We start from the raw sequence: 182,954 nt of genomic DNA, 5'->3' as shown, positions 1-182,954 counted from the left end.
GCAGCCTCTTTTCGTCTTTGAATGCTGGGCCAGTGTTTTCGTATTGTGAGAAAACATTATTGCCATACGAGATTAGCCATCCGCTAGAAGGTGGGTCAAGCGCGATCGGCGGCGGTTCTTCCCCTGCGGCGAACTGTCGCCTGCCAGCCGATTGTGACCGCCGGCGCCTCTGCAACTCCTTGACCATAGGTGACCCAGGTCATACTCTTATTCCACTTAGCAATATCTACTTTTCGCAATGTGGAATAACAGAACCGGTCCCCCGACCAGCGCTCACCACTGCGAATCCTTCAAGAACCGGAGATCCCCATGCAGACCCCTCCACCGGTCGGCGTCGAAAAGGCTCCTGACCTGACAACGCCGTCAGACTCCTCAGCCCACTCCGCCGCAGGCGTCGAAGCTCTTTGTGAATCAGCCAGCGCAGCTTCAGGCCAGGCCATCAGCCCCACCCTCTACAACGTCGATCTTGCCCCCACCAAACGCGCCGGCCGGAGCTGGTCCGGCTACAGCATCTTCACCCTCTGGGCCAACGATGTCCACAGCCTCGGCAACTACGCCTTCGCCATCGGACTGTTCGCCCTGGGACTGGGCGGCTGGCAAATCCTGCTGGCACTCGGCATCGGAGCTGCCCTGCTCTTCGGCCTCCTGAATCTCTCCGGATTCATGGGTGTTAAGACCGGCGTCCCCTTCCCGGTGATGAGCAGGATCAGCTTCGGCATCCGCGGGGCCCAGATAGCCAGCCTCCTCCGCGGCGCGGTCGCCGTCGCATGGTTCGGCATCCAGACCTACCTCGCGTCCGTCGTCTTCCGCGTGATGCTCGTGGCAATGTTCCCGGGCCTTGGAGAACTGGACAAGGACTCCATCCTGGGGCTGTCCACCCTGGGGTGGATCGCCTTCGTCATCCTCTGGGTTGTCCAGCTGGTCATCGTGAGCTTTGGCATGGAGATGATCCGCAAGTACGAGGCCTTTGCCGGCCCCATCATCCTGGTCACCATGGCCGCCATCGCCGTCTGGATCTTCATGGAAGCCGGCGGCGCCATCGCCTGGTCCTCGGACAACGCCCTCGAAGGGCCGGAAATGTGGCTAACCATCTTCGCCGGCGGCGCCCTCTGGGTCTCCATCTACGGCACGTTCGTCCTGAATTTCTGCGACTTCACCCGCTCCGCCGTCTCCAAGAAGGCTGTGGTCCGCGGAAACTTCTGGGGCATTCCCATCAACATGCTCGTGTTCGGCGCCATCGTCGTGGTGATGGCCGGCGGGCAGTTCAAGATCAACGGCACCATCATCGAGAGCCCCTCGGACATCGTCCAGACCATCCCCAACACGCTCTTCCTTGTCCTGGCGTGCCTGGCACTGCTGATCCTGACCATCGCGGTCAACCTCATGGCCAACTTCGTGGCTCCGGTCTATGCCCTCACCAACCTGTTCCCCAAACACCTGGACTTCCGCAAGGCTGCCTTCGTCAGCGCCGTCATCGGCCTGGTGATCCTGCCGTGGAATCTCTACAACAACCCGCTGGTGATCGTGTACTTCCTGGGCGGCCTCGGCGCCCTGCTCGGCCCCCTGTTCGGCGTCGTCATGGCTGATTACTGGCTGATCCGCCGTGGCAAGGTCAACGTCCCCGAGCTGTACACCGCATCGCCGGAAGGCGCGTACTACTACAAGAACGGCGTCAACCCCAGGGCCATCATCGCCATGGTGCCGGCCGCCGTCCTGGCACTCCTCATCGCCTTCGTCCCGGCGCTGGCGGCGGCAGCACCGTTTGCCTGGTTCTTCGCCGCCGGCATCGCAGCCGTTGTGTACTTCTTCATCGCGGACCGCTCGCAGCGGCTCGAAGACCGCGACGGCGAGGCCATCGCCGTCGCCAGCAAACACTAAGGATCCCCTGATGCGCATACTCGTTGCGAACGTCAACACCACCCAGTCCATGACGGATTCCATCGCCGCTTCGGCACGCAGCATCGCGGCACCCGGCACGGAGATCGTGGGGATTACACCCCGGTTCGGGGCCGACTCCTGCGAAGGGAACTTCGAAAGCTACCTGGCCGCCATCGCCGTGATGGACGCCGTCACCTCCTACCAGGAGCCGTTCGACGCCGTGGTGCAGGCCGGCTATGGCGAGCACGGACGGGAAGGGCTGCAGGAGCTCCTGGACGTCCCGGTGGTGGACATCACCGAGGCCGCCGCCAGCACCGCCATGTTCCTGGGCCACAAGTACTCGGTGGTCACCACCCTGGACCGGACCGTTCCGCTCATCGAGGACCGGCTCAAGCTCGCGGGACTCGACGCCCGCTGCGCCTCCGTCCGGGCCAGCGGCATGGCCGTCCTTGAACTTGAGGAGGAACCGGAGCGCGCCGTGGAGGCCATCATCAACCAGGCGATGCTGGCCGTTAGCCAGGACAAGGCCGAGGTGATTGTGCTCGGTTGCGGCGGAATGGCAGGACTGGACGAGCAGATCAGGCTGCGGGCCGGAGTGCCCGTGGTGGACGGCGTGGCCTCCGCCGTGGCCATCGCCGAATCGCTGGTCCGCATGCGCCTGTCCACCTCCAAGGTGCGGACCTACGCTGCGCCGCGGCCCAAGACCGTCATAGGCTGGCCGCTGAACAGCACTGGCGTGCCCGCCGCCCTTTAGCAGCAGATCCCAAGGAGAACAGCGTGAACACTACCCCTCCCGCCGCGCGCGTTGCCGTCGTTACCGGGGCAGGTTCCGGCATCGGGCGGGAGGTGGCCCGGCAGATGCTGGCCGCCGGATACCGGGTAGCGCTGGCGGGCCGCCGGGAATCGCAGCTAAAGGAGACGGCGGACGATCACCCCGAAGCGCTGGTGGCGCCGTGCGACGTCACCCGGCAGGACGACGTCGAGCATCTTTTCGACGCCGTCCGCCGGAGGTGGGGCCGGGTGGACCTGCTGTTCAATAACGCCGGAGTGTTCGGTCCGGCAGCCAGCGTGGATGAGATTTCGCTGGAGGACTGGAACGCCACCCTCGCAGTCAACCTGACGGGTTCCATGCTGTGCGCCGCCGCCGCGGTCCGGGCCATGAAGGCGCAGGACCCGCAGGGCGGGCGGATCATCAACAACGGCTCCATCTCCGCGCACTCGCCCCGGCCCCGGACGGTGGCCTATGCCGTCACCAAGCACGCCATGACCGGCCTGACCAAAAGCATTGAGCTGGACGGGCGGGGCTTTGGGATCACGTGCGGGCAGATCGATATCGGCAACACGGCCACGGACATCATGGACACCATCGGCGTGGGCGCGGGGGCGCTGCAGGCGGACGGCAGCCGCCGGGTGGAACCGACCTTCCCGGTTGAGGACGCCGCCCGTGCGGTCCTGATGATGGCCGGCATGCCGCCGTCGGCCAGCGTCGGATCTGTGGTCATCACCGCCGCGGGGATGCCGTTCATCGGCCGCGGCTGACCCCCGGGCTGACCCAACAACTCGGGGTGTCAGAGGGGGAGCAGCGCGGAGAGGTCCGCGCGGAGGCCGGAGGCGGCAACCTTGTGCGCGGCCACCGCGTCCGTCCAGCCCAACTGGCCGGTCACCATCGCAAGCCAGGTGGCGGCGTCGCACTCAATGACATTGGGCGGCGTGCCGCGCGTGTGCCGCGGGCCTTCCACGCACTGGGTGACGCCGAACGGCGGCACCCGCACCTCCACCGAATTTCCCGGCGCCCGCGCAGTGACTTCCTCGAGCGTGTAGCGCACCGCCGTTGCCAGGATGGTCCGCGGGACAGGACCATCCGACGACGGTCCGGCGGCTTCGCGCCAAGCCTCCACCGCTGCGGCGCCTTCCTTCGGGTCGATCCGGCGACGGGCTACAGCCATGTTTCGGGCCCCTTTCGTGGGGATGCAGCGGCAAAGGCAACCAGAGTACCGCGGATGCTTAACAGTAAGGAATCGGGTGGGGGAGTACGATCGGTAGCACTCGTCACAACGGAAGGGAACGGCCCGTGCAGCTCGGCGCTTTCTCAGTAAGCCTCAACGTCAAGGACATCGCCGCTTCAACGGCTTTCTACGAAAAACTTGGGTTCACGCGTTTTGCCGGTGACATCGCGCAGAACTGGCTGATCCTGAAAAACGGCCAGGCGGTGGTGGGGCTTTTCCAGGGGATGTTGGAGAGGAACGCCCTGACTTTCAACCCCGGCTGGGACCAGGACGCCCAGCCGCTGGAGTCCTTCACTGATATCCGTGACCTCCAGCGGGAGCTGCAGGGCCACGGTGTCAGTTTCGCCAGCGAAGCGGAGGAAGGAACAACCGGGCCCGCGAGCTTCATTGTTGTTGACCCGGACGGCAACCCGGTCATCGTGGACCAGCACGTGTGAGGCGTCAACCCGTGCATGCCCAGTCCAGAAGCGCCAGGTCCGGAAGCGCCTGGTCCGGAAGCACCTAGTCCAGAAGCGCAGAGACCGCCGGGCCAAGCCGGATCTTGCCCACCGGCCGGCCGCCGCCCATGACGGGATCAACCACCCTCTCCAGGACGCCGGCAACAGCGGGGATGTCCACCGCGCCGGCCGCGGCCAGGAGGGTCAGGGCCACCAGTGAGGTGGCACGCACGTTCCCGTCCAGGATCTTCACGGCCACGGAAACACCTTGCGCTGTGGCCATGGCCAGTACGCCTTCCGCGCCGATTTTGGCAATAATCTCCAGCTCATCCATGACCAGCGTGTTGGCCTCGCCAATCCCCTGGACGGCCCACGGGTAGTCCAGCATGGACGTGGCGATGGTGGCGGCGCGGGCGCTGAAGCTCTGATCGCCCGGTGCTTTTGCCAGCTGCGAGTACCCCCGGGCAAGTCCCTTGAGGGACACCGCTGCCACGGGTGCGCCGCAGCCGTCGATACCCAGGTGGGCAATCTTCTCACCCGTGTATTCCTCCACCACGGTGCGGACCCGCTGCTGCAGCGGATGGTTGGGCTCCAGATAGCTGTGCGTGTCCCACCCGTTCTCCGTGCAGGCCCACAGGAAAGCTGCGTGCTTACCGGAGCAGTTGAACGCCAGGCGCGACTTCCCCTTTTCGGAGCGCACCAGCCAGTTCCGGGCCGTCTCATCCTGCGGCCACGCCTCCGGGCACTGCAGCTGGTCCTCACGGACTCCGGCGGCCTTGAGCATTCCTGCCACGACGTCCATATGGTCCAGGGAACCGGTGTGGCTCCCGCATGCAACAGCTACCTGGGCGCCCCGCAGCGGGACGCCGGACTGCATGGACGCCAGGGCCTGGAAAGGCTTGAGCGTGGACCTGGCCAGGATGGGCGTGTTGATGTCGCCCAGCTCAGTGACCACGGATCCGTCCGCTGCCAGGAGGACGGCGGACCCGATGTGCCGGGATTCCACAAAACCGCTGCGTTCGACGACGGCCAGTTCCACGGCGGAGTCCACGGTAAAGGTGGCATGGGGGTTGTGGGGCATGGTGCCAGTCTATGGGTCGCCCCCCGGAATGCTGCGCTATTCCACGGTGACCATCACGGACTGCCACCCGGACGCGCCGTCGGGAACAGGGTCGGCGCGCTGGTCCGTCTGCACCTCCCCGGAGCCGTCGGTGGCCCGGACCTTGATGTAGTGCTGCCCGGGAGTGGCGTCCCACTGGTAGGACCATTGCCGCCAGGTGACCAGCGACGCCTCCGTGGACAGCTCGGCTTCCATCCAGTCGCCGTCGTCCACCTGGATTTCCACCTTGGTGATGCCCCGTGTCTGTGCCCAGGCGGTGCCGCCCACGGCAACCTTCCCGGCAGGTACCTTGGCGAAGGACTTGGGAACGTCCACCCGCGCCATGGTTTTGATGGGGCCGCGTTCGGACCAGCCCCGTTCCGTCCAGTACGCCTTGCTGTCGGCGAACCGGGTGACCTCCAGGTCCACCACCCACTTGGTGGCGGAGACAAACCCGTACAGGCCGGGGACCACCATCCGCACCGGGTAGCCGTGCTCCAGCGGGAGCGGCTCACCGTTCATGCCGATGGCCAGCATTGCGTCGCGGTCGTCCTGGAGCACCTCCAGGGGCGTTGAGGCGCTGAAGCCGTCGATGGACGTGGAGAGCACCATGTCTGCTCCGTCCTTGGGCCGGGCACGCTTGAGTACTTCGCGGAGGGGGAACCCCAGCCATTTGGCGTTGCCGGCAAGGTTTCCGCCCACGGGGTTGGACACGCAGGTGAGTGTCACATGGGACTCGATCAGGTCGGCGTCGAGCAGGTCCTGGAACGTGAGCCGGACTTCCTCCTCAACCATGCCGTGGACCCGAAGCTCCCAGTCCGCCACGTCGATTTCCGGCACGCTGAGTGCGGTGTCGATGCGGTAGAACTCGCCGTTTGGCGTCACCCAGGGCGCCACTCCGGGCACCGGAGACTGCACGCCGGCTGGAACGGGCGGCGCCGCCTTGGCGGGCGAGGGCAGTTGCAGGGAATCCCGCGCCTGGAGGATATTGCTGCGGGCGGCACCCAGCATCCGGCCACCTGTGGCGGCCAGTCCGGCAGCGGCTGCGGTGATTCCAGCCGCCGCGAAAAAGCGGCGGCGGCTGGTTGCGGCGCGGGGCGTCTTTCCCGGCCCGGCCACCACGTCAGGGTAGTCAGCGACGGCGCTGCCGGCCGGCGCTTCCGGCCACGCCTTGGTTGCCGGCAGCTTTGTGATCAGGAACCGCAGCACCAGGATGCCGGCCAGGGTTCCGGCCACTGACGGCAGCGCTTCGAAGGGCCCGACGCCGGCGCGGGTCACCACGCTGGCCACGATGACGGCACCCATGAACAGGACGCCGAGGACACCCAGCGCCCATCTGCGGTGGGCCACCACGCCCAGCACGCACGCCAGCGAAGTTATGGTCACGCCCATGCCCGCGAAGAGGGCAACTTTGTCATTGGTGCCGAACGTGGCGATGGCGAAGTCCTTCAGCCACGACGGCGTGAAGTCGATGAAAGTTGATCCCAGGGCTATGAGCGGCGTGGCGCGGGCGGTGAAGAAGGCCCCGAGCAGTTCGGCCACGGCAAGGACGACGGCGGCCGCCACCACCCCTGCCAGCGCCGCCATGGCAGTGGGTCCCCGGAACCAGTTCTTCAGTTTCTCCATGACGGGTATTCGGAGCGGACAGGGTCCGGGATTGTCGCCGGGACGCCGGTGAGGCATTGGCGGTGACACAGCTTAGGAGCACGCAGGGTGCACAAAGTACCCTTGGAGACTGTGAAGGTACTCGTCATTGGCCCCGGAGGCCGCGAACACGCCATTGTCCGCTCCCTGCTCGCCGACCCCAACGTGTCCGAGGTCCATGCAGCACCCGGCAACGCCGGCATCAGCAAACTGGTCCCCACCCACAAGATTGACGGCAACGATCCTGACGCCGTCGCCGCACTCGCCAGCAGGCTGACCGTGGACCTGGTGGTGGTTGGCCCCGAAGCGCCGCTGGCCGCGGGTGTGTCCGACGCCGTCCGCGAGGCGGGCATCCCCGTGTTCGGTCCGAGCAAGGCCGCAGCCCAGCTGGAAGCGTCCAAGGCGTTCGCGAAGGAAATCATGGCCGAAGCGGGAGTGCCCACGGCCATGGCGATGGTGGCCACGAACGCCGAGGAGGCCGAATCGGCCCTTGACACCTTCGGTGCACCCTACGTGGTGAAGGATGACGGGCTCGCCGCAGGCAAGGGCGTGGTGGTCACCAAGGACCGCGGGGAGGCCCTGGCCCATGCGCAGTCCTGCTTCGATGCCGGCGGCTCCGTGGTGATCGAGGAGTTCCTGGACGGTCCAGAGGTTTCGCTGTTCGTCCTCTGCGACGGCCACAACACTGTGGCGCTTTCGCCCGCCCAGGACTTCAAACGGATTTTCGATAACGACGAGGGCCCCAACACCGGCGGCATGGGTGCCTACACTCCGCTCGAGTGGGCACCGGAAGGCCTTGTCCAGGAAGTCATTGAGCGCGTGGCCCAGCCCACCGTCAACGAGATGGCCCGCCGCGGCACCCCGTTCGTCGGCGTGCTGTTCGTGGGTTTGGCCCTCACCTCGCGCGGCACCCGCGTCATCGAGTTCAATGTCCGCTTTGGCGACCCGGAAACACAGGCCGTGCTGGCACGGCTGAAGACCCCGCTCGGCGCCCTGCTGCTGGCAGCCGCCAAGGGCGAACTGGACAAGGCAGAAGAGCTGCGGTGGGCCAGGGAAACTGCCGTCGCCGTCGTCGTCGCGTCCGAAAACTATCCTGACACTCCCCGCACGGGGGACCGCATCCGCGGGCTCAAAAAGGTGGAGGAGCTCGACGGCGTCCACGTCATCCATGCCGGTACGGCCTTCGACGAGGACGGCAAAGTGGTGTCCGCGGGCGGGCGCGTGCTCGCCGTCGTCGCCCTCGGCAGCGACCTCGTGGACGCGCGTGAAAAAGCGTACGACGGCGTGGAGCTGGTCCAGCTTGAAGGCTCGCAGTTCCGCACCGACATTGGCGGAAAAGCCGCCCGCGGGGAAATAAAGGTCCCCTCCACCGCCAGCGCATCCCTCCACGGGACCAAGACGAAGGCCTGACATGAGCAACGATCCAGCACCCCGCGGTTTCAACACCAAGACCCTCGACCTTCCCGGATGGACCCACGTCTACTCCGGCAAAGTCAGGGACCTCTACGAGCCGGCAGACGAGGCGATCCTGCAGCGCGTGGGCCAGGACTGCGTGCTGGTGGTGGCCAGCGACCGGATCAGCGCCTTCGACCACGTCCTGTCCTCCCTGATTCCGGACAAGGGACGCATCCTCACCCAGCTCAGCTTGTGGTGGTTCGACCAGCTGGACGTGGACCACCACGTCCTGGGCTCCACAGTGGAAGACGGCGTCCCGGCCGAGGTGGAAGGCCGGGCCATGATCTGCAAGAAGCTGGACATGTTCCCGGTGGAGTGCATCGCCCGCGGCTACCTCACAGGCTCCGGCCTGCAGGAGTACAAGGCCTCGGGGACCGTGTGCAGCATTCCGCTGCCGGAGGGCCTGGTTGACGGGTCGCGGCTGGACCACGCCATCTTCACGCCGTCGGCCAAGGCCGAGGTGGGCGAGCATGACGAGAACATCACGTACGACGCCGTGGTGGCCATGGTGGGCGACGACATCGCCGGACGCCTGAGCGAGCTCACGCTCAAGATCTACAACACCGCTGAGAAAATTACCCGTGAACGTGGCATTATCCTGGCCGATACAAAGGTCGAATTTGGGTATGACCCCGTCACGGGGCTTATCACCCTGGGGGATGAGGTGCTGACGCCGGATTCCTCGCGCTTCTGGGATGCCGCCACCTACCAGCCGGGCCAGGCACAGCCGTCCTACGACAAACAGTATGTGCGCGATTGGCTGACGTCTGCTGAATCAGGCTGGGACAGGTCCTCGGATACGCCGCCACCGGCGCTGCCCAACAAGGTTGTTGACCGTACACGCGGCCGCTACGTCGAGGCCTACGAGAAACTGACGGGGAAAACCTTCGCCTGACGGAGCCCCAGCTGCTCCCGGCGGATGGTGCTTTACCTAGCTGGCTTTGGCAGCGGCCGCGGCGCGCTGCTGTGCCAGCTTTATTTCCAGGACCGCGTCCATTGCCTGCTGGACGCGGTCAGCCGCTCCTGCCGCACTGAAGGCCTTCTGGGCTTCCTCGAGGTGCACCAGGGCTTCCTCGGATTCGCCTGCGGCCTTGAGGGACTTGCCCAGCAGCAGCGAGACTTCACCGGCGGTGTGCTTTGCCAGGCTGGCGCGCTCCGCATGGATTTCGCGGAGCTTCTCGACGGCGGCAACAATGTCCCCGGTCAGGTACAGCCAGCGGGCGCGGATGAAGGCGACCTCCAGCTGGTCGGACTTGTTGCCACCCACGATGGACAGGGCCAGTTCGGCCCGTTCGATCGATGACAGTGTCTCGGGCTCAACGATCCCAGAGGACAGGCGAACGGCCGCAGAGGCTTTGTTGAACCGTGCCCACAGTTCGATGTCGTTGGCGGGGGAGAGCAGCCGGGCTGCCCGTTCGTGGTGCTTGATGCCTTCCTGGTAATCGTGCCGCATGAAGGCCACGTTGCCGATCACCCAGGCCACTTCGCCGGCGAGCTGGGACATGGAGTGCTCATCCACGTGGTCGATCATCGCCTGGCAGTATTTCCAGGCTTCGTCCAGCCGGCCGCTTTCGGCCAGTGCGCCGATCAGTGCCCGGTGGGCGCCGATGATGAGCGTGGAACCCTTCGGCAGCTGCGAACACAGCCGCACGGCCTCCATGGCGTGGTCCACGGCTGCGCTCAGCTGGCCCTGGCCCTGGGCGATGCCGGCGAGCATCTGCCGGGCCCGTACAGCGAGGCCTGCTGATTCCGTGGCCATGGGGTGCTCCAGCAGGTGCTGCATGATGCGCTGGCATTCCTGCCAGTTGCCCTGCTTGATGAGGCACTCCGCCTGCATGTACGTCATGTTCCACCAGGCGCTCGTGTTCCTGCCTTCGAGGGCTATTTTGGCAGCTGTGGCGGCGTGGCTTGCCGCAAGCTGGTAGTCCCTCAGGTCCCACGCCTGCCGGGCGTACAACCCGGCGAGGACGTATTCGGCATCGCTCACCGAGATGGGCTGGCTCCAGGCTTCGAGTGCCTTGGGTGCCAGTTCCAGCCTGCGTGCAAGTTCCTCGATGACCTCCGCCGTAGGTTCCCTGCGGCCGGTCTCAAGTAGTGAAATATAGCTGGGGGAATACAGGTCCTTTCCCAGTTCCGCCTGTGTCAGCCCCCGTTCGAGACGCTCCGCACGGAGCTTCTCCCCGAATCCGTTGCCCACGGGATTTCCTCCTTTTCCGGACGGTCTTCGTACAAAATGCTTGACAGTCCCTGTGGAAAACATTTTACAATGTATGTCAACAAGGACAGTGCTGGCTTTGTAACGAATCCGACTCGTATTGAGGAACCCATTTATGTTGAAGAAGATCGCAACCGCGGCCGTACTGGCAGGCGCCCTTGCTTTTTCTGCTGCGGCTCCAGCTGTCCTGTCTGCCGGTTCCATCGCGGACTCCACCAGTATTTCGGCAAAAGTTGGAAACTGGCCTGACCCGATGTCCAAGAAGACCAAGGACAAGGGTGCAGATACCTCGTACACCACGTACGTAGGCAACTGGCCCGACCCGATGTAATAGCTTCCTCACACAGGAGGCGAGGACGGCCCCGGAGCGCAAGCTTCGGGGCCGTTCCTTTTAAGGAGAAAAGAGGGCCTCCGCAAGGAGACCCTCTTACTTTTTGGTCGGGATGACAGGATTTGAACCTGCGACCTCTTCGTCCCGAACGAAGCGCGCTACCAAGCTGCGCTACATCCCGATCCGCTGCAAAAGCAACTTTACAAGGATAGCCGATGCCGGGTCCCGATGCGAAATCCCGGACGAAAATCAGACCAACGAATCCTTCCAGGCGCCGTGGAGGTCCGCAAAGCGGCCGCCGCCGCCAATGAGTTCAGCCGGGCTGCCGTCCTCCACGATCCGGCCGTCATGCACCACCAGTACCCTGTCAGCGGTTTCCACCGTGGACAGGCGGTGGGCAATGATGAGCGCCGTCCTGCGGGCCGCTTCCGTGCCCGCCAGGAGCCGAGCCAGGCCCTGCTGCACCAGCCTCTCGGACGGGATGTCCAGGGAGGACGTTGCCTCGTCCAGGATCAGCACGGCCGGACGGGCCAGGAACGCCCGGGCAAAACTGATGAGCTGCCGCTGTCCGGACGAGACGCGACCGCCGCGTTTATTGACGTCGGTGTCGTAGCCATCAGGCAGTTCCATGATGAAGTCGTGGGCGCCTACGGCTTTGGCCGCGTCCTCGATCTCCGCCCGGGAAGCCTCCGGGCGGCCCAGGGCAATGTTGTCCGCCACCGAGCCGCTGAACAGGAATGCCTCCTGGGTGACCATCACAATGTTGCGGCGCAGGTCCGTGGTGCCCAGGTGGCGGACGTCGACGCCGTCGAGCGTGAGGGAACCAGCGGAGACGTCGTAGAAGCGTGCTATCAGCTTCGCCAGCGTGGACTTACCGGCACCCGTCTGTCCTACCAGGGCAACTGCCTGTCCCGCGGGAATGTGGAGGTCCAAAGTGGGGACAATCAGCGGGCCCTCGCCGTAGCGGAACTCCACGCCGTTGAAGTCGATGGCTCCCTTGGCCTGCTTCAGGGCAACCGGGTTCCTGGGCGGGCGGACCGTGGGCACCTCTTCCAGGAGCCCCGACACCTTCTCAAGCGCGGCCTGCGCACTCTGGAAGGAGTTGTAGAACATGGCCATCTGGTCCACCGGCTGGAAGAACCGTTTGGTGGAGAGGATGAGCGCCAGCAGCACCCCTACCTCCAGGTCACCGCCGAGGACGCGGAAGCCGCCGAAGAGCAGGACCACGGCCACGCAGACGTTGCCGATCAGGACCAGCCCCGGCTGGAAGATGCCGTTGAGGTTGATGGAGCGCACGGTGACCCGCCGGTAGTCCTCGGCAAGCTGGCCGTACCGGCCCGAGTTTTCCTGCTCCTTGCGGAAAGCCTTGACGGCGCGGATTCCGGTCATGGTTTCCACGAAGTGCACAATGAGCCGGGCGGACACCACACGGGATTCGCGGAAGGCTATCTGGGAGTGCTTCTGGTACCAGCGGGCCAGGAAGAACATGGGCACGCCGGCGGCCAGCACCAGCAGGCCGCTCCGCCAGTCAAGGGCAAACACGGTGATGGCGGTGAAGACCATGAACAGCATGCCTGACGCCAGCGAGCTGACGCCGGAGTCCAGGAGTTCGCGGAGGGCTTCCAGGTCCGAGGTCTGCCGGGCGATGATCCGGCCCGACGTGTACTTTTCGTGGAACTCGAGGCTCAGCCGCTGGGTCTGGCGGAAGACCCGGAGGCGCAGGTCCAGCAGCATGGCCTGGCTGAGCTTCGCGGTGGAGGTGACGTACAGAGCCGTGAGCCCCGCCGTCGCAATGGCAGCAAGGAGGTAGGCGGCGCCGGTGAACACCAGGGGTGCGTTGTCCCCGGCCTGCAGGGCAGGCAGGGCACGGTCGATGCCAAAGGCGATCAGCGCCGGACCGGCCACCCTTGCTGCCTGGGAGAGGACCACCATGGCGATGGTCAGCCAGAACCGGAGCCGCACCGGCCGGATCAGTGACCGCAGGAGCGCCAGTGACCGCCGTCGGACGGCCCTGCTGTCACTCTTGCTGAGGTGCGCGTTGTCTTCATTGGCAGTGCCGAAGGAGGCGGCGCTCATCGGGTGACCTCCGCTTCCTGGATAGCTGCTTCTTCCTTGAGGTCCGAGAGTTCCGTGTCCAGGTCCCGGGGTTCCTGGTCCAGGCTCGCAATGACATAGCGGTAATGGTCGTTGCCCGCCAGCAGTTCCGTGTGGGTTCCGACGGCGGTGATCCGGCCTTCCTCAAGCAGCGCCACCCGGTCCGCAAGGGCCACGGTGGACGGCCTGTGCGCGACGATCAGGGTGGTGGTGTCCTTCAAAACGGCACGGAGCCGGGTCTCCACCAGTTCCTCCGTATGGACGTCAAGGGCGGAGAGCGGGTCATCCAGCACCAGCACGCGGGGGCGGGCCGCGATGGCACGGGCCAGGGCGATCCGCTGGCGCTGCCCGCCGGACAGGCTCAGGCCTTCCTCGCCGATCAGGGTGTCCAGGCCCTCCGGCAGGGAGTACGCGAAGTGTGCCTGGGCAACATCCAGGGCTTCCTCCAGGACGGCGTCGCTGCGGACGGGGGCACCGAGCAGCACATTGTCCCGGACGGAGTTGGAGAACAGGGTGGTGTCCTCGAAGGCCACCGCCACGATGCGGCGCAGCTCCTCCACGTCGAAGTCCCGCAGGTCCACGCCGTCGATGCTGATGGATCCGTCGGTGACGTCGTACAGCCGGGGCACCAGCTGGAGCAGCGCGCTCTTGCCGCTGCCCGTGATTCCCACCAGGGCCATGGTTTCACCCGGCCGGACGTCCAGGCTGACGTTCTCCAGGATGGGTTTGTCCGGGGCATCCTCGTAAGCAAAGGTGGCGTTGTGGAATTCGAGGGCGCCCGCGAGCTGGCGCGGCAGGCGCGGTTCCGGGGGACTGGTGATGGTGTTGGCGGAATCCATGACTTCGTAGTGGCGGTCGACGGCGGTCTTGGCAGTGAGTGCCATGGCCAGCAGCATGCCGGAGAATTCCACAGGTGAGGCAATGACGGCCGCCGTGGCAAAAAAGGCCACCAATGCGCCGATGCTCAGTTGCCCGCTGGCACAGAGCATGATGCCCACCACCAGGCCCGCTCCGAGGGCAAGTTCCGGCAAGAGTGTGACCACCATGGTGAACATGGCCTGGTGGCGCGCTTTGTCGATCTCTGTTTGGCGCAGCTCTTCGGCTTGTTCCTCGAAGTTTTCGAGTGCTTCCCGGCTGCGTCCAAAGGCCTTGAGCACACGGATGCCGTGTACCGATTCCTCCACCGTGGTGGCCAGGTCGCCTGCCTGGTCCTGGCTGCGGCGGGCAACCTTGCTGAAGCGGGTGCGGAACCGGAAGCTGTACGCCATGATGGGCACGGCCGCGGCCAGGAAAATCAGGGCCAGCTGCCAGCTCATGGCGAACATAACGGCAATACCGATAATTACGGTGAGCGTGGTGACCACCAGCATGATGGCGCCAAACGCCATCCAGCGGCGCAGGAAGTTGAGGTCCGTCATGGCGCGGGACAGGAGCTGGCCTGAGCCCCAGCGGTCGTGGAAGGAGACCGTGAGCTCCTGCAGGTGGTCGTAGAGGGACACACGCATCCGGGTCTCCACTGTGGTGGCGGGATTGATCACGAACTGGCGGCGGAGTGCCACCAGTCCCGCCTCAGCTATGCCCAGGACCAGGATGACGCCGGCCGAAACCCAGATGGCTTCGCTGGCGCCGCCCGGCTTCAGCGACTCGTTGACCAGCACCCGCAGCACCTGGGGGATCGCCAGCGCAACGATACTGGCCAGCAGCGCGCACACGAGTCCCAGCAGCAGCCGTGGAATGATGGGCCGGACATGGGGATAGAGACGACTGATCGATCGAAAAAATGAAGATTGCTTGGCCATGCCCGCTTCTCAAGCTCTAAAACGAATGTAGTTTCCCTTAGCAACTACCCTATGCCATGGACGTGAGGCGGTTCACAGGAATTTCGGCGTGATAAAGAGCTTGCCCAGTTATTGCGTTCCGCAATGCAGCATGATGCTGCACGCGCAGCAGGATCAGCTGGGTGAGGTGAGGGTCAGCAGTACTGCCTCGGGCTTGCAGGCGATCCTTACCGGGGCGAAGCGGGAGGTGCCGATGCCGCCGGACACGTTGACCGGCGTCGTACTTCCGTTGCTCTGCCAGTCATTAAGCCCTTTCGCACGCCACGTGGGAAGGTCGCAGTTGGCCACCAGCGCGCCGTAGCCCGGGATGCATATCTGGCCCCCGTGCGTGTGGCCGGCCAGCAGGAGGTCCGCGCCGTTTTCGGTGAAGTGGTCCAGCACCCGCTGGTAGGGCGCATGGATGACGGCCACTTTGAGGTGGTCTGCGGCGTCCTGGTTTACGGTTCCACGGGGCCAGCCGGCGTACTTTTCGCGTTTCAGGTGGGGATCGTCAACACCGGAGAAATCAAAGCGCATGCTGTTCAGCACCAAGGACTGGTGGCGGTTGGTCAGGTCCACCCAGCCGGCCATGCCGAAACCTGAGCGCAGCCGGGGCCAGTCCAGCATCTTGGGTTTGGGCTTCACCTTGGAGGGCCCCAGCAGGTACAGGGCAGGATTCTTCGGGCTCGGCGCGAAGTAGTCGTTGGAGCCTGGAACGAAAACCCCGGGGAAGTCCATCAGCGGGCGCAGGGCGGCCAGAAGGGGGTCCACGGCTTTGGGGTGGCTGAGGTTGTCGCCGGTGTTGGCCACCAGGTCCGGCTTGAGGTCAGCCAGCGACTGAAGCCAGGCCGCCTTCTTTTTCTGGCCGGTAATGAAGTGGATATCGCTCAGGTGGAGGATGCGGAACGGGTTGTGTCCCGGCGGCAGGATCGCCAGGGTTTCCTCGCGGAGGACGAACTGGTCCTTCTCCCACAGGCCATACCCGAAGGCGGCTGCCCCGGCGGCAGCGCCGGCTCCGGCGGTGACGGCAAGGCCGCGTCCGAGGGTGCGGGCGCGGCCGGCCAACGTGTTGGTCGATGTCATCGGCGGCTAGCCGTTTCCGTTTCCGTTGCCATTCCCGTTGCCGCTGTTGGTCGGCTGCGGAGCAGGCTCGGGGGCGGCCGGTGCGGCTGGGGCTGAGGGGGCGGGCGGCTGGGTTGCCGGAGCCTGGGGTGCCTGAGTTGTGCGCGGCGCCGTGGTGGCCGGCGTGCGTGTGTTGCCGCCACCGTTGATCATGGAGCTGGGCGGGGCAGGGAACGGCTCGGTGCCGTAGGCGGGCGCAATCCGGGACATGAAGTTCGAGAACATTGGCCCGGCAATCATGTAACCGTCAATGCCCGGGTAGAACTTTCCGTTCACGGTGATGTTCTGGCCGGAACGGTCCTGGGCGCCAAGTGCGTCACCAAACCAGGCGGCCGTGGCAAGGCCGGTGGTGTGGCCGACAACCCAGGTTGAGCCGTTGTTGTTCGAGGTACCGGTCTTGGCACCGATGGGGAAGCTGGTCCGGGTGGAGATGCGGGGCTGGATCAGGGAGCCGGAGCCGCGGTTCAGTACTTCCTGGAGGGCGTAGTTCACGCCGCGGGCAACCTCGGGCTTGACCGCATCCCGGCAGCTGCTGGACTGTGCCGGGAGGGTGCCCCCGGTCTGGTCAGTGACGGCGGTGATGGCGATGGGCTCGCAGTACTTGCCGTCATTGGCGAAGGTGGCGAAGGCGCTGGCCATGGTCAGCGGAGCCGTCTGGGTGGACCCCAGCAGGTTGCCCAGCGTGGACATGTTGATCTTCGGGTTGGGCTCGCCGTCAGCCGGGAGTCCGCCATGAAGGCCGGTTGCGTCAACAATTTTTTGGATTCCGCAGAAGTCCAACTGTGCCGCCGACGCAAAGGTGACGGTGTTGATGGAGTTGTACAGCCCTTCGAGGACGGACAGCGGCCGGTACCACTGGGGTTCCGCGTTCTGCAGGTCGTCAGCGGCGCCGAGTGACTTTTCCGCGGTGTTGTAGGCGCCCGTGACCTGGCCACAGGAGTTGCGCCACTTGAAGTTGAGCGGGTAGCGGCGCTGGGCGGCATTGACCACGGTATTCATGGATTTGCCCTCCTCAAGCCACTGGGCGAACGTGAACGGCTTCATGGTGGAGCCGGGCTGCGCGCCGCCCAGGCCGTTGAGGTCGTTGCCGTCCTTGTCCAGCTTGTCCACGTTGAAGTTCACCTGCGAGTCGAAGGCGCCTTCGGCGGGCAGGAAGGAAGTGTTCTGGGCCATCGAGACGATCTTGCCGGAGTTGGGCTGCACGGACACCATGGCAGCTCCCCACTTGTCCGGGTTGGCGCCGGCGGAGGCATTGACCTGCTCCTGGGCAGCTGCCTGTGCGTTCGGGTCGAGCGTTGTGGTGATGGTGAGGCCGCCGCCGTAGATGAGGCGAAGGCGTTCTTCACGGTCTGCACCATATGCCGGGTTGTTTTCCAGCAGGTGCAGCACGTAGTCGCAGAAGTACGGGGCGGTGGACGCGTAGGCGCAGCCTTGCCGGGCGGGCGTGACGTTGGTTTCCACGGGGGTGGCGACGGCGGCGTCGTAGTCTGCCTGCGTAACCTTGCCCTGGTCCAGCATCAGGCTCAGCACCAAGTCACGGCGCTGCTTGGCGTTCTCCGGGTTGGCGATGGGGTCGAACGCGGACGGGCTGTTGACCAGGCCGGCCAGCAGCGCAGCCTGCGGAAGGGTGAGGTCCTTGGCGGTGGTGCTGAAGAAGAACCTGGACGCGGCTTCAATACCGTAGGCGTCGCGGTTGAAGAACACGATGTTCAGGTAGCCCTCAAGGATCTGCTCCTTGCTGAACTCCTTCTCCAGGGCAATGGCGAGCTTCATCTCCCGGAGCTTGTCGCCCACGCCCTTGTTCACGCCATTGAGCTTGATGTCCTCGTCCCTGCCCTCGGCGGCGAGGTTTGAGTTGAGGACGTTGTTGACGTACTGCTGGGTGATCGTGGACGCGCCCTGCCGGTTTCCGCGCGCGGTGCTGACCAGCGCACGCAGGATACCCGTGGTGTCCACGCCGCCATGCTCGTAGAACCGGCTGTCCTCGACGGCGATGACGGCTTCCTTCATGAACGGCGAGATCTGGTCCAGGGCAACCTTGGTGCGGTTCTCCTTGTAGACGCTCGCGATCTCGCTGCCGTCCGCAGCCAGGATCCTGGTGGTCTGGTTGGGCGGATCGACCTTCAGCTCATCCGGAAGAGTGTCGAAGAACTCGATCGAACCGCTGGCTGCGCTGCCTGAAACAGCCGCCGCGGGAACCAGCAGGCCTGCTACCAGGACACCACAAATCGCACTCACGCCAAGGAAAACGAGGATTTTTCCGAGGGTGGTGGCAGTGTCGAATAATGGGTTCGTACGAGTCGCCATGTTTTCCACTTTACCGGCAAGGACTAGTCTTTCTCTCATGACCAAATGGGAGTACGCGACGATTCCGCTCATTATTCACGCCACAAAGCAGATTCTTGACCAGTGGGGAGACGACGGCTGGGAGCTGGTCCAGGTTGTCCCCGGACCTGACGGGAACGGCCTGGTTGCCTACCTCAAGAGGGAGAAGCAGTAGCATGAGCACCTCCGCACAGGCCCAGCCAGGCGCGGCTGACGCCCCGGTTTCCGCTGTTGAGCAGCGGCTCGCAGACCTTGGGCTTACCCTTCCGGAAGTGGCTGCGCCCGTGGCCGCTTACGTCCCGGCGGTGGTCTCCGGCAGCCACGTGTACACGTCCGGACAGCTTCCCTTTATTAACGGCAAACTCCCGGCAACAGGCAAAGTCTCGGCAGGGACCGAAGGATACGCCGACGAGCCCACCGTTTCACCCGAGGACGCCCAGCGGTTCGCAGCCATTTGCGCCGTCAACGCCCTGGCGGCCGTCAAGAGCGTCATCGGCGACCTTGACCGGATCACCCGCATCGTCAAGGTTGTGGGATTCGTCTCGTCCGATCCTTCCTTCACCGGCCAGCCCGGTGTCATCAACGGAGCCTCGGAACTGCTGGGACGCGTACTCGGTGACGCAGGCCAGCACGCACGTTCCGCCGTCGGCGTCTCCGTGCTGCCCCTCGACTCTCCCGTCGAGGTCGAACTGATCGCCGAATTTAGCTAGGACCGGTCGTTTCCCTTGCCTCACCTCGCCCGGCGGCTCTTCGCCCTTCCCCAGGACCTTGAAGGGGCGGCTCAGAGCTGGCTCGAACATGGCGAACGGACCCCGCGGGCAGCACGCCTTGCATCCTCGGTAGTGCTGCTGCGGGATTCCCCAACCGGCCTGGAGACCTGGCTGGCGTACCGGCCGGGCTCCTCGCCGCTGGGCGTCCTGGCGTTTCCCGGCGGCTCGCTGGACGCGGCCGACGACGATCCCGTCTCTTGGCTGGGCCCGTCGCCACAGCATTGGGCTGAGCAGATGGGGACGGACGACGTCGGGCTGGCGCGCCGCCATGTGCTGGGCGCCATCCGCGAGCTCTTCGAGGAAACCGGCCTGCTGCTGGCCGGGACTGACATGGCCGGCACCATTGAAGCGACGTCAACCCCGGAATGGATGCGCGCCCGCGTTGCGGTTGCCGAGCAGGAAAAGACCTTCCCGGAAGTCCTGGCAAAGCGGGGGCTGTCGGTCCGGACGGACCTGCTCAAGTCCCTGGTCAACTGGCGCAGTCCCGATTTCGCCCACCGCCGGTTCGACACCCGCTACTTTGCGGCCACCGTCCCCCTGAACCAGCAGCCCACCCTGTTGGAGGGCAAAGGTATGTGGGGCCGGTGGGTCAATGCCGCGGACGTCATCGCCGAACGCCACACTACGGCCCTGGGCGACGAAGTGGGCCAAGAAAATACTGTTGGCCGCACCTTGGGGGAACTGCTGGTCCCCGGCTCCGAGATCATGCTCGAAAAGATGGCCGCGGCCAATGGCTGCATCGCCTATCTCAGCTATAAGCGCAAGGCCCATGTGTACCAGCCGGTCCTGGTTGAAGAGGACGGCAAGCTGATGCTTGAGGTGGAGGCCGCCAAAACAACTGCTGACGACCCCCAACGCGAACGCTAGATTCGCCTGAGCGTGGAGTACGGGCGGCTGGGAAGGGTCCCTGCGGTCCAGTCCTGGGCGGGTGGTTCCAGCGGAATCCGGCCAAGGCCGTCGCGGATGACCAGGACCACCGTGCCGGCTGCGGCGGCCAAGGCCGCCAGTCCCAGCAGGATCAAAAGGACACCCATAGCCACTGACATCGCCATGCACCTCGTGCCTTAATTTTACCGCCGCCCCACCGGACGCTCTCTCACTTGACGCGGGTTTTGGCGTGACGCTCTCTCACTTAACGCGGGTTTTGGCGTGACGCTCTCTCATTCGGACTGCCGCGGTGAGAGAGGGTGTGGGAAAAGGCTGCAGGAGGTGAGAGAGGGTGTGGGAAAAGGCTGCAGGAGGTGAGAGAGGGTGTGGCCGGGTTAACGCAGAAGGCCGCCCCCGTGAACAGTTCACGGGGGCGGCCTTCTGCTTGGGGCTAGCGGGAGCGCTGGCGGAGGCGCTGCATGTCCAGGATGACGACGGCGCGGGCTTCCAGCCGCAGCCAGCCGCGCTGGACGAACTCGGCGAGGGCCTTGTTGACGGTTTCGCGGGAGGCACCCACCAGCTGGGCCAGCTCTTCCTGGGTGAGCTCGTGGGCAACCAGGACGCCGTCCGTTGCGGGGCGGCCGAAGCGGTCGGCGAGGTCCAGGAGTGCCTTGGCTACGCGGCCCGGAACGTCGGAGAAGACGAGGTCGGACAGCGAATCGTTGGTGCGGCGGAGCCGGCGGGCCAGGGCCTGCAGGAGCTGCGCAGAGACCTCGGGGCGGGTGCGGAGCAGGTTGTTCAGGCTCTCGTTCTTAAGGCCGGCCAGCCGGGTCTCGGACACTGCGGTAGCCGTTGCGGTGCGGGGGCTGGGGTCGAAGAGGGCCATTTCGCCGAAGAGTTCACCCGGTCCCAGGATTGCCAGGAGGGATTCGCGGCCGTCAGGAGACGTCCGGCCGAGCTTCACCTTGCCGGAGACGATGAAGTAGAGCTGGTCACCCTGGTCGCCCTCGCGGAACACCGAAGCGCCGCGGGACAGGTCCACCTCGGTGAGCTCGTCCGTCAGCAGACGGAATGCGTCGTCGTCGAGCGTGGCGAAAAGGGGTGCTCGGCGCAGTACCTCGATGTCCATGAAATCTCCTGAATAAAAGTGTCGGCTGTGGCGCTTGTGCCATTGTTTCAGAATTTTCAAGGTTCTGTGACGAACTTGGCAGGCGAAACGCCCTGATACGGGGCCGCAGCGCCACCACCGGAGGCGTCACGGGACGTCGCAGGGGCGGCTTGGAGGCGATTGGGGAGGCGCCCTTGGGAGGCCTGCCAGCAGGGATGGGCTGTCCAGAGAACTGTCAGTGACCACCACTAGAATGGGTGTTCAACTGTTTATAAGGAGCCTTAGTGGTCGGCTTGACTGTCCTGGACCTGATCCTGATCCTGGCACTGCTGTCCTACCTGGTTTATGGCCTGCGGAACGGTTTCCTCGTGACGGCGGGCGGTATCGCAGGGTTTGCGGCCGGAGCCGTGGCTGCCTTCTTCGCGGTCCCCCTGGTGAGCGGCTTCGTTGAGGACTCCGGATGGAGACTGACCGCCATCGTGGCGGCCGCCGTCGTGCTGGTGGTCCTGGGGCACGGCCTGGGGACGATGGCAGGCCGGCAAATCCGCGGCGCCGTGCGGATCCGGCCCCTCCGGGCGGTGGACCGCCTGGTGGGCGGAGCCGTGAACGTGGTGGTGTCCGCGCTGGTGATGTCCATGCTGGCCTTCAGCGTCAGCTCCCTGGGTGTTCCGTTCGTGTCGCAGCAGCTGGCCGAGTCCAGGGTCATCCGCTTGATCGACGGATTGACGCCCGTCCCCGTCAAGGCCACCATGGCGCAGCTGCGCTCCACCGTGATCGGCAACGGCATCCCCACGTTGCTGGAGGGCCTTGAACAGGGGCCGGCAGTGCCGGTGCCGAACGCGAGTACTGACACTCCCTCGCTGAACCGGGCCGCGGAATCGGTGCTCCGGATCGCCGGGACCGCGTACCAGTGCGGCCAGAACCAGACGGGCACGGGGTTTGTGGTGTCAGAGGACCGGGTGGTCACCAACGCACATGTTGTGGCGGGCGTGTCGCAGCCGGTAGTGGAAAAGCCCGACGGCGGAGCGATGCCAGGGCGGGTTGTCTACTTCGACACCAAACACGACCTTGCGGTGCTGGCTGTGGACGGCCTGCAGGCAACCCCGCTGGCGCTGGGCCGGGACCTGCCCGGCGGCAGTCCGGCAGCCTTCGCTGGGTATCCCCACGGCGGCCCGTTCCAGTCCAAGCCCGCCACGGTGCAGGACATCACCACTGTCCTGGTGCCGGACATCTACGGCAACAACGCGTCGCCCGAGGAGATCTACCGGCTTGCCGGGGACGTGCAGCCGGGGAACTCGGGCGGGCCGCTCCTGACCATGGACGGCCAGGTGGCAGGCGTAATTTTCGCGAAAGCGACAGCGGATACGGCGATGGGATTCGCCATCACCATGGATGACCTCACTCCTGTGGCATCGCAGGCGGCGTCCCTCTCCGCGCCGGTGTCCTCCGGGCAGTGCATCCAGAAGTAGCGGCTAGAGGACCTCTGCGAGGTAGTCAATGGCCAGCCGGTACCCCACAACGCCTGCGCCCACAATGACCGCAGAGCAGACGGGGGAGAGGTACGAGTGGTGCCGGAATTCTTCGCGCTGGTGCACATTGGTGATGTGGACCTCGACGGCGGGAAGCTGCACGGCGGCAAGGGCGTCCCGGAGGGCCACCGAGGTGTGGGTGAAGGCGCCTGCATTGATGACGATCCCCGCGGCGTTGTTCCGGGCGGCGTGGATGACGTCGAGCAGGACGCCTTCGTGGTTGGACTGGACGCATTCTGCCGTGAAGCCGTGGGCCTCAGCGGCGGCCGCGGCCAGCTGCTCCACGTCGGCCAACGTCGAGGTGCCGTATTTTTCCGGCTCGCGGGTTCCCAGCAGGTTCAGGTTTGGCCCGTTGATCACGAGGATGGTGCGGCCGGCGGCAGAGTCTGTGGAGGCGTCAGTCATGGATGACAATCTATCGGCTGGCGGTGGGCGCCGCGCATTCTTACACATTCCCAGAACGCGCGGCACCCCTATCGATTGGTCCCCACCGGCCGGGCGGCTCAGAGGGCCGTGAGCTTCAGCAGCAGCGCGTGCTCGGGGTTGAGGTTGGGCATGGGCAGGCCCACCTCGGCGAGGAAGCGTCCGTTGGCCACTGCCCCATCAGCCAGCCAGGCCGGTGGCTGCACCTGGGTGTAGGTGTGGCCGTAGTCGGCGTCTTCGGGAGTGGGGAAGACTGCCTCCACCCGGTACGTGCGCCCGGCCTCCAGCCCGGGAATCCCGATCCGGCCAGGCTCCTCCGCTGCGGAGGTGCGGGTGCTGACCAGGGCGAACAGGCCCGCAGTCGTGCCAGCACCGGCCGGTGCATCGGTGATGACTCCGTGCACCAGCAGGGCGTCACCGGCCACGTCCGCGTGGACGCGGCGTCCGCTGTGGAGGAGGCCGCGGTGTTCCTTGAACAGGGCGATGAAGCGCTTGAGCTCCTCCCGGTCCTTGCCCTGGACGCCGCGGATGTCCCACTCCATGCCGAAGTGGCCGAACAGCGCGGTGATGGCACGGAAAGAGAGGTCGTGGGTGCGGGCGGTGGTGTGCGAGGTGGTGGGCCCGATGTGGCTGCCCACCAGTTCCGGCGGGACCACGGCGCCGGTCCAGCGCTGGATGGTCTGCCGCTCCAGCGCATCGTTGCAATCCGACCCCCAGATCCGGTCGGTGCGTTCCAGGATCCCCAGGTCCACGCGCGCGCCGCCGGATGAGCAGGATTCAATTTCGACGCCGGGATGGGCCTTGCGGAGCTCGTCGAACAGCCTGTACGCGGCGAGGGTCTGCTCGTGGACGGAAGATCGGCCGGCGTGGCCGTGCTCCAGCAGGTCCCGGTTCTGGTCCCATTTGAGGTAGCTGATGTTGTTCTCGCTCAGGAGCGCGTCGATCCGGCTGTAGATGTACTGCCACGCCTCCGGGTTGACCAGGTCGATGATGTGCTGGTTCCGCCATTCCAGGGGCAGGCGGCCGCCGTCCTTGTGCTGCACCGCTGACGGGCCAACGATCCAGTCCGGGTGCGCCCGTGCGATATCGGAATCCAGGTTGACCATTTCCGGCTCCACCCAAAGCCCGAACTCCATGCCGCGGGAGGTCACGGCCTCGATCAGCGGGGTCAGCCCCTTGGGCCACAGGGTCTCGTCGACGTACCAGTCGCCGAGGCCGGCGTGGTCGTCGCGGCGGCCGCGGAACCAGCCGTCGTCGAGCACGAAGCGCTCAACGCCAAGGTCGGCAGCGGATTCAGCCAGCTCGATCAGCGTGTCCAGGTTGTGGTCGAAGTACACGGCCTCCCAGGTGTTGAGCACAACGGGGCGAGGTTTCCCGGCGGGCAGTCCGGTGGAGGCGGCAGGGAGGACGTGGTGCGCGCGGGACCGGAACCAGCTGTAGAAGGCCTCGGTGATCCCGTCCAGCCCATGGTCGGAGTAGGCGGCGAACAGTGCCGGGGTGGTGTAGCTGCCGCCGGGTTCGAGGATGACCTCGGCGGGGCCCAGGAGTTCGGAGCCGCCGATCATGGTCCGGCCGTCGCCAATGGTGTCCGCGAACTGTTCGTGGTTGCCGCTCCAGGCCAGGTGGGTGGCCCAGACCTTGCCGTGGCGGTTGCCAAAACCGGTGGTGCCGGCGGCAAAGAGGAGGGAGGAGTCGTGTCCGGTGCGCCCGTGCCGGCCGGTCCGGACCCAGGTGCCCTGCTGGATGGCGCGGCGCTGCGGGTGCCGTTCCCGGCACCAGCGGCCGGTGAGGTCAAGGAGTTCGACGGCGTCCGGCGCCACGGGGAGGACGGTCGCCAGTTCGTCGAGCTGGTACGGCGTGGTGCCGTCGTTGGTGACGGTGTGCCGCATCTCCAGCAGCCCGGCGTCGTGAAGGGTGAGGGTGGATTCGACCGTGATCCCGGCGTCCGGGTCCGACTGGACAATGACCGCGGAGCCGCCGTCGGCGCCTGCTGTCACAACGCGGAGGCGGGCCGAGAAATCAAGCCCGGAGACGCCGTCGGCCGTCCGGGAGCCGCGCAGGGCGGCCCGGCCGCGCCAGGAGGACGACGCCTGGGGGAGGAGCGCTGCGGGGACGCGTGCGTCGATGGCGGAGTGCGGGACCGGGGACGTGAGGATGGCCAGGTCAGGCAGGTCCGCGCCCAGGTCTGCGCCCCAATGGACCACCTCGGCCTCTCCGCTGTCGAAGCTGATCACCAGGCTGGTCCCGGCGGAACGGAGGTGGAGGGGGTCCATAGGGGAAATCTCTTTCGTCGTTGTGCTGTATGTCTGGAGGAGCTGGAGTGTCGTATGCGCCTCACGCCAAAGAGGGGGAGGTAAGGGGGCTGGATGCCGCCGCCGCGAGGAGGGGACGGCGGCATCCAGCCCAGTGGCTGCGACCACAAACGCAGCCACGGCTTGGGGGCCGGGGCCTACTTGAAGAGGGCGTTGACCTGTTCGTTGGCCTGCGTCAGCGAGCTGGCGGGTGCCTTGCCGGAGACGACGGCGTCCATGGCCGGTTCCATGATGCCCTTGACCTTGGCGGTGTTGTCCGTGATGGGGTACAGGAAGGTGGTGTTGTTCTTGACGTGCTCGGTGAATGCGGTGACGTCAACACCCTTGGCCTGGAAGGCTTCGGCTGCCTTGTCCGAGGATGCCTTGAGTGCGGGGAACACCACGGCCTTGGAGGCTACGACGTCCTGGCAGTCGGCCGAGGCGAGGTACTCAACCCACTTGATGGCGGCGTCCTTCTTCTCGGTTCCGGCCCAGATGGAATCCGCCAGGCCGTTGAACATGGAGGCACGCTCACCCTCGGGGCCCACCGGGGTGGGGGCGATGCCCACCTCGATGCCCTTGTAGCCGGTGTACTGGCCGATCATCCAGGAGCCGTGGGCGTTGATGGCGGACTTGCCGGCAGCGAAGGTGTCAGCCATGCTCGCGCCAACGGTGGTTTCGAGCTTGGGCATGTAGCCCTTGTCCGCCAGCCCGGCGAACCATTCCATGCTTTCCTGGAACGTGGGATCGTCGTAGTTGTACTTGGTGCCCCAAGGGTTCTTGTCCGTGTGGGACCAGCCGGTGGTGTTGGTGAGGTAGCTCCACTCGGTCTGGCCGGAGGAGTCGCCGCCGCCGTTCAGGCCCAGGCCGTAGACGTCCACGTTGTTCTTGTCGAAGCCGGGCTCGTCGCCGCGCTTGCCGTTCTTGTCCACGGTCAGGTGGGCGATGACCTTCTCGTAGCTGCCGCCGTCCTCAGGGTTCCAGGTGAGGTCCTTCATCTGGTCTTCCGGGATGCCGGCGCTGCTGAGCATTGCCTTGTTGTAGAACAGGCCGATGGTGTCCCAGTCCTTGGGCAGGCCGTAGCGCTTGCCGTCCTGGCCCACCCACAGGTCCGCGAGGCCCTCGTTGTAGGCGGAGAGATCGATGTTGTCCTTTTCGACGGCCTCGTCGATGGCCAGGAGCTGCTTGTTGTCGGCCAGCTCGCCGTAGCGTCCCAGGTGGTTGGTGAAGACGTCCGGTGCGGTGCCGCCAACAAAGCCGTTGGTGAGGGTGCTCCAGTAGTCGTCCCAGCCGCGCTGGGTGATCTTGACCGTGATGTCCGGGTTGGCCTTGGTGAAGTCGTCGGCGCACTGCTGGTAGGCGGGCAGCTGGTTGGCGTCCCACAGCCAGTAGCTGATCTCGCCAGTGGCGCTTTCTTCGGAGGAGGAGGATCCGCTGCAGGCAGAGAGGGAGAGTGCCATAGCTGCGGCGACGGCAACGGCGCCGAGGGATTTCTTCATGGTTCTACTTTCCGTTCAGGGTTGAGTTGGCTGGAATGCGATGGGTGGGGATTGCTTATTTGATGCCGGAGAAGCCAATGGAGTTGACGATCTTCTTGCCGAAGGCGGCGAAGAGGATCAGCACCGGGAGGGCCGAAATGAGGGTTGCGGCCATCAGCCCGGACCAGTCCGGTGCCCCCTGTGGGGACTGGGACTTGAAGACGCCGAGGCCCACCTGCAGGACGCGGACATCGTCCTGCGACGCCACGAGCAGGGGCCAGAAGTATTCGTTCCACTGGCCGATGAAGGTGAGCAGCGCCAGCGTGGCGATGGGGGCTGCGGCGTTGGGCAGCACGATCTGGAAGAAGATCCTCAGGTGCTTGGCGCCGTCGAGCATGGCCGCCTCCTCCACTTCGCGTGACATGTTCAGGAAGAACTGCCGGAGGAAGAAGATGGCGAAGGGGGTCATGAACACGTACGGCAGGACCAGGCCGAGCATGGTGTTGAGCAGGTCCAGGTTCTTGATGAGCAGGAAGTTCGGCAGGGCCGTGAAGATCGGCGGGACCAGCATGGTGCCGAGGAACAGGCTGAAGACGGCGTTGCGGCCCTTCCACCGCAGCCGGGAAAAGGCGTAGGCGGCCATGGCGCTGAAGAAGACGGCGCCGGCGGTGGTGATCGAGGAGAAGATGATCGAGTTGCGCAGGTAGAGCCAGAAGTCGATGGCGGCACCGGATCCGCCTTCGGCGACGGCCTCCGCCGGGGACTGCAGTCCGAAAACCCGTTTGAAGGCGCCGAGGGTGAACTCCGCCGGCAGCAGGCTGGTGGCGTTCGAGGCCAGCGCGTTGTTGGTGGACAGCGCGGTGCGCAGGACCCACAGGAAGGGAAGGACGGAGACTGCGATGGCCAGGATGAGGAGTGCCCAGGCGCCGGCGCGGCGGGCGTTGAAAGGACGACGGCGGCGGGTTGCGGCCGGCAGCGGTGCGCGGCGTGCGGTGGTGCTCATGCGGGACTCCTTAGTCCAGGTCCGACTCGTTGCCCTTGAGGAACTTCATCTGGATGAAGGCCACCAGGGCGAGGATGAGGAAGAGAATGACGGCGATGGCGGATCCGTAGCCGAAGTCCGACTCGGTGAAAGCCCGTTGGTAGATGTAGTACTGGATGACCCGGGTGGCGTTGACCGGGCCGCCCGCCGTGGTCACGGCCACGGTGTCGAAGACCTGGAAGGAGCCGATGACGGTCACCACGAGGACCAGGACAAGGACCGGGCGCAGCAGGGGAATGGTGATTTTCCGGAAGGTCTGGAACGCTGATGCGCCGTCCAGTTTGGCCACTTCGTAGACGTGGCTGGGGATGGCCTGGAGGCCGGCGAAGATCAGCAGGGCCGTGTAGCCCATGTGGCGCCAGGTGTTGATCAGTGCCTGGGTGGGAATGGCCCACGCCTCGCTGCCGAAGAACGCGACGCGGGGGAGCCCGCTCCATTCGATGAACTGGTTCACCACGCCGATCTGGTAGTCCAGCATCCAGAACCACAGCAGTGCCGCGATGACGTTGGACATCAGGTACGGCAGGAGCAGGGTGCCCCTGATGATGGTGGACTTGGCCACATTGTGCATCAGGAGGGCCAGGCCCAGGGCCAGTGCCGTCTGGAGGAGGATGTTGAGGAACACGTACTGCCCGGTGACGGCCAGCGAGTTCCAGAACAGCGGGTCCGCAGCGATGGCAACGTAGTTGTCCATGCCGACCCATTCCGGGTCGCCGAGGATGTTGTATTCCGTGAAGCTGAGGTAGATGCCCCGGATGGTGGGCAGGACGTAGAAAACAACGAATCCGATCATCGCCGGTGCGATGAACAGCAGGGCGATCTTGAGGTCCCCGAGGCGGCGGTGGCTTCCCTGCGGCTTCGGGGACGCCGACGCCGCAGGGGCGGACCTGGAGTGTTTGGCAAGGGTGGTCATCTTCGACCCTTTCCTGACTGTGATGGGGGTAACAACTGCGCTGTAATCTACACGAGTAGATTCAGAAGGGCAAGAGGTTACTTTGGGCCCGTAATCCGGGCAATTTGTCCATTCGCTGGCCTGTTGACTCGAGTAGATGGGGATGGAACACTGGAGTTCCTGGAGGACAGCGCTTGCCCGGCGTCTCCCAATCAGCCCCCAACGGAAGGCAAACAATGACGTTTTCACTCGGCGTAGTAGGAGCAGGCCAGTTCGGCAGCCAGTTCGCCCACCTGTTCAACCTCCACCCCGGCGTCAGCGCAGTGTATGTGGCCGACGAGCTTCCGGAGCGGGCAGCAGAGGCCGTGGCCCGGTACGGCCTGGCGGGCGTGAAGGACAGCTTCGACGCGCTCCTCGCCTCCGACGTGGACGCCGTAGCCATCTTCACGCAGCGCTGGACGCATGGTCCCCTGGTGGAGCGAGCCCTGCGTGCCGGCAAGCACGTCTACTCGGCCGTCCCCATGGCGGTCTCGGAAGAAGAGATCGCAGCAATCATCCAGGCCGTCCGTGACACCGGACTGGTGTACATGATGGGTGAGACCAGCTACTACAACCCGGCCACTGTTTATGCCCGCAAGCAGCTCGCTGACGGGAACTTCGGCCGCATCTTCTACGCCGAAGGCGACTACGTCCATGACATGGACCTGGGCTTCTACGAGGCCTACCAGTACAGCGGAGGGGAGCGGTGGAAGGAAACCGCCAGCTACCCGCCCATGCTGTACCCCACCCACGCCGTGGGTGGTGTGCTGGGTGCCGTCCCCGCCCATGCTGTGAGCGTCAGCTGCGTGGGGGTTAAGGATGACCGCAACGACGGCGTCTTTGACAAGGACGTCAGCATGTTCGGGAACGACTTCTCCAACGCCACCGCCCTCTTTGAACTGAACGACGGCGGCGTGATGCGCACCAACGAGATGCGCCGGGTGGGCTACCCCTCACACATCCGCGAGTCCCGGTTCCGGTTCTTCGGAACGGAGGCCAGCTTCGAGCAGCTCGCCAAGGTCTCCGTCTGGCAGGACAAGCACAACGTCCATGACGTCTCCGAGCAGATGGAAACCCGGCCCAGCATCCCCCTCGATGACCCGTCCCTTGCGAACGTAGCACCTGACCTGCGGGACGCCTTCGTCTCCGGCCTGGCCCCGGTCCACGATCCCGGGCGGCTGCCGGAGGAGTTCCGGGGAGCACCCAACGGCCACGAGGGCAGCCATCATTTCCTGGTGGACGACTTTGTGACAGCAGTCAACAACGGCACGCTTCCGCCCGTGAACGCCTGGCTGGCCGCCCGCTTCACGCTCCCGGGAATCGTGGCACACCAGTCGGCCCTGCAAAACGGCGAACGCCTTCCCATCCGTGACTTTGGTGATGCGCCGGGTACCAGTACATAACATGGACAGCATGACTACTCCGGCAGTGCAGGCTTCGCGGGGCCCGGTGACACGCAAGGACGTTGCGAGATACGCCGGCGTCAGCACCGCCGTCGTCAGTTACGTTGTCAACGGCGGGCCAAAGAAGGTGGCGCCCGCCACCGAAGCCAAGGTGCAGGACGCCATCCGAGTCCTCGGCTACCGCCCCAATGCTGCGGCGCGGGCACTCAAACTGGGCTCCAGCGAGACGCTGGGCCTGGTGGTCCCGGATATCTCCAACCCGTTCTTCGCCCTGTTCTCCCACGCCGTCGAGGACGCCGCCGCCGCCCTGGGATACGCACTGGTGCTGGGCAACTCTGACGGAAACCTTGCCAAGGAACGGCGCAATATCCGCAACCTCGCCGCCAGGCAGGTGGATGGCGTGCTGCTGGCCAGTGTCCTTTTCGAACCCGACCTGGAAGTCCTGGAAACGGCCGAGATCCCCTCGGTGCTGCTCAACCAGGAACGGGACGCCCCCGGTTTCAACAGCATCGGCGTGGACCTCGCAGCCGGTGCCCGGATCGCCGTGGAACACCTGATCGGCCACGGCCACACCAACATCGGCCTCGCCATGGGTACCAACGTTTCCGGCGCCACTGACGGCCGTGAAGTGGGCTGGCGGGAGGCCCTGCAGGAGGCGGGCCTGCCCGAGGGGCCGATTGTGTACAGCGCCTTCACCCGTCCCGGCGGCTACACGGCCGGGCAGCGCCTCCTGGCCTCCGTCAACCGGCCCACGGCCATCTTTGCCACCTCGGACATGCAGGCCATCGGGCTGCTCCGCGCGGTCCATGAAGCCGGGCTGTCCGTCCCGGGCCAGATGGCCGTGGCGTCCTTTGACGGTTCTGCCGAGTCCGAATACTCCTGGCCGCCGCTGACCACGGTAGAGCAGCCCGTGGCCGCCATGGCGGAAGCGGCGGTAGCGGCGCTGGTGGGTGCCAGCCGCGGCGAGAAGCCCCGGCACCGGATCTTTCCCACCACGCTGCGCGTCCGCCAGTCCTGCGGCTGCCCCTAGGAACGCCTCTAGACAGCTGCGAGCCGCAGCCTACCCACCTGTTCCTGGAGGATGCGCTGGGCTTCGGCCCCCAGCCCGGAATCGCTGATGACCTCATCCGCCTCGTCCAGCGAGGCGATGGAACTGATGCCCAGTAAGCCCCACTTCGTATGGTCGGCGAGGACCACAGTCTTGCGCGCAGCGGCCACGAAGGCCCGGTCCGTTTCCGCTTCGAGCAGGTTTGGGGTGGTGAAGCCGGCGTCGGCATCCATCCCGTGGACGCCAAGGAACAGCACGTCCAGGTGCAGCTGCTTGAGGGCGCCGGTGGCGATGGGGCCCACCAGGGCGTCAGAGGGCGTGCGCTCTCCGCCAATGAGGATCACCGTGGAGGCGTACCGGGCAGAACCGGCCGACGCCGCGTGGTGGAAGAGGTCTGCGATACGGACCGAGTTGGTGACCACCGTGATCTGCGGGCCGCTCACCAGTTCCTTGGCCAGTGCCCAGGTGGTGGTTCCGGCGCTGAGCCCCACAGCCATGCCCTCCTGCACCAGCGAGGCCGCCTCCACCGCGATGGCGCGTTTCTCCGCCGTCAGCTGCGTCGATTTGAGGTCGAATCCGGGCTCGTGGGTGCTGGTGTCTCCCGGGATTTTCGCGCCGCCATGGATGCGCTCCAGGCGGCCGCCCTCCTCCAACACCTCGATGTCACGGCGGACCGTCATCAGGGACACACCCAGCTGCTGGGCCAGGTCGGACACCCGGACAACCCGCTCCCGCTGGAGAGCATCCAAAATGGCCTGGTGGCGGGCGACGGCGAGCATCAGGGCGATCCTTCAGGGCAGGGGGCGGGTCTGCTCCCAGCATACGACGACGGCGGCGCCCGGCTGTGAGCCAGGCGCCGCCGTCGTAAAGTCCCCTTCCCCTATTTCCTGAGGGACGCTGCGATCTGCTGCATGATGGTCGGGTCCGAGAGGGTGGTGGCGTCTCCCGGGTCCCGGCCTTCGGCGACGTCCTTGAGCAGGCGCCGCATGATCTTGCCGGAGCGGGTCTTGGGCAGTTCCGGGACCACCAGGATGGCCTTTGGCTTGGCGATGGGCCCGATCTCCTTGCCCACGTGGTTCCGGAGTTCCTGGACGATGGCGTCCCCGGAATCCACGGCGTCACCGCGGAGGATGACGAACGCGACGACGGCCTGGCCGGTGGTTTCGTCCGCCGCGCCCACCACGGCGGCCTCGGCCACGGCGGGGTGGGACACCAGTGCGGATTCGATTTCGGTGGTGGAGAGCCGGTGTCCGGAGATGTTCATGACGTCATCCACCCGGCCCAGGAGCCAGATGTCGCCGTCCTCGTCCTTCTTGGCGCCGTCTCCGGCGAAATACATGGTTTCGAACCGGGACCAGTAGGTGTCCTTGAAGCGTTCGGGATCGCCCCAGATGCCGCGGAGCATGGCGGGCCAGGGCTCCCGGATCACCAGGAAGCCGCCGTGGCCGTTGGGCACGGATTCGCCCATTTCGTCCACCACGTCCACCGCAATGCCGGGCAGCGGGACTTGGGCGGAGCCCGGCTTGGTGGCGGTAACCCCGGGGAGCGGCGCGATCATCTGGGCGCCGGTCTCGGTCTGCCACCAGGTGTCCACGATGGGGGTCTTGTCCCCGCCGATGACCTTCCGGTACCACATCCAGGCCTCGGGATTGATGGATTCGCCCACGGAGCCAAGGACCCGGAGGGAGGACAGATCGTACTTGTCCGGGATCTCCCTGCCCCACTTCATGAACGTCCGGATGGCGGTGGGGGCGGTGTAGAGGATGGACACCTTGTACTTCTCGATGATTTCCCACCAGCGGCCCTGGTGCGGGGAGTCCGGGGTGCCCTCGTACATCACCTGGGTGGCGCCGTTGACGAGCGGGGCGTAAGCGACGTAGGAGTGGCCGGTGACCCAGCCGACGTCGGCCGTGCACCAGTACACGTCCGTTTCGGGGTGCAGGTCGAAGACCGCCTTGTGCGTGTACGCGGTCTGGGTGAGGTACCCGCCGGTGGTGTGCAGGATGCCCTTGGGCTTTCCGGTGGTCCCGGAGGTGTAGAGGATGAACAGCGGGTGCTCGGAATCGTGGCCCACGGCGGTGTGCTCCGCGGATGCGGCGCCCACCGTGTCGGCCCACCAGTGGTCCCGGCCCTCATGCCAGTCCACATCCTGGCCGTTGCGCTTGACCACCACCACGTTCTGCACCGTGTGGCCGTCTCCATCTCCCTTGTGGGCCAGCGCTTCATCGACGGCGGGCTTCAGGGCGCTGGGCTTGCCGCGCCGGTACGTGCCGTCCGCGGTGACCACGAGCTTGGCTTCGGCGTCGTCGATCCGTGAGCGCAGGGCCTCGGAGGAGAAACCGCCGAACACCACGGAGTGCACGGCACCGATCCGGGCGCAGGCCAGGAGGGTGATGACGGCCTCGGGGATCATCGGCAGGTACACGGCAACGCGGTCGCCCTTGGCAACTCCGAGGGACTCGAAGGCGTTGGCGGCCTTCTTTACTTCCTCGGTCAGCTGGGCATAGGTGTAGGTGCTGGTGTCTCCGGGTTCGCCCTCGAAGTGGATGGCTACCCTGTCTCCCAGGCCGTTCTCCACGTGGCGGTCCAGTGCGTTGTAGGCGGCGTTGACCTCCCCGCCGACGAACCATTTGGCAAAGGGCGGGTTGGACCAGTCAAGTGCCTGGTCAAAGTCCCTGTTCCACGTCAGCAGCTCACGGGCCTTCTTCGCCCAGAACGCGGGACGGTCTGCATTGGCGTCCTCGTACTCCGCGGCGGTGACGACGGCGTCAGCAGCGAACTCGGGTGAAGGCGCAAACTTGCGGGTCTCATGAAGCAGGTTTTCAAAGGCATCGCCCTGCCCAGCTCCCTTGGCTGACCCGGGCTGCCCTGTGCTTGCGGAAGCGTCTACGACGGCGCTTGTAGTGTCCTGGGACATGTGAACCTCATCATTCATCGATCTTTGCTGGGCGGGATGTCCGCTGTCCGGGCTCCGCCGCCTGCACGACGTCGGGCCCCGGCTGGTCACGGACATTCCGCAAAGAGCTGTTCCGGAATCAAGACTAATGCTTTGGCTGGCGGTGATGTGTGCGGTGTCACACGGCAGCCCGTGAACGGCATTTATTAAGCGGTGAATGGTTTTCCAGGGCAGCTGGCTGCCGCCCCCGCGGTGCGTGGCCAGCTAGTGATCGGCCTGGCCCTTGACTAGGCTGGGATGGAATTGTGACTTCACTGCGGACCGTGTTGGCCAGGCACCACAAAGGCCTGGCCACGCCGGAACCGCCGTCAAGACGGCACGATGTCGGGACCACACAGGGCCCGGTGCCGCCACGCTAAGGAGAGCAGAATGAACCAGCAAAGCTTCGGCCAGAAGACCGGCCCCGACACGGCAGATTCCGGCCACGGTGCCGGAACCGCTGAAGGGCCAGGCTCCCAGGCCGCCGCGGGTAAGGCCCCCGCCGCAGGCAAGGCCTCCAACGCCAACGAGGCAGTGCTGGGTCCGTTCACCATCCGGGACCTGACCGTCTTCGGCGGCACGCTGATCCTTTTTGTTGCCTCCCTGCTGCCGATCTTCGGCGCCCGGTACAACCTCTGGAACCTTAACAACCTGTTCTTCCTGGGGCTGGGCATCGTCCTGCCCCTGATCGTCAGCGCGCTCTTTGCAGCCCGCAGGCTGTCCCCGGCCACGAAGATCCGGATCGGCTCCCTGTCCATCGACCAGTTCGCATCAGTGGTTGCGTCCTTCGCGGTGGCCTTCTTCTTTGTCTCTGTGGCGGGCGCCTACGTACCCAGCCTCCTGGTGGGCCTGATCGGCTCCCTGGTCCTCTTCGCGGCGACAGTGCTGGGCCGTTTCCTGCCATATCTGTCCAGTGATTTCCAGGACCGCGCCGAGGTGCCCGCCCACGTGGTGGCCCGTGAGGCCGCTGTTCCCACCCAGAAACCCCGCGCCCCCAAGAAGCCGACGGCAGAAACCGCTCCGGGGTCCAAAGACTCCAGGCCCGGCTCGAAGATCCTCTCCGGCGGGGGGCTGTTCGGCGGCGTCGGCGCAGGATCCTCGGCGGTGCAGCCCGGATCAGCTGACGAGCCGGCACCAGCGGGGCACCAGGGTCCGGCGGCGCAGCAGGCGTCCCCGCGTCCTGGCGGACAAACCGCGGCGGCCCATGCCCCTGCCACGGCAGCCGTCCCCACCGCTGCTGCGCCTGTCTCCACCGCCCCCGAGGTATCCGACTGGACTCCCGCAGGCGACCCGGGCCCCGCAACCCAGGCGGCCGACGTCGTACGCACCTCTTCAACGCCCGCCGCTGAGGAAACCCGGCGGGGGGATGTTCCGGCAGCCGCCGGCGCCGGTTCAGCCGCTGCCGCAGCGGATCACGACGCCGCGGCAAACCACGACGGCGGTACGCACCCGGCTGCCCCGTCCGGCCAGGGCACCTCCTCCGCACAGGGCGCGCGGAGCGGCTGGGAGCCGACGCCTGCCACCGCAGTGCACCAGCAGGTCCGGACTGAGGAGCCCATCGGCGCCACGGTGGATCCCTCAACCCGTCCGGATGAATCGGAAGAACAGCCCATCCACGAGGCTTTCTGGTTTGCCGTCGCGCAGCACCGCACCGCCTATGACCCGCGCACAGGGGCTCCGGCGTTCGTTATCGAACCCGGCGGCTGGGTCCTGGCGCTCGAGGACCGTGGCCACGAGTTCCTGGTCCAGCACACTGACGGCCGGCTGGGCGTCCTGCGGGACCTCAGCAACATCGAGCGCGGCTGACCTCCATGGGCGAGGCCAGGGCTCCCAGGGCCGGCGGAAACAAGGCATCCGCCGGCCAGGTGGCCGGCATGCCCGTGGTGTCCTCCGAGTCCGTGCTGGCACTGAAAAGGCGGGCCCGGCGGATCAACAGGGCCCTGGCGGAGAAATACCCGTACGCCCATGCGGAGCTTGATTTCCGCAACCCGTTCGAACTGCTCGTGGCCACGGTCCTTTCGGCCCAGACCACGGACGTCACTGTCAACCAGGTCACCAGGGTGTTGTTCGCCCGCTACCCGGACGCGCGGGCTCTGGCCGAGGCGGATCCCGCGGACCTTGAGACGATCCTCAAGCCCACCGGGTTCTTCCGGGCCAAGTCCAGGAACGTCATTGCCCTGTGCACCCGCCTGGTGGACGAATACAACGGGGTGGTCCCGGGCCGGCTGGAGGACCTGGTCACGCTTCCCGGCGTGGGACGCAAAACGGCCAACGTGGTGCTCGGCAACGGCTTCGGCATCCCCGGCATCTCGGTGGACACCCACTTCGCCCGGCTGGCCAACCGCTTCGGCTGGACGCAGTCTGATGACCCCGTCCAGATCGAGCATGACGTGGCCGAGCTGTTCGACCGCAAGGACTGGACCATGCTGTCCCACCGGGTGATCTTCCACGGACGGCGGGTATGCCACGCGCGCAAGCCCGCGTGCGGAGCCTGCCCCGTGGCCACCTGGTGCCCCAGTTTCGGGCTGGGCGAAACAGACCCCGCGAAGGCAGCCAAGCTCCTGAAGTACGAGCTCGCGCCCGGCAGCGAGGCGCTGCTGGATCAGTTGCTGGCCGAGACCCACAGGGCCGCCGAAATCCGGATGGCATCCCAGCAGAGGACACCGTGAGCGCGCGCGAGGACCTGCTGCAACTGGCACACCGGGCGGAATCCGGAACCGCTGCCGCGCCCGATCCCCTCTGGGCAGCCCTGACGGTTGATGCCGAACAGGCCAGGAGGGCGGCGGTGCTGATGCTCTTTGGCACCCTTGATGACGTCCCGGCTGTCTCGGGCAAGCCCCTGGCACCGGCCGATCTTGACGTCCTCCTGCTGGAACGCGCCCACACCCTGGGTTCGCACCCGGGGCAGGTGGCGTTCCCGGGCGGCGCCATTGACGCCCGGGAAACGCCGGTTCAGGCAGCTTTGCGCGAGGCCGAAGAGGAAACCGGCCTTGATGCGGGCGGCGTTGAGGTACTTGGCACCCTGCAGGAACTGGGGCTCGCCCACAGCAACTTCCTGGTCACCCCGGTGCTGGGCTGGTGGCGCTTGCCGTCACCCGTCCGTGTGGTGGACTATGCCGAGTCGGCCCAGGTGTTCCGGGTCCCCGTCCGTGACCTGCTGGACCCGGACAACCGCGTAATGGCAACCGTCCACCGTGCCGGGCGCAGCTTCGACAGCCCTGCCTTCACGGTGAACGGTGTAGTGGTGTGGGGTTTTACCGGAATTGTCCTGAACGGGTTGTTCGAGCAGCTGGGCTGGGCCGTTCCGTGGGACCGGAGCCGGCTCCACCGGATGGGCGTCTAGCCCTCAGGCCTGCTGCTGGCGGAGATCCACCACAATTCCTGTGGCGGCGTTCTCCCGTACTGCCTTGACGCCCTCAAGCACTGTGTTGAGGGACTTGAACTTGGGTGAGACGGCAACCGTGTTGCCCTCTGCGTCAGTGAGCCGCAGCCGGTAGGACTCGTCGCCTACTCGATGAATTTCGAACCTGCCCGCCATATGCCGGACCTCCCCTGGAATGCGTCGTTGCATCAGCTTTTGACCGATCTGCCTCAGTCGCCACTCCGACCATAGCCCGCGTCACAAGCCTCTGGCGAGCTACTCCCGGGTAGGTTACTTAGGGGGTCGCGACGTCCTTGCAGCGCCGGAGTGGCGGACCTATTTCGCATTGTCGTAGGAATCAACAACGGCCACACTGACGGGAAACTCCACCGGGATTGGCCCGAACAGCAGTTCCTTGGCGGCGCTGGCCGCCTCTTCGATGGCCGCGATGCAGGCGTCCACCGCTTCCGCCGGCGCATGAACCATCACCTCGTCATGCAGGAAGAAGACGAGTTCGGCGTTGACGTGACCGTCGGTCCGGAGGGTGCGCAGCCGGCGTCGTAATTCCGCCAGCCAGCACGCCGCCCAGTCTGCAGCCGAACCTTGGACAACAAAGTTGCGGGTGAAGCGACCCCGCGAACGGGCGATCGATTCAGCCCGCCGCTGCTCCTCGGCAGAGGCGGACCTCTGGCTCTGGAACCACCGCTCCGACGGCGGCGGGCTGCTCCGCCCCAGCCGGGTGGTGACCGTTCCGCCGGCCTCGCCTGTGCGGGCCGCCTGCTCAACAAAGTCCACTGCCCGGGGAAAAGTTCTTGCGAGCTGCGGCATGAGGCGGCCGGCCTCGCCGGAGGTGGCGCCGTACATGGCCCCCAGCAAAGCCATCTTCGCTTTCGCCCGGTCCCCGCCGAATCCCTTGGCAGCAATGCCCGCGTAGAGGTCCTGGTTACGGGCGGCCTCTGCCATGGAAGGGTCGCGGGCGAGGGCCACCAGGACGCGCGGTTCCAGCTGGGAGGCGTCCGCGACGATGAGCTTGTAGCCCGGATCGGCATGGACTGCGCCGCGGATCTGGCGCGGAATTTGAAGGGCGCCGCCGCCGCGCGACGCCCAGCGGCCGGACACCACGCCCCCCACCACGTACTCGGGCCGGAACCGGCCGCCGTCCACCCAGGCGTCCAGCCAGGCCCAGCCGTTGGCTGTGTGCAGGCGGGAGAGCTGCTTGTAGGCCAGCAACGGCTCGATGGCGGGGTGGGTGGATTCCCTTAGCTCCCACTTCCTGGTGCTTTTGACCTCTATCCCGTTGCGGTGCAGGGCACGCATCAGATCCTGCGGGGAGTCAGGATTCAGCGTGGGTGCGTTCAGGAGTCCGCGCAGCTCCTGGTTCAGCGCCTCAAGCCTGGCCGGGCGCTGTCCCAGGGGAGGCCGGGGGCCGAGGTGGTCGGCGAGGATCTGCCCGTGGAGGTCTTCGCGCCAGGGGACGCCGGCGTGCTGCATCTCGGCGGCGATCATGGCCCCTGCGGACTCGGCCGCCAGCAGCAGCTGCAGACGGTTCCGCCGGTTCTCCTCCGGGCTAACCGCGGCCAGCGCCACCTGCTGGGCAGCGTATTCAGCACGAAGGTCTTCCGGGCTGCGGGGTTTTTCCGGCCGGATCGCGGGAGCATCGAACAGGGCGCCCTGGTCTGCGGGGGGAGGCGGCGGCTGCAGCGTCCGGGGCGGCTGGAGTGGATCCTCAACCATCACGCGTTCCGCGTTCCTGGCGTAGTCCGTGTGCCCCGTGAACCGGGAGAACGCCAGGATGTTGCCGCAGAGGCTGAGGTCGTAGCACCGCTCCAGCTCGACGCCGGCTGCCAGCAGGGCCGGGTACCAGTCCTGGGTGCGGTGCCAGATCCAACGGGGCGGCTGCCCGCCCGGCCGGCGGCTTTCGAAGTGACGAACGACGGCAGGAAGATCGCCGAAGCTGACCAGCCGGGGTTCGGGCGTGGCCGGCAGGGGCTGTCCAGCCTGAGTGAGTTCCTGCAGGGCCGCGCCGTGGGGGTGGGCGGCGAACAGCAGGTACATGGTCCCATTCTGCCTTGTTTCCAGGGCTGCCCGTGCCCGGCGGCGCGGGGTTGCTGGCTTGCCGGAGTTGGTTTTCCACATACGGGGCTGGACCCCTTACCCGCTGTGTTTTAGGGGCGGAGAGTGGCTTTATGAGCAGGCACCAGCTGATCCCTTCCCACCCTGACCCTTCCCACTCCGGTGCCGTCAGCGGCCCGCTCGGGGAGGGTCCGCCGGGACTCTCACGGCCTGGTGTCCCCGGGCCGGTGGGGGCTGCCGGGGTAGACGGGGACGCCTGGCTGCCGGACGGTGGTGATGACATCCTGCTGGTGACGTCCTCCACCGTCCTTCGTGCGGAGGTGGAGCGGATCGTGGCGGCTGCAGGGGCGCAGCTGCGCGTTGCAGCCACTGCAGCAGAGGGAGGCAGGCATTGGGACGGGGCGGCAGCCGTGCTGGTGGGAAGCGACATCCGGGAGCTGCCCCCGCGACGGCGGGCCCCGGCTGTCCTGGTGGGACTCGACGGCGAAGGTGACAGCCTGTGGCATCTCGCGGCTGTCCTCGGCGCGGAACGGGTTGCTGTCCTGCCGGATGCTGCAGCTTGGCTCGCCGACCATCTCAGCCGGTCCCGTTCACCCGGTCCAGGCGGGGTGATCCTGGGCGTGACCGGCGGCTGCGGGGGTGCCGGTGCCACCACGGCTGCGATTTGGATCGCCCAGGCGGCGGCCGGGCTCGGAGCCCGGGTGCTGCTGGTGGATGGAGATCCCTGGGGCGGCGGGCTGGAACTGGCCCTGGCCGCCGAAGAGAACCCCGGCCTGCGCTGGCCCGACCTTTCCGAGGCCAGGGGCAGCATCGATCCCATCCAGCTTGCGGACTCGCTGCCTGTTGCGGGCGGGTTCTCGTTCCTGTCGTGGCCTGCCAGCCGGGAGCAGCCGGTACCCGTCGCCGCTGCCGCCACCGCAGGCATCCTTGATGCTGCCCGCCGCGGGTATGAGCTGGTGGTGGTGGACATTGGCCGGGGAGCCGACCCCATCCATACGTTCGCCTGGGACTGCGACCGCATCGCCATGGTGGTTCCGGCGCAGCTTAAGGCTGCTGTCGCCGCCGTGCGGCTGCTCCAGGAGTTTCCTCCGGTTGAGGCTGCCCTCCTGATCCGTGGCAAGTCCGGCGCAGCGCTGGATGGTCCCCTGATCGCCGAGGCCATCGGACTTCCGGTCCAGGGACGGGTGCCTGAGCTGCGCGGAGTTGCTGGAGCCATGGAATCAGGCCGCCTCCTTGAGCTGGGAAAGCGCCGGGCGGTCCGGCATTTCGCGGCTTCCGTGCTGGATCTCCTCGGGGACGGGCTGGCTCCGGGAGAACCCGAATGAGTTACTCTGGGCCCGGCGCTGGGGCGCCGGGCGCAGAGACGGGAGACCGCCGGCGGGCGCGGATCCTGGACACGGGCCAGGACAGTCCCCGGCAGGACAGGCCGCGCCTGGACAGTCCCCGCCGGGAGGGCGGGTTCCCGGGTGAACCCGGGCCCGGCGAAGGGCGCCGGCGTGAACGCCGCACAGGTGCGCGGCAGGCTGTTGACCTGGGACTCCTCGAGTCCGTGCGGGAGTCCATGATGTCGGACGCGGCCGCGGTGACGCCTTCGCGGGTGGCTGCGGCGGTGCAGGCCACGGGGAGGCTTTTGGGCACGGCGGGTTCACTTGCCGCCGTGGAGCGGATCAGCGCCGAGCTGAACGGCCTGGGGCCGCTGCAGGCTCTCACCCGGGACCCGGCCGTGACGGACATCTTTGTGAATGCTCCCGGGTCCGTGTGGGTGGACAGGGGCCGCGGCATCGAGCTGGTGACCGTGGCCTTCGACAACGAGGCCCAGCTCCGGGCGTTGGCCTGCCGGCTCGTGGCGGCAGGCGGCAGGCGGCTTGACGACGGCTCACCCTGCGTGGACGTGCGGCTGGCCGGAGGCTACCGTGTCCATGCCGTGCTCCCGCCCGTCTCTACGGCCGGGACGCTGCTCAGCATCCGGATCCGGCGCGAACGTGTTTTCACGATGGATGAGCTGCGGGACAGCGGCATGTTCAGCTACGGACTGCAGCGTGTTCTGGAACGGGTGGTGGAGCGCAGGCTGAGCTTCCTCATCAGTGGGGCCACCGGGTCCGGCAAGACCACCCTGCTCTCCACGCTCCTTGGACTGTGCAGTCCGGCAGAGCGGTTGGTCCTCATCGAGGATGCCTCGGAACTGAATCCTGTCCATCCGCATGTCGTGTCCCTGGAGTCACGCCACGGAAACCTGGAGGGCGGCGGCGAGGTGGATCTTGGCGATCTCGTCCGGCAGGCGCTGCGCATGCGGCCGGACAGGCTGGTGGTGGGTGAATGCCGCGGCGCGGAAGTCCGGGAGCTGCTCACTGCCATGAACACCGGACACAGCGGCGGGGGCGGGACTATCCATGCGAATACTGCCGCTGCTGTTCCCGCCCGGCTCACTGCGCTCGGTGCGCTCGCCGGAATGAATCCTGACGGCGTGAGGCTTCAGGCAGCGAGCGCGCTGGACGTGGTCATCCACGTTGACAGGACTCACCGGGGCCGGGCAGTGGCGTGCGTGGGCCTGATCGGGGACGGCCCCGGCGGACTCATCGTCCAGCCTGCCCTGGAAAGTGTTGAAGATAGGGTGGCCGCCGGCCCCGGATGGACGGCGCTGGCGGCACGGTTGGGGCTTGACCCGGGACCGCCCGCATGATCCTCCTACTTGTCGTTTCCCTGGTACTGGCTGCGGTGCTGCTTGCCAGGCCACCACTGGGTGCCCCCGCCAGGTTGCGCCGCACGGGCGCGTCCGGCCCGGTTCCGGGGCCAAAAGAGCCCTCAAGGGGCGGCTTTGCGGGAAAGCTGCGTGGCGCCGGGAGGGGATCAGAACGGCCTGCGGCCCCCATGACCCTGGTGGTACAGCAACTCGCCGCGCTGCTCAAAGGCGGCCGCACGCCGGCGCGGCTCTGGGAGGAGATCTGGGGCGTCTATGGTTCTTCCGGCTCGCATGCGTACGGCCTGTCCGCGGGATCCGGTGCCATGCTGGCCGCCGCGCGTGCTGCGGCCGGCCGCGGCATTCCCGTTTCGGAAGCCATCCGCCGGGCGTCGCCGTCCGCTTTTCCTCGGCGGGACAGGGAGTCCCGCATCTGGTCGGAGCTCGCGGCCTGCTTCGATATCGCGGAAGCAAGCGGCTGTCCGCTCGCAGACGTGCTGACCAGGTTCGCCGCGCAGCTTGAAGTGGAAGACGACGCCGACGCGGCCCGCCAGACGGCCCTGGCCGGACCAAAGGCCACCGTCAGCCTCCTGACCTGGCTGCCGCTGATGGGGCTGGGCCTGGGAATGGCCCTGGGTGTGGACCCACTCGCCATCCTGCTCGGAACACCCTGGGGACTCGCAGCACTGGCAGCCGGAGCCGGCCTGACAGTGGCCGGGCGCTTGTGGTCTGCCCGGCTGGTGGCCGCGGCAGCAGGGGCTGGAGCGCCATGAGCCCGCCTTCCGCTGTAGTGCTCGCGCTCTTCCTTACCCTGGCCGCGGCGGCAGCCCTGGCCGGAAGCGGGCGGGGCAGGCCCCGCAAGCGGCTGCTCAGCCGGTCCTCCGGTGCCACGTGCCGCGGCGCGAAGGCCTCCGCCGGTGACGGAGGGAATATGTCCGGCCCTGCGCCCGAAGGGCTGAGGGACACCGCCATGATGCTCGAACTGGTGGCCGCCATGCTGGACGCCGGATCGGGCATCGGCCGTTCACTCGAACTGGTGGCCGCCTCGGCTTCTGACCGGTACAGCGGCGCACTTCGGCCGGTTGTGGCGGCACTGGCAATAGGGGCCGATTGGGAAACCGCATGGCGCAGCAGCGCGGTCCGACTCCCCGAGGTCCTGGAACTACGCGACGCCCTGGGGTTCGCGGCGCTGACAGGTGCTCCCTCGTCAGCGATTCTCTACGCGCAGGCGGCACGGCTCCGCCGGGAGAGGTTCCGTGCAGCGGAGAAGCGCGCGGCATCACTGGGCGTGAAGCTGGTGGTTCCGCTGGGCCTCTGCTCCCTTCCGGCCTTCATCTGCCTGGGCGTGGTTCCTGTGCTGCTTGCCCTGGTGCCTTCCGGGTCCTAGGCGTCCGTGTCTTCTCCTCCACACGGGGGAAAGCGTTGAGCTTTTCCACTTACGAACCCGCGGGCCTTACCGCGCCAGGCAAGGCCCGGAAGAGTCAAGAAAGCCGGCAACACTACCGGCCCAAAGGAAGGAAACACCACATGTCCACTCATTACCGCCGCCGCTACGCTGGCGGAGCCACTGCGCCCGCCGCTGCCCGCGCCGCCTCTCGGGAACACCGCGGCACCGGCCGCCGCGGCCTCCGCGCCGGGGGCAGCAGCCCGTTGACCGCCCACACCGCGGAACTGTATCCGGGTGCAGACGCGCCGCGGACCAGCAAGGGTAGGGTCCGGCTCCTCGGATCAGAGGCAGGGATGGCAACCGCCGAATACGCCATAGCCACCCTCAGAGCAGTCCCTCCGGGTCCGCAATTGTGTAGAGGCCAAACTGCGTGTTCCCCTGGGAATTGAAAGCCAGGGTACCCAAGCCCGGTCAGGCCAGCCCGCAAGGGTCCGTCTCCGGTCCAAGGTCCCCGCCAGCGCTTTCACGGCAGACGAACTGCAGCCAGCCAAGGAACCAACGCACCAGCCGACCGAGGACCCGCAAGGGCAAGGTCCGCACGGAGCAAAGGTCAAGGCCCGCTAGCCCTTTCGAGCCGTAGACGCGACGCCACAAGGCGTCTTCCTACGTTGCTCTCGAAAGGAGCACCCCATGAAATTCAAGTCAAACACCGAACGCACCCTGGCGCTGGCTGCAGCCCAGGAACTGGTCGGGGCCGCAATCAAGTCCGGACGCAACCTCACCGACGCCGAGAACGCAGAAGTTGAGGCCACCCTCAAGGCAGCTGAGGACTTCAACCGGGCCAAGGCGTCCCAGCAGCACGGCACCGACCTGCTGAAGGCAATCGGCGGCTCAGGCCCCGCACCCGAAATGGTCCGCACCCCGGACGGTGGCTACTTCACCGACGCCAGCGGCCTCGGCAGCGGCGAGGTCGAGTACCTGGACCTCGGCTCCAAGAGCCACTCCAACAGCCTCCTGAACGCCATGAAGCAGAACCGGGCCTACGGCTCCAAGGCCCTGGTTACCACCGGCTCGGTGGTCATCGGGACCCCGCTGATCAACCAGACCCCAGTCACCCTCGGACGCCCGCTGCGGTCCTTCCTGCAGAACATCCCGACCGTGGCCCGCCCAGCGTCCTACTCCTTCCTGGCGCAGGTCAGCCGGACTGACAACGCCGCAGTCGTCCCGGCAGGCGAGCTGAAGCCCGTCACCGCAATGGGGCTGGCCAAGGTCCCGGGCAAGCTCAGCGTCATCGCCACGCTGTCCGAGCCGATCGACAAGTTCGTCCTCCAGGACGACGCCGCACTCGGCGGCTGGGTCGGAATGGAACTCACCCAGTCGGTCCTGGTGGCCCTGGAAGCCCAGGTGCTCTCCGGCGACGGCGTGGGCGACAACCTCACCGGCCTGGCCAACACCTCCGGCATCCAGCTCTTCACCTCGGCCGCAGGCGACACCGACAAACTGGTCGAAATGCGGAAGGCGCTGACCCGGCTGGAGACGGCAGGGGAGACCCCCTCGGTCTTCATCCTCAACCCGAACGACTGGGAAGCCATTGCCACCAAGCGCAACAGCTCCGGCGAGTTCGACACCGGCAACGCCATCGACGCCGAGAAGCGTACCGCCTGGGGGGTACCGGTAGCCCTTAGTACCGCACTGGTACCCAACTCCTACTACCTCCTGGGTGAGAACTCCGTGGCCATCGGTCGCGACGGCGGGATCAGCACCGAGTGGGGAACACCGGGCGACATGTTCCAGCGCAACCAGGTTCAGGCCCGAACCGAGGGCCGGTTCGGTCTGGAGGTCACACGCCCGCAGGCGATCGTGAAGGGAACCTTCGTCGACGCCTAACCAAAGACTGGGCGGGCCGTCACAGGCCCGTCCTGGGAGTCAACCGGGGTTCGTTCACTTCACCCGGAAGGCCGCGAGAGTTCCTTCTTTCCTGACTCGATGACCGACCTGCTCCACCCAGGGGACCCCTGGTACCAGCCTCAACCGGTACCGGGGGTCCACCTGTAGGAGGGGGCGTTGATGCCGTGAGCGCTGGCGAGCCTGAGACAGGGCTACCTGATGAGTGGTGTCCCTCTCCCCGGCTTAGGAGGGGGGTCACCCGGGCGCGGGTGCGCGAAACACACCGCTCGTTTCGCGTCAAGAAACCCGCTAAACCGGCCCACGTCGGCCAGCGTCGCTAAGCTTAGGACTGCTGTCCTGCACGCTGGGTGGAGGACTGGACTGGGGGAGGTTCCGTGGCAGAGTCGGAGATCTTGGCTGTGGCCAGGTTTGTAGTTGAGGCCCGCGAGAAGAAGGGCTGGACAGCCAGTGACCTGTCCAACGACATGGGGATAATGCACTTCACCCTCGACAGGCTTGAGGCTGGTGAGGAGTGGCCCGACGAGGAAGCCCGCGAGTACATTGAGGAGTCCCTGGGCTGGTACCCAGGCTCGTTGGAGCAGCTCCGGCAGCTAGCCGAGTTCAAGAGCCTGGACCAGATTACTGTGGAGTCCTTGCAGGAGCAGCCACAGGAACCCCAGGGCCAGGACCGGGGGATCTACTTGGCGCTTCTGCGTTCCGCCGAGGCCAGGGCCAGGGAAGAGCGAGAGGCCAACGACCCGTGGCGGAAGCCCGAGTAGTTGTGGCCTAACCAAACCTCGTGTTCCGATTTTCGGGACGGGGCTTGCTGCCCCTTCACCTTCCAGTTGCATTGGGCTGCAGCTTCAAGAAGACCCTCGGAGGCCTCAACCTCCGGGGGTTTTCGCTTGTCCGGGGCCAGCCGTCGCCCCGTCCTGGTACTACGGAGGACCTCGCGCCGTCTCCGGGGCTACGGGTACCGCATAGGCCGTCCCAGTTCAAGGGAAGCCCGCTCCCGGGTCCTCGCGTACGCACGGGCGACCCCTGGTTGTGTGGCTGGCAAACCCAGTGTTCCGATTGTGTGTAGAACGTTCCCTCGTTCGATCCAGCGACAGACCCGGCCCGGGGAGTGGTGACCCCGACAAACAGGCCGGGTCTCGTCGTATCCCCAGGTAGTTGCGCGGCGACCAAGTCCCGTGTTTTCCTAGGTGGAGGGAATTACAACCAAGTAAGTCCCGCCGCTGCAACCGAAGCAGCCGGTAGCACCGCAAGGTGTTAGACCCTCGAACTGGTTCGCAATGTCGAGGGCGGTACTCAGGTACTCCAATCCGTGCTCAGAAGGGCCAACCACCTTTCTGGACAGGATCAGGGGTGCCTTCTCTACGTTAACGGCACCCCTCACCAGCGAGGGAGCAGCCGACAAATGGCAACTTCACCAACTTCCCACGACCCAGCCGTGGCCGTGGACTTCACCACCAACACCCAGCACACCTCCATCGAGCGTCTGCTCGAACTCCTGTTCGGGGAGGTGAAGAAGTAATGCCGCGCAAGTACGTCCGGAAGACGGACCGCGAGATGATGACCCCGGAACACCGGGCCAACATCGCCGCCGCAGTCAGGAAGCGGTACTCCGACCCGGAAGAGCGGGCCAAGACTGCCGCCACGCTGAGAGAGGTCTACGCCGACCCGGCCAAGCGGGCTGAAGCTGCGGAGAAGTCGCGCAACTACCACGCCCGCGCCAAAGCTGCCCTCGCCCTGCTCGCAGAGCAGGAGGCCGACCGTGGCTAACCTCGTAGTTCCAGACCGGGTCACCAACGCCTTCGTCCGAGCCGTAGCGCTCGCAGACGACCGTAAGTGGTTCGCTGCCCACCCAGAAGCAACCCTCCGCCACCGGGCCTACCTAGACGGCGAGTTCGGCTTCGGTTCCGAGGTTCGCTGGTGGCTTGCCGAGGCAGAGGAAGCCCGCCAGCAACTCCGCGAGCTGCGGCTGGCTCACGTCGAAGTTTCCCTCGTCCTGGTCGTGACCAGGACCGCCGCTGGTCTGCACCGGGAGTTCGGCTTCGTCGCAGTCACTAACCGCTCCTTTCACCGAGGCGTGGGCCTGCTCCCGGCGGGGGCAGGTGGCCAGCGTGGTTAAGGCGAACCTAGGAGGCGACAGCGCCAAGGAACGGGTCAAACAAGCTGCGCTCGACGCAGCCAGGGCAGGCTACCCGGTGTTCCCGGTCCGGCTGTGGCGCGACGAAGACGGCAAGCTCCAGAAGACCCCGCTCGTGAAGTGGACCCAGGAGTCCACCACTGACCCGGACCACCTGCTCGGCATCTGGCCCTTCAAGGCCAACGCCTACGGCATCGACACCGGCAAGGCTGGGCTGGCGCTGGTGGACCTGGACACCCACAACGGGCAGGACGGACCCGGGGAGTGGGCCAAGCTTCTGCCGGACGCACCGGAGACGCTGGTCGTCAACACTGCCTCGGGTGGCCAGCACGTTTACTTCCGCGACCCGTCCGGCGAGATTCGGAACAGCGCCAGTGCGCTGGCCGTCGGAGTCGATGTCCGGGGCAACGGCGGCTTCGTCGTCGGTCCCGGGTCCGAGTTCGAAGGGCTGACCTACCGGACGAGCGACGGAGGGCGGCTCCCGCGAGTCGACGAACTGCCGGAGGCCCCGGAGGCCCTGCGGGCACTCCTCAGGTCCAGGGCAGCGGCACCGAAGCCCGAGAAGCCCAGCTCCGGCCAGCCACTCGGGGAGGCGGGCCAGGGCGTGGCGTTGGTCCGCGAGCTGCTGGCGGTGGTCAACGCTGACGGCGGCACCCGCAACGACCAGCTCAACAAGTCCGCCTTCGCTCTGGGCCAGATCCTGGCAGGTGGCGGGCTGGCGGAGTCCGTGGTCCGGGGAGCGCTGGAGGAGGCGGGCCGACAGGCCGGACTGGACGAGTTCGAAATCCCCAAGTCGATTGACTCGGGCATGCTCGCAGGGTCGGACAGCCCGCGCAACGTCGAGCGGACCCCGGAGGACCTGTTTACCGGACTGGACCTGCACGAGTGGTTTAGCAAGGACCACCCGGCACCGCCTCGGTTCGGACTCGGGAACCTGATCTACGAAGGGTCGGTCCACATCATTGCCGGTGAACCTGCCTCGGGTAAGTCAGTGCTCTGCTACCAGTGGGCCATTGACGCAATGCGGGCAGGCAAGCGAGCAGTCCTGCTGGACGAGGAAGCCGGACCCCGGGACGCACTCGGCAAGCTGGTGGCTCTGGGTGCCAGCACCGAGTTGCTGAAGGACCGGTTGACTTACCTCGCGCCCAGCGGACGGAACCTGGACAAGCTGGCCACCCAGTTCCACGCGCTGGTTTCCTCGGGCGAGGTCGGGGTGGTCGTGGTGGACAGCCTGGGTGCTGCCCTGGCAATCGCCGGGAGGCCGGAGAACGACAACGGTGAGGTCGGCGGCTTCCTGACCTCGGTGGTCCTGCCGCTGGCTGAGAAGTACGGCGTGACCGTCCTGCTGATTGACCACAAGACCAAGGGCGACACCGGACGCTACAGCCGGGGAGCGTCAATCAAGCTCCAGCTCACGGCGGTGCAGCTCGCGGTAGTGGCCACCCAACCCTTCAGCAAGGAGAAGGACGGCGTGATGACCATCGAGTGCAACAAGAACCGCTTCGGTGACTACGCCGAGGGGGACCGGTGGAAGGTGGACGTTCTGACCGGCAACGGCTCGATCCTGCTGGACGTGGAGGCGTTCACCCAGGCGGACGAGGCCGAGGCGTTCGTCAAGTCCGAGCTGGTGCAGGCCGTGGCTGGCCACTACCGCAGCGTCCACCCGAAGACCTTCGCGGTCCGCAAGCTCCACGAGGTCGAGGAAATCAAGCAGCACGGCTCAAAGCAGAAGATCGAGACGGTCGTGAAGTGGCTCGTGGCCCAGGGCGTGCTGACCAGGACCAACCCCAGCAGCCCTCTCGAATGGGTACCGGACCAGACCGTCCTGGACCTGTCGGGAGTGGCCTCGTGAGGGCCTCGGAACCGTCCCGGGACGCCTGCCTCTCGGAGTACCTCGTCCGGGACGGTTCCGGACGCCAATCGTCCCGGAGCTGCCGGGACGCCTCTACCGCGTCCTTCCGGGCCGGAAGCCCTACCGTCCCGAGCGTCCCGGAGCGTCCCGGGACGGTCTTCCCCGTATCGTCCCGACGTCCCGGACCCTTTAGGGGCCGGGACGGTAGGACGGGGGCCGTTCAGAACACACCAGAAGGAGACACGAAGTGAACACTGAGAACGTAACCGAAGGCAGTTTTGTCTGGTGGGTGGCGAAGCAGGACCGTCGCAGTGTGGCTGGCCGACTGTCCCTCCGGCTCTTCGAGGACCTGGCCGCAGCGCGACTGCCCGGCGTGCCGACCAGCCTCCGCGAGGTCAAGGAGTGGGCCGCGACAACCCGGAGCAACGACGCGGAGGTCCAGCGGCTGCTCCCGGTGGCAGTCCGGTACTGGAAGCAGTGGGTCCGGGTTACCCCGATTGCAGCGCTCGACCTGGAGGTGGCGAAGTGAGCCGGGTGGAGTTCGAGCTGACGACCAGGGACCACACCAGGGCAGCACGGCTGATGTTGGCGACCGTCAAGGGTGACCGCGAGGCGGTGGCCCAGGTGCTGGACGAGGTGACGGCGGAGCAGGAGCGCGGCGCAGTCAACGCGTTGATGTTCGCCCTGGCCGACTTCGGCGTCCGGGTGGTCGGCGCAGTGAGCGGGGACAAGGCAGTGGAGCAGTTAGAGGCAACGTTGCTGTCCCTACTCGACGAGGACGCCGGGCACTAGGGTGGGCCGGACCTGTAAACAACTAACTGAGGAGTAACAAAGTGACTTCAAACGAAAGCAGCAAAGAGTTCATCGGGGAGATCACGGTGGAGTGGCTGAAGGACACGCTGCGGGACCTGGAGTCGAACCGAGTCCAGGACGGCTCGTATATGGACGCTGTGGCCGACATCGTAAACCGGTTCACGGGCAAGGCGGCTGAGGAGGCAGGTTACGACCCGATCTTCGGCTCGGCCCTGAAGGTGTTTGGCTCAGGCACCGAGGAGCGCTAGGCCCAAGGCCCCGGGTGAAAGCCCGGGGCCTCCGTCCTTACCAGATACTTGTCTCGAAGTCAAGGCCAATGTTTTTATGGAATTTCAAGGCAGCAGCACACAACCGAGGAGCCAGAAATGACCAAGACCCAGACCACCGCCAGCAAGACCACCACCGACCGCAACGGCTCCGGCAACTGCCTCTGCGGTTGCGGTGAACTCGTCCTCACAATGGGCCGCTCCCTCTACAAGCCCGGACACGACGCACGGCACGCCGGGAACCTCGGACGCCTCGTCGCTGAAACCGGGGACGACTCGCTCCTGGCCCAGCTGCCGACCCCGGCACTCCGGGCCAAGGCGGAGACGGTCGCGAACAACGCCAGGGCCAAGGTCCAGGCCAAGGCAGACCGCGAAGCTGCCCGCGCAGCGAAGAAGGCCGCGAAGGCCGAAGCTCCGGAGTCGGCGGACGACGACGAAGACGAGGACCTCCTGCCGATCAGTGAAATTAAGGTCGGTCGCTGGACCTACCCGGTCCGCCGCGACCCGGCAGACCGCGAACAGCTCCAGCGGAACGAACGCCGCGACGGCTCAGGCAACTGGACCGCACTCTAACCAACCACGACCAGCCAGCCCCGGGGGACCGGGGCAAAGCTGTAGGAGACGGCAATGAAGGCAGCATGGTACGGGCGGGTCAGTTCCGTGGGGCAGGTGGACCACGGGTCCAGCCTCACCACCCAGCGGGAGCAGTGCGAGGGCGCGATCAAGGCCCGGGGCTGGAAGCTCGCGGCCAAGTTCGTGGACGAGGGCCTCAGCGGGGCCAAGAACGACCGCCCACAGTGGCAGGCGCTCCTGGCCGCTTGCCGCTCCGGTGAGGTCCAGGCCGTGGTCGTGGCCAGCCTGGACCGGATGTCGCGCAGCGCTGACCACGCCATCCGGGTCACTAACGAGCTAGAGCAGCTCGGGGTTACCCTGGTCGTCCTGCGGGAGCAGATCGACCTCTCAACCGAACACGGGAAATTGCTTCGGACCGTCCTGGCCGGTGTTGCCGAAATGGAGCGTGGCCTGATTCGCGAGCGCAGCATCGCCGGGCAACGGGCCAAGCTTGCCCGCTCCGGCTGGCCCGGTGGCCAGCCTAGCTACGGCTGGCGGCTGGACGGCAAGGGCAAAGACGCCCGACCCGTCCCCGACACCGCCGAACGGGACGCCCTGGCCTACATGGTGAAGTCCGCGCTCGCAGGCCGGACCACGGGCGAGGTTGCCCGCGAACTAAACCGCCAGGGCGTCCCCACAAGGTCCGGGGCCGACTGGTCCCACACCGTGGTCCGCCGCATGCTCCGGAACCCCGCCCTGGTCACCGGGGAGCACCACTGGGGGCACGTCGGCAAGGCCGGAGACCGCTACTACAAGACCCAGGCCGACGCCCGCAGCGGTAAGCCCAAACACGGCGACCCGGTGGTGATCGAGCTGCCCGAGCCGCCACTGGACCGGGAAACCTTCGACGCGCTGCAGCAGGTCCTGGACGCAGCCCCAAGGTCAGGCCAGCGACAGGACAACCAGCAGCGCCAATGGCTCTCCACCAAGGTCCACGGGACCTGTGGCAGGCACTACCTCGGCGTCCTGGTGCTGGAACGGAACGGGGTCCGCAGGCCGATTTACCGGCCCGAGTGCAAGCGCAGGCCCAAGGCAGGCCAGCCGGACTGCGACTGCCGACAGATCGACGTTGCCAAACTGGACGCAGCGGTCTGGGCCGAGGTCGTCGGCGTCCTCGGGGACCGGGAGCGGCTGCTGAAGCTGGCCGCAGAGTGGACCCGGAGCGGGAACACCAGCGAGGCCGACACCCAGGAGGCGGAGCGGCTGGGGGAGCAGTCCCGGAAGCTCACCCGGGCAATCCAGCGGGCCACCGACGAGGCGTTCATGGCGGACGAGCCGGAGGAGCTGCTGGCACGTGTGGCCAAGTACCGCGCCCAGCTCGCGGACGTGCGGGCGAAGCTGGAGGCGCTGCAGAGCACCGGTCCCGAGGCCAGGGGCAACGCCCGACAGCTGACCGAGCTTGCTGCCCTGGCTGACCGGGCAGCGGAGCGGCTGCAAAGCTTCGGGGACGCCGAGCGGCTGGAGCTGGCGGAGCTGCTGGACCTGCGCGTGGAGGTGGCCGGACCCTTGGTGGGTGGCCTGCCCGAGTTGGTCACCGTCCGGGGCGTCCTGGACCCACGGGCGCAGTAGCGGACCCAGTGGGACGGCTACCCTTGCTGCGGTGGGCTTTGCCGGGCTCCTGGTCTTCATCCTCCGCAGCGAGGAGGTCCGCGGCTTCCTGCTCACCCTGATCCGCACCGCGCTGGCCTTGCCATGACCGAGGCCCCGGCCGTGCTCCCGGCAGTGGATCCGTTCGGCCCAGGCCCGACCACCACGGGTAAGTCCGCCGCGGGTCCCTCCATCATGGGTTCGTTCGCCGCCACACAGTCCGCTACCGGACGTACCGGCGGGCGGGACCGTGCGGCCTGCAGTCCCACCAGAGGCCCCGCGGCCCAGGAGTCGTGCGGCGCGGTGACAGCGGAGTTTGCCGTCACCCTGCCCGCGGTCCTGCTGCTGCTGGCCATGCTGCTGGCGGGGGTCTCCGCCGGGGTCACCCAGCTGCGATTGGAGGAGGGAGCGCGTGCCGGCGCGCGAGCACTTGCCCGTGGTGACGACTCCGCCACTGTGGAAAGAATCGTCCGGACCCTGGCCGGCGGGTCGGCGTCCGCGGCGGTATCGGCCGACGGCGAGTGGCTGCATGTCACCGTGACAGACAGGGTGGGCGGCCCCTTGGGCGCATCTATCCCGTGGCACCTGACTGCGCGGGCCTCCACCCGGAGCGAGACGGCGGGATGACCCACGGCAAGGCACCCGGAACGGGCCGCGGGCTTGGGAGGAACAAGACCGGGCGTCTTGGTTCAGACCGGAACGGAAGTGCAGGTGGCATCAACCGGGAACGCGGTTCGGGGACGGTGCTGGCGGCCGGCCTTGCCCTGGTGGTGATGACGGCCATGGCGCTGATGCTGTTGCTGGCGCAGTCAGCCGTCCTGGCCAGCAGGGCGGCATCCGCTGCCGACCTTGCGGCACTGGCAGCGGCCGACGCCCTGCGCGGCCTCGCCTCCGGGGAGCCCTGCACCGTGGCGGCGGAGGTGGCTGTCCGGCACGGGGCCGCAGTCGTGAGCTGCACCGAGGGTACGGGCCAGACTGTCGAGGTGAGGACCGAACTGGTGGAACGGACGGTGTTCGGCGCTGCCCACGGGCGCTCCCGTGCGGGGCCTCCGCCCTAGCCGGTCCAGGTCAGTGCCGCACTTCCAGGCCCGGGGAGGCGGCTTCGGTGGAGTTCTTGAGCAGGACGTCGAGGAGGGTGACGGCGGCCGCCTTGTCCAGCGGGTTGTTTTTGTTCCCGCATTTGGGTGACTGGACGCAGGAAGGGCACCCGGAATCACACTCGCAGGCCTTGATGGCGTCACGGGTGGCTGTCAGCCAGACCTTAGCCTTGTCGAAACCGCGCTCGGCAAAACCCGCGCCGCCGGGGTGCCCGTCATACACAAAGATGGTGGGCACCCCGGTGTCGGCGTGCAGTGCCGTGGACACCCCGCCGATGTCCCACCGGTCGCTGGACGCCACCAGGGGCAGCAGGCCGATGGCTGCATGTTCCGCTGCGTGGAGCGCGCCGGGAAACTGGGCTTCGATCAGGCCCGCCCCGGTCAGGGAGCGGTTGTCCACCACGAACCAGACGGCCTTGGTAAAGAGTTCGCGGGCACCCAGTTCCAGCGGCTCCTCCCCAAGGATTTCGTTGGAGATGAGTGCCTTGCGCTGGAAGGAGACAACCTGGGTAGTGACTTTGACGTCGCCGAAATGAACAGAAATGTCACCCCATTGCGCCGTCCGCTGGGTTTCCAGCACCTCGATCTGGGTCACGTCCCGGGCTGTGGTGTAGTAGTCGGGATTGGCGCGGCGCACCATCACGCAGTGATCGTCCTCGTTGAGGTCCTCCACCACGTAGCTGTCACCCTGGTGGATGTAGACGGCGCCGGTGTGGGCCTGGTAGTGCGTCTGCGGGGAATCCATCGTGCCAAGGAGGGACCCGGTCTCGGCATCCACGATGCTCACCGGCCCGCCGCCGTCGGCCCGCAGGTTCACCATGGCCGCCGCGCTCTGGGAATGTGTCCAGAACCAGCCCGCGGGCCGCCGCCGGAGGTAGCCCTGTGCCACCAGCCTGTCCAGGAGGGACTCCGCGGTGGCGCCGAACAGGCCCACTTCGGCGGGTCCCAGGGGAAGCTCGGCCGCCGCTGCGCACAGGTGCGGCCCCAGGACGTAGGGGTTGGAGGGATCGAAGACCGTCGCCTCCACTGACACGTCGAAGATCGCCTCGGGATGGTTCACCAGGAAGGTGTCCAGGGGATCGTCGCTGGCCACGAAGGCCGCAATGGCATCCTGGCCCGCCCGTCCGGCCCGCCCGATCTGCTGGAACAGGGAAGCCCGGGTGCCTGGCCATCCTGCCACCAGGACGGCGTCGAGGCCGGAGATGTCGATGCCCAGTTCCAGCGCTGAGGTACTCGAAACGCCCAGGAGCTCGCCGGAGCGCAGCGCCCGTTCAACGGCACGTCGTTCTTCGGGCAGGTATCCGGAACGGTAGGCGGCCACCCGCTGCGGCAGGCTGGGATCCACCTCGTCCAGGAGGCGTTTCGTGATCGAGGAGATGGTTTCCGCCCCGCGCCGGGACTTGATAAACGCTATGGTGCGGGTCCGCGCGGACACCAGGTTCGCCAGCAGGTCGGCGGTTTCTGCCACCGCCGTCCGCCGTTCCCTGGCGCCGTTCTCGCCCCGGACCTCGGTCAGGGCAGGTTCCCAGAAGGCCACGGTGGTGGAACCGTGCGGGGAGCCGTCACGGGACACGGCCTTGACCGGGGCGCCGATGAGCCGGGCGAAGGAGACGTCAGGCTCGGAGGCTGTGGCGGAGGCCGCGATGAATACTGGGCCCGGGTGGGCCGTGCCTGCCCCGTAGTAGGCGCAGATCCGGCGCAGCCGTCGCATCAGGTTGGCCACGTGGGAGCCGAACACTCCGCGGTAGCTGTGGGCCTCGTCAATGATCACGTAGCGCAGGCGGCGGAAGAACCCGGCCCACCAGGCATGGTTGGGAAGGATCCCGAAGTGGAGCATGTCCGGGTTGGCCAGGATGAAGTTGGCGTGGTCCCTGATCCAGCGGCGGGACGCGGGGTCGGTGTCGCCGTCGTAGGTTTCCGCGCGCACGGTGGGCAGTTTCAGGGCGCGGATGGCGTTGAGCTGGTCGGCCGCCAGAGCTTTGGTGGGGGAGAGGTACAGGGTGACGGCGCCGTCGTCGTGGATTTTCCCCGGGTCAGCCAGGACCCGCAGTTCGGAGCGGTGGATGGCGTCGAGGGCCGGCAGCTGATACGCCAGCGACTTCCCTGACGCGGTCCCGGTGGCCACCACAACGTGTTCGCCGCTGTGGGCTATGCCGGCTGCCTCCACCTGGTGCCGGTAGGGCTCCTGGATGCCCAGCGATCCGTACGCCGCAACCAGGTCGGGGTGCACCCACGCGGGCCATGGTTCGTGTTCGGCCGCGCGGGCCGGGATGGTGCGCACATGACGGAGCTGTTCCGGGTCCGGGCCGCGGCCCAGCAAGGGAATCAGGGAGTCATGGGGGTTCACCCCCACATTGTTTCACCCGGCGGGGCCTTGCCGGCCCTGGTTCGCCATGGGGGTAACAGGAAGGGTCAGCTCAGGGAGAGGTCGGAACCGTCATGGGATGCGGAGAGCATCAGCACACGGGAAACGGTGGTCCAGCCGAGGTGGGAATACAGTTTCCGGCCGTCGGCGGAGGCCAGGAGAAGGCCCTCCTGCACGTCGTGCTCGAAGGCCTGGGCGGCCAGGGCACGCATGATGAAACTGCCCAGGCCGCGGCGCTGGAAAGCCGGTTCGGTGATGATCTTGTCAAACACCGCGGTTTCCCCCACCACAAAAACGCGTCCGCTGGCCGCCAGGGTGTCGCCGGAGCGGACCTCTGCGTAGTGCACGCCGTCCTGCTCCCACGTCGAATGCGTGAGGTCGTCGTCGGAGAGCCAGGGATCCTCGGCGTCCTGGGTTTCCATATCCACGATCATCATTGCCTGCGAGCTGGAGGTCACGTTCAGGCCGTGCCGTTCCGCCAGGGCGGAGTACCGGGGGATGTCATTGGTGAGGATGGTGAGGACCCTCGCGGGTGCTTCGGCCGTCTTTGCGGCCAGGGCTGCGAACTCATCGTCCGCGGGCTCGGAAGCAAAGAATTCCCAATCGCCGCTGGTGTCGGCGCGAAGCACAGCAGGGAAACGGCCCTCGGTGGAGGTCCTGTAACCGCGACAGCCGGCCCAGCCGGCCACCCACACCTCAAGAAGGCCAGTGATGTCTTCAACCATGGTTTCCGGACTCATGGCATGAGACTATTCCAGCCCGGTCGCCAGCAACAGGGGCCTGCCAAGAGCTTATGCAATTGTGATGCGGCGGAAGCACCGGGACGGGCCGGCAGTCATGGCCGCCGCTCCGGCAGCCGCAGGTTTCCCGCACCGCCCGCCTGACCGTGCCGGTACCCTTAAATACGTGGCTTTAAACCGAATTGTGCTTTTTTACGGCTTTACCCCCCTTCCCGACCCGGAGGCGGTGCGGCTCTGGCAGCGTGCCCTCTGCGAGAAGCTCGGGCTGACGGGCCGCATCCTGATCTCCAAGGACGGCATAAACGCCACCGTGGGCGGTGAGATCGGTGCCGTGAAGCAATACGTGAAGACAACCCGCGAGTACCAGGGCTTCAGGGACATCGACGTGAAATGGTCCGACGGCGGTGCGGAGGACTTCCCGCGCCTCAGCGTCAAGGTGCGCGATGAGATTGTCTCCTTCGGCGCCCCCGGCGAGCTGAAGGTCGATGCCCACGGGGTGGTGGGCGGCGGAACCCACCTCAAGCCCGAGGAACTGCACCAGCTCGTTGACGCCAAGAAGCAACGCGGGGAGGACGTGGTCTTTTTTGACGGGCGGAATGCCTTCGAAGCGCAGATCGGCCGGTTCAAGGACGCAATCGTCCCGGACGTTGCCACCACCCACGACTTCATCCAGGAGCTGGAGTCCGGCAAGTATGACGGGCTCAAGGACAAGCCCGTGGTCACCTACTGCACCGGCGGGATCCGCTGCGAGGTGCTGTCCAGCCTGATGGTGAACCGGGGCTTCAAGGAGGTGTACCAGCTGGACGGCGGCATTGTCCGCTACGGCGAAACCTTCAAGGACCAGGGCCTGTGGGAGGGCTCGCTGTACGTCTTCGACAAGCGCATGCACCTTGAGTTCAGCGACGACGCGAAGACCATCGGGCAGTGCACCCGCTGCGCAGCGCCCACCAGCAAGTTCGAGAACTGCTCCAACCCCAGCTGCCGCACCCTTACCCTGTACTGCGCGGAGTGCGCCTCCAGCCCCGAGACCCTCCGCTGCCCGGAGGGCTGCGCCGCCTGAGCGCAGGCAACCCCCTCAGAGGAGCCGCAGCCGGTAGGCGTAGTTCGCGCCTGTCCTGGCCTCCACCCTGATGGTGAGCGCTGTCTCCGAGGAGAGATAGATAACGTTCTCCCGGTTGATCCCGCACCGGAGTCCCAGGTCCACCAGGGTCAGCGAGTCGCTGCGGACCGTGAAGGTCACGCGCCGCTGGCTGCGGCATGCCAGGGCCAGTGCGTAGGTGCCAGTCCCCAGGACCGGCGTCGACTCCGTCCGGACGTTGCCCGCGGCCACAAGGCCCGCCCCCGCGGAGGCCACGGGCTGCCCGGTGTCGGGCAGCGTGCGGGCCGCCCACGCGCCAACGTCCTGCTCGCTGACGGGGTCGTTCTGCAGGGGGTCGCGGGTGAACACCGGCCCGGGAAGACGCGTCCCTTCCGCCTCGACGGGCCCGGGCAGGTTCCGCCCGTCGTCGTACGTATATTCACACCCGCCCAGCACCATCCCGGCGGCCATGGCAGCAATAACGACGGCGGCGGCCGGCTTCCGCGCCGGCCGCACCCGTGCGTCCCCACCGGGAGCCGTGGGGACGGTGGATGGCGCGGAGGCTATCCGCACACTGGGCATAGTCCGACTGTATGCCCGCCGGCGACGGCGGGCCAGAGCACGGGGGGCGGTTATTCCGCGGGCGTCAGCCGGTAGGCGTAAATGAGGGGTGCGTCCACGCTGTACGTGCTGATGTCCAGCGCGCCGGCGTCCGGCAGGGTGATTTTTGTAATTTCCCGGCTTCCGTTGCAGGCCGCTCCGGCGTCCGCCAGCTTCTTCCCGTCCAGCGATACGGCGAAGAAGGCCTTCCCGCCACCCTCGCACGTGGCGGTGAGGGTGTAGCGCCCCGCCGGGACATCGGCGGCTTCCCTGATGATGCGGTCCCGGTTGAGGATTTTGCCGGCGTCCTCAAGGACCGCTCCCGGAGCCGGGGGCAGCGCGGTGGCCTGCCACTGCGGGACGTCCGCGTTTTCGATGGAAACAACGGGGGAGCACCCGGCCAGGAGAAGGGCCGCCGCAGCCGCGGATACGGCGGTCCACGGCATCAGGCGGGCGCGCCTCGCGGGCCGGAGCCGGGCGCGCGGAAGGACGGAAGAACGCGAAGGCATGCCTCAACGCTACCCGGTGCCGGCCGCCCCGGCCTCCGGCGCCTGCCGGACTAAACTTGGGCAGTGCCTAAATCCCCATACGAGTTCACCGCCGGCAACACCCCGGACGCACCCCGCAGCGACCTCCCGGAACTGCTCACGGCCCTCGCCGCCGACCTGCGGGGCGTGGACTACACGCCCGACGGCGTCGCCCGGCTTCTGGGCGCCGCCGCCTCCGCTGCCCTGAACCGGGACCAGATCATTCCGGCCCTGCTGGCAGTGGACCGGGCTGTGCGGCAGGACGGAGGGAACGCGGCGCTCGCCGCAGTCGTCCGCCTGTGGCTCCTTGCCGAGCCGCAGCCGAAGGACACGCTCGACGCCGCCCTTCCGGGCATCGGTGCCGGCGGCCTCCTCACGCTGGGGCTTGTTGAGCCCGTTCCCGGCGCGGGGCTGCTGGCTGCCAAAGCTGATCTGCGGCCGTACGGGTGGGAGGGGAACGAAGGTCACAGCGACAGCGGCAGCGGGGGTGCGGAGCTCTGGGTGGCCAGCGATCTGGCCGCGCACCAGCAGGCGGGGGTGCTGCGGCACGACCATGTGCTCGGCATCGGCCAGGCGTCCACCACCCTGGTGCAGACCACTGTCCGCCGCCATACGGAACGCGCCCTGGACCTCGGCACCGGGTGCGGCATCCAGACCTTCCACCTGCTCCACCACTGCGAGCACGTCACGGCGACGGACATCTCCGAACGGGCGCTTGCTTTCACGCGCTTCAACATCCTGCTCAACGCCGCGGCCCTGTCCGTTGACCCGTCCCGGCTGGAGGACAGGGTGAGCCTGCGCCTGGGCTCACTCCTGGACCCCGTGGCAGGCGAGGAGTTCGGGCTGGTGGTGTCCAATCCTCCGTTCGTGATCACGCCGCGGAGCGCAGGGGAGGCTGCCGCGGAGCAGTTCACCTACCGCGACGGCGGCCTCCCGGGCGATGAGATTGTGGCCTCGCTGGTTGCCGCCTTGCCCGGGGTCCTTGCGCCCGGCGGCACCGCGCAGATGCTGGGGAACTGGGAAGTGGTGGCCGGAACCGGGTGGCAGGAGCGCCCGCGGACGTGGGTCCGGCCGGATACGGATGCCTGGTTCATCCAGCGCGAGCAGGTGGGGCCGGAGCAGTACGCGGAAACCTGGCTGCAGGACGCCTCCGAGGCCCGGGACCGGCAGCACTACCGGGACGCTTACGCGGCCTACCTGGCGGACTTCGAATCGAGGAACGTGGAGGGCATAGGCTTCGGCATGGTCTGGCTCCGCCGGCCGTCGGCACCCGGGCAGGGCACGTTCAGCCGGTTCGAGGAGATCACCTACCCCATTGAGCAGCCCATCGGCCCCCACTTGGGCGCCGCCGTCGAACGCGTTGACTGGCTCGCCGCGCACAGCCTGGAGGACGCGCACCTGCTGGTGGCGGAGGACGTCACGGAGGAGCGGCACCAGCGCCCGGGGGCGGAGCACCCTGGCGTGATCCTGCTGCGGCAGGGCGCGGGCCTGCGCCGGACAAACCTGCTGAGCACCGAGCTGGCAGGCTTCGTGTCGGCCTGCGACGGTGACCTTTCCGCCGGGCAGATTGCCGGTGCTTTGGAGGCGCTGCTCGGCGGCGGGATGGTGGACGAGGACGGGTTCGACGCCGGTTCTTTCCGGGGCGGTCTGATCACCGATGTGGCCAATCTGGTGCGGGACGGCTTCCTGATCCCCGCCGCCGGATAAGGCACGGAGCAGGGCGCCGACGGCGCCCGGCAGAACCCCCTTCTTTTCCACATGGATGCGCACATTTCTGCAAAATATGGTGAACTAGGCCAGTATGGGCGCATCTGCCCGAGCAACCTTTTTCTGTAGGAGCACCGTGCCAAGCAAGGCCAAAACCGGCAAGAAACTCGTGATTGTGGAGTCTCCGGCCAAGAGCAAGACCATCGCCAAGTACCTCGGCGAGGGTTTCATCGTAGAGGCCTCCATCGGTCACATCCGCGACCTGCCGCAGCCGTCCGAACTCCCCGCCGAGCTGAAGAAAACGTCGGTGGGCAAGTTCGCCGTCGACATTGATCACGACTTCAAGCCCTACTATGTGGTGTCCGCGGACAAGAAGAAAAAGGTGACTGAGCTCAAGGCTGCGCTCAAGGACGCCGACGAACTTTACCTCGCAACCGATGGGGACCGCGAGGGCGAGGCCATCGCGTGGCACCTGCTGGAAGTGCTCAAGCCCAAGGTCCCTGTTTATCGGATGACGTTTGGCGAAATCACCAAGGAAGCCATCCAGCGCGCCATGGGCAACCTGCGCGATGTGGACACCGCGCTGGTGGACGCTCAGGAGACCCGCCGCGTCCTGGACCGCCTCTACGGCTACGAAATTTCCCCGGTGCTGTGGCGCAAGGTGGCGCGCGGCCTGTCCGCCGGCCGCGTGCAGTCCGTAGTGACCCGCATGGTGGTGGACCGCGAACGCGAGCGGATGGCCTTCAAGGCCGCCTCCTACTGGGACCTCACGGGCCAGTTCGCCGCCGACGCCGGCTCCTTCAAAGCAAAGCTCGCCGCCGTGGACGGGGCCAAGGTTGCCAGCGGCCGGGACTTCAACGACGACGGCGTCCTGACGTCGAAGAACGTTGCCCACCTGAACGAGGAACTGGCTGCGTCCCTGGCGGCAGGGCTGCAGGACGCTTCGTTCACTGTCCGGTCCGTGGACACCAAGCCCTACACCCGGCGCCCGGCCGCGCCCTTCACCACCTCAACGCTGCAGCAGGAGGCCGGCCGCAAGCTGCGGTTCTCCTCCAAGAGCACCATGCAGGTGGCCCAGCGGCTGTACGAAAACGGTTACATCACCTATATGCGTACGGACTCCTCCGCGCTGAGCGACGAAGCCCTCACCGCCGCGCGGCGCCAGGCGTCCGAGCTGTACGGCCCGGAGTACATCCCGCAGTCCCCGCGCGTGTACACCGGCAAGGCAGCCAACGCGCAGGAAGCGCACGAGGCCATCCGCCCCGCCGGCGACTCGTTCCGCACCCCGGCCCAGGTGGCCAAGCAGCTCTCGGGCGACGAATTCCGCCTGTACGAACTCATCTGGAAGCGCACCGTCGCGTCCCAGATGGCCGATGCGAAGGGCTCGACGGCGACCATCCGGCTGGGTGCCGTCGCTGCGGACGGCCGGGATGCCGAGTTCTCGGCTTCCGGCACCGTGATCACGTTCCCCGGCTTCCTCGCCGCCTACGAGGAAGGCAAGGACGAGACCCGCGGAGACGACGATTCCGACGACGCCCGCCGGCTGCCCAACGTGGCCAAGGGTGATGCCCTCAAGGCCTCCGAGATCCTGGCAGTGGGCCACGAAACCTCGCCGCCGCCGCGCTACACCGAAGCGTCACTGACGGCTGAGCTGGAGAAGAGGGGCATCGGCCGCCCGTCCACCTACGCCTCCACCATTTCCACCATCCAGGACCGCGGATACGTCCGGAAACAGGGTTCTGCGCTGGTCCCCAGCTGGATCGCCTTCTCGGTGATCCGCCTGCTGGAGCAGCACTTCAGCGACTACGTTGACTACGAGTTCACCGCGGACATGGAAGGCGACCTGGACAAGATCGCCAACGGCCAGGCCGTTGGCGCCTCCTGGCTCCGCCACTTCTACTTCGGTGAAGACTCGGACCCGGGCTTGCTGAGCATCGTGAACAACCTGGGCGAGATCGACGCCCGCGAAATCAACTCCATCCCCATCACCGATGAGATCACGCTCCGGGTGGGCAAGTTCGGCCCGTACCTGGAAAGCTCGGCCGCCACGGTTGACCCGAAGACGGGGGAGATCGTGGAGTCGCCCCGCGCCAACGTGCCCGAGGACCTGGCTCCGGACGAGCTGACGGCTGCCAAGGCCATTGAGCTGATGGAAACCGCTGCCCCCGAGGAACGGGTGCTGGGCACCGACCCGCATACCGGGCACACGGTGGTTGCCAAGAACGGCCGCTACGGCGCCTACGTCACCGAGATCATCCCGGAGATGACCGAGGAACAGATCGCCGCCCAGCCCGTGGAGTACTACAAGAACGGCAAGCCCAAGCCGCCGAAGAAGCCGGTCAAGGCGAAGCCCCGCACCGGCTCGCTGTTCAAGTCCATGACCGTGGAGTCGGTCACCCTGGACGAGGCGCTGCAGCTCATGAGCCTGCCCCGCGCCCTGGGGGAGGACGCCGAAGGCAACCTCATCACGGTGCAGAACGGCCGGTTTGGTCCCTACCTCAAGAAGGGGACCGACTCCCGGTCCATCGGCTCCGAGGAAGAGATCTTCACCATCACCCTGGACCAGGCGCTGGAGATCTACTCCCAGCCGAAGCAGCGCGGTGCCCGGGCCGCCGTCCCGCCACTGGCTGAGTTCGGCCCGGACCCGGTGTCGGAGAAGAACATCGTGGTGAAGGAGGGCCGCTTCGGCCCCTACATCACGGACGGGATCACCAACATCACGGTTCCGCGGGCAACCTCCCTGGAGGAGCTGACCCGCGAACAGGCCGTAGAACTGCTGGCGGAGAAGCGTGCCAAGGGTCCGGTGAAGCGTACGGCCACCCGCAAGGCTCCGGCCAAGAAGAAGGCCACAGCCAAGAAGTAGGCCGTGAGCGCCGAGTTCGCCGGAACGGTGCAGGCTCGTTGGTAAGAAACCGGCGAACCAGCATTATTCCGGCGATTTCGCGTCAAGACAGCGGCCCTGTTTGCGGTGCCGGACACAACGTGATCGGGTAGAGGGATGACTGAACAGCCAGCGCACACTGATCTCCAGCCCCTCAACGACCTCGAGGAAAAGCTCGCCAAGGGCGGACAGCCTGAGGCCAGCCCGGTAGACGTCATCCTGTCCTTCCTGAACAGCGAGGTCTACATCATCAGTTCGGACGGCGTCGAGGGCGAGGACTCCCAGGTGGAGCCCCTGGTCCTGGGCAATGCCGACGGCGACCCCGTCCTCGCCGTCTTCTCGCACCCCAGCCGCGTGGACCAGCAGTACCTCGAAGCTGCTCCCAACGTGCTGGGAACCCAGGGCGCGGCCATCATCGCCAACATCGGCGACGAGCTTGGAATGGTCATCAATCCGGGCGCAGCCTACGGTTTCGAGATCAACCCCGAAGGCGTGGCCAACATCAAGCGCGACTTCAAGCGCGCTGACGAGCAATAATGGCACCATGCGGCTAGGCGTCCTCGATATCGGGTCCAATACTGTCCATCTCCTCCTGGTGGATGCCCACCCCGGCGCGCGCCCGGTACCCTTTGCCTCGCACAAACGGCCGCTGTCCCTGGTCCAGTACCTGGAGCCGGACGGCAGCATCAACGACGCAGGCCAGCACGAGCTCACCGAGTTCGTCCTTGAAGCCTGGGAGTTTGCGGCAAGGCACAAGGCCGAGGACCTCCTGGCCTTCTGTACGTCAGCCATCCGTGAGGCCACCAACGGGCCCGAGGTCCTGGCCCGCGTCAAGCACGAAACCACCGTGACCCTGCAGGAACTCACCGGCAGCGAAGAAGCATCCATGACCTTCTTCGCCGTCAGGCGCTGGCATGGGTGGGGCGCCGGACCCATCCTGAACCTGGACATCGGCGGCGGCTCCTTTGAGATGGCTTTCGGCCAGGACGAGCTTCCGGAAGTTGCCACCTCCGTGCCGCTGGGTGCCAGCCGGCTTACGCGGGACTGGCTGTCCGAAGATCCGCCGTCGGCCAAAAGCGTCAAAGAGCTGCGGCGGTACATCCGGGCCACCCTCAAGCCTGCGGTCCGGGAGTTCGACGGGCTGGGCCGGGCCAACGTGGTGGCGGGAACATCAAAGACCTTCCGTTCCCTGGCGCGGATCGCCGGGGCCGCCCCCAGCGCGGCCGGCCCCTACGTCAAGCGCGAGCTGCAGGCCTCGGACCTGGGCGTGTGGGCGCAGCGCATATCGGCCATGAAGGTCGAGGACCGGTTGCACCTGCCGGGCGTCTCGGAAGCCCGCGCCCACCAGCTACTGGCCGGAGCGCTCGTGGCGGAGGCCGCTCTTGAACTCTTCAAATTCAAGAAGCTGAGGATCTGCCCGTGGGCCCTGCGCGAAGGCCTGATCCTCCGCCGGCTGGACCAGCTGGTATTTTCCGGGCCGCTGGAGCTGGCGCCCCACCTGGCGCCGCCGCAGGCTGTCGAAGCCGCAGTCTAGAAACCCCTTAAAGCGGAAATACCGGCGCCGGCAACAGGAAAATGGGGGAAAACCTGTTGCCGAACGCCGGTACCCTGGCAGGAATCCCCATCCCTGCCGCATCACTCGCACCCTCAATGAGGTACTCACTACGTTAGGGCGCCAAGTTGTGAGGCACCTGCACCCAACATGGGAGCCACCTGTGAATGGATTTCGGGGAGTTCCCACTATTTTCGTGTCCGTCCCGGGTCATGGTTTTCTGCGTCTGCCCGGCCGAACTGTAATGATGGAGCCATGAGCAACCGAATCGCATTCCTTGGCTGTGGATCCATGAACGAAGCAATTCTGAGTGGCCTGCTGGAATCCGGAACGGATCCGGCAGACGTCGTCGCAACCGTCCGGAGGGCAGAGCGCGCCGCCGAGCTGGCGGAACGGCACCACGGGGTGACCGCAATCGCCGGGGAAGAGGAGCCGGACAACAACAAGCAGGCAACCAAGGGATCCGGCGTCGTGATCCTTGGCGTCAAGCCTGTTGGCATTACGGAACTTGCACGGGAAATCAGCAGCTCGCTCTCGCCCACCACGGTGGTGGTCAGCGTGGCCGCGGCGGTGTCCATTGCGCAGCTTGAGGCGGCACTGCCGGCAGGGCAGCCGGTTATCCGGTCCATGCCCAATACACCGGCCAAGCTGGGCCGCGGCGTGGTATCGGTCTCGCCGGGCACCAACTGCACCCCGGAGCAGCTCCAGCGGGTCAAGGACGTCCTGCACGGCGCGGGAACGGTGGTGGAGGTCCCCGAGGAGCAGGTGGACGCGCTCTCGGCGATCAGCGGCTCCGGACCGGCCTACGCTTTTTACCTGGCGGAGGCGATGGCCGCAGCAGGCCGTGAGCTTGGCCTGGACCCGGATCTGTCGCTTCTCCTCGCCCGGGAAACAGTGGCCGGAGCCGGCTTTATGCTGGCCGAGCCCGGCGCCGATCCGGGCGCACTGCGTAAAGCCGTAACCAGCCCGAACGGCACCACCGAGAGGGCCATCGCCACGTTCGACGAGCGCGGCCTGCCGGCCATTATTGCCGCCGGCGCCCGCGCCGCCGCGGAGCGGGCAGCCGAGATCACCAGGCAGCTCGGCTGACTCGGAAACTAGGGCCGGGCTGCGAACCGTTCCAGCAGGTCCACGTGGCCGGACACGATCAGCATGTCCCGGGAGGACACCTTGGTCTCCGGGCGGGCGTAAGTGAAGTCCTCACCCGGTGACTTCACGCCGACGATCGTCACGCCGTACTTGGACCTGACCTTGGATTCGTCCAGCGTGAATCCCACCGTTTCGCGCGGGGGGTACATCTTGACGATGGCGAAGTCGTCGTCGAACTCGATGAAGTCCAGCATCCGGCCGGAGACCAGGTGCGCGGCCCGGACGCCGGCGTCGGCCTCCGGGTAGATCACATGGTTGGCGCCGATGCGGGTAAGGATTTTGCCGTGGGAGGGCGTAATGGCCTTGACCCAGAGGTGCTCGATGCCAAGGTCCACGAGGTTGACGGTGATCAGCACCGAGGATTCGATGGACGTGCCCACCCCCACGACGGCCGAGCTGAACTCCTGGGCGCCCAGCTGGCGGAGCGCGTCGATGTTGGTGGCGTCAGCCTCCACCACGTGGGTCAGGGTAGCGGCCCACTTTTGGACCAGGGTCCGGTCGCGCTCGATGGCCAGTACTTCGCGGCCCTGCTTCACCAGTTGTTCGGCCGTTGCCGATCCGAACCGGCCAAGCCCAACGACCAGGACCGGCGCGTTGTGTGCGGGGCGCCGCGGGGCATCTGGGGAACTAGCCAATGATGGGCCTCTCTTCCGGGTAGTGGTACAGCTGCCTGCGTTGCCGCAGGGCGAGGGCGGCGGCGAGGGTTACTGTACCAACACGCCCCATGAACATCAGTGCAGTCAGGACGTACGCTCCTGCCGGTGGCACCTCGGCGCTGAGGTTCGTACTGAGACCGCAGGTAGCAAAAGCGGAAATCGCTTCGAACAGCACGCGGTCAAGGGGCGCGCCGCTGATGTTCAGCAGGAGGAACGAGCCTACCGAGACCAGGGTGGCGCCGGCGACGATCACCGAAATTGCCACCCGCATGGCACCCTGCGGGATCGTGCGGCCGTGGACCTTCACGTCGGCATCACCGCGGGCCTCCGCCACGATTGCCAGGAACATGATGGCGATGGTTGTCACTTTGATGCCGCCGGCCGTCGACGCGGAGCCGCCGCCGGCAAACATCAGGGCGTCGGTCAGCAACATGGTGGTGGACTCAAGCTGGTTTTGATCCACAAGGTTAAAACCGCCCGAACGGATCTGGACGGAAGCGAAGACCGAGTGCAGGACCTTGTCACCGATGCCCATGGTTCCGATGGTGCGCTGGTTGTCCCATTCCATCAGCGCCCAAAGGACGCTGCCCGCCGCGAAGAGGATCAGGGACACTTCGATCGTCAGCTTGGTGTGGAGGTTCCACTTTTTCCAGTTGAGCCCGTTCTGGAGCAGGACCATCACAACCGGAAACCCCAGGCTGCCAAGGAACACACCAGACATGATGGGAATCAGAATCCACAGGTCGCTCGCGAAGGGAACGATTCCGTCCGCGTGCGCAGTAAAGCCTGCGTTGTTGAACGAGGATATCGCGTAGAAGAAGCCGTGCCAGACAGCGCCCCAGAAGGTCTCACCGAGTACCAGGAACCGGGGGATGAGGACAAGCGCCAGGACGGCCTCGATCACCACCGATGTGGTGATGACGATCCGCAGGAGAGTTCCCACTTCGCCCAGCCGCCCGGCGTTGTTCATGGACTCTGCCGCAATGATCTTTCCGCGGACGCCCAGCCGCTTGCTCACCATGAGCGCCAGCAGTGACGCGAGTGTCAGGGTGCCAAGGCCTCCGATGAAGATCGCGATGAGGATGACCAGCTGGCCGAAGAAGGACCAATGAACGGCAGTGGTAACCACCGTGAGGCCCGTAACGCAGACGGCGGACACCGCTGTGAACATGGCCTGGTGGAGGGGGGTGACGTTACCGTCCGCTGATGAGGCCGGCAGCGAGAGGAGAAACGTGAAGAGCAGGCAGACGGCGGCGAACACCGTCAGGGCAAGCCGGGCCGGCGAGGTGTTCGCAATGTCGTCGACGAAGTCCCGCAGCCGCGTAAGGATCCAGAGGCCTTCCCGCTCCTGCCCTGCGGGATGCCAGTTGGCCGGGGTACGGGGCCTCGACTGGCTTTGCGTCATGTGTGGCTTTTCCTCGGTAGAAACTGCTTCCCTCAGTAGTAAACCACTAATGCATGCGTCATGACTGGGCAGGAGGGGTGCCGCGCTCAGGTAGCCTGTGATTGATGACATACCTGCCGGGCCTCACCTTGCCCGCGCCCCCAACGGTGGTGGCGTGGAGTTCTGACATGACCGCCTACAATTTCGGCCCGGGCCACCCCATGGCGCCGGAGCGCATGGACCTGACAGCCCGGTTGGCGGCCACCCTTGGGTTGTTTGACCTGGAGCATGTTGCGGTGGAGGCGCCGGGAGTGGCGGACGACGCCGACCTTGAGTCCGTTCATTCCCCCGAGTTTGTAGCGGCGGTAAAAAAGGTCAGCGCACATCCCGGCCAGCCTGACGAGGCCCGCGGCCTGGGCACCGAGGACGACCCCGCTTTTGCCGGAATGCACGAGGCAGCGGCCCGCCTGGCCGGAGCTTCGCTGCTGTCCGCCTCCCGGATCCTGGACGGTTCAGCCCTGCGCGCCATCAATTTCGGCGGCGGCATGCACCACGCCTCCCGCGAGCGGGCCAGCGGGTTCTGCATTTATAACGACGCTGCACTTGCCGTGCAGAAGCTGCTCGACGGCGGCATCCGAAGGGTGGCCTATATCGACGTCGATGCGCACCATGGGGACGGAACGGAGAGTATTTTCTGGGACGACCCCCGCGTGCTCACGGTTTCGCTGCACGAGAGCGGACTGACGCTGTTCCCTGGCACCGGGTTCGCGAACGAGATCGGCGGTCCGCAGGCGGAAGGGACGGCCGTGAACGTCGCGCTGCCCTCGGGAACGGGGGACGCCGGCTGGCTGCGCGCCTTCTACGCTGTGGTCCCTCAGCTGGTGGCCGCCTTCCAGCCGGAGGTGATTGTCAGCCAGCACGGCTGCGACTCCCACCGCCTGGATCCCCTCACGCACCTCAACCTCAGCGTTGACGGGCAGCGGGAGGCCGCCTCCGCCGTCGGGAACCTTGCGGCCCGCCACTGCGACAACCGCTGGATCGCCACGGGGGGCGGCGGCTACAACGTCCTCCAGGTGGTCCCGCGGTCCTGGAGCCACTTGATTGCGATCGCGGCCGGTCGGCCCGTGCCGCTGCGCACGCCGGTCCCGCAGGACTGGCGTGACTACGTCCAGGAGAAGTTCGGATCCTCCGCGCCGGAGCTGATGAGTGACGATGTGGAGCTCTGGTGGCGGTCGTGGGAGGTCGGATTCGATCCCAATGACGCCGTGGACCGGACGGTGATGGCAACCCGGAAATCCGTGTTCCCGCTCCACGGACTCGACCCCTGGTTCGACTGACGCGCTGCCTTCAGGTGTTCCGCTTCTCCGTCTGGAACACCACTCCCGCCGCGCCGATGAGCCATCCCAGCAGCGATAACGCGAAGGCCCCGATCAGGTCCGTGGACGCGGTTCCCTTGGCGAGCCAGAGCAGCAGGACGGCCAGGCCCACTGCGAGGTAGACGATGATGGCTGCGACGATCCTCCCCGACAGCCTGGCGGTGACGTCCGACGGGTTGACCGCAGTGGAGCTTCCCGGCGCCCCAGGCCCTGATGTCCGGCGGGCATCCTGTTCAGACTCATCACGGCGGACCTCGGCGATAGTAAAACCCAGCGCCGATGCCGTCAGCGAACTCAAGGACGTTGCCAGGACGCCGGCCGCAGTCACCAGGGCTCCATTGAGGGGCGGTGCAGCAGTCCGTCCGTCGGGCACCCAGAACCCCACGCGCAGCAGCACCGAGCCCCACACCGCGACAAAAAGGCCCAGGAACACGAACGCGATGATGTTGAACAGTTGCTGGCGGAGTATATCCATGCCACCCACTCCTCAGGTCACGCTGGCCGCTGGCCGGAAACCCGGGGCAACCCTGGATCCGTTCTAGCACCGCGGAAGAACCTGGGCAATGGCGTTCGGGTACGGGCCGAAATAGTTGATGCCTTTCGGCGTATATGTCGCTAGGGTTGAGGCATGGTGACAGACGACGTATTTGCCGTCATAGCGGAATCGACCCGGCGTGACATTTTGGTTTCCCTCCGCTCCGGAGACAAGGCCGTGGGCGAACTGGTGGAGGAACTGGCCGCGAGCCAGCCCACCATCTCCAAGCACCTCAAAGTCCTTCGCGAAGCCCAGCTGGTGAGCATGAGGGCCCAGGGCCAGAAGCGCTACTACGCACTCAACCGCAAACCTCTGGAGGGCATCGCCACATGGCTTGAGACCCTCGACGTCGGCGCGGCGGCGCCAGCGGAAGCGGCCGGCCGGGTGCCCGTGCACGCCGCCGCTGCTGAAAGCAGCCAGGAACAGGCTTCCCGCACCACCCCCGAGGGGGCACCCGCGCACCAGGAAGCCGCCACCGCCGGCGCCGTGGCGGCGGAGGCTGTGTCCGCCGGTGTCCTGGCGCGCGACGGCGCCGAGCTGAGTCCCGCCGTCGTCATTCCTGGCGGAACCACGGCGCCCCTGAGCGATGACAGCGTGCCCCAGCAGATCGGCAGGACCGTGGGGCGTGCCGCCACCAAGGCCGCCGACCTCCTGGCGAACCTCCCCACCCTGCCGAAGTTCGGCCGCAAAAAGTAAGTAGCAGCAAGTGTCGTTCTGAGCGTTCAAAACGACACTTACTGCTACCTGGTTGCGGGTTTAGTTGTTGAGCAGGCGCACGTGCTCCGGGGTCAGTTCGGAGATGCTGCTGACACCCAGCAGGGCCATGGTGCGGGCCATGTCCTTCTCGAGGATCTGCAGCGTGCGGTCAACGCCTGCCCGGCCACCGGCCATCAGGCCGTACAGGTAGGCGCGGCCGATCAGCGTGAAATCGGCGCCGAGGGCAAGGGCGGCCACGATGTCCGCGCCGCTCATGATCCCTGTGTCCAGCATGATCGCGGCATCGCTGTTGTCCGCGGTGAAGGCCTGCTTGACTTCGGGGAGCAGGTGGAACGGGATGGGTGCCCGGTCCAGCTGGCGGCCGCCATGGTTGGAGAGGACCACGCCGTCGGCGCCATGGTCGACGACGCGGCGGGCATCTTCCACGGTCTGGATGCCCTTGACCACCAGCTTGCCCTTCCAGGTTTCGCGCAGCCAGTCCAGGTCCTCGAAAGTGAGCGTGGGATCGAACATGGAGTTGATGAGGTCGGCCACGGTTCCGGTGTAGCGGGATAGCGACGCGAACGTGAGCGGCTCGTGCGTGAGGAAGTTGAACCACCAGGCGGGGCGGTAGGAGGCATCAAGGACGGTCTTGACAGTCAGTGCCGGCGGGATGGTCATGCCGTTGCGGACATCGCGGAGGCGGGCGCCGGCCACGGCGGTGTCCACGGTGACCATGAGGGTGTCGTTCCCGGCTTTGGCGGCCCGCTCGATCAGTTCCAGCGACCGGTCGCGGTCCGTCCAGAGGTACAGCTGGAACCAGTTGCGGCCGTTCGGGGCTGCAGCCGCCACATCCTCGATGGACGCGGTACCCATGGTGGAGAGGGTGTAGGGGATTCCTGCAGCTTCCGCGGCCTGGGAACCGGCGTACTCGCCTTCGGACTGCATCATGCGGGTGAAGCCGGTAGGGGCGATGCCCACGGGAAGCCGGGAGGACTTGCCCAGGATTTCGGTGCTCAGGTCGATTTTGGAGACGTTGCGCAGGATGCCGGGCCGGAACTCGATGTCCAGGAACGCCTCGCGGGCACGGCGGAGGGTGATTTCCCCTTCGGCAGCTCCGTCGGTGTAGTCGAACGGTGCCTGCGGGGTGCGGCGCTTGGCGATGTCGCGGAGCTCCCAGATGGTGCTGGCCCGCTTGAGCCGTGCTTCCTTGCTGAACTCGGGCTTCTTGAACTGCATCAGCGGGGCCAGATCCGAGTATTTGGGGATCCGGCGCTTCAGCGCTGCCGGCACCGTAGAAACGGCCTGTGGGATGGCGGGCCCGGGGGTTGCTGCCGGGACATCGGTGGCGTCCGGGGCAGGGGTTGTCTCCGGATTGTTGGGCTGGATGGTGTGGGTCATGGCGTCCTCCATTGGGCCGGCAGGTCCGCGTCCGGGACCTCCTGTGGTCTAACCACACTGTAGGCCATGTGGTTGGACCACATCAAGTACCATGGCCCTATGCGTACTCACCAGCTTGTCTTGTCCTGGATTGAGGCAGAGCTGTCCGAGGGCCGGCTGGCCGTGGGTGGCCGGCTGCCGGCCGAAAGGACGCTCGCCGAACAGCTGAAGGTTTCACGCACGTCCGTGCGGGAAGCTATCCGGATCCTTGAGGCCATGGGCGTGGTCCGGGCCGGGGTCGGCTCGGGCCCGGACGCCGGGACGGTGGTCATTTCGGATCCGACGGCGGCCCTTGGCTCGGCTTTGCGCCTGCACGTGGCCACGCAGCACCTTCCAGTGGCGGACATCGTGGAAACCAGGATGCTCCTTGAGTCCTGGGCGGCGTCAAAGGCGAGTCCGCAGGCTCCGGAACTGGAGGCGGCCGGCAGCCTGTTGGACGAGATGGCCGCTGAGGGGTTGGACGTTGACGAATTCCTGGCGCTGGATGTCCGGTTCCACCTGGCCCTCGCCGATGCCGCGGGCAATGCCGTGGTCAGCGCCATGATGGGGTCACTGCGCGAATCGATCCAGCGCTACGCCGCGCAGCTGACGTCCAACCTTCCGGACTGGGAAGCAACAGCCTCGCGCCTGAAAGCAGAGCACTGCGGGATCCTTGCCGCCATCAGGAACGGCGACGGCGACCGCGCGGCACAGCTGGTGGCAGCCCATATCGAGGGCTACTACCGGGAAGCCGGAATGGGCCTACCCATCAGCTCCTGAACGAGGCTGGTGCTCAGCCGTGGACTGCCGTACGGGCAGCCTTTGCCGGACCGGTGCTGGCGCGTACCTCGAGCTTTGGCTGGTAGCGGCTGCCGGGAGCGTCGCTTTCCTCGTTGCGGATGAGGGCCCGCAGTTGGTGCCAGGCCTGCTCGCCCAGCTCGGTAATGGGAACAGCCGCCGTGGTGAGCGTCGGCGTCGTGTATTTTGCGAAGGGAATGTCGTCGAACCCGGTGACGGAGATGTCGCCGGGGACGTCCAGGCCCCGTTCATGCAGCCCGCTCATCAGGCCCATCGCCACCAGGTCGTTGAAGGCAAGGATCCCCGTGGCGCCGCTCTCCAGCACCGCATCCACCGCACCGTGCCCGGTATCGAAGTCCGAGCCGCCTTCCAGCATGGTGACCTCAACCTGCGGATGGGCCGCCTTGAAGGCCTCCAGGCCCTGGAGCCGGAGGTTGTTGGACGCGCTGCGCGGAGGACCTGCCAGGAAGGCGAGGCGGGTATGGCCCAGGTCCACCAGGTGTTCGGCGATATCCTGCACGCCCTGGCCATAGTCCACCACCAGGCTGGGGACCCCTGCAGCGGCCGTGGTGCGGTTGATGAGGACCAGCGGCCGGAGGGACGGCGCAATCTCCTCCAGTTCGGCGTCGCTCATCCGGGGCGCGCAGAGGACCAGCCCGTCGCACCGCCGGCGTGCCTCACCCGCCAGGATGGTTTCCTCGCTGGAGACCTCAAAGGAATCGGCGATGAGCACGCGGTACCCGTCCTGGGCGGCGGCCCGGCTCAAGCCACGGAGGATGGCCTGGAAGGTGGGGTTGGCCAGGTCCGGAACCACAATGCCGATGGTGTCTGTCTTGCCCAGGGCCAGGCTTCGGCCCACGGGGTTGGGCTGGTACTTCAGTTCCACCGCGGCCGCCCGGACGCGGGCAGCGATCTCGGGGTCCACCGTGAAGTTTCCATTCATGACGCGCGAAACCGTTGCGTGGGAGACTCCTGCCTTCACGGCAACGTCTGCGATGCCGATCCTGCCGGATGCCGATTTCCTGACCATGCGTGGTCCCTTCCTTCGCGCCGCGGCCGGCAGATGGTGGCGCCGTTCCGTTGCAGGGCAGGATCCGAACCGACTGTGTGGCGGCGTACTCGTCAAAGCATGTAGTGAGTGACAGCATATAACGGGACGGGAAAGCGATTTCTCTTCTTTTCCCACTTTTTCCCGCCAATTTTCCCGTTCTTTCCCGGTCTTGAACCCAGATGGGGGAGAAAACGCTTTCTTGCAACCCCGCCAATGCTTGACGGATGAGCGCCCGGATTGATACAACTCATATAGCAGCCTGAGAAAACGCTTTCTGAGGCAAGATACAAAGAAGCACCACATCGTCACCGAACAGCGGCCCATCCGGCCGGATTTTGCGTCTTCGAAAGGGACCCCTCATGGTCAACACAGCCGAGTCGACTTCCGCCCCAGAGGCCCGGTCCGAACCCGCGGACGGCACCGAAACTGCTGCCGCCGCCGGTGCACCCGCCCGCCACGGCGGCAAAGCCCGCATTGCCCTGATCGGCACTGGCGGGCGTTCCGAGATGTACATCCGCGCCATTTTCGGCAAGCACGCGGACACCGCCGAGCTGGTGGCTTTCTCCGACGTGAACCCCGGCCGCGTGGAGTTCTACCAGAAGCTCATCCAGGAACTGGGCGCGCCGGGTTCGGTCGCATCGTTCGACCCCGCAGACCTCACCGCCTTCATCCAGGCCAACTCCATCGACCGCGTCGTGGTGACCACCCCTGACTACACCCATGCGGACTACATCGTGGAGGCACTGCGCGCAGGCGCCGACGTCGTCGTCGAAAAGCCCCTCACCATCGACGCCGAAGGCTGCCGCCGCATCACCCAGGCCGTGCACGAGACCGGCCGCAACGTGGTGGTCACCTTCAACTACCGCTATTCGCCGCGCAACAGTGCCCTCAAGGAGATCATCCAGAGCGGCGTGATCGGCAAGGTCACGTCCATCGATTTCAGCTGGGTCCTGGACACCGTCCACGGCGCCGACTACTTCCGCCGCTGGCACCGGGAAAAGAAGAACTCCGGGGGCCTGCTGATCCACAAGGCCTCGCACCACTTCGACCTGGTCAACTGGTGGATCGACGACGTTCCAGAGCGCGTCTTCGCCTCCGGCGGCCTGAAGTTCTACGGCGACAAAAACGCCGCCGAGCGCGGCCTCGGTCCCCGCCCCGAACGCGGTACGCCCAGCGCCGATGCCCCCGCCGGTGCGGAGAAGGACCCCTTCACCCTTGACCTGCGGGAGGACGAGCGCCTCAAGGCCCTCTTCCTGGACAACGAGCACTACGACGGTTACCGCCGAGACCAGGACGTCTTCACCGGCGGCATCACCATCGAGGACAACCTCGCGCTCGTGGTGGAATACCAGGGCGGGCCCCGCCTCAGCTACTCGCTGAACGCCCACAGCCCCTGGGAGGGCTACCGGGTAGCGGTCAATGGCACCGAAGGCCGCGCCGAGCTCGAAGTGGTGGAACGCGCTGCCGTCACGTCCAGCACGGACAAGAAGACCGTCGTGGACCCCAGCGCCACCCCCATCGAAGAGGATGACGCCATCCGCCGCAACGGCGAACGCCTGGTGGTCCAGCGCCACTGGGAAGCCGCCTACGAGGTGCCGATCGTCAACGGCGAAGGCGGCCACGGCGGCGGTGACGAGCTCCTGCTCTCGGACCTCTTCAACGGCCCGGGCGAGGACCCGCTGGGACGCCCCTCGGGCTACCTGGACGGACTGCGCTCCGTCTCCGTCGGCATCGCCGGCAACCGCTCCCTCGAGTCCTCCCTGCCCGTACGCATCGAGGACCTGGACCTCGGCGTCGATCTCCGCCGCGGCAACTGAATCCTGCCCGGGAACCAACCGAAGGAATAACCATGAGCAGGATCTTTGTCACGGGCGGCGCCGGCCGTCTGGGCCGCAGTGTTGTGGCGGGGCTCGCCGCAAAGGGCCATCACGTCATCTCGGTGGACCGCGACGCCGTTCCGGCGGACCAGCTGCCCGCCGGCGTCGTGCAGGAAACGGCCGACCTCCTGGCCCCGGGCGAGGCGCTGCGCCTGCTCCGGGACACCACGCCCGACGCCGTCATCCACCTTGCCGCCATAGCCGTCCCGTTCAGCGCGCCCGAGGACGTTATCTTCGCCACGAACACGCGGCTCGCGTTCGCCGTGATCAGCGCGGCCACCGACGTGGGCGTGCAGAAGATTGTCACGGCCAGCAGCCCCACCGTGCTGGGCTACGGTTCGCCGGCGGGCTGGCTGCCGCCGTCGTTCCCGCTGGATGAGCGGACACCGCCGCGGCCGTGGAACGCCTACGCGCTGTCCAAACTCATCGCGGAGCAGACCGTCCAGACCTTCGCTGCAGCACAGGGCGAGAAGATCCGTTACGCGGCGTTCCGCCCCTGCTACGTGATCTCGCCGGAGGAGTGGGAGGGCGCACCGACGCAGCAGGGCCACACCCTTGCTGAGCGGCTGGCCGATCCCGCACTGTCCGCGCCCGCGCTGTTCAACTACGTGGATGCCCGGGACGTGGCGGACTTCCTGGACCTGCTGCTGGAGAAGATGCCGTCCATCCCCAACGGGGAAACCTTCTTTGTAGGAGCCGCGGACGCCCTTGCCACAGCACCGCTGGCCGAACTGATGCCGAAATTCCTGCCCGGAAGCGAAGCCCTCAGCGCAGGACTCACCGGAACCAGCCCCGCTTTCTCCATCGCCAAGGCACAGGAACTCCTGGGCTGGCAGCCCACGCGCAGCTGGCGCACCGAACTCAAGCCCCACACCACCCTCAACGACGAGAATTCCGCGCTGGTCAGCGCCGGCAGCGGAGCCAAGGAGAAACCATGAAATTCGACGGCGTACTGTTCTTCCCCGTCACCCCGTTCACGGCCGAAGGCACCGTTGACGTGGAGCTGCTGAAGGAACACATCAGCTCCCGGCTTCCGTTCCGGCCCGGCGGCGTTTTCCCTGCCTGCGGCACCGGCGAATTCCATGCCCTCAGCATTGAGGAGGTCCGCACTGTGGTGGCGGCCGCCGTCGAGGTCGTTGCCGGACAGGTCCCGGTAGTTGCCGGCGCCGGAGGACCGCTGGGCCACGCCATTGCCGCCGCCCGCGCCGCGGAAGAAGCGGGGGCCGACGCCCTCCTGGTGCTCCCGCCGTATTTGGTCACCGGCCCCACCGACGGACTCGTGGCCTACATCGAGGCCGTGGCCAACGCCAGCAGCCTGCCGGTGATCGTCTACCACCGGGGCAACGCAAAGTTCACTGCCGCTTCGATGGCCCGGCTGGCTGCCAATCCCAAGGTCGTCGGCTTCAAGGACGGGCTGGGAGACGTTGGCCTGGCCCAGGAAATTGTCTCCGCGGTGCGTGCCACCGGACGCCAGGACTTCGCCTTCTTCAACGGCCTGCTGACCGCCGAGCTGACCCAGGGCGCCTACCGCGGACTCGGCATCCCGTTGTACTCTTCCGCGGCATTCGCCATGGCCCCGGAGATCGCCAAGGCCTACTACGACGCCTACGAAGCCGGCGATGAGGACCGCCGCAACGCCCTGCTGGAAGGCTTCTACGCACCACTGGTACGCCTCCGCGACCAGACGCCCGGTTTCGGTGTTTCGCTGATCAAGGCAGGCCTGCGGCTGGGCGGACTTCCCGTCGGCTCAGTGCGCCCGCCGCTGGTGGATCCCACCGAGGAGCAGCTGGTCCAGCTGAAGGCCATCCTCACCAGGGGCTACGAGCTGGCTGGCCGCTGATGAGCGCCCCCGCGGCTGTTGCCGTTCGCACGGAACCGCGCATCACGGGCCTCACCACCCGGCTCATCACGGTTCCGCTGCGCCGCAGCTGGGGCGTGGAGGCACCTGAAAACCACGTGATCGTCACGGAGATCCATACGGACGACGGCGGCGCGGGGCACGGTTTCTCCTGGACCCCCACCATCGGTCCGCAGGCGGTCAAGGCCCTGCTGGATTATGACATCGCCCCGTTCGTCACCGGGCTGCCCGCCCACCCGGAGACTGTGTGGGATGCCGTGTGGAAGCGGCTGCATGAGGCTGGCGGCGGGGGACTGACCACCATCGCCATGGCCGGCGTGGACCTGGCCCTGTGGGACCTCCAGGCATCGCGGGCCCACACCTCCGTGACCGGACTCCTGGGGCAGCGCCAGGAATCCGCGGAGGTTTACGGCTCCGGGGTGAACCTGCACTACTCGCTCGAAGAACTGGTGGCGCAGACTGAGCGCTGGATTGCCGCCGGGCACCAGGCGGTCAAGATCAAGGTGGGCAAGCCGGACATCCGCGAGGACGCCGAACGGGTCGCAGCGGTTCGATCCGTCCTGGGCCCGGACCGGAAGCTGATGATCGACGCCAACCAGCGCTGGGACCTCCCCACCACCCTCAAAGCCCTGGACGTGCTGGCCGGCTTCGGGCTGGAGTGGCTTGAGGAACCGATCCGGGCTGACGACCTCTGGGCCTACCGCAGGCTCCGGAAGCACTCGCCCGTGCCGATCGCCCTCGGCGAAAACCTGCACACCATCTACCGCTTCCGCGATTTCATAGAGGCGGAAGCAGTGGACATCATCCAGCCGAACATCATCCGGGTGGGCGGCATCACCCCCTTTAGGCGCATCGTTGAACTTGCCCGGACCAACAGCATCAAGGTCATGCCGCACCTGCTGCCGGAGCTGTCCGGCCAGCTGGCGCTGACGCTTGCGGAGCCCACCTTGGTGGAAGACGTGGAGGAGGCATCCTTTGAGCAGTTGGGGATCCTGGCAGGACCTTCGCCGGTACGGTTCAGCAACAGCCGGGTGACCCTCACCAACCAGCCCGGACTCGGCTTCCGCTTCGCCGACGCGCGCTAGAGCAGGGCCACCCAGACCTGATGACTCCTGACACGATGAATCCAGACCCACAGAACAGGTACCCCAAGTGACAACTGCAACCCTTTCCCTGTCCGAGCTCACGGCTTCCGCCACCCAGGCCGCCAAAATTTCTGCAGCTTCATCGGATGCTGACCGCGCGGCCTGGCTCACGGCCGTGGCGGACGCCCTGGACGCGAACGCCGCCGCACTGGTGGAGATTGCCGATTCCGAGACCAGCCTCGGCGCAGCCCGCCTCACCGGCGAAGTGGCCCGGACAACCGGCCAGCTGCGCCTGTTCGCGCGCGTCATCACCGAGGGCTCCTACCTGGAAGCCGTGATCGACCACGCGGACCCCGCCTCCACGCCGCCCAAGCCGGACCTGCGGCGCATCCTGCGGCCCATCGGACCGGTTGCGGTCTTCTCCGCCTCCAACTTCCCGTTTGCCTTCTCGGTGGCCGGCGGCGACACTGCCTCGGCCCTGGCCGTGGGCTGCTCCGTGATCGTCAAAGCCCACTCGGGCCACCTCCGCCTTTCTGAGCGGACGGCGGAAATCGTCACCGAAGCACTGCGCGCAGCCGGTGCTCCGGAAGGCCTGTTCGCCCTGGTGAGCGGCCGCGAGGTGGGAACCGCGCTGGTCCAGGATCCGGCCATCAAAGCGGTGGGCTTCACCGGCTCCATCCCCGGCGGCCGTGCCCTCTTTGACCTTGCCACGTCCCGTCCGGACCCCATCCCGTTCTACGGCGAACTGGGCAGCCTGAACCCGGTGGTGGTGACTGGCTCCGCCCTGGCAGAGCGTGCCGGGCAGCTCGCGGAAGGCCTGGCGGGATCCTTCACCCTGGGCGCCGGACAGTTCTGCACCAAGCCCGGACTCGTCTTCATCCCCGCTGGAACAGACTTTGCCGCGAAAGTGGCGGCGGCCAGCAAGGACAAGCCTGCCCTGTGCATGCTCACCAGCCGGATTGCAGAGGCTTACCCAGACGGCCTGCGCAGCTTCGCGTCCGTGGACGGCGTGGATGTGGTCAGCGGGACCGTGGACCAGGACGCTGTGTCCGACGGCGCCGCACCCGTGGTGTTTTCCACCTCGGCGGCAAAGGTCCTGGAGCGCCCCGAGGAACTGCTGGAAGAGTGCTTTGGCCCCACCACCATGCTGATCGAGTACTCGGGCCAGGAGGAGCTGTCCGCGGTCCTGGCCAAGGTGCCGGGCAGCCTCACCGCCACCGTGCACGCCCAGCCGGGCGAGGACGTGTCCGCTCTTGTGGACCAACTGTCCGAGCTGGCCGGCCGCGTCCTCTTCGACGGCTGGCCCACGGGTGTGGCCGTCAACTGGGCCCAGCAGCACGGGGGCCCGTACCCGGCCACCACGTCGCTGTTCACCTCGGTAGGCGCGACGGCGGTCCGCCGCTTCCAGCGTCCTGTTGCCTACCAGGATGCGCCAGAGACGGTCCTGCACCCGGCCCTGCACGAAAGCAACCCCCTGGGCATCCCGCGCCGGGTGGACGGGGAACTCCGCCTCCCCTGACACGCTCTCTCACTTGACGTTGCTTTAACCGAAACGCTCTCTCACTTGTGAACTGCTCCCCGGAAGTTGGACTGAGAAATTCAGTTGCGACTTCCGGGGAGCAGTTTTATGCGTGCTATTAGTTCTTTGTCTGAGGTCCAGCGCGAGGCGGCGGTAGCGTGGTTTAGGAAGGGCGTTGGGTATCGGGCTGCGGCTCGTTTGCTTGAGACGCCTTGGGTGCCGGTCAGGGCACTGTATGGGCGGTGGAGGATTCATGGGCAAGGAGTGCTGGTGAGCAAACCGGCGAAGTCGTACTCGTTTGAGTTCAAGCTCGCGTTAGTGGAACGGTTCCTCGCGGGCGAGACCGGCCCGGACCTGGCTGCGGAGGCCGGTTTGTCCTCGCGTCAGGTGCTGCAAGAGTGGGTCCGGGCGTATCGCCGTGACGGTGCTGAAGCATTACGTCCCAAGGCCAAAGGCAGGCCTGCGAAGTCCTCGGCTCCACCTCCACCGGCGGAGTTACCTGAACTGGAACGGTTACGCCGGGAGAATGAGCGGCTCCGCGCGGAGGTGGCGTACTTGGGAAAACTGCGAGCCTTGAGGGATCAGGGACGACACTGAAGGTCCAGGCCGTCGTTTCCCTCGCGCCCTAGAATCCCATTAAGCCAGTCCAACTATCGGGGACCAGTTCTTGATGTTGCTTTACCCGAAACGCTCTCCCAGTTGGTGCCGGAAGTGCGGCGCCAACTGAGAGAGCGTTTCTGGTTTTGCTGCAGGATCTGAGAGAGCGTTCCTGGTTTTGCTGCAGGATCTGAGAGAGCGTTTGGCCTAGAGCTGAAGGGTTGCCGGGCGCTGGAGGCCGTTTACCGTGGCGGAGGGCCAGCGGGGGTCGGCGGTGAGGACCTGCAGGCCGGACTCGGTGAGCTGGACGGTGTCCTCGATCTTGACGCCGGGCCCGGACGGATTCCAAGTGAAGGCCTGGCCCGGGACCACCGTGTCCGTGGCGGAGGCGGTGACGCGGGGATCCCGGCCCGCGTAGCCGGCCGGCCCGCCCTGGTGGTGCTGCTCCCACTGGTCCGCGCCGAAGCCATGGCGGGCGTAGGCAGCCTTGATCTCGGCAAAGATCCGGTCCAGCCGGGCGCCCGGGACAGTGGCGTCGAAGATGTCCGCCTCCACCGCTGCGATCCGTGCCTCGGCGTCGCGCTCTTCCGCAGTGCCGGCGTCGAACCTCACCCAGCGGGTGATGTTGGCCACCATGCCGTCCCTGCGCGCGCACACCACAGCCATGGCGCGGCGTCCCAGCGGCGAGTGGGTGGCCAGCGGGTGCCGGAAGCTGCTCCGGCTGCTGCCGTTGCACAGCAGGACCAGCGGCTCCGCGCCCGCGGCAACAACCCGCGCAGCGAGGGCGGAGACCAGCTCGAACTCGGTGGTTTCCGGCCGGGCGGTGGACAACACGTCCGTTATCAACGCTGCAACCTCGGCGCTGAGGCTGGCGTACCGCGTGCTCTCGTTGGGAAGCAGGTGCTGGCGGGCCGCGCGCAGCTCGGCGGCGACGTCCGCTTCGGCTACCGGCACGGCGTTCGTCCCGGGAAGTCCGACGGCGGAGGCGGCCTCATGCAGGTTGCCGTACCAAGGCACAGAGTGCAGGGTGACGCCGGACGGCAGTTCCTCGGCCTCAATGCGTCCGGCCTCGTTGTTGAACGTGACCAGGTGGTCGCCCCCGCGGTCCACCAGGACAGCAGCGATGGGGTCGCCGGCCAGGCTGATGTGCACCCGGCTGCCGTCCAGGTACCAGGTCAGGGCGGTGTGAGTGGTCAGTAGCAGTGACTTCTGGCCCTTTGCGTCGAGAATGTCCAGCACCCGCTGGCGTTTGATGGCACGGTCCTCCGCGGAGGCGGGGGCCGCCCTGCCCGAGAGCAAGGAAGCGTCGGCTGTTGTCTGGGTCATGAACGGTTCCCCTGCTGGTTGATGAGAGCTTCGATGTCGGTTGTGCCCAGGATGCCGTCGGCCACAAAAACGGTGATGCTGCGCTGCACGGGGGCTCCCGGTTCGGCGATGACCGGGCTGTCCCAGGCCAGCGACTGGCCCACCCCCGGGTAGCCGTCCACCCGGACGAACCACGGATCGGTGGAACCTCCGGCGGCCACGAACACGAGGGTGGCGCTGCCGCCGTCGAACGTTCCTGCCCAGGCCAGCCACGGCGTTACTGAACCGTGCACCTCTGGTTCGCCGGCACCGGACGGCGTCCACACGGTGGCGTCAGCGCAGGCGGGCAGGCGCCAGAAGAACCCGCCGTAGCCGCCTTCAAACCGGCCGTTGGAACCGGGGCTGCCCAGGCTGACCGGCCGGTTGCCGGCGGGGGAGAGGGCAAAATCCAGGGACAGGCGCCACGCGGAGGAGCCGACGCCGGACCATTCCCAGGTGCGGTCCTCGTGAAGGACCGGCACGCCGTCCGGCCCGTTCCAGCTCAGGGTCTCCCGCAGCCGGCCAGCCGCGCCGCCCGTCTGCGCAGCCGTGTCTTCGACCTGGGTGTCCGTGGCAGCGATGCTGCCGTGGTCCGGGCGCCAGACGTACTGCCCGGCGTCGCGCGTGTAGGTGCGCCCGCCCCAGAAGTTGGTGCCGTCCACGTCCTGGAGGGCCACGCCGGCTCCGAGGTGCCACACATGGTCCAGTGGCTGGTGGTCCGTCACCACGGTGCCCGCGAGGGTCCGGATGGGGTGCAGGTAGGGCCGCGGCGAGGACACTGCCCGGATCCGGCTGCCGTCCTGGTACTCCGCAACGGCCTTGCCGTCCAGGAGGAGGGTGCGGACCGGCGGCAGCTTCCGGGCCCACGGCACTCCGAGTTCCGCGAAGGTGGCCTGGGCTTTGACTGCCCTCGCCATCACGGCCGCGATGTCATGGACCACCGGATGGGCGTCGTCGCCTTCGCCCTCCCACGCGATGTGCGCGGGGTTGATGGGGTGCGGCGCGGGCGCTGTCCGGATGGCTTCCAGCACCGTGGTGAAGGCGCCGGTGTCCGGCAGGGCGCACAGCAACGGTGCCCCGTTGGAGCGGGCATCCAGCAGGTTCTCCAGCAGGTCGGTCCGGCCGAATGTCTCGCGTTGCTCGCCGTCGGGGGTGCTGAGGACCACCTCGTCCTCGGTGTAGAAGAGCGTGATCTCACCGCGGGTGCCGTGCACCGTCACGGAAGGCCGCTGCTGTTCCGGCGCGCACAGCGTCAGTCCGCACAGCAGCGTGGAGCCGCTTGTGGTGCGGACGCGGATGATGGAGGTGTCGTCACTTTCAGTGTCATGCGCCCGGTACAGGTCCGTCTCCACTGATTCGACGTCGGCCATTGTGTGGGCGCCGGCCAGGTGGAGGCCCGTGGCTACCGCATGGGCAAGGGCGTTGGTTGCCACGCCGTCCACAACGTCGATACCGTCCAGGCTGCGCTTTCCGGCCCAGCGGGAGCGTTTGAAGTAGGCCCTGTTCCGCACCCACTGCCCGGTGGCGCTCAGGCCCAGGACGTCGCCGATGCCGCCGGATTCCACGAGGGTGCGGATAGCCGGCAGCGCGTGCGACCCCAGGCTTTGGAATCCCACCTGGACCAGCCGTCCTGCGGCGTCGGCAGCGGCGAGTACATCCCGGAACTGGCCGAGCGAGGCCACCGGCGGTTTTTCCACGTACACGTCCTTGCCCGCTGCCAGCGCCGCGAGGGCCAGCGGAGCGTGCGTTTGGATGGGCGTGGCGAGGATGACGACGTCGACGCCCGGGTCCGCTGCCAGCAGCTGGGCAAGGTCGCCGAAGACGGCTACGGATTCCGCCAGGCGTCCCGGAGCCGGGGGATTGGGATCCGCGACGGCGACCAGTTCCAGGTTGCCGGCTGCTTCGAGCCTGGCGAGGTTGGCAAGGTGCCGTTCACCGAAGCCGTGCACGCCCACCAGGGCGATGCGCGGAACGGCTGCCGGGACGGCGCTTCCCCCGGAGTGGCTTACGCGTTCCGCGGTGGCGGATTGATCAATCATCAGGAGGGTCCTTGGTAGCTGAGGGGAAGGGTTTGGGGTTCATTGGCACCGAGCGCGGCGGACAGGAAACCGAGCGCTTCCTGTTGCATGCCGGCGGTAAACACGTGACCGCCCGGCCAGAAGGTTCCGGTGTAGGCCCCGGGCCGGTGCAGCGACTTCAGTATCCGGTGGGCGTCACGCATGCCGTCTTCGGGGAAGAGCTGGTCCGCCAGGGCGTACTGCACCAGCAGCCTTTCGGCTTCCGCCCTGGCCGTGAGCTTCGGCCAGTCATCCAGCTTCCAGAGGCCGGGGGTCTGCAGCAGCCACGAGTGGGCGTCCAGGTAGGAGGGCAGCAGTGACTGGAACGTGGTCATCATGCAGGTCACGACGTAGGTTTTGATGCGGGGACTCAGCGCCGCGAGGGCCAGGGAACGGCCGCCGCCGCCGGAGAACCCGATGCAGCCCAGCCGGTCCTGGTCCACCTCCGGCAGCCGCGCGAGGACCTCCAAGGCGGCCAGGTCGTCGTGGGCCACCATGCCTGCCAGGCTGGTGCCCAGCAGGCCGGCCGTCTTGGCCACGGTCTCTTCGTGGAAACCTGCGGCGGCGTTGTAGACGTCGGCATCGGAAGGCACGACGCCGTCCTCCCGCCACTGTGCCTGCCTCGCCTCCAGCGCCGAGGCCGTCCGCCAGGGCGGGACGGAAAGATCGAAGCGGCGGCTGCCCCAGGCGAAGGCGTCGTGGGCGAGGACTGCGAAACCCCTCCGTGCCACGTCCGTGGCAAGGGCGCGGCCGTCGTAGTGGCCGGCCTGGGCGGCCTCCGCCGACGGGTGCTGCTCCGGGAGTTCCACCAGCCGGTCCGCCCCGCCGAATTTGTTGCCGCCGTGGCAGTGCAGCGCAAGGACGCCGGGTAGGGGCCCGGAACGGCCGGCCGGGCGGACCAGCCAGCCGGTAGTCCGGGGGCCGAAGCCCAGCTGCCAGCTGAGCTGGGAGGTGGTGACGCCGTCGTGCGTTTCCTCCCATTGGAGCGACACGTCAGGCTGCGCAGGGACTTCCGGAACGCCGAGCGCGTCCGCGAGTTCCTGCGCAGCCGGCGTGGCTGCCTGGTGGCGTGGGTGGTGCTTGACGTAGGCAGGCCAGTCCTCGTAGCCGGCGATGGCGCTGGGCCTGACGGGCACGGTGCTTTCAGTCACTGGCCTGCCTCCTGTTCGGGATGTTGTTGTGATGGCTGAACCAGCCGGCGGTCAGGCCAGGTTCGAGTTAACTTCCTGGATGAAGCCCTTGGCCGCATCCCGTGGTGAGATCTTGCCGAACAGGACATCCGTATTGAACCTGTTCAGGACCTCCATGGTGGCCGAGGAACCCGCGGGGAACGGCAGCGGCGGCTCGATGTCCATCTCCGCGATGCGGTCCAGGTACTCCGCTTCCTTCTGCTGGGATTCCTTCAGGAGTGGAGTGATGGCCGCCTTGAGCTCGGTGTTGGCCGGCATGCCGCGGTCACTCTTGATCTTGGTGGCAGCGTCCACGTTGTTTACCAGGTAATCGATGAAGAGGGCGGCTTCCTTGGGGTGCGCGGACTTGGAGGAGATGGCGTACTCCATGGAGGAGCGCAGCCACGCGCCGGGCGTCTTGCTTTCGCCCGGCATCTTCATCATGACCAGCGGTGAGCCGGAGTAGGAGTTCATCTGGTTGCTCCAGGAGATCTTCATGCCCTGCTTGCCCTGGCCCATGAGCGTCATTTCGGGCTGGGCAGAGCCGTCCTCCACGGTCTGCGAAGCGGAGGGGGCGCCGCCGGTGTCCATGAGCTTCTTGTTGAGCTCGAACCACTCGGTGGCAGTGTCCTCGCTGATGCCCAGCTTCTTGCCGTCGTCGGTGTAGAGCTCCTCGCCGCTCTGGCGTGCCCATACCGCCAGGAAGGAGTCGTTGGACATGGGGGTGGTGCCGAAGGTTCCCGCCGGGGAGTTCTTGGTGATGTCAGCGGCGATCTGCGCGTAATCGTCCCAGGTCCAGGTTTCGTCGTCCGGCAGCTCAACGCCCGCTGCCTCGAAGACCTTGGGGTCGATCACCATGGACATGGAGTTCACGCCTGCGGTGAGGGTGTACTGCTTGCCATCAATCTTGCCAAGGTCCACCGTGCCTTCGGCGAACTTGGAGGTGTCGATCTGGTCTTTGACCTCGTCCAGGTCCAGCAGCACGCCCCGGCTGGCGTATTCGCTGGGGTAGGCGCCGCTCATGGCGAAGACGTCCGGGGTGGTCCCGCCGGCGATCTGGGTGGCCATCTTGTCCCAGTAGGAGCTGAACTCGGTGTTCTCGCCCTGCACCTTGATGGTGGGGTTCGCGGCCTCGAAGTCCTTGATGACCTCCAGGGTGGTTTTGGCACGGGAATCGTTGCCCCACCAGGCGAAACGGATGGTGACGGGATCCTCGACCGTCCCGACTTTCCCGGCCTCTGCGTTGCTGCCGCAACCCGTTAGTACCATGGCGAGGGCAGCTGTTGCACCCGCAACCCCCATGACTGATTTCCTGAGACGTAACCGCATTGTCCTGCCCCTTATATGTTGTGGTTCTATTCGTAGTGACCTGTATAACAGAAAGCGTTTTCTCAAAAACTAACAAAGGGCTATACAGGAGTCAAGAAACCGTTTACTTTGGTACGGAGCCGCTTTTTCAATCCGCACCTCCCGCAACGGTGGGAACCCGCCGAAACTCCGGCGGCCACCCCCTCGGCCCCGGGAGCGCACCTATCGCCCAGGCGATACCAAAAACGTGGAGGCCACGATGACCAAAGGAGACCACATGGCCGCTAAGCACATACCCAGGGCGCTGCGCCCGGCTGGAATGCCGGCAGCAGCGGGCCTGATGACACGAACGGGACGGCAACAGTGAGCGCCATCAGCGAACTCAGCTCCATCACCCGGCGGAAGGGCAAAGCCACCGCCGCAGAGAAGAAGGCCAACGGCCGGGACAACAAGGCAGCGTATATCTTCCTGCTGCCGTGGCTGGTGGGCCTCGTCGCCATCACCTTCGGCCCCATGATCATGTCCCTGTACCTGTCCTTCACGGACTACAACCTGCTCCAGCCGCCGGAATGGGTAGGGCTGGAGAACTTTACCCGGATGCTCGATGATGCACGCCTGCACAACTCGCTCGGCGTGACCTTCACCTACGTGTTCGTCGGTGTGCCGCTCCAGCTTGCCGTAGCGCTCCTGATCGCCCTGGTCCTGGACAAGGGCCTGCGCGGCCTGCCGTTCTACCGCTCGGTGTTCTACCTGCCGTCCCTCCTGGGCGGTTCGGTGGCAGTCGCCATCCTCTGGAAGCAGATCTTCGGCACCACGGGCCTGGTGAACCAGGTCCTGGCAATGTTCGGCATCCAGGGTCCGGGATGGATTTCAGACCCCAGCACGGCGCTCGGCTCCATCATCCTGCTCCACGTCTGGACCTTCGGCGCCCCCATGATCATCTTCCTGGCCGGCCTCCGGCAGATCCCGCACATGTATTACGAGGCAGCGCGGGTTGACGGGGCCACCACCCTCCAGCAGTTCTGGCGGATCACCCTGCCGATGCTGAGCCCGATCATCTTCTTCAACCTGGTCCTGCAGATCATCGGATCCTTCCAGTCGTTCACCCAGGCGTTCATCGTCTCGGGCGGCAACGGCGGCCCCTCGGACTCCACGATGTTCTTCACGCTGTACCTCTACCAAAAGGGCTTCGGTCAGTTCGACATGGGCTACGCGTCAGCCATGGCGTGGGTCCTGCTGGTGATCATCGGCGTATTCACCGCCATCAACTTCATCGCTTCTAAGTATTGGGTTTTCTATGACGACTAAGCTGGAGACGCTGCCCACCCCGGACAAGAAGTCCGGAGGCGCCGGCAAGCCTACGAACCACCGCAAGCCCCGCGAGTCCCGCGGCACCCTGGCTTTCAGCCGGGCCCAGCGCGGAAAATCCCTGATGAAGCACGGCATCCTCATCCTTGCCGGCGGACTGATGATCTACCCGCTGCTCTGGATGGTTGTTTCATCGCTTCGCCCCAACGAGCTGATCTTCCGCGAACCGGGGCTCTGGCTCAACAGCCTGGAGATGAGCAACTACACCTCCGGCTGGTCCGCCCTGACCCACCCCTTCGGCCATTACATGATCAACTCGGCGATTGTGGTCATCGGCTCCATCCTGGGAAACCTGATCTCCTGCTCCATGGCGGCCTACGCCTTTGCGCGGCTGCAGTTCACTGCCAAGAAGCTGCTGTTCGGCATCATGCTGCTGACCATCATGCTGCCGTTCCACGTGGTGATCGTTCCGCAGTACATCCTGTTCTCGCAGATCGGCTGGGTTAACACCTTCTGGCCGCTGATCGTGCCCAAGCTGCTGGCCACCGAAGCGTTCTTCGTCTTCCTGATGGTGCAGTTCATCCGCGGTATTCCGCGGGAGCTCGATGAGGCTGCGAGGATCGATGGCGCAGGCCACCCGCGCATCTTCCTGCGGGTCATCCTGCCGCTGATGGTGCCGGCACTGGCCACTACCACCATCTTCACGTTCATCTGGACCTGGAACGACTTCTTCGGCGCCCTGATCTACCTGACGGACCCGGACATGTTCACCGTTCCGGTGGCGCTGAGGGCTTTCGTCGACTCGCAGTCAGCCACGAGCTGGGGATCGCTGTTCGCGATGTCCATCGTCTCGCTCCTGCCGGTCTTCCTGGTGTTCCTCTTCGGCCAGCGCTTCCTCATCAAGGGAATCGCGACCACCGGTATCAAGTAGATCCAGCTCCTGCACTCATGCGCTGCCGGCCAGCAGGCCTGCACCAACCGAACGGCCCGTCCTTGTGGCGGGCCGTTCGGCCGTCCATAGGCCTGCATTTTGAAGACTGTGCCGCGCCGGAACGTGCCGTCCATGACCGCGCCGGGCTGTAATGTTTTCCGCAGGAATTTGCCCGCCAGAACTATTGGCCAAACATCTTGTAATACAAGTCACCTACTTGTACTATTACACCTAGAAAGCGCTTTCGCGTTTCATCCCTGTTCCACAGTGCGTTAGTCCCCAGCACCTAGATCAAAGAAGATCGGAGTTACCAGTGCAGCTTTTTTCCCGCCCTGCGTCTGCTGCCCGGCAACCGGCAGAGTCGCGTTCCCCCGGCGCAGCACGCCGCATCCGCAAGACGGGCGTGGTCGCGGCGGCCGCCGCCGTCGTGATGGCCCTCAGTGCCTGCGGCGGAGGATCCTCCCCGCAGAACGCCGATGGCCCCGTTGAGCTGCGGTTCTCCTGGTGGGGCGGCGACAAGCGTGCCCAGCTGACCCAGGAAGCCATCAAGCAGTTCGAGGCTGAAAACCCGGACATCAAGATCAAGCCGGAATTCGGCGACTGGAGCGGCTACTGGGACAAGCTGGCCACCCAGGTTGCCGCCAACGACGCCCCGGACATCATCCAGATGGACGAAAAGTACATCACCGAATATTCCAGCCGCGGCGCCCTGCTGGACCTTTCCAAGTACGAGATCGATACCTCCAAGCTTGATGAGGCGGCGCTGAACGCGGGCAAGGGCGAGGACGGCCTGACCGGCATCGCGGCCGGTATTAACGCGGCCACCATCCTGGCCAACCCCGCGGTGTTCGAGGCCGCAGGTGTTGCGATGCCGGACGACTCCACGTGGACCTGGGAGGACTTCGAGAAGATCGCTTCCGAGATCACGGCCAAGTCCCCGCAGGGCACTTATGGTGCCGCCGCCTACGGCACGGACGAGGCATCCCTGGGTGTCTGGCTCCGCCAGAACGGCAAGTCGCTGTACACCTCCGACGGCAAGCTGGGTTTCGAGCCCAGTGACATTTCCGAATGGTGGGCGTTCCTGAAGCAGCTCAGCGAGAACAAGGCAGTTCCCACGGCCTCCGAGGTGATTGAAGCCGAGGCTGCCCCCCTGGACCAGAGCGGACTCGCCACCGGCAAGAATGCGATGGCCTTCTGGTGGTCCAACCAGGCACCGGCTTTGGAAAAGGCTTCCGGCAGCGATCTCGAGATCCTGCGGTTCCCAACGAAGACCGGGTCCTCCGCTGATGCAGGGCTTTGGTACAAGGCTTCGCAGTTCTGGTCCGCCTCCTCACGCACAAAGCACCCCGAGGAGACCGCCAAGTTCATCGACTTCCTGGCCAACAACGTCAAGGCAGGCGAGGCCCTCCTGGCAGACCGCGGTGTCTACCCGAACTCAGAGGTCCGCGCAGCCATCGAGTCCAAGCTGACCCCGGCCGACGTCAAGGTGGTCAAGTTCATCGACCAGATCAAGGATGAACTCGGCGAGGCACCCGCTCCGCCGCCGAAGGGCGCCGGCGCAATCCAGGAAATCATCAAACGGTACACCTCCGAGGTTCTCTTCGAGCGGCTCTCCACGGACGAAGCAGGCAAGAAGGCCCACGACGAGATGAAGTCGGCAATCAGCAGTTAGTCCTCACACCGCCAACACGGCTCCGGACAGCTTGGGTGGACGCCTCCTCCACTCCCAGCGTCCGACGGCGGGTGGCAGCTCCGTCCCGGAAGGAACCTCGGGTTCCTTCCGGGACGGAGCTGTTTAAGGCTGTGGGGGTTAAGTCTGCGGCGGCATGACTACGGCGGTGCAGCCGGTACGGCCTTGGGCCGGCGCTGTACAACCAGGGGTCGGTATGGAACAACGCGGCCGAGGATCTGGACGCCGTGTTTCTTTGGGCTGGGACACCCTGCCGTTCCTCGCGTGGTGGGTTCGGGGTCGCCGCGGGACGGGCCAGGCGCGGTCAGCGGAGCGATGTCGCGTGCTGTGCCCGTGGCCGAGGTACTTGCAGTACCGGCTGGTGGGCCCGAAGGGTGCATCCCGGACAGCCCCTGGCTCGTCAGCGGTGTGCCGGGTAGCGGAGGCGCGGTGGAGTGGTAGGTGTGGCCGGTGGGGGTTTTCAGTTCCACCGTGTGTCGTGGTCCAGGGACCGGTGTGGCTGAGAATCCGGGTGTTTCCTTGGTGTGGTTGCAGGCTTCGCAGAGGCCTTGGCCGTTGGTGCTGGCGGTGGGCCCGTCCTGGTGCCAGGGGATGATGTGGTCGTGGTGCCGGATGGGGGCATCGCAGTAGGGGGTGCGGCAGGTGTCGTCGCGGACCTGGAGGAACCGGCGGAGCCCGGAAGGGAAGAGCCGGGCTTTCGAATCAATCGCGAGGAGTTCGCCGGTGCCGGGGGCTGTGAAGACCCGGCGGAGCCAAACATCAATGTCGCTGGCAGCCCTGACATCCGTCTCAGGAGCACCGGCGCTGTCCGCTCTTGCTCCCTCAGCCACCGCACCACCGGCTAGGCCTGCCGCCGTCTTCCCGGCCGCTGCTGTCCCTCTCGCCGCTGCTGTCATGGCGCTGTCCGCTGGTCCCGCGCCGGGGCGTTCTGGCTGCCCGAGGATTGTTTGCCGTGCCCAGTGGGCGGGGACGATACCGTAGCCTGCCAGGCGGGCGGGTTTGCTGTCGGCCTGGAAGAGGGTGCGGTCGGTCATGACGAGCTGGACTTCGATGCTGCTGACCCCTCCGGGGGTGCCGGTGATGTTTTTGACGAGCTGGTCGGCCATGACCGCACCCCTGGAGCGTTCATCACCGTTTGATCGGGCGGTGTCGGCGTGGCGGGTCAGGGCAGCGTAAACGGCGACGCCCTGCGCGACCGGGAGCAGGGCGGTCAGGCGGGCCATGGTGTCCGGCGCCGGGCGAAGCGTCACGGTCCGGTCGTTCACCGCATGACTGGCACGTTTAGCTACCGAGTGCGGGTCACGCCGGTACGCGGCAGCCCGGACCGCGGCAATGATGGCCCGGTCCCCGGCCCCGGCCAGGGTGCCGGTGTCGGCGGCGAGTTCCTCGTCCACGGCGCACCGGTCTTCGGCGGACAGGCACGCTGTTTCCTTCACGATCAGGGTGGCGCGCCATTCGTTCAGCTCCCCGGACTCCAGGGCGGCCAGGGCGCGGGGCATCTCGACGGTGAGGGCTTTGGCCAGGCCCAGGAGCCGGCCGCCGCGGGCCGGGGACTCCCGCCGCGCCAACGCGATTTCAGCTCCCACACCGGCGCCCTGTTCCTTGGCCGGGACACCGGCGGCGGCCTGCTCCCGCCGCTGGGATAGATCAAAAGCAACAGCGATCCGGGCCTGTTTCGCAGCCGCCAGGGACTTCAGATCCTCAAGCTCTCGCAGCTGGTCAATCATCCCGGGGCCGTCAGTCGCGACAGTAATCGAAGCCAACGAGCGCGAGACGTCAGCCACGGACAGGACACCAGGAAACGGCGGCACCGCGGAGACAAGGCGCGTGGCGGCCGCAGGCGCAGCGGGGATTCCCGCAACCTGCGCTGGTGGCAGTGCCCCTCCCAGCCCCTGAACCGCTTCCATAAACAAAGTCTTCCAGCAGGGTCTGACATCAGCCGGCTGCCAAGAACTGTATGTGGAAAAGGCTCAGCCTGGCGGCTCAGGAAAGTCGGGAACGGCGCGCCTTTGCCCTCGCCGCTAGGCAAGGAAAAGGGGCGAGTCGGAGGCCGAGGGAGGTACCGCCGTCGTCTAGACCCGCGTGGTAAAGGGCGCATCCCGGGTGCATCCCGGGCGGGGTGGTCGGGGGCGTGGGGGCGTCGCACCATCGTGCGGCGCCCCGTGGCTGCCCCCTCAGTCCTCCGCGATCACCGCAACGCCGCCGGCCTCCACGGTGCCGGTGAACCGTTCGCCGGAGAGCACATCCGTGCCGGATGCCCGCACTGCTGCCGCGGCCCGGGTGTGGTTGATGGCAAACAGGAAGCTGCCGCCATCGGCCGAGCGCCGGCGGGTCAGTTCCACTCCCGCATCGGCCCCGGCAACGGGGGAGACACCTGATTCCGCCAGCAGCCGGTCCACCAGGGACTCGATGCCGTCACGGTCGGGGAACGTGCCCAGATACCACGCGGCGCCGGTTCCTACTGCCCGCCGGGTCAGGGAGGGAACGCCCTCCAGCGGGTACCCGGTGAACGTCTGGAGTGCCTCCGCGCCGGCAAGGTGCACGTGCTCGCTCCAGATGGAGGACACCGTGCCGTCGCTCAGCTTCAGCTGCGATCCGGCCAGCAGCGGGTGGAATTCCTCAACGCGTACGCCCAGGAGTTCGCGGAATGCCCCCGGGTAGCCGCCCAGCCGCACGTGGTCCTTCTCATCAGTAATCCCGCTGAAGTAGCTGACGAGGACGGTGGCCCCGCCGGAAGCGGCAGCGGCAATGTTGGCGGCAGCCTCATCAGTCACGGAGTACAGCGTGCACACGAGGACAAGATCGTAGCCGTCCAGCGATGCCGACGGATGCACCATGTCCACGGAGACGCCCCGCAGGAACAGTGACCGGTGGAAGGCCCGCAGCAGGTCCAGGTACCGCACGTCGATGCTCGGCTTGGAATCGATTTCGCTGGCCCACCAGGCCTCGTAGTCGAACACGATGGCCGCGCGCGACTCGACCCGCGAACCGCGGACCGGTGCCAGCAGCTGGAGTGCAGCTCCCAGGTCCACCACCTCGCGCCATACGCGGGTGTCCCGGCCGCCGTGCGGAACCATGGCCGAGTGGAACTTCTCCGAGCCCGCAAAGCTCTGCCGCCACTGGAAGAACATCACCGCGTCCGCTCCGCGTGCCACATGCGCCAGCGAGTTCCGCAGCATTTCGCCGGGCATCTTGGGCTGGTTGCGCGGCTGCCAGTTAACGGCCGACGTCGAATGCTCCATCAGGATCCACGGGTCACCTCCCGCGATGCCCCGGGTGAGGTCCGCGCTGAACGCGAGTTCGATATGCCGTTCAGGATCTGCGGCCACCAGGTAGTGGTCGTTGGCAATGACGTCCAGGTCCTTGGCCCAGCTGAAGTAGTCCATGGACTTGGTGGCGCTGGAAGCCATCAGGTTGGTGGTGCAGGGGACTGCGGGGGTGACTTCCCGGAGGACGGCAACCAGGCTGCGGTAGTAGTCCATCAGCGCCCAGGAGTTGAAGCGCTGGAAGTCCAGCTGCTGGCCGGGGTTCAGCGTGGAGGGTGCGACGCCGGGAGGAACGATCTCCTCAAAGGAGCCGTAGTGCTGCGACCAGAAGGCTGTGCCCCAGGCGGCGTTGAGCGCATCGATGGTTCCGTACCGCCGCTCGAGCCACAGGCGGAACGCGGCGGCGTCTTCCTCGCCGTAGAACTCCGAAACGTGGCAGCCCAGTTCGTTGTCCACGTGCCACAGCGCCAGGGCGGGGTGGTCCTTGTACCGTTCCGCGAGCACCCGTGTGATGCCGGCGGCGTACTTCCGGTAAACGGCCGACGACGGGGTGTAGTGCCGCCGTGACCCCGGTCCCAGCGTGGTTCCGTCAGCCGTGACCGGCAAGATTTCCGGATGCTTCCGCACCAGCCACGCCGGGGGAGCGGCGGTGGCGGTGGCCAGTGCCACCTTGACGCCGATGCCGTGCAGGTTGTCCATGACGTCGTCGAGCCAGCCGAAATCGTACTGGCCCTCAGCAGGCTCCAGCAGTGCCCACGAGAAGATACCGACGCTGAGGAAGTTTACGCCGGCTTCCTGCATCAGCTCCAGGTCCTCCATCCTCACGCTGACCGGCCACTGCTCCGGGTTGTAGTCGCCACCGAAACCGATGCCCTCGATGTTGTTCCAAACGCTGGCCGTACCTGGGGTTGCCTGGTTGGTCATGGGACTCCTTTGTCTGCGGGGTGGATGGATGCGCGGTGAAAACCAGCCGCTTGGAAAACGCTTGCCCATTTTCTGGATTGAGGATATTGTATCGTTTCAGAAGCCGTGTAAGCCAGCTCACTACTTTCGTTGTAGGTGAGATCGGGGTTGCACACACTGAGCAAGGAGGCTCCCATGATCAACAGAAGGCATTTCCTCACCACCGTGGCCGTCGGCACCGCATCTGCCGCAGCTTTGGCTGCGTGTGGAACGGGATCCAGCACCAGCGCTGGAGAGACGGGCTCCGCGGAGAACCCGGTTACCATCAACTACACCTGGTGGGGTAACGACGACCGCGCCGAGCGCACCCGCAAGGCGATCGCGCTGTTCGAGGAGAAGAACCCGGACATCAAGGTCAACGGCAACTTCACCGACTTCGCCGGCTACTGGCAGAAGCGCGCCACCGAGGCCGCCGGCGGCGGGCTGCCGGACGTGATGCAGTGGGACCTGTCCTACCTGCGCGATTACGGCCAGCGTAACCAGCTCCTGGACCTGGGCACCGTGAACATCAACACGGACGCGTTCGAGAAGTCCCTCCTGCCCTCGGGCCAGATCCGTGGCAAGACCTACGGCATCCCCACCAGCACCAACGCCTTCGCCGTGTACTACGACCCCGCCAAGCTGGCGTCCCTGGGCATCGCGGAGCCTGACGGAACGTGGACCTACAAGGAATTCAACGACTTCCTGGCCGAGGTGGGCGCCAAGAGCAACGGTGAAATCTTTGGCGGCACGGATTACACCGGTGTCTGGTGGATGTTCAACATCTGGCTGCGGCAGAACAATATCGAGGCCTTCACCGAGGACGGCAAGCTCGGCTTCACCAAGGACGATATGAAGAAGTGGTGGAACCAGACTGCTGCCCTGCGCGGCACCCCGGCCATCGTTTCCGAAGAGCGCGTCACCCAGCTCGCCCCCAAGTCCCCGTTCGGCTCCAACGTCACCGCCACCGAGGTCACCTGGGACAACTTCATGGCCGGCTACCTTGCGGACAGCGGCGCCACGGAACTCAAGCTTGCGCCGGTCCCCTCGGATGACCCGGACAACCTGGGCCTGTTCCTGAAGCCCTCCATGCTGATGGTGGCCAGCGCCAAGACCAAGTACAAGGACGCTGCCGCCCGGTTCATCGACTTCATGGTCAACGACCCCGAGGTAGGCCAGATCTTCAAGACCTCCCGCGGTGTTCCGGCGTCCAAGACCCAGCGCGACGGGACCACCTTCGAAGGTACGGACAAGCTCGTGGTCGATTACGAGAAGTCCATCGAGCAGTACCTCAAGGACGCCCCGGAGCCGCCCATTGTGGGCTTCGGCACCCTCGAGGCGTCCTTCAAGCGCGTCGCCTCGGACCTCAACTACGGCAAGCTCACCATCGACGGCGCAGCCGACGCATGGTTCAAGGAAGCCGAAGACCTCATCAAGCAGAACGCCTGATCAGGCACCTTGCCTGCTAAAGCGTTCATGACTGACGGAATGAACTCGTGACTCAAAGCCCAACACTGAGCAGGCGCTCGTCGTCGTCCGCACCCCCGCTGCCGCGCAAGTCGCGGCAGCGGGGGGCGGATGCCCGCGCCGGCTACACCTTCCTGCTGCCCTGGCTGCTGGGATTCATCGCCCTCACTGTTGGGCCCATGATTTCCTCGCTCTACCTCTCCTTCACCAACTACAACCTGTTCGAGCCGCCCAAGTGGATCGGCCTGGACAACTACACCACCCTCTTCCAGGACGAACGCTTCCTGCAGTCGGTGGGCGTAACGGTCTCCTACGTGGTCTTCGGTACACCACTCAAGCTCGCGGCCGCACTGGCAGTGGCCATGCTGCTGAACAGCAAGCGCCGAGGCCAGGGCTTCTACCGCTCCGCGTTCTACGCCCCGTCCCTGATCGGCGCGTCAGTCTCCATCGCGATCGTCTGGAAAGCCATGTTCGGCGATGCCGGCCCGGTGGACCAGGGCCTGTCCTTCTTTGGGATCAACCTGGGCGGCTGGGTGGGCAACCCGGCCATGACCATGCCCATGTTCATCCTGCTGACCGTGTGGCAGTTCGGCGCCCCGATGGTGATCTTCCTCGCCGGCCTGAAGCAAATCCCGGCGGACCTGTACGAAGCGGCGTCCATGGACGGCGCCGGCCCGATCCGGAAGTTCTTCAACATCACCTGGCCCATGCTCTCCCCGGTGATCTTCTTCAACCTGCTGATGGAAACCATCCACGCGTTCCAGATCTTCGCCTCGGCGTACATCATCTCCAACGGTGAAGGCGGCCCTGCCGGATCCACCCTTTTCTACACCCTTTACCTGTACCTGCGGGGCTTCAGCGACTTCCGGATGGGCTACGCCTCGGCCATGGCCTGGCTCCTGGTGATCGTCGTGGGCATCATCACCCTGATCTTCTTCCGCACGTCCAAGTCCTGGGTCCACTACAGCGGTGATGCAAAATGACAAGCACGGCAACCCCCACCCAGTCCCTCCCGGACGCAGAACTGGCGCACTACAACCCCAAGTCTGAGTCGGCCGGGACCAAGCGCGCCAAGAGCACCGTCTTCCACCTGGTGGCCCTCGCCCTCACGGCGGTGGTCCTGTACCCGGGCCTGTGGATGATCGCCTCGGCCTTCAAACCCAACTCCGAAATTGGCGGCTCCAACACCTCGCTCTGGTCCAACAACTTCAGCTTTGACAACTTTGTCACGGCCATGGACGGCATCGGCGGGGTGTCCACCCTGCAGTTCTTCACCAACTCACTCATCCTGGCCATCGGCGCCGTGGTGGGAACCATCCTCTCGGCGTCCGTGTCAGCGTACGCGTTCGCCAGGATCAAGTTCCCGGGCCGCAGCATCTTCTTCGGCATGATGATCGCAACCCTGCTCCTGCCCTTCCATGTGGTGATCATTCCGCAGTACATCGTGTTCCAGCAGCTGGGCCTGGTGGACACCTACGTGCCGCTGCTGATCGGCAAGTTCCTCGCCGCCGACGCGTTCTTCGTGTTCCTCATGGTCCAGTTCATGCGCAACCTCCCGGCCGAACTGGACGAAGCAGCACGCATCGACGGCGCCGGCCACGTCCGGATCTTCACCTCCATCATGCTGCCGCTGATGAAGCCGGCCCTGATTTCGACGTCGATCTTCTCCTTCATCTGGAGCTGGAACGACTTCCTGGGCCCGCTGCTCTACCTGAACACCCCGGACAAGTACCCTTTGCCGCTGGCCCTGCGGCTCTTCGTGGACCAGACCCAGTCCTCGGACTACGGCGCCATGATCGCCATGTCCGTCCTGGCCCTGCTGCCGGTGCTGATCTTCTTCCTGGTGTTCCAGCGGTACATCGTTGAAGGCGTCTCCACCCAGGGCCTCAAGGGCTAACGGAAAAACGAGACAGAAAATGAGCGTCATGGACAGCACCACACCCGCCCCCAACCACCACGAACCCGTCCCGGTCAACCGCTTCGCGCTGTTCTCCGAGACCCTGCTGGCAGGGGTGCTGGTGCTGGTGCTGTCCCTTCCGCTGGTGACGATCCCCGCCGCATATGCGGCGGGGATCGCCCATCTGGAGCGCCACCTCTCGGGCAGGGACGATTCCGTCCGCGGCCTCTGGGGCACCTTCAAGGCTGCCTTGCCAGGCAGCTGGAAGCTTGGAATCACGACGGCGGCAGCCGCCGTCGTGATTGTCCTTAACCTTTTGCTCGCTTGGGTGGGGCAGCTCCCGGGCCGGGAAGTGGTCCTGCCGGCCACCCTGATCCTCGCGGCCGCCGGGGCAATCCTGCTCCTGCGCACCACCGCAGCGTGGTCCGATGCCGCCGACGCCCACGCGGATGCCCGCGCCGCCTGGCGCTCAGCGCTCGAGGCGGGCCAGGCGCTGTCCCTCAAGGACTGGAGCGGGTCCCTCCTGCTCGCTGCCGCGCTCTTCGGAACCGTGGTGTTCGTCTGGATGCTGGCCGCCCTCTTCGTCGTGGTTCCCGGCACCCTGATCCTGGCGGCTGCGGCCGTCAAACTGCGTTCCACCCGCGCCTGACGCACGTGCTCTTCAACCGCCAGCGTTCCAAGCAGTCCCTCCGCGCCGGTACAAACCAGCCGGCCTGGTACCAGCCCCTGACGCAGCGCAACTACCGCCTCTTCCTGGCACTGGTGTTCACCGGCAGCGTGGGCGTGTGGATGCAGCGGCTCGCGCAGGACTGGCTCGTGCTGCAGCTGACCGGCAGCCCAGCCGCGGTGGGGGTGGCCGTTGCCCTGCAGTTCCTCCCGATGCTGGTGGTGGGACCCCTGAGCGGCCTGCTGGTGGACATGTTTCCCAAGCGCCGGATCATGCTGTGGTGCCAGGCCGTTATCGCCCTCCTGGCCCTTGGCCTCGCGGCGTGGGCGGCGAGCGGGACCATTACCGTCTGGGCCGTATACGCCAGCTGTGTGGCGCTGGGCGTCACGTCGGCCATCAACCAGCCAGCCAGCCAGGTCTTCGTCAACGAGGTGGTGGGCGACGCCAACCTCCGGCCAGCCATCGGCCTCAACAACGCCATCGGCCAGCTGGGAGCCATGGCGGGTCCCGCCGTGGGCGGTGTGGTCATCGCCCAGGCAGGATCGGCCGCTGCGTTCGCGGCGAACTCCGTGCTGTGCCTGCTGGTCCTCTGCCTCATCGCCGCAATCCGCCCTGCCGAGCTGCATCCCAGCACCCGGGCGGCGCGGGGGCGCGGGCAGCTCCTGGCCGGGTTCCGGTACGTCCGGGAACGGCCGTCCCTGCTGTTGATCATCGCCTTGGCCGGGCTCCTGGGAATGTTCGGCATGAACGGCCCTGTGGTGCTGGCCGCCTTCGCCGAACGGGTGTGGCACAACGGCGTCGAAGGCTTCGGCCTGTTCAACACAGTCAGCGCCATCGGGGCCCTGGCCGGTGCGCTGCTGGCCGCCAGGCTGCGGAGCCTGGGCCGGAAAGGCATTGTGGCAGCTGCGGGGCTCTTCGGCCTGTCCCAGCTGGTGGCGGCCCTGATGCCCACCCTTACCCTGTTCATGGTGATGCTGGTGGTGGTGGGGCTCATGACCCTCCTCTTCCTCACCAGCGCGGCCACCGCCGTCCAGCTCGAAGCCGGCCCGGAGATCCGCGGCCGCGTGATGGCCCTCTACCTTCCCCTCCTGCTGGGCGGGCACGCACTGGGAGGCCTCCTGGCGGGCTGGCTCACGGAGCAGTTCGGAGTGCGTACCGGACTGGTGGCCACCGGCGGGCTGGGCATGCTTTCTGCCCTTGTTATTGGGCTGTTGCTGTGGCGGCAAGGGCGCAGGGCGGGTGCCATCCAGTCCTGACTCCCGGTCTTCCCAGAGGCATATCTGCCTCCTGGCAGTGGGGTCCTCCGAAGCCTTGACGCGTGCGCCAGCTCACACCTAGGCTGTGGGAAACCGGTTTCTTTCAGGTCCCAGCAACCCGCGCCAAAGGACAAACAATGATGTTTCGCGCCCAGAAATCCCTGCTGCCCAAAGCCGCCGCCGCGGCGGCGGCCCTCTCGCTCGTCCTCACCGGCTGTGGCAGCTCGCCGGAAGCCGAGCAGGACGGGCCGGTGACCCTGCGGTTCAGCTGGTGGGGCTCGGATACCCGGCACAAGATGACGGAGAAGCTGATTGAAGCCTTCGAAGCCGAGAATCCCAACATCAACGTCGAAGGGGAGTACGGCGACTGGTCCGGCTACTGGGACAAGCTGGCCACCCAAGTGGCCTCGCAGGATGCCCCGGACATCATCCAGATGGACGCGGCCTACCTGGGTGAGTATTCCGAGCGCGGCGCCCTGCTCGAGCTCAAGGACGTGGACCTGTCAAAGTTCGACCAGCCCGTGGCGGACTCCGGCAAGGTGGACGGCAAGCAGTACGCCGTGACCAGTGGCGTGAACGCGATGGTTGTCCTGGCCAACCCCTCGCTGGTTTCGGCCAGCGGAGTGGCCCTCCCTGACGATGAGGCCTGGACATGGGAGGACCTCAACGACACCGCAGCGGCCATCACGGCAGCCAGCCCGGACGGCGTCTACGGGACGGGCCAGGTAAACAGCGATGCCGCGGCCAACCTGTGGTTCCGGCAGCACGGCAAGTCGCTGTTCAGCCCGGACGGGGAGCTGGGATTCGATGAGGCGGCCCTGGCCGAGTGGTACGGGTACCAGGCGAAGATGCGCGACTCCAAGGCAGTGCCCCCGGCCTCGGTGATCACCGAGGACGCCAGCGCTTCCATTGACCAGCAGGGCTTGTCCACCAACAGGTTTGCCATGAACATGTACTGGTCCAACCAGCTGGGCGCCCTGAGCAAAGCCTCCGGGCAGGACCTCGAGATCCGGCGCCCGCCGAGCCTGGAGGGCAAGGCGTCCGAAGCCCGGCAGTTCTACAAGTCGTCCATGTTCTGGTCCGCCAGCTCCCGGACAAAGCACCCGGTGGAAGCGCAAAAGTTCATCGACTTCGTCACCAACAACCCCGTGGCCGGCGAGATCGGCCTGGCGGACCGCGGCATCCCGGCCAACTCGGACATCCGGGAGGCCATAGCCGCCAAGCTGAGCCCTGCTGACGCCAAGACGGCAGAGTTCATCGATGAGATCTCGGACGAACTCGGAGAGGCCGTGCCGGTGCCGCCCGCCGGATCCGCCGCCGTGGTGGAGGTCCTGGGCCGCTACTCGCTGGAGGTCCACTTCAGCCGCCTGTCGCCGCAGGACGCGGCAAAGAAGGCCATGGAAGAGGCAAAGAGCGCCCTTCTCTGACCAGTGGTGGCTACGCCCGGGGCGTGAAGCTCCACGTCCCGGCGTGCACCCTGAAATCCCGCGTGGCGTGTGCGGCCGGTCCTGTCCCGGCGGCGGCCCCGCCGTCCGCAGCGAAAGGCACGACGGCGGCCTCCGCCGTCGGGTGCGTACCCCCGGAAGCGACTGTGTACTTGCCGGCTGGCAGCCGGACAACTGCCGCCGTCCCGGCAGGGACCGTGCATTCCAGCCGCATCTGTCCGCCGTCCCGGGTCCAGCCCGCTTCCACATAGCCGTTGTTCACGGGCACCGTGCCGCTGGCGTGGTTTAGCCGGCACAGCGGAGGCTCGATCAGCAGCTCGGAGCCTCCGGGGGAGCTGAACCGGACGCCGAGCAGGTGGTCCAGGATCTCCTTGACCACTGACGCGGACCAGGCGTGGGACTGGCTGTAGTCCGTTCCTTCCACCAGGTCCCAGGCTTCCCAGGTGAAGGTGGCGCCGTGCTCCAGCAGGTTGGCCCAGCCGGGCTGGTCCCTGTCCGTCAGGAGATCCAGCACCGCGTCCGTCATGCCCTGGGAGAGCAGCGCGCGGACCAGCCGGTGGACCGTCAACGGCCCTTGCTTCATCCCCATCGAAGCGATCCGCAGCGCATCGGCGGTGGCGAACTCCGGAGCGGTCATGCCCAGGGAGAGCGGGAAGGACGCGGCATGCTGGGACGCGTGCGCGCTGGGTCTGCCATCGGCGTGCAGGCCGTCCACCATCACCCCGTCCACGCGCAGGCGGGTACGGATTGCGTCGGCCAGCCGGCGGGCGGAGGAGGCGTAGCGGACGGCGGCATCATGATCGCCTGCCACGCTGCAGAGCCGGGACGTGGACACCAGCGCGGAGTAGGCCTGCGCGTTGACGGTGGTCTTCGCGGCGCACTCCATGTCGTAACCGAACCGCCCGGGTTCAGGCCAGTCCACGATGCCGTGAAGGTAGGGGCCGGAGCCGCCGCCCAGCCGGGTGACCAGTCCCGCCGTCGGCCCTTCCGCCGGAACGTACCGCAACGCGTAGTCGGCGGTGTTGCGCAGGTGCGGCAGCAGTTCCCGGACCAGGCCAAGGTCCCCCGTGCGCAGGTGGTACTCCTCGGCCCACTCAGGGATCATGAGGGAAAAATCAGGAATGTCGCGCTTGCCGTCGCCGTTGGGGTACACGGCGTTGTAGCGGCCGCGGTCCTGCCCCTCGGACCAATAGCGGGCGGCGGACCAGGCGAACTCCCGCAGCGCCTGCGCCGTATAGGCATGCTCCCCGAAGAGGGCCATGGTGGCATACGAAATGTTCACCGCGTCCGCCAGGAACTGGCCCTTCTCTCGGGTGGGTGTATCCACGAACTGTTCTTGGACGCCGTACAGGGCCGAGTCGCGCAGCAGCGTAAAAACGCGGTCCAGCATGGGATCCGAGCTGCTGAAACTTCCCTCAGCCGGGTGGTGCCCGTGGACCAGCACGGCCCCGACGCGGGATACCTCGGCGGCCTCCACGCCGGGAAGCTCAAGGTAGCGGAAACCCAGGTGCACCGTGGCGCTGAACTGCTGGGGCCCGGCCGCCTGGGTATAGGGGAAGGACATGACCGTGTTCTGGCTTGCGGTCTTTCCCGCGTCCACCCGTCCGTCGGGCCGGAGGGCGTAGCCGGCCCGGATCATCACGGTGCGGCCGGGAACTCCGTCCAGGAAGTCCACTTCCGGGCGCCCGGGAAGAACCTGGCCGAAGTCCGCCACCATGGTGCCGTCGTCGGCCGTCAGGAAAGCCGCGGGAGCAACAAACCCGCCGGCCAGGAATGTCCGGCGCGGGTGCAGCCCGGGGGACACCGTTGAAGGGTGGCGGCCGCAGCTGATGGCTGGCGGCAGGTCCGGGGAAGAAGGGGACGGGGATGACGGTGCGGCTGCCAGGGCCCGTGCGGCCTGCCCGTCCAGGTGTTCCACGGGGTCGCCCTCGTCATTGCGGTAGCCGGACTGCCGGTACGGCGCCTCGCCGGCTGACCACTCCGGCCCGGAACAGAAGGCTTCCCGGCGGCCGTCCGTGTACTGCACGCTGATGCGCACCAACAGGCCGGGGAGCCCGGCGGCACGCCCCTGGCCCGGGCCGTACCAGTGCAGTACTGCCGTTAGGGGAACGGCTGCGCCCGGTGGCTGGGCCGCGAGCAGTCCGGTGACGTCCGCGGCGTCGTAATAGCCTTCGCCCGGATAGCCGAAAGAGGTTGTTGCCAGGCAGGGGACACCGGCCAGGGAGATCTGCGCGTGGTGGTGGGCCGCCATGAACAGCCGCGCCCGGCGCACGGTGCCGGTGAGCTGCAGGGTTGTCCGGAACACGGTCCATTCGTCCGGCTGGCGGTGCGCCGTGGTAGCGGCCCACTGCGCCAGGCAGGCGCGGGCGTGATCCCCGCTGGCGTCGAAGCGGTGGTCCAGCAGCACGCCGCCGGCACTATCCTGGCCGGCGCTGGTGATGCGCAGCGACGCATACTCGGCCTGGCTCCGGGGGCCCTGGTGCAGGGCCGGCTTCCCTGTGAACCCGTGAGCGGCGGGCTCCTGCACCTCCAGCAGGTCCACGCCGTCCAGCGCAACGGTGATGGTGTGGCCATCGTCGGTGACCACGAGGTCCTGCCAGGAGCCGGACACCAGGTCCTTGCCGGGCAGCCGCGCCTGGTAGACCTCCACGTTCCGGTCCGCCCGGGCCCTGGCCAGCTCCTCGGTTTCGGGGACGGCCGGGGCGGGAATCTCCCACACGGGGGCGTGGCGGAGGACCACGTCCCCGGCCGTGTTGAGTTCCAGCAGCAGGCCGGTGCCGGGGCCGCTGCTGCGAAGGATAAGTCCGGCCCACCCCATGACCGGGCGGACGCGGGCTTCGATGCGGATGCTGCGGGCAGGCGGGCAGGGAACCGGCAGGTGGGGTGAGCCCGCCACGCGGAGGGCGTTGTTGAGGATCTCCAGCGGCGCGCGGCCGCCGGGGGCGCGCCGGATCCAGTCGGCCTGCCAGGAAGCGTCCGGGAGGCCTGTGCTAAACATCTTCGGAGTAGACCATTCCCCGGGCATTCCTGCGGCGTCGCGGACCCGAACCCGCCACGCGTAGTCCGTGTCGTCGTCGAGCGCAGGCCCGTCATAGTGGACCCCGCGCTGCGCGGGGGAGGGGACCGGACCGGAGCTCCAGAACTTGAGCCCCTGCGAGTCCTCCACCGTGACCTCGTAGCCGGTCTGCAGGGCCCGCGCCGGATCGGAGCCGTCCGGCTGGGCCAGCTGCCAGCTGAAGGTGGGCCGGGGTGATGCGGTAAGGCACTCGGCGATGCCCTCCGTCAGCAGGTTGACGGCATGCAGCTGCCCCCGCACCGAGGCCTGCGTCGTGGAAGGTGCCGGGGTTGTTGCAGGCTGCGGGCGCATCAGGAAGCCGGCACGCTGAAGGCGCAAGGGGCCGATGTTGCCCACGGCAGGCCCAGCTCGCTGAACGTGGCGTGCTCGCGGCCAGCGCGTTCCAGGGCCGCCTCAATATCAATCACGACGGCGTGCGCTGCGTCCCCGTCACCCTCCCACCTGACGTGGGCATCGCCGATGAGCGCGGGCAGCGGAGCGGTCCGGACCGCTTCCAGGACCAGCATGAAGGCACCGCTGTCCAGGAGGGGGCTGATCAGCGGGGATCCGGAATTGCGGTGGGACAGCAGGTTCTCGGTGAGGTCCTCGCGTCCGTACGTCTCCTCGGTGGTGCCCGACGCCGTGGTGACGGTGAGGCGGTCCTCCGTGTAGTGGAACACGGCAGTCCCGGCGGAGCCCTGCAGCGTGACGTAGGGTTCCACGGATTCGGAAGCGCAGATGGTCAGGGCACAGGTGATGGGCAGGCCCGAGGCTGTCCGGATGCGGATCACCGAGGTGTCATCCGACTCGATGTCGTTGGCGCGGTACAGTTCGGTCTCCACCGAGGCAACGTCGGCCGTGGTCCGTGCCCCGGCAATCCTCAGTGCTGTTGCCACTGCATGGGCCAGGGGATTGGTGGCCACGCCATCCACCACGTCCGCGCCGTTGATGCTGCGCTTTCCAGCCCACCGGGAGCGCTTGTAGTAGGCCCGGTCCCGGACCCAGCGGCCCGTGGCGGAAATGCCCTGGAGCGTGCCGAGGGTGCCGGCTGCCACCAGGTTTTCGATTTCCTGCAGGGCGTGGGAGCCGAGGCTCTGGAAGCCGATCTGCACGCTCCTGCCGGACGCCGCCGCGGCATCGCAGAGCCGGTTGAAATCGGCCAGGGACGCCACCGGGGGCTTCTCCAGGTACAGGTCCGCATCGGTGCGCAAAGCAGTGAGCGCCAGCGGGGCGTGGGTCTGGATGGGGGTTGCCACGATGACCAGGTCCAGGGCGGTGGTTGCGGACAGCAGGTCGTCGAGTCCCGGGTATACCCGGGCCGAGGCCGGAACGGAGCCGTCTGCCGGCGGCTGCGGATCAGCCACGGCAACGAGCTCGACGGCGCCTGCCGCCTGAAGGTGTTCAAGGTTGCGGAGGTGGTGGGTGCCGAAGCCGTGCACGCCGACCAAAGCCACGCGGGCGGCCTTCGGGCCTGAGGTTCCGGAGGCAGCGCCGTGGCCAGCCGTTGCTGCCGCTGCCCAGGCGGGCGCGTCGGGGCTCTGGGTGCCGGTTGGCGTTGCCATGATTCTCCATTTCCGCCCCAACAGGGCACTGTTGTGTGGGCGCACGCGAACTCCAGCAAGCGCTTTCCACCCCTCAGTGTGCGTCATGGGGCTCGCCGGAGTCCAGCTATGTAACGATTCAAAATTTCGCTTGACCTTGCTGCCTGCGTGCGTCTAGATTTTCGAGAAACCGATTACCGGCGTGACGCGGAACACTTCCGCCTTCGCCTCTGCAACGATGGAGAAATGAAGGGAGCTGCGCCATGCTGTCTGGATCGTTCAGTGCCCGGGCCTACTCGTTCTTTGACACCCTCCTGTGGATCGCCTGCCTGAACCTGCTGTGGATCCTCTTTACGCTGCTTGGCCTGGGCGTCCTCGGCGCAGGCCCTGCCACTGCGGCCGCCCAGATCGCCGTGCGGAAGCGCGCACGGGGTGACGCGGCACCGCTGCTCCGCAGCTTCGGCGCGAATTACTTCCGGAACTTCGGCCGGGCCAACGTGCTCGCCCTGCCGGTGATGGCGGCGGCAGTTGCGCTGTCCATGAACTGGAACTACTTTTCAGCGTCGGGGGACCTGTTTTCGCAGCTGATGGCGGCGGGCATTTTCGTGGCGGCCATCTTCCTGGCCGGTGCGACCTGTTACCTCTTCCCCCTGTATGCGAGGTACGAGCTTCCCGTGGGGCAGTACCTGCTGACGTCTTCCCGCTTCGCGTTCCGGCACCTCGCCGGAACGGTCATCCTGCTGTTCATTTCCGCTGCCGCGTTCTATGCCAGCACCACCGTCCCGGGCCTGATCCCGTTCTTCAGTATCGGGGCCTGGTTGTATGTGACCGGCTGGCTGTGCGACCGGTTCTTTACCGCCAATGATGAATCCGTGGCCGGGAATCCGGCGGCCGGAGCGGACATACCGGCGGGGAAGGGCTCCCTCCCGTCGGCCTCCGTGGCCTGACCCCCGGAAGGCTGCGCGGCACCCGGGCCCGGGAGGCGCCGTCGGGCCTCTTTGCTTGCTATCTCTGCTTGAAACGTATCAACGAGACCCCATCAACAATTTTTGACCAAACAAAACCCCGAAGAAGTGGAAAAGGAAAACCATGATGCGCAGAAAACTCTCCCTGGCGGCCGCCGTCGTAACGGCCACGGCCATCTCCCTCACTGCCTGCAGCGGCGGCGAAGCCCCGGCAGCGGACCTCAGCACGGTGTCCATCATGGCGCCGTTCCTCGAGGCCCAGCCGCCCAGCGCGGACGGTGCCGTCCAGAAGAAGCTGGAAGAGCTCACCGGCAAGGACATCAACATTACGTGGACCCCCAACGCGTCCTACGAGGACAAGACCAACATCACGCTTGCCTCCTCCGAGATCCCGCACATCATGGTGATCCAGGGCAAGACCCCAGGCTTCGTCAAGAACGCGGAGGCCGGAGCGTTCTGGGACCTGACGGACAAACTCGATGACTACCCGAACCTGAAGACCACCTTCCCGGACATCCAGCAGAACGCCAGCATCAACGGCAAGGTGTACGGCGTGTTCCGCGGCCGCGCCCCTATGCGCGCCGCCGTGATGTTCCGCCAGGACTGGCTGGACAAGCTGGGCCTCGAGGCGCCCAAAACCACCGAGGACCTGTACACGGTGGCCAAGGCCTTCACCGAGCAGGACCCCGACGGCAACGGCCAGGACGACACCTGGGGCATCACCATCCCCAAGTGGGGCGCGCTGGGCAGCAACAGCCCCTACGACCTCATCGAGGAATGGTACGGCGCCGGAAACCGCTGGACCGAGAAGGACGGGAAACTGATCCCCAGCTTCGAAACGGAAGAGTTCCTCGAGGCCAACCGGTTCGTCAAAAAGATGGTGGACGAAAAGCTCATCAACCCGGACTTCGCCACCTTTGACGGCACCAAGTGGAACGAGCCGTTCTTCAACGGCAAGGGCGGCATCATCGTGGACGTCGACTCCCGCGTCAGCGTCCTGGTCAACCTGTTCAAGCAGGCAGATCCCAACAACTACGAGAACAAGGTGGGCTTCGTGGGCAACCTCGAAGGCCCCGACGGCGAACTGCACGCCCACCCCACCGACGGCTACTCCGGCTTCCTCGCCGTGCCGAAGGCCAGCGTCCGCACCGAGGCCGAGCTGGCCAAGGTGCTGGAAGTCCTGAACACCATGAACGGCAAGGACGTGGCCATCCTGCTCAACAACGGGATCGAGGGCGTGAACTTCACCGTGGAGGACGGCAAGGCCGCCAGCATCAAGCCCGAGACTGAGGAGTCAAAGGCCGTCTCCACGGACATCAAGAGCTACGCCCAACTTGGAATGAACGTTGGCGGCAACACTTTCTACCCGGTCAAGCAGCCCACGGAATACGAGCAGCAGGTCTTCGACAAGCGCACGGCAGTGATGGCAGAGGACCTCAAGAGCGCCGTCTACAACCCGGCCGCCCCGTACGTGTCCGCGACCTACGTCTCCAAGGGTGCCCAGCTGGACAACATCGTGGCGGACGCCAGGATCAAGTACCTTGCCGGCCAGATTGACGAGCAGGGGCTGAAGGACGCCATCAAGCTGTGGAACACCAGCGGCGGCGACAAGGTCACGGAAGAGATCAACCAGCTCTGGCAGGACAACAAGTAACAGTCCCGCCCGCACCGGCGGGCTCCGCACGTTTGCTGTGGAGCCCGCCGGTTCAGGACCCACCACCACTTCCAGAAAGGAGGCCCTGAATGTCACAGCTGACAGACGCGCTGGCCTCGAACATCGGCCATGGCCAGGGCCCCGGGACGGATACGGGCAAGAGCTCCAAGCCGCGCAAGCCGCCAAAAGTCCCCCGCGGTAAATTCTCCGTCCATTTTGCGCACTACAAGTGGCTCTACCTGCTGCTGGTGCCGGGGGTGGTGTACTTCGCGGTGTTCCGCTATGCCCCGATGTACGGGGTGTCCATCGCGTTCAAGGACTACGTCCCGTTCCTGGGCGTGAACGGCAGCCCGTGGGTGGGAACCCAGCACTTCCAGGACTTCTTCTCCAACCCGGACTTCCCGCGGCTGCTCGGCAACACCCTGATCCTCGCGTTCCTGAACCTGGGCATCGCCTTTCCACTGACCATTGTCCTGGCGCTGCTGCTGAACGAGGTCCGCCTCTCGATCCTCAAGCGCACGGTCCAGACGCTCGTCTACATTCCGCACTTCCTGTCCTGGACCATCGTGGCGTCGCTGAGCTTCCTGCTGTTCGCCCTGGACTTCGGCCCGTTGTTCCTGTTCCTGAACAACGTGATGGGCACCAACATCGATTTCCTGTCCGACCCCGCCTGGTTCCGGCCGCTGATCGTGCTGCAGGAGATCTGGAAGAACACCGGCTGGGGCACCATCATCTTCCTCGCCGCGCTGGCCACCGTGGACCAGGACCAGTACGAGGCCGCCATCATCGACGGCGCCGGCCGGTTCCGCAGGGTCTGGCACATCACCCTGCCCGGCATCCGTTCCACCATCATCGTGATGCTGATCCTGGCCATCGGGCAGATGCTCAACACCGGGTTCGAACAGATCTACCTGATGACCAACGCCCTGAACCGGTCAGTGGCTGACGTGTTTGACACCTACGTGTACTTCGTAGGCATCACCCAGGGCGCCTACAGCTACTCCACCGCGGTGGGGCTCTTCAAATCCCTGGTGGGCATCGTGCTGATCTTCGGCACCAACGCCCTGGCCAAGCGCTTCAACCAGAGCGGACTGTTCTAATGAAGATTCACAACACCACCGGCGGGCGGATCTTCGACGCCGCGAACTACGTGTTCCTGACCCTGATCGGCATCATCACGCTGCTGCCGTTCATCTACGTGATCGCAGGGTCCTTCGCCAACGAGGCCGAAATCACCCGTCGCGCGTTCTTCGTCTGGCCCGAACAGTTCACGCTGGGCTCCTACGAGTACATCTTCTCCACCCCCGCGTTCACCAGGGCGCTGGTAACCACCATCCTTGTCACCGCCGTCGGCACCCTGGTCCAGCTCGCGTTCACCGTGACCATGGCCTACCCGCTGGCCAAGAAGACCCTCCGCGGACGGCAGGTCATCCTGTCCCTGGTGGTCTTTGCCATGGTGTTTTCCGGGGGCATGATTCCCACCTTCCTGCTGGTCAAGGACCTGGGCCTGCTGAACTCCTACTGGGCGCTGATCCTGCCGGCGGCCATCAACCCGTTCAGCCTGATCATCATCAAGAACTTCTTCCAGGAACTCCCGCAGGAGCTGGAGGAATCGGCCAAGATGGACGGCGCCACCGAGATCGGTATCCTGTGGCGGATCCTGCTGCCCCTGTCCAAGCCCGTGCTGGCCACCTTCGCCCTGTTCTACGCCGTGGGCATCTGGAACGATTTCATGTCGCCCCTGCTCTACCTCTCCGACAACTCCAAGTGGACCCTGCAGATGTACCTGCGCCAGGTCACGGCGTCATCGGACCTGCTCGGCACAGGCAACGTGGATCCGAACTACATCCCGCCGGAACAGGGCATCAAGTTCGCGGTCATTGTGGTGGCCACCCTGCCCATCCTCATCTTCTACCCGTTCCTGCAGAAGCACTTCGCCAAAGGCATGCTCATCGGCTCCGTCAAGGGCTGAGCCTGCACCACGAGAGAAAGCACAGCATGAAAATCCTGCTCGCCGGAGATTCCACGGTGGCAAACTGCCCCACGCACGAGTACCCCATGAGTGGCTGGGGAGCGCAGCTTGCGCCCCACACCTACACCTTCGGGGCCGTGTACAACTTCGCCAAGGGCGGGGCCAGCACGGAGTCCTTCCGCGAGGAAGGGCTGTGGGGCCGCCTGCTGGCGGAGGCCGGGGAGGGGGACCTGGTCCTGGTCCAGTTCGGCCACAACGACCAGAAGAAGCAGCACCTCGCGGCCCGGACCGGCTACGCCGCCAACCTGCGCACCATGGCGGGGGAGGTGCAGAACCTGGGGGCGCTGCCCGTACTGTGCACCCCGGTGGAGCGCCGGCACTTCCTGGACGGCCCGTCGTCGGAAGCTGCTGTCCTGGAACAGAGCCTGGAGGACTATCCGGAGGTGGTGCGGGAGATCGCCCTGGAACTGGGACTTCCGGTGCTTGACCTGAACGCGTGGACGCGCGGGCTGTATCTGCAGCTGGGGCGGGAGAAATCGGCGTCGCTCTTCTGCCACTTCGAGCCGGGGTCGCATGCCTACTGGCCGGACGGCCTGGCGGACAACACCCACTTCTCCCAGCAGGGAGCAGCAGTGGTGGCGGGGCACGTTGCCGCCCGGCTCCGGGAGCTGGGCCTGGTGCCCGGTGGCCTGGTGCGTACGACGGCGGGACGCGGCTAGGTGGGCACGCCCGGCCCGGAGGCGAAGGTGCTGTACCGCAACGCCCTCGTGTCCCCGGCGGACGTGGCGGACTGGGTGGCGGAAGGGCCGCTGAGCCTGGGCGCCCACCAAGGCGCCCTGGAACTGTCAGGTTCGCTGGACGACGCGGAATTCGGGGACCATGCGCACTGGACGTTCTGGTGCCCGGTGCAGTTCCCGGACGGCATCCGGATCAGCTGGGAGTTCCTGCCGCTTGAGGAGCCAGGCCTGGCCATGCTCTTCTTCGCTGCCCGGGGGCACGGCGGCCGGGACCTCTTTTCCAGTGGACTCGCGCCGCGGACGGGGTACTACCCGCAGTACCATTCCGGGGACATCGATGCCCTGCACGTCTCCTACTTCCGGCACAAGTACGAGCCCGAGCGGGCTTTCCGGACCTGCAACCTCCGGAAGAGCGCCGGGTTTGACCTGGTGGCGCAGGGTGCCGATCCGCTGCCGCCGGCCGGGGACGCGGTGGACTTCTACCGGATGGAGGTGGTGAAGGACGGGCCGCGGGTGGCTTTCGCCATCAACGGGCTGCCGCTTTTTGCGTGGCACGATCCGTCCCCTGCCGCGGCCGTGCTGGGCGGCGGATACCTGGGCTTCCGGCAGATGGCCCCGCTCCGGGCGGCGTACCGGAACCTGGTGGTGGAGGAGCTCTAGTCCGCTAGGGAGCGGGATCCGACGTGTGCTTCGTCGGCCGGTAGCCGGCGAGTTCGGCGCGGACGTCACCTTCCTCGTGCTGGCCCTTTTCCTTGCCGAACGGCAGGGCCTTCAGCAGCGGGTGCAGAACAGCCATCACGGCGAGGCCCCAGGCGAGTCCCAGGACGGCTGAGCAGATGGTGTTCACCAGCCAGGCCAGGAGGCCGCCAATACCCGCGATTCCGGCGACCGGCGCCTCGAGGGCGTGAACCAGGTCATACGGCAGGTGCCAGCCGAGGTCGTAGGCCCCCTGGAGCATGATGTGGCCGCCAACCCACAGCATGGCGACTGTCCCGATCAGGGTGATTGCGGCCAGCACGGCGGGCATCCCCTTGACGAGCAGCTCGCCGAAGCGCTGCGAGCCCGCAGACTCCTTGGCGGCCAGGTGCAGGCCAATGTCGTCCATCTTCACGATCAGAGCCACGGCGCCGTACACAAGCACCGTGATGGCGAGGGCTACAACCACCAGGATGGCGGCCCGGGCCCAGATGGATTCCGTGGCAACCTCGTTCATCGAGATGACCATGATCTCGCAGGACAGGATGAAGTCGGTGGTGATGGCGCCCTTGACCACCTTCGCTTCCGCCTCCGGACCGCGCTCGACTGCCGGCGCTTTTTCGTCCGAGTGGTCCCGGCGGAGCTTGTGCCAGACCTTCTCGGCACCTTCGTAGCACAGGTACGTGCCGCCCAGCATGAGGATGAACGGGATGGCCCACGGGAGGAAGGCGCTGATGAGCAGCAGGGCCGGCAGGATGATCAGCAGCTTGTTCCGGAGCGAGCCCCAGAAGATCCGCTTGATCATCGGCAGTTCGCGGGACGGGTCCGCCCCGGACACGTACTGCGGGGTGACAGCGGCGTCGTCGATGACAACACCGGCGGCCTTGGCCCCGGCCTTTGCCGCTCCGGCAGCGACGTCGTCCACCGAGGCGGCCGCGATGCGGGCCAGGGCTGCGACGTCGTCCAGCAGGGCGACGAGGCCGCCGCTCACAGACCGCTCCCGCGGTGTTCGCGTTCGGACGGCTGGGCGTGGCTGCCTGAATGCAGGCGCGTGATCGGCATGCTGCGATTATACGGTGGCGGGCAGCCGTACCCGCCCTGCTCCGCCGCGCGCGGCCAGTGTTCCGTCGAGCTTCGTTCCCGCCCGCGGACGGTCAGGCCCCGGCGACCGGGAGCACCAGCAGGTACCCCGCCGGCAGTTCGCTGCTCCAGCGCCGCGGCTCGCGGACCACGAACTGCGTGGCCAGCTGTTCGGGGGTAAGAAGGCTGTTGGGCGCGGGCGACGGGCCCCACTGTCCGCTGCCGTGCGGGTAGAGCGGGTCCTGGACGCGGACGCCGGTGACCGAGAACTCGGGGAACTGGGCGGGGTCGCCGATTGATTCGAAACCGCTCATCACCCACGCATGGCGGCCGCTCCACATGACCAGCCCCACTGGCCTGCCCGTGTCAGCGATGGCGCGTGCCGCCGTCTGGAGGGCCGACCCGTAATCGGCGATGCTGACCACTGTGTACGGCCCCATGCCCACTTCCGTCAGCACCTGCGCCCAGCCGAGGGGGTTGGCGCCGTTGAAGGAATTGGAGGACCGTGCCCGGGCCATCTCCCACAGTTCGCCCTGCTGGGCGGAATCGGCCCAGGTGCCGCCACCGGTGTCGTCAATGAGGTTGTGCGCCATCTGGATGCTCGCCGCAACGCACCAGTCAAAGGTGTACTGCGGCACGAAGTCACCCTCCTGGTAGAGGTTGAGCGCGTAGGGCTGGGGGACCGGGGGTGGTGCGGGAGCCGGCGGCGGGGGTGGGGGTGTGGCGGTGGGAACCGGAGCGGTGGTCCCTTGGGGGGCGAGGGCAATGCCGCTTGCGGAGGGCTGTGCGGGGGAGGTAGGGGCCGGCCGTGCGGGGGAGGCCGGGACCGCTTGCCCGGCGGGCGCTTCGTTGATGCCGACGGCGGGCGCGCAGGCCCCGAGGCAGGTCGACAGGGCGACGAGCCAGGCAAGGAGACGGGGACGGGCGCCGGTCATGATGGGATCAGTCTAGCGCGGGCCCCTCCCGCTGTCCGGTGGGCCGCTTAGCCTCAGAACGCGTAGCGGACGCGGCAGTACGGCGCGATCTTTTCAATCAGCGCCGTCAGCTGGTTCACGTAGCGTGCCTTGGTTCCCGCGCGGTAGCGGACGTTGGTGAAGCCGTTGGAGGAGATCTTGGACTCCTGGAGGTCCGGGCGCCAAAGCACGTCCTCGGCCTGCGGATGCCAACCGAGGTTGACCTCGTGCAGCCGCTCGTTGTGGGTCAGGAAGATGACTTCAGCCGCGAGCTGGGCTTTTGCGGCCGAGCTGAGGGTGCGGTCCAGCTGGCGCAGCAGTTCCTCCCAATCGCTGAGCCACGTGTCCGTGATGATGACGGGGGAGAAGTTCACGTGCACCTCGTAGCCGGCATCAACGAAGTCATTGATGGCGGCCATCCGGTCGGCCACGGGGGAGGTCCTGACGTCGATGGACTTCGCCAGGGCCGCGGGCATGAGGGAGAACCGGATCCGGGTGTGTCCGCCGTGGTCCCAGCCGAGCATCGCCGGGTTGACGAACTTGGTGGCAAAGGACAGCTTGGCGGTGGGCAGGTCGCGGAAGAGCGTGACGAGGTCCTCCACGTTGTCGCTGATCAGGGCATCGACCGAGCAGTCGCTGTTCTCGCCGATGTCGTAGACCCAGAGTTCCGGGTCGCACTGGTTTGGTTCCAGCTTGATGCCCTGGCGCGTCACGTGCCGCTCCAGCGCCCCGGAGATCTGGCCGATGTTGGCGAACACGGTCACGGGATTGCTGTATCCCTTGTGGCGGGGCACGTAGCAGTAGGCGCATGCCATGGCGCAGCCGTTCGCGGTTGAGGGTGCAATGAAGTCCGCGGACCGGCCGTTCGGCTTGACGGTCAGCGCCTTCTTGACGCCCAGGACCAGCGCCTCCGTCTTGATCCGGGACCAGCGCGGCACGTTCGTTTCTTCACCGTGCAGCTCGGGGATGTTCCAGTGGCTGTCAACAAGCACGACGTCGGCGTCCGGCCAGCGTTCGACGATGTCCTTGCCCCGGGGCAGTTCCAGGGCAGCGGGTTGCGCGTAGATGCGCCGGATCTGCAGCAGCCGGTTGAATTCCATGGCTCCATCCTCGCAGGAGGTCCTAGCCTGCCAGTATCCGCTCCAGCCGCTCCACGCCGGACTGCTCAAAGGCGGCGTCGCCGATTTTATGGGCCCAGACCACGGTTCCCAGGGCCTGGTTCAGGTTTTCCAGCTGCCACACGTCGGCTGCGGCGCTGTTGTGGTGCTTCCCCAACCCGCTGTAGAAGGCCTCCGCCAGGGCGGGGCGCCCCAGGAACTGCTGGTGGGTGAGGCGGACCAGGTCATGGACCCAAGGTCGGGCGTCGGCCCGCCCGAAGTCGATGACTTTGATTTTGCCCCCGTCCACCAGCCAGTTCCTGGGCTGGTAGTCACCGTGAGTGGTTACCAGCTCCACGGGGGCCGGTGTGATGCCGGCCAGTTCCCCAGCGGCCCGGGCGCGCAGGCCGGCGGCCAGCAGTCCTTCAGCCGAGCTGATGAGCAGCTGTGTCTGGTAGGCGATCTTCTTCGTGTAGTCGGCCGAGGTCCCGGCTGGGCGGTGCAGCTGTGCCAGGACCGCTCCGGCCTGGCGGTACGTTTCGGGGCGGTACTCGGCAGTGGATCCCTCCACCGGCGTTCCGGGCAGGAATTCCGTCACAAGGATTCCCGCCTCTGCTGAAGCCTGCCTGAGCACGGGCGTTGTGCCGTGAAGGCCGGGCAAGCCCGGGGTGAGGGCGGCGATTTCCCGCCGGATGTGGTGGCTGGTGGTGCTGGCCTTGACGATGAAGCTCCCGCCGTCGGGCGTGGACACATGGAGCACGGAGGTGTCCTGCAGGGGCCAGGAGTAGTCCTTGACCACCCTGAACGGGCCAAGCCAGGACCTCAGAATTCGGTTCTGCTCATCTGTAACTGAAGCGGGCATCCATCAGGCTATGCTTTCCAGCGCCAGTTCCTCAACAGCAACCGCCAGGGCGTCCAGGTCGAACCACTCAACCGGGAGCACGTCGTGGACAAAGGCATCAAAGTCGAAGGGGTGGCAGCGACCGCCATGGTTCCAGTACAGGATCCAGAGGTCCACCAGGCCGCGGTCCTTCCGCTGCAGCAGGTCTCTTGCGGTGCGCCGCGGGTCATCCATAGCCAATCCTTGCTTCTGCTGCCGTCCGCCCACAAGGGCCGGTGCCAGCTGTTGCCGCAGGGACCACGCCCTGCGGAGGGTCTGCGGGAGGGGGGGCGGAAAAGCTACGGCATGATAGGAGGGTCATGCGGGTCTGCCCAGGTCATCGGGTTTGTTCAAGGGAGGGGAAGCTGGTTTGGAGCCATTAACTGTCGACGGCGGCAAGGGGACGGTGGAGTTGCGTTCCGACGGCGTCATCCACCTGATCTGGGAACCCAAGGTCCGGATAGAGATCGAGGACGCGCAGGCTGCCATGGCGGCTGTCAACGAGATAGCGGGTGACCAGACCTATCCCATGCTGGTGGACATGGCCACCACCGAGGACGTCACCCGGGCGGCCCGCTCCGTGTTTTCCATCCCCTGCGCCGCCGACCGCATTGCGCTGCTGGGTGCCAGTCCGGTGGACCGGATCATCGCCAATTTCTTCCTTGGCGTGCATATCCCGCCATGTCCCACGCGCTTCTTCACCTCCCGGACCGAGTCGATGAAGTGGCTTCAGGCCGGCAATTAGTTGGCTTGTGTGCTCTGCCGTACCACCAGTTCCGGCGTGAACACCACCGAACGGTGTGTCGGCTTCCGGGATTCGACCTCTTCGGCGAGCAGCTGGATGGCGGTACGTCCCAATGCCTCCGTGGGCTGCCGGATGGAGGACAGCGGAACCACGGCTGAGACAGCGAAGTCGATGTCGTCGTAGCCGATCAGCGCGACGTCCTCCGGGATGCGGAACGTGTGGGTCATGGTCAGGGACTGCATCACGCCCAAAGCCAGGAGGTCGTTGGCGCAGAAGATGCCGTCCGGCAGCCCTTCACGGCCCCGCTCCACCAGCGAGTTGCCCACGCTGCGTCCGGCCAGGACCGTCTGCCCCTCGGACTCCAAAACCTCCAGCGTGGCGTCCGATTCCTCCTTGACTGCACGCCGGGCGCCCTGGAGGCGGTCGGCAACCTGCCGGATGGAGGTGGGGCCGCCCACAAAGGCGAGCCGACGGCGGCCGGTGTCCAGCAGGTGCCGCGCTGCCAGGTACCCGCCGGCGTCGTCGTCCACCGCCACCGAACTGAACTTTGCCTCGTCCGCCAGCCGGTCCACCAGGACGGTGGGCACGCCGCGCTCGCGGAGGAGGTCCAGCCGCTCGGTCACATCGCCCACGGGCGAGATCAGCAGGCCCTGGACACGCTGTTCCTGGAAGAGGTCGATGTAATTGGCCTCGCGGGCGGCGTCGTGGCCGCTGTCTCCCAGCAGGACAGCACTGCCGTGGAGTGCGGCGGCGTCCTCGGCCGCACGCACGACGGCGGTGAAGAACGGGTTACCCACGTCCAGGACGATGAGCCCGATGGTGCGGCTGTGGCCCGCGCGCAGTTGGCGGGCGGCGTCGTTGCGGACAAAGCCAAGCTCGTCAATGGCCTTCAGCACGCGGTCCTTGGTCCGCTGCGAAACCCTGTCCGGGTAATTCAGCACGTTGGACACCGTGCCCACCGCCACGCTGGCATGGTTGGCGACGTCCTTGATACTGGCTGAACGATTCATGATTCTCCGTGCTGCTGCTCTTTGTGGCACGCATTGAGCCCGGGGTGTGGACCGCGGGCAGGAATGCTTGACACCTGCTCAGATTCAAGAGTACTTTGAATCGTAACAATGAAACGATTCAAACATACGCGATTTCAGGAGAACCAAACATGAGGGTGTGTTTCCGCTCCTCGGTCCAGCCGGCCATGCTCGACGAATACCGCCGGCGGCATGCCGCCGTGTGGCCGGACATGCTCCGCGCCCTCAAGGACGCGGGCTGGAATAACTACTCCTTGTTCCTCTCCGGGGACGGGCTCCTTGTGGGCTACCTGGAATGCGACGACTTTGACGCCGTCCGGGCACGCATGGCACTGACGGACGTCAACGCCCGCTGGCAGGCGGAAATGGCCACGCTTTTTGAAGACTCCGGGCAGGCTCCCGATGAAGGGTTCCAGGTCCTTGACGAAGTCTTCAACCTTGACAGCCAGCTGGCGGCGGCCGAGTCCACCGCAAACTGACGCACACCGGCTCCAGCAGCGGGGCCCACACCACCGACCACAGCATCACGACACCGGAAAGAACCATCATGAATGACGTAGCAACGGCGCTGGGCAGGCTCGAGGAGCTTGCCATCGAGGTCCCTTCGTGGGCCTATGGAAATTCGGGGACGCGGTTCAAGGTGTTCGGCACGCCGGGCACTCCGCGCACCGTGCAGGAGAAGCTTGCCGATGCGGCGAAGGTCCACGAACTGACTGGCCTGGCTCCTACCGTTGCGCTGCACATCCCGTGGGACAAGGTGGATGATTACGCCGCCCTGAAGGAGTACGCGGCCGGTCTGGGTGTGGGCCTGGGTACGATCAACTCCAACACCTTCCAGGATGACGAGTACAAGTTCGGCTCCCTGACCTCGTCCAACGGGGCGGTGCGGCGCCGGGCGATCGACCACCACCTGGAGTGCATTGAGATCATGCACGCCACGGGGTCCAAGGACCTGAAGATCTGGCTGGCTGACGGAACCAACTACCCGGGCCAGGATGACATCAGGGGCCGCCAGGACCGCCTGGCCGAGTCCCTGCAGGAGATCTACGCGGCGCTGGGGGACGAGCAGCGGCTGGTGCTTGAGTACAAGTTCTTCGAGCCGGCTTTCTACCACACCGATGTTCCGGACTGGGGCACGTCCTACGCCCAGACCCTCGCGCTGGGTGAGAAGGCGTTTGTTTGCCTGGACACCGGCCACCACGCGCCGGGCACCAACATCGAGTTCATCGTCATGCAGCTGCTGCGCCTGGGCAAGCTGGGCTCGTTCGATTTCAACTCCCGCTTCTACGCGGATGATGACCTGATTGTGGGCGCGGCGGACCCGTTCCAGCTCTTCCGCATCATGCATGAGGTGATCCGCGGCGGCGGCTTCGGCAAGGATTCGGGGGTGGCGCTCATGCTTGACCAGTGCCACAACCTGGAGGAGAAGATCCCGGGCCAGATCCGCTCCGTGCTGAACGTCCAGGAAATGACGGCCCGGGCCCTGCTGGTGGACACCGCTGCCCTGGCCGAGGCCCAGCGCGCCGGTGACGTGCTGGCCGCGAACGGCATTTTCAACGATGCGTTCTACACCGACGTCCGGCCGGTCCTGGCCGAATGGCGTGAATCCCGCGGCCTGCCCGCGGACCCGCTGGCCGCATTCAAGGCCAGCGGCTACCAGAAGAAGATCAACGAGGACCGCGTGGGCGGCCAGCAAGCCGGATGGGGCGCCTAAGCATGACGATGCAGAACACAGCCAATAAGACTGTTGAAGACCTGATTTCCCGTTCCAACCGCCTGGGTGCGGACAAGCGGAACACCAACTTTGCCGGCGGCAACACCTCTGCCAAGGGCACCGAGAAGGACCCGGTGACGGGCGAGGACGTCCAGCTGCTGTGGGTCAAGGGCTCCGGCGGGGACCTGGGCACGCTGAAGGCCCAGAACCTTGCGGTGCTGCGCCTGGACCGGCTGAACGCGTTGAAGAACGTCTACCCCGGCGTTGAGCGCGAAGACGAAATGGTGGCCGCGTTCGATTACTGCCTGCACGGCAAGGGCGGCGCTGCCCCCTCGATTGACACCGCCATGCACGGCCTGGTGGATGCGGCGCACGTGGACCACCTGCACCCGGACTCGGGCATCGCCATTGCGACGGCGGTGGACGGCGAGGCGCTGACTACCAAGATCTTCGGCAGCAAGGTGGTGTGGGTGCCCTGGCGCCGCCCCGGCTTCCAGCTGGGACTGGACATCGCCGCGATCAAGGACGCCAACCCGCAGGCCATCGGCACCATCCTGGGCGGGCACGGCATCACCGCCTGGGGCGCCACGTCCGATGAGGCCGAGCAGAACTCACTGTGGATCATCGACCAGGCCGAAAAGTACATCCGGGACAACGGCAAGGCCGAGCCTTTCGGACCGAAGCTGCCCGGCTACGGCGCCCTGCCGGAAGCTGAGCGCCGTGCCAAGGCCGCTGCCCTGGCACCGGTGATCCGCGGCCTGGCCTCCACGGACAAGCCGCAGCTGGGGCACTTCAGCGATGACGCCGTCGTCCTTGACTTCCTGGAAGCCGCCGAGCACCCGCGCCTGGGCGCGCTGGGCACCTCCTGCCCGGACCATTTCCTGCGCACCAAGGTCAAGCCGCTGATCCTGGACCTGCCTGCCGACGCCTCGGTGGAGGACTCGATTGCACGGCTGCACGAGCTGCACGCGGACTACCGCGAGGACTACCAGGCCTACTACAGCCGCCATGCGGATGCGGACAGCCCGGCGCTGCGCGGCGCGGACCCGGCCATTGTGCTGGTGCCCGGCGTGGGCATGTTCTCCTTTGGCGCCACCAAGCAGACCGCCCGGGTTGCCGGTGAGTTCTACATCAACGCCATCAACGTGATGCGCGGCGCCGAGGCGATCTCCACCTACGCCCCTATCGAGGAGTCCGAGAAGTTCCGGATCGAGTACTGGGCGCTGGAGGAAGCCAAGCTGGCCCGGATGCCCAAGCCAAAGTCCCACGCCACCCGCATCGCGCTGGTGACCGGTGCGGCCTCGGGCATCGGCAAGGCCATTGCCACCCGCCTCGCCGCGGAAGGCGCCTGTGTGGTCATTGCGGACCTGAACCTGGAGAACGCCGAAAAGGTCGCCGAGGAACTCGGCGGACCGGACGTTGCCGTCGGCGTGCAGGCGGACGTCACGGACGAGGCCCAGGTGGCGGCCGCGATCGACGCCGCCGTGCTGGCGTTCGGCGGCGTGGACCTGGTGGTCAACAACGCTGGCCTGTCCATCTCCAAGCCGCTGCTGGAAACCACCGAAAAGGACTGGGACCTGCAGCACAACGTGATGGCCAAGGGCTCGTTCCTGGTGGCCAAGGCCGCGGCCAAGGTGATGATTGCGCAGGGCCTGGGCGGGGACATCATCTACATCTCCTCCAAGAACTCCGTGTTCGCCGGCCCCAACAACATCGCCTACTCCGCCACCAAGGCGGACCAGGCACACCAGGTCCGCCTGCTCGCCGCCGAACTCGGTGAGCACGGCATCCGCGTCAACGGCATCAACCCTGACGGCGTGGTCCGCGGCTCCGGCATCTTCGCCGGCGGCTGGGGCGCCAAGCGCGCCGCCGTGTACGGCGTGGACGAGGAAAAACTGGGTGAGTACTACGCCCAGCGCACCCTGCTCAAGCGCGAAGTCCTGCCCGAGCACGTGGCCAACGCCGCCGCCGTGCTCACCGGCAACGAACTGTCCCACACCACCGGCCTGCACATCCCCGTGGACGCCGGAGTGGCCGCAGCCTTCCTCCGATGAGCACGGAAGCAGCGCACGGTACTGCCCCGGCACACGCCGGGGCAGTACCCGGGCACAAGATGTTCGCCGGCAGTGTTTTCGCCGCGGTCGACATTGGCGCCTCCTCCGGCCGCGTGATCCTGGGCCGCGTCAGCTCGGGCGGGAACGTGGAGCTGGAGGTGGTCCACCGCTTCCCCAACGGCGTGGTGGAGATCGACGGCGGCCTCCGATGGGACTTCGACGCCCTCTTCGCCGAGGTGCTCACGGGCCTGGCGTCCGCGGCCACCGTCGCCGCCGCGCAGGGGGAACAGGTGGCCAGCATCGGCATCGACACCTGGGCCGTGGACTACGGCCTGGTCAACACAGCCGGGGAGCTGGCTGCCCAGCCCTTCAGCTACCGCGATAACCGCAGCCGCACCGCCGTTGAACCCGTGCACCGGAAACTGGACCCCGCGCGCCTCTACGGGACCACGGGGCTGCAGTTCCTGCAGTTCAACACCATCTACCAGCTTGCCAGCGAGAAGAACCTGGACGGGGTGCAGGCACTCCTGATCCCGGACCTGATCGCGTTCCTCCTCACCGGGCAGCGCCGGACCGAGGCCACGAACGCTTCCACCACGGGCCTGTTCGACGCCGTGGCGGGGGAGTGGGCCACCGAGTTCCTCACCGCGCTGGGCCTGCGGAAGGACCTGTTCCCGCCGCTGATCCAGCCCGGGGAGGCCGTGGGCACCCTCCTGCCGGAGATCGCCGCGCAGGTGGGCCTGCCGGAGGACACCCGGGTGGTGGCCGTCGGCTCACACGACACCGCCTCGGCGGTGGCGGCCGTCCCGGCGAAAGCGGACAACGGCGGGGAACACTTCGCGTACATCTCCTCCGGCACCTGGTCACTGGTAGGACTGGAACTGAAGCATCCCGTCCTCACCGAAGCCAGCCGCGAAGCAAACTTCACCAACGAACGCGGCGTGGACGGCACCATCCGCTACCTGCGGAACATGGGCGGGCTCTGGCTCCTCAGCGAATGCCAGCGGACCTGGGCGCAGGAAGGGTTCCGGCCGGAACTGACGGCGCTGCTCACCGCGGCGGCCGCGCTGCCGCCGGGAGGGCCGCAGATTAATCCGGACGATCCCTACTTCATTGCCCCGGACAACATGCCCGAGCGCATCCGGGCCGCCGTCCGGCGCACCGGCGAGGTGCTGCCGGACCACCCCGCCGCCATCACCCGCTGCATCATGGACAGCCTGGCCGCCGGCTACGCCCGCACCCTCCGGGACGCCGAACGCCTGGCTGACCGGACCGTGGACGTGGTGCACATAGTGGGCGGCGGTTCCCAGAACAGGCTGCTCTGCCAGCTCACGGCGGACGTCACGGGGAAGAAAGTGGTGGCCGGGCCCGTGGAAGCAACCGCCCTGGGCAACGTCCTGGTCCAGGCCCGCGCCGCAGGGGCAGTCTCCGGGGAGCTGGCCGACCTCCGTGCCCTGGTGGTGCACAGCCACAACCTTCAGGTGTTCGTCCCGGAACTCTCGCGGCTGTAACTGCTGTTCAGTGTGTGGCCTGACCTTCCCTTGTTCCCCGGCCGGCCCTAGGATCTGAACCCATGCCCCCAGAACACGTCCTTGCCTACGACGCCCCTGCTGCCCGGTGGCTGGAAGCCCTTCCCCTGGGAAACGGCAGGCTGGGCGCCATGGTGTTCGGCGGCAGCCAGGCGGACGCGGACGTGGAGCACCGGTTCCAGCTCAACGACTCGTCCGCCTGGTCCGGGTCACCGCACAGCCAGGACCGGAAGCCCGTCTTCAGCCGGGAGGAAGCGGATCGGATCCTCAGCGAAAGCCGCCGCCTGATCGGCTCCGGCGACTTCGCCGGCGCCGCGGTAACCCTGAAAGGACTGCAGCACCGGCACTCCCAGGCGTACCTCCCGTTCGCCGACCTCTACCTCACGGCGTCAGCCACCGCAGCGAACCCGGCAGCAGGCAAAAGGGAAGGCGGCGGCGCTCCCGCACAGCCGTCGTCGGACTATCACCGCGGCCTGGACGTTGCCCGCGCCCTCAACACCAACACGTACCTCCTGGACGGCCACGCCGTCCGGGTGGAAGCGTTCATCAGCCACGATCCGTCAGTGCTGGTGGTTTCGCTGCGGACCGACGCGCCGCAGGGCCTCGACCTCGCCTTACGCCTGGACTCCCCGCTGCGTCTCCTCCGCCGCTCCTGCGGAGAGGGGAGCCTGTCCCTCGAACTGAAAATGCCCTCCGACGCAGCCCCGGCACACGATGGCGGTGTGGTGGAGTACTCGGAGGACGATTCCCTCAGCATGCAGGGGGCGGTGGCGGCCACCTGGGAGCACGACGGCCGGCCCCTGCAAGGACCAGCCGGCCCAGCCGGGCAAGCGTCAGGGCACGACGACGGCCTGGCCGCCACCGGCGTCCGACGCGCCGACATCTACCTCACCACCGAAACCACCTTCGCGGGGCTGGCCCGCCAGCCGCGGGGTACCGCCGCCACTGCCGCGGCCGCCGCCCGCACCGTGGTGGACCAGGCCCGGGCCTCCGGGCGGGAGGTCCTGCTTGACCGGCATGAGGAGAGCCATTCCAGGCTCTACGGGGCCGCGTGGGTGGAGTTCGATGTTCCGGTGCGGGAGGGCGGGGATACGGGCCGGCGGCTGCTGGCGGCCAACGCCCACCCTGAGGGGCCGCTGGCGGCCGATCCGGGCCTGGCTGCGCTGCTCTTTAACTACGGGCGGTACCTGCTGATCTCCAGCTCGCGGTCCGCCCCAGCAGGGTCCCGGCAGGGGACAGCCTGGCGCGGAGTGCCGGCCAACCTCCAAGGCATCTGGAACGCCGAGCTGCCCGCCCCCTGGAGCTCCAACTACACCACCAACATCAACCTGCAGATGAACTACTGGGGCGCCGAACCCACCGGCCTGGCCGAGTGCGCGGAACCGCTCTTTGCGCTCATTGAGGCGATGCAGGGGACCGGGGCCGAGGTGGCCCGGGAGTATTACGGTGCCCGCGGCTGGGCCGTGCACCACAACTCGGATCTGTGGGCCTACGCAAAACCGGTGGGGCACGGCGCGCATTCGCCGGAGTGGGCGTACTGGCCCATGGCAGGCCTCTGGCTGGTGCGGCACCTGTGGGAGCATCTGCAGTTTGGCAGCACGGACACTTCCGCGGACGCGGACACCTTCGCCCCGGACACTTTTGCCCGGAGCGCAGCCTGGCCGGCCATCCGCGGTGCCGCTGAATTCGCCCTGGACCTGCTGGTTGATTTCCCCGACGGCTCGTTGGGAACCAGCCCGTCCACGTCCCCGGAAAACACGTTTGCGGCCGCAGACCCGTCCACCGGCACGCGGGTGCAGGGATCCGCTGCCCGCTCCGCCACCATGGACCTGACCCTCATCGGCGATGTTTTCCGGATGCTGGACGCCCTGGCCTGCAGCCTCGGCCTGGAGGATGACCCCGTGGCCTCCGCGGCGCGGACTGCCCTGCCCCGGCTTCCCGCGCCGGCACCCGGACGCGGCGGAAAGCTCCGCGAGTGGCTTGATGATCCGGAGGAATGGGAGCCCGGGCACCGGCACGTCAGCCACCTCTACCTCGCCTATCCCGGGGACACGCCGCTCACCCCCGGGCTCGAAGCGGCCGTCCGGGCCAGCATGGACGGCCGGGGCGACGAAGCCACCGGCTGGTCGCTGGCCTGGAAGATCCTGCTGCGCGCACGGCTCCGCCAGGCCGGGAAGGTGAGTGACCTCCTGCGGCTCTACTTCCGGGACATGGAGACACCCCGCGGCGGCCAAAGCGGCGGCCTGTACCCCAACCTCTTCGGCGCCCACCCGCCGTTCCAGATCGACGGCAACCTCGGGTACGTGGCCGCCCTGGCCGAGTGCCTGGTCCAGAGCCACCGGACCGTGGACGGGCTGCACGAGATAGAGCTGCTTCCCGCCCTCCCCTCCGAGCTGCCCACCGGCCGCGCAGGGCGGCTCCGTGCGCGGCCCGGGGTGGACGTGGACCTGGACTGGCGGGACGGGCTGCTGGTGCAGGCAACCCTGGCCGCGCGGAAGCCGGTCAAGGTCCTGGTCCGGTACGGACGGGGCGTCAGGGAAGCGCACCTTGAGCCAGGAAAGCCCGCAGTTCTCACCTACAGCGCCCCCACCGACAGGATTGGATGACCCATGCCGCTCTTCGACCTTCCCCTTGCGCAGCTCCGCGCCTACTCCTCGGACGTGACGCCCCCGGAGGACCTGGGCCACTTCTGGGACGCCACCATCAGGGAAGCCCGGGCCTTCCCGCTGGACGCCAGTTTTGAGCCGGTGGAAAACTACCTTTCCGTCATCGACACCTTCGACGTCACCTTCGCGGGCTACGGCGGCGCTCCGGTCCGGGGCTGGCTCCACCTCCCGGCGCACAGGGAACCCGGGGCGTCACTGCCGGTGGTGGTCCAGTACGTTGGCTACTCCGGCGGCCGCGGCCTGGTCAACCAGGACACCCGCTGGGCCCAGGCCGGCTACGCGCACTTCATCATGGACACCCGCGGCCAGGGCTACGGCGGCACGCTGGGCGACACGCCGGACCCGCACCCCTCCGCCGGGGACGTCGCCCACGCCGGACTCATGACCCGGGGCATCGGAAACCGCGAGGACTACTACTACCGCCGTGTGTACGTGGACGCCTTCCGGGCCGTGGAAGCCGCCCAGTCCCACCCCGCCGTGGACCCCTCCAGGGTGGTGCTGGCCGGTGTCAGCCAGGGCGGCGGCATTGTGGTGGCCACCGCGGGCCTGGCCGCCGGAAGGCTCGACGGCGTCATCGCCGCGCTGCCCGATGTCCCGTTCCTGCAGGACTTCCCCCGGGCCATCGACATCACACCCCGCGGCCCGTACCCCGAGATCGCCCAGTTCCTGGCCCGGCACCGGGACCGGTACGACTCCGCGCTCGCCGTCCTGCGCTATTTCGACGGCGTCAACCTGGCCCGGTGGGCAACAGTGCCCGCGCTGTATTCAGCCGCCCAGATGGACGACATCTGCCCGCCGTCCACGGTGTTCGCAAGTTTCAACGCCTACGGTTCCGGAACGGCAGGCTCCTCCGGAACCGGCGCCGGGAAGGAGATTGAGGTGTACCGGTTCAACAACCACGAGGGCGGCCAGGAACACCACTGGATCCGCCAGCTGCTGTTTCTGCGCAAGATTTTGGGGTAAGTTCCTTCTGTGGGCGTGAGAAAACGGTTTCTTCGCCCGCCGGAACAGGAAGCAATGAAGAAACTCAGCAGGCTCAGCGTCTTTGCCTACGGCGCGGGTGATGCCGCCAACAGTATGATCATCAGCACCGGGAACATGTTCCTGCTCGTCTACTACACGGATGTTGCCGGGATCGGGGCGGCCGCAGCGGGAACCCTTCTGCTTCTGTTGCGGGTCTTCAATGCCTTCACGGACATCGCCGCGGGGCGCATTGTGGACCGCGTCCACAGCAGACGGTGGGGGAAGTTCCGGCCGTTCCTGATGTTCGGCTTCGTCCCGCTCCTGCTGAGCGTGGCCGTGTTCCATGTTCCGGACGTCGAACCATCCCTGAAGCTGCTCTATGCCTACTGCACGTATGGCCTGGTGTGCGTCGCCTACAGCATGGTCAATGTTCCCTACGGATGCCTGGTGGGGGCCATGACGCAGGACGCCAGGCAGCGCGCCCGGCTGGGCGGAGCCCGGACCCTTGGCGGGCTGTCCGTTGGCGCCACGCTCGGCTTCTTCATCGCCCCGCTCCTGGGGGCCGGGCAGGACATGCAGCAGGTCTTCACCTGGCTGACCATCACCTTCGCCGTTGTGGGTTCAGCCCTGTACGCCTTCACCGGTGCCGCCTGCGCCGAGCAAGTCCCCGGCAGCGTCCCCAGGATCACCCTCGGCCAGAGCATGGCGGCACTCAAGGCAAATTCGCCGCTGGTGATCCTCTGCGTCAGCTCGGTGCTTTTTGTCACCGGAACATCCGCCACGGGAGCATCCCAGTTCTACTACCTCCGCGATGTCCTGTCCCGGGTGGACCTGTTCCCCCTGATGGCCGCCGCGCAGGTGGCCATCACGCTCACTGTGGCGGTCCTCATTCCGCGTCCGGTGGCGCGCTGGGGCAAACGTGCTGTCTACAGCGCCGGTGCGTGCCTCGGCGCCGTTGGCGGCCTGCTGGTTTTCCTGGCGCCCGCAGAGGCGCCCCTGCTGGGCGTGGCAGGCCTGGTGCTGGGTCTGCTTGCTTCCGCGTCAGTCAGCATTGTCACGTGGGCGCTGATCGCGGACACCGTGGAATACGGCGAGTGGAAGACCGGGGTCCGGGTGCAGGGCATCAACTACGCGCTCCTGGCAGCCACCAGGAAGCTGGGTATGGGCTTCGGCGCCGGCGTTGTGGCATTTTCCCTGGCCTGGGGCGGCTACGCGTCGGGTGTGGCAGAACAGCCGGAATCCGCAACCCTGGCCATCCGGGCCGCGGCGGGACTGCTGCCCGGCGTCCTGGTCCTGGCAGCCGTGGGCATCATGTACTGGTACCGCCTCACGGACCGGAAGCACGCCGAGCTGGTGGCAAGCCTGACGCGTGATGCAACGTAACCGTTTTTGCCATCCGCGGAACCTGCGGTTATGGTTCATGGCATGACTAACCGTTGGTATGCGTATTTTTCGTTGGCTCTGGAGGGGCCCGCGTCTAACTGACACGCATCCAACTTTCCTTCAGAGCCAACAGGGCAGAGATTATTCTCTGCCCTTCGCCGTTTCTCCGGCGGGTTCTGATCCGGGCCCGCTTCCCATCTGGAACAGGACCCGAACATGAGCACCGCAACAGCCCCCGCAACCACAACCGCCGGCACTTCCGCAACGGAATCCGCGGCCAGGTCCACGTCGAACCTGCGCGTCAGCGAATTCACCCCGTTGCCCACCCCGCAGGAACTGATCGCGGAACTGCCCCTGGACGCCCGGGTAGCTGACGTCGTCGAACGCGGCCGCGATGAAGTCCGGGCCATCATGGACGGCGTGGATGACCGCCTGCTGGTGATCGTTGGGCCCTGCTCCATCCACGACCCCAAGGCAGGCCTGGAGTACGCACGCCGGCTGGTGAGCCAGGCCGAGAAGCACAGGGAAGACCTGCTGATCGTGATGCGCACCTACTTCGAAAAGCCCCGCACCACCGTGGGCTGGAAGGGCCTGATCAACGATCCCCGCCTGGACGGCAGCCACGACATGGTGACCGGCCTCCGCACCGCCCGGCACTTCCTGCAGCAGGTCACCGCCCTGGGCCTCCCCACCGCAACGGAGTTCCTCGAACCCATCAGCCCGCAGTACATGGCCGACCTCATCTCCTGGGGTGCCATCGGGGCGCGGACCACCGAAAGCCAGATCCACCGGCAGCTCGCGTCCGGGCTGTCCATGCCCATCGGCTTCAAGAACGGGACCGACGGCGACCTCCAGGTGGCCATCGACGCCTGCGGTGCAGCGGCCGCGGCCCAGGCTTTCCTCGGCATTGACGGTGACGGCCGGGCAGCCCTGGTGTCCACCGCCGGGAACCCGGACACCCACGTCATCCTCCGCGGCGGGCGCAAGGGACCCAACTACTCCGCCGCCGACGTCGGGGCGGCGTCAGCCACGCTGGCCGGCAAGCAGCTGAACCCGCGCCTCATCGTGGACGCCAGCCATGCCAACAGCGGCAAGAGCCACCACCGGCAGGCCGAGGTGGCGCTGGAGATCGGCGCGCAGCTCGAGGACGGCGGCACGTCGGCGCAGGCGATTGCCGGCGTCATGCTGGAAAGCTTCCTGGTGGGCGGTGCGCAGAACCTTGATGTTGCGGAGCACGCGGCCGGACGGGCTGAGCTGGTGTACGGGCAGAGCGTCACAGACGCCTGCATGGAGTGGGACGTTTCGGTCTCCGTCCTGGACCAGCTGGCGGCGTCCGCGCACAAGCGCCGGGCAGCGAATTAGGGGATTTACTACTTTCACTTCTGCCACAGGAACATCTAGAGTATCTAGATAAGTGGTTGGTGGATGGCTCAGCATCGGAACACCGCATTGGCATGTACCTGGGGTCACTGTTGTCCATCCGTCAGCAAAGGAAATAGGGAAATGTCGGCAGAACAGAACTTCTCCAACGCGAAGTTCCTGACCGTGGCTGAAGTCGCCCAGGTCATGCGCGTCTCCAAAATGACTGTGTACCGGCTGGTGCACTCCGGCGAAATGCCGGCAGTGCGCTTCGGCCGCTCCTACCGGGTTCCGGAACAGGCCGTTGAGCAGTACCTCAAAGGTGCCGTCGTGGACGGCCACACCGAGACAGCCTGAGCAACTGTCCGTAGCCGCCTCCCGGAAGCGGTACCCTGTTAAGGAACGTTTTACGTCATTGTAAGAATCTGTCAGTTGTTCAGTTCGTAGCTCTGTCCACGAACAATTTCCATCAGACAGGTATTGCATCTAGTTTGTAAGGAACTTACGTGGGTTCAGTAATTAAGAAGCGTCGCAAGCGTATGGCCAAGAAGAAGCACCGCAAGCTGCTTCGCAAGACCCGTCACCAGCGCCGCAACAAGAAGTAGAGATACTTCAACAGCGCAGAAATGCCCGTCGCCTTCCGAGGCGGCGGGCATTTTCTTGTGCTGTCCCCAACTAGGTAGCAGCATATGTCGTTAACAAGGCTCATAAAGACATCTGCTGCGACCTAGATGCGCGGGCCGCGGATGCGGGCGAAGCCCTTCCAGAGCCCGTAGACGGCGCCGCCGGCCGTCGCGGCTTTGAGGCCGAACGTGGCTGCTCGCCGGCCGGACCGGAAGTCGTAGACCGGCCAGTTGTTGTCGCGGGCGTGCCGGCGCAGGCGGGCATCCGGGTTGATGGCCACCGGGTGGCCCACCAGGGTGAGCAGCGGGATGTCGTTGTAGGAGTCGCTGTACGCCCAGCAGCGCTTGAGGTCCAACTCCTCGGCGTCCGCAATGGCCTGGACAGCCACAGCCTTGGCCGAGCCGTGCAGGATGTCACCCACCAGGCGGCCGGTGTACATGCCTTCGGAGATTTCGCCCACGGTCCCCAGTGCCCCGGTCAGCCCCAGCCGGGTGGAGATCACCGTGGCCACTTCGATGGGGGTGGCGGTCACCAGCCACACCCGGCGGCCCACGCGCAGGTGCTGCTCCGCCAGCGCTTTGGCGCCCGGCCAGATGCGGGAGGCGATCATTTCGTCGTAGACCTCTTCGCCGAGCGCCTTGATGTCGTCAACCGTGATGCCCGCGGCCAGCGTCAGGGCGGAGTCGCGGACTGCGTGGACATCGTCCATGTTTTCGCCGCGGGCCACGAACTTGAGCTGCTTCCACGCGAATCCGGCGGCCTGGGCCATGGTGAACGCCCCGCGCTGGTGCATCTTGCGGGCAACGTGGAAGAGGCTGGCGCCGCGCATCAGGGTGTTGTCCACATCGAAGAACGCCGCCTCGCCCGGTTGCGGCGCAGCAACCGGTTTGGTGACTACGGCAACGTACTTCTCCTCGGGCATGCAGTCGAGTCTAGTCAATCCACTGTTCAATCCCCGTTTAGCCTTGTTCCCCCTTGCCCGGCGTCGCCGGTCCCGGGGGAACGGGACTACGGTTAAGGCATGGCCACACCCCGCGTTGTCCTGATCACCAAGGCAGACTGCCACCTCTGCGAAGACGCGCGCGACGCCGTCAGCCGGGTTACGGCCTCGCTGGGACTTGAGTGGAGCGAAGAGTTGGTGGACCACCAGCCGGAACTCCGTGAGCGCTACGCGGAAGAAATCCCGGTGGTGCTGGTGGATGGGGTGCAGCGCGACTTCTGGAAAATCGACGAAGCCCGGCTGGCACGCGTGCTCCAGCGGGCCATGGCACAGTAGGGGAGCAGTACCGTGGTGGAGAGTCCTGTCGTGTCCCTTGCATCGGCGGCTCCTGCTTTGATGGCATTGCCGGTTGGGCCCTAGAGTGGAGTCACAACGCGATGCGAGGGAGGGGCTGGTGGCTTCGCTGGATTCAACCCCCCAGGCTGTCCCGGGCCTGCCGGGAGCCGCGGGCACGGCAGCCAAACAGATTCCGCCCGCTGCAGTGGCCCGGCTGACCCTCTACCTGCGTGCCCTTAATACGCTCCTGGCCGAGGGCGTGGAGCGGGTCTCCTCCGAATCCCTTGCCGAGGCCTCCGGCGTCAGCTCCGCAACGCTCCGCAAGGACCTCTCCCACGTGGGCTCCTACGGCACCCGCGGCGTGGGCTACGAGGTGCAGTACCTCAGCCGGCACATCGCCGCAGCCCTGGGCCTCACCCACGACTGGAAAGTGGCCATCGTCGGTGCCGGCAACCTGGGCAAGGCGCTTGCACGGTACGGCGGCTTCGAATCCCGGGGCTTCGACGTCGTGGCCATCTTTGACGCGGACCAGATGGTGGTGGGCAACGAGGTCGGTTGGCTGCGCGTCAGCGATGTGGCGGACCTGGAAACCGTGCTGCACCGCACCGGAGCCAATATGGTGGTCCTTGCCCTGCCCGCATCCGTGGCCCAGGACATCTGCGACCGCGTGGTGGCGGCCGGGGTCCGCAGCGTCCTCAGCTTCGCGCCCATCATGCTCCAGGTGCCGGAAGGCGTTAATCTTCGCAAGGTGGACATGGCAACGGAACTGCAGATCCTCGCCTATCACGCACAACGGGCGCAGGCCCCGGGGCAGACCGCCTAGTTTCCGTCAGCGGTGCTTGCTGGTTCCGGGGCCCACGCCCGAAGGGTGGCTGGTGCTTGGAGTTACCGGCCGTACGGGTTACCCATATTGCCGCCGTAAGGGTTGGCGAACGGCTGCTGGCGCCGGAAATACGGTGCCGAGGCCGGCAGGTAGAGCAGCACGATGGCCGCGATCCCCAGCAGGGTGCCGATGGTTGCAAAGCTGGGCGGGCCGAAGAGGCCGAAGATGGACAGGGCCGCGAAGACCGTGCCCAGGATCCGTGCCCAGTTCTTGCCCTTGCGGACGAAGAACGCCACCAGCAAGTAGAGGGCGAGCCCGATGATGGCGAACACCACCAGGGTTCCGGCGATGACGCCCTTCATATCCTCGTAGGTGACTCCAGCGCCGCTGCCCTCGATCTGGGTTTCGAAGGCGTCGCGGAACATGGGATCGTCCAGCGTGGTCAGCCCGGTCAGCATCGAGATCACAAAGATCGCGGCGGATGCAATCAGCAGCCAGAAGGAGATGTTGACCATCTGGGGAACGCCCGTGCTGCCGGACGGCTGGGGCTGCTCCGACGGATACTGCGCGTAGGGGGACTGTCCGTACGGCTGCTGGCCATAGCCGGGTGCTGCCGGCGGATTCTGTCCGAACTGCGGCGGGTTCTGGCCGTACTGCGGGGCGTTCTGCCCGTACTGGGGTGCGCCGGACTGGCCGTACTGCGGGGCATTCTGTCCATACTGCGGTGTTCCGGACTGCTGGCCGTACTGGGGCTGGTTTTGGCCATACTGGGGTGCATTCTGGCCGTAGCGCGGACCCTGGCTGCCTGACTCGGAGCCGGGCTCGGGCTCGTTCGGAACGGGAGGCGGGACGGGGGGAGTGCTCATGGGCGGTCCTTTTGCGTGTCGGGTTCCAGGTAAATCGCCGGGATCGGTCCTGTCCCCTACCCCCAGCATCACTTACGTCCACCGTACCCCCGGGCAGGCGCCTTGTGGGTCATTCGGAAGAGGTATTCCCGGAGCGGGCCGCCGCGAAGAAGGCCTGGGAATTGGGCAGCCACAGCAGGACCGTTGCCGCCAGGCTGATGAGGAACGTTGCCCAGTTGCCGCCCTGGCCCACACCCATCATGGCGTTGGCCACCGCCAGGACCAGGGTGGCGCCGGTGAGGGCGGTGAGGCCCAACCGGGCCCAGCGCTTTCCGTCCTTCATGGCAAGGGCGAGGACAATCTGCGCAGCACCCACCGCTGCCGCCAGCAGCATGAGCAGGAGCACCAGCGTGGCCGCCCCTGGTGCCGCGGCAAAGAGCACCAGCGATGCCAGCATGCCCAGCATTCCACCCAGCAGGCCCAGGATGCCGCCCACGAACCAGATCCAGAAGGAGGCCTTGAGTTCGGTGGGCAGGCCCGTCACCAGGAACATTCGGGCAAAACCGCTCCGCGGCGCGCTGGGTGAATTGCTCATGGCCCTCACTGTAAACCCCGCCGGGACCCGGAAGGAGCGGTGTGCTTAAAGACGGCACCCCGGCGCCCGACTGGGAGAGTCCTGGGCCGGGGTGCCGGAGCGGAAGGAATTATGCCGCGGGAGCGATGAAGGCGAGTTCGAGGTTGATGGCAACCTTGTCGCTCACCAGGACGCCGCCGGTCTCGAGGATGGCGTTCCAGGTCAGGCCGAAGTCCTTGCGGCTGATGGTGGTCTCGGCGGAAACGCCTGCACGGGTGTTGCCGAAGGGGTCAACAGCAACACCGTTGAACTCGGTGTCCAGGGTGACGGGGCGGGTGACACCCTTGATGGTCAGGTCGCCGGTCAGCTCGTAGCTGTCCCCCTTGGCCACGAGGCCGCTGGAGACAAAGGAAATTTCGGGGAACTTCTCCACGTCGAAGAAGTCCTCGCCCTTGACGTGGCCGTCGCGGTTTACGTCGCCGGAATCGAAGCTGGCGGTGTTGATGGTGGCGTTGATCCTGGCACCGGTGACGTCCTCGGGGAGGTCAAGGGTGGCGTCGGCTTCGGTGAACTGGCCGCGGACCTTGCTGATGCCTGCGTGGCGGACCGTGAAGCCGATCTCGCTGTGTGAGTTGTCCAGGGTCCAGGTGCCGGTGGTGACGTCTGCGGGAAGTGCCATGGTGATGCTCCTTGGGTTTGCGTACTTGTCGGGCTTGCTGTTGAACCTTCATCTGTTGAAGTCTCAACTAACTGCTGCATCCAGTATAAACATGCATTTGCATGTTTTGTTCCCATCCTCGGAACATTTCTTCAAAAACTTCAGTTCTACTCTCTGTAGAAGCTTGTGCGGGAGATTTCGGATCGCACGCCATCTTTGAGAAACTGGTAAACATGCCCCAAGCCACTGTCCATTTGCTCCGCCACGGCGAGGTCCACAATCCCGACGGCGTTCTGTACGGACGGCTGCCCGAATTCCACCTCTCCGAACTGGGGCAGGAGATGGCACGCACCCTCGCCGAACACTTCAGCCGCCGCGCCGCCGGCGGTGCCCGTATCACCTACCTGGCAGCCTCGCCGCTGGACCGTGCGCAGGAAACTGCCCGGCCGACGTCGGACGCCCTGCGCCTGCAGATCCACACGGACGAGCGGATCATCGAGGCGGAGAACTACTTCGAGGGCATGAGGGTCACCAAGGCTGAGCTGCGCCGCCCGAAGCACTGGCCGCGGCTGGTCAACCCGCTGCGGCCGTCCTGGGGCGAACCGTACAAGAAGCAGGCTTCCCGGGTAATGGAGGCGGTCCAGGACGCGCGGCTGCGTGCCATCGAACTGGCGGCCGGGGATTTCGGCACGGACGGACCGGAAGCCATCATGGTCAGCCACCAGCTCCCCATCTGGGCCACCCGCCTCAGCGCCGAGGGAAAACCGCTGTGGCATGACCCGCGGAAACGCGAATGCACCCTGACCTCCATCACCTCCCTGGTGTTCGACGACGCCGGCACGCTCCTGCGCGTGCAGTACAGCGAACCGGCGGCTTCCCTTCTTCCGGGTGCGTCCAGCACCCCTGGAGCCTAGCTGTGACCCACCGCAATCCCGTGACCTCCCGCCGGAGCCTGCTGGCTGCCGGCGGCCTGGCCCTGACCGCTGTGACCCTGGGCCTGTCCGGCTGCGCCCAGGAGGATGCCCTGGCCCAGCAGGCCAAGGCGGGGGACAACAAAAACTATGTTGCCGGCGACGGCTCCGTGACGGAGTTTGCTGCCGGGGACCGCAAGTCCGCCATCCAGGTCAACGGCGCGCTCTTCAACGGCACCACCGTAGCGCCCGCAGACTTCCAGGGCAGGGTGACGGTGCTGAACTTCTGGTTCGCCGCCTGCGCCCCGTGCCGCGTGGAGGCCCCCATCCTGGAAGAGCTCCACCAGGAGTTCAAGGACCAGGGCGTACAGTTCTACGGCGTCAACCTGCGCGACGAGAAAGCCACCGCCGAGGCCTTCGAAAAGACCTTCAACCTGACCTACCCCAGCTTTGACGACAAGGACGGCGGCGTCCTCCTGGCTGTCTCCGGACTGGTTCCGCCCGGCGCGGTCCCCACCACCCTGGTGCTGGACAAGCAGGGCCGCGTGGCATCCCGTGTCCTGGGCGAAGTCCAAAAGGGCACCCTTAAGGCCCTCATCGCTGCCGCCGTGGCAGAGTAGCGGCGGTCCGGACCGTGAACAGCCCCTTCGCCGAAGCCATCCTGAACGGCTCGCTCCTGCTTGCCATCCCGGTGGCGCTGCTGGCCGGACTGGTCTCCTTCCTCTCCCCGTGCGTGCTGCCCCTGGTCCCCGGATACCTGGGCTACGTCACCGGGCTCAGCGGCGTGGACCTGCAGAAGCAGAAGCGCGGCCGCATGCTGGTGGGCATCGGGCTGTTCGTGCTCGGTTTCTCGGTCATTTTCGTCCTCCTCGGTGGGGCTTTCGGCCAGCTGGGAACCCTGATCACCGGTTCGCAGAACGCGTGGATCACGCAGCTCCTGGGCATCCTGGTGATTGTCATGGGCGTCGTCTTCATGGGCGGCTTCAGCTGGCTGCAGCGCGACGCCAAAATTTCCGCCAGGCCGCCGGCCGGGCTCTGGGGAGCGCCGCTGCTGGGCCTGACCTTCGGGCTGGGCTGGGCGCCCTGCATCGGGCCCACCTACTCGGCCGTGCAGCTGCTGAGCCTTTCCGGGGGATCGTCCGCCGCCAAGGGCGCCTTCCTTGCCTTCGTGTACAGCCTGGGCCTGGGCATCCCCTTCCTGCTGATCGCACTGGCGGTCCGCCGGGGGATGGGTGTGATGGCGTTCTTCCGCAGGCACCGCCTGGCCATCCAGCGCACCGGCGGGGGCATCCTGGTGGTGCTGGGCCTGCTGATGGCCAGTGGCGTCTGGGGCACCTGGGTGACCGAACTCCAGTACTGGTTCCAAACCGATGTGAAGTTGCCGATCTGATGAGCGAGCGCGTGAACCTAGAGAAGAAGTCCTCCACACCCGCGACGGGCAACGGCCTGCCAGCGGCCAAGGCTGACGCCGCGCTGCCCGCCCTGGGCCCCAAGGAGATGCTGCGCTGGGCCTGGACCCAGCTGACCAGCATGCGCACGGCGCTGTTCCTGCTGCTGCTCCTGGCCGTTGCCGCCGTTCCGGGCTCACTGTTCCCGCAGCGCCCCGCCAACCCGTCCATCGTCACCCAGTACATTAAGGACAACCCGGACTACGGGAAGCTGCTGGACACCCTGCAGCTGTACGACGTCTACTCCTCGGCCTGGTTCTCGGCCATCTACCTGCTGCTGTTCATCTCCCTGATCGGGTGCGTGGTGCCGCGCGCCATCGCCCACTACAAGGCGATGAGGTCCCAGCCGCCGCGCACCCCCAAACGGCTCTCCCGCCTCCCCGAGTACGGGACCCTGGTGATACCCGCCCGGGCCGGGATCCCGGCGTCGGACGCCATCCACGGCGCCGCCGGACTGCTGAAGAAACGCGGCTACCGCGTTGAGGTAAGGGACGACGACGGCGCGCGGCCGTCTTTGGGGGCCGAGCGCGGCTTCCTGAAGGAAGTGGGCAACCTCGTCTTCCACACGTCCCTCATCGGCGTCCTGGTGTCCGTGGCCATCGGCGGCCTGTTCGGCTACAGCGGCCAGCGGATCCTGGTGGAGGGGGACACGTTCGTGAACACCCTAGTGGGCTACGACCAGTTCACGCCCGGCACCAATTTCCAGTCCAGCCAGCTGCAGCCCTATTCCATCCAGCTCGACAAGTTCGACATCACGTTCGACCGCGAGTCCGAGGGCAAGTTCGGCCAGCCCATCGATTTCTCGGCCGCAGTGACCACCAAGGAAAACCCGGACGCGCCCGCGCGGCAGGAAACCCTGAAGGTCAACGATCCCGTCACCCTGGGCGGCACCAGCATCTACCTCACCGGCAACGGCTATGCCCCCGTGGTGACCATCCGGGACGGTGCCGGCAACGTGGCCATGCAGGGCCCCGTGGTGGCCAAGCTGCAGGGGGACAACTACTACTCCTCCGTAGTGATCAAGGTCCCCGACGCCGCGCCGGACCAGCTGGGATTCGCCGGATTCTTCCTGCCCACCGCCTTCATCACCGATGAGGGGGTTTCCTTCAGCGGTGACCCGGAACTCTTCAACCCGCAGCTCACGCTCAACTCCTACTACGGCGACCTTGGCCTGGATGACGGAGCGCCGCAGAACGTCTTCGAACTGGACGTCAAGGACCTGACCCCGCTGAACGCCCGCAACCTGGACGCCGGCGGCATCACCCTCTCGCCGGGGACCAGCTACACCCTCCCTGACGGGAAGGGCACCATCAGCTTCGACGGCGTCAAGCGGTACATCGGCGTGGACATCCACCACAACCCCGGCCAGCTCTACGCCCTGATCTTCGCGCTGCTGGCCGTGGCCGGCCTGATCCTGTCGCTCTACGTCAACCGCCGCCGCGTATGGGTCCGGACGGGCACCCACGAGGACGGCCGCACCATGGTTGAGTACGGGCTCCTGGCCCGCGGCGAGGACCACCGGCTTGCCGGGGAAGCGGCAGCCCTCCGGAAGCTGCTGACCGAAGAGTGGCAGCTGGATCCGGACCAGGGCCCGCCGCGGAGCTCACAGGAAACTCCCGGCAGCCCGGGGGACAATAGCACCGCAGCTGCCGCAACCACAGGCACAGTCACCACCCCAGCCGGCCCCACCGGGCCCGAAAAGGACCAGTAATGCCGTACGGAATCAACGAAACCATGGGCCAGTACAGCGAGCTCTTTATGCTGCTGGCGGCCGGCACGTACACCGTCGCCTTCATCGCCTTCGCCTGGGACCTGGCCAAGAGCAGCAAGGCGCTGCGTGCTATCGACCTCAAGGCTGCGCAGGCCTCGCAGTCAGGCCAGGCCCAGGACGCAGCCAGGGTTCCGGTGGCAGCCGGGGTGGGGGAACACGCCGCATCCGCTGACGGCTCCCGGTCCGATTCCGCCGGGGCGCACCTGGGCGGGCCGGCCGGCAGGGCCGAGCGGCCGTCGTCGTCCACCACCAAGGCGCCGGGTGCGGGGGCCGGGGGAGTCATCACCGCCGACGCGGACATGCGCTATGCCGCGGAACGCCGCGCGCCCGCGCGGGTGGCGGTGGCCCTGACCATCCTTGGCGCCCTGATCCACGCCGCCGGCGTGCTGACCCGTGCGCTGGGCGCCGGCCGGGTGCCGTGGGGCAACATGTACGAATTCCTCACCACCGGCGCGTTCGTGGCGGTGGCGGTGTTCCTGCTGGTGCTGGTCCGCCGCGACCTCCGCTTCCTGGGAACCTTCGTGGTGGGCCTGGCCATCATCATGCTGGTGGCCGCCTCCGTGGCCTACTGGACTCCCGTGGGGCACCTGGTTCCCGCCCTCCAGAGCTACTGGCTGATCATCCATGTGTCCATCGCCGTGCTGTCCTCAGCCCTCTTCACCCTGACCTTCGCGATGTCCGCGCTGCAACTGGTCCAGTCCCACCGCCAGAAGACGGTGGCTGCCGGCGGGGCGGACAAACTGGGCTTCATGCGCCTGGTACCGTCCGCGCTGAGCCTGGAAAACCTGTCCTACCGCATCAACGCCATCGCCTTTATCGGCTGGACGTTCACCCTCATGTTCGGTGCCATCTGGGCAGAAAAGGCCTGGGGGCGGTTCTGGGGCTGGGACACCAAGGAAGTGTGGACCTTCGTGATCTGGGTTGTCTACGCCGGATACCTCCACGCACGGGCCACCCGCGGCTGGACCGGCACCCGTGCCGCCTGGCTCTCGATCGTTGGCTACCTCTGCGTGGTTTTCAACTTCACCATCGTGAACCAGTTCTTCAACGGGCTCCACTCGTACTCAGGCCTCTGAGCAGGACTTCTGCGGGGTTCCCAGGTAGCCGGGGACTTCTAAAATCGATGTAGCAACAGGGCTGTTCCCGGTCAGCCGGTAATGCTACGTTGGTTTCGTGCGCCCGTGATGAAGTTTGCTGGCGGAACAACAGTTTTTCCTGAGGTACCCATGAGCTATGTTCTCGCCGTTGACGTGGGAACCAGCTTCACAGCTGCTGCCATCGCCCGTTTTGACCAGGGAGGTTCCTCTCCCGAGTGCCTGCCGCTGGGACTCCGTGGAACCTCGGTACCCTCTGTTCTTTTTTACCCCGACAACGGCCCCGTCCTGGTGGGGGAAGCCGCAGAACGCCGCGGCCTGGATTCCCCCGGGCAGGTGGTGCGGGAATTCAAGCGCCGCGTTGGCGACGCCGTGCCGATCTCCGTGGGCACGCTGTCCCTGGCCGCCGAGGACGTGTTCGCCACCATGGCCCGCTGGGTGGCAGACCGTGCGGAAGAACGCCAGGGGGCGCCGCCGTCGGAAATCATCCTGACGTATCCCGCTGCCTGGGGCTTCCACCGTACCTCCCTCATTAAGGGCGCCCTCGCCGCCAAGGGTCTCCACAACGTCACGCTCCTGACGGAACCGGAAGCCGCGGCCCTCCATTACGCATCCCAGGTTCGGGTGGAGGACGGCAGCATCATCGCCGTCTACGATCTGGGCGGCGGCACCTTCGATACCGCTGTCCTCCGCAAGGAGGCCGGCAACCGGTTTGAACTGCTCGGGAAACCGGAAGGCTTTGAACACATGGGCGGCGCCGATTTCGATGCCGCCCTTTTCCGCTTTGTGGCTGAACATACGGATGGCGCCCTGGCCCGGCTGGACCCGGCAGCCCCCGGAGTGCTCGCCGCGCTTTCCCGGCTGCGGCGGGAGTGCGTGGAAGCCAAAGAAGCGCTCTCCAGCGACAGCGAAGCCAACATCTCCGTGCTCCTGCCCGGCCTCCAGCAGCAGATACGCATGGTCCGCCCGGAATTCGAATCCCTGATCGAAGACCCTGTCCGGGACACCGTGGACGCCCTGGAACAATCCCTTGGCCAGCTTGGGCTGGAGCCGGCGGACCTCACCGCCGTGCTGCTGATTGGCGGATCCTCCCGGATCCCCCTTGTTGCACAGCTGATCTCGGAGCAGCTTGACCGTCCTATCGCCGTGGACGCCGATCCCAAGTCCTCCATCTGCATGGGCGCAGCCGTTTCCGCGGTGCTGGGCCGGGCGGCCCTGGCGGCTGCCGCCGCGGCGGAATCGAGTCCGGCCGAAGCTCCCGGTGAGGCTGTTTCCACCGCCCAGGATGGTGCGCAGGCGCCGCTGCGGCTGGCCAGCTGGTCCCGGAACCCCATGCCTGCCCCGCAGTCCCTGGCGGCGGCAGCCCTCAGCCAGGGCCATGGTGACAAGGGCGGAGCACATGCCCCGAAACCGCGGGTGCGGCTTACTGCCGTGGCGGCCACCGCCGTCCTGTTCACCGTCCTCACTGCCACGGCGGCCCAGAGCCCGGCAGGATTCAACAGCCTGACCTCTGTGTTCGTCCCGCCGGCCGGGGCCTCCAACGACCGGGGTGCGGTGCCCGCCACTGGCGCCGCGGGCGGCGGCAATGGTGCCGGCCCCGCGGCCGGGGCTGCGGGAGATGCCCAGGTCCCGGTGGCGGGCATCGATTCCGGGATGGAGCGGGCCGCTGCCTCCCAGGCACCTGGCCCCGTGGCGGAGGGGAAGCCGAACGGCCAGGTTTCGTCCATCAGGGCCATCGAGAAGGGCGCCTCCGAAGGGCCCTCCGCAAGCGCTATTGCGGCAGGTGAGGCCACCGGCAGCACGGCGCCGGGGGGCCCAGCGACTCCTGACCAAACAACGCCGACCGGCACGCCGACAACTGACGGGGCGACCCCCACCGTTGATCCAACAACGACAGAAGCCACGGAGCCGGGCACGTCGAGCCCTTCGCCCACGGCACCTGGCAGCCAGCCTGAGACGCCGACACCTTATGTTACGGATTCCGGTACGGGGTCAAGTACGGCGGAGCCCACGCCGACGGACACGGCAGCCACACCGAGCGAACCTGGCCGATGGCTTAAACCGGTGAAGGGGAAGCCGCGGGATCGCACGGCTTCCCCGTCACCGACGGTCCAGGTATCGGCGTCCCCCACGGAAAACAACCTCGTCACCTCTGTGGCGGAGGAGTCCGTGGGCTCGGGTCCGTCTGGCACATCCACTGCCACGGACACTGCCACTGCCACGACGACAATTCCGGCGGCCTGACATGGTCAGCTACCAGCCGCACACGCAAAAGACCGCATTCCGCCATCCGGAGCCGGACCATCAGGGGGCGGCACTGCAGAGCGCAGAACTCATGGCAAGCCAGCTCAAAGGTGAGAACGCGGCAGTCCGGGAACTGCTGCTGGCGTTGTCAGTGGGTTTTGCCCTGCCGGGACCGCTGCCTTCAGACCTGCAGCGCAAGATCGACGGGAACGGGGTGGAGAGCCTTGACGCCCTGGTGCAGAGGGCAGAGTCGTCAGGCCTCTTGACTCCTGACGGGGCCGTCGTCGGTCCGGCCCGGCACGCGCTTCTCGCCGTCGCCCCCACCACCAAGGTGCATGCGCTCCAGCGGGAGCTGGTGGGCGTCTACGCGGCCAACGGCCAGCCGCTGGGAGATCTCGCCCGGGAACTGGCACGCACCGGACTTGCCGATCCGCGGGTGGCAACCGAGCTGGAGCATGCTGCGGACAAGGCGCTGGAGCGCGATCCCGGACTGGCGTACCAGCTCTACGATGAGGCCCTGCTGGCGGGCACCGATGAGAAGGCCACAGCGGCCCGGCGTGCGCAGGCCGCGGCGGCCAACGGCGACCTCGACACGGCCACCCGCATCGTGGACACCCTGTTGGGGCAGGACAGCCCACCGGACGTCCGCCGCGCCGCGGATGTGGCAGCCGCGGTATGGGCCCAACGGGGCATGCTGGCCCGCGGAGCTGATGTCTACAGTTGGCTGGGCCCCTCCCGCATCGGCCAATCCGCGCCCCTTGCCGCCGTTACCCTAATCGGCTGCGGTGACCTGTCCGGTGCTGAAAACATCTTCGGGGCCGACGCGCCGCCCGCGTCCCCCACCCTGCTTGCCGCCACCCTTGCCCACCTTGGAAGAGGCATTCTCCAGTCCCTGGCGGGGGACCCGCACCAGGGACTCCAGACCCTGATCCACGCCTCAGACATGCTGAACGCGGCGGGTGCTGCGCTTCCCCTGCCGGAGACTCCGGCTGCACTGGCGGCGCTGGTGGCGCTGCACAGCGGAGAGCCGAACCTGGCGGAAACAATCTGCCGGTCCGCGGCCGCCGCCGGGCAGGGAGGCGATACCGCCAAACCGCGACTCTTCCTGCTGCAGGCGTGGTCGGCGATGATGCAGGACAGGCTCGAGGACGCCCGGCTTGCGATCAACGAGGCATCCAAAGCGAACCACTGGCCGCTGGTGCCGCGGGACGAATTCCTCTGTTCGGCCCTGGAAGTGGGCCTTGCCCGGCGCAACGGCGATTTCCCCGAGCTCATCAAGGCCTGGGAACGGGCGCGCGAAGCGACGCTCCACACCGCCGTGGACCTGTACAGCCTGCTGCCCTGGGGGGAACTCATGATCGCAGCCGCCCGCCTTCGGGAGGGCCGCAGGGTTGCCCCGTACCTCACTGACGCATGGGACCTCCTGGAGCGCCTGGGCAATCCGCCGCTGTGGGCCGTGCCGCTGCACTGGGCTGCCGTCCAGGCTGCCCTGTTGAACGAAAGCCCAGCCGACCTGGCACCGCACGCAGCAGCGCTCGCCCGGGCCGCAGGGCAAAGCCACCTGGCGGCCGTACTCGCAGCGGCTGGCAAAGCGTGGGTAACGGTTCTGGCCGAGAGGTTCCGTCCTGATGACGTCGAGGCGGCGGCACGGGGCCTGGGGCTGGTGGGAATGCCCTGGGAAGGGGCACGGCTTGCCGGCCACGCCGCGGCCCGGGCGGACGAGCGCAAGGACATGGTGCGCCTGCTCTCCTGTGCCCGGGAACTCCACCCCCAGGCCAGTTCGGCGGGCCCGGGGGCTCCGGCGTCCTCCGAAGCCCGCAACGCTCCCCCCACCGAGGCAGGTAATGGCATGCAACCAGACGGCGCAGGGCTGAGTGAGCGGGAAAAGGAAGTGGCCCGGTTGGTGCTCGACGGCAAGACCTACCGGGAAATTGGCGAGGCCATCTACATTTCCCCGCGCACCGCTGAGCACCACATTGCCCGGATGCGGCGCAGGCTTGGCGCGGAAAACCGCTCGGACCTGATGGCCAAGCTGCGCCTTGCGCTTGGCCCGGAGAACCAGGCCCATGACCAGTCCCCCTAACACCCCTAACGGGGACGTCCCCGGTTCCCCACCAGGGGCGCCGGCGGTAAGGGGGACCGGCCCGATGCCGGTTCCCCTTGAGAACAATAGGTTTGATCCAAGGCATCAGGGCCGGCGCACCGAAATGAAGACGATCTGAGGACCAGCACATGACAGTCGCAAAGGAAGTGGTCCAGTTCCTGATGGGCATCTTCGGAGACCGCCAGGCCGCCCAGGACTTCCTGGATGATCCCGAAGGCATCCTGGAGAAGCACGGCCTGGCCGGCGTCAGCCCCGCAGATGTTGACGCCGCCATGCCGGTTGTCCTGGATTACGCCCCCCTGAGCGTTACGGCTTCCACCGTTGACCGGGAAATCAGCGCCGGGACTGGCCACGCCGGGAGCGGCTGGAGCCCGCTTCCCTCCGGCGGAGGCCACGACGACGACCATGGACAGGCGGTGGAACAGCTCACCCACGTCGTGGCCAGCTACTCCTTCCCCTCCACACCGGATGACCGCGGCGCCACGGCGGACCAATCCCCGGCCCTCAACATCTGGGCCGACGGCGACGTGGAGCAATGGTTCGACAACGACTCCGTGCCGGCTTTCGGCGACACCGCCATCGGTGCCGGAACCGGGATGGGTTTCGCTGACATCCGGATCGACGGCCTCTTCGACCTGGACGCGGACAGCGACACCGCGACGGCGGGCGCCGGCGGGGCTGTCCACCCGGCCACCCTGATCGACGAATCCTTCACCGAAGAGCAGCCGGGATTCGTCGAGGTGGATGTGGATACCGCCGGTGCCGGGCTCGAGTTCACGGAGGACGACGCGGCCGCCATTGACATCGACAACGACATCGACGACGCTGGCGCTGGGGAGGCGGCAGACTCCATGGACTTTGGTGCCTAGCAGCCGGACCTCGGTCCCGGAACGATATTTAAGGCGTAGTACAGAGGACAGGCTGTGGCAGAAGCAGGACCGGCACACCCAACAACTCCGGTGACGGCCGGCCAGCTGATCCAGCTTGTGGAGCATGGACTCCAGCTCGTGGGCACCGGAGACCGGGAGGACCTCCGGAAACGCCTTGACCTGGCATTGGGGAGGCTGAGGGATCCCAGCATCCGGGTCATCGTGGTGGGTGAGTTCAAGCAAGGTAAAAGCAAGTTCATCAACGCCCTGGTGGGTGCGCCGGCCTGCCCCGTCGACGACGACGTCGCCACGTCCGTTCCCACGGTTGTCCGTTACGGGGACCCGGCCTCGGCAGCGATCCTGGTCCCCACCTCCGATGCGGACTCCGGCGATGACGGTGCCGTTGACCGCCAACCGATTCCCGTCGCCGACCTCCCGGCGTATGTTTCCGAACAAGGCAATCCCGGCAACAGCAAAAAACTCCTGGCTGCCGAGGTATGCCTGCCCCGCAGGATCCTGGCCGGCGGGCTCATCGTCATCGATTCGCCCGGGGTGGGGGGCCTCGGGTCCGCGCACACCCTGGCCACCCTCACGGCCCTGCCCACGGCCGATGCAATGCTCCTGGTCTCGGATGCCTCACAGGAATACACCGAACCGGAGCTGCGCTTCCTGCGGCAAGCGATGCGGATTACCCCGAACGTTGTGGGCGTGCTGACCAAGACCGACCTCTACCCGGACTGGCGGCGGGTGGAGGAGATCGACCGCTCCCATCTCGGAAACGTAGCGCCCGGGATTCCGCTGTTTCCCGTCTCTTCGGACCTCCGCCTGGAGGCAGCACGCCTGCAGGACAGCGAGCTGAATGAGGAATCCGGCTTCCCCGCACTGGTTGCCCACCTCCGCAGCGGAATCGTGGAAGGCGCACAGCGCCTCCAGGGCCGCTCCGTGAGCCAGGATCTGCTCGCCGTCACCGAGAACCTGCGCCTCTCCCTGCAATCGGAGCTTGAAGCACTCGAGAACCCTGGCGGCACACCCCAGATGATCTCGGAGCTGGAGGCGGCCCGGGCTGAGGCTGACGACCTTCGGAAACGGTCTGCCCGCTGGCAGGTCACCCTCAGCGACGGCATCAGCGACCTCATCGCCGACATGGAGTACGACCTCCGCAACCGTCTCCGCCACATCCAGAGGGAAGCTGAAGCCGCCATTGACCAGGAGGACCCGGGACCGGCCTGGGCTGAGTTTTCCAAGTGGCTGGAAGTATCCACCGCGGCCGCCGTCTCTGACACCTTCGTCCTCACCAGTGAACGGGCGCAGTGGCTGGCCGGGCAGGTGGCTGACCATTTCGCCGAGGACGAAGTCCCGTTGCCAGTGATGCAGGTGTCCCATTCCGCTGACGTGCTGGATCCCGTGGACGCGATGCCGGGGATGGACGCCGGGCACGTCAACCCCGTGCAAAAAGTGCTGATCGGCATGCGGGGCTCCTACGGAGGGGTGCTGATGTTCGGGCTCCTGACCGGCATCTTTGGTATGGCGCTGATCAACCCGCTCTCGCTGGGCGCCGGTATCCTGCTGGGACGCAAGGCATACAGGGAAGACAAGGAAGCGCGGCTCAAGCGCCGGCAGGGGGAGGCCAAGGCCCTCGTCAGGCGGCAGCTCGACGACGTGACCTTCCAGGTGGGCAAGCAACTGAAGGACCGCCTGCGGCTGGTACAGCGCTCCATCCGGGACCATTTCACCGAGATAGCGGACGAGCACCACCGCTCCCTGGCCGACTCGGTGTCCGCCGCACAGAAAGCCGCCAATACCTACGCCCTGGAAAAGGACGCCCGCATCAGGGACATCAAGGCCGAGCTCAAGAAGGTGGATGCACTCCACCGGGCCGCGCAGGCTGTTGCCGCCGAGGTATCCGTGTCCGGAACCATGATGCCGGCGGGCGGCCCCCGATGACTGGTTCAACAGTTGCCGGTGCCGCAGGCCTGGTCCAGGAGGCGCTGGAAACCTACGCGGATGATCCGGCCAGCGTGGCCGCCCTCCAGGGTATTGCCCGGAGGCTCGCGGAACCGCTGCGTGTGGCCATTGCGGGCATGGTCAAAGCCGGCAAGTCCACCCTGCTGAACGCGGTTCTCGGCGAGGAGATAGCGCCCACGGACACGGGGGAGTGCACCCGGATCATCACCTGGTACCGGCACGGGCACACTCCCCGCATCACCCTCCACCCCGCCGGCGGCGAGCCCAGGGTGCTGCCGCTCAAACGCGTGGACGGCCGCCTCGTCTTCGTGCTGGGGGATGTGGACGCGGCGGACGTGGACCGGCTGGAGGTGGAGTGGCCGTCGCCGGCGCTGCGGAACATGACCCTGATCGATACCCCCGGCATCGCTTCGCTGTCCCGCGAGGTGTCCGCCCGCTCCACCGCTTTCCTGGCCCCGGCGGACACTGAGTCGGAGGCCGACGCCATCATCTACCTGATGCGCCACATGCACGCAGCGGACGTTCGGTTCCTTGAGTCCTTCCGGGACACGGAAGCGGGCCGCTCGGGAACGGTCAACGCAATCGCGGTACTCTCCAGGGCCGATGAGGTTGGTGGCGGCCGCATCGATTCGTTGCTCTCAGCGGGAGAGATCGCGGACAGGTACCGCCGTGACCATAACCTGCGGAAGCTTGCCCTGGGCGTGGTGCCGGTGGCAGGACTCCTTGCCCAGAGTGCGCGGACCATGCGCCAGCAGGAGTTCGCCGCCCTCCAACTGCTGGCGGGCCTGGACCGCAGTGACCGCGAGAGGGCACTGCTCTCGGCGGACAGGTTCATCCGGTCCACCATCCCGGAAGGGCTGGCGGCGGAAGCCAGGGCCTCGCTGCTGGCAAGGTTTGGCCTGTTCGGGATCCGGCTGGCCGTCGTACTGATCTCCAGCGGATTCAATGAACCCACCCCGCTGGCCCACGAGCTGGCCCGGCGCAGCGGTCTGGATCCGTTGCTGGACCTGCTGGGCCGCCAGTTCCAGGCACGGGCCGAGGCGCTGAAGGCGCGCACGGCTTTGGTGGCGGTGGAGTCCCTGCTGCGCAACTCGCCCCGCCCGGGCACCGGGCACCTGGCTGCGGCCCTGGAGCGGCTGCAGGCCAATGCGCATGAGTTCCGCGAACTGCGGCTGCTGGCCGTCCTGCGGACCACGGGCGTGCCGCTCAGCCCCGAGTTGGCGGCGGAAGCCGAGGGCCTGATCGGCGGCCGGGGTGCTGCGCTGCACGTGAGGCTGGGTATGGAGCCGGACACGACGCCCAGCGACATGGCTGACGAAGCCCGCCGTTACCTGCTGCGCTGGCGCGCAGTAGCGGAGAGCCCGGTGACGGACGGGCTGGCCCTTGATGCCTGCCGGGTTGTGGTCCGCAGCTGCGAGGGTGTGCTCGCGGAGTCGTCTGCCCGCCAGCGCCAGCGCCAACCGGCCTGAAGGACGGCCGGGGGAGTGTTCCCCGGCGGAGACCTATTTCAGCCCGTCGTTATCGTGCTCGTCGGTCTCGTGCTTGTCTTTCCCGCCGTCGACGTCCTTTGCCTTGGCATCCAGCTCATCCTTGAGCTTCTTGAGGCGGGCGGCTTCCGCCTCCTGCCGGCGGCGGACCTCCAGGTTGCGGAGGAAGTCCGGGTCATCGTCCGGGGCAGTGGGGTGGCGGTAGTCCTGCCGCGGCGGGGGAGTGCCGCGCGGCCGGCCGATCAGGAGCCAGAGAATCGCGCCCAGCACCGGCAGGACGATCATGACCACGATCCAGGCGGGTTTGGAAATTCCGCGGGTAAGGCGCCCGTCGGTCCGGATCACGTCGACGAGGCCATACACGAAGATGGCGAGAATTGCGACGGCCAAAGCCACACGGAAGAGCATGCCATTAAGTCTATCGTCAGGAGGGGCAGGGGCCGCAGGCGGGAGGCGGCTAAACTTGAATAGTGGCCTTTTTGAAATATTCCCTGATCCGCCTGGCTCTCTTCGCGCCCCTGTTCGTGCTCTTCACCTTCCTGGGGCTGGGCGCCCTCATGTCCGTCATCTCCGCGGCCTTGATCGCTTTCGCCGTGAGCTACCTGTTTTTCCAGAAGCAGCGGGACGAAGCCGCGGCGGCACTCCAGCACCGTTTTTCCGGGAGGGCCAAGCCGCTGCGCTCCGCCGGCGAGGTCCAGGACGCGCACGCCGAGGACGCACTGCTGGACGCCAACCCCGGCGTCACCATCAACAATGACGCAAAGGGCCGCAAGCGCCCTTAGGCCCCGCCGCGCTCCGCAGGCTGTGGTCCGCTAGAAACCGCGGCTGAGCACCAGTCCCAGTGAGAACAGCAGGCTGTAGCCGAGGTTGATCAGTCCGGTCTGCTTGAGGACCGGGATGAGGCTCTTGCGCTTGCGCCCGTTGATCATCAGCCACGCGGGCATGAGGCAGGCCGGAATCAGCAGCAGCACTATGAGCATCCACGGCCGGCCGGGAGCCAGGATCACCACCAGCAGGATGGCCACGGCCAGCATCAGCACGTAGCTTTCGCGCGCATGCTTGTCGCCCAGCCGGACCGCCAGGGTCTTCTTGCCGGCCTGCATGTCCGTGGGGATGTCCCGGACGTTGTTGGCCATGAGCAGGGCGGTGGCGATCAGCCCGGTGCCGATTGCACCGATGATGGCGGGCAGGTTGATCTGCCCGGCCTGCGTGTACGTGGTGCCCAGGGTTGCCACCAGCCCGAAGAACACAAACACGAACACATCACCCAGGCCCATGTAGCCGTACGGGTTCTTCCCCCCGGTATAGCCCCAGGCGGCCATGACGCAGCCCAGCCCCACCAGGATCAGCCACCAGCTCTGGGTAATCACTACCAGGACCAGGCCAAACACCATGGCGGCCGCAAACGCAGCAAACGCCGCCCGTTTCACGTGCTCAGGGCTGGCCGCCCCGGATCCCACCAGGCGCAGCGGGCCCACGCGGTCATCATCGGTCCCCCGGATGCCGTCCGAGTAGTCGTTGGCAAAGTTCACCCCCACCTGGAGCAGGAGGGCCACCAGCGCCGCGAGGATGGCGTTGGACAGGAGGAACGAACCCATCTCGTAGGCTGCGGCGGAGCCGATCAGCACCGGCGCAATCGCTGCGGGCAGCGTCCGGAGCCGGGCGCCTTGGATCCATTGTGCGGCTGTAGCCACGTTAAGTACCTCGCGTGTGTTGGGGGCGGCAGGAGGGGGGCCCTGCCGGGTGGTGCAGGTCTACTTTACTTTCCCTGGTGCCGGGCTTTGAGTTCGGCGGTCATGGCCAGGCGGTCCGGTTTGCCGTTGGGAAGCATCAGCAGCGCGGAGGCCGCCAGGACGGTTTTGGGCGCAAGGACCCCCAGCGTCCGGTGCCACTGCTGTTCAAGGACGACGGCGGTGTCCCCGCCTGACGCGCCCGGAGCCGAAGCTGGCGCGGGGTCCGCCAGCGCAACGTAGGCCGCCACGGCCTGGCCCCACTCGGCGGAAGGCACCCCTGCCACGAAAGCCGCGGCGACGCCGTCGGACTTCTCCAGCTCTTCCTGCACGTGCGCGGCGGAAACTTTCACGCCGCCGGTGATGATCACGTCGTCGGCCCTGCCCAGCACGGTCAGCCGGCCGTCGTCGTCAATGCTGCCGAGATCGCTGGTGCGGTACCAGCGCACGCCGTCCTCCTCGAAAAACGTGTCCGTGCTTTCCGGCGACTCGAGGTAGCCCGCAGCAATGGTGTCCCCGCCCAGCAGGATGCGGCCGTCCTCCTCGACCCGGACCGAGACGCCCTCCAGCGGGAAACCGTCGTAGACACACCCCCCGCAGGATTCGGCGGAACCGTAGGTGGTGATCACCCGCACTCCGCCCTCGCGGGCGGCGGCCAGCAGGGATGCCGGTGCGGGGGCGCCGCCCAGCAGGACGGCGTTGAAGCGGCGGAGCACGGCCAGGGTCTCCGGCGACGGTGCGTCGAGGAGCCGCTGCAGCTGGGTGGGGACCAGCGAGGTGAACCGGATTTTGTCCGTGAGTTCCTGTGCCGCGGCGGTGAAGGCCTCGGGGGTAAAGCCGTGGGACATGTCCATGACCCACGGGCGGGTGCCCGCGAACAGGGAGCGCACCAGCACCTGGATGCCCGCAACGTACTGCACGGGCAGCGCTAGGAGCCACTGGCCTTCGCCCTTGAGCGCCAGGGCCGTAGCCATCGAGGACGCCGCCAGAGATTCGACGGTCAGCACCGTGGCCTTGGGTGCGCCGGTGGAGCCGGACGTGCGGACCACGGCCACCGCGTCATCGCAGCCCGGAGTCTCCACGTGCCCCACCACCAGGGTGCCGTCCTCGCCGACGGAAAGTTCGACGGCGGGTCCCTCGCCATGGAGGGCGGCCGCCAGGGCTGTCAGTGCCGGCTCGATGTTGATGGGGCCAGCGGCTTTCGCTGGAGTATTCATGTTCCGCTCCTGCCTAGAAGTAGTGCGGGAAGGTGGACCAGTCGGGTTCGCGTTTTTGCAGGAAGGCTTCCTTGCCCTCCACCGCCTCATCCGTCATGTACGCCAGCCGGGTGGCCTCCCCGGCGAACACCTGCTGCCCGGCCAGGCCGTCGTCGGCAAGGTTGAAGGCGAACTTCAGCATGCGGATGGCCTGAGGCGACTGCCGTGCGATGTCCGCGGCGTACTCCAGGGCCACCTCTTCGAGGCGTTCGTGGTCCACGGCCTCGTTGACGGCACCCATCCGAACCATGTCCTCAGCGGAATATTCGCGGGCAAGGAAGAAGATTTCGCGCGCCGCCTTCTGCCCGATCTGGCGGGCCAGCAGGGCCGAGCCGTAGCCGGCATCGAAACTGCCCACCGTGGCATCCGTCTGCTTGAACTTGCCGTGCTGGCGGGAGGCGATGGTGAGGTCCGCCACCACGTGCAGGGAGTGCCCGCCGCCGGCCGCCCAGCCGTTGACGACGGCGATGACCACCTTGGGCATGGTCCGCATGAGCCGTTGGACTTCCAGGATGTGGAGCCTGCCAGCGCGGGCGGGGTCGATGGTTTCCTGGGTTTCGCCGTCTGTTTCTTGTATTACATACCGGTAGCCGTCACGGCCCCGGATCCGCTGGTCTCCACCCGAGCAGAACGAGTGCCCGCCGTCCTTGGGGGAGGGGCCGTTCCCGGTGAGCAGGACGGTGGCAACGTCCGGGGACATCCGGGCGTGGTCCATGGCCCGGTAGAGCTCGTCCACGGTGCCCGGCCGGAAGGCGTTGCGCACCTCGGGCCGGTTGAACGCGATCCGGACGGTCGGCAGGTCACGCACCCAGCCGCCGTCGGAATCCCGCTCCACCTGCCGGTGGTAGGTCATGTCCTGGAAGTCCTCGAAGCCGGCCACGGTGCGCCAGCGGGAGGGGTCGAAGACGTCGGACACCTGTGCGGGAATCTGTTTGCTCACCGTGCAAGTCTAGTAATCGGCCTCAGCTGATGCAGAACTCGTTGCCCTCGGGGTCCGCCATGGTGTGCCAGGAGTGCGGCCCCTGGCTGGCCGTCCACAGGAACGTGGCGCCCCGGGCCTCAAATTCCCGGCGGACCTCGTCCTTGTCACGGCCGGCCAGGTTGATGTCCCAGTGCACGCGGTTCTTCACCGTTTTGGCCTCGGGCGCCGTCTGGAAGAGGAGGCGCCGTTCCGGCGCCTTGGACTCCAATTCCTCCGTTGGGCGGATCGCGCAGCCTTCGCGCCACACCAGGTTGCCCCGGTGGGTCATGGTCATGTCCTCCGTGGCGAAACCCTGCTCGATCATGGAGCGGATGAAAGCGGCGTCCTGTGGCTCCACGGACCACACCCGAGGGATTCAGCCCACCAGTCGGCAAGCTCGTGCGGACGGGTGCAGTCGATGACTATCTGGATGTTCAGTCCCATCCCACCAAGGTACGGTGGCACGTGCTGCCGGGGAAGGCCTGGCAAGCATTGTATAACGATAGAAAGTTCTCTTGACACATTGTCATGACATAAGTCACAGTTGGGCGGAAAGGCTTTTCCCTCCCGGATTGTTTTCCGGCGGGCAGCGCCACCACTTTCACCCAGGGCCGCCAACGGAGGGCCTGGAGCCCAGCGAGAGACAGGACAGACCATTGTCAGAGAAGACAAGAATCTCCAGCATCAGCCGCCGCCAGTTCGGACTGACGGCGTTCGGACTCTCGGCCCTGGCCACGGGGCTTACCGCCTGCGGCAGCAGCGGCGGAGGCGGATCGGAGGGCGGCGCAAAAACCCTGCAGCTGGTCCTCTCCGGGGACACCAACCAGGGCGGCGCCTTCGCGGCCGCGGCCAAGAAGTACCAGGAAGCCACCGGCATCACCATCGAGGTGGTGGACGTTCCCACCGCGGATATCACCACCAAGCTCAAGAACGCGGCCACGGCTAATGATCTCCCGGCCCTGGCCCGCGTCACCGGCCTGGATCCGCTGTGGGTCAACCAGCTCCAGGACCTCTCGGACATCGCCCAGTCCCGCGGAATCGACCAGAACTTCCTGCAGGAATCCCCGGACGGCATCATCCCCGCCATCCCCTCCGACCTCACCGCCGTGGGCCTGTTCGTCAACAAGAGCCTGTTCGACAAAGCCGGCGTCAGCTACCCCACCGACATTGCACAGGCGTGGACCTGGGACGAGTTCGTGGCTGCGGTCAATGAGGTCCGCGAGAAGGCCGGCGCCAAGTACGGCTTCGTGATGGACCGCTCCGGCCACCGCCTGCGCGCCATGATGTACGAGTTCGGCAGCACCGCCTTCGCCAAGGAAGGGGACAAGTACTCCGCAGATGACGAGGCCGTGGAAACCCTGGAGTACTTCCAGAAGATCAACGATGACCAGACCATGCCCAAGTCGGTCTGGCTCAGCGGCGAGGACGGCAATGCGATGTTCAAGAGCGGCCAGGTTGCCGCGTACTACTCCGGCAGCTGGCAGGTGGCGGACTTTAACAAGAACATCAAGGACTTCGAGTGGCTCTCCGTGCCGCTGCCCAAGAAGGACGTCAGCGCCACCAACCTCGGCGGCGGCTTCATGATCGCCTTCAAGGACACCGGCGCCGACGAGGAAGCCAAGAAGTTCATCGACTGGTTCTACGAGGACGCCAACTACACCGAGTTCGCCAAGCTGGGCGGCTACCTGCCGGTGAAGGACCTGCAGGTGGAGTACCCGTTCCAGCAGGCCTCCTTTGAGCTGTACCAGAAGCAGATCGCCGGCAACGAGGCCAAGGGGGACAACGCCATCAAACGCGTGGTGGCCGAGGCCTACGCGGAAACCCCGTTCTCCGGCGACCCCCTGCGCGAAGAGACCGTCAAGATGCTCTCCGGCAGCCAGGATGCCAGGACCACGGTGGACAACATCGTGAAGCTCTACAACGGAGCCTGATCCGTGGCCAACCCAACCATGAGCACCACGGTGGCGCCGCGGGTACCGGAACCGGGTGCAGTCCGGAGCAAGTCCCAGCAGAAGCGCCGGAACCGCTATGTCATCGCACCGCTGGTCCTCATCGGCGTCAACGTGGTGCTCTTCCTGGTCTTCTTTGTCTGGCCCGGAGCGCTGGGGCTGCTGTATTCCTTCACGGACTACCGTGGCGTGGGCAAGCTGAACTTCATCGGCCTGGCCAACTTCCAGAAGCTCTTCGCGGACGGCACCTTTTACGCCGCCCTGGGCAGGACCTTTGTGTACACGGTCCTGTCCGTGCCACTAATCTACGTCTGCTCCCTTGGGGTAGCCGCGCTGCTGGTCAGCAAGGCTGTCCGGGGACGCACCGCGGCCAAGATCGTGATTTTCCTGCCCTGGCTGATTTCACCCATCGTGGTGGGCGTCATCTGGAAGTGGCTGTTCGGCCAGGACTTTGGGTTCGTGAACTACCTGATCACCAGCGCCGGCGGCAGCGCGGTCCCATGGTCCAGCAACGGCAACCTGGCCCTCACGGTGGTCATTTTCGCCTCCGCATGGGGCGGGACGGCCTTCAACATGCTGCTCTTCATCGCGGCCCTGAAGAACATCCCGGAAGCCCTGCTGGAGGCAGCGGAACTGGATGGCGCCAACGCGTGGCAGCGCTTCCTGAACGTCACCCTCCCGGGCATCGCACCGACGTCGTTCATGGTCATCCTGCTCTCCACCATCCATGCCATGAAGGAATTCGCCATGATCCAGGCGCTGACCAACGGCGGCCCCGGAACGGAGAACACCCTGATCGTGCAGTACATCTACAAGACCGGCTTCGAGCAGTCCAAGGTGGGGTACGCGAGTGCCGCCTCCATGGTGCTGATGGTGGTCCTGCTGGCGATCGCCCTCATCCAGCTGCGCTTCAACCGGAAGAAGGCCTGACCATGGCAACAGCAGCCAACCTCCCTCCCGCCATCGCGGAGGAATCCGCCCTCGGAGCCGAGAAAGTGGAAGCCGCCAGGGGCGGGCGGGGACAACGGGGCCCCCGAAGCAACCGGGAAGGCCGGGCCAGGCTCTCCGTCCCCCTCACCGTGCTCATGTGGGTCATCGCGGCAATCTACGCACTGCCGCTGCTCTGGTTCCTCCTCAGCTCCTTCAAGCCGGGCAGCGAACTGTTCAGCTACCCGCTGTCCATGATTCCGCGGGAATGGACCTTCCAGGGCTTCGTGGATGCCTGGGAACGGGTGGACTTCGCGCAGTACTTCCTGAATACGGCAACGGTTGCCATCGTCACCACGGTGCTCACGGTGTTCTTCAGCGCCTGCACGGGCTACGCGCTGGCCAAGTACAACAACAAGGGCACCCGGCTGTTCTTCGTGTGCATCCTGGCCACCACCATGCTGCCCACCGAGGTGATCCTGAACCCCACGTTCACGGTGATCCGCGATCTGGGCCTCTACAACTCGCTGGCCGGCATCATCGTGCCGTCCGTCCTGACGGCCACGGGCGTGTTCATGTTCCGGCAGTTCTTCCTCACTGTCCCGGATGACCTGCTGCACTCGGCCCGGATCGACGGCGCCAGCGAACTGGCCATCTTCTTCCGGATCATGCTGCCGCTCTCACGGCCCATCCTGTTCACGCTCGCCATTTTTTCGTTCCAGTGGCGGTGGAACGACTACATCTGGCCGCTGATCGTCCTCAACGATCCCAAGTGGTACACGCTCCAGGTGGCCCTGCGCAGCATCGTGGGTGCGGAAAACATCGACTGGCCGGTGCTGCTGGGCGCCTCGGTGATCTCCATCCTGCCGCTGGTCCTGGTGTTCTTTGTGTTCCAGAAATACGTGCTCAACGCTGATGTCAGCGCGGGCCTGAAGGACTAGCGTCCGGCCACGGCACACCACCCCGCCAGCCTGCCCCCGGGCAGGCCCATGAAAGGTAAGAACATTGCAGACAGCTTCGGCCGACGCCGCATTCCTGAACCGCGTGGCGGAGGCGGCGGACCAGTCCGTGCAGGCGATGCTGGAAACGCACGACGCCGGTGTGGCGGCCTTGGCGCACCGGCCCGCCATGGGCAGGCTGCTGGCGATGGTGGCGGTCTTCACCGAGCCCGGCTCCGGCTTTTACGGGGCGGACGGGCTGCGGGAGCCGATGTCCAGGTGCCTGGACCGGCTGGAACAGCTCCAGGGCCCCACCGGCCTGTTTGACGGCACCAACCTGTGCTCACCGCCTGACTCCGCTTTCACGCTCAATGACGTGTGCCTTGCGTTGGGCCTGATCCGGGAACTGGACAGCCCGCCGGACCCGGTGCTTGCCGGGGTGGATGCCCGGCTCAGCCGCATTGTTTCCCGGGCCACGGACGCCATGGTTGCGGGCGGGGTCCACACGCCCAACCACCGGTGGGAGCTGTGCGCGGCGCTGGCGCAGATGGACCGGCTGCAGCCGCGGCCGGGCATTGCGGACAGGATCGCGGAGTGGCTGGCCGAGGGGATCGACCAGCTGCCGGACGGGATGTACTCCGAGCGCAGTCCGCTGTATGCCACCGCCGTCACCAACCCGTCCCTGCTGACCATCGCGGACAGCTCCGGGCGGCCGGAACTGCTGGACCACGTCCGCCGGAACCTCACGGCGTTCCTGCCGTGGTTCAGCCCGGACGGCAGCGTGGAGTCGGTGTTCTCTCGCCGCCAGGACCAGTGGATGACCTTCGACGCCGCCCCCTTCCTGCACCTGTACCGGCGGCTGGCCAACCAGGACGGGCGGCAGGACTTCGCCGCCGCAGCCACCTGGCTGGAGGCGTTGCCCCTGCATGAGCCGGCCAAGCTGCTGGCGCTGTCCCGGCTGGACCCGTGGCTGCGGGAGGTGCTGCCCGGAAACCGCCCGGGTGAAGGGGTGCCGCCGTCGTCGGACAATTCATTCCACGCCGCCATGGCACCCGCGGGAGCTGCGCTGGAGAGCTGCGGCGCGTACCGGTTCCGGGGCGCAGGATCGGTGGCCACCGTGTTCGGCGGCTGCGACGCCCTGGTCCCCGGTGTGGTGTCCGGGCTTGCCACGAATCCCACCTTCCTCCGCTTTGCGCACGGCGCGGCGGTGCTCACGGACGTCCGGTTGTCGCGCAGCTTCTTTGACCTGGGGCCCTTCCGCAGCCAGCACACGGTGGCGCGCGGGAATGCCGTGACCCTGTCCGAGGAGCTGGAAGCCAACTTCTACCTGCCCCTTCCTTCCCAGAAGCGGCGGGCGGACGGCATCTACACGCTGCAGCACGAGGGCCGGTTCAGCGCCGGCATGGACTTCAGCAGCCGCCCCACCGTGGTCCACCGGCTCGCCACGGACATAGCCGTGCAGGCTGGCGGCGGACAGGCGGTGCTGGACGTCAGTTTCGACGGCGCGGACACGGCCTTCGCCCTCGAGCTGACGTTCCGGCCGGGTGGAACGCTCGACGGCGTTATCCCCCTGGGCGGGACCGGCGCCTTCCAACTGGTGGAGGGGATGGGCCGCTACGAGGTGGGCGGGGACGCCATCGAGTTCGGGCCCGGTTTACCTGCCGGCCCGGACACGCCGGCTGCCTACAACCCCGGCGAAAGCTACCGGTACCTGGCCGGGACCAACGCGACCGGAGGCGTGAAGGTGTACATCACCGGGCGCACCCGCGGCAGCCACCGGTTCACGCTGCGCGGCGTGCCCCGGAGCTCCTAGGGCTGGACCTGCTGGAGCTGTTCGAAAACCTCCGGCGGGATGGCGTAAATGAACACCACGGCCAGCAGGTTCTTTGCCGCATGCACAAAGTAGGCGAACACCAGGTTCTTCCCGGTCCACACGTACACGAACACCAGCGTGGCGCCCATGGCCAGGTAGGGAAGCAATGCAGTGAAGGTGACCGCCTCCTGGCCCACGATGTGAAGCGCCGCGAACAGCACCACGGACAGGGCGCAGCAGATCCAGATGTTCACCCGCCGGCTCAGCTTGCCAATCAGCAGGTGGCGGAAGATGTACTCCTCCACGAACGGTCCCACCACCACCAGCAGCGGGACCATCAGCCAGGCCGGGATCTGCTGGGCCAGTTCCTGCAGTCCCGCCTGGTTCTGTGACGTCTGGGCCTCGCCGCTCAGGGCGACCACCACGGCGGTCAGGATCATCATGGCAATCACCGCGGCCGGGACCATCAGCAGCGTGAACCAGGGCCGGGTGGCCAGCACCCTGAGGTCGCGGCCCACCACCTTCCGGGCTGCCAGCACGGCAAGTATGCCCACGGAGGCATAAAAGAGCAGGTTGACCGCGTAGGAAGCTGCCGCCGGGCTGGGGGCTATCTGGCGCAGGAAGGGAGCCAGCAGTTCACCGGCCACGGCAAAGAAGCCGGCGATGGCCACGTAGGTGATGAGGGTGGCGAAATCCAACGGCTTGAAGCGGTACAGCTCCGGCTGCGGTGCGGGTGGTATTCGGTGGGCGGTAGCCATAGCTTCAGCCTAGCCTCCCAACCAGGTAGCAGCAGATGTCGGATTCAGCGGTCAAACGGACATCTGCTGCTACCTGGATGGGCCGGGGTGCGTTGCTGGCCGAAACGTGCTTCCCGTAGAATCTTCGGTATGCCTAAATTTATGTTTCGGTGCGCCAAAGTAGCCGCCCGGACCCGCCCCGGGCGGGCGGTGCGTCTCCGCGCCGCAGCCGTGGCCGCCGTCGTGCTTTCCCTTGTGCTGACCGCCTGCGGCGGGGGAGCCTCCGGCAACGGAGACGGCAAACCCGTGGTCCTGACCACCTTCACCGTGCTGGCCGACGTGGCCCGGAATGTTGCGGGGGACAAGCTCACGGTGGAGTCGATCACCAAGGCCGGCGCAGAGATCCACGGCTACGAACCCACCCCGGGGGACATCAGGAAGGCCTCCAAAGCCGACCTCATCCTGGACAACGGACTCAACCTGGAGGCCTGGTTCGGGCAGTTCGTTGAAGGGCTGGACGTACCGCACGCTGTGGTGAGCGAGGGTGTGGAAGTGATGTCCATCAGCGAGGACTCGTACCAGGGCAAACCCAACCCGCACGCCTGGATGTCGCCGGTGAATGTGCAGACCTACGTGGACAACATGGTCCGGGCCTTCAGCGAGCTGGACCCGGACAACGCGGCTGCCTTCGCAGCGAACGGCGACGCCTACAAGGCCGAGCTCCAGGCTGTGCAGGACCAGATGACCGCCAGCCTGGCCGGCGTCCCGGAAAACCAGCGCGCCCTGGTCACCTGTGAAGGCGCATTCTCCTACCTGGCCCGCGACGCCGGGCTGAAGGAGGTCTACATCTGGGCGGTCAACGCCGAACAGCAGGCCACCCCGCAGCAGATCACGCGGGCCATCGAATACGTCAAGGCAAACCAGGTTCCCGCGGTATTCTGCGAATCCACAGTGTCCGACGCCCCCATGCAGCAGGTGGTGGAGGCCACGGGCGCCCGCTTCGGCGGCACGCTCTACGTGGACTCCCTCTCGGAAGCGGACGGGCCGGTCCCCACCTACCTGGACCTGATCCGGCACGATGCAGAGGTCATTACCAAGGCCCTCACCGCCGGAGCGGGATCATGAGCACCCCGGCCATCGCCGTGGACAACGTCACGGTGCACTACGGCGAGGTCCTGGCCCTCGACGCCGCCTCCCTGACGGTGGACCCGGCACGGATCTGCGGCCTGGTGGGCATGAACGGCTCCGGGAAATCCACCCTCTTCAAGGTGATCATGGGAATGGTCAAGCCCGACGCCGGCACCGTGCGGATTGGCGGCCAGTCACCTTCCAAAGCACGCCGTGAAGGTGGGATCGGCTACGTTCCGCAAAGCGAGGAAGTGGACTGGCAGTTCCCGCTGTCCGTGCGCGATGTGGTGATGATGGGCCGGTACGGCCACCAGGGGTTCACCCGCCGGGCATCCAAGGCCGACAGGGCTGCCGTTGACGAGGCGCTGGACCGGGTGGAGCTCGGCGATTACGCCGGCCGCCAGATTGGCCAGCTGTCCGGCGGGCAGAAGAAGCGTGCCTTCGTGGCCCGCGGCATCGCGCAAGGCGCCACCATCATGCTGCTGGACGAACCCTTTGCCGGCGTGGACAAACGGTCCGAGGCCACCATCACCCGCCTGCTGCGCGAGCTCGCCTCCGACGGCTGCACCATCCTGGTGTCCACCCACGATCTCCATGCCCTCCCGCAGCTGTGCGACGAAGCCGTGCTGCTGATGCACAAAGTCCTCATGCACGGCCCGCCGGAGCTGGTGCTGCAGCCGGAAAACCTCGCCATGGCGTTCGGCCTGGACGTGCTCAACCGGAAGGAAGCGGGCTGACGATGGAACTCCTCCTCGAACCCCTCAGCTATGACTTCATGGTCCGGGCCATCGTCACCACCGCGCTCGCCGCCGTCGTCTGCGCAGTGCTCAGCTGCTGGCTGGTCCTGATTGGCTGGTCCCTGATGGGTGACGCCGTCTCGCATGCCGTCCTGCCCGGCGTTGTGCTGGCGTACATCGTGGGTGCCCCCTTCGCGCTGGGGGCGCTGGTGTTCGCCCTGATTGCCGTGACCCTGATCGGAGTAGTCCGTAATACCAGCCGGGTTAAGGAGGACGCCGCGATCGGCATCGTGTTCTCCTCCCTCTTTGCCCTGGGCCTGGTGCTGATTTCCGTCACGCCCAGCCAAACGGACCTGAACCACATCATCTTCGGCAACCTGCTGGGCGTGAGCATTCCGGACCTCATACAGGTCCTGGTGCTGGGCGTTGTGGCTTTCGCCATCCTGATCCTCAAGCGGCGGGACCTCACGCTCTACGCGTTCGACCCCACCCACGCGCACGCCATCGGACTGTCCCCACAAAGGCTGGGGGCGCTGCTGCTGGGCCTGCTTGCCCTGACCTCCGTGGTGGCGCTGCAGACCGTGGGCGTGGTGCTGGTGGTGGCCATGCTGATCATCCCCGGTGCCACGGCCTACCTGCTGACGGACCGGTTCTCGCGGATGCTGGTCATCGCGCCGGTAGTCTCGGCAGCCTGCTCCATCACCGGCATCTACCTCAGCTATTACCTGGACACAGCCTCCGGCGCCATGGTGGTGCTCACGCAGGGTGTGGTCTTCGCCGTCGTCTACCTCTTCAGCCCGCGCCAGGGGCTGATCGGAACCCGGCTGGCGAAGGCGCGGCGCAGGAAGGCCGCTGTGCTCGCCGCTGCCTGAACCGGTCAGCGCGTGACCCGGCTTCCGCTTGACTCGGCCACCCGCGGCGGGCAGGCTGGAGCGATGAAGTCCTAGCCAGCAGCCGGCCCTGCCGGGCTGCCTTCCCGAATCCAGGGCCGCCGTCGGGGACCGGAAAATCCGGTCCACGCCGCGGCCACACTGCGGAACTTTGCGAGGACTTCCCTTGACTGAACACCTGACCCTCTCCGGCGTCTCCCACGGCTATGGCGACCGCCTGCTGCTGGACGGCATCACCCTGGCCATCACCCCCGGCGAACATGTGGCCGTCGTCGGCGAAAACGGGGCCGGCAAATCCACCCTGCTGCGCCTCCTGGCCGGCCTCGAAACCCCGGACGAAGGCGCCGCGGCAATCCACGGCCGGGTGGGCTACCTGGCCCAGACCCATGGCCTGCCGGAATCCTTCACCGTGGGTGCCGCCGTCGACGCTTCCCTGGCCGCCCTGCGTGCCCTCGAAGCGGAGCTCGACCGGCTGGAGGCGGGGCTGGCCGACGCCGGCGACGACGAGCTGGAAACCTACGGCAGGCTCCAGACGGAATACCAGCTGCGGGAAGGCTACGCGGCGGAGTCCCGGGTGGAGGCTGCGCTGGACCGGCTGGGCCTGGGCGGCCTGGACCGGAACCGGGTGCTGGGATCGCTGTCCGGCGGGGAGCAGGAACGGGTGGCCTTGGCGTGTGTCCTGGCCGATCCCGCGGACATCCTGCTCCTGGACGAACCCACCAACCACCTGGACGCCCGCGGAACGGCCTGGCTGGAGGACCGGCTGGCCGCCCACCGCGGCACCGTGGTGGTGGTTTCCCATGACCGGGTGCTCCTCCGCAAGGTGGCCAGCACCATCATCGAAGTGGATGCCGAGCGCCGCGCCGTGACCCGCTACGGCAACGGCTACGACGGCTACCTCCGGGAGAAGGCAGCCGAACGGGCGCGCTGGGTCCAGCAGTACCACACCTGGATTGATGCGATGGAGTCCGAAAAACGGCAGGCAGAGACTGTTGCCGGCACCATGGGGTACGGGCGCAAGCGCGACGGCGACAAGATGGGCTTTGACTTCAAGGCAGGCACCTGGCAGAAGGCCGCCAGCAGCCAGGTCCGAAACGCCCAGGAACGCCTGCGCCGGCTCGAAGCCAGCCCCGTGGACCGGCCGCCCGTACCCCTGCGGCTGAACGTCGATCTCGCCGCGGACCCGGGTGCTGCCGCTTCCGATGCTGAGCTTTCCGGTGTGGGGACTTCCGGGTCAGCGCAGGACGGCGCGCCGGTGCTGGCTGTGCACGGGGTGGGCGTGCCCGGCCGGCTGGGAACCACCGACTTCCAAGCGGGCCCCGGCGAGAAGGTCCTGATCACCGGGCCCAACGGCGCGGGCAAATCCACGCTGCTCTCCGTCCTTGCCGGAACCCTGGACCCGGCTGCCGGTTCTGTCACGCGGCCCGAACGCGTCGGCTACCTGCAGCAGGAACTGGAGCTGCCGCAACGGCCCTCCCTGCGCCTGCTCCCGGCCTTCGCCGCGGGCCTCGGCGGCAACATCGACGAGCACGCCGAGGCCCTCCTCCGCCTGGGCCTCTTCCGCACCAGCGAGTTCCACGTGCCCGTGGGAAGCCTGTCCGCCGGCCAGCAGCGAAGGCTGGCCCTGGCCCGCCTGCTGCTGGGCGGCTACGGAACCCTGGTCGTGGACGAACCCACCAACCATCTGGCGCCCGTGCTGGTGGAACAGCTGGAGGCGGCGCTCGCCGGCTTCACCGGGACCCTGGTGATGGTCAGCCACGACCGTGCCCTGCGGGAGTGGTTCGCGGCGTGCGCGCGGCGGAGCCGTGGTGAGGCCGGCCCGGAAGGCACCCGTGCCGGGCACACCGCCGTCGGACGCTGGACCCGGTATTCCATGGACAAGGGCGTGCTCGCGCCGGTCTAGGGGCAGGCCCGGGAACCGGTGAGGTTTGCGTTAAGCAGTCTTTACCGGGGGACCGGCAGGCGGAAACATCGGCGGCGGAAGATAGGGCCATGCCCGTCATTCCGCCGGCCGAAAGGATCTGCCCGTGATCACCAGGAACCTTTTCATGCAGGGCATCTATCACTTCCAGGGTGTGGGGATGGAGAAACCCGTGCCCCTGCACAGCGAGCTCTCGCACTATGTCCCGGACGGCGTCGTCAACCAGGCGCTGTACTTCCGCGGCGGCAACTCCAGCGGCGAACTGATCGCCGTGGTGCTGATGCGCAACGGGGTGCCCATGCGGTATTTCCCCATCGGCGCCAAGGGTGACGTCCACGTCCCGCTGCGCGTTGTGGAGGACATCGAAGGCGGCTCGGCCATCGAGCTCTACCTGGCCGCGCCCGAGGGCGTCAACGGCACCGTGGTGATTGACCTGGGCATGGTGGAGCACTGATGACCAGCGTGGCCGAACGGGCCCAACCCCGGCCGGGCGGCCGGGCACGCAGCCGGGACAGCCGCCGGCGCCTGGTGGTCATCGGGAACGGGATGGCCGGAGCCCGCGCCGTGGAGGAGATCCTGGCCAGGGGCGGTGCGGAGCAGTTCAGCATCACCATGTTCGGGGACGAACCCTACGGCAACTACAACCGGATTATGCTCAGCCATGTCCTCTCCGGGGAGGAAAGCGATGCGGACATCTTCCTCAACCCGCTGTCCTGGTACGAGGACAACGGCATCACGCTCCACGCGGGAGTCCGGGCGGACAGGATCGACCGGTTCGCCAAGCACGTGTTTTCCAGCGACGGCAGGGTGACGCCCTACGACACCCTGGTCATCGCCACGGGCAGCCGCCCGCACCTGCCCCCGATGGACGGCCTCTACACGCCCGGCGGCTCGGTCAAACCGGGCGTCTTCGGCTTCCGCACCATCGACGACACCCGCAAAATGGCCGAGCACGCCCGGCATGACCATCACCGGCGTGCCGTGGTGATCGGCGGGGGCCTGCTGGGGCTGGAGGCCGCCGCCGGGCTGCGCAGCTTCGGGCTGGGGGTGGACGTGGTCCACTCGGGCGGCCACCTCATGAGCGCGCAGATGGGGCCCGACGGCGGTGCGGTGCTTCGCCGGAGCGTTGAGGCACTGGGCATCGGGGTGCTGACGGGCAGCCGGACCACCGCCGTGCTCGGCAGGGACAGGGTGACCGGCGTCAGCCTCCGCGACCGGCCGGACATTGACTGCGACATGGTGGTGGTGGCGGCCGGGATCCGTCCCAACGTGGACCTGGCTGTCCTCAGCGGACTGCCGGTGGAGCGGGCCATCGTGGTGGATGACCGGCTGCGCGTGCAGGATGAGGACGACATCTACGCCGTGGGGGAGTGCGTGCAGCACCGCGGTGAGGTGTACGGGCTGGTGGCACCGCTGTGGGAGCAGGCGGTGGTGCTGGCAAACCACGTGACCGGCGCCGATACCAGCGCCGCGTACCTGGGTTCGCGGACCGCCACTAAGCTCAAGGTGGCAGGAGTCGAGGTCGCCTCCATGGGCCTGCAGGGGCCGGAGCTCGACACCGACGAGCACATCGTCTTCTCCGAACCCAGCCGCGGGGTCTTCAAGTCCATCGTGGTCCGCGACAACAAGATGGTGGGCGCCACCCTCCTGGGCGACAGCCGCAAGGTGGCGTTCCTGACCCAGGCCTACGACCGCGGCCTCCCGCTGCCGGAGGAGCGGCTTGGCCTCATGTTCGATCTCGGGACGCCCGGGGAGGACGTGGGCGTGGCGGAACTGGATGATGACGCCCAGGTCTGCAACTGCAACGGTGTCAGCAAGAAGGACCTGGCCGCAGCCGTGAGGGGCGGCTGCGCCTCGGTGTCCGGGGCCATGGACGCCACCCGGGCCGGGAAGGGCTGCGGCTCGTGCAAGCTCCTGGTGAAACAGGTGGTGGAGTGGGCGGCGGACGGGGCCGTGGAGGAGGATCCTGCCGCCACCTACTACGTACCGGGCATCCCTCTGGACAAAGCCGCATTGATGGCAGAGATCCGGAAACGCGGGCTCCGGTCCGTTTCGGCCGTGTTCCACGCGCTGGCTCCTGGCGGCGCCGAGGACGCGAAGTCCAAAATGGGCCTGGCGTCCCTGCTCAAGATGATGCTCGCGGACCAGTACGTCGACGAACGCGATGCCCGCTTCATCAACGACAGGGTGCACGCCAACATCCAGCGGGACGGGACGTTCTCCGTGGTGCCGCAGATGAAGGGCGGCGTCACGTCCGTGCAGCAGCTGCGCCGGATCGCGGACGTGGCCGAGAAGTACAACGTGCCCCTGATCAAACTCACCGGCGGCCAGCGGATCGACCTGCTGGGCATCCCCAAGGAGGACCTGCCGCAGGTCTGGGCCGATCTGGACATGCCGTCCGGGTACGCCTACGGCAAGAGCTTCCGCACCGTGAAGACCTGTGTCGGGAAGGACTTCTGCCGTTACGGGACGGGGGACTCCACCAAGCTGGGCGTCGAGATCGAATCCCGGTTCCAGGGCATCGAGTCGCCGGCCAAGCTGAAGCTGGCAGTCTCCGGCTGCCCCCGCAACTGCGCCGAATCCCTGGTGAAGGACGTGGGCGTGGTGGCTGTGGAAGGCGGCCGCTGGGAAGTCTACGTCGGGGGAGCGGCGGGAGCCCACATCCGCAAGGGCGACCTCCTGGCCACCGTTGACAGCCCGGAAGAAGTGAAGGTCCTGACCGGCCGTTTCATGCAGTACTACCGCGAACACGCCAACTGGCTGGAACGGACCTACGCCTTTGTGCCCCGGGTGGGCATCGAGCATCTCCGCGCGGTGATTGTCGAGGACGTGGAGGGGATTGCGGGGCAGCTGGATGCCGCGATGCAGGCGTCCGTGGACAGCTACGTGGATCCGTGGAGCGAACGCGTGGATCCGCTGACGCCCGGCCAGTTCAGGACGTCTTTGCCGCTGACGGTCCTTCCGCAGGTGCCGGTCCGATGAGCGCCACCGGTGCGGCCGCAGCGTCCCACATCCTCGGCCCCGTGGACCAGGTTCCGTTGGGGGAAGGCAGGGCATTTGCGGTGGACGGCGAACAGGTGGCCGTCTTCCGGCTGCGCGACGGAACCGTGCGGGCGCTCGCGGCAGTCTGCCCGCACCGGGGCGGCCCCATCGCGGACGGCACCATCGACCGCCAGCAGGTGATCTGCCCGCTGCACCAGCACGCGTTCGACCTCACCAGCGGCTGCTCAACCACCGGCGCCGAACCGCTGCAGGCCTACCGCGTGAGCGTGGACGGTGAGCAGAACCTTGTGTTGGAGACGGGCGGGGTGTAGTGCGGGTCACGTAGCACCCCGGTGGGTCTTGTAGGATAGACGAGCCGCGCGAAGCTTCGGCGCCGCAAGAGATTCCGCTCACATTCGGATGCCCAGAAAGCATTAATCCGAATTTGTGGGCGGAATCATGCGTGTTCCGGATGCGGCCAACCCCCCAACCCACAAGGAACAGTTGTGCCTCAAAGTACCCCCACAGATCTCCAGAACCCCACGGCACCATCCGCCGCCGTCGACCCCACCCTCAGCGCTGAGGGTTACAGCAAGACGCTGGGCAGGCGCCACGTCACCATGATCGCCATGGGCGGCGCCATCGGCGTCGGCCTCTTCATGGGCGCCGGCGGACGCCTGGCCTCCACCGGCCCCGCCCTGATCTTCTCCTACGCCATTGCCGGCGTCATCGCCTACCTGCTCATGCGGGCCCTCGGCGAGCTCATCATGTACCGCCAGACTTCCGGCTCGTTCGTGAGCTACGCCGGCGAAATGTTCGGCAAGAAGGGCGCGTTCCTGTCCGGCTGGATGTACTTCATCAACTGGGGCATGACCGGCATCGCCGAGCTGATCGCCATCGGCCTGTACTTCCAGTTCTTCTTCCCCAATGTTCCCGTGGAAGCTTCCGCCATCGCCGCGCTGGCCCTGCTGGTGGCCGTCAACCTGCTGAGCGTCAAGGCGTTCGGCGAGTTCGAGTTCTGGGCCTCCTGCCTTAAGGTGGGCGCCATCCTGACCTTCCTGGTGGTGGGCACGTTCATGGTGGTCACCAACGCCCAGGTGGGCGACGGCAACGCCTCGGTGGCCAACCTGTTCGCGGCCGAGGGCGGCATGTTCCCCAAGGGCGCCCTGGTGATGGTGCTGGTGCTCAACGCCGTGATCTTCGCCTACAACGGCATCGAACTGGTGGGCATCACCGCCGGCGAGATGCAGAACCCGCAGCGCGAAGTCCCCAAGGCGATCCGCGCCGTCGTCCTCCGCATCGTGGTGTTCTACGTCGGTTCCGTGACCCTGCTCGCCATGCTGCTGCCGTCCGACCAGTACGTGGCCGGCACCTCCCCGTTCGTCACCGTGTTCGGCCAGATGGGCCTCGCCTGGGTGGGCGACGTGATGAACATGATCGTGATCACCGCGGCGCTGTCCTCCTGCAACTCAGGCCTGTACTCGATCGGCCGTGTCTTCCGGACCATGGCCAACAACGGCCATGCCCCGCAGTGGCTCACCCGGATGTCCCGCCGCCACGTTCCGTTCGCGGCCATCCTGGCCATCGCGGCGTTCTACCTGGTGGGCATCTTGCTGAACATCTGGCTGGGCGGCTCGCACGCCTTCGACCTCGCCCTGAACACGGCTTCCATCGGCGTGATCTTCACCTGGGGTGCCATCTTCGCCAGCCAGATCGCGCTGCGCCACAAGAAGGGCGTCACCTCCAGCCTGCCGATGCCCGGCTCCCCGTGGACCAGCTGGGCCGGCCTGGTCTCGCTGCTGATTATCACGGTGCTGATCGGCTTCGACACCATGACCAGCAAGTCCGGCGAGGTGTTCTACCTGGGCCTGTGGACCCTGGCCACCATCCCGTTCTTCGCCCTGCTCCTGTGGCTCGGCTGGCAGAAGGTCAAGGCCAACGAACCGAAAAACGCCCTGTACAGCTGACGGTCCGCCGCCCTACCCCGCCCCAATCGCCGGAACGGTGCCCGCTCGCCCGAACGCTCCAGCGTCCGGGCACCGTTCCGGCGATTTGGATGCTGTCGCGGCCGTGGGGATCGGACTCAGCGCCGGAGGGCAGCGAGGATCCGGTTCTTGAACTCGTGCTCCCGGAACAGGTCGCTCCATTCCACGCGGACGAAGAGCCACCCGTCTTCAGTGAGTGCTTTCTCCCGGCGCCGCTCCTGGAAGAGGACCTCGGCAGTTGGCTTGTAGTCGAAATACTTGACCCTTCCGTCGAATTCCAGGGCCACCTTCTTTTCCCTCCATGCGAAGTCAAGACGATGCCGGCCCACGCGGCTCTGGACCTCCACTTGGGCCTCGGGCAGGGGAAGCTGCAGCCGCACCAGAAGCTCCCGGGTCATCGTTTCTCCGGCCGACTCGGCGCGGATATCCGCGTTCGCCAGCGCCCGGCGAAGGTTTCGTATCCCGCTGCGGCCGAAAAGATTGCCCGCCATGGCATGCATCAGATCGGGGTTGGCGCCCAGTCTGAGCGCATGGTCCACGAGTATCAGCGCCTGGCGGTATTCGAGCATCATGGCGCAGTCCACCACTGTCCGCTCAAGGGTTGTGACCCTCAGCTGTCCCAGGGTTGTCACGTCCGCCTCGGTATATGCCCGGGTATGGCCGCGGACATCCTTCCCGAGGCGTTCGCCGGATGGCCTTACCCGGAGCAGCACATGGATCAGGTTGTCCGCGTTCCACAGGAACAGGCCGTGAAGGCGGGCGGCTGAGGTGTGGCTGTAGACGAAGTTCCCCGTTGACGTGGTCAGCGTGCCATGGGCGTGCGCATGGATCAGTTGCAGGCCGCGGACTGTGGGAGACTGCTTCTCCCACAAGGAGGCCCGGATGTAGCAGCCGTACCTGAGGCGCACCAGGCCGCCGCGGCTGACCAGACGCCGGATGGCCCGCGAGTTGAGCCCGCTGGCATGCAGCTGGTCAGTGCGCCACAGGTTTCCAGTGGCCGGCAGCTGTGGCAAAGGAGCGGGGACTTGTGTCATCCGCCTAGCCTCCGGTGCGGAAAACGCCCTGGCCAGGTGTCGTCGTCGTTATGTGGAAAGCCCGCCCGTCGCCGGAACGGTGCCCGGTCGCCGGAACGGTTCAGCGTCCGGACACCGTTCCAGCGATTACGACTGCGGGGGCCGGGAACGGTGGTGCGGAGCGGCCGGCGGGGGCAGACTTGGGCGTGTGGACGAACCGTGGGTGCTGCACGTGGACCTTGACCAGTTCATCGCAGCCGTCGAAGTGCTCCGCCGGCCCGAGCTCGCGGGAAAGGCGGTGATTGTTGGCGGCCGCGGTGATCCCACTGAGCGGGCGGTAGTGTCCACGGCGTCCTACGAAGCCAGGGCCTACGGCGTGGGATCGGGAATGCCGCTGCGCATCGCAGCACGGAAAGTTCCCGACGCCGTAATCCTGCCCGTGGACCACGAGGCCTACCTCGAAGCCTCCGAGAAGGTCATGGCGGTACTGCGCTCACAGCCCGGCGCCACGGTCCAGGTGCTCGGCTGGGATGAGGCCTTTGTTGGCGTCCGGACGGAAGATCCGGAGTCCTATGCCCGCCGTTTGCAGCACGCCGTCCTGGAGGCGACGCAGCTCCACTGCAGCGTAGGCATCGGCGACACCCTGGTCCGCGCCAAGGTGGCAACGACGTTCGGCAAGCCGGCCGGGGTTTTCCGGCTCACGGAAGGCAACTGGCTGGAGGTCATGGGGAGCCGGCCGACGATCGAGCTGTGGGGCGTGGGGACGAAGGTGTCTGCCCGCTTGGCCAAGCTCGGCATTGGGACGGTTGCCGAGCTTGCCGCGGCCAACCCCGATGACCTGGTCCCCGAGTTCGGCCCGAAGATGGGTCCCTGGTACGCGCAGTTGGGGCGGGGCGACGGCTCGCGGACAGTCGACGACACACCCTGGGTGGCGCGCGGGCACAGCCGGGAAACCACCTTCCAACAGGATCTGACCGGGTCCGGGCAGATTGATGGTGCTGTGAGGGAGCTGGCGGCCCACGTCCTGGAGGACGTCGCCGCCGAGGGGCGGCCGGTGATCGGGCTGACGCTCAAGGTCCGCTACGCGCCGTTCCTGACCAAGACGTACGCCCGGAAGATCCCCGAAACATCGGACCCCGCGGAAGTGCTGGCGCGCGCCCTCGACCTTGCGGCGAAGATCGAGCCGGGCCGGCCCATCCGGCTCCTTGGGCTGCGCGCCGAAATGACGATGCCCGAGGATTCCCGGCAGGGGCATACCCCAACCCGCAGCGGATGGTGACGGGCTCCATCGATTGCTGCGTATCTGCCTTTATGCCGCCCCAAAACGGCAGTATTGGAGCAATCGATGAAGGTGTTGGCGGGGATACCCGCGGACATGCAGAACGGCGGCGGATCCCGTGGGATCCGCCGCCGTTTCGCCCTGCTTCAAGCCGTCCTGCTTGGGGCCGCCCGGCCCAGCCGGAGCGGCGCAGGAAAACCTAGTCGCGCTTGAACTCGTCCTTGACGCTCTCGCCGACCTTCTTGGCGTCGGCTTTGACCTGGTCCGCCTGGCCTTCGGCCTTCAGCCGGTCATTGTTCGTGGCGTTGCCGGCCGCTTCCTTGGCCTTGCCGCCCATGTCTTCCGCTGCGTTGCTGATCTTGTCTCCGAGGCCCATGATGGTGGCCTCCTTTCGTTTCCGGTGATCGAACATTTTCACACTAACACGAAGCATGCTTACTAATTCAAGTCCCTCAGGGGCGCCGGGTTCTGTCGATTGCGGGGGTCCGCGGCTAGGCTCGAACCCATGGACCACAGCATCAGCCTCAGCCAGCACATCCACGCGTCGCCGGAAAAAGTCTGGTCCGTCATCACGGACATTCCCGGCTCGGCCACCACGCTGAGCGGGGTGGAGTCCGTCCAGCTGCTGACGGACGGCCCGTACGGCGAGGGAACGCGCTGGAAGGAGACCCGGAAGATGATGGGCAAATCCGAGACGGTGGAGATGTGGGTGGCTAAGGCTGAGCCGCCGCGCAGCACCACCGTCAAAGCCGTCCAGGGCGGCGCCGACTACAGCACGCTGTTCACCCTCGCACCGCGCGACGGCGGAACGGACCTCAGTGTGACGTTCGGGGGAGAGATGCACAAGCCGACCGCCGCAACCCGCATCATGATGGCGGTCTTCGGCAAGATGGCAATGGCGGCCACCCGGAAAGCGCTCCGCAAGGACCTGGCAGACATAGCGGCCAAGGCGGAATCCATCTAATGGCCGCGCGCACCCCGCGGGCAGCACCTCCCGGCGTCGCGGCACCGCGCCTGACCCCTGTCCGGCTCGAAAACCTGACCGACGTCGCTGAGCCGGACTTCCAGCGCGGAGGGCGGTACGACGGCGCGCGGTACAGCCGCGTGGCTGCCGAGGGGATGGACCTGGGTGGTGCGGATTTCATCGATTGTGAGTTCCGGGGCGCGGCGTTTAATGAAGCGCAGCTGCGTGGCTCCACCTTCCGCGACTGCATCCTGGAGGAGTTGTACGCGCCGGTCTTTCTGGCGGCCCGTTCCACCTGGCGGGAGGTTGAGATCCGGAATGCCCGCCTTGGTTCTGCCGAACTGTACGAGAGCGGCTGGCAGTCGGTCAGCATTGACGGCGGCAAACTCGATTTCCTCAACCTCCGTGCCGCCAAGCTCACCGACGTCGTGATCAGCGACTGCATCATCAACGAACTGGACCTCGGCTCTGCCACCGGAATGCGGGTGGCCCTGAAGAACTGCACCATCGGCTCCCTGGACCTCAGCGGGGCCAGGCTCAAGGACTTTGACCTGCGCGGCACGGAGCTCAGAGGGATCAGCGGTCTCGGCAGCCTTGGCGGCGTGGTTATTGACGACTCCCAGCTTGGCCTCCTGGCGCCCCTGCTGGCAGCTCATTTGGGGCTCACGGTCCTCTGAGCCTTCGGAGCGCCGGTGCGCTGAGGGGTTCCCGTATCCACGGCACACCCTCCCGTGTACTATTTACAGAACGAACGGTCGGTAAGTGAGGTTTAGCTGGCCGCTGATGACAGTGCTGTTTATCGCGTGAAGGGTGTTTCCATGGCTGCAACCGCAGGTGCACAGGCTTTCCTTGTTGGCGGGGTACGAACGCCGGTGGGCAGATACGGCGGGAGCCTCTCCGCTGTCCGTCCCGATGACCTGGCCGCCCTGGTGCTCCGGGAGGCGGTCAGCCGGGCCGGACTGGACCCGGACAGCATCGACGAGGTCATCCTGGGCAACGCCAACGGAGCCGGTGAGGAAAACCGCAACGTGGCCCGGATGGCCACCCTCCTGGCCGGACTGCCCCTCCACATCCCCGGCATCACCGTCAACAGGCTGTGCTCGTCAGGGCTGAGTGCCATCATCATGGCCAGCCACATGATCAAATCGGGTGCGGCGGACATCGTGATTGCCGGCGGCGTGGAATCCATGAGCCGGGCGCCCTGGGTGCAGGAAAAGCCCGCAACGGCGTTCGCAAAGCCGGGCGCCATCTTTGACACGTCCATCGGCTGGCGGTTCGCCAACCCGCTGTTCCAGAAGGGCGAGCTTTCCCGCGACGGCAAAATGACCTACTCCATGCCGGAGACCGCAGAGGAAGTGGCCCGCGTGGACAACATCTCCCGCGAGGACGCCGACGCCTTTGCCGTCCGGTCCCACCAGCGCGCCCTGGACGCCATCGCTGCCGGGCGGTTCAAGGACGAGATCGTCCCGGTGACCGTCAGGACCCGCAAATCCGAGACCGTGGTGGACACGGATGAAGGCCCCCGCGAAGGCACCACCATGGAGGTCCTCGCCAAACTGAAGCCCGTGACGCACGGAGGTTCCGTGGTCACCGCAGGCAACTCCTCCACCCTGAATGACGGGGCGTCCGCCATCATCGTGGCCTCCGAAGCCGCCATCGAAAGGCTCGGGTTGACGCCCCGGGCACGCATCATCGACGGCGCCTCTGCCGGCTGCGAGCCGGAGATCATGGGCATCGGCCCTGTCCCCGCCACCCAGAAGGTGCTCAAGCGGAGCGGCCTCAGCGCAGGTGACCTGGACGCCGTCGAACTTAACGAAGCCTTTGCCACGCAATCCCTCGCCAGCATCCGGCGCCTTGGCCTGGATCCGGACATCGTGAACAACGACGGCGGCGCGATCTCCCTGGGGCACCCGCTGGGTTCCAGCGGGGCGCGGATCGCGATCACCCTCTTGGGCCGGATGGAGCGCGAGGACGCCAGGAGGGGCCTCGCCACCATGTGCATCGGCGTGGGCCAAGGTACGGCCATGCTGGTGGAGAAAGTCTGATGGCGGGCCCCGTGGACCTGGCCGCCGAGAAGTTCCACACCCTTCTGGTGGAGGAACGCACCGACCGGGTGGTGGTGCTGCTGAACCGGCCCGAGGTGCGCAACGCGATCGACCAGCAGATGGTGGACGAGCTGCACGTGGTGTGCGCCGCGCTGGAGCAGGAGCCCAAGGTGCTGATCATCGCGGGCGTGGATGGCGTGTTCGCCTCCGGCGCCGATATTGCGCAGCTGCGCGAACGGCGCCGTGACGATGCCCTGCAGGGCATCAATTCCACCATCTTTGTCCGCATCGCCAAGCTGCCCATGCCGGTCATTGCCGCGCTCGACGGGTACTGCCTGGGCGGCGGGGCGGAGCTGGCCTACGCGGCGGATTTCCGGATCGGGACGTCCAGCGTCCGCATCGGCAACCCTGAAACAGGGCTGGGAATCCTGGCCGCCGCCGGTGCAAGCTGGCGGCTGAAGGAACTGGTGGGGGAGCCCGTGGCCAAGCAGGTCCTCCTGGCGGGAAAGGTCCTCACCGCCGAAGAAGCACTGGCCGTCAACCTCATCACCGAAATCCACGACGCACCGGAACTCATGGACGCGGCGCACGGCCTGGCGGACCGGATCACCCGGCAGGATCCGCTGGCAGTCCGGATCACCAAGTCCGTGTTCCACGCCCCCGCGGAAGCGCATCCCGTCATTGACCAGCTGGCACAAGGCATCCTGTTTGAATCCGAGGCCAAATTCGACCGGATGCAGCAGTTCCTGGACAGGAAAAACGACAAGAAAACCGGCACGAAGGACGGCGGCAGTGCTGCCACCGCCGGAACCACGGCAGGCACCGAGAGCGGAGAGCAGAACCGATGAGCACACCCGAACCTTCCCCCGGCCTGCCCACTGATCTTCCCCACTTCGTGGGCGTCCTGGGCGGCGGCCGCATGGGTGCCGGAATCGCCCATGCATTTCTGGTCAAGGGCGCGGACGTGCTGGTGGTGGAGCGCGACGACCAGTCAGCGGAAGCTGCCCGTGAGCGCGTGGAATCAGCAGCGGCCAAAAGCATCGAACGCGGCATGACGGACGTCAACCTGGACGAGATGGTGTCCAGGCTGTCAGTCTCCGTGGATTACGACGACTTCGCGGACCGCCAGCTGGTGGTGGAAGCAGTGCCGGAGGACTGGGACCTGAAAGTCACGTCACTGCGCGGCATCGAGGAGCGGCTGGCCGATGATGCCTATCTGGCCTCGAATACGTCATCGCTGTCCGTGAACGGCCTCGCCGGTGAACTGAAGCGGCCGGACAACTTCCTGGGCCTGCACTTCTTCAACCCTGTTCCGGCATCCACGCTCATCGAGGTGGTGCTGGGGAAGCGCACGTCGCCCCAGCTCGCTGCCGCGGCGAAGGGGTGGGTGGAGGCACTCGGCAAGACCGCCGTCGTGGTGAATGACGCCCCGGGGTTCGCATCCTCCAGGCTGGGCGTGGCCATCGCCCTGGAGGCGATGCGCATGGTTGAGGAAGGGGTTGCGTCCGCCGAAGACATCGACGCCGCCATGGTCCTGGGCTACAAGCACCCCACCGGACCGCTGAGGACCACGGACATCGTGGGGCTGGACGTACGGCTCGGCATCGCGGAATACCTGCACTCCACCCTGGGCGAGCGGTTCGCCCCACCCCAGATCCTCAAGGACAAGGTGGCCCGGGGCGAGCTGGGACGGAAAACCGGCAAGGGCTTTTTCGACTGGCCCGGCTAGGAGCGCAGGTCAGTCGAAGAAGCCGACGATGTAGCCGATGAAGTAGAGCAGGAACAGCAGGACGCCGGCCCCGATGGCGCCCATCCAGAAGATCTGCTGGCCCTTCCCTGAGCCCTTCTGCCGGGGCTCCTGGGTGCCTGCCACCGACCCTTCACCGGGAGGCGTTTCGCCGGGCGGCACCCCGCCGCCGGGCTCCAGGCCTGTGATCTTGTCATCCTCCGGGTCCGGATTGGTTCCTGACACGTAAACTCCCTCGCTCGCCGTCCTGATGCTGTCCCCAGCGTAACCGCCCCAGGTGGTTGCACCTAGGCTGGTGCCGTGACTTTCCTAGAACCCCTTACCCTCACGGGCAGGTATGTAACCCTGGAACCGTTGTCCAGGGAGCACCACGACGGCCTGGTGGACGCGGCCCGGGACGGCGAGCTGTGGCGGCTCTGGTACACCTCGGTGCCGGCTCCCGACGAAATGGCCGCTGAGATCGGGCGCCGCCTGGACCTGCAGGAGCAGGGATCCATGCTGCCGTTCACCACGCGGCTGGTCGACCCCGGCACCGGCGCTCCCGGCCGGATCATCGGCATGACCACCTACATGAACATCGACGCCGGCACGCCCCGGGTGGAGATCGGCTCCACCTGGAACGCCGCTTCCGTTCAGGGAACCGGGACCAACCCGGATTCCAAGCTCCTGCTGCTGCGGCACGCGTTCGAAACCCTGGGCTGCCCGGCAGTGGAGTTCCGGACGCATTGGCTGAACCACCAGTCGCGCGAGGCAATCGCCCGGCTGGGCGCCAAGCAGGACGGCGTGCTGCGCAACCACTCCAGGACCCGCGACGGGCTCCTCAGGGACACCGTGGTGTTCTCCATCCTGGAGCACGAGTGGCCCATGGTCCGGGCGGGCCTGGAATACAGGCTGGCCAAGCGCGGCTAGCTGTTCCCGGCTAGCCGCTTAGTAGGCGCCGGCGGCGTCCAGGGCGGCGTAATACGCCTCGTAGCCCTCGGCATTCGGGTGGAAGCTGTCCGGGCTGCCCGCGCCGCCAAGGTTGATCCACGGGTCCGGGGACGAAGCTCCATGGCCAAGGAAAGCGGACCGCACGTCAACGTAGGTGGCGCCGGCGTCTCCCGCGGCCTCGGAGATGGCGCCGTTCAGGGCGTCGGCCAACTGGGTGGCCTGGTAGACGAACAGCGCCGCGGCACTTGTCTGCCCGGCCGGGATGGGGTCCAGGAGATAGGGGTATCCGGTGACCACTACCTTGGCATTGGGCGCGGCGGCCTGCACGCCCTCGATCATCGAGACGACGTCGCGGTACAGCTGCCCGCTCCCAAGCTGGGCTGTTGCATACGCGGTGGCAGCAGCACACTCCTGGCCCGGGGTTGCACCCGCCAGCGCCACGCCGCAGTAGGTAACGATGGCGCCGAAGCCGAGGTTGTTGCCGCCGGCGGTGATGGTCACCAGTTCGGTGCTCTTGTTCAGCCGCCCAAGCTGGGAGTCCACCACATCCTGGGTTGTCTTCCCGCTGCACGCCTCGTTGACCATCAGTTTGATCGCCTTGGACCCGTCGGCGAGCTCTGAATACGTGTTGTCACTGCGATAGCAGTCATCAAGGTACGGCCCGGCTCCCTGCCCGGCGGCGAAGGAGTCTCCCAGCGCAATGTACTTGGTCTTGTCCGCAGCCTGTGCAGGCATGGTGGCCAGCCCTACTGCCATGGCGAGGGTGGCGAGGCCTGCTGCAAAAGCCGAGCGACGGCGTCGTACGGTGATATTTCCCAAGTGGCTCTCCTTGAACGGGTGGAAGAAGGCAAGTACGAGCCACCGTACTACCTGGCTGTGACGTGCACCTCCTGTGGCCGGTGTGATTAGCTGTGCGGATGAAGAAACCGGGCAGGCCCATGGACTGGGACGGTGCTGTCAACGCCTGGCATGTGGCCGGCGGCGTCTACCGCATGGGCAGGCGCGAGTGGCTCACCGAGTCGGGCTGGCGGCAGGCGTACGACGACGGCATCCGCACGGTGATTGATCTCCGCAACGAGGCGGAGGCGCAGCGCCGGGACACCGATCCCGTGGTGGGGGTGGCAGCCTGGTCCGGGATGGTGGTGGTTTCCGCGCCCACCGAGGAGCCGGGCGATCCGCGTTTTACCGAGGTGACCGGCCCCTACCTCAACGATCCTGCCCACTATCCGGAGAACGCGCGGCTGTTCCCGGACAAGCTGGTGGGCGTCTTCCGCGAGCTCGCGGCAGCCTCGGCCCGCGGCGCCGTGGTGCTGCACTGCGCGGCCGGCCGGGACCGCAGCGGCATGGTGGCGGCCATGGTCCAGGACCTTGCCGGGGACTCCGGGCGGGACATCGCCGACGGCTACCGGCGCGCGGCCCGCGGCATCAACGACCGCTACCGCACCCACGGCCCGCCCCATGCGCGCGAACGCTACCTCAGCGAGGCGGAACTGGTCCCGCTGCTTGAGGCGCGCGGAGAGGCCGTGGTGCAGTTCGTGCGGAGCCTGGATACCCGCGCGTTCCTGCTGGACAACGGACTCAGCGCCGCGGAGCTGGACGCCGTACGGGCGTTATGCGGAGCCGGGGTGTCCCGATGAGCATCCGCCGGGTCCTCTCCCTCGGCGCGGCTGCGGGCGTCCTCGCATCCTCCGCTGTTGTGGCTGCGCCGGGCTGGGCTGTGGTTCCTCCGGGAGACGGCGCGGAGGCCGGCGCCGCCCTGCGCTCGGGCAGTCCCTTCCCGTCGGACGCCGCCCTGGCCGATGCCGTGCAGCGGGACCTCGGCCTCACCCCGGAACAGTTCGCCGCCGCCGGGGACCTCGGTGCCCGGGCCGCAGCCGCCGCCGGGCAGCTCCGGGATGTCCCCGGTTATGCGGGCATCCGGCTCCAGGAGGGGCAGATCGTGGTGTCTGGAACTGGTGCCGAACTCCAGGACTCGGTGGCGGCGCTCGTCGCCGGCATCCCGGGCCTTGTTCTGGAGGCGGCTCCGGCCGGCGCCGCCATGCCCGCCCCGCCCATCCCCGCCGCGCCGAACCCTGCCGCGCCGAACCCTGCCGTGCCGAACCCTGGTTCCGAGCTGGCGCTGAGCACGGAGCAGCTGTTCCAGGCGTACGTGGCCGAGGTGGGGCTGCAGGGACTGCAGGCGGTAGTCACCTCCGGAGGAAAGTTCGTCATCCGGACCGGTGGCGTCAACGCGCCGGAAGCGGCCCCGGACGGTACCGCGGCTGCAGAGGCCACGAGCTCCGAAGCGGGGCACGCCGGGAGGAAATCGCCGGCGGAATTCGTTGCCCGGTTCGCCAACGTGGAGCTCGACGACGGCACGCCGCTTGCCCCGGAGGCCGACGTTCCCGGGGGAGTGGGCTACATCGCCGACACAGGCTGGATCTGCTCCACGGGCTTCTCGGCGTTTGACCCGGCCGGCCTGCCGGCCGTCCTGACGGCAGGGCACTGTGCCTCGGACGGGGCAGCCGTGACGGCGGAGCTGGAATTCCAGTTCAACCGGACCGGGCTGCTCGGAAAGTTCGGCTTCAGCCAGTTCGGCGGCCCCGGGAACAGCCCGGTCCTCCGGCCCGGGAGCGTGGATGATCCGCTCCAGCCGGATGACCCGGGCAACGTGGGAACAGATATCGCGGTGGTCGAATCCCTCCGTGAGGACCTGGACCCAGTGCCGGCAGCGAGCACCTGGGGCGTCGTGTCCCAGCCGGAACCCGACGTCAAGATCATCGGGACGGCCGAGCCCGTGGCGGGAATGCCGGTGTGCCGTTCGGGCCGGACTTCGGCCTGGTCCTGCGGCACGGTGGATGCGGTGGGGATCTTTGTGGTTCCCGGGCCCGGCTACGCGGCGGACCCCAACGACCTGCGGGCGTTCAACGGCTTCCTGTCCTACGGCGTCCAGTCCAGCGGCGGTGATTCAGGCGGCCCGTATGTCAGCGGCAACTACGCCGTGGGCACCCATGCCGCCGGCGACACTCCTGACGAGCAGGGCAACGTGGTGGAAAATTTCGCAGTCGGGGCCACCCTGGCGGACAGCCTGGCCGTGCTGCCCGGTTACCAGCTGGAACTCTTCCTGAACACGCCTTCGGTGACCTCTCCCGCGCCCGGCACCACTTATGAACCGGGGCAGGACATCAGTGGTGCCGTCCCTGCGGCCCCTGCCTCTGCCGTGGCTGCCGGTTCAAAAGTCCGGATCACCCTCCGTGAGCAGGACTCCTTTGATGTCCCCGTCAGCGCAGACGGAACCTGGAGCTTTCCGGCGCCGGAGGGCAAAGGAACACTCCGGTTTACCGCGGAAACGGTCAACGGGTTCAGTGCCTCCGGTGCTGCGGACTTCGAGTTCGCCGCCGCTGCCCCGGAAGAACCGGCCCCGGCTGAACCGTCCCCGCCGGTGCAGCCGGAGCCGGAAGAGCCCCCGGGCAGCCCGTTGCCCGCCCCGGCGCCTGTGCCGGCAGACCCAGCCCCGGCGAACCCGGCCCCGGCTGACCCGGCCCCGTCGCCGGCGGATTCCTCCCCGGCGGGCCATGACGTCGTCGTCGTACCTGTGCCTGCCGCCACCCCTCCCGCGGACGCGTCAGGCGTCTACGCGCGCGACCGTGACAGCGGCGGCCTGGCGTACACGGGTGCCAGCGCGGTCCCCGCAGCGGGCGCGGCCGCGGGGGCGATCGCCGTCGGAACCTTGCTGATGGCACTCGTCCGCCGCCGGAGGCAGCACACGCCGGAATAACGGCGCGATCAGGCGCGGCCCGCAGGCTACTTGTGGCGCCGCATCAGCAGGTTGGTGATGCGGAGGGTGCAGAGCCGCTGACCGGCCTCGTTGGTGATGAGCACCTCGTGGGTGGTGAGCGTACCGCCCAGGTGGATGGGTGTGGCCGTGATGGTGATCTGCCCTTCCCGCGCGGAGCGGTGGTGGGTTGCCGAAACGTCCACGCCCACCGCCGTCTTGCCCAGCGTGCTCGCATGGATCACGGCCGCCCAGGAGCCCACCGCTTCACCCACGGCCAGTGACGCCCCGCCGTGGAGCAGCCCGAAAGACTGCCTGTTCCCCTCCACCGGCATGGTGGCCACCACGCGCTGGACGGACTCCTCAATGATCTTGACGCCCATCTTCTCGTCCAGTTCGCCGAGGGTGATCTTCCACAGCTCATGCGCCGAAGGCTTGCTCTCGGCAGCATCCATGGGTGATGGGGCGCTCATAAGTTCTCCTTGTGGTGGCCGAATACCGTCCTGGCCTTCTAGTGTGCAGCACGGCACTTCATGTATGGTGAATATATTACCGAACGGACGGTCAGTAATGACTCGTCCTGTTTGCCTGCCCCTTTGTTGGAAGGACCCGTCAACGATGACCACCACAGCCACAGCTCCCCAGGCCACGGTCGACACCGTGGAGACAGTGCCCAGCTTCATCATGGATTCGTGGTGGACGCCCGACGCCGGAGCGGCAGCTTCCGCAACGCCGGTCCGGGACGCGAGCACGGGGGAGGTCCTGGCCAAGGTGAGCACCGAGGGGCTGGACTTGGCCGCCGTCGTTGACTATGGCCGCACCACCGGCCAGGAGGAACTCGGCCAGTTCACTTTCCACCAGCGCGCCCTCAAGCTCAAGGAGCTGGCGCAGTACCTCAATGCCCGGCGCGAGCACTTCTACGCCTTCTCCGCCCAGACCGGCGCCACCAAGGTGGACTCGATGATCGACATCGACGGCGGCATCGGTGTCCTGTTCACGTTCGGGTCCAAGGGCCGCCGCGAGCTGCCCAACTCCCAGGTGGTGGTGGACGGGCCCATGGAGGTGCTGTCCAAGGACGGTTCCTTCGCCGGTGAACATATCTACACCCGCATCCCCGGCGTGGCCGTGCAGATCAACGCCTTCAACTTCCCCGTCTGGGGCATGCTGGAGAAGTTCGCCCCGGCCTTCCTCGCCGGCGTCCCCACCATCGTCAAGCCCGCCACTCCCACCGGGTACGTGGCCGCGGCGGTGGTCAAGGCCATCGTCGAATCGAACATCCTCCCCAAGGGCTCGCTGCAGCTCATTTCCGGCTCCGTCCGCGGCCTGCTGGATGTCCTGGACTACCGCGACCTGGTGGCCTTCACTGGCTCCGCATCCACGGCCCTGTCCCTGAAGTCGCACCCCAACGTGGTGCAGGGCGGGGTCCGGTTCACGTCCGAGACCGACTCCCTCAACGCCGCCATCCTCGGGCCGGATGCCGTGGAGGGAACCCCGGAATTCGACGCGTTCGTGAAGTCCGTGGTCACGGAGATGACGGCGAAGGCAGGGCAGAAGTGCACGGCCATCCGCCGGGCCATCGTGCCGCAGGAGATGGTTCCGGCTGTCTCTGCCGCCATTGGCAAGCGGATCTCCGAGCGCGTTGTCCTCGGTGACCCCCGCGCGGACGGCGTCACCATGGGCGCGCTCGCCTCGGTGGAGCAGCTCAAGGATGTCCGGGCAGCCGTCCAGACGATGCTGGACAACGGCGGTGAGCTGGCCTACGGGACGCTCGATTCGCCGTCGGTCACGTCCGCGGATGGATCCACGGGCGTGGTGGACGGCGGCGCGTTCATGGCGCCCGTCCTGCTGAACTGGCAGGACCCCGAGGCGGAGGAAGTCCATTCCCTGGAGGCGTTCGGTCCCGTGTCCTCGGTGATCGGGTACAAGGACGTTGCCGACGCCGTCCGCCTCGCCGCCCGCGGCGGCGGCTCCCTGGTGGCCTCGGTCTGCACCAACGATCCCGCGGTGGCCCGGGAACTGGTCACCGGCATCGCCGCGCACCACGGCCGTGTGCTGATGCTCAACCGCGAGGACGCCCGCAGCTCCACCGGGCACGGTTCGCCCGTGCCGCACCTGGTCCACGGCGGGCCCGGACGCGCTGGCGGCGGTGAGGAACTGGGCGGCATCCGGTCGGTCATGCACCACATGCAGCGCACCGCCATCCAGGGTTCACCGAACATGCTCACCGCCGTCACGGGTGTGTGGCATGCGGGTGCGGACCGCAACTTCACCGTCGAGACGGAGGGTACCCACCCG

Annotated in this window: 164 protein-coding genes, 1 tRNA gene and 2 pseudogenes (1 of these 167 running past the window's edge); 109 read left to right on the top strand and 58 right to left on the bottom strand. The window is 66.8% G+C overall.

Annotated features, from left to right (window positions below; genetic code table 11):
* Positions 1-309 precede the first annotated feature (309 nt).
* Genes AC6CHP_RS11665 through AC6CHP_RS11655 form a run of 3 tightly spaced genes read left to right on the top strand, consistent with a single transcriptional unit; the run spans position 310 to position 3,417 of the window.
* Positions 310-1,878 (top strand): NCS1 family nucleobase:cation symporter-1, encoded by a 1,569-nt coding sequence (locus AC6CHP_RS11665; RefSeq protein ID WP_188726715.1) that lies wholly within the window; start codon positions 310-312, stop codon positions 1,876-1,878.
* Between the two features lie 10 nt (positions 1,879-1,888).
* Positions 1,889-2,632, top strand: coding sequence for an aspartate/glutamate racemase family protein (locus AC6CHP_RS11660; RefSeq protein ID WP_188726717.1), 744 nt, complete (start codon positions 1,889-1,891; stop codon positions 2,630-2,632).
* A gap of 23 nt (positions 2,633-2,655) precedes the next feature.
* On the top strand, positions 2,656-3,417 hold the full coding sequence (locus tag AC6CHP_RS11655) for an SDR family oxidoreductase (RefSeq protein WP_188726719.1): 762 nt from the start codon (positions 2,656-2,658) through the stop codon (positions 3,415-3,417).
* Between the two features lie 29 nt (positions 3,418-3,446).
* Here the strand turns inward: AC6CHP_RS11655 and AC6CHP_RS11650 are convergent, their stop codons facing one another.
* Entirely contained in the window at positions 3,447-3,824 is a 378-nt protein-coding gene (locus tag AC6CHP_RS11650) for a sterol carrier family protein (protein ID WP_498229970.1), read from the bottom strand.
* 125 nt (positions 3,825-3,949) lie between these two features.
* Between AC6CHP_RS11650 and AC6CHP_RS11645 the strand changes: the two genes are divergently transcribed.
* Entirely contained in the window at positions 3,950-4,321 is a 372-nt protein-coding gene (locus AC6CHP_RS11645) for a VOC family protein (RefSeq protein ID WP_377195842.1), read from the top strand.
* A gap of 64 nt (positions 4,322-4,385) precedes the next feature.
* Here the strand turns inward: AC6CHP_RS11645 and AC6CHP_RS11640 are convergent, their stop codons facing one another.
* Together AC6CHP_RS11640 and AC6CHP_RS11635 are read right to left on the bottom strand one after the other, a co-directional pair.
* Positions 4,386-5,402, bottom strand: coding sequence for an asparaginase (locus AC6CHP_RS11640; RefSeq protein ID WP_104184751.1), 1,017 nt, complete (start codon positions 5,400-5,402; stop codon positions 4,386-4,388).
* Between the two features lie 36 nt (positions 5,403-5,438).
* Positions 5,439-7,046, bottom strand: a complete 1,608-nt coding sequence (locus tag AC6CHP_RS11635; RefSeq protein WP_498229967.1) for a molybdopterin-dependent oxidoreductase — start codon at positions 7,044-7,046, stop codon at positions 5,439-5,441.
* A 111-nt stretch (positions 7,047-7,157) separates the two neighbouring features.
* Between AC6CHP_RS11635 and purD the strand changes: the two genes are divergently transcribed.
* On the top strand, positions 7,158-8,474 hold the full coding sequence (gene purD, locus AC6CHP_RS11630) for a phosphoribosylamine--glycine ligase (RefSeq protein WP_188726726.1): 1,317 nt from the start codon (positions 7,158-7,160) through the stop codon (positions 8,472-8,474).
* Between the two features lies 1 nt (position 8,475).
* Positions 8,476-9,414 (top strand): phosphoribosylaminoimidazolesuccinocarboxamide synthase, encoded by a 939-nt coding sequence (locus tag AC6CHP_RS11625; RefSeq protein WP_498229965.1) that lies wholly within the window; start codon positions 8,476-8,478, stop codon positions 9,412-9,414.
* A gap of 36 nt (positions 9,415-9,450) precedes the next feature.
* Here the strand turns inward: AC6CHP_RS11625 and AC6CHP_RS11620 are convergent, their stop codons facing one another.
* A complete protein-coding gene (locus tag AC6CHP_RS11620; RefSeq protein WP_104184747.1) occupies positions 9,451-10,716 on the bottom strand; it encodes a helix-turn-helix domain-containing protein in 1,266 nt (421 codons plus the stop codon).
* Between the two features lie 133 nt (positions 10,717-10,849).
* On the opposite strand from AC6CHP_RS11620, the gene AC6CHP_RS11615 reads away from it, so the two are divergent.
* On the top strand, positions 10,850-11,065 hold the full coding sequence (locus tag AC6CHP_RS11615) for a hypothetical protein (protein ID WP_104184746.1): 216 nt from the start codon (positions 10,850-10,852) through the stop codon (positions 11,063-11,065).
* 104 nt (positions 11,066-11,169) lie between these two features.
* Here the strand turns inward: AC6CHP_RS11615 and AC6CHP_RS11610 are convergent.
* The 5 genes from AC6CHP_RS11610 to AC6CHP_RS11590 form a co-directional block, all read right to left on the bottom strand.
* Positions 11,170-11,246 (bottom strand) — tRNA-Pro (locus AC6CHP_RS11610).
* A 68-nt stretch (positions 11,247-11,314) separates the two neighbouring features.
* Positions 11,315-13,141: an ABC transporter ATP-binding protein gene (locus AC6CHP_RS11605; protein ID WP_498229962.1), complete on the bottom strand. Its 1,827-nt coding sequence runs from the start codon at positions 13,139-13,141 to the stop codon at positions 11,315-11,317.
* Positions 13,138-14,958, bottom strand: a complete 1,821-nt coding sequence (locus AC6CHP_RS11600; RefSeq protein ID WP_498229960.1) for an ABC transporter ATP-binding protein — start codon at positions 14,956-14,958, stop codon at positions 13,138-13,140. The genes AC6CHP_RS11605 and AC6CHP_RS11600 overlap by 4 nt, the downstream gene beginning before the upstream one ends.
* Positions 14,959-15,111: 153 nt before the next feature.
* Positions 15,112-16,059 carry a metallophosphoesterase gene (locus AC6CHP_RS11595; protein WP_377195845.1) on the bottom strand — a complete coding sequence of 316 codons (948 nt, stop codon included), beginning with the start codon at positions 16,057-16,059 and terminating at the stop codon, positions 15,112-15,114.
* 6 nt (positions 16,060-16,065) lie between these two features.
* Positions 16,066-18,405 carry a transglycosylase domain-containing protein gene (locus AC6CHP_RS11590; protein ID WP_188726737.1) on the bottom strand — a complete coding sequence of 780 codons (2,340 nt, stop codon included), beginning with the start codon at positions 18,403-18,405 and terminating at the stop codon, positions 16,066-16,068.
* Positions 18,406-18,442: 37 nt separating this feature from the next.
* Here AC6CHP_RS11590 and sp36 point away from each other — a divergent pair, with 37 nt between their 5' ends.
* Genes sp36 through AC6CHP_RS11575 form a run of 3 tightly spaced genes read left to right on the top strand, consistent with a single transcriptional unit; the run spans position 18,443 to position 20,060 of the window.
* Positions 18,443-18,598 carry a Sp36 family protein gene (gene sp36 / locus AC6CHP_RS11585; protein ID WP_003797879.1) on the top strand — a complete coding sequence of 52 codons (156 nt, stop codon included), beginning with the start codon at positions 18,443-18,445 and terminating at the stop codon, positions 18,596-18,598.
* A gap of 1 nt (position 18,599) precedes the next feature.
* Complete coding sequence (locus AC6CHP_RS11580; RefSeq protein WP_066278949.1) at positions 18,600-19,133, top strand: RidA family protein; 534 nt, start codon at positions 18,600-18,602, stop codon at positions 19,131-19,133.
* Positions 19,134-19,148: 15 nt separating this feature from the next.
* The gene (locus tag AC6CHP_RS11575) at positions 19,149-20,060 is read left to right on the top strand and encodes an NUDIX hydrolase (protein WP_498229959.1); all 912 of its coding nucleotides are present in this window, start codon (positions 19,149-19,151) and stop codon (positions 20,058-20,060) included.
* Here the strand turns inward: AC6CHP_RS11575 and AC6CHP_RS11570 are convergent.
* Both AC6CHP_RS11570 and AC6CHP_RS11565 read right to left on the bottom strand, forming a co-directional pair.
* Entirely contained in the window at positions 20,057-20,245 is a 189-nt protein-coding gene (locus AC6CHP_RS11570; protein WP_188726741.1) for a hypothetical protein, read from the bottom strand. The genes AC6CHP_RS11575 and AC6CHP_RS11570 overlap by 4 nt on opposite strands.
* A 266-nt stretch (positions 20,246-20,511) precedes the next feature.
* Positions 20,512-21,189, bottom strand: coding sequence for a Crp/Fnr family transcriptional regulator (locus AC6CHP_RS11565; protein WP_009359192.1), 678 nt, complete (start codon positions 21,187-21,189; stop codon positions 20,512-20,514).
* A 263-nt stretch (positions 21,190-21,452) separates the two neighbouring features.
* Between AC6CHP_RS11565 and AC6CHP_RS11560 the strand changes: the two genes are divergently transcribed.
* Positions 21,453-22,637, top strand: a complete 1,185-nt coding sequence (locus AC6CHP_RS11560) for a MarP family serine protease (RefSeq protein ID WP_498229958.1) — start codon at positions 21,453-21,455, stop codon at positions 22,635-22,637.
* A gap of 3 nt (positions 22,638-22,640) precedes the next feature.
* Here AC6CHP_RS11560 and aroQ read toward each other — a convergent pair whose 3' ends face one another.
* The 5 genes from aroQ to AC6CHP_RS11535 all read right to left on the bottom strand — a co-directional run bounded on the left by aroQ (position 22,641) and on the right by AC6CHP_RS11535 (position 28,844).
* Entirely contained in the window at positions 22,641-23,102 is a 462-nt protein-coding gene (gene aroQ / locus AC6CHP_RS11555) for a type II 3-dehydroquinate dehydratase (RefSeq protein WP_188726752.1), read from the bottom strand.
* Between the two features lie 98 nt (positions 23,103-23,200).
* On the bottom strand, positions 23,201-25,393 hold the full coding sequence (locus AC6CHP_RS11550; protein ID WP_498229957.1) for an alpha-galactosidase: 2,193 nt from the start codon (positions 25,391-25,393) through the stop codon (positions 23,201-23,203).
* Between the two features lie 176 nt (positions 25,394-25,569).
* Positions 25,570-26,910 (bottom strand): ABC transporter substrate-binding protein, encoded by a 1,341-nt coding sequence (locus tag AC6CHP_RS11545; RefSeq protein ID WP_188726756.1) that lies wholly within the window; start codon positions 26,908-26,910, stop codon positions 25,570-25,572.
* A gap of 55 nt (positions 26,911-26,965) precedes the next feature.
* Positions 26,966-27,892, bottom strand: coding sequence for a carbohydrate ABC transporter permease (locus tag AC6CHP_RS11540; RefSeq protein WP_104184734.1), 927 nt, complete (start codon positions 27,890-27,892; stop codon positions 26,966-26,968).
* A 10-nt stretch (positions 27,893-27,902) separates the two neighbouring features.
* Entirely contained in the window at positions 27,903-28,844 is a 942-nt protein-coding gene (locus tag AC6CHP_RS11535; RefSeq protein WP_188726757.1) for a carbohydrate ABC transporter permease, read from the bottom strand.
* A gap of 215 nt (positions 28,845-29,059) precedes the next feature.
* Here AC6CHP_RS11535 and AC6CHP_RS11530 point away from each other — a divergent pair, with 215 nt between their 5' ends.
* Together AC6CHP_RS11530 and AC6CHP_RS11525 are read left to right on the top strand one after the other, a co-directional pair.
* The gene (locus tag AC6CHP_RS11530) at positions 29,060-30,265 is read left to right on the top strand and encodes a Gfo/Idh/MocA family protein (RefSeq protein WP_377194405.1); all 1,206 of its coding nucleotides are present in this window, start codon (positions 29,060-29,062) and stop codon (positions 30,263-30,265) included.
* A 10-nt stretch (positions 30,266-30,275) separates the two neighbouring features.
* Positions 30,276-31,295, top strand: a complete 1,020-nt coding sequence (locus AC6CHP_RS11525; RefSeq protein ID WP_427115591.1) for a LacI family DNA-binding transcriptional regulator — start codon at positions 30,276-30,278, stop codon at positions 31,293-31,295.
* An 8-nt stretch (positions 31,296-31,303) separates the two neighbouring features.
* Here AC6CHP_RS11525 and AC6CHP_RS11520 read toward each other — a convergent pair whose 3' ends face one another.
* Positions 31,304-32,092: a DeoR/GlpR family DNA-binding transcription regulator gene (locus tag AC6CHP_RS11520; RefSeq protein ID WP_188726764.1), complete on the bottom strand. Its 789-nt coding sequence runs from the start codon at positions 32,090-32,092 to the stop codon at positions 31,304-31,306.
* A gap of 101 nt (positions 32,093-32,193) precedes the next feature.
* On the bottom strand, positions 32,194-34,230 hold the full coding sequence (gene acs, locus AC6CHP_RS11515; RefSeq protein ID WP_498229955.1) for an acetate--CoA ligase: 2,037 nt from the start codon (positions 34,228-34,230) through the stop codon (positions 32,194-32,196).
* A gap of 408 nt (positions 34,231-34,638) precedes the next feature.
* Here acs and AC6CHP_RS11510 point away from each other — a divergent pair, with 408 nt between their 5' ends.
* The 3 genes from AC6CHP_RS11510 (at position 34,639) to AC6CHP_RS11500 (ending at position 37,591) form a co-directional block, all read left to right on the top strand.
* A complete protein-coding gene (locus AC6CHP_RS11510; protein ID WP_498229953.1) occupies positions 34,639-36,054 on the top strand; it encodes an energy-coupling factor transporter transmembrane component T family protein in 1,416 nt (471 codons plus the stop codon).
* Positions 36,055-36,122: 68 nt separating this feature from the next.
* Positions 36,123-36,917 (top strand): endonuclease III, encoded by a 795-nt coding sequence (gene nth, locus AC6CHP_RS11505; RefSeq protein ID WP_188728073.1) that lies wholly within the window; start codon positions 36,123-36,125, stop codon positions 36,915-36,917.
* Positions 36,914-37,591 carry an NUDIX hydrolase gene (locus AC6CHP_RS11500; RefSeq protein WP_188726769.1) on the top strand — a complete coding sequence of 226 codons (678 nt, stop codon included), beginning with the start codon at positions 36,914-36,916 and terminating at the stop codon, positions 37,589-37,591. The genes nth and AC6CHP_RS11500 overlap by 4 nt, the downstream gene beginning before the upstream one ends.
* A 3-nt stretch (positions 37,592-37,594) precedes the next feature.
* Here the strand turns inward: AC6CHP_RS11500 and AC6CHP_RS11495 are convergent, their stop codons facing one another.
* Together AC6CHP_RS11495 and AC6CHP_RS11490 are read right to left on the bottom strand one after the other, a co-directional pair.
* Complete coding sequence (locus tag AC6CHP_RS11495; protein ID WP_188728075.1) at positions 37,595-37,786, bottom strand: YegP family protein; 192 nt, start codon at positions 37,784-37,786, stop codon at positions 37,595-37,597.
* 159 nt (positions 37,787-37,945) lie between these two features.
* Positions 37,946-39,664 (bottom strand): bifunctional 3'-5' exonuclease/DNA polymerase, encoded by a 1,719-nt coding sequence (locus AC6CHP_RS11490; protein WP_498229950.1) that lies wholly within the window; start codon positions 39,662-39,664, stop codon positions 37,946-37,948.
* Between the two features lie 278 nt (positions 39,665-39,942).
* Between AC6CHP_RS11490 and ssd the strand changes: the two genes are divergently transcribed.
* From ssd to AC6CHP_RS11405, 17 genes and pseudogenes are all read left to right on the top strand, one after another.
* Positions 39,943-41,007: a septum site-determining protein Ssd gene (ssd, locus tag AC6CHP_RS11485; RefSeq protein WP_498229979.1), complete on the top strand. Its 1,065-nt coding sequence runs from the start codon at positions 39,943-39,945 to the stop codon at positions 41,005-41,007.
* Positions 41,004-42,362, top strand: coding sequence for a TadA family conjugal transfer-associated ATPase (locus tag AC6CHP_RS11480; protein WP_498229948.1), 1,359 nt, complete (start codon positions 41,004-41,006; stop codon positions 42,360-42,362). The genes ssd and AC6CHP_RS11480 overlap by 4 nt, the downstream gene beginning before the upstream one ends.
* The gene (locus tag AC6CHP_RS11475) at positions 42,359-43,132 is read left to right on the top strand and encodes a hypothetical protein (RefSeq protein WP_498229946.1); all 774 of its coding nucleotides are present in this window, start codon (positions 42,359-42,361) and stop codon (positions 43,130-43,132) included. The genes AC6CHP_RS11480 and AC6CHP_RS11475 overlap by 4 nt, the downstream gene beginning before the upstream one ends.
* Positions 43,129-43,746 carry a type II secretion system F family protein gene (locus AC6CHP_RS11470; protein ID WP_498229944.1) on the top strand — a complete coding sequence of 206 codons (618 nt, stop codon included), beginning with the start codon at positions 43,129-43,131 and terminating at the stop codon, positions 43,744-43,746. Before AC6CHP_RS11475 ends, AC6CHP_RS11470 begins: the two co-directional genes overlap by 4 nt.
* Positions 43,747-44,436: 690 nt before the next feature.
* Positions 44,437-45,633: a phage major capsid protein gene (locus AC6CHP_RS11465; RefSeq protein ID WP_498229942.1), complete on the top strand. Its 1,197-nt coding sequence runs from the start codon at positions 44,437-44,439 to the stop codon at positions 45,631-45,633.
* Positions 45,634-46,028: 395 nt separating this feature from the next.
* Positions 46,029-46,412, top strand: a complete 384-nt coding sequence (locus tag AC6CHP_RS11460) for a helix-turn-helix domain-containing protein (RefSeq protein WP_498229940.1) — start codon at positions 46,029-46,031, stop codon at positions 46,410-46,412.
* A gap of 757 nt (positions 46,413-47,169) precedes the next feature.
* Positions 47,170-47,418, top strand: coding sequence for a hypothetical protein (locus AC6CHP_RS11455; RefSeq protein WP_498229938.1), 249 nt, complete (start codon positions 47,170-47,172; stop codon positions 47,416-47,418).
* Positions 47,411-47,767, top strand: a complete 357-nt coding sequence (locus tag AC6CHP_RS11450) for a hypothetical protein (RefSeq protein ID WP_498229936.1) — start codon at positions 47,411-47,413, stop codon at positions 47,765-47,767. Before AC6CHP_RS11455 ends, AC6CHP_RS11450 begins: the two co-directional genes overlap by 8 nt.
* On the top strand, positions 47,760-49,637 hold the full coding sequence (locus tag AC6CHP_RS11445; RefSeq protein WP_498229934.1) for a bifunctional DNA primase/polymerase: 1,878 nt from the start codon (positions 47,760-47,762) through the stop codon (positions 49,635-49,637). Before AC6CHP_RS11450 ends, AC6CHP_RS11445 begins: the two co-directional genes overlap by 8 nt.
* Before the next feature lie 247 nt (positions 49,638-49,884).
* Positions 49,885-50,166 (top strand): hypothetical protein, encoded by a 282-nt coding sequence (locus AC6CHP_RS11440; protein WP_498229932.1) that lies wholly within the window; start codon positions 49,885-49,887, stop codon positions 50,164-50,166.
* A complete protein-coding gene (locus tag AC6CHP_RS11435; RefSeq protein WP_498229930.1) occupies positions 50,163-50,429 on the top strand; it encodes a hypothetical protein in 267 nt (88 codons plus the stop codon). The genes AC6CHP_RS11440 and AC6CHP_RS11435 overlap by 4 nt, the downstream gene beginning before the upstream one ends.
* 41 nt (positions 50,430-50,470) lie before the next feature.
* On the top strand, positions 50,471-50,698 hold the full coding sequence (locus AC6CHP_RS11430) for a hypothetical protein (RefSeq protein ID WP_498229928.1): 228 nt from the start codon (positions 50,471-50,473) through the stop codon (positions 50,696-50,698).
* Positions 50,699-50,815: 117 nt separating this feature from the next.
* Positions 50,816-51,289 carry a hypothetical protein gene (locus tag AC6CHP_RS11425; protein WP_498229926.1) on the top strand — a complete coding sequence of 158 codons (474 nt, stop codon included), beginning with the start codon at positions 50,816-50,818 and terminating at the stop codon, positions 51,287-51,289.
* A gap of 54 nt (positions 51,290-51,343) precedes the next feature.
* On the top strand, positions 51,344-52,897 hold the full coding sequence (locus tag AC6CHP_RS11420) for a recombinase family protein (protein ID WP_498229924.1): 1,554 nt from the start codon (positions 51,344-51,346) through the stop codon (positions 52,895-52,897).
* A gap of 13 nt (positions 52,898-52,910) precedes the next feature.
* Positions 52,911-53,024 (top strand): annotated as a pseudogene (locus tag AC6CHP_RS11415) (DUF4244 domain-containing protein); the annotation flags it as partial.
* Positions 53,021-53,542 (top strand): TadE family type IV pilus minor pilin, encoded by a 522-nt coding sequence (locus AC6CHP_RS11410; protein WP_498229922.1) that lies wholly within the window; start codon positions 53,021-53,023, stop codon positions 53,540-53,542. The pseudogene AC6CHP_RS11415 and the gene AC6CHP_RS11410, both read left to right, overlap by 4 nt.
* On the top strand, positions 53,539-53,973 hold the full coding sequence (locus AC6CHP_RS11405) for an Rv3654c family TadE-like protein (RefSeq protein WP_498229920.1): 435 nt from the start codon (positions 53,539-53,541) through the stop codon (positions 53,971-53,973). The genes AC6CHP_RS11410 and AC6CHP_RS11405 overlap by 4 nt, the downstream gene beginning before the upstream one ends.
* Before the next feature lie 10 nt (positions 53,974-53,983).
* Here the strand turns inward: AC6CHP_RS11405 and AC6CHP_RS11400 are convergent, their stop codons facing one another.
* Together AC6CHP_RS11400 and AC6CHP_RS11395 are read right to left on the bottom strand one after the other, a co-directional pair.
* The gene (locus AC6CHP_RS11400; RefSeq protein WP_498229918.1) at positions 53,984-56,359 is read right to left on the bottom strand and encodes a DEAD/DEAH box helicase; all 2,376 of its coding nucleotides are present in this window, start codon (positions 56,357-56,359) and stop codon (positions 53,984-53,986) included.
* A 65-nt stretch (positions 56,360-56,424) separates the two neighbouring features.
* Entirely contained in the window at positions 56,425-57,117 is a 693-nt protein-coding gene (locus tag AC6CHP_RS11395; RefSeq protein ID WP_377194387.1) for a GNAT family N-acetyltransferase, read from the bottom strand.
* A gap of 166 nt (positions 57,118-57,283) precedes the next feature.
* Between AC6CHP_RS11395 and trhO the strand changes: the two genes are divergently transcribed.
* Positions 57,284-58,177, top strand: a complete 894-nt coding sequence (gene trhO, locus AC6CHP_RS11390; RefSeq protein WP_498229916.1) for an oxygen-dependent tRNA uridine(34) hydroxylase TrhO — start codon at positions 57,284-57,286, stop codon at positions 58,175-58,177.
* A gap of 15 nt (positions 58,178-58,192) precedes the next feature.
* Here the strand turns inward: trhO and AC6CHP_RS11385 are convergent, their stop codons facing one another.
* Both AC6CHP_RS11385 and AC6CHP_RS11380 read right to left on the bottom strand, forming a co-directional pair.
* Positions 58,193-58,777: a DUF6023 family protein gene (locus AC6CHP_RS11385; protein WP_498229914.1), complete on the bottom strand. Its 585-nt coding sequence runs from the start codon at positions 58,775-58,777 to the stop codon at positions 58,193-58,195.
* A 50-nt stretch (positions 58,778-58,827) separates the two neighbouring features.
* Positions 58,828-59,304 carry a DUF6023 family protein gene (locus tag AC6CHP_RS11380; RefSeq protein WP_377194381.1) on the bottom strand — a complete coding sequence of 159 codons (477 nt, stop codon included), beginning with the start codon at positions 59,302-59,304 and terminating at the stop codon, positions 58,828-58,830.
* Between the two features lie 63 nt (positions 59,305-59,367).
* Here AC6CHP_RS11380 and AC6CHP_RS11375 point away from each other — a divergent pair, with 63 nt between their 5' ends.
* The 5 genes from AC6CHP_RS11375 to proC all read left to right on the top strand — a co-directional run bounded on the left by AC6CHP_RS11375 (position 59,368) and on the right by proC (position 66,551).
* Positions 59,368-61,029 carry a DUF7059 domain-containing protein gene (locus AC6CHP_RS11375; protein WP_498229912.1) on the top strand — a complete coding sequence of 554 codons (1,662 nt, stop codon included), beginning with the start codon at positions 59,368-59,370 and terminating at the stop codon, positions 61,027-61,029.
* Between the two features lie 136 nt (positions 61,030-61,165).
* Positions 61,166-63,892, top strand: a complete 2,727-nt coding sequence (gene topA / locus AC6CHP_RS11370; protein WP_498229910.1) for a type I DNA topoisomerase — start codon at positions 61,166-61,168, stop codon at positions 63,890-63,892.
* A gap of 135 nt (positions 63,893-64,027) precedes the next feature.
* A complete protein-coding gene (locus AC6CHP_RS11365; protein ID WP_498229908.1) occupies positions 64,028-64,447 on the top strand; it encodes an SseB family protein in 420 nt (139 codons plus the stop codon).
* 7 nt (positions 64,448-64,454) lie between these two features.
* Positions 64,455-65,444: a Ppx/GppA phosphatase family protein gene (locus AC6CHP_RS11360; protein WP_188726793.1), complete on the top strand. Its 990-nt coding sequence runs from the start codon at positions 64,455-64,457 to the stop codon at positions 65,442-65,444.
* Positions 65,445-65,717: 273 nt separating this feature from the next.
* A complete protein-coding gene (gene proC / locus AC6CHP_RS11355) occupies positions 65,718-66,551 on the top strand; it encodes a pyrroline-5-carboxylate reductase (RefSeq protein ID WP_188726795.1) in 834 nt (277 codons plus the stop codon).
* Between the two features lie 8 nt (positions 66,552-66,559).
* On the opposite strand, the gene AC6CHP_RS11350 is transcribed toward proC, so the two are convergent.
* Both AC6CHP_RS11350 and AC6CHP_RS11345 read right to left on the bottom strand, forming a co-directional pair.
* Positions 66,560-67,246: a potassium channel family protein gene (locus AC6CHP_RS11350; RefSeq protein WP_104184709.1), complete on the bottom strand. Its 687-nt coding sequence runs from the start codon at positions 67,244-67,246 to the stop codon at positions 66,560-66,562.
* Entirely contained in the window at positions 67,239-68,672 is a 1,434-nt protein-coding gene (locus AC6CHP_RS11345) for a TrkH family potassium uptake protein (RefSeq protein WP_188726797.1), read from the bottom strand. Before AC6CHP_RS11345 ends, AC6CHP_RS11350 begins: the two co-directional genes overlap by 8 nt.
* 104 nt (positions 68,673-68,776) lie before the next feature.
* Here AC6CHP_RS11345 and AC6CHP_RS11340 point away from each other — a divergent pair, with 104 nt between their 5' ends.
* Complete coding sequence (locus tag AC6CHP_RS11340) at positions 68,777-69,988, top strand: acetoin utilization protein AcuC (RefSeq protein ID WP_188726799.1); 1,212 nt, start codon at positions 68,777-68,779, stop codon at positions 69,986-69,988.
* Positions 69,989-69,998: 10 nt separating this feature from the next.
* Here the strand turns inward: AC6CHP_RS11340 and AC6CHP_RS11335 are convergent, their stop codons facing one another.
* Positions 69,999-70,502, bottom strand: coding sequence for a hypothetical protein (locus AC6CHP_RS11335; protein ID WP_498229904.1), 504 nt, complete (start codon positions 70,500-70,502; stop codon positions 69,999-70,001).
* A gap of 153 nt (positions 70,503-70,655) precedes the next feature.
* On the opposite strand from AC6CHP_RS11335, the gene AC6CHP_RS11330 reads away from it, so the two are divergent.
* Complete coding sequence (locus AC6CHP_RS11330; RefSeq protein ID WP_377194371.1) at positions 70,656-71,258, top strand: ArsR/SmtB family transcription factor; 603 nt, start codon at positions 70,656-70,658, stop codon at positions 71,256-71,258.
* Between the two features lie 60 nt (positions 71,259-71,318).
* Here the strand turns inward: AC6CHP_RS11330 and AC6CHP_RS11325 are convergent, their stop codons facing one another.
* Positions 71,319-72,659 carry an alpha-hydroxy acid oxidase gene (locus AC6CHP_RS11325; protein WP_498229902.1) on the bottom strand — a complete coding sequence of 447 codons (1,341 nt, stop codon included), beginning with the start codon at positions 72,657-72,659 and terminating at the stop codon, positions 71,319-71,321.
* Positions 72,660-72,758: 99 nt separating this feature from the next.
* Here AC6CHP_RS11325 and AC6CHP_RS11320 point away from each other — a divergent pair, with 99 nt between their 5' ends.
* Positions 72,759-73,457 carry a FadR/GntR family transcriptional regulator gene (locus AC6CHP_RS11320; RefSeq protein WP_377194367.1) on the top strand — a complete coding sequence of 233 codons (699 nt, stop codon included), beginning with the start codon at positions 72,759-72,761 and terminating at the stop codon, positions 73,455-73,457.
* Between the two features lie 13 nt (positions 73,458-73,470).
* On the opposite strand, the gene AC6CHP_RS11315 is transcribed toward AC6CHP_RS11320, so the two are convergent.
* Complete coding sequence (locus tag AC6CHP_RS11315; RefSeq protein ID WP_364275221.1) at positions 73,471-74,505, bottom strand: LacI family DNA-binding transcriptional regulator; 1,035 nt, start codon at positions 74,503-74,505, stop codon at positions 73,471-73,473.
* A 380-nt stretch (positions 74,506-74,885) separates the two neighbouring features.
* Here AC6CHP_RS11315 and AC6CHP_RS11310 point away from each other — a divergent pair, with 380 nt between their 5' ends.
* The 6 genes from AC6CHP_RS11310 (at position 74,886) to AC6CHP_RS11285 (ending at position 81,462) form a co-directional block, all read left to right on the top strand.
* Positions 74,886-76,343 carry a Gfo/Idh/MocA family oxidoreductase gene (locus AC6CHP_RS11310; protein WP_498229899.1) on the top strand — a complete coding sequence of 486 codons (1,458 nt, stop codon included), beginning with the start codon at positions 74,886-74,888 and terminating at the stop codon, positions 76,341-76,343.
* Positions 76,344-76,375: 32 nt separating this feature from the next.
* A complete protein-coding gene (locus AC6CHP_RS11305; RefSeq protein WP_188726810.1) occupies positions 76,376-77,341 on the top strand; it encodes an NAD-dependent epimerase/dehydratase family protein in 966 nt (321 codons plus the stop codon).
* A complete protein-coding gene (locus tag AC6CHP_RS11300; RefSeq protein WP_498229897.1) occupies positions 77,338-78,243 on the top strand; it encodes a 5-dehydro-4-deoxyglucarate dehydratase in 906 nt (301 codons plus the stop codon). The genes AC6CHP_RS11305 and AC6CHP_RS11300 overlap by 4 nt, the downstream gene beginning before the upstream one ends.
* A complete protein-coding gene (locus tag AC6CHP_RS11295; RefSeq protein ID WP_498229895.1) occupies positions 78,243-79,346 on the top strand; it encodes a mandelate racemase/muconate lactonizing enzyme family protein in 1,104 nt (367 codons plus the stop codon). The genes AC6CHP_RS11300 and AC6CHP_RS11295 overlap by 1 nt, the downstream gene beginning before the upstream one ends.
* Before the next feature lie 67 nt (positions 79,347-79,413).
* Positions 79,414-80,865, top strand: a complete 1,452-nt coding sequence (locus tag AC6CHP_RS11290) for an aldehyde dehydrogenase (NADP(+)) (RefSeq protein ID WP_498229893.1) — start codon at positions 79,414-79,416, stop codon at positions 80,863-80,865.
* A gap of 270 nt (positions 80,866-81,135) precedes the next feature.
* Complete coding sequence (locus AC6CHP_RS11285; RefSeq protein WP_498229891.1) at positions 81,136-81,462, top strand: helix-turn-helix domain-containing protein; 327 nt, start codon at positions 81,136-81,138, stop codon at positions 81,460-81,462.
* 207 nt (positions 81,463-81,669) lie between these two features.
* On the opposite strand, the gene AC6CHP_RS11280 is transcribed toward AC6CHP_RS11285, so the two are convergent.
* Genes AC6CHP_RS11280 through AC6CHP_RS11265 form a run of 4 tightly spaced genes read right to left on the bottom strand, consistent with a single transcriptional unit; the run spans position 81,670 to position 87,334 of the window.
* Complete coding sequence (locus AC6CHP_RS11280) at positions 81,670-82,788, bottom strand: M24 family metallopeptidase (RefSeq protein WP_498229889.1); 1,119 nt, start codon at positions 82,786-82,788, stop codon at positions 81,670-81,672.
* Entirely contained in the window at positions 82,785-84,845 is a 2,061-nt protein-coding gene (locus AC6CHP_RS11275) for a DUF6807 family protein (RefSeq protein ID WP_498229887.1), read from the bottom strand. Before AC6CHP_RS11275 ends, AC6CHP_RS11280 begins: the two co-directional genes overlap by 4 nt.
* A complete protein-coding gene (locus AC6CHP_RS11270) occupies positions 84,845-86,014 on the bottom strand; it encodes an acetylxylan esterase (protein ID WP_188726822.1) in 1,170 nt (389 codons plus the stop codon). Before AC6CHP_RS11270 ends, AC6CHP_RS11275 begins: the two co-directional genes overlap by 1 nt.
* A 51-nt stretch (positions 86,015-86,065) precedes the next feature.
* The gene (locus AC6CHP_RS11265) at positions 86,066-87,334 is read right to left on the bottom strand and encodes an ABC transporter substrate-binding protein (RefSeq protein ID WP_498229885.1); all 1,269 of its coding nucleotides are present in this window, start codon (positions 87,332-87,334) and stop codon (positions 86,066-86,068) included.
* A 369-nt stretch (positions 87,335-87,703) separates the two neighbouring features.
* On the opposite strand from AC6CHP_RS11265, the gene AC6CHP_RS11260 reads away from it, so the two are divergent.
* The 3 genes from AC6CHP_RS11260 to AC6CHP_RS11250 all read left to right on the top strand — a co-directional run bounded on the left by AC6CHP_RS11260 (position 87,704) and on the right by AC6CHP_RS11250 (position 91,251).
* On the top strand, positions 87,704-88,648 hold the full coding sequence (locus AC6CHP_RS11260; RefSeq protein ID WP_104184693.1) for a carbohydrate ABC transporter permease: 945 nt from the start codon (positions 87,704-87,706) through the stop codon (positions 88,646-88,648).
* Positions 88,638-89,579, top strand: coding sequence for a carbohydrate ABC transporter permease (locus AC6CHP_RS11255; protein ID WP_102975962.1), 942 nt, complete (start codon positions 88,638-88,640; stop codon positions 89,577-89,579). The genes AC6CHP_RS11260 and AC6CHP_RS11255 overlap by 11 nt, the downstream gene beginning before the upstream one ends.
* 313 nt (positions 89,580-89,892) lie before the next feature.
* A complete protein-coding gene (locus AC6CHP_RS11250) occupies positions 89,893-91,251 on the top strand; it encodes an ABC transporter substrate-binding protein (RefSeq protein ID WP_191036188.1) in 1,359 nt (452 codons plus the stop codon).
* 158 nt (positions 91,252-91,409) lie between these two features.
* Here the strand turns inward: AC6CHP_RS11250 and AC6CHP_RS11245 are convergent, their stop codons facing one another.
* Positions 91,410-92,996, bottom strand: a complete 1,587-nt coding sequence (locus tag AC6CHP_RS11245; RefSeq protein ID WP_498229977.1) for an HNH endonuclease — start codon at positions 92,994-92,996, stop codon at positions 91,410-91,412.
* Between the two features lie 447 nt (positions 92,997-93,443).
* Positions 93,444-95,459, bottom strand: coding sequence for a beta-galactosidase (locus tag AC6CHP_RS11240; protein ID WP_498229882.1), 2,016 nt, complete (start codon positions 95,457-95,459; stop codon positions 93,444-93,446).
* A 174-nt stretch (positions 95,460-95,633) separates the two neighbouring features.
* Between AC6CHP_RS11240 and AC6CHP_RS11235 the strand changes: the two genes are divergently transcribed.
* The 6 genes from AC6CHP_RS11235 (at position 95,634) to AC6CHP_RS11210 (ending at position 102,191) form a co-directional block, all read left to right on the top strand.
* Complete coding sequence (locus AC6CHP_RS11235; RefSeq protein WP_427115617.1) at positions 95,634-96,926, top strand: ABC transporter substrate-binding protein; 1,293 nt, start codon at positions 95,634-95,636, stop codon at positions 96,924-96,926.
* Between the two features lie 47 nt (positions 96,927-96,973).
* On the top strand, positions 96,974-97,927 hold the full coding sequence (locus AC6CHP_RS11230; RefSeq protein ID WP_498229879.1) for a carbohydrate ABC transporter permease: 954 nt from the start codon (positions 96,974-96,976) through the stop codon (positions 97,925-97,927).
* The gene (locus tag AC6CHP_RS11225) at positions 97,924-98,841 is read left to right on the top strand and encodes a carbohydrate ABC transporter permease (RefSeq protein WP_104184688.1); all 918 of its coding nucleotides are present in this window, start codon (positions 97,924-97,926) and stop codon (positions 98,839-98,841) included. Before AC6CHP_RS11230 ends, AC6CHP_RS11225 begins: the two co-directional genes overlap by 4 nt.
* A 19-nt stretch (positions 98,842-98,860) precedes the next feature.
* Positions 98,861-99,490: a Poxvirus protein I5 gene (locus AC6CHP_RS11220; RefSeq protein WP_188726836.1), complete on the top strand. Its 630-nt coding sequence runs from the start codon at positions 98,861-98,863 to the stop codon at positions 99,488-99,490.
* Between the two features lie 5 nt (positions 99,491-99,495).
* Entirely contained in the window at positions 99,496-100,764 is a 1,269-nt protein-coding gene (locus tag AC6CHP_RS11215) for an MFS transporter (RefSeq protein ID WP_498229877.1), read from the top strand.
* Between the two features lie 137 nt (positions 100,765-100,901).
* Positions 100,902-102,191: an ABC transporter substrate-binding protein gene (locus AC6CHP_RS11210; protein ID WP_498229875.1), complete on the top strand. Its 1,290-nt coding sequence runs from the start codon at positions 100,902-100,904 to the stop codon at positions 102,189-102,191.
* Between the two features lie 10 nt (positions 102,192-102,201).
* Here AC6CHP_RS11210 and AC6CHP_RS11205 read toward each other — a convergent pair whose 3' ends face one another.
* Positions 102,202-105,603 (bottom strand): family 78 glycoside hydrolase catalytic domain, encoded by a 3,402-nt coding sequence (locus AC6CHP_RS11205; protein ID WP_498229873.1) that lies wholly within the window; start codon positions 105,601-105,603, stop codon positions 102,202-102,204.
* Complete coding sequence (locus AC6CHP_RS11200) at positions 105,576-106,826, bottom strand: Gfo/Idh/MocA family protein (protein WP_498229871.1); 1,251 nt, start codon at positions 106,824-106,826, stop codon at positions 105,576-105,578. Before AC6CHP_RS11200 ends, AC6CHP_RS11205 begins: the two co-directional genes overlap by 28 nt.
* A 242-nt stretch (positions 106,827-107,068) precedes the next feature.
* Here AC6CHP_RS11200 and AC6CHP_RS11195 point away from each other — a divergent pair, with 242 nt between their 5' ends.
* The 6 genes from AC6CHP_RS11195 (at position 107,069) to AC6CHP_RS11170 (ending at position 112,793) form a co-directional block, all read left to right on the top strand.
* A complete protein-coding gene (locus tag AC6CHP_RS11195) occupies positions 107,069-107,752 on the top strand; it encodes a YesL family protein (protein WP_498229869.1) in 684 nt (227 codons plus the stop codon).
* Between the two features lie 142 nt (positions 107,753-107,894).
* Positions 107,895-109,424, top strand: coding sequence for an extracellular solute-binding protein (locus tag AC6CHP_RS11190; protein ID WP_188726846.1), 1,530 nt, complete (start codon positions 107,895-107,897; stop codon positions 109,422-109,424).
* Between the two features lie 89 nt (positions 109,425-109,513).
* A complete protein-coding gene (locus tag AC6CHP_RS11185) occupies positions 109,514-110,524 on the top strand; it encodes an ABC transporter permease (protein ID WP_377194327.1) in 1,011 nt (336 codons plus the stop codon).
* Positions 110,524-111,396, top strand: a complete 873-nt coding sequence (locus AC6CHP_RS11180; protein ID WP_104184681.1) for a carbohydrate ABC transporter permease — start codon at positions 110,524-110,526, stop codon at positions 111,394-111,396. Before AC6CHP_RS11185 ends, AC6CHP_RS11180 begins: the two co-directional genes overlap by 1 nt.
* A gap of 26 nt (positions 111,397-111,422) precedes the next feature.
* Positions 111,423-112,115, top strand: coding sequence for a rhamnogalacturonan acetylesterase (locus AC6CHP_RS11175; RefSeq protein ID WP_498229866.1), 693 nt, complete (start codon positions 111,423-111,425; stop codon positions 112,113-112,115).
* Positions 112,116-112,793, top strand: a complete 678-nt coding sequence (locus tag AC6CHP_RS11170) for a DUF1961 family protein (RefSeq protein ID WP_498229864.1) — start codon at positions 112,116-112,118, stop codon at positions 112,791-112,793.
* A gap of 4 nt (positions 112,794-112,797) precedes the next feature.
* On the opposite strand, the gene AC6CHP_RS11165 is transcribed toward AC6CHP_RS11170, so the two are convergent.
* The 5 genes from AC6CHP_RS11165 to AC6CHP_RS11145 all read right to left on the bottom strand — a co-directional run bounded on the left by AC6CHP_RS11165 (position 112,798) and on the right by AC6CHP_RS11145 (position 117,034).
* Positions 112,798-113,820 (bottom strand): DUF808 domain-containing protein, encoded by a 1,023-nt coding sequence (locus AC6CHP_RS11165; protein ID WP_377194321.1) that lies wholly within the window; start codon positions 113,818-113,820, stop codon positions 112,798-112,800.
* A 163-nt stretch (positions 113,821-113,983) separates the two neighbouring features.
* Positions 113,984-114,844: a hypothetical protein gene (locus tag AC6CHP_RS11160; RefSeq protein WP_498229862.1), complete on the bottom strand. Its 861-nt coding sequence runs from the start codon at positions 114,842-114,844 to the stop codon at positions 113,984-113,986.
* A gap of 53 nt (positions 114,845-114,897) precedes the next feature.
* Positions 114,898-115,962: a spore photoproduct lyase family protein gene (locus tag AC6CHP_RS11155; RefSeq protein ID WP_498229860.1), complete on the bottom strand. Its 1,065-nt coding sequence runs from the start codon at positions 115,960-115,962 to the stop codon at positions 114,898-114,900.
* A 22-nt stretch (positions 115,963-115,984) separates the two neighbouring features.
* Positions 115,985-116,821: a phosphotransferase gene (locus tag AC6CHP_RS11150; protein WP_498229858.1), complete on the bottom strand. Its 837-nt coding sequence runs from the start codon at positions 116,819-116,821 to the stop codon at positions 115,985-115,987.
* 3 nt (positions 116,822-116,824) lie between these two features.
* Positions 116,825-117,034, bottom strand: a complete 210-nt coding sequence (locus AC6CHP_RS11145) for a hypothetical protein (protein WP_188726859.1) — start codon at positions 117,032-117,034, stop codon at positions 116,825-116,827.
* A gap of 175 nt (positions 117,035-117,209) precedes the next feature.
* On the opposite strand from AC6CHP_RS11145, the gene AC6CHP_RS11140 reads away from it, so the two are divergent.
* The gene (locus AC6CHP_RS11140) at positions 117,210-117,584 is read left to right on the top strand and encodes a DUF7793 family protein (RefSeq protein ID WP_104184673.1); all 375 of its coding nucleotides are present in this window, start codon (positions 117,210-117,212) and stop codon (positions 117,582-117,584) included.
* Here the strand turns inward: AC6CHP_RS11140 and AC6CHP_RS11135 are convergent.
* On the bottom strand, positions 117,581-118,594 hold the full coding sequence (locus AC6CHP_RS11135) for a LacI family DNA-binding transcriptional regulator (RefSeq protein WP_188726861.1): 1,014 nt from the start codon (positions 118,592-118,594) through the stop codon (positions 117,581-117,583). The two genes, AC6CHP_RS11140 and AC6CHP_RS11135, sit on opposite strands and share 4 nt — an antisense overlap.
* Positions 118,595-118,743: 149 nt before the next feature.
* Between AC6CHP_RS11135 and AC6CHP_RS11130 the strand changes: the two genes are divergently transcribed.
* The 10 genes from AC6CHP_RS11130 to AC6CHP_RS11085 all read left to right on the top strand — a co-directional run bounded on the left by AC6CHP_RS11130 (position 118,744) and on the right by AC6CHP_RS11085 (position 130,885).
* A complete protein-coding gene (locus tag AC6CHP_RS11130) occupies positions 118,744-119,091 on the top strand; it encodes an L-rhamnose mutarotase (protein ID WP_188726863.1) in 348 nt (115 codons plus the stop codon).
* A gap of 68 nt (positions 119,092-119,159) precedes the next feature.
* Entirely contained in the window at positions 119,160-120,326 is a 1,167-nt protein-coding gene (gene rhaI / locus AC6CHP_RS11125; protein WP_188726866.1) for an L-rhamnose isomerase, read from the top strand.
* A 2-nt stretch (positions 120,327-120,328) separates the two neighbouring features.
* The gene (locus AC6CHP_RS11120; RefSeq protein ID WP_498229855.1) at positions 120,329-122,380 is read left to right on the top strand and encodes a bifunctional aldolase/short-chain dehydrogenase; all 2,052 of its coding nucleotides are present in this window, start codon (positions 120,329-120,331) and stop codon (positions 122,378-122,380) included.
* Between the two features lie 59 nt (positions 122,381-122,439).
* A complete protein-coding gene (locus AC6CHP_RS11115) occupies positions 122,440-123,891 on the top strand; it encodes a rhamnulokinase (RefSeq protein WP_498229975.1) in 1,452 nt (483 codons plus the stop codon).
* Positions 123,892-123,953: 62 nt separating this feature from the next.
* Positions 123,954-126,515, top strand: coding sequence for a glycosyl hydrolase family 95 catalytic domain-containing protein (locus AC6CHP_RS11110; protein WP_498229853.1), 2,562 nt, complete (start codon positions 123,954-123,956; stop codon positions 126,513-126,515).
* 3 nt (positions 126,516-126,518) lie between these two features.
* Complete coding sequence (locus tag AC6CHP_RS11105) at positions 126,519-127,538, top strand: acetylxylan esterase (protein WP_498229851.1); 1,020 nt, start codon at positions 126,519-126,521, stop codon at positions 127,536-127,538.
* 54 nt (positions 127,539-127,592) lie between these two features.
* On the top strand, positions 127,593-128,921 hold the full coding sequence (locus tag AC6CHP_RS11100) for a glycoside-pentoside-hexuronide (GPH):cation symporter (RefSeq protein WP_427115632.1): 1,329 nt from the start codon (positions 127,593-127,595) through the stop codon (positions 128,919-128,921).
* Between the two features lie 216 nt (positions 128,922-129,137).
* Complete coding sequence (locus AC6CHP_RS11095; RefSeq protein ID WP_427115633.1) at positions 129,138-130,283, top strand: 3-deoxy-7-phosphoheptulonate synthase; 1,146 nt, start codon at positions 129,138-129,140, stop codon at positions 130,281-130,283.
* Between the two features lie 141 nt (positions 130,284-130,424).
* Positions 130,425-130,637: a helix-turn-helix domain-containing protein gene (locus tag AC6CHP_RS11090; RefSeq protein ID WP_066278759.1), complete on the top strand. Its 213-nt coding sequence runs from the start codon at positions 130,425-130,427 to the stop codon at positions 130,635-130,637.
* A gap of 149 nt (positions 130,638-130,786) precedes the next feature.
* Positions 130,787-130,885 carry a 30S ribosomal protein bS22 gene (locus tag AC6CHP_RS11085; protein WP_003792170.1) on the top strand — a complete coding sequence of 33 codons (99 nt, stop codon included), beginning with the start codon at positions 130,787-130,789 and terminating at the stop codon, positions 130,883-130,885.
* Positions 130,886-131,007: 122 nt separating this feature from the next.
* Here AC6CHP_RS11085 and AC6CHP_RS11080 read toward each other — a convergent pair whose 3' ends face one another.
* Positions 131,008-131,826, bottom strand: a complete 819-nt coding sequence (locus tag AC6CHP_RS11080; protein WP_104184663.1) for an HAD family hydrolase — start codon at positions 131,824-131,826, stop codon at positions 131,008-131,010.
* Between the two features lie 99 nt (positions 131,827-131,925).
* Here AC6CHP_RS11080 and AC6CHP_RS11075 point away from each other — a divergent pair, with 99 nt between their 5' ends.
* Together AC6CHP_RS11075 and AC6CHP_RS11070 are read left to right on the top strand one after the other, a co-directional pair.
* Complete coding sequence (locus AC6CHP_RS11075) at positions 131,926-132,180, top strand: glutaredoxin family protein (protein WP_066278753.1); 255 nt, start codon at positions 131,926-131,928, stop codon at positions 132,178-132,180.
* A gap of 118 nt (positions 132,181-132,298) precedes the next feature.
* Complete coding sequence (locus AC6CHP_RS11070) at positions 132,299-133,003, top strand: redox-sensing transcriptional repressor Rex (RefSeq protein WP_188726877.1); 705 nt, start codon at positions 132,299-132,301, stop codon at positions 133,001-133,003.
* Positions 133,004-133,065: 62 nt separating this feature from the next.
* Here the strand turns inward: AC6CHP_RS11070 and AC6CHP_RS11065 are convergent, their stop codons facing one another.
* The 3 genes from AC6CHP_RS11065 to AC6CHP_RS11055 form a co-directional block, all read right to left on the bottom strand.
* Entirely contained in the window at positions 133,066-133,869 is an 804-nt protein-coding gene (locus tag AC6CHP_RS11065) for a hypothetical protein (protein WP_498229845.1), read from the bottom strand.
* Between the two features lie 109 nt (positions 133,870-133,978).
* Positions 133,979-134,443 carry a hypothetical protein gene (locus AC6CHP_RS11060; RefSeq protein ID WP_377194301.1) on the bottom strand — a complete coding sequence of 155 codons (465 nt, stop codon included), beginning with the start codon at positions 134,441-134,443 and terminating at the stop codon, positions 133,979-133,981.
* A 109-nt stretch (positions 134,444-134,552) separates the two neighbouring features.
* Positions 134,553-135,101 (bottom strand): YceI family protein, encoded by a 549-nt coding sequence (locus AC6CHP_RS11055; protein ID WP_188726882.1) that lies wholly within the window; start codon positions 135,099-135,101, stop codon positions 134,553-134,555.
* A 212-nt stretch (positions 135,102-135,313) separates the two neighbouring features.
* Between AC6CHP_RS11055 and AC6CHP_RS11050 the strand changes: the two genes are divergently transcribed.
* From AC6CHP_RS11050 to AC6CHP_RS11005, 10 genes are all read left to right on the top strand, one after another.
* Complete coding sequence (locus AC6CHP_RS11050) at positions 135,314-135,994, top strand: histidine phosphatase family protein (protein WP_188726884.1); 681 nt, start codon at positions 135,314-135,316, stop codon at positions 135,992-135,994.
* A 2-nt stretch (positions 135,995-135,996) separates the two neighbouring features.
* Complete coding sequence (locus AC6CHP_RS11045) at positions 135,997-136,611, top strand: TlpA family protein disulfide reductase (protein WP_498229842.1); 615 nt, start codon at positions 135,997-135,999, stop codon at positions 136,609-136,611.
* 14 nt (positions 136,612-136,625) lie between these two features.
* Complete coding sequence (locus AC6CHP_RS11040; protein WP_104184658.1) at positions 136,626-137,381, top strand: cytochrome c biogenesis CcdA family protein; 756 nt, start codon at positions 136,626-136,628, stop codon at positions 137,379-137,381.
* Positions 137,381-139,150: a cytochrome c biogenesis protein ResB gene (resB, locus tag AC6CHP_RS11035; RefSeq protein ID WP_498229840.1), complete on the top strand. Its 1,770-nt coding sequence runs from the start codon at positions 137,381-137,383 to the stop codon at positions 139,148-139,150. Before AC6CHP_RS11040 ends, resB begins: the two co-directional genes overlap by 1 nt.
* Entirely contained in the window at positions 139,150-140,286 is a 1,137-nt protein-coding gene (ccsB, locus tag AC6CHP_RS11030; protein ID WP_498229838.1) for a c-type cytochrome biogenesis protein CcsB, read from the top strand. The genes resB and ccsB overlap by 1 nt, the downstream gene beginning before the upstream one ends.
* A gap of 150 nt (positions 140,287-140,436) precedes the next feature.
* Positions 140,437-142,548, top strand: a complete 2,112-nt coding sequence (locus tag AC6CHP_RS11025) for an Hsp70 family protein (RefSeq protein ID WP_498229836.1) — start codon at positions 140,437-140,439, stop codon at positions 142,546-142,548.
* A 1-nt stretch (position 142,549) separates the two neighbouring features.
* Entirely contained in the window at positions 142,550-144,631 is a 2,082-nt protein-coding gene (locus AC6CHP_RS11020) for a LuxR C-terminal-related transcriptional regulator (RefSeq protein ID WP_498229834.1), read from the top strand.
* 149 nt (positions 144,632-144,780) lie between these two features.
* Positions 144,781-145,521 (top strand): IniB N-terminal domain-containing protein, encoded by a 741-nt coding sequence (locus AC6CHP_RS11015; RefSeq protein ID WP_498229832.1) that lies wholly within the window; start codon positions 144,781-144,783, stop codon positions 145,519-145,521.
* 54 nt (positions 145,522-145,575) lie between these two features.
* Entirely contained in the window at positions 145,576-147,465 is a 1,890-nt protein-coding gene (locus AC6CHP_RS11010) for a dynamin family protein (protein WP_498229830.1), read from the top strand.
* On the top strand, positions 147,462-148,955 hold the full coding sequence (locus tag AC6CHP_RS11005) for a dynamin family protein (RefSeq protein WP_498229828.1): 1,494 nt from the start codon (positions 147,462-147,464) through the stop codon (positions 148,953-148,955). The genes AC6CHP_RS11010 and AC6CHP_RS11005 overlap by 4 nt, the downstream gene beginning before the upstream one ends.
* Before the next feature lie 33 nt (positions 148,956-148,988).
* Here the strand turns inward: AC6CHP_RS11005 and AC6CHP_RS11000 are convergent, their stop codons facing one another.
* Positions 148,989-149,381, bottom strand: coding sequence for a PLD nuclease N-terminal domain-containing protein (locus AC6CHP_RS11000; RefSeq protein ID WP_104184650.1), 393 nt, complete (start codon positions 149,379-149,381; stop codon positions 148,989-148,991).
* A gap of 62 nt (positions 149,382-149,443) precedes the next feature.
* Between AC6CHP_RS11000 and AC6CHP_RS10995 the strand changes: the two genes are divergently transcribed.
* Positions 149,444-149,755, top strand: coding sequence for a DUF4229 domain-containing protein (locus AC6CHP_RS10995; RefSeq protein WP_498229826.1), 312 nt, complete (start codon positions 149,444-149,446; stop codon positions 149,753-149,755).
* Between the two features lie 30 nt (positions 149,756-149,785).
* On the opposite strand, the gene AC6CHP_RS10990 is transcribed toward AC6CHP_RS10995, so the two are convergent.
* The 4 genes and pseudogenes from AC6CHP_RS10990 to AC6CHP_RS10975 form a co-directional block, all read right to left on the bottom strand.
* Positions 149,786-150,667 carry a 1,4-dihydroxy-2-naphthoate polyprenyltransferase gene (locus AC6CHP_RS10990; protein ID WP_498229824.1) on the bottom strand — a complete coding sequence of 294 codons (882 nt, stop codon included), beginning with the start codon at positions 150,665-150,667 and terminating at the stop codon, positions 149,786-149,788.
* A gap of 65 nt (positions 150,668-150,732) precedes the next feature.
* On the bottom strand, positions 150,733-151,920 hold the full coding sequence (locus tag AC6CHP_RS10985; RefSeq protein WP_498229822.1) for an AMP-binding protein: 1,188 nt from the start codon (positions 151,918-151,920) through the stop codon (positions 150,733-150,735).
* A 13-nt stretch (positions 151,921-151,933) separates the two neighbouring features.
* Positions 151,934-152,899, bottom strand: a complete 966-nt coding sequence (locus tag AC6CHP_RS10980; protein WP_188726904.1) for a 1,4-dihydroxy-2-naphthoyl-CoA synthase — start codon at positions 152,897-152,899, stop codon at positions 151,934-151,936.
* Positions 152,900-152,921: 22 nt separating this feature from the next.
* Positions 152,922-153,364 (bottom strand): annotated as a pseudogene (locus AC6CHP_RS10975) (VOC family protein).
* Between the two features lie 212 nt (positions 153,365-153,576).
* Here AC6CHP_RS10975 and AC6CHP_RS10970 point away from each other — a divergent pair.
* From AC6CHP_RS10970 to AC6CHP_RS10955, 4 genes are all read left to right on the top strand, one after another.
* Positions 153,577-154,851 carry an ABC transporter substrate-binding protein gene (locus AC6CHP_RS10970; protein WP_498229820.1) on the top strand — a complete coding sequence of 425 codons (1,275 nt, stop codon included), beginning with the start codon at positions 153,577-153,579 and terminating at the stop codon, positions 154,849-154,851.
* A gap of 3 nt (positions 154,852-154,854) precedes the next feature.
* Positions 154,855-155,799, top strand: coding sequence for a carbohydrate ABC transporter permease (locus tag AC6CHP_RS10965; protein ID WP_498229818.1), 945 nt, complete (start codon positions 154,855-154,857; stop codon positions 155,797-155,799).
* 2 nt (positions 155,800-155,801) lie between these two features.
* The gene (locus tag AC6CHP_RS10960) at positions 155,802-156,737 is read left to right on the top strand and encodes a carbohydrate ABC transporter permease (protein ID WP_219816793.1); all 936 of its coding nucleotides are present in this window, start codon (positions 155,802-155,804) and stop codon (positions 156,735-156,737) included.
* A 64-nt stretch (positions 156,738-156,801) separates the two neighbouring features.
* Entirely contained in the window at positions 156,802-158,547 is a 1,746-nt protein-coding gene (locus tag AC6CHP_RS10955; protein ID WP_498229815.1) for a hypothetical protein, read from the top strand.
* On the opposite strand, the gene AC6CHP_RS10950 is transcribed toward AC6CHP_RS10955, so the two are convergent.
* Positions 158,544-159,305: a CPBP family intramembrane glutamic endopeptidase gene (locus AC6CHP_RS10950; RefSeq protein WP_427115647.1), complete on the bottom strand. Its 762-nt coding sequence runs from the start codon at positions 159,303-159,305 to the stop codon at positions 158,544-158,546. The genes AC6CHP_RS10955 and AC6CHP_RS10950 overlap by 4 nt on opposite strands.
* Before the next feature lie 129 nt (positions 159,306-159,434).
* Between AC6CHP_RS10950 and AC6CHP_RS10945 the strand changes: the two genes are divergently transcribed.
* From AC6CHP_RS10945 to AC6CHP_RS10910, 8 genes are all read left to right on the top strand, one after another.
* Positions 159,435-160,409: a metal ABC transporter substrate-binding protein gene (locus AC6CHP_RS10945; RefSeq protein WP_377194281.1), complete on the top strand. Its 975-nt coding sequence runs from the start codon at positions 159,435-159,437 to the stop codon at positions 160,407-160,409.
* Entirely contained in the window at positions 160,406-161,149 is a 744-nt protein-coding gene (locus AC6CHP_RS10940) for a metal ABC transporter ATP-binding protein (RefSeq protein ID WP_104184641.1), read from the top strand. Before AC6CHP_RS10945 ends, AC6CHP_RS10940 begins: the two co-directional genes overlap by 4 nt.
* Before the next feature lie 2 nt (positions 161,150-161,151).
* Positions 161,152-162,021: a metal ABC transporter permease gene (locus AC6CHP_RS10935; protein ID WP_174177909.1), complete on the top strand. Its 870-nt coding sequence runs from the start codon at positions 161,152-161,154 to the stop codon at positions 162,019-162,021.
* 184 nt (positions 162,022-162,205) lie between these two features.
* Positions 162,206-163,942, top strand: a complete 1,737-nt coding sequence (locus AC6CHP_RS10930) for an ABC-F family ATP-binding cassette domain-containing protein (RefSeq protein WP_498229812.1) — start codon at positions 162,206-162,208, stop codon at positions 163,940-163,942.
* A 124-nt stretch (positions 163,943-164,066) separates the two neighbouring features.
* Entirely contained in the window at positions 164,067-164,414 is a 348-nt protein-coding gene (locus AC6CHP_RS10925; RefSeq protein ID WP_188726920.1) for a molybdopterin oxidoreductase, read from the top strand.
* Complete coding sequence (gene nirB, locus AC6CHP_RS10920; RefSeq protein WP_498229810.1) at positions 164,414-166,942, top strand: nitrite reductase large subunit NirB; 2,529 nt, start codon at positions 164,414-164,416, stop codon at positions 166,940-166,942. The genes AC6CHP_RS10925 and nirB overlap by 1 nt, the downstream gene beginning before the upstream one ends.
* Positions 166,939-167,274, top strand: coding sequence for a Rieske (2Fe-2S) protein (locus tag AC6CHP_RS10915; protein WP_104184636.1), 336 nt, complete (start codon positions 166,939-166,941; stop codon positions 167,272-167,274). Before nirB ends, AC6CHP_RS10915 begins: the two co-directional genes overlap by 4 nt.
* Positions 167,275-167,448: 174 nt before the next feature.
* Positions 167,449-168,909, top strand: a complete 1,461-nt coding sequence (locus AC6CHP_RS10910; RefSeq protein WP_498229808.1) for an amino acid permease — start codon at positions 167,449-167,451, stop codon at positions 168,907-168,909.
* Positions 168,910-169,025: 116 nt separating this feature from the next.
* Here the strand turns inward: AC6CHP_RS10910 and AC6CHP_RS10905 are convergent, their stop codons facing one another.
* Complete coding sequence (locus AC6CHP_RS10905) at positions 169,026-169,961, bottom strand: type IV toxin-antitoxin system AbiEi family antitoxin domain-containing protein (protein ID WP_498229806.1); 936 nt, start codon at positions 169,959-169,961, stop codon at positions 169,026-169,028.
* A gap of 187 nt (positions 169,962-170,148) precedes the next feature.
* Between AC6CHP_RS10905 and AC6CHP_RS10900 the strand changes: the two genes are divergently transcribed.
* The gene (locus tag AC6CHP_RS10900) at positions 170,149-171,219 is read left to right on the top strand and encodes a DNA polymerase IV (RefSeq protein ID WP_446686949.1); all 1,071 of its coding nucleotides are present in this window, start codon (positions 170,149-170,151) and stop codon (positions 171,217-171,219) included.
* A 199-nt stretch (positions 171,220-171,418) separates the two neighbouring features.
* Here the strand turns inward: AC6CHP_RS10900 and AC6CHP_RS10895 are convergent, their stop codons facing one another.
* Positions 171,419-171,595, bottom strand: a complete 177-nt coding sequence (locus AC6CHP_RS10895; protein ID WP_066280975.1) for a CsbD family protein — start codon at positions 171,593-171,595, stop codon at positions 171,419-171,421.
* Between the two features lie 129 nt (positions 171,596-171,724).
* Here AC6CHP_RS10895 and AC6CHP_RS10890 point away from each other — a divergent pair, with 129 nt between their 5' ends.
* The 5 genes from AC6CHP_RS10890 (at position 171,725) to AC6CHP_RS10870 (ending at position 175,957) form a co-directional block, all read left to right on the top strand.
* Positions 171,725-172,183: an SRPBCC family protein gene (locus AC6CHP_RS10890; RefSeq protein ID WP_498229803.1), complete on the top strand. Its 459-nt coding sequence runs from the start codon at positions 171,725-171,727 to the stop codon at positions 172,181-172,183.
* Positions 172,183-172,860 (top strand): pentapeptide repeat-containing protein, encoded by a 678-nt coding sequence (locus AC6CHP_RS10885; protein WP_498229801.1) that lies wholly within the window; start codon positions 172,183-172,185, stop codon positions 172,858-172,860. Before AC6CHP_RS10890 ends, AC6CHP_RS10885 begins: the two co-directional genes overlap by 1 nt.
* Before the next feature lie 141 nt (positions 172,861-173,001).
* Positions 173,002-174,228, top strand: coding sequence for a thiolase family protein (locus tag AC6CHP_RS10880; RefSeq protein ID WP_498229799.1), 1,227 nt, complete (start codon positions 173,002-173,004; stop codon positions 174,226-174,228).
* Positions 174,228-175,076, top strand: coding sequence for an enoyl-CoA hydratase/isomerase family protein (locus AC6CHP_RS10875; RefSeq protein WP_498229797.1), 849 nt, complete (start codon positions 174,228-174,230; stop codon positions 175,074-175,076). The genes AC6CHP_RS10880 and AC6CHP_RS10875 overlap by 1 nt, the downstream gene beginning before the upstream one ends.
* Positions 175,073-175,957 carry a 3-hydroxyacyl-CoA dehydrogenase family protein gene (locus tag AC6CHP_RS10870; RefSeq protein WP_498229795.1) on the top strand — a complete coding sequence of 295 codons (885 nt, stop codon included), beginning with the start codon at positions 175,073-175,075 and terminating at the stop codon, positions 175,955-175,957. Before AC6CHP_RS10875 ends, AC6CHP_RS10870 begins: the two co-directional genes overlap by 4 nt.
* Positions 175,958-175,966: 9 nt before the next feature.
* Here AC6CHP_RS10870 and AC6CHP_RS10865 read toward each other — a convergent pair whose 3' ends face one another.
* On the bottom strand, positions 175,967-176,200 hold the full coding sequence (locus AC6CHP_RS10865; protein WP_174177928.1) for a DUF6480 family protein: 234 nt from the start codon (positions 176,198-176,200) through the stop codon (positions 175,967-175,969).
* Positions 176,201-176,275: 75 nt separating this feature from the next.
* On the opposite strand from AC6CHP_RS10865, the gene AC6CHP_RS10860 reads away from it, so the two are divergent.
* A complete protein-coding gene (locus AC6CHP_RS10860; RefSeq protein WP_188726939.1) occupies positions 176,276-176,884 on the top strand; it encodes a GNAT family N-acetyltransferase in 609 nt (202 codons plus the stop codon).
* An 18-nt stretch (positions 176,885-176,902) separates the two neighbouring features.
* Here the strand turns inward: AC6CHP_RS10860 and AC6CHP_RS10855 are convergent, their stop codons facing one another.
* The gene (locus tag AC6CHP_RS10855) at positions 176,903-177,724 is read right to left on the bottom strand and encodes an SGNH/GDSL hydrolase family protein (RefSeq protein WP_498229792.1); all 822 of its coding nucleotides are present in this window, start codon (positions 177,722-177,724) and stop codon (positions 176,903-176,905) included.
* A 98-nt stretch (positions 177,725-177,822) separates the two neighbouring features.
* On the opposite strand from AC6CHP_RS10855, the gene AC6CHP_RS10850 reads away from it, so the two are divergent.
* Together AC6CHP_RS10850 and AC6CHP_RS10845 are read left to right on the top strand one after the other, a co-directional pair.
* A complete protein-coding gene (locus AC6CHP_RS10850) occupies positions 177,823-178,542 on the top strand; it encodes a tyrosine-protein phosphatase (protein WP_229675162.1) in 720 nt (239 codons plus the stop codon).
* On the top strand, positions 178,539-180,662 hold the full coding sequence (locus AC6CHP_RS10845) for a S1 family peptidase (protein WP_498229790.1): 2,124 nt from the start codon (positions 178,539-178,541) through the stop codon (positions 180,660-180,662). Before AC6CHP_RS10850 ends, AC6CHP_RS10845 begins: the two co-directional genes overlap by 4 nt.
* A gap of 26 nt (positions 180,663-180,688) precedes the next feature.
* On the opposite strand, the gene AC6CHP_RS10840 is transcribed toward AC6CHP_RS10845, so the two are convergent.
* A complete protein-coding gene (locus AC6CHP_RS10840) occupies positions 180,689-181,132 on the bottom strand; it encodes a PaaI family thioesterase (protein ID WP_310112894.1) in 444 nt (147 codons plus the stop codon).
* 145 nt (positions 181,133-181,277) lie between these two features.
* Here AC6CHP_RS10840 and paaZ point away from each other — a divergent pair, with 145 nt between their 5' ends.
* A protein-coding gene (gene paaZ, locus AC6CHP_RS10835; RefSeq protein ID WP_498229788.1) for a phenylacetic acid degradation bifunctional protein PaaZ crosses the window boundary here: on the top strand, positions 181,278-182,954 show its 5' portion. Its footprint extends 435 nt past the window's final position; the window shows 1,677 of its 2,112 coding nt (coding positions 1-1,677); its start codon is at positions 181,278-181,280; its stop codon lies beyond the right edge, outside the window.

The organism is Pseudarthrobacter sp. GQ63 (assembly GCF_059758765.1).
Note: the sequence above shows the minus strand (reverse complement) of the source record. Positions and strands in the feature narration are given on the sequence as shown.

What these genes read in the sequence shown, in the direction of transcription:
- AC6CHP_RS11540 (WP_104184734.1), bottom strand. Translation starts at nt 27,892, where the DNA reads ATGAGCACCACCGCACGCCGCGCACCGCTGCCGGCCGCAACCCGCCGC.
- AC6CHP_RS11625 (WP_498229965.1), top strand. Translation starts at nt 8,476, where the DNA reads ATGAGCAACGATCCAGCACCCCGCGGTTTCAACACCAAGACCCTCGAC.
- AC6CHP_RS11300 (WP_498229897.1), top strand. Translation starts at nt 77,338, where the DNA reads ATGAAATTCGACGGCGTACTGTTCTTCCCCGTCACCCCGTTCACGGCC.
- AC6CHP_RS10840 (WP_310112894.1), bottom strand. Translation starts at nt 181,132, where the DNA reads ATGAGCGCCCCATCACCCATGGATGCTGCCGAGAGCAAGCCTTCGGCG.
- AC6CHP_RS11570 (WP_188726741.1), bottom strand. Translation starts at nt 20,245, where the DNA reads ATGGCGATGTCAGTGGCTATGGGTGTCCTTTTGATCCTGCTGGGACTG.
- AC6CHP_RS11320 (WP_377194367.1), top strand. Translation starts at nt 72,759, where the DNA reads ATGCGTACTCACCAGCTTGTCTTGTCCTGGATTGAGGCAGAGCTGTCC.
- AC6CHP_RS11480 (WP_498229948.1), top strand. Translation starts at nt 41,004, where the DNA reads ATGAGTTACTCTGGGCCCGGCGCTGGGGCGCCGGGCGCAGAGACGGGA.
- AC6CHP_RS11475 (WP_498229946.1), top strand. Translation starts at nt 42,359, where the DNA reads ATGATCCTCCTACTTGTCGTTTCCCTGGTACTGGCTGCGGTGCTGCTT.
- AC6CHP_RS11020 (WP_498229834.1), top strand. Translation starts at nt 142,550, where the DNA reads ATGGTCAGCTACCAGCCGCACACGCAAAAGACCGCATTCCGCCATCCG.
- AC6CHP_RS11470 (WP_498229944.1), top strand. Translation starts at nt 43,129, where the DNA reads ATGAGCCCGCCTTCCGCTGTAGTGCTCGCGCTCTTCCTTACCCTGGCC.
- AC6CHP_RS11410 (WP_498229922.1), top strand. Translation starts at nt 53,021, where the DNA reads ATGACCGAGGCCCCGGCCGTGCTCCCGGCAGTGGATCCGTTCGGCCCA.
- AC6CHP_RS11315 (WP_364275221.1), bottom strand. Translation starts at nt 74,505, where the DNA reads ATGGTCAGGAAATCGGCATCCGGCAGGATCGGCATCGCAGACGTTGCC.
- AC6CHP_RS11455 (WP_498229938.1), top strand. Translation starts at nt 47,170, where the DNA reads ATGCCGCGCAAGTACGTCCGGAAGACGGACCGCGAGATGATGACCCCG.
- AC6CHP_RS11650 (WP_498229970.1), bottom strand. Translation starts at nt 3,824, where the DNA reads ATGGCTGTAGCCCGTCGCCGGATCGACCCGAAGGAAGGCGCCGCAGCG.
- AC6CHP_RS10985 (WP_498229822.1), bottom strand. Translation starts at nt 151,920, where the DNA reads ATGAATACTCCAGCGAAAGCCGCTGGCCCCATCAACATCGAGCCGGCA.
- AC6CHP_RS10940 (WP_104184641.1), top strand. Translation starts at nt 160,406, where the DNA reads ATGAGCACCCCGGCCATCGCCGTGGACAACGTCACGGTGCACTACGGC.
- AC6CHP_RS11090 (WP_066278759.1), top strand. Translation starts at nt 130,425, where the DNA reads ATGTCGGCAGAACAGAACTTCTCCAACGCGAAGTTCCTGACCGTGGCT.
- AC6CHP_RS10850 (WP_229675162.1), top strand. Translation starts at nt 177,823, where the DNA reads ATGAAGAAACCGGGCAGGCCCATGGACTGGGACGGTGCTGTCAACGCC.
- AC6CHP_RS11665 (WP_188726715.1), top strand. Translation starts at nt 310, where the DNA reads ATGCAGACCCCTCCACCGGTCGGCGTCGAAAAGGCTCCTGACCTGACA.
- AC6CHP_RS10885 (WP_498229801.1), top strand. Translation starts at nt 172,183, where the DNA reads ATGGCCGCGCGCACCCCGCGGGCAGCACCTCCCGGCGTCGCGGCACCG.
- AC6CHP_RS10960 (WP_219816793.1), top strand. Translation starts at nt 155,802, where the DNA reads ATGGCAACAGCAGCCAACCTCCCTCCCGCCATCGCGGAGGAATCCGCC.
- AC6CHP_RS11405 (WP_498229920.1), top strand. Translation starts at nt 53,539, where the DNA reads ATGACCCACGGCAAGGCACCCGGAACGGGCCGCGGGCTTGGGAGGAAC.
- AC6CHP_RS11360 (WP_188726793.1), top strand. Translation starts at nt 64,455, where the DNA reads ATGCGGCTAGGCGTCCTCGATATCGGGTCCAATACTGTCCATCTCCTC.
- resB (WP_498229840.1), top strand. Translation starts at nt 137,381, where the DNA reads ATGAGCGAGCGCGTGAACCTAGAGAAGAAGTCCTCCACACCCGCGACG.
- sp36 (WP_003797879.1), top strand. Translation starts at nt 18,443, where the DNA reads ATGACCAAATGGGAGTACGCGACGATTCCGCTCATTATTCACGCCACA.
- AC6CHP_RS11195 (WP_498229869.1), top strand. Translation starts at nt 107,069, where the DNA reads ATGCTGTCTGGATCGTTCAGTGCCCGGGCCTACTCGTTCTTTGACACC.
- AC6CHP_RS11075 (WP_066278753.1), top strand. Translation starts at nt 131,926, where the DNA reads ATGGCCACACCCCGCGTTGTCCTGATCACCAAGGCAGACTGCCACCTC.
- AC6CHP_RS11385 (WP_498229914.1), bottom strand. Translation starts at nt 58,777, where the DNA reads ATGCCCAGTGTGCGGATAGCCTCCGCGCCATCCACCGTCCCCACGGCT.
- AC6CHP_RS10905 (WP_498229806.1), bottom strand. Translation starts at nt 169,961, where the DNA reads ATGACACAAGTCCCCGCTCCTTTGCCACAGCTGCCGGCCACTGGAAAC.
- AC6CHP_RS11600 (WP_498229960.1), bottom strand. Translation starts at nt 14,958, where the DNA reads ATGGCCAAGCAATCTTCATTTTTTCGATCGATCAGTCGTCTCTATCCC.
- AC6CHP_RS11000 (WP_104184650.1), bottom strand. Translation starts at nt 149,381, where the DNA reads ATGCTCTTCCGTGTGGCTTTGGCCGTCGCAATTCTCGCCATCTTCGTG.
- AC6CHP_RS11345 (WP_188726797.1), bottom strand. Translation starts at nt 68,672, where the DNA reads ATGACGCAAAGCCAGTCGAGGCCCCGTACCCCGGCCAACTGGCATCCC.
- nirB (WP_498229810.1), top strand. Translation starts at nt 164,414, where the DNA reads ATGACCAGCGTGGCCGAACGGGCCCAACCCCGGCCGGGCGGCCGGGCA.
- acs (WP_498229955.1), bottom strand. Translation starts at nt 34,230, where the DNA reads ATGTCCCAGGACACTACAAGCGCCGTCGTAGACGCTTCCGCAAGCACA.
- AC6CHP_RS11060 (WP_377194301.1), bottom strand. Translation starts at nt 134,443, where the DNA reads ATGAGCAATTCACCCAGCGCGCCGCGGAGCGGTTTTGCCCGAATGTTC.
- AC6CHP_RS11595 (WP_377195845.1), bottom strand. Translation starts at nt 16,059, where the DNA reads ATGACATCGACCAACACGTTGGCCGGCCGCGCCCGCACCCTCGGACGC.
- AC6CHP_RS11095 (WP_427115633.1), top strand. Translation starts at nt 129,138, where the DNA reads ATGAGCACCGCAACAGCCCCCGCAACCACAACCGCCGGCACTTCCGCA.
- AC6CHP_RS11490 (WP_498229950.1), bottom strand. Translation starts at nt 39,664, where the DNA reads ATGTACCTGCTGTTCGCCGCCCACCCCCACGGCGCGGCCCTGCAGGAA.
- AC6CHP_RS11050 (WP_188726884.1), top strand. Translation starts at nt 135,314, where the DNA reads ATGCCCCAAGCCACTGTCCATTTGCTCCGCCACGGCGAGGTCCACAAT.
- AC6CHP_RS11065 (WP_498229845.1), bottom strand. Translation starts at nt 133,869, where the DNA reads ATGAGCACTCCCCCCGTCCCGCCTCCCGTTCCGAACGAGCCCGAGCCC.
- nth (WP_188728073.1), top strand. Translation starts at nt 36,123, where the DNA reads ATGCCCGTGGTGTCCTCCGAGTCCGTGCTGGCACTGAAAAGGCGGGCC.
- AC6CHP_RS11015 (WP_498229832.1), top strand. Translation starts at nt 144,781, where the DNA reads ATGACAGTCGCAAAGGAAGTGGTCCAGTTCCTGATGGGCATCTTCGGA.
- AC6CHP_RS11550 (WP_498229957.1), bottom strand. Translation starts at nt 25,393, where the DNA reads ATGGACCCCCTCCACCTCCGTTCCGCCGGGACCAGCCTGGTGATCAGC.
- AC6CHP_RS11185 (WP_377194327.1), top strand. Translation starts at nt 109,514, where the DNA reads ATGTCACAGCTGACAGACGCGCTGGCCTCGAACATCGGCCATGGCCAG.
- AC6CHP_RS11425 (WP_498229926.1), top strand. Translation starts at nt 50,816, where the DNA reads ATGACCAAGACCCAGACCACCGCCAGCAAGACCACCACCGACCGCAAC.
- AC6CHP_RS11330 (WP_377194371.1), top strand. Translation starts at nt 70,656, where the DNA reads ATGGTGACAGACGACGTATTTGCCGTCATAGCGGAATCGACCCGGCGT.
- AC6CHP_RS11130 (WP_188726863.1), top strand. Translation starts at nt 118,744, where the DNA reads ATGAGGGTGTGTTTCCGCTCCTCGGTCCAGCCGGCCATGCTCGACGAA.
- AC6CHP_RS11055 (WP_188726882.1), bottom strand. Translation starts at nt 135,101, where the DNA reads ATGGCACTTCCCGCAGACGTCACCACCGGCACCTGGACCCTGGACAAC.
- AC6CHP_RS11660 (WP_188726717.1), top strand. Translation starts at nt 1,889, where the DNA reads ATGCGCATACTCGTTGCGAACGTCAACACCACCCAGTCCATGACGGAT.
- AC6CHP_RS11280 (WP_498229889.1), bottom strand. Translation starts at nt 82,788, where the DNA reads ATGACCCAGACAACAGCCGACGCTTCCTTGCTCTCGGGCAGGGCGGCC.
- AC6CHP_RS11210 (WP_498229875.1), top strand. Translation starts at nt 100,902, where the DNA reads ATGATGTTTCGCGCCCAGAAATCCCTGCTGCCCAAAGCCGCCGCCGCG.
- AC6CHP_RS11305 (WP_188726810.1), top strand. Translation starts at nt 76,376, where the DNA reads ATGAGCAGGATCTTTGTCACGGGCGGCGCCGGCCGTCTGGGCCGCAGT.
- AC6CHP_RS11545 (WP_188726756.1), bottom strand. Translation starts at nt 26,910, where the DNA reads ATGAAGAAATCCCTCGGCGCCGTTGCCGTCGCCGCAGCTATGGCACTC.
- AC6CHP_RS11535 (WP_188726757.1), bottom strand. Translation starts at nt 28,844, where the DNA reads ATGACCACCCTTGCCAAACACTCCAGGTCCGCCCCTGCGGCGTCGGCG.
- AC6CHP_RS11225 (WP_104184688.1), top strand. Translation starts at nt 97,924, where the DNA reads ATGACAAGCACGGCAACCCCCACCCAGTCCCTCCCGGACGCAGAACTG.
- ccsB (WP_498229838.1), top strand. Translation starts at nt 139,150, where the DNA reads ATGCCGTACGGAATCAACGAAACCATGGGCCAGTACAGCGAGCTCTTT.
- AC6CHP_RS10875 (WP_498229797.1), top strand. Translation starts at nt 174,228, where the DNA reads ATGGCGGGCCCCGTGGACCTGGCCGCCGAGAAGTTCCACACCCTTCTG.
- AC6CHP_RS11640 (WP_104184751.1), bottom strand. Translation starts at nt 5,402, where the DNA reads ATGCCCCACAACCCCCATGCCACCTTTACCGTGGACTCCGCCGTGGAA.
- AC6CHP_RS11175 (WP_498229866.1), top strand. Translation starts at nt 111,423, where the DNA reads ATGAAAATCCTGCTCGCCGGAGATTCCACGGTGGCAAACTGCCCCACG.
- AC6CHP_RS11310 (WP_498229899.1), top strand. Translation starts at nt 74,886, where the DNA reads ATGGTCAACACAGCCGAGTCGACTTCCGCCCCAGAGGCCCGGTCCGAA.
- AC6CHP_RS11145 (WP_188726859.1), bottom strand. Translation starts at nt 117,034, where the DNA reads ATGGATGACCCGCGGCGCACCGCAAGAGACCTGCTGCAGCGGAAGGAC.
- AC6CHP_RS11115 (WP_498229975.1), top strand. Translation starts at nt 122,440, where the DNA reads ATGTTCGCCGGCAGTGTTTTCGCCGCGGTCGACATTGGCGCCTCCTCC.
- AC6CHP_RS11025 (WP_498229836.1), top strand. Translation starts at nt 140,437, where the DNA reads ATGAGCTATGTTCTCGCCGTTGACGTGGGAACCAGCTTCACAGCTGCT.
- AC6CHP_RS11335 (WP_498229904.1), bottom strand. Translation starts at nt 70,502, where the DNA reads ATGGATATACTCCGCCAGCAACTGTTCAACATCATCGCGTTCGTGTTC.
- AC6CHP_RS10935 (WP_174177909.1), top strand. Translation starts at nt 161,152, where the DNA reads ATGGAACTCCTCCTCGAACCCCTCAGCTATGACTTCATGGTCCGGGCC.
- AC6CHP_RS11005 (WP_498229828.1), top strand. Translation starts at nt 147,462, where the DNA reads ATGACTGGTTCAACAGTTGCCGGTGCCGCAGGCCTGGTCCAGGAGGCG.
- AC6CHP_RS11105 (WP_498229851.1), top strand. Translation starts at nt 126,519, where the DNA reads ATGCCGCTCTTCGACCTTCCCCTTGCGCAGCTCCGCGCCTACTCCTCG.
- rhaI (WP_188726866.1), top strand. Translation starts at nt 119,160, where the DNA reads ATGAATGACGTAGCAACGGCGCTGGGCAGGCTCGAGGAGCTTGCCATC.
- AC6CHP_RS11180 (WP_104184681.1), top strand. Translation starts at nt 110,524, where the DNA reads ATGAAGATTCACAACACCACCGGCGGGCGGATCTTCGACGCCGCGAAC.
- AC6CHP_RS11520 (WP_188726764.1), bottom strand. Translation starts at nt 32,092, where the DNA reads ATGCTCGCCGTCGCCCGCCACCAGGCCATTTTGGATGCTCTCCAGCGG.
- AC6CHP_RS11530 (WP_377194405.1), top strand. Translation starts at nt 29,060, where the DNA reads ATGACGTTTTCACTCGGCGTAGTAGGAGCAGGCCAGTTCGGCAGCCAG.
- AC6CHP_RS11200 (WP_498229871.1), bottom strand. Translation starts at nt 106,826, where the DNA reads ATGGCAACGCCAACCGGCACCCAGAGCCCCGACGCGCCCGCCTGGGCA.
- AC6CHP_RS11255 (WP_102975962.1), top strand. Translation starts at nt 88,638, where the DNA reads ATGACGACTAAGCTGGAGACGCTGCCCACCCCGGACAAGAAGTCCGGA.
- AC6CHP_RS10880 (WP_498229799.1), top strand. Translation starts at nt 173,002, where the DNA reads ATGGCTGCAACCGCAGGTGCACAGGCTTTCCTTGTTGGCGGGGTACGA.
- AC6CHP_RS11240 (WP_498229882.1), bottom strand. Translation starts at nt 95,459, where the DNA reads ATGACCAACCAGGCAACCCCAGGTACGGCCAGCGTTTGGAACAACATC.
- AC6CHP_RS11635 (WP_498229967.1), bottom strand. Translation starts at nt 7,046, where the DNA reads ATGGAGAAACTGAAGAACTGGTTCCGGGGACCCACTGCCATGGCGGCG.
- AC6CHP_RS10945 (WP_377194281.1), top strand. Translation starts at nt 159,435, where the DNA reads ATGCCTAAATTTATGTTTCGGTGCGCCAAAGTAGCCGCCCGGACCCGC.
- AC6CHP_RS10870 (WP_498229795.1), top strand. Translation starts at nt 175,073, where the DNA reads ATGAGCACACCCGAACCTTCCCCCGGCCTGCCCACTGATCTTCCCCAC.
- AC6CHP_RS11495 (WP_188728075.1), bottom strand. Translation starts at nt 37,786, where the DNA reads ATGGCGGGCAGGTTCGAAATTCATCGAGTAGGCGACGAGTCCTACCGG.
- AC6CHP_RS11080 (WP_104184663.1), bottom strand. Translation starts at nt 131,826, where the DNA reads ATGCCCGAGGAGAAGTACGTTGCCGTAGTCACCAAACCGGTTGCTGCG.
- AC6CHP_RS11325 (WP_498229902.1), bottom strand. Translation starts at nt 72,659, where the DNA reads ATGACCCACACCATCCAGCCCAACAATCCGGAGACAACCCCTGCCCCG.
- AC6CHP_RS11605 (WP_498229962.1), bottom strand. Translation starts at nt 13,141, where the DNA reads ATGAGCGCCGCCTCCTTCGGCACTGCCAATGAAGACAACGCGCACCTC.
- AC6CHP_RS11295 (WP_498229895.1), top strand. Translation starts at nt 78,243, where the DNA reads ATGAGCGCCCCCGCGGCTGTTGCCGTTCGCACGGAACCGCGCATCACG.
- AC6CHP_RS11565 (WP_009359192.1), bottom strand. Translation starts at nt 21,189, where the DNA reads ATGGACATCGAGGTACTGCGCCGAGCACCCCTTTTCGCCACGCTCGAC.
- AC6CHP_RS11265 (WP_498229885.1), bottom strand. Translation starts at nt 87,334, where the DNA reads ATGGGGGTTGCGGGTGCAACAGCTGCCCTCGCCATGGTACTAACGGGT.
- AC6CHP_RS11580 (WP_066278949.1), top strand. Translation starts at nt 18,600, where the DNA reads ATGAGCACCTCCGCACAGGCCCAGCCAGGCGCGGCTGACGCCCCGGTT.
- AC6CHP_RS11615 (WP_104184746.1), top strand. Translation starts at nt 10,850, where the DNA reads ATGTTGAAGAAGATCGCAACCGCGGCCGTACTGGCAGGCGCCCTTGCT.
- AC6CHP_RS11155 (WP_498229860.1), bottom strand. Translation starts at nt 115,962, where the DNA reads ATGGAATTCAACCGGCTGCTGCAGATCCGGCGCATCTACGCGCAACCC.
- AC6CHP_RS10915 (WP_104184636.1), top strand. Translation starts at nt 166,939, where the DNA reads ATGAGCGCCACCGGTGCGGCCGCAGCGTCCCACATCCTCGGCCCCGTG.
- AC6CHP_RS11380 (WP_377194381.1), bottom strand. Translation starts at nt 59,304, where the DNA reads ATGCCTTCGCGTTCTTCCGTCCTTCCGCGCGCCCGGCTCCGGCCCGCG.
- AC6CHP_RS11245 (WP_498229977.1), bottom strand. Translation starts at nt 92,996, where the DNA reads ATGATTGACCAGCTGCGAGAGCTTGAGGATCTGAAGTCCCTGGCGGCT.
- AC6CHP_RS11340 (WP_188726799.1), top strand. Translation starts at nt 68,777, where the DNA reads ATGACATACCTGCCGGGCCTCACCTTGCCCGCGCCCCCAACGGTGGTG.
- AC6CHP_RS11420 (WP_498229924.1), top strand. Translation starts at nt 51,344, where the DNA reads ATGAAGGCAGCATGGTACGGGCGGGTCAGTTCCGTGGGGCAGGTGGAC.
- AC6CHP_RS11365 (WP_498229908.1), top strand. Translation starts at nt 64,028, where the DNA reads ATGACTGAACAGCCAGCGCACACTGATCTCCAGCCCCTCAACGACCTC.
- AC6CHP_RS10950 (WP_427115647.1), bottom strand. Translation starts at nt 159,305, where the DNA reads ATGGCTACCGCCCACCGAATACCACCCGCACCGCAGCCGGAGCTGTAC.
- AC6CHP_RS10890 (WP_498229803.1), top strand. Translation starts at nt 171,725, where the DNA reads ATGGACCACAGCATCAGCCTCAGCCAGCACATCCACGCGTCGCCGGAA.
- AC6CHP_RS11590 (WP_188726737.1), bottom strand. Translation starts at nt 18,405, where the DNA reads ATGGCGACTCGTACGAACCCATTATTCGACACTGCCACCACCCTCGGA.
- AC6CHP_RS11275 (WP_498229887.1), bottom strand. Translation starts at nt 84,845, where the DNA reads ATGATTGATCAATCCGCCACCGCGGAACGCGTAAGCCACTCCGGGGGA.
- proC (WP_188726795.1), top strand. Translation starts at nt 65,718, where the DNA reads ATGAGCAACCGAATCGCATTCCTTGGCTGTGGATCCATGAACGAAGCA.
- AC6CHP_RS11160 (WP_498229862.1), bottom strand. Translation starts at nt 114,844, where the DNA reads ATGACCGGCGCCCGTCCCCGTCTCCTTGCCTGGCTCGTCGCCCTGTCG.
- AC6CHP_RS11190 (WP_188726846.1), top strand. Translation starts at nt 107,895, where the DNA reads ATGATGCGCAGAAAACTCTCCCTGGCGGCCGCCGTCGTAACGGCCACG.
- AC6CHP_RS11150 (WP_498229858.1), bottom strand. Translation starts at nt 116,821, where the DNA reads ATGCCCGCTTCAGTTACAGATGAGCAGAACCGAATTCTGAGGTCCTGG.
- aroQ (WP_188726752.1), bottom strand. Translation starts at nt 23,102, where the DNA reads ATGACTGACGCCTCCACAGACTCTGCCGCCGGCCGCACCATCCTCGTG.
- AC6CHP_RS11135 (WP_188726861.1), bottom strand. Translation starts at nt 118,594, where the DNA reads ATGAATCGTTCAGCCAGTATCAAGGACGTCGCCAACCATGCCAGCGTG.
- AC6CHP_RS11110 (WP_498229853.1), top strand. Translation starts at nt 123,954, where the DNA reads ATGCCCCCAGAACACGTCCTTGCCTACGACGCCCCTGCTGCCCGGTGG.
- AC6CHP_RS11465 (WP_498229942.1), top strand. Translation starts at nt 44,437, where the DNA reads ATGAAATTCAAGTCAAACACCGAACGCACCCTGGCGCTGGCTGCAGCC.
- AC6CHP_RS11120 (WP_498229855.1), top strand. Translation starts at nt 120,329, where the DNA reads ATGACGATGCAGAACACAGCCAATAAGACTGTTGAAGACCTGATTTCC.
- AC6CHP_RS11395 (WP_377194387.1), bottom strand. Translation starts at nt 57,117, where the DNA reads ATGAGTCCGGAAACCATGGTTGAAGACATCACTGGCCTTCTTGAGGTG.
- AC6CHP_RS11235 (WP_427115617.1), top strand. Translation starts at nt 95,634, where the DNA reads ATGATCAACAGAAGGCATTTCCTCACCACCGTGGCCGTCGGCACCGCA.
- AC6CHP_RS11220 (WP_188726836.1), top strand. Translation starts at nt 98,861, where the DNA reads ATGAGCGTCATGGACAGCACCACACCCGCCCCCAACCACCACGAACCC.
- AC6CHP_RS11100 (WP_427115632.1), top strand. Translation starts at nt 127,593, where the DNA reads ATGAAGAAACTCAGCAGGCTCAGCGTCTTTGCCTACGGCGCGGGTGAT.
- AC6CHP_RS10845 (WP_498229790.1), top strand. Translation starts at nt 178,539, where the DNA reads ATGAGCATCCGCCGGGTCCTCTCCCTCGGCGCGGCTGCGGGCGTCCTC.
- AC6CHP_RS10895 (WP_066280975.1), bottom strand. Translation starts at nt 171,595, where the DNA reads ATGGGCCTCGGAGACAAGATCAGCAACGCAGCGGAAGACATGGGCGGC.
- AC6CHP_RS11510 (WP_498229953.1), top strand. Translation starts at nt 34,639, where the DNA reads ATGAACCAGCAAAGCTTCGGCCAGAAGACCGGCCCCGACACGGCAGAT.
- AC6CHP_RS11525 (WP_427115591.1), top strand. Translation starts at nt 30,276, where the DNA reads ATGACTACTCCGGCAGTGCAGGCTTCGCGGGGCCCGGTGACACGCAAG.